The following is a 230,686-nucleotide window of genomic DNA, read 5'->3' on the forward strand; positions in this document are numbered from 1 at the left end:
GCAAAGCTCAGGCGGCCCATCTTGCGGTCATGCCCCGCCCCGTCGGTCGAATGGTCGTGCCCGCAGGGAGAACAAGGTTTCGCGGCCTGCGCCGCATTCGCTATTTCAGCCATGATTACTGACCCTCACTCATCGGATTGTTCTGTTTCTTCGCCGTATTCGGATTGAGTTTCAGGCGCAGCTCCTTCTGGCCGCCTTCCGAACCGAGCACGAATTGATCATCCACCTGGCCGAGCACCGTCGACAACGTATTGTTGTACAGCGTCGACAACACCGTTTCCGGGCTTTTGACATATTCGGCATAAATACTGTCGAAAGCGACGCTTTCGGCCTTGACCTCCGCGACAATCTGTTTGCGGTAGGTTTCGGCGTCGGCCAGAATTTTGGCCTGCTGCGCCATGACGTTATTTTCCATCGTCACCCGGTATTGTTCCGCCTCATTGATCAGTTGCGACTTGGTGTTGTTGGCGTTCGTCGCCTGCCGGAAGGCATCCAGCGTCTGCGCCGGCGGCCCCACCCGGTCGAGGGTCAGGCTGTTGATCGTCACGCCGATGTTCATCTCGTTGACCAGCGCGGAATAAACCCGCTGCACCTCTTCGCGGTAAGCGGTCTGGTTGGCGTACAGCAAATCGTCGATCGGCAGCGACGCCGTCACCCGCAATACCGCGGAGGACAGCAGCGCTTTCAGCAGAGTCTGCGGACCGCGGCCGCCGTTGACGCCATTCAAGGTGTAAATGGTATCATTTTCCAGCGGGTTGTCCGGCGCCAGACAAGTGATGTAGTACTGATACGGCTCGGAAATGCTGTAAGTGACATTCCAGGCGGTATGCACAATATTGGCGTCGGAAGTCAGCAGATAGTTGTCCCGGCCCGGCAGCATCGGCTGCGGGATGATCTTGCCGTCCGGCGTGAAACGCGGGGTTCCGCCGGTGACATATTCGACCCGCAGCGACTGCGGCGCGGTTTTGACCGGGATGAACTGATGCACCGGATACGGCATGAACCAATGCCAGCCGGAATCGAACGTTTTCAGATATTTGCCGAACCGCAGCACGATGATCGATTCCTGCGCCTGTACCGCGAAATAACCGCGGACCGAGAAGAACCAGACCAGCATGCCGACGATCAGCACCACCAGCACGACAAACGCCAACTGCAGGCTTTTAACCAGGGAGCGCAAACCGGCTTCGTACAAACCGCCGCCGGACGCCGCCTCGAAATTGGCGGGTTGATTGGTTAAATCGTTCATTGTTTCTTTCCTTCTGGCTTGCGTCATTTCTGCGGAGCGGCCGGAGCGGCCTGCTGGGCGCCGGTCCGCATCACATCGAATGGCGCCTGCTCGGTGGTCATGATCAATGTCGTCTTCGTCCGCATGATCTTCTGCAGCGCATCAAGCTTCCGCAGGAACATCGCCAATTCCGGATTCTTGGTGAAAACACCGTAATAAGTCGCCGCTTCGGCATCGCCCTGCGACTGGATCTCCTTGGCCCGGGCATTGGCTTCCGCAATCAGCCGCTGCGCGTCGCTGTCGGCCTTGACCCGGATGCTTTCGGCAATCTTCTTGCCTTCGGCCAGGAATTTCTCCGCGACGATCTTGCGCTCCGAAATCATCCGCGCGAAGACATTCTCGGTAATCGTCGGCGGCAGGTTCAGCAGATTGATGCCGACCGTCTTGACCGTGATCCCGTAAGAAGCGGTCTGCTTGCGCAACGCCTCGCAAATCTCATCCTGGATTTCCGACAATTTCATCTGGTCCTTGTCGGCATTGATGAGTTCATCGAACTTGTAACGGCCGAACGCCGCGTTCTTCGCGCCGCGCATCCAGACGTTCAGCTCTTTTTCGGCATTCTCAATCGTCACCAGCCCCTTGTAGAAGGAGGCGGCATCGGTGATTTCATAAACGGCGAAAACGCCGACCAGCACGTTCTGCCCGTCGGCAGTCAACGTCTCCTCGACCTGCCCCTCGTTGCCGTTAAAGCAGCGGGCGCGCTTGTCGAAGCGGTAGATATCCTGGATCGGATACGGCCAGCGCCAGTGCAACCCCGGCTCCGGCACCACATCCTCAATCCGGCCGAACGTCGTAATCACCGCGCTCTCCGTTTCATTGACCTGGTACGTGAAAATCACCGCGAACATGATGACGGCCACCACGACCGCCAGAAGAATCGTCGGCCAGTGTTTCAAACGATTGCCTTGCGACATAATATATACTCCTGTCTTATTTCAATGATTACTGATTTGCCGGTTGATCGGCGGCCGGGCCGCCCAGCGCGCCGAGATTGGCGTCGATCAGATCGATCTGCGCCTTGGTTTCAAAATTCATCTCGTAAACTTCACGCGCCAGCGAGGAGCTCAGGATGAACTTCCGAACTTCGTCGGAATTGTTTTCAAGCAAACTCAGGTAGGTCCGCAACTTGTACAATTCCGGCAACTGCTCGAAAGCGGTCAACTGCTTTTTGAAACGCTCGCTTTCCGCTTCGGCCACCCGGACCGTCTGATATTTCTCCGCCTCGGCATTGGCAATAATCCGCTCGTACATCGCTTCAGTGGCCGGCACGACCTGCACTTCATAGGCGCGGGCATTGAGAATTTCAGTCTCCTTCTGCTCCATCGCCCCGATGACCGCCTGAAAGGCCGGCGCCACCTGTTCCACCGGCGGATGAACGCCGGTCAGCGAGATGCTGACCACCTCGATGCCAAGTTCCAGCCGGTCGGCTTCCGCCTGGATCGCCGCCTGGATCGCCGCCTGCGCCTTGCTGCGTTCGACGGACATCAGATCCATCATCGGCGCACTGGCCAGGTAATCGGTCGCCACCATTTCCCCGATGTTCAACAGAATTTTATCGGAATTGCGGTTGTCATACAGATATTTGAAAACGCCATCCTCGCGGATATGATACTGCACCAGCATCTCCATACTCAGAAACGAAACGCTCGAACTGGTGTTGTCGCGATGCTGCCGGGAAGCGACCAGGAATTTATTCTCATTGTGGGCATGTTCCTGGGTCCACAGCACGACGCTGTGCACCGCTTCGGCATGCTTGTCTTTTTTCTTCGGCGGCTCATGGCCGTGACCGTCATCCACCCACTCGTCCTCTTCTTCCTCGAATTCGGAAGCGCCGACGACCACCTGGTGTATTTCCGAACAACTGACTTTGCGGAGGCCGCCGAACGGCCACGGCAGCGTGAAATACAATCCCGGCTGCAGCAATTCGCGCTCGGTAATCCGCCCGAAACGCTCCCGCACCCCGACTTCGCTCGGACCGACCTCAACCACGGCGGTGAAAATCCACAAAACCACCACCCACAATACCAGCAGCGGAAAAAGCGAACGCTCGATAAAACTGTAGATCCAGGTGCCGGAAACCTTGAAGCCAAACTGATAATCCAGCGTATTGGCGATATTGCGCATCACGCCGCCCGGTTCGGTAAAAAGCGACAGCAAACTGCTTTCGAAAATCGGCTTGCTCTCCTCCAGCGTCCGCGGCCGGTAAAATTCCATGATAAAATTGACGACGAACTCAAAGCCGAGCACGATCAACGCGACCAGGATGATCCGGCGGAAATAGAGATCGCTGTCGGCCAGAAACGGCGCTTCCATCTTGTTCAGCAGCAGACTGACGGTCGCCAGCAGCATGATGACGAAACCGACGATCAGCCAGGCGCCCAGCGGCCGCAGCCAGCGGAAACTCTTCGTCCGCGCCTGGCCGATGAAAAAGGCGCCGCACAACGCACTGAAAATCATCACGATTGCCGACAGGAAAACCGCCTGATTCGAAGAGGCGCCGGTCGGGGCGATTTCACGGGTACTCCAGAAGCGCCAGAAGAAAAACAGCTCCACCGTCAGCAGCAGCACCGCCAGCACCGTCAACACATACGGCGCATATTTCTTGTAATTGCCGAACGAGCGGCCGGAGGTAAAGCGGACATCCTCCTCAACATTGAAGGCGTGATGCCCCTCCTTGCGTTTCTCCAGCAGCCGTTTTTCCTCGGCTTCATTCAACGCCGCCGATGACAGGACGCCGTAAATGGTGCCGCCGACGGCAAACAGCACGGCCAGCGAAAACGGCACCACGCCCAGTGAAAATGTATCGGAGTTGGCAAAATTGAAATTGACCACTCCGAGAATCAGCACCAGCAGCAGCAGCACCAGACCGAACAAACCGCCGATGACCGATAATTTGGTCATCAACCCGGCATTGTCGATTGACTCTCTTACTTTTCTTTCGTTCTCCATTCCTACCTCGGATTATTTGGTGATATATCCTTAGATTAGCCTTGAAAATAATTATACCACGATTTCAATAGATTGGCAAATGAAAATCCGGCCGCGCCGGCAAGTTCCGATCCGGATCAGCGGCGGAGCCCGCGCCGGCAAACGGACCGGCAGAAGCACGCCGGCCTCCTCCGGCGGCGGCAACGGCTCGGGCAGCGGCGGGGCAGGCGATTCGACCGACGCCTGCGCTTCCGATGGAAAACAACCGAACAGGCCGGCACAGACCGGGCAGAAGGCGTGGTTGTCCGGCAACGGGGTAAAATCCTGGTGGGAAGCGGTGACGATCAATTTGTCCGCCGGACCATACAGCAAACAAACCGCACCATGGGCCTCAGGCGGATGGCACAATTCACCGCGATGAATCATCGGATGGATGAAACTGCTCAAGGCAAAACAGACCGCTCCCAACAGCAGTACAAGCGAGGCATCCCAACGGCGTCTTGCCAGAATCTGTTCCCGTTCCATCATCATCAGCAAATAACTCCTGAAATTCCAAATGATGCAATATATCCGGCCGGAACGGATATTTCAATGCTGCATCGCTAAAAAAGGCCGTCAAGCAGAAACTCTTGACGGCCTTGGAGCCATTCCGGTTCGAAAACAATATGCCTTTTCAGAGCAACCCTTCGGTTTCAGCCAGGCCGAACCGGATGTTCATGCACTGCAGCGCCTGCCCGGAAGCGCCTTTCGTCAAATTGTCGATCACCGAAGTGACGATCAATTTGTTAGTGTGTTTGTCCAGCGAATAACCGATTTCGCAACAATTGGTCATCGTCACATACTTGGTGTCGGAGCAGCGCCCCGCCCCCAGAACCCGGACGAACCGTTCATTGCCGTAAGCGGCCTGGTAAACCTCCGCCACCCGTTCAGCCGTACAGCCCGGCAGCATGTTCAGCAACAACGTCGAATTGATGCCCCGGTTGGTCGGCACCAGGTGCGGGACGAAATTGATCGCCAATTCATCGACTCCGGCGGCAACGGCCATCTCCTGCTCGATTTCCGGCAGATGCCGGTGGCCGCAGGGTTTATAGGCTTTGACACTCTCGTTGCACTCCGGGAAAATATAGGCCAGATCGACTTTGCGGCCGGCTCCGGTCACACCGGACATGCTGGCGACGACAATGCCTTCCGGGCTGACCAGCCCGGCCGCCAACAACGGAGCGCTCGGCAAAATGGAACTGGTCGGATAACAGCCGGGACAGGCGATCAAATCCGCCTGGCGAATCCGGTCGCGATAGCGCTCCGGCAATCCGTAAACCGCCTTGCCGAGCAGTTCCGGGGCCGGATGGTCAACGCCGTAATATTCCTTGTATTTGGCCGGACTCTTCAGCCGGAAATCGGCGCTGATGTCGATCACCTTGACGCCAGCGTTCAACAGCGGGATGGCGAATTCAGTCGCCAACCCGTGCGGCAGCGCCAGAAAGGCGACATCACAATTGGCCGCCAGCTCCCGGGCATCGGGGGCGGAAAATTCCAGACCGCTGCCCAGAAAACGCGGAAACACCTCGCTGACCGGCTGACCGGCATATTTGCGCGACGTAACCGCCGTAACTTTGCACTGCCGGTGCCGCAGCAACAGGCGCAGGAGCTCCTCGCCGGCATAACCGGACGCCCCCACCACCGCTACGCGAATTGCAGACATAAACACTTCCTCGGAATAAAGGCAATTAGCGCTTGGAGAACTGGAACCGTTTACGAGCGCCGGGCTGACCGGATTTCTTGCGTTCCTTGACGCGGGAATCACGGGTCATCATGCCGCAGCTCTTCAGGGTCGGCCGCAACGATTCGTCATATTTGACCAGCGCACGGCTCAAACCGTGCCGCATCGCACCGGCCTGACCGACCATACCGCCACCGTTCAGCGTCACGGCGATGTCATATTTGCCTTCGGCGCCGACGGCGACCAACGGCTGCAAAATATAACCGCGCAGCGATTCGGTGGTAAAATATTCCTTCCAGCATTTGCCGCCGACGGTCACCACTCCGGTACCCGGCTTGATCCGAACCCGGGCAACCGCACATTTCCGGCGACCGGTGGCCCATACATATTCCTGATTGATCATAGCTTATTTCTCCACTGTAATTTTCCGGGGGTTCTGAGCGGCATGCGGATGTTCGGCGCCGTTATAAACCCGCAATTTGCGGAACTGGGCGCGGCCGAGACGGCCGTGCGGCATCATGCCCCAGACGGCATCTTCGATCAAACGGGCGGCATTCTTCCGGCGGATTTCGGCCGCGGTGCGTTCCTTGCGGCCGCCGCGGAAACCACTGAAGTCGACATAGATTTTTTCTTCGCTCTTGCGGCCGGTGAACACGGCATTGTCCGCATTGACGACCACGACGAAAGCGCCGGTATCGATGTGCGGGGTATAAGTCGGCTTGTCTTTGCCGCGCAACGCGTTGGCGATCATGACCGCAAGACGCCCGACCGGAGCTTCCGAAGCATCGAACAGGACATATTCGCGGTTGATCTCGCCTGTTTTTGCCAAATAAGTTTTCATCGTCTTTTCTCAGTAAAAATAAATTTGCACTCTGTTCGTTTTTTCGCATCTCCGCCGCTTATCGCACCAAGCAGACAAAGACCGACTACCGAAAACCGTCAGCCGTGATCGGGGTTCAGCGTATGACGGAATTGAATACTTTATCGTCAATCGCTTATTTTTCAATGATTTTCCGGCAAAAAAACCGATTTTTCTATTGCTTCCGGCCATTTCCATAAAATTTTTTGCCTACGGTCCGCTTTCGCGCTGCCGGCAAACAAAGTTCCGGCGAACCCGACCGCGGGGTTTCCCATGCCGTAAAATCTGCCTGTCGCGGCTCCGGGCAAGCCCCAAAACGGCCGCAGCCACCGAAACGACTTCGTCATAAAAGCGACGGGCAGGAATCGCCATAAAACAATTTGATTATCAAAGCACTTAAAGAAATGACGATCTTTTGACGGAAAGCTGCCGGCTTACTCTTTTTCCCGTCAGCCGACACTGAACCGGCAATGACGGCGGGGAAAAGACGGGCCATACCCGCCGGAATGCCGCCGCCGGGAACAGGTCAAGCGCCGGAGCAGTGGCGTCAATGCCCGGCCGGCACTTCTTTCGGTCTCTTCCGCCGTCGGAAGGTGCCGAGCAGTTCCGGCAATTCTTCGCTCTTGAACAGATAGTTGAGCAGCAGATAGACCAGGGCGAAAACCGAACCGCAGAAAACCAGCGGCAGCAAGTCCTTCGGCAGCCAGCCGACTGCCAGCCGCATCTGAAGCCAATGGTAAGCGAAATAGACGGACACCGCCAGCAGACTGGCGACCGACGTCTTCAGGAACGCCTTTACAACCGGCAGCCAATGCAGTTCCAGCCCGGAACGCCGCAATGCCAACAGCAGCAGCGAGTTGTTGATCAGCGACGACATCACCGTCGCCAGCGCTATCCCTCCCTGGCGCATCGGAAACATCAGCAGCAGGTTCAAAACGACATTGCAACTGATGGCGATCAGCGACATTTTCAACGGGGTCGCCATATCCTTGCGGGCATAAAAGGCCGGCAGGATGATTTTCGTCGCACAAAAAGTCGGAATGCCGAGCGAATAGAACATCATCGCCCAGCCGGTTTCCTTCAAATTGGTTTCGGTGAAGCTGCCGCGCAGAAAAAGCAGGCGCAGAATTTCCTCCCGGAAGACGATGAAAAATACCGCCAGCGGCAGGCAGAGAAAGAAAACATAGCGCAAACCGAGATTCATATCGTCGAGCAGTTCGGCGAATTGTTCATGGGCCGCCGCCCTGGACATGTCCGCCAGCAATACCGCGCTCAACGCGGTGGCGAACACCCCCAGCGGCACATAGACGATCCGTTCGGTATAGTTCAAGGCCGGCACCGCATAGGGACCGAGAAAAGCCGCCAGCGTCCGGTCGACGAGAAAACTCACCTGGATCGCCGAAGCGCCGATCAGCCCGGGCAACACCAGACGCCACAAATCGCGCAATACTCCCACTTCACCACGCAGGCCGCGGTCGAACAACGGCATGCACCGGCTCCGCCACAATAGAAAAACCATCAACGCCAACTGCACCGCGCCGGAAAGCAGCACCGCAAATCCCAAAGCCTCCAGCAGCCGTGCGCCATCCGCGCAACGAAAATAATATGCACCGTACAGGACCGCGATCAAAAAGACGTTGAAGGCCAGCGCGCCGAGCGCCGGCAGAAAGAAAATTCTTCTGGTATTCAAAAAAGCGCCGATGATGCCGATCAGGCAGATAAAGAACGCATAGGGCATCACCACCGGAATCAGCGTCATCGCCATCCGGCCGTAATCGGTCGTGATCCAGGGACGCAGCAATATGGCTCCGCCGGAAACGACGACGACGATCAACGCCAACAGAACCCCCAGCACGCAAAAAACCACCCCGAGCTGGCGGCGCATCGTCGCGGTGTCCCGTTTCGCCTCCGTATGGGTCAGCAGCGGAATCAGCGCCTGGGCCAAAGCGCCTTCCCCCAGAATCCGGCGGCAGAGGTTCGGCGCCATCAGCGCCAGTTCCCAGGCCGTCGCCAGCGCGCCGCCGCCGAGCACCCAGGCTTCCAGCATGGCGCGCACCAAGCCGAGGATGCGGCTGCAGAACGTCGCCAATGCCACGCCGGAAGAACTTTTCAGAATGTCAAACCGATTTTTCCGCATCGCCGGCCATAATCATCATACCGAGAACCGGACATGGATGACATCGCCGTCTTCCATGACGTACTCTTTGCCTTCGATCCGCAATTTACCGGCCGCCTGGGCTTTGTTCCAGCCGCCGCATTCGACCATATCGCGGTAGGAAACCACTTCCATACGGATAAAACCGCGGCACATATCGGTGTGAATTTTGCCGGCCGCCTGCGGCGCGGCCGTGCCAGCCGTCACCGTCCAGGCACGGCTTTCCATCGGGCCGGCGGTGAAAAAGGTCAAGTAATTCAACAGCCGGTAACCGGTTTTGATCACCCGGTTCAACCCCGGTTCGGCAATGCCCAGTTCTTCCATGAACAACGCCGCTTCTTCCGGCGGCAACTGACCGAGTTCCTCTTCCCATTTGGCGCAGACCGGCACCACCTCCATCTGATGCGAAGCGGCGGCTTCCTGCAGCGCCAGCGCCCGGGCATCGGAGGCGAAATTGTGGAACATCTTTTCATCGGTGTTGGCGCAGACGAACGCCGGCATTGCGGTCAGCAAACCGAGGTTCTTGACGATCTCCACCGTTTTGGCGTCGTTTTTATCGTATTCCGGCAACTTTCCATCGCTCAAACGGGCGATAAAATCCTTGACCAACTCCACTTCCAGCTTGATGTCCGGATCGCTGGAACGCGCCAGCTTGCGGGCCTTCTCCTGGCGCTTTTCCAGCATGTCCAGATCGGCCAGCATCAGCTCGGTCAGAATGACCTCGAGATCCTCGACCGGATCGATCCGGCCGCTGACGTGAACGACATCCGGATCGTCGAACACCCGGACGACGTGGGCGACGGCGTCGACGTTGCGGATATGGCCGAGGAACTGGTTGCCCAGTCCCTGCCCCTGGCTGGCGCCGCGCACCAAACCGGCAATGTCGATGAATTTCAAAGTCGACGGCACGATCCGGCCGGATTTTTCCAGCTCGGCCAACACTGCCAGCCGTTCATCCGGCACCGCCACCACGCCGGTATTGGGTTCGATCGTACAGAACGGGAAGTTGGCGGCTTCGGCGCCGCCTTTGCTCAACGCATTGAACAACGTGGACTTGCCGACATTCGGCAGTCCGACGAATCCGCAGGAAAAACTCATACTGGTCTCCGGTCTCCTGATTATCACCTGTGTCGCTTCGGCCGGCAACCGGCCGGATTACTTTCCAAGCAAAAAGAGCCCGCCGCAATGGCGGGCTCCACTCTAACGCTTCGTTACCGTACCGGACGCTCAATTGCCGGTGGCAATGGAAGTGTCCTGGAAGAAGAAATTGAACGCATTGTGTTCGCGGTCAACTACCCACGCCGGACGGATGATCGGGCCGTATCCCCAGCCGACATCCAACTGATCCTCGGTGCAGCCCGGCAGCGGGAACGGGAAGGTAATGATATCGACGACGCCGACCACTTCGCGGGCAACGACGAACACCGCACCCTTGAGCACACCGTAAGTCAAAGCCGGCACCGCGCCCTTTTCCTGCTGAACGTCATATGGCCGAATCAATATTTCCAGCGGCCCGAACGCCACATTGGCGACGCCGCGACCGAGTTTGATCAGCATATCGTCGACTAAGTCATTTTCAGCCTTGGCCTGAAATGAGCAGAAGACCGTCGTCAACAACATGACAGCCAGCAATAGTTTTGGTAAGAATTTCATCAAAATCGCCCTTCTTTACTTGGTTATTGTGCTTCTGATGCGTTCCCTATATGATGCTTGGTTGAAGAAATATAGTGTGCGTGTTTGAAAAATCAAGAAAAAAATATGCTTAAATTTTTCGGAATGGCAGAAATGTTGAAAAAATGATGTTATCTTATCGCGCCAACGCAAAAAATGAGGTTTTGTTCCATGGAAAAAAGTAAAGAACGTTTCTCCGATCTCTCCTTGTTGAAGGCTTCGGAAAACCGCTACCCGACGTCGCCGGCCGAGGCGCGCCTGGAAGCGTTTCAAAATATTTATTCGGACCGCGATTACGTCATCACCTTCGACTGCCCGGAATACACGTCGCTCTGCCCGGTAACCAACCAGCCGGATTTCGGCCATATCATCGTCCGCTATGTGCCGGACAAACTGTGCGTCGAGAGCAAGTCGCTGAAACTTTATCTGTACTCGTTCCGCAATACCAACACCTTCCACGAGGAATCGGTCAACACCATCCTCGATGCGGTCGTCAAACTCTGCAAGCCGCGTCGGGCCGAAGTCGTCGGCCATTTCCGGCCCCGCGGCGGCATCGCCATCCATGTCAAAGCCACTTACGGAGGAAAAATCGATGAATAAATTCGCGGATCGGATCAAGGTCATTCCCAACGGTTCGGTAACCAGCCCGGCCGGCTTCCGGGCCTGCGGCGTCACCGCCGGCTTCAAGCGCAGCGGCGCGCCGGATATGGCTTTGCTCGTTTCGGATCATCCGGCCCATTTCGCCGCGGCGTTCACCAGTTGCACTTTTGCCGCCGCTCCGGTGCTGATCGACCGGGAGCGGGCCCGGACGGAATCCCGGCTCCGGGCGGTCATCATCAACAGCGGCAACGCCAACGCCTGTACCGGCGAACCCGGCTTGCGCAACGCTGAAACCACCTGCTCGATGGTCGCCGAAAAACTCGGCGTCCCGCCGCGGCAGGTGATGGCCTCTTCGACCGGCCGGATCGGCACGCAGATGCCGATGGAAACCGTCGCACGCGGCATTGAACTGGCGGTTCCGGCCCTGAATGCCGACGGCGGTCTGGCGGCGGCGGAAGCGATCATGACCACCGACACGACCCGGAAATCGGTAGCGCGGGCGTTGTCCATCGCCGGCCGGACGGTCACCATCGGAGCGATGACCAAAGGATCCGGCATGATCGATCCGAAAATGCGCACGGTGCCGCATGCGACGATGCTCTGCTACATCACCACCGATGCGGCAGCGGACAACGCCCTGCTCAACGACCTGCTGGCGCGCGGCATCGAACAATCGTTCAACCGGATCACCGTCGACGGCGACATGAGCACCAACGATACAACGCTGCTGCTGGCGAACGGCGCCTCCGGCGTCACCATCGCGGCGGGTACGCCGGAAGCGGAACTATTCTATGCCGCGCTGGAAGAGATCATGCAGGATCTGGCCCGGCAGATGGTCATGGACGGCGAAGGCGCCACCAAATTCGTCACCGTGCTGGTTCAAAACGCCCCGGATGAAGCGGCGGCCAAGCTCTGTGCCGAAGCGATCGCCAATTCGCTGCTGTGCAAGACGGCCTGGTTCGGCTGCGATCCGAACTGGGGGCGAATCGTCGCGGCGCTCGGTTATTCGACCGTCCCGTTCGATCCGGACAAAGTCGATGTTTTTTATGACAGTTTCCCGGTCGTCAAGCAGGGCGGCGACGCCGGCACGGCGGAGAAAGTGCTGGCCGAAGTGCTGAAGAAACGGGAATTCACCGTCACCGTCGACCTGAATGCCGGGACGGAAGCCTATTGGGTCTGGACCTGCGATATTTCTTATGAATATGTCAAAATCAACGCCGAATATCACACTTAATTTTCCCTGAAATGCCGGTCAGCCCGGCATTGCTTTTTTGATCCGGGCCGATTTACCGGGTTTGCCGCGGAAAAGGACAATCGTTTGGAAAGGAATTGCTGATGCATTGGGAAGCGAAATGGATCTGGCGGCCGCAGGACAACGGCCGGGCATATAACCAGGCGGCGTTATTCAAACGTGAATTCACCGTCGAGGCGGTCGACGAAGCCAGGTTGTGCATCACCGCCGACACGTTTTACCGGCTGAAAATCAACGGCTGCTGGGTCAACGACGGTCCGGCGCGCAGCTATCCGGAGCATTACCAGTACGACCGCCTCGATGTCACGAACCTGCTGCATATCGGCGTCAATTCCATGGAAATAGTGGTACGCTATTTCGGCAGCGGCACCTTCCACCAGATTCCCCAGCGGGCCGGTTTGCTGGCACAATTGACGATCAAAGCCGCCGGGCGGCCGCTGCAGACCATCAGCACCGACGAAAGCTGGGCGGTCCGCTCCTATCCGGAACTGACCAGCCGGACCGCACAAATTTCCGTCCAGCAAGGCCCGGTCGAACGTTACGACGCCTCCGTTGTCCCGCCGCCGTGGGAACCGGCGGAAATCATCGCCGCCGCCGGCGAAGGGTGGTGGCGCAACCTGGAGGAGCGGGACTGCAAGCTATTGAGCCGCCGGGAATTCGGCTTGCGGCGTTTCGTCGGCGCCAGCCGGGTGCCGGATCATTGCCGGGTGTTCTGCTGGTCGCCGCGGGAGGTCTACCGGCCCGGCAGCACCAGCAACAACAATGCCGACGGTTATCCGCTCGCCCTGGCGCTGGAACTGAATATGGCCGCCGGGCGCACCGTTGAATTTCTGGTGGAAAATCTGCAGGTATTCATCGACGGCCGGCCGGCAGCATCGCCGTTGTCTTTGTCCGCCGGCCGCCATTTCCTGTTGGCGGCGACCACTTGCGGCCTGTCCCATAACAAAGATTGCGCGCTGATTTTTCCGGATGACAGCGGACTGCAATTCGGCAATCCGCTCGGCCGGGCAGGCGGTTATCCGCTGGTCGTCGCGCCGCAACTGGTTCAGGAAGCGCCGGATCTGCCGTTCATGTGGGCCAACGGAGAACTCCAGGCCCGCCTGGAACGCTGCCAGGCATGGCTGGCCGATCTGGCCGGCCGGGTTTCCGATGCCGCCAGTTTGCAGGCGGTCGGCGGCGCCAACCTGTGGCAGTTGAACGAAGCGGATTTCTTTCTCGACGACGGTTACTGGGCTGGCCGCAGCCGTCGGCCGGAACCGGTGCAACCGGCCGATGTCATTGCGCCGGACAACCTGCTCTACCGCGACGGCGCGGCGACTGAAATTGCCGCGACACCGGACGGCACCGCCATCGAACTGCTGTACGATTTCGGCGAACAGAACTGCGGCTATTGGGAGTTCGAAGCGGATGCCGCCGCCGGGACGATCATCGATCTCTATGCGGTCGAATTCATCGCGCCGGACGGCACCATCCAGCACACCGGCAGCCATCGCAATGTGCTGCGCTATATCTGCCGGGAAGGCCGCAATGCGTTCCGCAGTTTCAAACGCCGTTCGGGCCGTTATCTGTTCGTCACCATCCGCCGGGCGGCCAGGCCGGTGAAATTCCGCTACCTCGGCCTGATCGAATCGACTTATCCGGTTCAATCCGTCGGCAGTTTTCACTGTTCCGACCAGGCGTTGAACCGGATCTGGGAAATGTCGGCCCGGACGCTGAAGCTGTGCATGGAGGATACCTTCACCGATTGCCCGCTGTACGAGCAAACCCTCTGGGTCGGCGATGCCCGCAGCGAAGCGCTGTTCGCCTTCCCGGCCTTCGGCGCTTACGACCTGGCCCGGCGCTGTATCCGGCTGGCCGGCCGGTCGCTGGAGCGTTATCCGATCGTCGGCTGCCAGGTGCCGAGCTGCTGGGATTGTCTGTTGCCGGCCTGGAGCCTGATGTGGGGCATGTCGGTTTACGACTATTACTTTGAAACCGGCGACGCCGCGTTCTGCGCGGAAATCTGGCCGCTGGTGAAACGCAACCTCGACGGCGCCTTCCGGCAGCTTGATCCGGCCACCGGGTTGTTCGCTTCGCCGGACTGGAATATGTTCGACTGGAGTCCGACTGACAGCAACCATGCGATCGTCCTTTATTTGAGCATGTTCCTGGCCGGCGCCGTCGACGCGGCACTCGAATTGGCGGCAATCCTGCCGGATGAACCATTCACGCAGGCCTACCGGCCGAAACGGGCGGCGCTGGCGGCGGCGATCGACCGTCAGTGGGACGCCGAAAAACGCCAATGGCCGGACTATCTGGAACAAGGCCAACCCTCGCCGGACGGAGCGGTCCACACCAGCATGCTGGCCATCCTGTACAATCTGACTACGGAGCGCAATTACCAGGCGGCCGTCGACAATGTCATTCAACCGCGGCCGGAACTGTATCCGGTCTGTTCGCCGTTCGCCTCGCTCTATTATTATATGGCGCTGGAAAAACTGTCCCGGCCCGAGATGATTCTGGAGGCGATTTCACGGGATTACGCGCTGATGTTGAAGCTGGCGGAGAGCACCGTCTGGGAAACTTACGTCAGTCCCGGCCACGATCCGTTTCCGACCCGCAGCCATTGTCACGGCTGGTCGGCGGCGCCGTTGTATTTTCTGCCCCGTACCGTACTGGGCTTGCGGATGACGCAGCCGGGCGCCCGCGCCTTTGCCGTCAGCCCGGTCGTCACGTCCGGCATGAGCTGCGCTTCCGGTCGGCAAGCCACCATCCGCGGGCCGGTGGAGGTTCGCTGGGAACGCGCCGGAGACCGGTTGACGATCCACGCCTCCGCGCCGGCCGGCGTCACGCTTCACTATGAACCGAACGAAACGCTCGCCGGCTTGCAGGTCGAATATAACTTCGGCTAATAATGAATTTGGTTTGACCATTAAATTATTTTTCTAAAAAATTAGAAAAATAAATCATGATAGTTTTTCAATAATGATTGCTCTTTCTATTTTTTATAAAATAATTTAAAGCGTTGGTCAACTCAAAAAAGCGGAGGAAATTATGGGATTAGGCATAACTGAAATTATTCTGATCTTCTTAGTCGTTTTACTTTTCTTCGGAGCCAAACGCTTACCAGAAGTCGCTCGTTCAATGGGTAAGGCCATGAGTGAATTTAAAAAAGCCAAGGATGAAGTGTTCTCTTTTCCGACGCAAACCGACAATGAAGTTTCCAAGACAACCGGCCAACAAGTAATTGTCAAGGAAGACAGACTGACAACAGCCTCCCGGACAGATGTCGCGAAATCCCAAGCAATCGACAATTCCTTCAGGAGACTCTCCCAAACTCCCTTTTTACATCAAGGGCAAAAACGTCGGTGGATATTTTCCAATCTCCATAGCTTGCCGGTAAATCACGCCAAGGAGTTCCCGTTCGCAATATCCAGAAACGGCACTTAAAAATTGCCGGTGTCGCAAGCATTCCCTTCCCAAGTTCCCTTACGGGCCCAGCAGTAAAAACTCGATTTTGCCCAGGATTCATCCGATATATCATGCCGTTCGTATGCGTTCGCCATTTTTTGCAGCTTCCTTTGTTTGACGTCTGCATAATATGGCACACATCTATTGACGACACAACCTAAAATTGATTACCGATGCTCATAATAAAGGATATATTACCGCTTTTATCTTTTAAAATTAAAAATCGTTATCAATTTACACATAAAAATTTCAGCAAAAAAAATCAACAATCCATCTTTAGCCTGAATATTGCGTAAATTTTCAAAAACAAAGAGGCAGATTCTCGACTAACGTATTATATTGTAATATCTTACATCACAATATAACGCCGAGGTCTGCCAATGACAAAATGTAATGTTTCGATTCCGGTCTTTCAAGGTCCGAAAAGCAGAAAAATTGAATTCAATTTCGCCGGTGGAGATATCAGCAGTGACGGCGGGTTGCTTTTTGTGAAAGAATTCGACCGCAAACTCGGTTTGACCCGGCGCGCCGGTAACCTGCTGGATTCTTTTGATCTTCGACAGCCCGGAAAAGTTGAGCATTCCTATCTGAGCATGCTTCGTCAACGAGTTTTTGGTTTGGTTGCCGGCCATGAAGATCTCAATGACCATCATGAATTGCGAACTGATCCGCTGATTCAAACTGTTGTCGGTCGTGATCGTCAACTCGCCACTCCAAGCACTTTATGTCGATTCGAAAATGGAATCGATCGTCGTGCTTGCGTAGATTTGAGCCGATTGTTTGTCGAATTCTTTATCGAAAGTTTTTCCACGCCGCCTCGAGAATTGATTCTTGATTTCGATGCTACCGATGACCTCACTTACGGGATGCAGGAAAATCGCTTTTTTCATGGCTATTATGACCACTATTGCTTTTTGCCGTTGTATGTTTTCTGCGGGGATCAATTGCTTGTGGCTTATTTGCGTCCATCAAAAATTGATGCGGCCAAGCATGCTTGGGCGATTCTCTCGCTACTGGTAAAGCGCTTTCGGCAGAAATGGCCGAAGGTTAAGATTATTTTCCGGGGAGACAGTGGCTTTTGTCGGCAGAAAATGCTGAACTGGTGTGATAAAAATGAGGTCAAATATATTGTCGGATTGGCGAAAAATCCACGTTTGCTGGAATTATCAAAAGATCTTCAAGTGAAAGCGGAAGCACTTTACAACGAAACACATGAAAAAGCAAAACTGTTTACTCAGTTCGAATATGCGGCAGGAACTTGGAAATACCCGCGCCGGGTGATTGCCAAAGCGGAATTCAACTCCCCCGGACCGAATAATCGTTTTATCGTCACCAATCTTGATGATGATGGACAATATCTTTATGAAAAAGTCTATTGCGCCCGAGGTGAGATGGAAAACAGGATCAAGGAACAGCAGCTGGATCTTTTCGCTGATCGGACGAGCTGCCATGACTTTGCGGCAAATCAATTCCGGCTTCTGCTTTCAAGTTTGGCTTATATTCTCATGGAACGGTTTCGGGCATTGTTGTTGACAGGAACTCAATTTGCCGAGGCTACCTGCGGCAGCATTCGCTTATACCTGGTGAAAATCGGTGCCATTATTCGGCGGAATACCAGAAAAATTTATGTTGCTCTTTCAAGTGCTTGTCCAAATCAGGAACTCCTCCGCTTGATCGCTGCGAAAATCATCGCTTGGGAATAAAACCTTGGAGAGCTGTCCCCGGCTCGCCGAACAACAACGGGGGAAAGGGGGAATATGCTCAATTTGCAAAAAAACGACAATATCCGACTCTGAAAATAAAAACTTCCGAATCTTCTGAACATTTCTCGACGATTCGAAAGTTTCATGCAACATTCAGGCTAGTCGGGATCGGCATAGGCGGCTCAATTGCGGCAACTGCCGCTTGGCAGAACAATCACCCTAGATTGAAGAAAATCATCACCATCAATACGCCATATGAACTGGAACAACCAGAGCAATATTTGGATGCCACTCGAGGAGATAGCCAAATTCCCCTGACTATGTATGTGACAGATCCAGCTTTGGCTCCACCATCTGAACGACCTTACCTCATAGTCAAGCCATTTTTGGAGTGGTTGCCAATGATTACTGAGGCTGTGTCACAATTGTCAAATTAATTTATTGCCCCGAACTTTAATCAACTTGTATAACAGAATAGCCTTGGCATTATAACGCTAACCTCAATACTGCTTACTTAATTCTTGAATATTATTGATTTCATGCTATATTATCTTCATAGACAACAGGAGATTCGATATGGCACGAACCAAAGCGCAGTTGGCAGATAATTTTCGCGAGAGTGACTTTTTAACCTTGGCCTCATTGCTTGGGGTTGTTCCTTTTGAAGCCCTTTGCAATGCACTGACCAAGTGCGGACTTGCGACGCAACGTTACCGCAAACTGCCACTGGAATTGATGGCTTATTATGTTATTTGTCTTTCGCTGTATTCAAGCATTTCGTTGCAAGAGGTTTTGCGCTGCATTCTTGAGGGCTTTGACTGGCTGAAGATAAAAATGCCTTGCGGCGAGATCAAAGGGCGAGGAGGAATTTCACGTGCCAGGAACCGTTTGGGGTACAAGGCAATGCAATGTTTATTCGAGGATGTTTGTAAACCCCTGGCCCAGCCGGATACCATTGGCGCCTTTTATCGGGGATGGCGTTTGATGGCAATCGACGGCACAACCTTTGATTTACCGGATGAGCAGAGGAATCATGATTTTTTTGGCCGTCCGCCATGCTCCCGCGGGAAAACCGCATTTCCGCAATTGCGCATGACAACTTTACTTGAAATCGGTACGCGTGCGATTATTGGTGCGGCCCATGGGCCTTATTCTGAAGGGGAAAATACTCAAGGCAAACGACTTTTGCCGCTCCTGCAAAAGGATATGCTGCTACTTGCTGATCGTGGCTTTGGTTGCTATCCGTTCTTTTCCGAATGCATCAAAACTGGCGCATCGTTAGTGTTTCGAATCCGCAGCAATATGAAATTTGCAAAAGAAAAAATTCTGCCGGACGGTTCTTTTTTAAGTACGTTCTATCCTGGCGCGGAACAACGCAAGAAAACCAATGGCATTCCTGTTCGAGTAATTGAATATGCCATCAAAGGCTCCAGCGAAAAATATCGCTTGATAACCAGTATTTTAAAAGAGGAAGACGCTCCGGCTTCGGAACTTGCGGCTCTCTACCACGAGCGCTGGGAGATCGAATTGGCTTATGATGAATTGAAGAATCATCTGAAGCAACCAGGAGCCGCCTTGCGAAGCAAAACCCCGGAATTGATTATACAGGAATTGTTTGGATATCTACTTGCGCACTATACGATTCGCAGCTTAATACATCAAGCCGCACGGAAAAATAAGGTCGATCCAGACCGGCTTTCCTTTATCAATGCGGTACGAATTCTGTGCAGAAAAATCACTGCTGCTCATTTTCCCCCTCAAACCACAGGAAATTGAGTATATTCGCGAAGCAATCATTCAGGAGATTGCGGCAACAACTGCCTGGTCTTCTCGCGGGATTACACGAGAACGGGCAGTAAAACGCAAAATCAAAGGATGGAACATCAAGCAGGAGTTTTCATCCAAGACTGCTCCGCATGAATGCTTTATTGATTAAAGTAAGCAGTATTGACGCTAACCTGAATGTTGCATGAAACTTTCGAATCGTCGAGAAATGTTCAGAAGATTCGGAAGTTTTTATTTTCAGAGTTGAATGTTGTCGTTTTTCAGTAAATTGAGCATATCCCCCCTTACCCCCGTTATTGTTCTGCAAGCCGGGGACAGCTCTTCAAACGGTCATTCCCAAGCGATGATTTTCGCAGCGATCAAGCGCAAGATTTCCTGATTTGGACAGGCACTTGAAAGAGCAACATAAATTTTTCTGGTATTCCGTCGAATAATGGCGCCGATTTTCACTAGGTACAATCGAATGCTTCCGCAGGTTGCCAGAGCAAATTTTGTTCCATTCAAAAGCAACGTTCGAAACCGTTCTATAAGAATGTATGCCAGACTCGAAAGCAGAAGTCGAAATTGATTTGCCACAAAGTCATGGCAGCTCGTCCGATTCGCAAAAAGATCAAGCTGCTGTTCCTTGATTCGATTCTCCATATCGCCTCTGGCGCTGTAAATCTTCTCGTAAAGTTCTTGTCCGTTACCGTCAAGATTGGTGACGATAAAACGATTATTCGGGCCGAGGGAGTTGAATTCCGCTTTGGCAATCACCCGGCGCGGATACTTCCAAGTTCCCGCCGCATATTCGAACTCGGCGAAAAGTTTTACTTTGTCATGTGTCTTTTCATAAGAGGCTTCCGCTTGATCTTGAAGCTCCTTTGAGAATTTCAGGAGACGAGAATTCTTTGCCAGTCCGATAATATATTTGACATTGTTTTTATCACACCAGTTCAACATTTTCTGACGGCAAAAACCGCTGTCACCCCGGAAAATGAGATTGACCTTCGGTCATTTCCTGCGGAGTCGTTTCACCAACAGGGAAAGAATTGTCCGGGAATGTTTGGCTGCATCCATCTTTGAGGGCCGGAGATATGCGCAAAGTAATTGATCGCCACAGAACACATAGAGCGGAAGAAAGCAGTAATGGTCATAATATCCGTGAAAGAAACGTTTTTCCTGCATCCCATAGGTGAGACCATCGGTTGCGTCGAAATCAAGGATGAGTTCATGAGGCAGGATGAAACTTTCTACAAAGAACTCGATAACCTTCATGCAAATCCACTACCTGGTAATCTCTCTATCGCAAATAGAAAGGAATCGGTATTAAGATTGTACTTGTCCGCCTTGGATGAATGATCCCCTGCATTTGATCTGTTACCGCTTGGACGATTAACACGGTTTCTTTTACATCCTTGCGCCGCCCGTCTGCCGAGCCGCATCCGGTACGGCCCGGCAGTTGCTTTTTGGAAAAATCAATCAGGCCGTTTGGCGCCGAATTTGACTCGATACCTGGTCGGCGTTTCGCCGATTGCCGTCTTGAAACGACGGCTGAAATGAAAGACGTCGCTGTAATCGAGTTGCCGGTGTCCGGTCGAGCCAGTCTGGAAAATCATACAGTCTGAACGTATCTACCGAAACCCACGGTCAGGCGGAAATGCGGCCGCAGACTGACGTCGGGCAGCCCGGAAATATTTTCGAAACGATGCAACCGGCCGGCACCAGACGGAGCTCGCCGTGGCGAAACAATTGCGGACTGCGGCCGGGAGCTGTCCGCCGGAATACCGCTCCGGGACCCAACGGAAGATTCCGCATATTGAATGACATATTCCGGCAGCCGGTCGAAAAATCGCTTTGAATTGAAGTAGGGGCGCCGCCGATGAATTCGAAATAGGGATTCAGCAAAAGTTTTCTTTATGATGAAAATTTCCGATAGGCCCGGGGCGTAATGCCGCGCCGGGCGCGGAACAGCCGGTTGAAGTTCGAGAGGTTGCGGAAACCGGCCTCCAGCGCAATGGCGGAAATACTGCCGGCGGTGTCCTGCAGGAGTTTTTCCGCATAACCCAGCCGCAATTCGAGCAGATAATCCGTAACGTTGACCCGCACGGTCCGACGGAAAAAGCGGCGGAAACTTTCCGGTTCCATGCCGGTTGCCATGGCGACGTCCGCCAGTGTGATCTTTTCCCGGAAATGGCGCTGGAGAAAACGGATGGCTCGCTCGATTTGTTCGCCGCCGTCATCCGGCCGCAGCCCGACCGGGTTGCCGGACGATGGCAGCACCTCACGGGGGAATACTGCCAGCCGGAGCAGCAGATCGAAAAAGCAGAGCAGGCGCTTGCCGCCGGAAAGTCCGGCGAGTTGGTCGAAATCAGCCTGGAAAGCGGGATTGTTCCGGAATAAAACGCCGGTTGCCGCCTCCTGCCGCAATCTGGACAGGACCGCGAATTCCGGCAGTGCCGACAGTCCGCCGTCGCAGAGATTGTTGCCGAATTTCAAAACACGTGTTTCAGAACACTGTTCCGATGCCGCCGGGCCCGGTGTCGAGGCATACAGATGCGGCACATTGCCGCCGATCAACGCCAGATCGCCCGGCCGAAAGGCGGTGAGCGTCGAACCGATCAATACCCGCCCGGAACCGGAGACGATGAAGGTCAATTCCAGTTCGGGGTGATAGTGATAATTGCATGCCAGCACTTTGCCTTTCGAGGTTTCCAGCACGAAGCTGGAAGTGTCGGTATGCGGAACCTTTTCCAACCGCAACGGATGGTTACTTTTGCCGGATCGTATCATTTTATTGCCTTTTTGCAGCAGTTTTGCCGGAAAAATCATTTTATATTATACTATAACATGCAAAAAGGTTTTTTGATAAAAATCATGACGGAGGGATTCACAGCGGCGGAATTTTTTGCTATGACGAACGCGGTGAATCTTCCCGTTTTCCGGGCGGCATTTCTGGAGGGCCTGTCGCTGCCGTCGCCGGGTACGTTCTCCCATGATCTCGACTGGGGGCATTGCTGCGGAATGTACTGCCGGAAACCGATTTTTTCTGCCCGAGCCTGGAGGAGATCCGCTTTATGCTGAAAGCGCCGGATTGGCCGGCAGCATTGCCGCCCGGGATGCGCTGTCGGGCATCCCAAAACTGGCTGAACTGATTGAACCATCAAGGAGATGACAGATGAAACGTTCGGAGATCAACCGGGAGATTCGTGCCGCGGAGGCATTTTTCTCTTCACTGGGATTCCAATTGCCGAAATTTGCCTTCTGGACGCCGGAAGAGTGGGCGGGACATGGTCCGGAAATCCGTGAAATTTACGACTGCAACCTGGGGTGGGATGTCACCGATTTCGGCCGGGGTGATTTTCGCCGGGCCGGTTTGCTGCTGTTTACGATTCGGAACGGCGTGGCCGGTTCGACGCGATATCCCAAAGCTTACGCCGAAAAGATCATGATTTCGCGCTCTGAACAGAAAACCCTGATGCACTGCCACGAGAAGAAGTGCGAGGATATCATCAATCGCGGCGGCGGCAAGTTGGTCTTCGAACTCTACAACCGGAAGTCCCCCGGAGAGCGGGAACTGGCCGATACCCCGGTGGAGCTGGTCCGGGACGGCGAGCGGATCATCGTCCAACCGGGGGCAAAACTGGTGCTGTCGCCGGGGGAAAGCATCACGCTGACGCCGAATCTCTTTCATGCCTTTTATGCCGAGAAGGGGGCGGATGTCATGATCGGTGAAGTCTCTTCGGTCAATGACGACCGTGCCGACAACGTGTTTTACCAGCCGCAGCGCCGTTTCCCGCTCATCGAAGAGGATGAACCGCCGTATCGGAAAATGGTCGGTGATTATTGACGGAAGCGATTTCAACTCCGGCTGAAGAACGCAGAACGGTAATTCCGTTCATAAAATCAATAAAGTCATCCATTTCGTTTTCAGATGATCGCTTCCGGCAGCGGTGGCCGCCTTCTGGCACGGCCGCCGGGAGATGTGCTGCTGGTTCAGCGTCGCCTATCGAAAACCGGAAGAGGCGATGCGCCGGACGATGGCGGATAAGATCCGGTTGTTCGGTTCCGTCCGGAAGGGGTGAACATGAATGCCGCATTCCGGAATGCGTTGCCGTTTCTGGCGACGTCGGAGCAACTCTGTTATGCCAGACTTTCGACTTTGCAGGAGGGCAACGGCCGCGGCCTGCGGATTGTCGAAATCTGTAACGGGAGCGGCCTGCAGTTCACCGTGACGTCCGACCGGGCGATGAATATCGTGGAATGTTCTTTCCTCGGCATTCCGTTTGCGTTCCGGAAGCCGGGCGGCCGGCCTGGCCGATTGGCACCGATTTCCCGCCCCGCTGGCCGGTTTTCAGGAACACTGTTTCCTGCACGATCTCCCGGGTGGCCGGGAGGGCATGGCGGCAATGCGGGCGGACAATCGCTATGTTCTCGGCTGACGCCGGTTTTTCCGCCGGCGGCGCAGCCGGCGGTATCCGGCGACCAGATGATAAGTCGCGTAGTATCCAGCGACGGCGAAAATGACGGCGAGGAACAGACCGCCGGCGAAAAACGGCAGCAGGATTTCCAGACCGAGCTGCCAGAAATTTTCCAATGTCGGCGTGGCGAGGAAGGCGGTGATATGCTGTTTGAACAGGGCATACGACAACGGCCGGAACAACAGATAACTGCCGAGCCAGCACTGCAGTGGATAGAGGACAAGCATCGTCGCATAATTGGTCGCCATCGTTCCGACGAAGGCCAGTACTTTGGAGGCGCGGAACACGAAGGCCAGCGGCAGCGCGACGATCGTCTGCAGGCCGACCGGCATCAAAAAGGCGACGAAGAGGCCGACGGCCATGCCGCGGGCCAGATAGGACGGCGTCCCGTTCAGGCGGACCATCCGGTAGTAATAATACCGAAGGGTCCGTCGATAATTTAGTTTGCAGCGCCGCATGGATGATTGCTCCGGACGGTCAGATCAGATAGCGCAGATACAAATAAACGGACGACACTGCCGTGCTGACCAGCATCAGCGGAAAACCGTACCGGCTGAATTCCGCAAACGAAATTTTGTAGCCGTTTTTCCGGGCCACCTGGCTGACGACGACATTGGCCGACGCGCCGATCAGCGTACCGTTGCCGCCGAGGCAGGCGCCGAGCGCCAGCGACCAGAACAGCGGCTGGCCGACTGCCCGGGAAATCTCTTCACTGCCCTCCAGACCCATCTGGCCGGCGAAGGTCGGGATGATCGAGTTGATCAGCGGGATCATCGCGATGACCAGCGGAATGTTGTCGACGACCGATGACAGCAGCGCACTGCCCCAGAGGATGATCATCATCGTCAGCGCGAAATTGCCCTGGGTCAATTTGACCATTTCGGCGCCGAGCAGCGAAAAGGCGTGATTGAGCTCCAGGGCGCCGACCATCATGAACAGCCCGCAGAAAAAGATGATGGTGCTCCATTCGACTTTTTCCAGCATATGGGAAAAATCCACCCGGCAGACCAGCAGCATGATGCAGGCGCCGCACATCGCGGTCAGGCCCGGTTCGATGCCGATCCAGCGGCCGCAGAAAAAGGCCAGCAGCACGCCGGCAAAGACGATCAGCGAACGTTTCAGCCGTTTGACGTCGAGGATGGCCCGCCGCGGTTCGGTCAGCGACACCAAGTGGATTGCCGCCGGGTTGCTCTTCAGCTTCCGGCGCATGCCGAATACGACGAGGCCGACGGTCACCAGGGCGATGACCAGCACCACCGGCGTCAGATTGAGCAGGAAGTCGTTGAAGCTTAAATTGCAACTGGCGCCGATCAGGATGTTCGGCGGGTCGCCGATCAGCGTGGCGGTGCCGCCGATGTTGGAAAAAATCGCTTCCATGATCAGGATCGGCACCGTCGGCAAGCCGAGCAGTTGGGTGATCAGGATAGTCACCGGCGCCATCAGGATGACGGTGGTCACATTGTCCATGAAGGCGGAAATAAAGGCGGTGGCCAGCATGAATTCCACCGCGATCAGGACGCCGTTGCCTTTGGTTTGCCGGGCGATCTGCACGGCGACCCATTCGAAAACGCCGGTGGTGGCCATCAGATTGACGATGATCATCATGCCGACCAGCAGTCCCAGCACATTCAAATCGATTTTGGCCAGCATGTCCGGAAAGCCGGCGACACCGCAGATGACCATTGCCCCGGCGCCGAGGATGGCGGCGATGGCTTTGTCCACTTTTTCCGAAGCGATCAGGATATAGGTCGCCGCGAAAATGATTGCTCCAAGCGTCAATGTCAACATATGAAGTTTCCTCTTCTCATAAACTGATGATGCGTTCCAGCAGCAATGCCTGATCGATGATGCCCAGCAGTTCATCCTGACGGTCGACGACATAAATCTGGTGGTATTTCAAAACGGATATCGCGAAAACCACTTCGATCAACGTGGCGTCCGGCGGATAAAGACAGATTCTGCTGCTCATGACGTCGCCGGTTTTGGCGTCGGCTTCGACGCTGAAATATTTTTCAAACGGATCGAAAAAACGGATGAAGCCGACGCTTTTCAACTGGCTGAAAAAATCCGGAATGCCGAGCTTGAACAATTCCGTACAGGCCAGTTCGCCGACGACATGTTTGTTGTCCAGCACCGGCAGTACCTCAAGGTGCCAGTGCGCCATCAGACCGGTCACCTGCCGCAGCGGCAGATCCGGCGTCGCCCAGTGGCGGCAGGGCGCCATGATGTCGCCGGCGATTACCGCCTGCTGATAATCGATGTTCAGCCGGGACAGCCGTTCGACGATTTCCTCCGGCTGTCTGGCCCGCAGCAGCGGCTCCAGCAGGTGCGGCATTCTGGCGTAGGCGGCGAAATGAGCGATGAATTTCAAGCCGCGCATCGGCTGGTCGTCCGGAATCAGCAGCAGACAGGCGATCCGGATCGGTTTCCGATCCGGCGTTTCACATTCCAGCGGCGTCCGCAAGGTGGCGATGACGACCGCCAGCTCCTGCAGGCCGGCGATGCGGGCATGCGGCAGAATGACGCCGTTGCCGAGCGTGGTGGGAGCCTGGTGCTCCCGCTGCCGTACCGCGTCCAGCAATATGGCGGCTTTCTGGCCTTTCAATTGCGGCAATTCAATTGCTTTGTCGACCAGTTGTTTGAACAGAGCCGTCTTGTCGGCGGCCTCGATCCGCGTCAGGATATTGGCGCCGGATAATTGATTGGCATTGCTCATCGAAGAACTTCCTTATTCCTGATTTCATAAATTCAAATCTGAATTCATCAGGCACACCGGCGAAAAAACTTGCTCGCCGGTATGTCATGCGGCCCGGTTCAACTTGAACAATGGCGGCGCTCGGCCGCCCCCGGCATCCTCGACGAAATCAGGCCGCCGGACGATTGCCGGGAAATGATCGAATGCCCCGGCGCCCGGCTGAAAAATGGGTTCCGGCTGCGGAGGAAGGGCGGTGGCCGGGAACAGCCCGTGGCCGGCGGAATCGGAAAACGGCCGTCGATCGCAGACCAGGCCGTGCGGAATTTCCAGCCGGCAGTCAAACCTGACCGGCAGCCGGGAATGAGCCGGGAAGCGGCCGGACAGGTTTTCCGGAGTAGGTACGATGATCGGCAGTTGACGGTCGGTCGGAAACAGCACTGCCGCGCCGACTGCCGTCAGCAGCACAGTCAAAAAAGACGCAATGATGTACCCGACTTTTTTCATAAGACGTTTTCCCTTCCTCCAGTCGTTTAACATACCCCGGCAAATTGCTTTTTCAAGCCGGCCTTCGGTTGGGTTGGGATAAAACGGTTATGTTTTATCATATTTTATCAATATATGCAATTAATCACTTTAATAACATATAAAAATAGTTTATAAATCATTTGTTTTTGTTGTTACATGAGCTATAGTATCCTCCGGAGCGTAATTGTGGAAGGAGAAAGTCGGAAGCCTCTGCCGGGCCGGTGTCGCCGGCAGAGGCTTCGATCTTTGGGGAGGATGCTTCCAGCGCCGGGCGGTGCATGTGAAATTTCAATCTGCCGCGGCATCGGAACGCAGCAGGGACGGCTGGACCCAATAGGCCCAATCGGCGCTGTTGTTGCCATATTTTTCGACGAGGAAGTCGATTTTCACCTTTTTCCCGGCGTAGGCGGTCATATCCAGCAAATGACTGGTCGGCGGACCCGGTTGCTGGACCGCGTCGAAGATTACTTCGCCGTCGACGGCAATCCGGAAACGGACGCCATCGCTGTCGGCATGGCCGAGCATCGTTTCAAAGCCGAGCTGTAAATTGCGTCCCGCCGCCTCCGGCAGCGTCACGGCAAAACCGACCCGGCCCCAACCGTCGGCCGGCGGGTGCTGAAAAAGCACTCTGGTCAGCCAGCCGGCGGCCCGGACGATATCGCGCTCTTCCAGCGCCAGGTTGTTCTCCTCCTCCGCCTCCGGCAAATGGGCCAGAAAATCGAAACAGAGATCTTCCGCCGGCACATCGAAAATCGACTGGCAGCGTTCCGCCGCTTCCGGCGTTTCCTCGAAGGACGCGATACCGATCACCGGCAGGGCGAAAGCGAAAGCCGCTTCTTCCCGCGGCGTGCCGGCGGCGGCGAAGACATCGTACATCAACCGTTTTTTACTCAGGTCGGAATTCCAGACGCCCAGCTTCAAGCCGCCTTCATCGGGATGATCGGCATGCCGGTGCAGGATGAAGGCGCTGATCCGGGGCGAGAGCGCTTTTACTTTGCGGTAAGCATAGGCGTAGGCGGCCGCCTGCAGTTGTTCGGCCTCCGGCGTTTCGGCTTCGAGGTTGAACCCCTGTTCAGTCAAGGCGATATCGCGGCATTGGCCGCGATAAAGAAAAGGCTCCCGGCTCATGATTTCCACCAGTTGGCCGAGGTTGCGGAAGGTGATGCGTGGCGTATCGGCGGTGTTCCGGGCGCTGCGGTCGAGCCAGAAGCGCGGATTGAACAGGTTCTCCGGATAGGGATGAAAGGCCAGATTCCAGAGAAAATCACCTTCCGTCCGGACGACCTGGTTGAACGCTTCGAGCAATGCCCGGCCGGGGACCGCCTGCAGCGAACTCTTCAGCCCCAGCGACCAGTGATGTTCGAGCGAGATGTAAATCCGCAAATCCGGATTGTAGGCACGGCTCGCCAAATAAGCCAGGCGCACCGCGTGAGCGTAATCGCGCGCCACCTCCTGGTACGGCGTTTTTCCCATGTTGTACCAGACGGCGTGCTGCTGGACTTCGTTGCCGACGATCAGCGCGCAGATCTGGCCGTATTCGGCGTCCGAACGGGTATAGCGTTCGGCCAGAAAAGCCGTTGCCGCGGTGAAATATTTGATCCCTTCCGGAGTGGCGGTGTTGAAAGCGGCCAGCATCATCGGCGGTTCGGCGGTCGTTTTCGGGTGGCGCAGCGGCAGATTGGCGGGCGAATCGCTGTATTCATTGAAAAAGACGACGAAAACCGCAATGCCGTTTTCATAAAACTGCCGGAACCGCGCATCGAAATATTCGACCAAAGAAGCCCGGAAAGGAATTTTTTCGCCGTTGTATTCGAATTCGATGATCCGCTCTTCCGGTCCGGCGTCCAGTGCCAGCAGGCGGTTCAGTGGAATGTTTTCGTGGACGTACCGGGCTCCCAGCTTCACCGCGTCGTCGATGTCGACGACGCAACTGATTCCCTTGATTTCGGCCGGCCGCAGCAGGGGACCCCGATACCGGGCGGCGGCCGGCTCGACGGCGGCGACGCAGGCGCCGTCGGCCAGCGCGACATCGTTCCCGGTCAGCGTGAAATTGTCGTAGAGCAAATCCGTACCCGACTGAAAGCGGTCGATCCGGATGGCTTTGCCGGGACGGCCTTCGAACAACGCCGGCAGCGGATAGGATTGTCCTTGCCGGAAGGAATCGCAGAGCGGCGCCGCGACCAGTTTCAGTTCCCGGTCCTGCCATTCCGCCGGAACCGGGATGGTGATGGAAGCGGCATCGGCAGTGATATTGTCCAGTGCTGCCGCCGAGCCGGCCAGCGGCAGCAGACAACTCAACCAAAGCAGCAGTGCCGGCCAATTTTTCTTTCGCATCTTTGCGCCCTTTCGGTTTTCGATGAATTTCAATTGATCCGTTTCCGGATTTTTTGTCGGTTCGGCCGGCGACGGCAAAACCGGTTTCTACGCGCCGTTTCCGAAATGCTCCCTGACATTTAGCGTGACTGGGCGCTGGTATAGTCGATTATGTGAGGCTTGGGGCAACTTTCCAAGCTCCCAAAGTGTTCTCTCTTTTTGACTGAATGAGCTATGTCTGAAAGCGAAATAGTATACTTCGGCTGAAAACGAATTTGTTCCGTCCGTCAGTCGTCCAGCATTTTAAAGATGTCGGCGAACGCCTGAGTCAATTGATCGTTGTTCAACGTTTTGATAAAGTCGTCCGCCGTGCCGCATTCGACGATCGCCTCCGGCAGTCGGGCCAGAAAGCGCGACGGCAATTGACGCGTTTCGCGGCCGCGCTGCATCCGGCGGCCGGCCCAACTGATGATCAGTTTGACCCGGGCCCGGGTGATCGCCACGTAGAACAGCCGCAACTCCTCATCGACCGTATTTTCCCAGAGCGCCCGCTCGTGCGGAAAGATGTTCTCCTCCGCGCCGATGATGAACACATAGCGGAATTCCAGTCCCTTGGCCGCGTGGACCGTCGACAGACAGATGCCGTCGCCATCCTTGCTCTCGTCCGCCGTCCGGTCGTTCTCCTCCAGCAAAGCAAAACTCTCCAGAAACTCGCCGAGCGACAGCGGCCCCTCCGCCTTCTGTTCGAACTGGGCGACGGCGCTGATGAATTCGTCGACATTTTCCCGCCGCTTCAAAGCATCGTCGATATCCTTGTAAACCTTTTGCAGCCCATCCAGATAGCCGACTTCCTTCAGAAAATTGTACGCCTTGTCAGCCAGTCCGCCCGGTTCGGCAAAAATTTCCCGGTTACGGCGGAATTGACCGGCCAAATCCCGCGCCGCCGCGGCGCCTTTGGCGGAAACCGCTTCGAACAGCTCCGGCGCTTCCAGCAATTCCAGCATCGGCTGATGGGTCCGCTGCTTCAGTTCCTTCAATTTTTCCACCGCTTTGTCCGCCAGTCCGCGCGGCGGCACCCCGAGGATACGCAGCAGGCTCTGGTCCTCCTGCGGATTGACCAGCAATTTCAGGTAGGCGGCGGCATCCTTGATCTCCCGCCGCTTGAAAAATTCCTGCCCGCCGACCAGGCGGTAAGGCAAACCGCTGCCGCGCAGGCTCTGTTCCAACTGCCGCGACAGATGATTGGAACGGTAGAGCACCGCGAAATCGCCGTACCGCAATCCCGGTGTCGCCGCCATCTCCTGCGCAATATAGCCGGCGATGAAATCGGCTTCCGCTTCGCCGTCTTCCAGGCTGACCAGCGTGATATTTTCGCCGTCGCCGGAGGCCGACCAGAGGTTTTTCGCATAACGGTTGCTGTTGCCGGCAATCACCGCGTTGGCCGCCTGCAGAATTTTGTCGGTAGACCGATAGTTCTGCTCCAGCTTGATCTGCGTCGTCCCTTTGAACAGCTTCGGAAAATCGAGGATGTTTTCAATATTGGCGCCGCGCCAACCGTAAATACTCTGGTCATCGTCGCCGACTACGCACAGATTGCAGCGGTCCGCCGCCAACATTTTGACAATTGTGAACTGGGCGTCGTTGGTGTCCTGGTATTCGTCGATCAACAGATAGCGGTAACGGTCCTGATATTTTTTCAAAATTTCCGGGAAACGCCGGAAAATCTCGAAAACCAGCAGCAGCAGGTCATCGAAATCGACCATGTTCTGCAATTCCAGCAAATTCTGATATTCGCCGTAGAGCTGGGATTGCAGCACTTCGTAATCATTTTCGGCATTGCGCTTGGCCTCCTTCGGGAAGAACAGGGCGTTTTTCTGCCGGCTGATGTAGGCGGCGGTATCCGGCAGCGAAATGTCGCCTTTGGCCACCCCGAGCGAGGCTGCCGCCTGTTTCAAAATCCCCTGCTGGTCGGCTTCATCGGCAATTGTAAAGCTGGACATATAATGCAGATGGGTGATCTCCCGCCGCAAAACCCGGACGCAAAAGGAGTGAAAGGTCCCCAACGTCACCTTCTTCGCCGCTTCCGGCGAAACCAGCGCCGCCAGCCGCTCCCGCATTTCCCGTGCCGCCTTGTTGGTAAAGGTCAGCCCCAGAATCTGCTCCGGCGGAATCCCCTCCGCCAGCATGTAAGCGATCCGGTAGGTGATGACCCGGGTTTTGCCGGTACCGGCGCCGGCCAGCACCAGCACCGGACCGTCGATCGTCCGGACCGCCTGCCGCTGCGGTTCATTCAGTTGCGACAGGATCTCCTGGAGAGTGCCCATTAGGCAACCGTCGAGGCCAGGGCGAATCCGTCCGCCGTCGCCATTGCCGCCGCCGCCGTCACCGCGTTGGTAAAGCCGGCAAAGACGCCGCCGGAAATGACATATCGGCAAGCGGCTTCCGCCGTCGCGGCGTCATAGGCAGCATCGACATTGTCGTCGGCCGGTTGGTTCTTTTCGTAGGTGGACAGATAAAAAGCCTGTCCCGGCTGCAGAGCGAACTCCCTGACCAGCAGCGCATCCTTGCGGACGATGCCGAGAAAGGCGTCGTTGCCGTCGCGGTTGACCACCGCGACGATCCGCGGCGTGTCCAGCGAATCCTTTTCATAGTCCATCGCCAGCAAGCCGAGGGCGACGGCATCGCGCACCGGCATGCCCATCGCGATCTTCTCGGCGATCGGATCGGTGTGGGAACCGTTGCTGGCCACCGCATAATGCCGCGGCAGCCGGGCGCAATTGTAAGCGATATAGCAGTTGCGGCGCAAATCCGACTCGAACCCCGCTTTCGGAATGACTGAAACCACTTCACCGTTGATCACCGTTTCCCGGTTCGGAAACGATCTGGAGGAAACCCGATACATCGCGGCGACTTTGCCCGCCCGATTCATGCCGACAGCGACAATTCTTCCCAAATACATCAATTCACGTCCTTCAAAAGACTGTTATTCGTTTTCCACAAACTCGCGATGCAGCGCCACCTGCGCCGATTTGAAATCATCGCGGCCGATGATGAACTGCATATTGACCTGCCGCATGCACTGGTCGAGCGCCAGAATGTTGATATTGGCGCGGGCCAGGGCATTGGCGGCCCGGGACAGAAAGCCCGGAATCTTCATATTGCTGCCGATCACCGCGACGATCGCCACTTTGTAGGTATTGATCACCGACCCCTTGAACTGCTGTTCGAGCTGCTCGAGGCATTTGTCGAGATTCTTGGATTTCTCGGCCACATAATGGGTGATGGTGTTGGCATTGGTGTTCTTGGCGATATAGCTGATCCGGTACTTGTTGAAACTGTCCATCAGCCGGAAATCGAAACCGCTCTGGCCGACCATCTCCGGATCGAACACTTCGACGGCGATGATATCCGCCCGGCCGCAGATCATCTCCACCCGCGGATTCGGCGAAATATAATCCTTGCTGATCAACGTCCCCGGGTGGTTCGGATCGAAAGCGTTCTTCACCCTTATCGGAATATTCTTGAACTCCATCTCCTTGGATGCCTTGGAATGGATCGCCTCCATATCCATGTCCGACAACTGGTCGGCGATATCGAAATTGGTGTTGCCGATCGTCTTCACCTTGTCGGCGCCGATCAGCCGCGGATCGCCGGTGCTCAAATGAAACTCCTTGTGAATGATCCCTTCGCGGGCGTCGGTCAACACGGCGATTTTGCTGAAGGTAATTTCACTGTAACCGCGGTCGAAGCGGTTCATGATGCCTTCGGCGCATTTGACATAACCGGTGACGATCGGCAGGCAACGGCTGAAATCCAGCTCGGCCAGGTGATTTTCGATCATCTGTTCGATGGAGGTCGAATTGCTCTCCTTCCAGCCGGTCAGGTCGACGAATACGGCGTTGACGCCGTGCTTGCGCAGGATGGCGGCGGAATTGAAGGCGCTGTGCGCTTCGCCGATGGCGCTCAGAAATTCCCGGCTGGGCGGCAGATAGTCGTGCGGCCGGAAATGGCCGAAGCTCCGCAGGCGCACCAGATCGCGCAGGCAGACCTTGATGCCGTCGATCCGCTCGTTGACAAAGGCGTCGGCCTCTTCCCGGTCGAGGCCGATTTCTTCGAACGAGCGGTTGTATTCGAGCATCCGGTGACGGGTTTCTTCCAGCTTGGTCTCCCAGCTCGGATTGTTCTGGGCAAAATAGCCGTAAACGCCCGGTTCGCCGGTCTTCTTGTCCTCCAGCAGCAGATTGGTGATCCCGCCGTAAGCGGACACGACAAAAATGCGGTTGTAAAGTTTCTCGCCGGTTCTGGACCCGATGATGACGTTATTCATCAATTCGCCGAATCGGCTCATTGAAGTGCCGCCGATTTTTTCTACGGTGTGCCTTCCTGCCATTTTTCAGATATCCTCAATTCTTAAAAGTTTGACCTTGTCACAAACCACATCCAACGCTTCGAGTTCGGCAATCGCCGCTTTGATCAGTTTCTCCTGGGCCAGGTGGGTCAGAATCATCACCGGCACGCCGCAGCCGGAACCGGACTCATGTTGAACGAAGCTGGAAATACTGATGGACTTGCCGGCCAGAATCTCGGCGATCCTGGCGACCACGCCGGGTTCGTCCCTGACTTCGAACCGCAGATAGTACCGCAAGGTGACATCGTCGATCGGCGTCACCTTGGCATATTGCGATCCCGCCCGGAACGCCGGCACCCGGTGCACGGACTGGTGGGCGATATTGAGCGCCACGTCGGCCAGGTCGGCGACAACGGCGCTCGCCGTCGCTTCCCGCCCGGCGCCGCGGCCGTAGAAGAGCGTCCGCCCCACCATGTCGCCGTCGATGGCGACGCCGTTGAAGACGCCGGAAATGTTGGCCAGCAAGGCGCTTTTCGGAATCAACGTCGGATGGATGCGGATTTGAACGTCGCCCTCGAGCTGCTTGATGATCGCCAGCAATTTGATCCGATAGCCGAGTTCATCGGCGAATTTCAGATCCAGTTGCGAAATATTGCGGATGCCTTCGACGTAAACATCGTCGGCGCCGAACCACTCGCCGTAAGCGAGCGAAGCGAGAATCGTCGCCTTGTGCGCCGTATCGAAGCCGTCGATATCCAGCGACGGCTCCGCCTCGGCATAACCGAGCTTCTGGGCATCCTTCAAAACCGGCTCGAAATCGGCGCCTTCCTGCTCCATGCGGGTCAGGATGTAATTGCAGGTGCCGTTCAAAATGCCGTAAATTCCCTGAATATGATTGGCCACCAACCCTTCCCGCAACGCTTTGATGACCGGAATACCGCCGCCGACGCTGGCTTCATAGTAAATATCGACGCCATTTTCCATCGCCACAGCGAAGAGCTCCTTGCCGTATTTGGCCAGCAGCGCCTTGTTGGCGGTAACCACCATTTTATGCGCGCGCAGCGCCTTGAGGATCAATTCCCTGGCAAAAGTAGTACCGCCGACCAGTTCAACAACGATATCCGCCGCCGCGATCGTTTCATCCACACTGGTCGTCAAAATGCCGTCCGGAACCGCCACGCCGCGGTCCGTCGTGATATCGAGGTCCGCAATTTTCGTCAAAACCAAATCCACGCCGGTCCGTTTGGCGATCACTTCTCCGTTGCGAAGCAGGATTGCCGCCACACCGGCGCCGACCGTCCCGAATCCGACTATGCCTACCTTTACTTCTTTCACCGTAAAAACCTTCCGTTATCGTCCGAAAACACGCTTCGTTTTTCTCGCTCCAAGCCAGCCAGTCTCCCGGCGCTCCGCGAACCGTTCGGCATCGCATTCATGCCCCCAAAAAACGGTCAACCCCGTTCGCCGACTTGCAATATTCCGGTTAATATATATCGACTTATACGCTTTTTAAAGCAAAAAAAACAGAAAAAGCGTTCCGAATCATCCGCTTCGGCGATTTCCATAAAAAACGGACGCCATCAGCGGAACAGACGGCTTGACGGAAATTCATTGGTTTTTCCAAGCGGGAAGTCGGCGATCCGGCGAAATCATACCGATTATTTTGCGGAAGTTCCGCTCCGGCGCCGCAACCACCAGACCAACCCGAACAAAACGACGCCGAACAGCGTCAAAAGCCAGGAAATAATTTGTCGGCCGCCCCCCAGGGGCTTGGCGAGCGACTGAAACCAATTTCCAACCCGGAAGGATCCTTTGCTCCTGGAGGCCGCCAGATTCCGCAGAAAAGCATGGGGCGAATCGAATTCCTCCCAATCGGCCGCCTCCGGAACAGCAAAATCCGCCTCCGACAAATTCGCGTCAAAATCAACTCCGGTCAATTCAAAGGCAAAGACTTTTTTCCCCCGCGCATTGCGATGCTCCCGGGCACGGATGAAGTTATTTTTCCGCTCCAGCCGGAACGTCCGGACCACCGGCCAATTTTTCATCATCGGTTGCCCGTACTGCCGATAGAGCTCGCTATCCATGCCGGTCAATTCCCGGAACAACTTCGGACTGTCCGGAACCCGGACGGTCAATTCCCGGCAATCGATTTGGTTGTACCGGCAATCCTGCACCGATATCGTCGCGGCTTCCAGCTCTTTTGCCGGAATTTCGGCAGCGAGGCACTCCGGCAAATCCAGGTTGATGACCTCCCGCAGCCTGGCCCGATAGTTCCTGCCGAGGCCGAATTTCCCCTCCCGGTTCTCGATATAGGTAATGTCATCCGCCGGTAAATCCAGCCGTTTGAAAACAAAGCCGTCATCGGCCACGAAGCGGTAATATTTCGCCGTTTGCCGCTGCGTCGCGCCGAGAATCGTCACCGGCCCCGCCACCGCCAGGATAAACTCGGCAACAAAACTGCTCCGACGATTGACGGCCAGAGCTTTTTCCAATAACTCCCGCCCTTCGTCACCCCGTACCGCACCGCCCGGCAGCAGCATTGTCAACGCCAACAGAAAAATCCAGTTTTTTCGCATCATCGCCGCCATCCCTGACATTTAATCTTCCAACGATTTCAGCCGGGAAATCACCACACTCCAACCGACACCGCGGGCAACTTCCAATTGTGCTTCACCGGCATATTGCAAGTGATTCACCTCGGTAACTTCCCCATGGAAGACGATCCGGAACGAATAGACGCCGCACTGCTGCACTTTGATCAGCGTATCCCGCACTTTGGCAATGACCAGTTCGGTTTCCGGATTGTCAATTTTACTCTCCTGCTTTACGGTAACCGTAAAGTTCTCACTGACCATTCCGGAATGATCCATCAACGGCACCTCCGTTGTCGAACCGTTTTCAGACATCACGATTTTCGGGGCTTCCAGAGCGACCGGGCCGGGATCGGACTGCTTTTCGTTCTGAGAATCAGAACAAGCGGCTAACAGGGAAACCACCACCAGCCAACCGGCAAATAAACAAATCAAATCATACCGCTTTTTCATCACCGCTCCCTCAACAATTTTACCTTTACCGTATCATGACGGGAACTTGAACCTGTTATCCGCTGCAGTTACCCTCGGGAGAAGGCCCCAAATACTTCGAACGGGAAGATTGAGGAACCGCCCCAACAGTCCCGGCCGCAGCACGGGGAGCAACGTTTAATCGGATTACAATAATGGATTTCATATAATGAATAGTATAGGAAAATTTTCTTAAAAAGTCAATAGAAACGAATTAGATTTCAAAAAAATCATAAAATTTCTATTAATCTCGAACAAACCTATTGACTTTTTAAGAAAATTTTCCTATACTATTATTCAAGGGAGAACATGAGAGTGACCGTTTTGCCGAATTTTTTCATGATTCAAATCCGGCAAAACAGTGGATTCCCATCTCTCCCGTGGTTTCCGGGCAACCGGAAACCTTTCTCCGGCGGCATCTTCCAGACAAAGCCCTAATTTTCAAAGGAGATGCCGCCATTTCTTTCGCGCCCCAGCAGAAGCTCGCGCAGCAGCAGCAAAGCCTGCGCCTGGGTCTGCAACCGGATTTGCCGGCGGCCGCCGCGGAAACGGCACTCCCGGACTGCGACTGCTTCACCGACTTTGGCCGCCACATAAACCAGTCCCACCGGCTTTTCGGCGCTACCGCCGCCGGGACCGGCGATGCCGGTAACCGCCACCGCACAGTCGGCCGACATCACCCGGCAGACACCGCGCACCATCGCCCCGGCGCATTCGGCGCTGACGGCGCCGTGACGGCGCAGAATTTCCGGATCGACCCGCAGCAACCGTTCCTTGACGGCGTTGCTGTAGGCGACAATGCCGCCTTTGAACAGATCGGAAACGCCGGCATAATCGGTGACCGCCCCGGCGATACGGCCGCCGGTGCACGACTCCGCCGTAACCAGAGTCAAACCGCGCTGCCGCAACAATGCCACCACCTCCGGAATCAATTCCAGTCCGCCCCCCTGCAACACCTGATCGCCGAACAAATTCCGCGCCGCCTCGAACCCCTGTTCCAGCTCATCCGCATCGCGGCCGGATAGAAACACCCTGGTCCCTTCCACCGAGGCGCACAGCGCCAGGCCGACGTGACGGCCCGCCAGCAGCGGCTGCATTTTCTGTTGAACCAAAATCTCGGCACCGCCGGCGACGGTGAATTGTTTGACCGGCGGCACCCGGCCGGCATCCGGCAGTTGCGGCAGCACATGTTCGACGAAAACCGCCTCCAGTTCCGCCGGCGGACCGGGCAGCAGAATCAGCACCTTTTCCCGGCCGGCCAGCCGGAACGCCAGCCGGATGCCCGGCGCGCTGCCGTCGGGATTCGGCAAGACCACACCGCCGGACGGCACATCGGCCTGGCGCAGAAAATAATCCGGCATCTCTTCATCCGGATGGCGTTGACGCCAGTAACGCCGCAACTGCTCCGCCAGCGCCGGTTGCCGCTGCAGTTCGCAGTGGCAGAACGCGGCGGCGGCATCGCGGCTCAAATCGTCGCAGGTCGAGCCCAGGCCGCCGCTGGAGATCACCCAGTCGGCGTGCCGGAAAGCGATCGCCAAGGCGTCGAGCAACTGTTCCAGATTGTCGCCGACCGTCAAAGCCAGAACCGGCGGCAGCCCGATTGCGGTCAGGCGGCTGCCCAGAAAAGTCAGATTGGTATTGACGGTCGTACCGCGCAGCAGCTCATTGCCGGTACAGACGACGGCGATGTTCATCTTTCTGCGCCCTTTCAATGGTGCAGACGGAGCGCGGCGCCGGTCTTCGACGGCTCCTGACCACCCGGGAAATACAACCGGGTTTCGCCGGTGCGATTGTCGGCATCGACAATCACCGCACTGACCAGCAGCCGGACCGTCTCAGGCGTCTGGCCGTTTTTCACCAGAAGATCGCGCCAGGGAACGGCGATGAGCAATTGATAGCCCTCGTCGCGATCCGACCAGTCGTTGATCGTCCCGCGGCAGCTTACCACCCGGCTCGGCCAGTCGGTATCGAAATAAGCGAAGGAAATCCCTTCCGCCGGCAGCAAACGGCTGTGGCCGCGGCCGGCGACATTGAACTCGCCTTTCCATAAATAGGTGTCATCCGCCGTCGCCAGCGTCACTTCCACCCGGTCGCCGGCCACCCCGTCGTCATCCGCCGGCGAAACCGGTGCGTTGGCGAACAGATTTTCATCCTTGACTTCGGCAGCAATGTACAGATTGCTGTCATCCCAGAAAAATTGCAACGAACTTTTTTCAATCGCGCCTTGGGAAAATACTTCAGCCGCTTCCGGGACATGCAGCAAATCCAGCGAAGTATATTCCGCCGTCACTTCCGCCGGCGTTCCCGCCTCCTCCCCGCCGCTCCAGGAACAACAGCCGGCCAGTCCGGCCAGTACCGCCAGCGAACCGGTCAACGACAATAATTTCATCGCCATGCCATGCTCCTTTCTCATTTGACCAGTTTCAATTTCGCATACTCTTCGAGCAGATGATAATTGATGGCGCTCAATTTCGGCGCGGTGGAATATTCTATTCCGTCGGGTTGATAACGCGAATAATTATACCGGGCCACCAGCACCCGCCAGTCCTCGCCCGGAGCGAATTCAGCGCCGAACCGCTCCAGGTCGGCAATCGGAATGGCCATTTCTCCGCTCCAGCCGGTGTCGACATCCTGCCATTCGTTCAGGGTGCCTTCGTACCGGGCGCCGACAACCATGCCCGGCATCTGCGGCGTCGATTTGAATTCACCGAACAGAATTCCCTTGCCCGGCAGCAGCAGGCTGGATTTTTTGCCGGCCGGCGTCATATAAAGTTCCCAGTAATAGGTTTCGTTGACCGGTTTGATGAAAATTTCGGCCAAATCGCCGAACAGAAAATGCATCACCTGATCGCTTTCCGCCGTCGCGTACAGGTCGCGGTCGCGGACGCTGACCGCCACATAAAGATAATCGTCATCCCAGGCCAGACGCACTTCCCCCGAATCGGCGATGCCGTAATCGGGATTGACGACGCTCGGCACATCCATGCGGTAAACCGCGGCGCTCTGCCAGACCGGATCATCGAGCACGCCATCGATCACCACCGGTTTTTCGGTATATGCGGCTTCCATCTCCGGCACGTCTCCGACGGCGGCCAATCCGAACGTCAACCCCAGGACTGCAACTGCCCCGGTCAGCAAGCTCATTTTCATCATCGTGGTCTTCTCCCTGTTTGATAGTGTCTCCAAAGAAAATGGTTTTGCCGTTCATTCCCGCGGCAAAACCATCATTTTTCACTCAATTGGACTTCAGCACGCCGCCGGTGTCGGCGCTGGTCGCCGCCATCGCGTAACGGGCCAGATAACCGGTTTTGAACCGCGGCTCCGGCTTGCGCCACTTTTTCCGGCGTTCTTCCAGCACCTCCGGCGCCACTTCCAGTTCGACTCTGCGGTTCGGAATATCGATCGACACCAGATCGCCCGGCTCCACCAGCGCGATCACGCCGCCGGCCGCCGCTTCCGGGCTGACATGGCCGATACAGGCGCCGCGCGTACCGCCGCTGAACCGGCCGTCAGTGATCAACGCCACGCTTTCACCGAGTCCGCGCCCCATGATGTAGCTGGTCGGCGCCAGCATCTCCTGCATTCCCGGGCCGCCCTTCGGCCCCTCGTAGCGGATGATGACGACGTCGCCGGCTTTGACCTTGCCGCCGAGAATTCCTTCGCAAGCCTCCTCCTGGCTCTCGAAAATCACCGCCGGGCCACGGTGCGTCAACATCTTCGGCGCCACGCCGGCCGCCTTGACGACACAGCCGCTGGCAGCCAGATTGCCGAACAGGATTGCCAGGCCGCCGGATTGGCTGTAGGCATTTTCCAAGGTCCGGATCACCTCGCCGTCCGGCGCCGGAGCAACAGCGTATTCCTCGCCCAGCGTCAAACCGGACACCGTCGGCGCCGTCGGATCGATCAAGCCGGGCAAACGGCTGATTTCCTTGATGATCGCCATGATGCCGCCGGCCCGGCCGACATCTTCCATGTGGTAATGGCTCGACGGGGAAACTTTGCAGATATTCGGCGTCTTGCGGCTGATTTCATCCAGCTTGGCCAGATCCAATTTGACGCCGGCTTCGGTCGCCACCGCCAACGTATGCAGCACCGTGTTGCTGCTGCCGCCCATCGCCATATCCAGCGCCAGGGCGTTGTGAAAGGATTTCTCGGTCGCAAAATCACGGGCAGTCAACGCTTCCGGATCACCGGCCAGCTCGACGATGCGCCGGGCCGCCCGTTTCCACAATTCGATCCGCTCCGGCGATTCGGCCAGAATCGTGCCGTTGCCCGGCAAGGCCAGGCCGAGCGCCTCACAGAGACAATTCATGCTGTTGGCGGTGAACATGCCGGAACAGGAACCGGCACCCGGGCAGGCGGTGCATTCCAGATATTCCAGGTCAGCGTCGGAAATCGCCCCGATCTGATGACCGGCCACCCCTTCAAAAATCGTAATCAGGTCGGTCGCCTCTCCCCGCTTCCCTTTGCCGGCGGCCATCGGACCGCCGGACGCGAAAATGGTCGGAATGTTCAGCCGCATCGCGCCCATCAGCATGCCGGGGACGATTTTATCGCAATTCGGAATGCAGATCAAACCATCGAACGGATGGGCGGTACCCATCGCTTCGACGCAATCGGCGATCAGCTCGCGGCTCGGCAGCGAATATTTCATGCCGGCATGCCCCATCGCGATGCCGTCGCAAATGGCGATGGTGTTGAATTCATACGGAACCCCGCCGGCGGCGCGGATCGCGTCGCAGACGGTCCGGCCGACTTCCTGCAGATGGCAGTGGCCGGGAACGATATTGGTATAAGAGTTGCAAACGCCGATGAACGGTTTGCGGATGTCTTCCGATTTGATCCCGGTGGCCCGCATCAGGGCCCGGTGCGGCGCCCGTTCGGCACCTTTTTTCATGATATCGCTGCGCATGATAATTTCCCATTACTACTGATAACTATAGCTCAACAAGCACTCCGGCCGGTACCGGAGAGGTTTCCCGTCTCCGGCCGCGGCCGGAACCATCCCGAATCAGCCGATGATCTGGTTGTCGCCGGCGGAAAGGAAAATGCCTTCGAAGTTCATCTTCAGCGCTTCCGGATTGTCGGAAACGACCAGCGCATCGTCTTCGGTGACGATACCGTTGTTCACCAGATCGAGCAGACACTGGTTGAAAGTCATCATCCCGTCGCCGCGGCCGGCGGCAATGGCGGCCGAAAGCCGTTCCAGCCGGTCTTCCTCCAGCAATTTGTTGACGATCGGCGTGTTGATCATGATTTCGGTAGCCGGCGCCCGGCCGGAACCGCTCGCCCGCGGCACCAGCCGCTGGGAAATGACCGCTTTGAGGTTGTTGGCCAGAGCTTCGCGGATCGGCTCCTGTTCATTTTTTTCATAAAAATCGAGGATACGGTTGATGGTCTGCGCCGCATTGGAAGCGTGCAGCGTCGTCATCACCAGGTGGCCGGTGTCCGCCGCCTGCAACGCGGCTTCGAAACTGGCCTTGTCGCGCATTTCACCGACCATGATGACGTCCGGGTCCTGGCGCAGTGCGTGTTTCAAGGCGCTGGCAAACGAAATGGTATCGATGCCGACTTCGCGCTGCTCGAAAAAGCAGAGTTTATCGGCAAATTCATATTCGATCGGGTCTTCGATGGTGATGACGTGGGCATGAACCTGGGTGTTGATGTAATCGAGCATCGCCGCCAGCGTCGTCGATTTGCCGGAGCCGGTCGTTCCGGTCAGAATGACGATACCGCGCTGCGACATGGAAATATCGGCCAACACCGGCGGCAGCCCGAGGTCATCGAACGTCATGATCTGGTTTTTAACCCAGCGGAAGTTGATCGAATTGAAATTGCGCTGCCGGTGAATGTTGACACGGAAACGGCCGACATCCGGTTCCCGGTGGGAAAGGTCGAGGTCGCCGTTGATGTAATATTTCTTGATTTGCTCTTCGGTGGCGACCTGACGCATGAATTCGTCGATGACTTCCGATTTGGCAACATAGTCGCTGCTGGTCATCTCACCATCGATCCGGAAGGCGACCGGGCAATTTTCCTTGATGTGAACGTCGGAGGCGTTGGCGGTGACTGCGGTTTTCAAAACCTTGTGCAGCGCGGTGATGCTTTCACTCATAATCTCAATTCTCCAAAAGGTTAACCTTGGTAATTTCTCATCAACGCAAGCATTTCGCGAACGGCCTGCTCGATCCCGACCAGGATGGCGCGGCCGATGATGCTGTGGCCGATATTCAGCTCGCAGAGGTGGGGTATTTCCAGAATGCCCCGGATATTTTCATAATCGATGCCGTGCCCGGCATTCACCCGCAAATGCAAATCGGCGGCGGCGGCGGCGGCGGCCTTCAAACGGTCGAGCTCAGCGGCCCGGGAGGAGGCGGCGGCGTTGGCATAGCTGCCGGTATGCATTTCGATATAGTCGGCACCGCTGTCCGCGGCGGCCTGAATCTGCTGCAAATCCGGATCGATGAATAAACTGACCAGAATTCCGCTCCGTTTGAGCGCCCGCACCGCCGCGGTCACCCGGTCAAATCCGCCGGCGACATCCAGGCCGCCTTCGGTGGTCAATTCCGCCCGCTTCTCCGGCACCAGACAACAACTGTGCGGCCGCAATTCGCCGGCGATCGACACCATTTCGTCGGTAACGGCCATCTCCATGTTCAGACGGCGCACCCGGGCGTTCAAATCGCGCAGATCCCGATCCTGAATATGCCGGCGATCTTCCCGCAAATGCGCGGTAATTCCCCAGGCGCCGGCCTTTTCGCAAAGCAGCGCGGCAGCCAGGGGACTGGGCCGGTCGGCCAGCCGCGCCTGGCGCACGGTGGCAACATGATCGACATTCACCCCCAGATTCAACATGCCTTCGATCCTTTCTGAAACGATTGCAAAATCACCCGCCTCCCATCGCGGCAGCCGGAGTTCCGGCCGGCCAATCGGAACGGGCGTTTTCGATTTGATAATATTTTCTGCCTGTAAATGTAACCGTTATCGGCCGATTCTGCAAGCCCTTCACCGCGGTTTGCAGCAAAATGGCCTCCCGGAGCAGATTTTGCATGGAACCGAAACGCGGCGTCAGCAGCACCGTCGTCGCCTGACCGTATTGGCCCAGCGCATCCAGCAGCGGCGCCGTTTCTTCAATGCAAACCGGATTACCCAGTACCGGATCGTAAACCAACCGGACGGCTTCCGCGACAAATTCGCAACTGCGCAACTGCGCCGGCCAATCCACACGCCCCGATCCCGCGCGAAAAAAGAGTTCCGGGACGATCTGAAGCCGGGGAAACAGCAACCGCCGAACCGTGTCGACAGCCCGGTCCATGTCCATTTCACCCTCCGGCACCGGCAGCCGGAACGGCAGCAACAGATTGATCCGGCGTTCCCAGAGTTCCCGGTAAAACATCCCGAGCAACCGGCGCAGCCGCGCGAAAAAAACCTCCTCACGGACCGCCCGGGGCAGGTCGAAATCCAACGTCACCGCCGAAACGCCGATGTCGGCGGCCAAACCCAACTTTTTATGCAGATGCCGAATGAAATCGCCGGAAAAATCCGCCGCCTCTTCCGGCGCCGTCCGGCAGACCGCCGCCGGCAACAAATCGCGCAGCAACAGCCGCTGCGGCTGCTGCCGGTCCAGAAATTTTCCCAGCGCCGGCAAATCGTCGAGCACCCCGCCCGGCAACTCCAGCACCGGCCAATTTCCCAGCGAATGATCCGGCATCGCAACCGGCTCGGGCTGCGCCGGCAAAGCCAGGCTCAAACCGAAAACGAAATTGCTGTCCACCGTCGCCATCATTTCACTCCATGAAACCGAATTCCCGGAGCAGTTCAAGCGAAACTCCCCCGTTGACCGAACCGGCGGCCGCGGAATGCAGCAGCGGCAGTTGACGCCAGACGTATTTGCCCAGCAAATCGCTCTCCAGATTGACCGGCTCTCCGGAACGGCGGCCGCCCAAGGCGGTTTCCTCCAGCGTCACCGGTATCAAGTGGACGGTGAAGTATTCCGGCGCAATCTCGACCAACGTCAACGAAACGCCGTCAACGGCAATGCTGCCCTTGGGCGCGAGAAACGGTTGGAGATCCGGCGGCGCGGCAATTTTCAGTTCATAATCGCCGCCGGTGCGGCGCAGGGAAATCAGTTTGCCGGTGCCGTCGACATGGCCGGTGACCAGATGGCCGCCGAGCCGGTCGCCCAGCCGCAAAGCCCGCTCCAGGTTGACGCAACCGCCCAACGGCAAACTGCCGAGATTGGTGCGAAGCAAAGTCTCCTCCAGGGTATGAAACTGCAACAGGTTCGCCGACAGCTCCTTTTCCAGCGTCAGGCAGGCGCCGTTGACGGCGATGCTCTCGCCATGCCGAAGCCCGACGAAAGGTTTTGCCGTCTCGACGACCAATTTTCCGGCACCGCCATTCTTCTCACGGCGGCGGAGATAACCGATCGATTCAATCAAACCAGTGAACACGACGCCTCCTTGTCACCGCCGCCCGGCGGCCGGAGCCGGCCGTTGAACACGAAATCACCGCCGTACCGGCTGACGGTCGGTTCAAGCAACTCCAGCGCTTCGGACAAATGCAGCGGATTATCGCCGCCGGTTACCGGCCGGCTGCCCCGGCCGCACAACAATTTCGGCGCGATGTGAAATTCCACCTCATCGACCACCTGGTGCTGCAGGGCCGCCGCCGCCAGCTCGCCGCCGCCTTCCAGCAGCAGAGCGGTGACATTCCGCTCCCCGAGCCGGCTGAGAAACTCCAGCCAACTGTCCCCGTCGCCGAGACAAACCACCCACGGCAGCGGGCCGGCCGGAAAATACTGCCGCAATTCATCTTCCGGGAAATGCCTGCTGGCGATCACCCGCAGCGGCTGGCAGGGCCAGTCGGCCGGTTCCCGGACCGTCAGTTGCGGGTGGTCCAGCCGGACCGTCGCGCCGGAAACCATGATCGCATCCGCCCAGCGGCGCAATTCCTGCACCCGCTGCCGGGCGGCCGGGCCGGTAATCCATTGGGACTCACCGCCGGCAGTGGCGATTTTGCCATCCAGCGTCATCGCCATTTTCAGCATGACATAAGGCCGGCCGGTAACGATCCACCGGTAAAATGCCCGGTTCAATTCGTCACAGGCGGCTTGCTCCACTCCGGCAACCACTTCGATTCCGGCCTCCCGCAGAATTTCCAGACCGCGGCCGGCGTGTTTCGGATTCGGGTCCATGGCGCCAATCACCACTTTGCGGAGTCCGGCGGCTTTGATTGCCTCCGTGCAGGCCGGCGTCCGGCCGCAGGTGGAACAGGGCTCCAGCGTCACATAGAGCGTCGCCCCGGCCGCTTCATTCCCGGCATCGCGCAACGCGTTGATTTCGGCATGCGCCTCTCCGGCGCGCCGGTGATATCCCCGGCCGACAATCCGATCCGCCTTGACCAACAGGGCGCCGACCAGCGGATTGGGCGAGGTCTGCCCGAAGCCTTTGCGGGCTTCGGCTGCCGCCAGAAGCATATAATCGGAATCGGTCATCGCCATTCCCGTCATTCCTGCGGCTGCAAAGATTCGCTGCCGAACACGGCGGCGGCGTAATAAGCCGGGCTGAACGGCTGGAGATCCTCCGGCTGTTCCCCCATCCCGACGAAAAAGGTCGGCAGCTTGAACTCCTGGTGCAGCGCGACCGCCATGCCGCCTTTGCCGCTGCCGTCCAGTTTGGTCAACACCAGGCCGCTGACGTTGGCCGCCTTGGAAAATTCCCGCGCCTGATTGAGCGCGTTGCTGCCCATGCTGCTGTCGACGGTCAACCATACTTCGTGCGGCGCGCCCGGGTAGATTTTATCGATCGAACGGCAGATTTTGCTCAATTCATCCATCAGCCCTTTTTTGGTATGCTGCCGGCCGGCGGTGTCGATCAGCAGGAAATCGACCTGCCGCGCCAACGCCGCGCTGGTCGCGTCGAAAGCCACGCTGGCCGGGTCGGCGCCGTGGCTGGCGGCAATCACCACCGAATTGGTGCGCTTGCCCCAGAGCTGCAGCTGCTCGACCGCCGCCGCCCGGAAAGTATCGCCGGCGGCCAGCATCACTTTTTTGCCTTCCTGCGTCAACCGGGCGGCCAACTTGCCGATCGTCGTGGTTTTGCCGCTGCCGTTGACCCCGACGAAAAGGACGACCGTCGGCTTGCCGGCTTCGGCGACGCGGATTTCCCGCTGGTTTTGCGCCAGAATATCCCGGACGAACGTCTCGGCAACCCGGAAGATATCGGCCGTCGTCTCAATTTCTCCATGTTCATACCGGTCACGAATTTCGGCGACGATCCGCAAACTGGCCGGCACGCCGAAATCCGCGCCGATCAACGCCGCTTCCAGGTCTTCGAAAGTCGAAGCGTCCCACTGTTTGACATCGGAAAACATCGCCGCCAGCGAACGTTTCACCGTCGTCGTCGTCTTCTGCAGACCGCGTTTGAATACGGAAAAAATCGACTTCATAACTCCTTGACCGCCTTTCGGGCCGGACGCGACAACGTATCCTTGATGCCGTTCAGCACGCCGTTGATAAAGTTGCCGGCTTTTTCGCCGCTGTAATCCCGGGCGATTTCCACCGCTTCGTTGATACTCACCACCGGCGGCACCTCCGGCATGCAGAGCATTTCAAACACCGCCACCCGCATGACGTTGCGATCGACGACCGCCAGCCGGTCCCATTCCCAGTTTTCGGCGTGGGCCAGAATGGCCGCGTCGATTTCCGCCTGCCGCTCCCGGATGCCGTTCAACAGCTTCTCGGCATATTCACGCCCCTTCCGGGCATAGCGGTTGTCGCGCAACGCATGGGTTTGCGCCGCCTGCAGCATGAAACTCTCCCAGCGCGACTGCCGGAATTCCTCCCGGGCGACATCGCATTGGAACAGAAACTGCATCACCAGTTCCCGCCCCAGCCGTTTCGCGTGCAGTTTCCCGTCGGATATTTCGAATTCTTCTTCCATTTAACGGCCTTGCATCAGAAATTTTTGGTCAGATTGGCCATTTCGATCGCCGCCAGCGCCGCGTCGACCCCTTTGTTGCCGGCTTTGGTGCCGCTGCGTTCGATCGCCTGTTCGAGATTGTCGGCAGTGATCATCCCATATGTGACCGGCACGCCGGATTCCAGTCCGAGCTGCGCCAGCGCCTTGGCCACTTCGTTGTTGATGTAACCGGCGTGCGGCGTCGCTCCCTGGATGACGACCCCCAGCGCCAGAATGGCGTCGTATTTGCCGCTCTGCAGCATCTTGTTGACCGCAAACGGAATTTCGTAGGCGCCCGGCACCCAGGCCGCTTCAATCGCTTCGGCGCTGCCGCCGTGGCGGAGAATCGCATCGACAGCGCCGTCGAGGAGTTTGCTGACGAAAAATTCATTGAACCGGCTGCAGACGATCCCGAACTTCAAATTGCGCGCTTCCAGTGTACCTTCGTATACTTTAATTTCTGCCTTCATGACATCTCTCCATGTAAATAGCTTAAAATACATACTTTAACGCCGGGTTTGCCGATTGTCCAATCTCGAATCGAAAAAAATGAATCTCTTCCGAAAAAAAAGCAACCTTTTCAAGGACATTTCCCCGCCGGCCCACTCCCGCTTTCCCGACCATGCCGACTTGCACAACGCCGACAATCGCCGTATGTTATAAAAACAGACCAGTGATACGAAACCAACACCGGAGTCTCCCGTATGACCAAAGCTTGTTTTCTCGACCGTGACGGGGTCATCAATGAAGAAGTCAATTACCTGCATGATCCGGCCAAGGCGGTGCTGATTCCCGGCGCCGCCGCGGCCATCAACCGACTGCACGCGGCCGGCTATCTGGCCATCGTCGTCACCAACCAGGCCGGCGTCGCCAAAGGATTGTACGAAGAAAAAGACATCCGGGCGGTTCATGACCGGATTGCCGAGCTGCTGGCCGCCGACGGCGCTGAAGTAGACGCTTTTTTCTACTGTCCACATCATCCGGATTACACCGGAGCGTGCGGCTGCCGGAAACCGTCGCCGGGCATGTTGCTGGCCGCCGCCGCCCAATATGACATCGAACTCGATAAATCGTTCCTGGTCGGGGATCGGCTCAGCGATATCGAAGCAGGCCGGGCGGCCGGCTGCCAAGCGGTTTACCTGGTCGCCACCGGTTACGGCGCCGAACTGCTGGCCGCCGGCATGCAGCCGGATTGTCCGGTTGCCGACGACCTGAAAGCGGCGGTAGACGATTTTCTTTCCCGGCAGGAAAAATAATCACTATTATATTGAAAATAAATAAATTATCAAAATTGACGAAAATTTGACGAATCAATGACGGAGCAGAATTTCTGATGACTGGAACAGTACTTTTTGTCAGCGGCATCGACACCGATGTCGGAAAAACATTCGCCGCCGGGGTGCTGGCGCGGGAATTGCTGAATGCCGGCAGGAATGTCATCACCCAGAAGCTGATTCAAACCGGTTGTCCCGGCAATCTGGCGCTGGACATCGCCGAACACCGCCGGCTGATGGGATGCGGCCTGCTGGAAGTCGACCGGCTCGGCCTGACCGCGCCTTACGTGCTCAAATATCCGGCTTCGCCGCATTTGACCGCCGAGCTGGAAGGGGTGCAGTACGATTTCGGCAGAATCGATGACGCGACCCGGCGGCTGCAGAGAGAGTTCGAGCTCGTTCTGCTGGAAGGAGCCGGCGGCCTGATGGTGCCGCTGACCAGAAATTACCTGGCGATCGACTTCATCGAAGAACGCAACTATCCGCTGATCCTGGTCACCTCCGGCAAGCTCGGCAGCATCAATCACACGCTGCTGTCGCTGGAAGCGGCGGCGCGCCGCGGCATTGAAATCGCCGGCGTCATCTACAACCGCTTCCCGGTCATCGACGATCTGATCGAGGAGGATTCCAGGCGGGTCATCGCCGACTATCTGGAACAATACGCTCACGGCGCGGCGATGGTCGAACTGCCGCCCGACGGCGGCGATGTCGATTTCCGGCCGCTGCTGACCAGCCTCGGCTGAGCATTCGGCGCCCTTCCCGATTCGACGGACCCGAACGGTCGAAAAAGCGGTGCAAATCGGCAGAAATCCGTTTGAAAAATACAAATTTACGGGATATATTGTAAATTTGCAGAATGGTCCGATGCAAATTTCGGAATGCAGTATACTCTCGAGGATTTCAGGAAGGAGCCGTCATCATGGGAAAAACCCTGGCGCAAAAGATTTTTGACGCACACCGTGTCGATACCCCGGCGGAAGGGGTCAGCGTGTTGTCGCTGGATCGTGTTTTCTGCCACGAAATTACCACGCCGATCGCCATCAACGATCTGGTGGCCAAAGGCAAGGACCGGGTATTCGATCCGACAAAAATCAAAGCGGTAATCGACCATGTGACGCCGGCCAAAGACTCCAAGACTGCCGAGCAGGGCAAAACGATGCGTGATTGGGCGCGCCGTCACCGGATCCGGGATTTCTTCGATATCGGCGCCAACGGCGTCTGTCATGCGCTCTTTCCGGAAAAGGGATTTGTCCGGCCCGGCTTCACGGTGATCATGGGCGACTCGCACACCTGCACCCACGGCGCATTCGGCGCGTTCGCCGCCGGCGTCGGCACCACCGATCTGGAAGTGGGCATCCTCAAAGGGGTTTGCACGATGCGCGATCCGGAGACGATCAAAATCAACATTACCGGCAAGCTCCGCAGCGGCGTCTATGCCAAGGACGTCATCCTGGCGATCATCAAACGGCTCACCGTCAACGGCGCGACCGACAAAGTCATCGAATTCGCCGGTCCGGTCGTCGATGAAATGGGCATGGATTCGCGGATGACGCTGTGCAATATGGCCATTGAGGCGGGCGGTACCTGCGGCATCTGTTATCCGGATATGGTGACGGTCGATTTTCTCTGGCCGTTCATCCGGCACGATTACGCCGACCAGGCTGCCGCATTGCAGGAATTCAGCCGCTGGCGGCCGGATGCGGATGCCGCATACGCCGAAGTGATCGATTTCGACGTCAGCAGCCTGGAACCGATGGTTACCTTCGGCTACAAACCGGACCAGGTCAAAACTGTCCGGGAAATGGCCGGAACCAGCGTCAACCAGATCTATATCGGCTCCTGCACCAACGGCCGGCTGGAAGATTTGCGCATCGCCGCCGGCATCCTCAAAGGCAAGCGGATCAGTCCGGAAGTCCGGGCGATCGTCTCGCCGGCGACGCCGTTGATTTACCAGCAGGCCCTCGACGAAGGTTTGATCAAGATCTTCATGGACGCCGGTTTCTGCGTGACCAACCCGACCTGCGGCGCCTGTCTCGGCATGAGCAACGGCGTGCTGGCCAACGGTGAAAGCTGCGCCTCGACGACCAACCGCAACTTCAACGGGCGGATGGGCAAAGGCGGCATGGTTCACCTGATGAGTCCGGCGACGGCGGCGGCGACGGCACTGGCCGGCACGATCGAAAACTCTCCGCTGTTTCAGGCGTAAACGGAAGGCAAGCGTCAAAATGAAAAATTTCAACGGAAAAATTCTTTTTCTGGATCGTTCGGACATCAACACCGATGAAATCATTCCGGCCAAATACCTGACCGAATTGACCAAGGAAGCATTGAAGCCCTATTGCCTGGAAGATCTGGCGTTGCCGGGTTTCGACCCGAAACGTGACATCGCCGGCAAAAGCGTCATCGTCACCCGCGCCAATTTCGGCTGCGGTTCCTCGCGGGAACACGCGCCGTGGGTGCTGGAATGCAATCACATCAATCTGGTCATCGCGGTCAATTTCGCCCGTATTTTCCGCCAGAACATGTTCAATTGCGGCTTGATGGCCGTTCAACTGGCGCCGGAAGTGATCGATGAAATCTTCGCGACATTCGCCGGAACCGACGCCGAATGCCGGACCGATATGGACAAGCTGACCTTCACGATCGACAACGGTCAAACCGGCAAAGTTTATCCGTTCACGGTCGGCAAATTCGATCTGGAACTGGTCAAAGCCGGCGGCTGGGTCGATTACGCCGACCGCAAATATTGAAAAAAGCCCGGCGGCGGCCGCGCGTCGTCCAGGCTGGGCAGAAGCGGCCGGCCGGGCAGGGGCCGATGCAGTAAGTCGGCTTGGCTGTGTAACTTAAGTTTAACGGAAAAGAGAAATTCCATTATTGTAAAATAACCGGGCGAAGAGTATATTTATCTTTTGATCAAAAGGCTATCAGCCGGTTGTTGGCGGTCGCTGGTTCTCCAGTCAGGCCGGGGTGGAGCGGATTTCAATCATCGAATTTTGAATGGAAACAACAGATGGATGTAAAAGATTTTATTACGGATAAATATGCCGTTTTGACCATTGGCGATCAACAGGTCAAGCTGCCGATCGTCATCGGTTCCGAGGGCGAAAAAGGCATCGATATCTCTAATCTGCGACGCGACACCGGCTGTGTGACAATCGACCCGAGTTTTGTCAATACCGCCGCCTGCTACAGCCGGATTACCTTTATCGACGGCGAACAGGGCATTCTGCGCTACCGCGGCATCCCGATCGAGGAGCTGGTCAATGTCGGATCCTTCGTCCGGACCGCTTATCTGCTGGTGCACGGCGTCCTGCCGGACGACGAGCAGAACCGGAAATTTTCAAAACTGTTGAACCGTCATTCGATGCTGCATGAGGATATGCGTCATTTCTTCGACCGGTTTCCGTCCGGAGCGCACCCGATGCACATTTTGTCGACGATGATCAATGCGATGGCGGCCTTTTATCCGAATGTCGATTTGCTGTCGCTGAGCGAGGATATCGATATCTCCAGCGCCCGGCTGATCTCGACGGTGCGGACGATGGCGGCCTTTGCCTACAAGAAATCCATCGGCGAGCCGAAAGTCTACCCGCGCCAGGACCTTTCTTTCTGCGCCAACTTTCTGAACATGATGTTCGATTCGCCGGTCGCGCCGTATGACATCAAGCCGGAAGCGGTCAAAATTTTGAACATTCTTTTCATCCTGCACGCCGACCACGAACAGAATTGCTCGACGACGACGGTCCGCACCGTCGGCAGTGCGCAGGTGAATTTGTACGCGACCATTTCGGCCGGCGTCAGCGCCCTCTCCGGTCCGCTGCACGGCGGCGCCAACCAGGCGGTCATCGAAATGCTGACCGAAATCGCCAACGACGGCAACCCGAAGAAATTCGTTGAGCGCGCCAAGGACAAGAACAATCCGTCCCGGCTGATGGGCTTCGGCCACCGGGTTTACAAAACCTACGATCCGCGGGCTTCCATCATCCGCGAGGAGTGCCGGAAGTTCCTGGACGCCATGCGCTACAACGATCCGCTGCTGGATACCGCCCGCGAACTGGAAGAGCTGGCGCTCAATGACGATTATTTCATCAGCCGCCACCTCTATCCGAACGTCGACTTCTACAGCGGAATCATCTACCGGGCGCTCGGCATTCCGGAGAACATGTTCACGGTGATGTTCGCGCTGGCCCGGTTGCCGGGCTGGATCGCCCACTGGAAGGAAATGATCGGCTCCAATACCAAAATTACCCGGCCGCGCCAGATTTATATCGGCAAAACTCCGGATAACAAGCAATAACCTCTTCAGCCGGTTTTCTGCCTTGGCAAAGCCGGCTTTTTCAGTGAAAAGCGAAACCGGAACTTACAGATCATGAACAATGAAGCTTTTTTGATCGTCTTTCTGGCTTTTATGATTTTCATGGCCTTGGGACCGGCGCTGCTGCGGCCGCTCAAAATTCCCAGTGTCATCGCCCTGCTGATCATCGGCATGTTCATCGGCCCGAACGGCATCCACCTGCTCGATTATTTGTCGGTCTGGCTGACGTTTCTCGGCGGCCATCCGGAAACCGTCCACGATTACGCCGAAAATCTGATCAACTCGCTCGGTTCGCTCGGGTTGATTTTTCTGATGGCGCTGGCCGGCATGGAGGCCGATTTCAAAATGATGTCGATGACCAAAAAACCGGTCGCCGCGCTCAGTTTTCTGACCTTTTTCGTGCCGGCCGTCACCGGGTTTTTCGTTTACGCTTATTTCCGGCCGGACGATTTTGCCGGCAAGCTGCTCTATGCGTCGCTGTTCGCTTCCCATTCGGTCGGCATCGTTTTTCCGATCATCCGCGAATTGAAGCTGACCCGGACCAAATTCGGCGCCGCGGTATTGATTTCAACGGTAATTACCGACATCGCCAGCATCGTGCTCCTGGCGATCGCCGTCCAGACCAAACGGCTGTCGATGATCGCCACTCCGGAATTGAGCAAACGGACGCTGTCGATCTTCGATTATCTCGACCCGGCGATTTTCGGCGATTATTTCACGCCGATCTTCCTGCTGATCGTCATCAGCTACATCGGCATCGCCCTCTGGGTGGTCGCCTATACCGGCAACAAGCTGCTCAACTGGCTGAAACCCTCGGAAGACGGCATCATCATCACCATCCTGCTGGTCGTCATCCTGACGCTGCTGATCGGCGAATTCATCGGCGTCAACCTGGTGGTCGGCTCCTTCGTCGCCGGACTCGGGTTGTCCAAAATCATCAAGAGCAGCGAATCAAACAAGCAGGTGATGAAAAAACTCGAAGCGATCGGTTACGGCCTGCTGATTCCATTTCTGTTCGTTTCCATCGGCATGGCGACCGACTTCCGGACGCTGCTGCATTCGCCGAGCAATCTGACCATCATTCTGCTGACCGTCATCGGCCTGGTCGGCAGCAAGGTCTTCTCCGGCTGGCTGGCGCTGCGGCTGACCGGTTTTTCCAACAGCAAAGGGTTTTGCGCCGGCTTGATGACCGTGCCGCAATTGTCGGCCACGCTGGCCGCGGCGGCAATCGGCAAGGAACTGGGAGTGCTGGACAGCAATTTTTTCAATGCCATCGTCGTGCTGTCAATCGTCACCACCTTGCCGATTCCCACATTGGTGCGGCTGGTCATTGAAAAAACCAATATGCAATTCGAAAATATCGACGCCGACCAGGACGGCGACTACACCGTCCCGGAAGAAAAGGAAGAATTCCTGTAAAACATCCGTCAATTCCCGCTCAAATGACGGATATTTCCGTCATTTGACGGTCTGGCAAAAGGAAATGCGTTCCGTTATCGCCGCTCTTACCGACACAATTTGAACGTGGCTATTTCAAACGGCGACAAATTCAATTCGATAGCGCCGTCGAGTTTCCGGACGGACAAATTTTCCCATTCCAACAGATCGGTAGCGATCAACCGACGGTATTCGGGCAACGCCGTCAACCGGCAATGCGAATGCCGGCCATGGGTTTCCACCAGCCGCAGAATCCACTGGTCGCTCTTTTCGGCTTTTTTGAGCACCGCCAATTTTACGCCGTCGCCCTCCAGCCGACATGGTAAAACCGCATTCTCCGGCGCGGCATATCCCGCCCATTGCAGTGGCTGCCGGTTCAATTGCGCCGCTTCGGCCATCACTTCCGACTCAACGAAACCTCCGTTATGCGGCAGCAAGCTGTAAGTAAATTCATGGCTTCCGCAGTCGGCATGAAAATCCGGATGGCGCGGCGAACGCAGCAAATTCAAATCCAGCGTGTGTCCCGACACTTTGTAACCATATTTGCTGTCGTTGAGTAATGCCACGCCGCCGCAATCGTCGGAGAGGTCGGCATAACGCTGGCCGGCGGTTTCAAATCGGGCCAAATCCCAACTGGTATTGCGGTGTGTCGGGCGTCGGACAAAACCGTACTGGATATCGAACGCAGCAGTATCGCTGCAGACTTCAACCGGGAAAGCAACTCGTAGCATTCGGTGGGTTTCCCGCCAGTCGACCGCAGTCTGAAAATCCAGCCGCCGGCTTCCGGCCGTCAATGAAATCGTCTGCCGGATGATCGATGTACCGACCTGCAACTCGAACTGCAATCGGCCGCCGATTGGCCCGTGCCAGGTGCGAACCTGTCCGGCCGACCGGGCGGTATCGACCAACTGCTCTTCATAAAAAATATCGATATCCCAGGCGTCGGAGGCATTCGGTTCATCGATATACAGCGACAAACGGTTCCCGGGGCTATCCGCCCGGAGCCATTCGCGGCAGCTTCGTTTATCAAAGGCGCGCAGCAACCGGGCGTTCTCGTCGAATTCATAACGAATCTCTTCATTTTCCAGCACCAATTCCAGTTGATCGGTTCCGGCGGCCGGAATATCGTCCTTTCTGCCGCGCTGCAACGTCAAAAACATTCCGGGTGGGATTTCGAGACGGACTTGCTGGTCATTTTCCCCCAGTTGGCATGGCAATTGACCGCCGGAAGCATCAACTACCGTGAATCCGCGCCAGGCCGACGGCAAAACCAGGTTGCCGCGCCATGGCACCGACAACGAATTGAACAGCGTCAGGGCATTCTCATCCGGCCGCAACAATCGGCGGCCGAGCCGTACCTGAAGCAGGTGACACAATTCAAACATTTCGCGGTATTCCCTGGCGGCATTCGCATAGACCAGTTCGATGGAAGATCCCGGCAGGATATCATGAAATTGATTGATCAGCAAAGTCTTCCATAACCGGTCGAATTCGGCCTGCGGCCAGGCGTCCGGCGGCAGCGCGGCAAAGGCGAACTCCAAACTTTGCAGCAATTGCTCCAGCTTCCGGTTAGCGCGCTTGACCCGCGCCTGCGTGGTCAGCGTGCCGCGGTGCAGCTCAAAATAGAGTTCTCCTTCCCAGACGGCCAAATCACTGCGGCTGCCTTCCAGGCGCTGAAAAAATTCGTCGGAACGACCGAAACGAACTCGCGGACAGCCCTCCAAATCCTGCATCCGGCGGCCATTTTCGATGAACTCCTCTTTCGGCCCTCCACCGCCATCACCAATACCGAACAAAGTCAAAAATTCATCGATAAAATGATTTTCCCGGAAGATATTCTGGGTTTTTCCCAATATTTCCGGTTGCATCGCCGAGTTGTAGTTGCCTTCCGGCGGAAAATGGGTCAACACTTCACTGCCATCAATACCGCGCCAGATAAAAGTGTGATGTGGAAAGGCGTTGGTTTGATTCCAGGAAAGTTTCTGGGTCAAAAAATAATCGCAGCGGCTTTTGCGGATGATTTGCGGCATGGCCGCTGAATAACCGAAAACATCCGGCAGCCAAAGAGTTTTGACTTCGATCCCAAACTCGTCCCGGAAAAAGTTCTTGCCGTGCAGAAATTGCCTGATCAACGATTCTCCGTCCGGCAAATTGCAGTCGGCTTCCACCCACATGCCGCCCTGCAGCTCCCAGCGTCCGGCCGCGACGTACTCCTTGATCCGGGCATACAGCGTCGGGTAGTGCTCTTTGACGAATTGATAATGCTGCGGTTGCGACGCGCCGAACACATAATCCGGATAACGCGCCAGCAAATCAAGCTGATTGGCAAAAGTACGGCCGCATTTGCGAACGGTTTCCGCTACCGGCCAAAGCCAGCCGGTGTCGATATGGGCGTGGCCGACGGCCGTGGTACGCAACGCCGAAGCGTCGGCTTTGCGCTCGAGAATCCGCTGCAGAATTCGTCGTCCGGCAACGGCATCAGCGGTGCAGCCAAAGGCTTGAATCGCCTCCCCGACAATTTTCACCATCTGCGCATAACGATAATCGGTCGGATCGTAAAGGTTTATCCAATTGTCGACGAATGCCATCTCCGCCAGAAACTGCCGCATTTCCACCCGGTCGACCGCCAGCCGCATGATATCGGCGGTCGGCGCGAAACGTCCTTCCGGGTTCCGGCAATGTTTTCCCGGCCGCTCTTCCCGCAGAATCCCGAATAAGTTGGACGCAGCCGCTTCCAGGTGCAATTCGATCTTTTCTCCGGCCACAGCACAGTCGGTTACCGGATAAATCTCCCGCGCATAGGCGGGAACGAAAGCGCAATTGCCGGACAATCCGCGCTTCGGCTCGCCGGCGGCATCAAAAACCAGACATTCGCCGAACAAATTGATTCTGGCCACCACCGGCTTTCCGGCCCAACGCTCTGGAATCCGACCGGACAGCCGGAACCAGGCGCTCTGCCACTTCTCCGCCCAGACCTCCCCCTCGGCGATTGGACGATAATATAGTCGGTGACGGTCCTGAAAGCGGACCGGTTGATCGGTGATTGCCGCCTCGGCCTGCAGAAGCAGGTCATCCGACCACAAATCGCGTTTCAAATCGTCGATGAAGCGGCGAATCCGCTCCCGGTAGATGTTCAATTGTTCTTTTCGCATCATTTTAACGTTAATACTCTTTCGTTTTCATCAACGCATTGAATCAGTATGGTTCGTTCCGGCGCAATTTCCAGCGGAATCGTCCATACTCCATGTTCCGCCGCCACCGGTAAGGTGGCGCCGGAAAGCAATTCCACCGCTCCGGCGATTTCGACTTTTTTTTCAGCCCGGTTAGCCGGCTGAAAACGCAACTGAATGACCGCAGTTTTCTTCCCCCGGTTACGTAAAGTGAAATAAAGCCCGTTGGCCGGATCGGTTCCCCAACGCTCAACAAGGATGCCGGAAGCGCCGTCACCGGTTACTTCGCTCCGGGTATTTGCCTGCCAACCGGCTTGATTGATTGCTTCAATCGCCTTGGCATAAGGTTCCATCACCGGAACCAGAAGCTCGTATTTTTCCGGGGAATCGCCGGCATTGCCGGAACCGGGGAAAATGCCATATTGCAAATACATATTCAACCGCGGCTCCATGTACTGCTCCACTCCTTCCGCTGAAACCGGAACATTTCCTTCAAAGTTAAGCACGTAGTCCATGGTCGTCACCACTTTCTGTCCGGCGAGAAACCGAAATTCACGAAAATCGGCCAACGACGGCAAGGCATCCTTGTTGAAAAATTCCCCGCAGCCCAAAAAGTCAACATAAGGAATCAGAAATGCCGCAAAAGGCCAGGTATTGGAACCAATACAGCGGCCTGACTGGTCGGCCCGCCTTCGGATATCACGCAAAAAATCGTTGTGAGCCAATGCCATATGTTGAAATACATGAATTTTGCCGTCTTCCGGAAAACGAGCATAAGTCAACGGCAAATCCGCAACCGTCCAATGATCCCGCCGAAAGTTACACTCCGACCACCCCGCGGCATAGGACTCGGAATCGATATAATAACCATCCATTTTTTCTCCTGAACCGTTCAAACATCGTTCAATGAATCCGTAACGCGCCTTCTCAAAAGTGATGGTTTGCCGGTTGGGCAAAGTTAGTTCCGGGTCTGAGTTGACGATAATCATGCCGTAATCATCGCCAAATCTTTGTTGTCCCCATTCAAAACGGCCGGGCCAGTAACAATTGAGACGCCAATCTCCAGCCGGATTGATTTCAATTGCAGTATTCTGCAAAATGCGATAGAGATCGTCATTGGTCAAATCTCCGGGAAAACGTTCGGTAGGCGACAAGTCGTGCCTGAAGCTTTCAACATAAGTTTTCAATGCTGCGGCATCTACCGGCGCCTGGTCATAATACATCACCACACTTGAGTCTTTATGTTCCTGCAACCAATTCTTCGGGAACGGCAAGAACACTCCCCACGGTTCGGCATACATCATTGCTTTCAAGTCATGACGGTGCGTTTCCCTCAAAATATGCAAAGCATCAATCGGATCGTTGGAAAAATCAAGATCCCATTCCCGCTGGTTGAACCCGATTCCACATTTTCCGGCCAGAGCCATCGTCTCCGGCTGGATCCAGAGCCCCCAAGCGCCGGGATAACCGATATGCGTCCGGAAATGGTCCGGCGCATGCCGGTAATATTGTTGGAGTGCGCCGCGAAAATGGGTTGCGGCATCGAATTCACCCAGAAAAAACGTCACTCCGGCGCGACCGGGAAATTTTGCGGTATCGGTACTGATGCCGAGTGGAACCCTCATCTTCAATATTCCACTGCCGGCGGTGCCGGTTTGAAATACGTAACGAAAAAAGCGTGGTTGTGCCAATGGATGCCCGAGCATAATACCTGTTTCGCCGTTGTCGACGGCCAGAAACGGCAGCCGGGACATCGGCATTTCGAAACGGGGATTGACTAAAATACGCAATTCTTCATAAGCCGTGTCCGGAAGGGCTGAAATTGCTCCATTTTGCACATCGATTTCATCTGAATTGAAATTCCACTGATCCTTTCTCAACGGCAAAGCAAATTGCAATTCAATTGCCCGTTCCCGATCCGCGGAACGATTTTCCACTTCGGCGTCAATGATGAAAAACGGCGTATCTGCCGACCTTTTGATGTGCACTTTGAGGCCCAATTGCAATACCGGAGCTTCGGCGGTCAGCAGAATACCGGCGGCGGTTTGCGATACCGCCCCCGTAAAATGAGCGGTTTTTCCGGTTTTCGCATCCAGCGCGGCAAACGGGTACACCGCTTTCGCCAACAGGGATTCCTTGCCGACATGATACGCTTTCAGACAGCCATCCGGCGACCAAACCAATTGTTGAGTTCCCTGGCGTTGAATGACGTCGCTTCTCATGCCAATTATTGCCATCCCCCAGACGACGCTTCCGATTATAAATTTCCGCATACTCAATTGTTCCATCCCTCCAAACCTTCCCAACTGTCGCGCGGCAGCATGATGAAAGCCCAACCGGGAAGATACGCACAACCATTCTGTGGCGTCCAAGCCGCACTCCCGTCAAACCGAGCCGTATTGACACCATCAAGATTATGGGACCACTGATCCTCATACCAGCCGCCTTCCCCCTTGCGCAACCCTTGAACATCGCTGAAAACCACCGTGCGCGGATTCCCGATGCCAAACCGGTAAGCCATGGTACTGGCGCCATTTTTGATGGCCAGAAACATTTTCGCCATTTCCAGGTTAGCGCTCTCCCGGCTGGTGCCGCCGCCAAAATAAAAATAACCGAATGAATATCCCGGTTGATAGTCCCTAAGGTAGACTTCCCTGTCTTTCGCCGGAAATCCATTGATTGCAGGGCAGAAGAACATGGCGCGATTGTTGCCGATGTACGGCATTAACTGCCATCCCATCCGGCCCTGGGTACCCGCCGGATCGTCTTCCGCATCACATTTATCGTTCCTCGGGTTGTTGTGATTGACGGAATTCATCAAATAATCATCATTGTCATTGCCATACATCGCGGCTCCAAGCATCAATTGCCTGATCTGGCCGGTACAGACAATAATTTTTGCTTTCTGCTTGGCTTTACTTAAGGCAGGCAGCAACATACTGGCCAGAATGGCGATGATAGCAATCACGACCAACAATTCAATTAATGTGAAATTATGGAACCTGTTTCGCACTTTCATAAGATTCTCCCATTTTCGTTCGTTTGATTTCTCAATTGATATAACCGCAACTCTCGCGCGCAATCAGAGTCGTCGGCAATTCCCGATGCTGAAACACTTCTTCCGGATGCGACAGCCGATCAATGACGATGCCGGCGGCCGTCTCGCCGATTTCCCGAATCGGCTGGGCCATCGTCGTCAACGGTACTTTCAAATAATCGCAAATTGCGTCGTTATCGATGCCGATTAAGGAAATATCCTGCGGCACCCGTAAACCGGCTTCGGCGATTGCCCGATACGCTCCGCAGGCAATTGCGTCGAAGAGTAACAGTACTGCGGTCGGTCTTTTCTCCAACTCCAGCAGTACCCGCATCGCCGAATAGCCGAGAAAATGCAGGTTCAAGCGGGCCATTTCGGTATGTACGCTAATCTCTTTCAACTCCTGAACATATTCCGGCACCAAGTCGAGGCCGCAGTCGCTCAGCGCCTGGCAATAACCGTCGAACCGTTCTTTGATCGAAGTGAGCTGCCGATGACTGGTGTGCGAAGTGATATGGGCAATTCTTTTATGCCCGAGCGATGCCAGATACTTGACCGCCCGCAAGGCGGTTTGAAAATTATTGACGCCGACATAGTCGGACTCGACGGCACTGCAGAATTTATCGATCAAAACCAGCGGGACGCCATAGGTCTGGTAAAGCCTGATCAAGTCTTTCTGCAGCAGCGGGGCACCGGATTCCAAAATGACGCCGGCCACCCCGGATTCCAGCAAATGCTGCAGGTGGGCGCTTTCCAGTGTCGAGTCCAGCCGGGAATTGCAGACCACCATCGAAAAGCGATCCTGCGCCGCCCGTCTTTCGATGCCGTCCAAATAGGTTGCGGCGAACTGGGTATGTAGATCATTGCTGATTACGCCGATGACCTGTCCGTTGAAATTACGTCGACGGCGCTCCGGCGGATGGGCGACGAAAGTTCCTTTCCGGGGTATCCTGTAAAGCACCCCATCCCGGACCAAGTCATCAACCGCCCGACGAACGGACAGATAACTGATGCGGTAATTTTCGGCCAGTTTCCGTTCCGACAGCACCAGATTGCCCGGGATCAGTTTCCCGGAACGAATCTGGTTGAGCAAATCCGCTTTCATCTGGTCGCCGACAAAGCGACTCTTTAACGTTTCCAACATTGCCGCGTTTCCTGAATATTAGATTCCCTGCTGCTTTAAGTATAGAAAATTTTTCATCGGATGTCAATGAAACGGCTGTTTTTTGTCGAAATATTATAGCAAAACAATAGCAGAAAACGGTCTATCCTTGCCATCTCCTTCAGATTATGGCGAAAAATCGGTATCTTCAGCTATCGTTCTGCCGACTTTTACCGACTTTCAATTTTTGATGATCCATGGATCTTTCCTGACCGTCCGTCGAAGCCGGGCTTTCGGCGGCTTCATCAAAATCGAGAATGACAATGGAGAGCAAAAATCCGCAAATATCAAGGAAGAAATTTTCCTTTCCGACGGTTATACTTTAAAATAGCTAAGAAGAATCATCAACCGAGGAGTTTATCATGGAATACCACAGCAACAATTTCGTCCAGGCCATCCTGAACTCGCCGCGCCGGTTCGTCATGCCGATTATGACGACCCCGGGCATCGAACTGATCCACGCCAAGCCGGTCGAAGTATTCCAGGACGGCGAACTGCAGTTCCGCTGTATTGAAGCATTGGCCCAAACGGTGCACGCCGATGCGCTGGTGACCTTCATGGATCTTTCGGTCGAAGCGGAAGCGTTCGGCGCGCCGATTCGCTATTCGGAACACGAAAACCCCACCGTCTCGGACCGCATCGTGGCCGAAGAGACCGATATTCAGCGCCTGGCGATTCCGGCAGTCGGCAGCGCCCGGACTGCCGAAGTGCTCAAATGCGCCGGACTCTGTGCCGAAAAATTGCCGGACCGGCCGACCTTCGGCGGCATGATCGGACCATTTTCCCTGGCCGGCCGGCTGGCCGATATGACCGAAATGATGATCCTGGCCGCGGCCGAGCCGGAAACCGCCAGACTGCTGCTGGACAAAGCGACCACCTTTCTGACCGCGTATGCCGGAGCAATCAAAGCCACCGGCGTCGCCGGATTGCTGATCGCCGAACCGGCCGCCGGATTGTTGTCGCCGGAGATGTGCCAGACGTTCGCGGCCGACTATCTGCAGAAGATCATCCAGGCGGTCCAGGACGAGAAATTCACCGTCATTCTCCACAATTGCGGCAAAACCGAAAAACAAATTCCGGCATTGTTGTCGACCGGGGCGGCGGCGCTGCATCTCGGCAATGCGGTGGACCTGGCCGCCATACTGCCGCAGGTTCCCGGATCGATACCGGTCATGGGCAACATCGACCCGGTCGGCATTCTCAAAAATGCCGAACCGCAAGAGGTTTATGCCGTGACAAAGGCATTGCTGGAGGCCACCAGATCCGATCGGAATTTCGTCCTCTCCACCGGCTGCGATGTCCCGCCCGGCGTCAATCTCGCCAACATCAAAGCATTTTTCCAGGCGGCCGAAGATTTCAACCGGCAGCGCTGAAACCGGGGAACGGCCGGCCTGGAAAGTGCGGCAATATTTCAATTGAAAATTTTTCGTTCTTTTCCGGACAAAAAAGCCAAAGCGGCGGCGGGATGCTTTGACAAAAGCAAAAAAACGATTAAATTGTTTAAAAGTTTTTTTGCGTGATATAAACTGGAAAGGCGACAAGATAAATGAAATTTACAGTAAGCAGAGAAAAATTGCTGAAAGCGTTGCAGAAGGTCATCAGCACAGTCGGCAGCAAGTCGACCTTGCCGGTATTGGGCAATGTTCTTTTGGAAGCGGAGAATGGTACGCTGCAACTGACCACCACCGATCTGGAGATCCGGATCACCACCCAGGTCGAAGCGGCGATCGAAAGCGAAGGCAAGACGACGGTGCCGGCCAAGAAATTCGTCGCGCTGGTCAGCAAATTCACCGACGCCGAGGTGGCGTTCACCTGCGATGAGCGGCACCACAGCGAAGTGGTCTGCGGCACCAGCAAATTCAAATTGCTCGGTCTGTCGGCCGAGGATTTCCCGCTGCCGTCGGAGTTTACGCCGATCCGCACGGTGATCTTCAAGGAAAGCGATTTGCGCAAGATGTTCAACCAGATTACCTATGCGGTCAGTCTGGATGACAGTCGCAAGGTGCTGCACGGCGTGCTCACCTCCTGCAAAGACAACACGGTCACCATGGTGGCGACCGACGGCAAACGGCTGGCGCTGGTTGAACGGGTGCCGGAAGAGACCTCCGGCACCGACGGCGATGCGATCATTCCGCTGCGGGCGGCCAACGAAGTGAAACGCCTGCTCGACGGCGCCGATACGGTAAAATTGCTGTTCGGCGAAAAACAGGCGGCATTCGAGAGCGGTGAAATGCGGCTGACCACCAAATTGATCGAGGGCAATTATCCGAATTACCGCCAGGTAATTCCGACTTCGTTCAGCAAATTCGTCGATGTCGAAACCGGCATGCTGCTGCAGAAGATCGAACTGGTTTCCCAGGTGCTTTCCGACAACAGCAGCTATATCATCCTGTCGTTCGACGACAATAAAATCGCGCTGCGGGCTTCCAGCACCGACATCGGGGAAGGGCAGGCTTTCGTCGACATCGAGTACGCCGACGCCAAAGTCGACGTTTCGTTCAATCCGGGTTTCCTGGCCGATCCGTTGCGCAATTGCGACGCCGACAAGATCAAAGTGAAGATCAACGACGGTTTCAGCCCGGTGGCGTTGGAAGGCGGAGAAGGTTTTCTTTACGTCATCATGCCGATGCGCAACAAATAATTTCCCGGCCCGGGAAATTTGTCATGACTTCAGGCAGTTCGCTCCTTCAACCGTGGCGGGCTGCCTGTCGTATTTTCAGCCAAACGATTCGGCGACAATATGATTGAAGAATTCCGGCTGTACGACTATCGCAATTATTCGCAAGCCGCGCTCGATTTCTCCGGCGCCAGGCTGAATGTCTTCATCGGCAGCAACGGCGCCGGCAAAAGCAATCTGCTGGAGGGCATCTTTTTTATCGGTCTGCTGCGTTCGTTCCGAACCGCCCAGCTGAAGGAACTCATCCGGTTCGGCCGCTCCAACTGCCGGGTGGAAGCGGCAATCCATCGCGCCGCTTACCGGGAAACCTTCGCCGTCGAATATTTTTCCGGCGGCAAACGTTCGCTGCAAATCGACGGCGTACCGATCGGCCGCAGCAGTGAATTCATCCGCAATTTTCAGCCGGTGGTTTTCGAACCGGAGGATATTCAGCTCCTGACCGGCAGTTCCGGCCGGCGCCGCCGTTTTTTCGATATGTTCATTTCCATGAACGATCCCGTTTATCTGTCGACGCTCCATCAATACAATCTGGCGTTGCGGCAGCGCAATGCCGCCTTGAAAGCGCCGAAGCACGGCGAAGCGCTGGCCGCCGCTTTCGAGCCGATTCTGGCCGACGCCGCTGTCCTCATCGCCGGCCGGCGCCGGGCGCATACCGAGCTGCTGAACCGCCAGATTCAGGCCTTGCTGGCGGAAAATGCCCGCGGCGAAGAGCGTTTCGCCATCGAATTTCATCCCTCCTATCCGCTGGAGGTCGAGGATTATCTGACCCGTTTTACGATGGAGCGCCAGCGGGAACAGAAAAAAGGCAGTACCTTGTTCGGTCCCCATCTTGATGATTTCGACTTCTTCTATCAGCAGAAACTGATGCGGACGTTCGCTTCCACCGGCCAATGCCGGTTGCTGGCCCTCTATTTGAAAATGGCGGCCGTCAATATTTTAAATGCCAATAAAGCGAAAAACCGCCGGGAAGTCATCGTCCTGGTCGACGATGTCACCGGCGAATTGGACGATTTCAATAAAACCCGCTTTTTCGCCACCGTCAACCAGGCCGATCAGGCCTTCTTCACCTTCACCGAACCGCCGGCCGACCGCTTTTTCGCCGCCAGCCGGAAGTTCCGGGTCGACCAGGGCACGGTCGAAAGAATTGACGGCAATTGATCGTCACATTCAAAAAAATGACGGAAAAATCCGTCATTTAAAAAAAACAAGCTCAAATTTGCCCTGATTTTAACGGTTTATTTTGTCGTCCGTATGCTGGCCAGGATGGCGATGATCGCGATCACAACCAGCAATTCGATCAAGATGAAATTCGTTTTTTTCGATGAAATCGAAAGAGTTGGCAGCCCGGCGGCAACCGCAATTTCGTGAATTTCGTTCCGACTGGAAAATGGTTTCCCGGGCAAGCTGAAGCGGATTGCACACAAGCGGCAGCTGCCGGGTTCGAATACATTCTTCCTGGCCTCGGAAAAGCCCCGAAAGCAATTCACGGACGATCTGCGCCCCTTCCATTATTCCGCAAGAAGCGCCGGTCTTTCCGGCTCTTTCCTCCGAGGGCCCGGCCGTTCAGCCGCTGCGATCAGCGGTCCGACCGGATTTTTCCGCCGACTGGCCGAAATCGCGGCGGCATAAGTCGGTAATCCTGCTGCTTAATGTTAAAAACTCGTACTCGGCGTGTGTCAGACTTCACAAAGCGGCTTGACGAGTTCACACCAGGCGTCGGCCAGCACCGTGTGGCCGGCGATGGTCGGATGCACACCATCGGCCAGCCAATATTCCGGACCGGACGACGGCGCCTCTTTCACCGCCGCGTTCAACAATTCCTGAGCCGGTAGAAAGAGCGTTTTGAATTCGGCGGCCAATTTCCGGACCACCTGCTGTTTGCCGGCCAGTTCCGGCCGCCAAGCGGCGGAAACAGCGCCGCACTCCAGCGCGAACGGCTCGATCAGCAGCAACCGGACTGACGGCAGCACCTCCAGCGTCCAGGAGAGCAATTCCCGGTAGACTCGTTCAAAACGTTCGGTTTCGACGCCGTTGTGATTGGCAAATTCATGCCAGATATCATTGACGCCGATCAAAATACTGATAAAGTCCGGTTTGAGGTTCAAGGTGTCGATTTTCCAGCGGGCATAAAGATCGACGACCCGGTTGCCGCTGATCCCGCGGTTGTAGCAACGCAAATTTTTTGCCGGCAATTCCCTGAGCAGCCGGCCGGCGGCCAACAGCGGATAACCGCCGCCCAGTCCCTGGTTGGCCTCTTTCGCCTCGTAACTCCTGCCGCAATCAGTGACGGAATCACCCTGAAACACGATGATTTCGATCACTTCGTTTTCTCCTGATTTTTGACCTCTTCCGCCTTGACGTATCCCAACGCGAGGTCGATGGCATTGGCCTTGTCGGTCAGGAAGCGCAAAGTACCCTGGTCATATTTTTTCAACTTGTTCAAGGCCGCAATAACCTCGGCGCAATTTTTGAAAGAATCTTTCGCATTGATCGTCTCGACATGGCCGTCGCCGAACAGTACGTTGACATGATTGTTGCTCGGTTTGTCGAAGACGAAAGGTATCTCCGCCGGCTTCTGCAGAAAACAGGACATGCCGCCGATATAGATGTAATCGCTGTCCGTTTCCTTCAATTGATTGGCCGCCGGCTGCGGTTCTTCATGGACTCTGCCGGGACAACGCAGCGGAATACTGCCAAACGCCATCAATTCCTTCAGCCCGGCCAGGTTGTCCAGCGGCGGATAAACGCCGCGGTGAGCATCCGCATACATGCCGAACAACGGCGCCATATTTTTCAGCGACATCGCGCAACTTTCACATTTTCCTTTGTTCATCACGCCGCCGAGCAGCGTTTTCGCCGGCGCCGCCGCCGCGCCGAACGCGGTCAGCAATCCGATCGCCACCGCCAGCCACAGTCGTATTTTCATTTTCATACCTCCCTGCTATCAGTGTCCGAAACTTGAATTTTTCATATTGGATTCAATTTAAAAGCAGCCGGCTCAAAAATCAAGCCGAAATCCAAGATTATTCCCACCGTCCGTTTCAACGCGTCCGGTACACCTCCAGCCCTTTGAGGTAAAAACCCTCCGGCTGGTTCAAGGCGGTCGGGTGATCCGGCGCCTGGCCGAGACGACGGACGATGACGCCTTCGATCCCGGCATCCAAAGCGGCGTCGGCGGTGATCTTCTGGAACAACTCCGGCGTCATCAGACCGGAACAGGAAAAGGTGAACAGCCTCCCGCCCGGCTTCAGCAGATGAAAACTCTGCAAGGCGACATCCTTGTAAGCCCGGCAGCCGCGAGCCAGCGCTTTCTGCGAATCGACAAATTTCGGCGGATCGAGGACGATGAGATCGAATTGCCGCTTCTGCCGGCGGCAGCGGCGCAGCAGTTCGAACACGTCGTCGACGATATTTTCATAGCGGTCCGCCGGAATACCGTTCAAGGCAAAATTCCGCTCCGCCAGCGCCAAAGCCGGCGCCGAGCTGTCGACATTGGTGACGAACGCCGCCCCGGCGGCCGCGGCGGCGACCCCGAAACCGCCGGTGTAGGCGAACAAATTGAGCATTTCAGCTCCCTTCGCCGCTTCCGCCACCGCCTGCCGGTTGCAACGCTGGTCGAAATAAAAACCACTCTTGTGTCCATGCCGGATATCGACGGCAAAACGCAGGTTGTTTTCGGTGATGACCACCTGTTCCGGCACCGTCGCACCGGCCAGCACGCCGGTCGTTTCCGGCAGCGCCTCCTTTGCCCGGACGCCGACATCGGAACGATCGTAAATGCCGCGAATTTCCGGCAGCAATTCCAGCAACAAATCGACCAGCCGCCGCCGGAACGGTTCCATGCCGGCACTGAGAAACTGCACCACCAGCCAATCCGCATAGCGGTCGACAATCAGCCCCGGCAGGGCATCGGCTTCGGAAGCCACCAATCGATAGCCGTCGGTCGGACGGTTGAAGGAAAGCGCCCGGCGATAAGCGATCGCCCGGAGCAGCCGGCGCCGGAAAAAATCGTCATCGACCGCCTCGCTGCGATCGAACGTCCAAATCCGGGCCTGCAATTGGGAAGCCGGCGAAAAACCGGCCCGGGCCAACCATTCGCCGCCGGAAGAATATACTTCCACAACATCACCGACGGCCGGCTCGCCGGTCACCTCCCGGACTGCACCGGAGAAAATCCACCAATGCCGACGGCGCAGCGATTTTTCCCGGCCGGGACGTAAGACGAGACGTTTTTCAAGCTGATTCAAAATAATCGATCCTGTTGGGTTGAACTCTTTTTCGGCTGATACGATAACCGCCGAAAGCTCAAAAACCAAATGAAACGACCGCTTTTTCCGCGAAAAAGAGAGCCTCCCGCCGTTACCGGCGGAAGGCTCAAGGGGAAAAGAGAGAGGGAAACTTATTGAAAAGGCGCTGGTCAGCCTTTCGTATTTTGGTCTTGTTCCGGGATTTCCTTCCGTTCCGCCTCGCCGGATTCTTTCTCCATTCCCGGCGGCAGCGGCGGCAACATCTCCTCTTCCGGCGGCGGGAACCCCATTTCCCGCTCCGGCGGCGGCGGAGGCGGCAGCTCCAAGCCGTGCTTCAACATGAACTCCAAACGGGCATCAATGATCTTGTCGGCATTCTTTTCCCGATACTGATACTTCTCTTCCAAATCTTTCAGGCGCTTCCGCATCTCTTCGAGCATGTTGCGATGCTCCTTCAACTGCCGTTGAAACTCCGCGGCAATTTTTTCATGCACCTTCCGCCGGAGCGTCTCCTGTTCCGCTTTGTCGGCGGAATTCTGATACTGCCTGATTAGGGCGCGCATCTCGCCGAACTCCCGCTGCATTTCCTTTTCCAGCTCCACCAGCTTTTCCAACATGATTTTCCGGAACTCTTCCGGATCCTCCTTCATCAGCAGGACCATTTTCTGCCGTTCCGCTTCCGGAAGCTGATCGAACACTTTGCGAACCTGTCCCCAGGAACGCATCCAGGGGCGGCGGCCGTCCCGTTCTTTCTTATCGGGCGGCGGCCCGGGCGGCGGTCCGAATCGATCCGGCTTTCCATCCGGCAAATCCGGCGGCGGCCCGAACCGGTCCGGTTGCTCATCCGGCTGCCCCGCCGCGGAGGCGATGCCGCCGAAAAGCAACAACGCCGCCAACCAAACACTTCGATAAATTCTCTTCATTGCCATGTTCTCCACCTTTTCCGGTGTTTTATTCGCCATACTCCGGCAAGCTGACTTCCCCCAGCGACAAAGCCGTCGTCAAAGCCAGACTTTCCTGCTCAAAACCGCTCCAGTCCCACTCCTCCAGATAAACACCCGTCTGCTGCCGGCGTTCGGCGGCCAACTGGCGGCCCCGGATCGTCGCCGCTCCGATCAACAGCACCAGGACTGCGGCGGCGACGGCAAAAATCCGCATTCTGAGAAGCGGCCGCCGCCGGCAATGCTGCCGGGCCGCCGCTTTGATGCGCGACTCCACCGCCGCCGGAATGATTCGTTCGGACGGCTTGACGGATCGAAATCGATTCCATAATCTGGCAAATTCCCGGCAATCGGCGCAGCGTTCACAGTGCTGAACCACTTCCGGCGGCAATTCATCATCGGCCGCCATGATGGCTTCCCGATTGATTGCGCAAAATTTACTTTTCATACTTCACCTCCCGGCATAGCCCAACTCTGCAATTTTCTCTGTAAATTCTTCAACGCATATTGCATACGCGCCAGAGCCGTATTGATCGAACACTTCTGCAGCGCGGCAATTTCCCGGAAACTCATTTCCTGCTGCCGCAGCAGGAACACTTCCCGCTGCTCTGTCTGCAACTCCGCCAACGCCGCTTCCAACGCCCGCTGCAACTCCTCATTGGCCAGACCGCGCCACGGTTCGCCGCGCACCTCCGCCAACTCCGGAACCTCCGGTTCATCCAGCGCCACTTCACTGCCGCGCCGTTTTTCCCGCCGGAACTGGTCGATCACCAGATTATGGGCGATGCGGAACAACCATGCCGGAAAACGATCCCGGTGCCGGTAATTCGGCAACTTGTCGATGACTTTGAGCCACAACTGCTGAAATAAATCATCGGCGGCCGCCGGCGGCAGCAAATTATTCAAATAAGCGTATACCGGACGACGATACCGCTCGTACAGCAAATCAAAATCTTCCGCCCTGCCGTCGAGATAACCCCGGATCAAATCATAGTCGCCGCGCGCCGCCGATTCCGTCATCTTCATACCTTTAAAACGCATTCCACTCGTTTTTTATTGTACTAAAATGTACGTCTTCATTTTTTTTTTGCAAAACCGGCCGGGCAAAAATCCGATAACTTGGGCCGCGCCGGCGGCCGTTTCCGCGCCGAAATCGCCGGCAAAGATTGTAAAACGGTTGAAAAATGCTATCTTTAAAGCAGGAAAAAACACTCGAAACAACAGCAGGAAAGACCCTTTGCCATCATGAATTTCATCGACAAACTCAACGCCGTCTGGCGGCGCAATCGTTCGATGGTCTGCGTCGGGCTCGACCCGGACCTCACAAAGCTGCCGGAACTCCTCCGGCATCAAACGATGCCGATTTTCGAATTCAACCGGGCGATCATCGACGCCACGGCGCCTTACGTCTGCGCCTACAAGCCACAGGCGGCTTATTACGCCGGACAGGACGCCGACGACCAGTTGAAGATGACCATCGATTATCTGCATGAACGCTATCCGGACATTCCGGTGATTCTCGACGTCAAACGCGGCGACATCGGTTCTACCGCGGCGCAATACGCGCTGGAAGCGTTCGAACGTTACCGCGCCGACGCCGTGACGGTCAATCCCTATATGGGAACCGACGCATTGAAGCCGTTTCTCGACTACGCCGACCGGGGCGTGATCATCCTGTGCCGGACCTCCAATCCGAGTTCCTGCGAACTGCAGGAGTTGATCTACGAGGGGCAAACCATTTATGAACACGTCGCCGTACTGGCCCGCGACAAATGGAATTACAACGGCAACGCGCTGCTGGTGGTCGGGGCAACTTATCCGGAAGAGCTGGGACGCATCCGCCGACTCTGTCCGGAAATGCCGTTTCTGGTGCCGGGCGTCGGCGCGCAGGGCGGCGATGTCGAAAAAGTGGTCGCCAACGGAACGACGCCGGACGGATTCGGTTTGATCATCAACTCGTCACGCGGCATCATCTATGCGGATAAAGGGGAAAATTTTGCGCCGGCGGCCGGCGAAGCCGCCAGAATTCTGCGCGATCTGATCAACGATTTCAAAAAATAAAAAAATCAACGCTCCGGGTCGCATTTCTCACACCCGGAGCGTTTACTTCTCAGTTTTCTTTTAATTCGTTGTAGCGTTTTCCGCCATGTTTACGGAGCAATGCGATCATCTTCGGCAAATTCTGCTGGAAAGCGTAATCCAACGCCGTCAGATGGTCGGTTCCGACGGCATTGACTTCAGCGCCGCGCCCCAGCAGCAGTTCAGCCGCCTCCGGATGATTGAAATTGCTGGCATACATGATCGGCGTGTCGCCTTTGTAAGTTTCGGCATTGACATCGGCTCCGGCATCAATCAGCATGGTGAGTTTTTCGATCGAAACCTCTTTCCGCGAAAGAGCGTCCATCAAAACGCTTACCGCATCTTCATTGGGATTTTCAAGATCCGCGCCGGCGTCGATCAGCGCCTTCAGAATATGGATGCCATTCTGCGGCATCATCGCCCATTTGATCGCCGTATTGCCGTACGAATCCCGAATATCGGGATTGATCCCGAACCTCAGCAATTCCAAAATCAATTTGTCATGGCGACTGTGGTCATTTTCCAGCGTCAGGCGGCAGAACAGCGGCCGCCGGCGGCAGGTTGCCATATCCATTTGCGCCCGGGTCAGTCCATAAAAATCCAACAGGAAATCCCTTTCCGCTCCGGCGTATTCTCCACTCATGCACATGCGCCGCATTTCCCGGACCGCGCCATTCCAATCGCCGGCCAGGCAGGCGGCGTTCACCCGATCCCAGTCCTCCCGGTGCGGTCCGGTAAAAAAATAGCGATATCTTGGAATGTGCAGCCAATGAAAGGAGCCGATCACCGGACCGTCACGGTTGAAATCGTCCTCATAACGCTGCAGGCCGTAACTCTCCACCAACTGCTGCGCCTCCTCATAATTGCCGCTGCTGAATTCCACGCCGGCCCGCAGGAGCGGCAACCGCCGCCCGCCCGGAATAAGCAAATTTTCGGCTTCGAGCCGGTCGAGTGCGGCCAGCGATTTTTCCCGCAGACCGGGAAGATGAAACAATTGCTGATACTGCCAGAACTCCTGCTCTTCAATGATGATTTCCAAAGCCTTCAAGCCGAAAAGCGGTACCAGCGTGCCGGGCAGATCCGCCTCCAGACACGCTTCGGCGAACTCCTCCAAATCCGAAAGCCGCCCGCCCCAACGCGGCCGGCTGAACCACAGATACTGATTGAAAGCCAACGCATAATCGGCCTGGGCGGCGATTGATTTCCGCAGCCATTGAAGCTTGTCGCCTTTGCTGCCGTCACCGCCGCATACCGTAATCATCCGGGCCGCCGCTTCCGGCAGTTCCGGACGCAAAGCATCGGCGGCGGTGAAAAATTCCGCCGCCCGATTCAAATGTTCGCCGAAACCGCGCCAGCCATCCTCCGTCACCTTATCGGCCCAATCGCCACCGCGCGCCTCCCAGGCCGCCTTGATTTCCAGCTCTCCCTTGAGCATTTTGACCAGCCAGGAGTCGCACTCCTGGTCGTTCAATTCGGAAACACGCGGCAAACCGGGCATTTCCCGGGATACCCGATACAGCATCTGATTGTAATCCGGGTCGTTTTTATGCGCCCTGGCCAACGCGACAAACGGAAAAGTAAAAAGCGAGTTGCGCACCGTCGCACCGGTTTGCTGCTGATAACGCAACCGGCCGACCAATTCGAAAAGCGGCGAAGTTTTCTGATATTGCGTCAGTAATTTCAACCATTCGCCATCGGCCGGCCGAGTTTCCACCAACTCATTCCAGGCATTCAGCAACTCCCGCCATTTTTTGTTCGCCTCCGGCGGAATTTCCAGCCGGATCGCCGAACCGGGGTCCGAATTCAACAACGCTGCCGCCAGAAACGATACCTGCTGGTCAGGAAAAGATTGCTGCAAATCGGCGCACAGCATCGCAAAAAAACGCTGCAGATACTCCTGCTCCGTCCGATATCGTTCCAACTGAAAAAGAAATCGGAAACGGTTGCCTTGCGCCAGGGCTTCATGCAACTGTCGTTCCACCTGCTCCGCCACGGTAAGCCACGGCCCATCGGCAACGGCAACGGCCATGACCAACGCTCCCAATCCCATTGCGACAAGTCCGATTTTCATCTGAAACCTCCCGATTCCGGTTTGTCAGCCTCGCTCAACCCGATAAAAAAGGATAGCATGACGAAAAATTTTTACAAATAAAAAATCGTTCTTTTTCAGAAATCGTTTAAGACAGGGGGAAAGTTTTCACGACAGTGATTCGTCACGGTTTTCCAGCAGGGTGCCGGCTTTGACGCTGAGCTGCCTGCTGGTTTTGGCTCCGAGCGAACGAATGCGTTCCATCTGGCGCAAAATGTTGTTGTTGCCGCTGTTGATCCGTTTGAGCACCTGGTCGTAACAACCTCTGGCCGCGCCGAGCGCCCGGTCCAATTCCGCCAGGTTGTCCAGCATCGCCATGAAAGTATCGAACATTTTCCCGGATTCCACCGCCATCTGGGCGGCATTGCGGTTCTCCTTTTCCCGCCGCCAAATCTGGTTGATCAACTTCAAGGTAATCAACAGTGTCGACGGGCCGGTCAGCACAACATTCAAATGCGACTGTTCATAAAGCATCGTGTGGTCGGGGTACAACGCCAACTGATAAGCCGGTTCGATCGGAATGCACATGATGACGAAATCCAGCGTATTATTTTTCAGCAAATCCTGGTAATTTTTGCTGCGCAGGCCCTGAATGTGATTTTTGACCGCCTGGTGATGGGCGGCCAGCGCCGCCTGCCGCTCCTCTTCGGTCGCCGCATTGCAAAACTGCTCGTAAGCCAGCAATGAAACTTTGGAGTCGACGATCACCGCCCGGTCGTTCGGCAGGTAAACGACGAAATCCGGCTGCAACCGGCCGCCGTTCTCCGTTTCCAGCGACACCTGCGCTTCGTATTCCCTGCCGCGTTCCAGGCCGGAACTTTCAAACAGGCGTTCGATGATCAGCTCTCCCCAGTTGCCCTGTTTTTTCTTGTCCCCTTTGATCGCCGCCGCCAGATTGTTGGCTTCCGCACTGACCTTGTTGCTGGTCTCCTGCATCTGTCTGATCTGGGTCAGCAGCGTCGCGCCCTGCTTGAGTTCTTCTTCATGCACCCGGTCAATGCGCTCGCGAAATTCCTTGAGCTGCTCCTTGAACGGCGTCACCAGCTGCGATAATTTTTCACGGTGCTGCTCGCTGAGCTGTCTGCCTTTTTCTTCCAACAAACGGTTGGCCAGATTGGCAAACTCTGTCTGCTGGCGTTTTTCGCTATTTTCCAGAAAAGCGATCCTGTCCCGGGCCAACTCCTGCTGATGCTGCAATTCCATCTTCAACTGCACCACCTCCAACTGCAGCGCATTGTTCCGGCCGGCCAGTTCCGTCAATTCGGCGCCGGCTTTTTCCGCCTGCATTTCCACGCCGCGCAGCCGTGCCACTTCGCTTTCCAAACCGGCGACGGCGGCCAAGCGGCGCAGCAGGAGGAAAACCGTTCCGACCGACACCAGCAGAATTACGGCCAAAATGACGATTGCAATTTCCATGTCACCTCACCCGTTTCAAAAGAATTTCTTGCAGTAACCGACGATGAAAATCATCAGGATGATCGCCGGCAGCACCCAGAAAAAGTAGTATTTCAAACGGTGCGGAAATTTCAGCCCGGAACCAGCATCGGCTTCGGCCAGAAAATTTTTCCAGCCCCAGCCGTAACGCATGACGCAGAACAGCAACACATACAACGACCCCAGCGGCAGCAGATTCTGACTGACGATGAAATCCTCCAGATCGAGAATCGTCGATCCCGGGCCGAACGGCTGAACGCCGCTCCAGGCATTGAATCCCAACACGCAAGGCAGCGAAAGAAAAAAAACGCCGATGCCGACCGTCAGAGTAGCGGCAATCCGCCGCATTTTGCCTTCATCCATCAAAAAAGCGATCAAATTTTCAAAAACCGCCACCACTGTCGTCAATGCCGCCAGGGTCATGAAGATGAAAAACAGGCTCCCCCACCAACGGCCGCCGGCCATATCGTTGAAAATATTCGGCAACGATACGAACACCAATCTGGGCCCGGCGCCGACATCAATTCCGTAGGAAAAACAGATCGGAAAGATGATTAATCCGGCCAGGATCGCCACGAAAGTATCCAGCAGAATGATGAACAAACTCTCCTTGGTCAGCGAATGCTCCCGCTCGATATAACTGCCGAAGATCGCCATGCTGCCGACGCCGAGGCTCAAAGTGAAAAAGGCCTGCCCCATCGCCGCATAAACCACTTCGCCGATTCCGACGGAACTGAACTTAGCGAAATCGGGTGCCAGATAAAAACGCACGGCACGGCCGGCTTCCGGCATCATCAACGCCTTGGCCGCCAAAACGATCAGCATCAGCAGCAACACCGACATCATGATTTTGGCGCTGTTTTCAACGCCGTTGCGCAGGCCGATCGAACAGATGAAAACCGCCAAACCGACGACGATTGCCATATATAGAATGCTGTCGGTGCTGCTGCCGGCCAGGCCATCGAAAAATTGCTGGATTCCTTCGCCGCGATAGCCGGCCAGATCGCCGGTCAGATAATGCCAGGCATATGCCAGCAGCCAACCGGAAACCGTCGTGTAGAACATCATCAGCAACAGGTTGCCGAGAAAAAACAAACTGCCCAGCCTCTGCCACGGAAACTTGCCATGTCCGGCGCTCAGCTTCCGGTAACCGCCGACCAGATTCTGGCGGGAAGCCCGGCCGATGGAAAGTTCCATGACCAGAATCGGAAAACCGAGGATCAGCAGGAACAGCAAATACAGCAGCACGAACATGCCGCCGCCATTCTGCCCGGTGATAAACGGAAAACGCCAGATATTCCCCAGACCGATGGCGCAACCGGCGGCCAGAAACAAAAATCCCAGCCGTGAACTCAAACTTTCCCGCTGTTTCGCCATTGATTTCCTTCGCTTTTGCCGACAGAACAATCCGTCAAATACCCGTTATTTTCCCGGCATGTCATATAACTAATTTATCATCAACAATTCTACTGTTGTAATTCCGCCGCCCGCTGATAGCCCCAATCAAGCAGTTGCCGCATGAACTTGTCGCGATTGGCCGAAGTATCGAACCCGGTAACCACCCCAACCAGACGCCGGCCGCCCCGCAGGCAGGTTGCAGTCAGGCAGAAGCCGGATTTGCCGATGTAACCGGTCTTCATCCCGTCAACGCCCGGGCAATCACGCACCAGTTTGTTGGTATTGGTCATATCCTGCCAGTTCGGCGAACCCGGTTCACGAAACGGCGCGCGCACCGTACTGGTCCACTCCAGCAATTTGGGATACTCCAGCAGATGTTCGGCCAGGATGGCCATGCCTTCGGCCGAACTGATTGAATTTTCGCCGGCATTGTTCGGCAGGCCGTACGGATTGACGAAACGGGTCCCCGGCATATTCAGTTCCGCCGCCCGCCGGTTCATTCTGGCCACAAAACCGGGAATGTCCTGATCATTGAGATACTCCGCAATCAGATAAGCGGAGTCGTTGGCGCTTTTGATCGCCACGCTCTTCATCAATTCCCCCAGCGAAAATGTTTCCCGCGGATCGAGATAAACCTGGCTGCCGCCGATCTTATAGGCGGCGACGCTCACCTTGATCGGCGTATCGAGCGTCAACCCCTCCCGTTCCTCCAACTGTTCGAAGGTCAGCAACAGAGTCATCATCTTGGTCATCGAGGCAATCGGCACGCCGCTGGCCGCATTTTTCTGCCAAAGCACTTCCCGGGTATTCAGGTCAACCAGAATACCGCTGCCCGCCTTTTGGCTCAACGGTAAATTGGGAATGTTGCCGGCCACCGCATTGCGATAGATGAATTGCTCGCCGAATCTGGGATTTTCCGACGGCTTCCGGTACTTGTAAACTTTCGGCGGCGGCGGCGGTTCCGCTTTTTTTTCTTCCTGCGGTATCTCCGGTACCTGCGGCGACGAATCGGAACAGCCCCGCAACAGCCAGATGCTGACAGCAATGATAATCGCAACCAGCAACAGAATGACAATGAATCTACCGCCTGAAGAGGATGATTTTTTTACCGGCTTTTTCTGCATCGCGACTTCCTTTCATGACCGCCAGAATACCAAGGTTCAAACATTGAATTTATAATAGGCGCGATTCAACGCGCTGATCAGAGCGGCGATCGCCGCCCGGTCGATATTCGAGTGAATGCCGCAACCGTAGATCAGACCGTTGCGCTTCTCATCCCCGTACCGGATGCCGACGAAAGCCATCGCTTTGGCATTGGCATCCTGCCCCATCGTCCGTTCGGAAAAATCCTCCAGTTCGAACGGCGGCACGATATGGGACGTTTTCAAAGCGGAAGCCACCGCGGCGATCGGTCCGTTGCCTTCCCCGGTCAGCCAGTACTCCTGGTCGTGGTAACCGAGCCGGAATTTAACCCCGATCCAATCGCCGTTTTCATGCGCGAGAATTTCCCGCGAAAAGTCCGTCAACCGGTACGGACCGCTGATATTGACGAAATTGGCAAAGAAACCATCATACAACTGTTTGGAATCCAACTCTCCGCCACTGGCTTCCGCCAACGCTTGAATCACCGTGCCGATCGCCGGATGCATCGCTTTCGGCGGAAAGATGCCGAATTCCTTTTCCAGCACATAGGCGACCCCGCCTTTGCCGGATTGGCTGTTGATGCGGATCAGTTTCTCATAGCTGCGGCCCACATCGGCCGGATCGAGGTGCAGGTAAGGAATTTTCCAACCCTGCTCGAAAAATTCCTCAATCTCTTCCCGGTGTTCCATCCCTTTCCGGATCGCATCCTGATGAGAACCGGAGAAGGCGGTGAAAGCCAACTGCCCGGCATAGGGATGGCGCGGGTGCACCTCGATGCCGCTGGCTTCCTCGACGATCCGGACGATCTCCGGCAGATTGGAAAAATCCAGATTGGTTTCCACGCCACGGGAATGCAGATTCAAAGCCAGCACGGAAATATCCAGGTTGCCGGTTCGCTCGCCATGCCCGAAAATGGTCCCTTCCACCCGGGTCGCTCCGGCCAGCAATGCCATTTCACTGGCGGCAACCGCGCATCCCTGATCGTTGTGGGCATGCAGACTGACCGTCGTCTCCGCCAGATAAGGATATTTCCGGCAAAAATATTCAATCATATCGGCGTATTGATTTGGCGGACGGCGTTCCACCGTCGCCGGCAAATTCAAAATGAAATTTGCCGGGACCGCTTCCCCCCAGGTCTCTTTGACCGCCGTACACAGCTCCACCGCAAAGTCCAGGTCGGTATCGGTAAATTCCTCCGGAGAAAATTCATAGCCGACCCGATCCAGCAAACCGGCCGCTTCCAGCGCATCCTTGATCATCCGGGTTCCATCCACCGCCATCTCCTTCACCTGATCGCGGTTGCGGCCGAAGACAAACCGGCCGTGCAAATCGCTGCTCGCCACATAACAGTGCAGGATCGCCTGCTTAACGCCGCGCAATGACTCCACCGTGCGCTCGATCAGATGCTGCCGCGCCTGGGTCAGCACTGAAATGCGCACGTCAGCCGGAATCAAATTTTCTTCGATCAAACGACGGACAAAATCAAAATCATCCTGGGACGCCGAAGGAAAGCTCACTTCAATTTCCTTGAAGCCGATTTTGACCAGCATATTGAAATATTCCAGCTTTTTATCCGGATTCATCGGAATCGGCAAAGCCTGATTGCCGTCGCGCAGGTCGACCGAAGCCCAGACTGGCGCCCGGGTGATGATCCGATCCGGCCATTGGCGGTCCGGAATCGAAATCGGAGCCGGATAGCGATATTTCGGATACTCTTTCATATGAAAACTCCTATCTTGTTCCATTGACCGCCGTTGATTGAAAATGGGGAATGGATCTCATCGATTTTTGTTAAAAGAGTAATATACCGACCAATGGCTTAAATCGCCAATTTCTTTGCCGATTTTTTTGCTAAAAAGAAGATATGATATTTTTCCGCCGGTCGAGGATTTTCGAAAACACCGGGTGTTTTTCCCGGAACAATGGAGAACATTTCATCAGACGGAATGCGGCAATACCCGAATCATTGCGCAAGCCCCAATTGTTCCAAACAGCCAAATTTTGTCCCAAAGACGGTTCTCCCTAGAGAAAATACCACCCTTGCGCCGAATCCGGAACAATTCCGGCAAATCAGGTAGCGTCAAACAAACGACACCCGATTTTTCGGAAGCAATCAATCCGATTGAGAATTTTCCGGTACGGAAACCGGGATTCGTTTCAACGCGCTAAAATCCTTCAAGATAAACAATTTATTACGAATCAGCTCTTTGACTTCTTTTCCCGCATTCAGCACCAGATTTCTTTTCATCCTTACTTCCGGCGAAAAAGGCCGCCAATTCGATTCAGGAATTTCATATGTTTCAAGAACAACGCTTTCCTTCTCTTCAGACAATTTCTGGGATGGTTGATCGGCAAAACAAACCATTTTTAAAATCAAATCGTCATTTTGAATTTCCATTTGAAATAAATAAAAAGCCGGGATCAGGAAAAACGCGGAATCTTCATCGTACTCTTCCTGTAAAACTTTTTTTATATCGGCAAAAACAATCAGATAAGTATTTTTTTCAAATTCAGTGACGGCACCGATCAGCGGAAGAAGCGGTTTTTGGCTTTCATCTTTCGAAAGAATGTGAATCTGCAATAAGTTCTTCTCCATTGATTCTACGATAAGCTCTTCGCCGCCATTGGATTTCCAACGGCCAACCAAGCGAGAATCCGGCTCCTGCCATTCCGACTCATCGAATGGAATATCCAGCAACGGAGTTGTACCGCAACCAAACAGAAAGACAACGGCAAATAAAAGACAAAACTGATAAAGACACCGGTTCATCGATTGCTTCCTTTCTTGTTTTTACGGAATAAAAACCAATTTTACTATAAAAGAGGAAAGCTAAAATGCAATAAAAAAGTAAAACAATTTTTCGCTCTTTGCATGATGCGGGATGACTTGCTTCCCATTTACCTGAATGTTGCATGAAGGTTTTGTCACTTGAGGAAATGGGAATCGGAATCGAAAGCTTGCATTTTTGGATTACATTTTCACTTCTTTTCCATGATTTGAGCATAGCCCCCTTACCCCCGTTGTTATTCAGCAAGCCGGGGACAGTTCTCAAATGGCTCACTCAAGAGCACTGATTTTTGCGGCAATCAAGCGCAAGATTTCCTGATTTGGACAGGCACTTGAAAGAGCAACGTTGCTTTTTCTTGTGTTTCGCCGAATAATAACGCCTATTTTCACCAGGTATAAGTGAATATTGTCACAGATTGCTTCTGCAAATTTCATTCCGTTCAGAAGCAATGCCCGAAACCGTTCCATAAGGATATATGCCAAACTTGAGAGTAAAAGCCGAAGTCCGATCTGCGAAAAGATCCAGTTGCTGCGCCTTGATCCGGTTTTCCATCTCTCCGCGGGCGCAATAGACTTTTTCATAAAGATATTGTCCGTCATTATCAAGATTGGTGACGATGAATCGATTATTGGGGCCAAGCCTGTTGAATTCCGCTTTGGCAATCACCCGGCGGGGATATTTCCAGGTTCCTGCTGCATATTCGAATTGAGCTTGAAAATCTTTTGATAACTCCAGCAAACCTGAATTTTTCGCCTGTCCGACGATGAATTTGACTTCATTTTTGTCACACCAATTCAGTATTTTCTGCCGACAAAAACCACTGTCTCCTCGGAAAAGAATCCTGACCTTCGGCTATTGCTGCCGAAAACGCTTCACCAGCAGTGAGAGAATTGTCCAGGTATGTTTTGGCTCCATCTATTTTTGACGGGCGCAGGTAAGCCGTAAGCAATTGATCCCCGCAGAAAATATACAACGGAAGAAAACAATAGTGATCATAATAACCGTGAAAAAAACGATTTTCCTGCATTCCGTAGGTGAGATCGTCAGTGGCATCGAAATCAAGAATCAACTCTCGAGGTGGTGTGGAAAAGCTCTCCACGAAGAATTCGACAAACAATCGGCTCAATTCAACGCAAATCCGGCAATCGATTCCATTTTCGAATCGACACAAAGTGCTTGGAGTAGCGAGTTGACGATCGCGGCCGACAACGGTTTGAATCAGCGGATCGTTTCGCAAGTCATGATAGTCATTGAGGTCTTCATGGCCGGCTATCAGCGCAAAGACTCTTTGAGGAAGCATGTTCTGATGGGAATATTTGACTTTTTCGGGCTGTCGAATATCAAAAGAATCCAGCAGTTTACCGGCGCGCCGGGGCAAACTGAGTTTGCGGTTGAATTCTTTGACAAAAAGCAACCCGCTGTCACTGCTGATATCGCCGCCGCTGAAATTGAATTCGATTTTTCTGCTGTTCGGACCTTGAAAGAACGGAATTGAGTCGTTATATTTTGTCATAGACAGACCTCGGCATGATATTGTGACGTAAAATATTACAGTATAATATGTTAATCTAGAATCTGCCCCTTCGTTTTGCGAAATCCCTGCAATATTCAGGTTAGGGTTAAGTAAGCAGAATCGAAAATGTATTCTTTATCTTGAAGGGATTCCACTTGGTACTATTTGGGGAGGGGACAGTATTGCTGTTGATGTGTGGAGTTATCCTACAGTGGCGGGTGAGGCGACTATTTCTTATGGTTCAGATAGGGTCAATTTTACCGTGATTCAGACTATGCGGCTAGAAATGATTTTGCTGGATTAATGCAGACATATATTGATGATTATGTTGCTACATATAGATTCGGCAATTAACATACGTGCAATATTTGCTTGATGGTGTATATTATCATCATGGAAACTCAAGATGCCCGAAAACTCGATAAGGTCGCTCTTGAAGAGCGGCGCAAGCAGGCCGTGAGATTGTATCAAAGCGGCAAATGTAATAATTGTACAGAAATCGGAAAAATCGTCGGAGCGCACCGCAACACGGTGGGCAAGTGGATAAGCAAGTGGAAAAAAAGCGGCTTGTCTGCTTTGAAAGTAAAGAAATGCGGTCGTCCAGTCGGCTTTGGACGCCGTCTGCTTCCGCATGAAGAGAGTAAGATACGGAAAGATTTGGTCGACCATTGTCCGGATCAGTTAAAATTGCCATTTGCGCTCTGGACTCGTCAGGCGGTACGGTTGCACATCAAGATTTCGTTTGGAATCGAAATACCAGTCCGAACCATGGGGGAGTACTTGAAACGCTGGGGATTTACGCCGCAAAAACCAGTTAAGAAAGCTTATCAGCGCAATGAGGCGCACGTTCAAAAATGGCTGATTGAGGAGTATCCCCGAATCAAAAAGCTGGCAAAATCAGAAGATGCGGATATCTTTTGGGGGGATGAAACAGGAATTCGCAATGACGAGGCTAAGGGCCGCAGTTATGCGCCGAAAGGCAACCCCCCGGTGCAAGCAGTCAATCCGGTACGCGAAAAAGTTAATATGATCAGCGCGATTACCAACCAGGGGAAAACTCATTTCATGTTTTACAGCGAAACGATGACGGCTCAACTCCTGATCCAATTCATGGAACGTCTGATTCGTCAAAATGAGCGGAAAGTGTATTTGATTCTGGATAACCTGCGGGTTCACCACAGCAAAACGTTGACTGGCTTTCTGCAGGAAAACGCGGCTTTCATCAAGTTATTTTTCTTGCCGAGCTACAGTCCCGACCTGAACCCGGATGAATATCTCAACCGCGACTTGAAATCAAATCTGAACAACAAGCCCTTGGGACGCGCCAAAGGAAAAATAACCGAACATGCCAAGCAACATATGGAAATGATAGCTGAACAACCGGAACGAATCAAGAAATTATTCCATTCCAAGACTGTTTTATATGCAAGTTAGTTAGTTGCCGGTACAATATTGGGGCAGTGTAAGAAGTTTTAATAATACTATAATATCATGATGGGGATGTTTTATTGGGACAAGGAATTGTAGATCCCGATTCTTTGAAAACACAATTGGAGGCTTTGCTGGAAAGCCATGAGATACCATTGCCTATTGATTGGGATAGATATTTTGAAGGTAATGGATCCAAAGTTTTAAGATTTTACGATCCAGGACTGGTTCCGGCATCTTTTGAACCGAATAAAAATGAATTCCGGGGATATTAATAAAATAAAGGTAATAAAATGAAGATAAAGTTTTTGATGATATTTTTCTTGTTTTGTGTGAAAGTTTTTGGAACATATAATGATCAACTACAAGATGTTAAAGATTTATTGAGGTTGTATGAACATTTCCACGCAAATATAGAAAGCTTGGATGCTAAGATAAATAACTATACAGTACGTGTATTGGAATTCTCTGTTGCTCCAGGGGAAGCAGAATTAAGTTGGTTTCAATATGGAGAAAAGCATGTTACATTTGGAGGATATGATTTAAAGTGTTATTTTATTGAATTATTAGAACCGTCTTTACGAGAATATATTGAAAAAAATGGTAAAAATCCAGATTTGCATCGGCTAAGGATGGGTGTTGATAGAGAACTGCAAAAGGATATGATTGATTACATGATTCATTTGTATCCAATTGATGCTTTGGAGGATATAAATTTTTCATTTCTTTGTTATATTGCTTGGAGATATTACTATGAATCGGAAGAATATTCTTTTTATACTTATCTTTTGCTAAATAATCTTTGTTCGACAATTCGTGCATTTGAAGTACCAATGGAATTTATGGGAGAACGTGCTTTATTAACAGGAGATTCGGCTCTCTGGTGGGAAAATTGGCCAGCTATCAAACCACAGTTATGGGAAAGAGATAAAGGCTATATTAGTCAAACTGAACGCTATCTGTTCTTGTATAATTATCCGAGTGAATTGAGATATCATTTATTAAGAAATGGGGATGATGGAGAAAAGATTTGTTCTTTTGATCCAAAATTTGAGTCATTTTGTACTCCTAATCCGATTAATTTATCGGCTATCAATTTAAAAGTTTTGTTGGCTAAATCTTGGGAAAAATCACCTACTATTCGAGAGTTGTTTTTATACTTGATGAGTGACTATAGTTTCAATAGTACGATTTCTTCGCTAGAAATATCTGAGATGTTTGGTGCTTTTGATCATTCTTTCATAAATAAAATTAATGGGATACGGTTGTTCCGATCATTTTTGCCTTTTGAAGAGCGTTTTGCTTTTGTTCGTGAGACAATTGATAATCGTTTGTCTTCCGGAGAATATTCTGCTGATTCCGAAGCCTATGCTGCGGGAATGATGGCTGCTTTTGTGGTGTGGGGATATGATTTTGATAGAGAAACTGGGATTTACACACTAACTGAGCGAGGGAGACAATTGTTGGATTGGCTGATGAAGTACCCGAGCTCTTATAATGCTCGGAAAGTAAAAATCCTGTACGATCACGGCAATCTCGAATTCTTAACCGATCTGATGAAAAAATATGACAATCAGGCCGACTGGGAAAAACTCTTCGCTGGAGTGGCCGCGGAAGAATCGACGACGGAATAGTAAGATATTCTTCATTTTGCCGACCAGAATTCTTCCCAGTCAGCAAGACTAATCTAAGAAAGCAGGAATGGGAAAAAGACAATCGGCTTTGTAGAAATGCCTATTGGCAGCCTTCTGTTGTTTGGGAACCAGCCGCCTGTTTGCCGATGCTGGGCTGCCCCTCAGCCTGACTGAAATTTGCTTGGTGGCGATGGTGACGGCGGCAGTGGTTCTGGTCCGCCAGCATCAATGTACTTTTAAAAAGAAATCGGAATACTTCTATCTAAAGAAGATTTAGAATTTATCCCTAAATAACATTTAAAAACATGAAAAATATCGCTATATTATCATCAAACACTAGAAGGTGAACATGGCAATGAATTCGTGGGAAGTCTCTGATGCTTTTTGGTCGAAGGTCGAACCTTTGATTCCTCGTGCAAGGCGTGATAGTAATCAAGAGTATCAGCGTCGTCGCGGAGCGGGACGAAAACCGTTGGAAGCGAGGAGAGGAGAGGAGAGGAGAGGAGAGGAGAGGAGAGGAATTGCAGTCAGGCAAGGTTATAAAGCTCGACGTTGGATTGTGGAAGTGGCCCATTCATGGTTCAATCGCTTCAGAAAACTTCTGGTGCGTTTTGAAAAAACACATGCCGCATATGAAGCATTGCTTCAACTGGCGGCATGCGTGATTATTTATAGAAAACTTGCATTTATTTAGGGATAAGTTATTAATGTCCCGAAGACCTCATCCGAGGAAAGTTTTCAGTTGTTTCGTCGCTTTTCCGGTTCGCTTGAACTGATTTGCTTTCGCGTAACTGCTGTGACTGCGTAAAACTTTTTACCGATCCGTTCGTAAGTCTGCCGCAACTCAATACCGTTTTTCTGCGCGGATTTTACCAGACGTTCACGCAATCGGTCATAAAGCCGCGCATCGGTCGGATAGCGTACGACTTTTTCCTGAACGGTACTGTCTACATTAACCCGGGTCAGTTCAGATTTTTTGATAAAGCCTTCACACAGTCCGGTTTTCAGACTTTCTTCGAGCAGTTTTTCGGCACCGCTTTTGGCAAGTCTCTTGCGCCTGCGCGACATCGTCGACTGACCGCTGGCGTATTTGAGATAATGCAACGCGACCATCAGGCGGACCGGACAGGAGGGACGACCGTTTTCAACACAAAAGCTTGCCTCCAACCCGTCTTCAAAACTTTGCCAATCAATTGCATCGGCAAGTTTTTCCATCGCATGACGCGGGGAAACGATATCTCGCAACAATGCCTTGAACAAATCCCCCTGTTACTCCCCATGGGGGGACTCTTTGTCATCATTTGGTTCATCGCGAAATTTTCCCGGTGATAACCTCAACCATGTCAAATATCGTCGATGAGGCATTAAGGTTCCGTTTTTTTTTCACTTTTTTCATTTTACCTATTGCCTTTTGTCAAAAATTTTGCTATACTATTACTATGATTACGCGATAAATCAAAGAAAATTACAACAGCCCAAAAATCCGATAAGGAGATCATGAACATGTCGAAACAAGAATCTTTCACGTTCATCTTGCCTTTTGTCAAAAATTTTGCTATACTATTACTATGATTACGCGATAAATCAAAGAAAATTACAACAGTCCAAAAACCAGATAAGGAGATCATGAACATGTCGAAACAAAAGTCTTTCACACTCATCGAACTATTGGTTGTCATAGCGATTATTGCCATTCTCGCCAGCATGTTGCTGCCGGCGCTCGGCAAAGCCAAGGGCAAAGCACAGGAAATCAGTTGCCGCAGCAACATGAGACAATTGGGACTGATGACTAATATGTATTTGCTGGATAACGATGATTGGGCGATGGCAGCAGCTATTCGGAGTGCAAAACGCAACGCCACTGTTTCCTGGCAGGTCATGTTGAATGAAGATTACGGCCTCGATAAAAACGTTTTTCTGTGTCCGGCCGGTACCGGCGAATGGATTGATGACGCGTTATACCAGAACAAGACAACAATCGGACATAATAATCGTACATTTGGTTTTGCCCACAACGATTCCCGCGCTCCAATGGTAAAAATGGCTACGCTTCTCTCTAAACTTGAAGGTTCGACGCCGGTAATGTTTGCCGACTCGTTGTCAAAAACAGAAGTAGATAATGGCCAGGTGGAAGGCTACCTCTTCGATGCCGCTGCGCAGTGCGCGTCCAATGATAATGGACTGTACAATCCGAGCCTTGGACTTAAATGCTGGTACCCGATTTATCCGCGGCACTCCAACCATTCAACCAATGCGTTGCTCTATGACGGCAGTGCTACCGGCCTGAACCGGACTGCCTGCCGCGCCGATGCGGTCAAATACTTCCGGCCATTCCAGGATAAGCGTTACTCTCCATTCTGGTTCTACAACGCGAACTGAGATTGACACCGCCCTTTTCTCCGAGTTATCTTAACTGAGGCCGCAACGGCATCAACCGCTGCGGTCTCGTTCTAATGAAATATCAGCTAAAAAAAAGTGCGTACCCTGTTATGAAAATGAAAATCTATCATTGGTTTCCGCTCTTCTTCTGCGTCTTACAATGCATCGCCGCCGATCCGGTGCAATTTGAGCTCAACACCTTTGCCACCCCCGCCGAACTGCAGAAATGCACCGCCAAAGAAGGCGCCGCCATCAGCGCCGACACCTTCCTGATCAACGGCAGTCATTCGGCCAAGCTCCATTTCCCGGTCAGCGATCAATGGCCCGGACTGATCATCACCGCCGAGCAAATGCCAACGACCGACTGGCAGGATTACGATTATCTAGTGCTTGATGTGTACAACCCGACCGACTATCCGATTGAGCTGCGAATGCAGGTGAGATTCAAGGACCCGTATGGGCAACTGCGCAAGAGCGATCTCTTCAACTTGAATTCCGGCATCAATCAATGCCGATTCTACCTGACCGACGACATCCGGATGTTTCCGATCGAGGAAGCGCATCTTTATTTGCATAAACCGCAGTCACCGCTGGATCTGTACCTCGCCAACTGGCGACTGGTCACCCGGGATTTCGCTGACAAACAGCGGGAATTGCAACTCGCGGCCAGCGAGCTCAGATATCCGGCAAACAGCATGCGGGCGCCCCAGGAAGTTATTGATGTCCGCAATGAGTACGCCAAGATGATCACCGCGATCCGGCAGACCGCCCAGGAGGCGCAAACCACCGAGGAACTGCTCCCGGCATTGCGCCAGGCACGGCAACTGGCGGCTGATCCCGACCTCGGCAAACTTGGTATCATCGCCAATCAATACAGTGCCGAAGAAAATCGCGATCTCGGCAGCGGCAGCGAAGTATCCACCCGCTGGAGCAATTCGATTGACCGCATCTATCGGACCGAACGGTTGCTGCCCGATTACGACCGCGAAGACAACATCATCAAGTTGGCGCAAAACGAGGCGGAAGCCAATCAGTTGCTGCTGTTCAGCCTCAAAGATCTGACCGATGTCAGCGTCGAGCTGGCCGGCGATCTGAAAGATGGCAATGGCAACCTTTTCCCGGCAACCGCAATCAAAGTCATGCCGGTCGGTTATGTCAATACCCGTCAGCCCGATTATTACACGCCCTATGCCGGCTGGACTCCCGACCCGTTGCTGAACTACCTCGATCACTTCGACCTGCCGCAACTGACCTGGCAGCCGATCTGGGTCGAAGCGGCGGCCGCGGCCGAACAGACGCCCGGTCTGTATGTCGGGGAGTTGCGCATCCGCGCCAATGAACTGCAATCGCCGATCAAAGTACCGCTTCAGGTGCTGGTCTGGAATTTCCGTCTGCCGTCGACCAATTCATTGCCGTTGGCCATCGCGTCCATCTTCGAACGATCCTGGTTCAAGACGTTCTATGGCGGCAAGGATCCGGCGGTTTCCGGAGCGGAATTCGACCGGTATCTGCGGGGCGAACTGACGGAACAACAGCTCTCCGCGGATGCGCGGCAACTCGTTGAAATGATGAAGCGTTATGAAACGGAAATCCGTTCCTGCCGCATCCCGATCGATTTGATCTACCGTCCCTATCCGATCAGCGAACGCGAACTGGAGCAACGGATCGCCGAAGGCAATACTAATATCTGTCTCTTTTTTATCAGCCAGTTTTCCGAGCTCAACCGTTCACTCGAATGGCTCAAGCAATTAAAGCCGATTATCGACCAGCACGACTGCTGGGATCGCGTGTACGTCTACGGGTTCGACGAGGTCCCGACCGGACAGATCGCCGAAGTGCGTGAAGCGATGGGCAAACTGAAGGCAGCTTATCCCAAGTTGCGGTTGATGACCACCGCGATTGATTACAGCTTCGGTCTGGACACGCAGATGGACGATGCCATCGATATCTGGGTGCCGCTGACGACGCGCTACATTCAGTTTTACGACGCCGTGGAAGCGGCCCGCAAACGCGGCAAAGAGGTATGGTATTACGTCTGCCTGGTGCCGCAGCCGCCTTCGGCCAACTGGCTGCTGGAATCGCCGGCGACTGGAACTCGGCTGTTGACCGGCTTCATGGCCGAAAAACTGCATACCCAGGGATTCTTGCACTATTCGATCGTACGTTGGAACACCTTTCGCGACCAGACCGATGCCGCTGGCAAGGTCGTCCGACAACCGACTGACTGGAGCGACTATATCCAAGGTGGCCCGCTGACCAATCAGGATGGCAAGGGCTATGGCGATGTCAACGGCGATGGATTCCTGCTTTATCCCGGCGTCGACGGACCGGTGCCGTCACAGCGGCTCAAGCTGGTTCGTGACGGCCTCGAAGACTATGAATACCTCCAACTGCTCAAATATGTGCTCCGCGAAGCGGAAACCCGGCGTATCCAGTTGACCAAAGCACAAATCACGCAGATTCAAGATTTGCTCGACATCAAAAATCATCTGGTTGCCAATGATTGGGATTATACCCGCAATGGCGCCGAGCTCATGCAACTGCGCAACAAAATCGGTGAAATACTCAACGAGATCGGCGACAATACAAAAATAAAATGGTGAAAAATGTTTAAAGTAATGACTTGCAACATCCGGGTCAGCAGCGCTCCGGATACCGTATATAGTTGGGCCAACCGCCGCGCCGTCTGCGCGGAGATCATCCGGCGCCACGCGCCGGACCTGATCGGTTTTCAGGAGATGCGTCAGGATCAGCACGACGACCTGTTTTCCGCACTCGGCAACTACGATTCATTCGGCGTTATCGACGAGCCCGGCGGACATCCGGTGGATCAGATCTTTTACCGCCGCGACCGGTACGAACTGCTCACCGGTCACTCCTACTGGCTTTCGGCGACTCCCGACCGTTGCGGCAGCAAGTCCTGGGACAGCAACTGCATTCGCATGGCCAACGCCGCCCTGCTCCGCGACCGGCAGACCGGTCGCAAGCTGCGTTTCACGAATACCCATCTGGACCACATCAGCCAGCCAGCCCGCGAAGAACAAGCCGGCGTCATCAATGCCGATTGCCAGGCGCAGCCGGCGGACCTGCCGCAAATTCTGACCGGCGACATGAATTGCGATTTTGTCAACCCGGCCATTCAGCGCTTTCTGCAAAATGGCTGGATTGATACTTATGCCGCGATTCACCAGGTAAATGAACCGGGATTCACCTATCACGACTTCATCGGACCGCGCTACAACATTCCGCATTACGGCAAGATGGATTTCGTCTTCTGTCGTGGCCAGTTGCTGCCGCGGACCGCTACCATCGTCAAAGATTCGATCGATGGCCGTTTCCCGAGCGATCATTACTTCGTCGCCGCCGAATTCGACTTCGTCCCGGTGGCCGCCAAAGTCCGGAATTGTTCGCCGGAGGCACTGGCCGTCGCCTACTAATTCATTCGTACAAACAACAATCGCTCCTGGCAATCATCAACCCGGCCGGAAGCGATTGTTTGTTTGTCCTGATTTCACCATTGCCCTCCGCTGTCCGGCAACCGCGATTCCGCCGCCTTGCCGCCACGAAAATTCAACGTCTGAGAAATGGCAAATGCTTCTTTGCGGAGAATATATTGCCCCCATTGAAACATGTGCTAAATTAAAAGAGTATCTGAAAGGGGTTTCAAATGAGCGCAAAGAAACAATGGAGTTGAGCAGAGAATCCGTTTGGCAAAAACTGGTACACCCGAAGGGAATCGAACCCCTAACCTTCTGGTCCGTAGCCAGACGCTCTATCCAATTGAGCTACGGGTGCACACGCCCGGAGAATTCGGAAAACTGGTACACCCGAAGGGAATCGAACCCCTAACCTTCTGGTCCGTAGCCAGACGCTCTATCCAATTGAGCTACGGGTGCATACCACAATGTCTTTTCAAGACGTGACGATTAATATACCGAAGATTATCGAAATTGCAAGCGGAACGATCAGAGAAAAGTGGAAAACTCCCGGCTGCCGATCATTTTCAATTTCTTATTTTACCCACATCAAATTGCGATGGACCACAGCGGACAACAGATTGCGGATTGAAGTTTTTTTATCCCGGCTGCTTTTCCGAATCAATGAAAATTCCCTTTCCGGTTCCAGTTGCCGCCAGCGGGCAATCGTCGAACGAAGTTCAGCAAGGTAATTGCCGTAAAAGAAAGTCAATAAGGAAGCGTTCATCACTTTGCCGTAAGAACCGAGATTATGGTACAGCAAATGATTCGAAAGCAATTTAAATCCCTGAAAATGATAAAAAATCAATCTCTCGTCATCGACCGTCAAAATGCCGTCATTTCCCAGTTTCAACCGATAATTGCTCCAGTTCCACGGTGCCAGACCGGCTCCCGGCAACCGGGAAACCACGACACCGGCAAACCGTTCCGGCCATTCGTCTAAATATTTCTGATCGGCAAACCGGGCTGGCTCCACCCGGTCAAAACACCATTCCAGACACCGTTCCCGCCACCAATGCAGAATGGCGAATGTCCGCGGATCGCGTCGATAGATCTGAAATTGGACATTGTAAACACCAAACTGTTCCCGCCAGCGGATTTCAGCCGGAAAACGATGCGGAATGATCAGCACCGCCCCGTCACCAAGTTCGGCGAACAGCGGTTCCGGACGACTGTAAAAATACAAATCGGCATCCAGATAGGTGATGCTGTCCAATTCCGGAAAACGATGCAGCAGATACAGCGGCAGAACCGGACTGAGTGTAAAATAATATTCCACCCGGCTGCGGGTGGCACGGGTGGCGGCAAATTCCGGATCAAAAGCTTCAATATCCGCCAAACGCAACGGCACCAGCTCCGGTTCGCCATGACAGCACAGCAGTTCGAAAAGTTCGTCATCCAGGCAGACGACGAAAAGCCGGAACTCTCCGCCATTTTTTTTCAAAGACCGAAACAACGTATCTCCCGGCACCAGATAGCCGGAATCGAAATAGGTGGCAAAATATTTCATCTGAAAAATTCCCGGACCGCCGCGATAACCGTTTCAACCGCATTTTCAGTCAATTCCGGATACATCGGCAGACTGAGGATTTCCCGGACCGCCGCTTCCGCTTCCGGAAATACCCGACCGACGGACGGACGAAAAGCAGCCTGCTGATGCAATGCTTTCGGATAGTGAATTGCGGTGGCAATTCCCCGCTGCCGAAGAAATTCCCGCAACGCATCACGGTCGCCGGCCCGAATCACATATTGATGATAGACAGGAAACGCTCCTGGACGGATTTTCGGAATTTGAAGCGGCAAATCGCGAAAACCGGCATCGTACCGGGCGGCGATTTCCCGGCGCCGCCGATTGTCTTTTTCCAATTCCGCCAGTTTCACCAGCAAAATCGCCGCCTGCAGTTCATCCAAACGGCTGTTGACGCCGCGAATCGCACTGTCGAACCGCTGCCGCCAACCGTACTGGCGCAAAACAGCCAAATTTTCCAGCAATTCCGGATCATCACAGACAATCATGCCGCCATCGCCGATGGCGCCGAGATTTTTAGTCGGATAAAAACTGAAAGCGCCACAATATCCGAACACTCCAACCCGGCGGCCGTCGAGCAGCGCACCGTGCGCCTGAGCACAGTCCTCAATAACCGGCCGGCCGTCGGCCACCGATAAAATCGCCGGCAAATCAGCCGGCTGCCCGTAAAGATGAACCGCCACAATCGCCCGAATATCAAAATCCGCCAAGGCTTGGTGCAAGACCTGCGGCGATATCGTAAAAGTGTCCGGTTCCAAATCGATCGGCAACACTTCGCAACCGGCGCGCTGGATGGCGGCGGCAGTTGCCGAAGCCGTCAAATCAGGACAGGCCACCAGACTGCCGGCCGGCAAATTCAAGCTGCGCAAGGCCAGCTCCACCGCATCGGTTCCATTGGCAACCCCAATTGCTCCCCGGCAACCGCAGAAAGCGGCAAATTCCCGTTCCAATTTTTCCACCGCCGGACCGAGGATATAACGACCGCTTTCCAGCACTTCTCCGATTGCTTTCAAAATTTCCGGCTGTTTTTTCCGGAAATTATCCAGGGGGCTGCATTGCGGTATTTTCATTTCCTGATATTCCGTCATTTTATTGATCGATCAACTGAATCGATTGATATTCAACCACAAAACGTTCCATCTTCATCCGTCATCCGACTGCCGGACGAATTCTAAAAAAGCTTCATAATTCCGGATGTAATCCGCTTCCTCGTAATAATCGCTGGCCGCCACCAACAATACGCAACCGCTGGAAAAGCTGTGCATCGTATGCCAGAGGCCGGGACCGATATAAATACCGATATGATCACGCCACATCAAAATGTCCTGTTTCGCCACTCCGTCATCCAGTGACAGAATAAAGCTGCCATTGATGCAGAAAATCGCCTGCTGCAATTGACGGTGCGCATGTTTGCCCCGGATGCTGGAACCATTTTCCAACTGATTGATATAATAAACCCGCCGGATGTCGAACGGCAGATCACGCCGCCCTTCGATGATCGACAAAGCGCCATCGCGTTCATCGACTATCCGTTTCAATTCGATCCGTCCACTGTGACGGACTTTGAGGCCAATTTGATCCATTTTACCGGTTATTTTTCCGTTATTTTTCCGTCATTTCCATATTTTTCAACTTCCAATAAGCCTCATTCATAATCCGATGGACACGTTCCGCCAGCGCTTTGCGGTCTTCATTCGGCTGCGGCTGAATCAATGGCAGAATATGAACATCGATATCGATCCGACGATATCCCAGGACCCGCCAGACATGCGGCATCAATTCATCATTGCCGTACCAGCACAACGATTTGCCGTCCGAAGTCGGCCGATAAAGTGTCAATATCGGCAGAATCGGAAATTTGCTGCGGCTGACGGCCTCGAATGGCGTCGACTTGAACGGCAACAGCCCATGTTCGCCATCGGTGCTGGTTCCTTCCGGATAAACCAGCAATGGAATTCCATGTTCCATCGTCGCCCGGAAGCTCTCCACTGCTTCCCGTGATTTCTGACGGGAGCTGCGATCAATCCAGATCGGTCGGCTGATCCCGAGATACCAGCCCAGGAAGGGCCACGATCTGATCTCCTTCTTCGGCGCAAAACGAATCGGAAACAACGAAGCATGCGTCAAAATATCCAGATAACCGCAATGGTTGGAAACGATCAATCCGCCCTGAAAATGACTGAAATCTCCGAAAACACGAATGTTCAAATGAAAACACCAGGCTAAACCGCGCCCCCAGGTCCGAGTGACGAAAGAAACTCTTTTGATCGCTTTCCAACCACCCAGATGGACAAAAAAAGCATAGACGCCGACGATCGGCAGCCAACTGAAAGCCAAAGATATTCGCCAAAGTTTTCGAAAAAAGAGCACCCGTTCCCTCCTCAGATTGGATGACCGTTATTGTTTCACACCCGATAGTGACGGGTATATTTCTCCGGCAAAGTGCGAAATTCCATGACGACGAAAAAATCAATCGAGCCGAATTCATGATCCAGAACCGGCTCCCCGCAAATTTTTGCGCCGAGGCGAATGTAACCTTTGAACAAAGGCGGAATAAATTTGATCAATTCGGAATCCGACAGCTCTCCGTCGGACATCGGCAGAACAAAACGCTGATGCGGCAGCGCCGAAAGCAATTCCGAAACGCCATAACGCTGTTTCAGATAATGATACAAGCCCCAGCCGACTTTGCTGTCGGTCGTTTCCAAACTGACGCAACCGATCAGATATTGAGCATCGGTGCGCCGCTTGATTTCGGCGATGCCGGCCCACAAAAGGCTGACGACGGCGCCGGTGCGGTATTCGGCCGCCACACAGGAACGTCCCATTTCGATGACGTCATCGGCTATCTTTTCCAGACCCCGGATCGTATATTCCCGTTCCGAATAAAAACCAATGCCTTTTCGCGCCACCATGCCCGGATGCATCCGGTAGGTGCCGACGATGGCCTGGCTTTCCTTATCGATGACGATCAAATGCAAACAATATTCATCATATTCGTCGACATCGATGCTTCCGACGCCGTTGCAACTTTCCAAGCGTCCCTGTTCCCGCCGAAAAACTTCATAGCGAAGCTGTTGTGCCTGCTCAATCTCCTGCCGGTTATCTGCCAGCTTGATGATAAAATTGTCACTTTCAGCCAATAGGGACGGTCTGATGATCGCTGACAGTTTGTCCCGGAAGTTACTGATACCCATCCTTCAAAAAAATCCCCTTAATTGATCATAATCACACACAGCGCCGATATAATAACCGATGTTTGCTCAATATTCCAATCGTGATATCTTTTTTGCCTGTTTTTTTCCGTTTTAACTAACGACTGGACGTTTTTCCAGAAAATCGGCAATGCGGGACAGCGCTGTATTGATATCGGTCATCGAAGCGGCATAAGAACAGCGCACGAATCCTTCGCCGCAGGCGCCGAAAGCGTTGCCCGGCACCACCGCAACCCGTTCGCTCTTCAACAATTCACTGGCAAAGTCATGCGATTTCAAACCGCTTGATGCAATGCTCGGAAACACATAAAAAGCCCCTTTCGGCAACAAGCACCGCAAGCCGATCTCATTGAACTTCGCAGTGATCAGATTCCGCCGTTCCATATAGCTTTCCCGCATCCGCTCCATCTCGCCGCGGCCATTGCGCAACGCCTCCAACGCCGCTTCCTGGGAAGTGATCGACGCACACATCATCGAATATTGATGAATTTTCATCATCGCGTCAATAATATCCTTCGGCCCGCAGGCATAACCAATCCGGAAACCGGTCATCGCAAACGCTTTGGAAAAACCGTGCAGAAAGATGGTCCGATCCGCCATACCGGGCATCGAAGCAATACTCGGCAAACGCTTCTCATAGGTCAATTCCGAATAAATTTCATCGGTAATCAAAATCAAATCATTGGCGATGACCAACGCGCAGATTTCCTTCATCTGTTCGTAATTCAACGTCGCCCCGGTCGGATTGCAGGGAAAATTGATCAGCAACGCCTTGGTTTTCGGCGTAATTTTATCTTTCAAATCGGCCGGATTCAGTGCGAAACCATTCTTTTCGTAAGTTTCCAGCACCACCGGCACTCCATGCGCCATCCGGATTTCCGCCGGATAGGAAACGAAACACGGTTCGGTATAGATAATTTCATCACCGGGATTGATGATCGCCCGCATCGCCAGATCCAGCGCCTCACTGACGCCAACCGTCACCAGGCATTGCGTCGCCGGATCGTATTCAATGCCGTAATCATTGGCCACATAATTGCAAATTTCCCGGCGCAATGACAACAATCCATAATTGGACGTATAACTGGTATGTCCTTTCTCCAGCGAAAAAATCGCATTTTCCCGCACCGTCCACGGAGTGACGAAATCCGGCTCCCCAACCCCCAGCGACACGACATCCTCGATGGTGGTCACCAAATCGAAAAACTCCCGAATTCCACTTTTCGGCAACACGCCGATATGTTCAGCGATCCGCGATTTACGGACAGACTTGCAATCTTGTATATTCTTCATCATCATCCATGATCCTTCCGGATTCCTTGTATTTCTTCAAAGTAAACGCCGTCGAGGTGGAAAGCACCCCTTCAATGGTAGAAAGTTTCCCGGAGACGAACATCGCAACCTCCTGCAGACTGCGTCCCTTTACCTCCAGCAGCAAGTCATAACCGCCGGAAACCAGGTAAAGATCGATCACCTCCGGGAATTTCGCGATCCGGCGGGCGACTGTATCAAAACCGCCGTCACGCTGCGGCGTCACCCTCACCTCAATCAATGCGCGCACAATGTCGCTATGGTAAATGTTTTCATTGATGATCGCTTTGTACCCTTTGATCACGTCATTTTTTTCCAATTCGGCGATGCAACTACACACTGCTTCATCGGTCATGTTCAAACGCGCAGCGATCTCTTTGGTATCGATTCTGGCGTTCTGCGCCAGCAACTGTATAATTTTTTCCTTCATAGCTTCCTCTCTCATACGACAAACAACGCCTTGATAAAAAAGAATATAATTCCATTGTAAATGAAACTGTCCAGCACATCGAAAATACCGCCCATTCCCGGAATGATCGCTCCGGAATCCTTGACACCGCAAGTCCGCTTCAAAGCCGATTCCGTCAGATCGCCGGCAAAACCGCCGAAAAACAGTACAATTCCCAAAAATAAACTGCCCCACAGCGTCGCCACCAGATTGAAGTTGCCGTAAAAGAACGCCAAACTCACGGCAACCGAACAGAGCAAGCCGCCAATCGTCCCTTCCCATGACTTCTTCGGACTGATCTTCGGAACGATTTTATGATTGCCGTGCGGCAATAATTTACCGCTCAGCATCCCAACGATGTACGCACCGGTATCGCCGGCCTTGGTCACCAGCACCAGATAGATCAATCCGGCGCCGCAGATTCCGCGGCTCCAGTCATCATCGTACAACGCCACCAGCGGCAATACCGGCAAAATGACCAACAGCAGCATCCCCAGCGAATTGATCAACTGCCGGATCGCCGACTTCCGGTTGTCGCGATACAGCAATCCGGCCCAACCGGCCAGAAAAATAAAAAACAATAAAACAAAAGCCGTCACTGAAATCCAGCGATCGAGGTAGTTCATCGCCGTAACCAAAACCAGCAATACCGCCGCCAGGGCAGTCGACTTCTTGAATGAGACAATACCGATCAGCTCCAACAGGCCGCCGACTTCATAAACCAGACCGAAGGCGCCGCCGACCGCCAGAACGGTAAAGATATATTTGCCGCCCTCCCGCCACAAAAAAGCGGCGGCCAGAATTCCCAACAAGCCGACAAAACTGATGATCCGATACTTGAACATCGCTCGCTTATTCCCCCGTCATTTTTTCCGGCCGCCGAACCGGCGTTCCCGCCGCCCAAATGCCGCCACCGCCTCTTTCAATGCCGTCCCGTCAAAATCCGGCCACAAAATATCAGTGGCATACAATTCGGCGTACGACAACTGCCATAATAAAAAATTACTCAACCGCAACTCGCCGCTGGTTCGAATCATCAAATCCGGATCCGGCAATTCCGGATCATACAAAAAACGGCGAAAACACGGTTCATCGATCGATTCCGGCTTCAATTCGCCTCTCGCCACCGCCCGGGCAATCCGCCCGGCCGCATCGACAATTTCCGCCCGGCCGCCATAATTCAGCGCCAGCACCAACGTTCCGCCGGTATTGTCGGCCGTCACCTTCACCGCCTTCAACAAAGCCGCGCGGACTCCCGGCCACAAATCCTCCGTCCGTCCAATCGTTTTCAAACGGACATTTTTTTCCATCATCAGCGGCAGTTTGGCATTCAAACTCTCTTCCAGCAACTCCATCAGCGCCTGGACTTCCAGCGGAGAACGCTTCCAATTCTCAGTGCTGAACGCATACAACGTCAGATACTCAATTCCCAGCTCCGCCACCGTTTCCATCAATTCGAACACCCGCCCGGCGCCGCGCCGATGACCATCCACCCGTTTCAAGCCGTGTCGCTCCGCCCAGCGGCCGTTGCCATCCATGATGATGGCGACATGGCGCGGCATTTTTTCATCTCGTCCCATAAAAATGCTCCTCGACCGCCTGACACAGCATATGATAAATCGGCAGGTGACACTCCTGAATCCGGTAGGTTTCCCGCTCCGGAACCCGAATGACCAGATCGGCCAGAGAAGCGCATCGGCCGCCGTCCGCTCCGGTCAACAACAGCGTCTTAATCGACTTTACTTGGGCCGTCATCATCGCTCTGGCGACATTTTCGGCATTGCCGCTGGTGGAAATGCCGAGCAACAAATCGCCGGCATTGCCGAATACATATAGCTGCTGGGCATAAATATTGTACGGATCCACATCGTTGGCGAACGCCGTCAGTAATCCCGGATGGCCATGCAGCGTCATCGTCGGCAAACCGCATTGCAATCTGGCGGCGACCGCTTCCCCCCGCTCCCCGAACCGCTGCTTGAATTGCCGCCGGTCACTCTCCGGCAAACTGCGCGGTAACAAAAAGCTTTTGAGCAATTCCCCGGCGATGTGCTCAGCATCGGCACAACTGCCGCCGTTGCCGCACAAAAACAACCGGTGCCCGGAAGAAAACGTCTCAACCAATAGAGCAATCGCCGAAATCAATTCTTCCCGGCAACCGGCCAGTTCCGGCCGGCGTTTCATCAATTGTTCAATATGTTCCGAAGCTGTCATCCCCCAGGGCCCTCTTGTATTTTACACGTAACATACCTTACAATAAATTTTGTTTTTTACAAAACCATTTTTGCCATTTCAATGGTTTTCCGTCCTGTCGTTCGTTGGAAGCGCCCGGGTTTTTAACAGGGCGTATTGAAAGAGTAATTTATCTATAGGAAAATTTTCAATATCAATATAGCTTGTTAATAATGTTAATATCCGTAAAAATTGAGCTTGTTTCGAAAATGACAGTCTGTCGATAAAGTCATAAAGAAACCTGCGTATGACAGGTTGAGTAAAAATAATGACATTTTATTAACAGGAAATTAAAAATATCTTTCACAAGCTGCCTGTCAATAAAAAAAGAATTGTTTTTTTTGCAAGCCGGCTTTTATCTGAGAGTGCGGCTATAAAACGTCGTTATGCAAAAGCCGGCGACGAGCAGGGAAAACCTTTCGTTAGTTTTTTTTACGCTCGCACTTTTCCTTGAGGAATTGCCTTTTCCTGCAGCAAGATACCCTTTGGTATCTGAATCAGAGAGTTTTTGCGGGAAATTCGGTATGACGGGAATAAGACGATGATTTGACGGAACTGGCGAAGCGGCGGCAATTACTTTTGGTAACGGCCGCCGGTTGGAATAAAACGCAATTCCCGGCAAATATCCCGCTGGCATTGGGTGTTGATTTTGGTGATCAATACTTTTTTCAATGCGTTGAATTCCCGCAGCCAGACCGGATGAGTTACTTCAATGGTGACGACGGTTTTTTTCAAGCCGACGAAATTGGAGACGGCGGCCAGTTGTTTGCCGACCAGCTGCGGCCAGAGGACAGCCAGGTTCATCGCGTCACGGCTTTCCTGCGGCAGCAGTTGGGCGACCAGCTGTTCGGCGACTTCTCCGAGTTCCCGGGGCGGCGGGCAATGGACGCTCATTTCCCGGCTGGCTCGTTCGTCGCCATACCATTCCCGCAACAAACCGCTGACGATCCGTAATTTTCCTCGTTTGTTGAAAAAAACCATCGGCGTTTCCTGTCCTGACGAAGCGGCTATATGCCGACCCCGAAGAAACGGATCGGCAGCAGAAGGGAGTTCCAGGCCAGTTTGAACGGTGCGATGCCGCCTTGAATGACATTGCTCATACCGTGGCCGAACATGCCGAACGGGACGCCGACGGTACATTGCAGCGCTCCCCACGGCAGCAACAAAATTTCCAGAATATTGCCGCCCATCAGCAACATGCCTTTACCGCCGCTGATCAGGCCGCGAATGACGTACGGCGCGGCGATTTTGGCTGCTTTAATGGCGATCGGCGTCAGAATTGCGATCGTCACCGGGTCGATTGCTTCTGCTTTCGGCTGCGACGGAAAAATACCAAAAATAATCGTAAGCATTAGAGCCGCAATTACTAATCTTTTCATAACCAAATCTTGCTGTTCAGTCAGCCAACCCTTCTGTTATCGTGTGTAAAACAATTAAATATATATGTCGGATTTTGGAAAAACAATATTCGTTCCATAAAAAGCCGTTTTTTATTGTTTTTCCGCCCATTCCAACAATTTTTTGACGAACTTGTCGCGGTCTTTGTAATCGGGAACGCCCATTACCGCCCCGACGAAACGACGTCCATTGCGGGTGCAACTGAAAACGACGTTGTAGCCGGTAAGATTGCTTTTGCCGGTGGCCAGCCCGTCGACGCCCGGTAAACCGCCCGCTACCAGATTGTTGAAATTGGTCATTGTCTGGCGGGCCGGATTGTTTTCCGCCCGGAAATAGTCCCGTTTGGTTCCGGTCCACTCCAGCAATTGCGGATATTTCAGCAGTTGGGCCGCCAGGACAGCCAGGTCCGCGGCGGTGCTGACACTCTCTTTGCCGGATACCGGCAGGCCGTGAGAGTTGAGGAATTTCGTATTGACCATCTTCAAATCTTCCGCCCGGAAATTCATTTTTTCGACGAATTTTTCTTCGTCGCCGTCCGTCTGGCTGCAGGCGATCAGATAAGTGGAATCGTTGGCGCCGCGGATTGCCGCGCTTTTGATCAGGTCACGGAGCGGAAAGCTTTCGCCGACTTTGAGGTAAACTTTAGTGCCGCCGATTTGAGTGGCGGCACTGGTGACGCCGATGGTATCGTCCAGCGTCAGCGAACCGCCGTCGATCGCTTCAAAGGTCAGCAACAGGGTCATCAATCTGGCGATCGGCCCGATCGGGACCGGTTGATCGGCCGCTTTTTCCCACAGAACCCGGCGGTTGCCGATTTCCAGCAGGATGCCGGACTGCACCTGCTTGCTTTCATACCAGTTGTTTAAGTCGCCCTTGACCGCTTTGGTGTAATCCAGCGGCAACGGTAAGATACCGGGCGGACCCGGAGTATGCGGCGTCTTCGTTTCGGTTTCCCGGCCAGCCTGGCCGGCATCGGCAGGCAGTTGCTCCACCGGTATCCGGCTGTTGCAACTGACAAAAATCACCAGGACGATCAAATGAATGCCCAGAACTGCCGCCAGGACGATTCCGAATGTACGCCAGGCGGGGGTGGCGGCCAGGCGTTCCAACAGTTTGTTCATCGAATTACTACTCCTCAGGAAAAAAGACTAAATACTGTTTCGATTGCGTCTCAATTTGCGCAATTCTTTTTGTTTCCGATACTGGATGACCAGAAATTTGACAACGTAATAGACTATCGGCGTCAATATCAGCGCCAGCAGAATACCGCCGGTGAAAAAGGACGCGATCACTTCGCCGCTCAATTTCAGCAGCGCCGGATAATTTTTATGGCGAATCAGATCATCCAGCGCCGCTTCCACCGCTTGATAAGTCAGGTTTCCGCCGATCAACTTATTGCCGATCCAGCATTGTGCCGGATAAATGAACCAGATCGTCAGCGGATTGGTGTGAAACGTACCGAGCGTCGCGCCGATTTTGGAGCCCTTCAGCAAAAAAGACAGTGGAATCGACACCAGCAATTGTCCGCCGAGCGGAATGATTGATCCAACCGCCGCGCCCAGTGCCCAGCCGCGGGCAATATATTCCGGAGTGCCGCGATCCATGACGACTTTATAATAATAATGCCTGAAGTATTTTTTTAAAGCGGGTTTGCGCATAAAAACATTGATTTTTCAAGTTTGCGGAACTGGGGTTTCCGCCTGACGCCTGCGATGGCCGAGCAGCAGCACATCGTTCAATTGCTGCGGCGTTCGGGCTTTGTTCCACCGTTTGTCGAAGCTGCGGCTCTGAATCAATTGGGCGATGGCGGCCAGCGTGCGCAGATGGCGGTTGCGCTGATCCGGTGAGCCGAGCAATACGAAAACGGCTTTGATTTCCGGATATTCGCTGCCGAAAGAGACTCCTTCGGTGCACTTGATCAGGTAAAGCTTGAAAATATTTTTACCCTGTACGGTCAGATGGGGAACGGCGACATCCGGAGTGATGGCGGTGGAGGATTCCTCTTCCCGCTGCTTAAAGCGTTCGGCCAGCTCCGCTTCGTTCAACTGCAGTTTTGGGGCGATCCAACTGCTGAGGCGGTCGAATAGTTCGTTCATCTCAAGTTTTTCCTCGATGATGGCGGCCGGAGCCTGTTCCAGCAGGCAATCGAAATCATCCCGAATCAGACCGTCGCGTTCGCGGATGATATCGCGCAGTTCGCTTTCCAGACCGTGGGAATCAATTCGATTCCGGCTCAATCGTCCGAGCAGGTGCAGCAGGGCAAATTCCAGATTGACTTTCCGCCCGAAAACAAAGTAACATAACAAACCGATGCCGATGATCAGCAAAGACAATTGAATTGCCGTCACCCCCATCGCCAGGATCAGAGCGGCGAAAATCGCCAGATTGAACAGCGGCAGAATCGGATACCACGGCATTCGGAAGGAAGGACGGTAGTTCAGTATTTCACTTTCCCGGAGAATGATGACTGCCAGGTTGGTCAAAACATAGGAGAGCATCACCACGGTCGAAGCGGCGTTGACCAGTTCGTTGACATCCATGAATTGCACGACCGCGACCAGCGCGCCGGTCAACAGGATCGCCGGGATCGGCAGTTGGCGTTTTCCGTACACTTTTCGAAACATTCTCGGGATCAGCTTGTCGCGGCTGAGGGCGAAAGGATAACGGGCCGCCGCCATGATGCCGGCGTTGGCAGTGGTGATGTAGGCCATCAGGGCGCCGATGGTCAATACCCAGAAACCGGTTTTACCGTAATAAATTTTAGCGGCGTCCGCCAGCGGCGTAAAAGATTTGGCAAGCACTTCCGGCTCCATGATGCCGATCAACGTAATCAGAATCAGTCCGTAAAACAGTGTGACGACGATCAGAGCCAGCATCATGCCCCACGGCAAATTCCGCCGCGGATTGCGCACTTCTTCGGAGATGCTGACCACATCGAGCAGGCCGCCGAACGCGACAAAGACGAAAGCCGCCATGATGAAAACATCGCTCCAGCCTTTGTCCTCCAGGAAGAGCGGTGTCAGACGCCCCGGCCGCAGTTCCGGCACGCCGCCGACGATGAAGGCCGCCATGATTCCCAACAGGAAGATGACCATGATCAACTGCATCCAGGCAGCCGCCTGGGTGCCGATCAGGTTGACGCCGACGAAGACCAGAGTCAAACCGACCGCCCACCATTCCGGAATGCCGCCGAACAGTTGATACATCACTTCGCTCATGCCGAAAATGGCGAATGCCGTTTTGAAGGCGATGGCGCACCAGTTCAGCAATCCGGACACCGTGCCGACCATCGGCCCCAGACTGCGTTCGATATAATAGTAGATGCCGCCGGCCAGCGGCATGGCGGTTGCCAGTTCGATGGTGGCCAGCGTCCCCAGAAAAGCGAAAATGCCCGCCAGGATGTAGGCAATGTAGATGGCCGGGCCGATGTGGGAAAACGCCAGGCCTGGAAGTAAGAAAATTCCGGAACTGATCATCGCGCCGGCGGAAATACAAAAGACGTCGATGCCGCCGAGCGGTTTTTGCAATTTGGTTTCTGGCATACTGGAATCTTTCCTGAAGCTATTTCGATAATTGCTTCATTATAAAGCTGAATGATGATTTTGACGGAAAAATGACGGCTTCAGCAAATGGCGGGACCAGCTCTCACCCAACTGCCGCAACAGCGGAAAATGACGGGAAAAAGAGGGAAGAAGGTTGTCCTTTCTTCGTTCGAAACCGGAAGGGCAACGAAGGAATCGACGCCTGGCGGCAGCGAAAGATCATGATTGGTTTGCTTGTCGCCGCATTGGCGCGGCGAAGTCGGTGCGATCAGTTGATTTTGCCGTTGGGAACGGTGCCGCGGATAGAAATGACCGTCGACACAATCGGAAAGGGTTGGGGAAAAAACTTTGTTTCGGCTGCCGTCATCTGCCGCCGGGACGGACATCCAAAAGAATAATGTAATAAAAAGTGGCAGAAAAAAACGCATTCGTCACATCCTGATTTTAAACGCTGATAAGGTATTGCCGGAATCAAAAATTTACAATGTTGAAAAGGCAAAGTATTGAAAAAAAATCAAGATGGTTTACATTTTAGAGGAAGATCGAAATAAAACGTGAATGCTGGTTTGTCTGGAGGAAACGAAATGAAGATTTTGACCGGAAAATGGCCTTTTTACATTTCCGGATTGCTGTTGCCGCTTCTGGCGGTGCTGGGATTGTATCTGTTCGACGACGTACTCGGCATGAGTGATGCGGCCGTGGCTTTTTCCGGGTATTGTTCCGAAGCGATCGAAGAAAAGGCGATCGGCTCTCTGCCGGGATTGGATTGGCAGAACGGCATTTTGATCGGTTTGCTGATCGGAGCGCTGGCCGGCTCGCTCTGTTCGGGAAACTGGAAATTCCAGTTTTTTTTCGATGATCAGAAGGGGTTCGGCGCCAAGTTCGTCAAAACGATTCTTTACAGTTTCATCGGCGGTTTTTTGGTGATGCTCGGCTCCCAGTTGGCCGGAGAAACCCTTTTCGGCCAGTATGCCGCCGCGATCCAGTTGTCGGCCGGGGCCTGGATTTATCTGGTCGTTTTTTTCGTCGTCGCTTTGATTTTGTCACTGCTTTTTGAACAACATTCCGGTTCGGCGGAAAAGTAGGGGGAGAAAAAAATGTTTGCCAACGCACCGTTAGCATTGTCCGGGGATGCCAGACTGGGAGCCGCCATCCTGTTCGGCATCGTTCTCGGATTTGTTTTGATCAAGTCGGATCTCATCTGGCGCAAAAGCTGCCTTGATTTGATCAAATTGCGCAGTCCGCGGCTGTTGAAGACCATTTTGCTGGCGATTGCCGCCGGAGTGATTCTGTTTTACTTTGCCCATCAGTTCGGCTGGGTCGGCGAGCATGTCCGTCCCGGTTATTTCTGGGGCGCCTTGATCGGCGGTGCGGTCAGCGGCATTGGTTTCGCGCTGTGCGCGATGACGCCGGTTACTTCTCTGGCCAATCTGGCGGCCGGCCGGCTTTACGCGGTCTGGGCCTTGATTGGCATGTTGCTGGCCATTCCGGTCGTCAGCATTCTGGAACACTTTTTTTCTGCCGCTTTCGACCGGTCGCAGCCGCTGGCTTCGACCGCCGTTCCGGATACTTTTTTGTCCATTGGCAATCCGGTGCTCTGGGTGGCCGGTATTGCGGTCATTTTGCTGGTATTGGTGCATTTCTGCTTGCGAACCGACAGCGAAGAATGACTTTGGCGTTGCCAAAAGGCCGGGCCCGTCACCTGCAGCTCGGCCGGCGCGGAGAACGATTGGCGGCAAAGCTGCTGACCGTCAAAGGGCTGGAATTGTTGACCCGCAACTGGCGCTGCCGCAGCGGAGAACTGGACTTGGTGATGCGGGATGGCATGACGCTGGTATTCGTCGAAGTAAAAACCCGGCGGCACCGCGGCAATCGGCGGCCGGCCGCCAATCTCTCCAGCCGTCAACGGCAGCGCAATTTCCGTGCCGGTGAACTTTATTTTCGCCGGATCGGTCAGCCGAATCTAGTTTATCGTTTTGATTTGGTGGAGGTTGTCCTTGATCGCCGTCGTTTGGTCGACATCCGTCACTGGCCGAATTACTGGTCAAGTCAATTTGCCGTCATTAAATGAAAATGACGGATAAATCCGTCAAAATTGCTCAAAAATGATGTTCTGTCCGTTTGATTACCTCCAGTTGCAGTTGGGGTGAAAGACGGTTGAAATATTCGGAAAAACCGCCGATGCGGACGATCAGATTCGGAAAATTCTCCGGTTCCTGGCGGGCTTTTTCCAGCAATTCCGGATTGGAAATGGTCGGTTGCACCTGCAGGCCGCCCATTTGGAAATAGCTGTTCAACAATGCCTGCAACCGCGTTCTGGTTTCCGCCGATTGAAAAAGCGCCTGATTGAGGCGGAGGTTCAACACCGGTGTGCCGATCGCCCGCCGCTGATTCATCCGGGCTGCCGATTTCAACAGGGCGGTCGGTCCGTTCAGATCGGTTCCCTGGGTGGCGCCGAAGGAATCGGCCAGCGCTTCGCCGGCCAGGCGGCCGTCCGGCGTCGCTCCGATGTCGTCGCCGCAGGCTCCATAGATGGTGAACAGGATGACGGCCGGCAGAAAAAGATGCTTCGGCGTGGAAAATGCGGCGACCGCGGAAAAAATTTCCTCCATCATTTGTCCGGCAATCGAATCGACTGCCGGATTGTCATTGCCGTATTTCGGCAAATTGCGCAGCTCATGCAGCAAAGATTCATAACCCTGAAAGTCGGCGGCCAATGCTGCCGCCAGCGTCGAAACAGAGACCGAAAGTTTTCCGGCGAAGGCCTCTTTTACCGCGTAAACCGCATTGATCAGATTGGTCAGGCCGACGACGTTGATGACGCTGCAATAATAACGGGCGCCTCCGGCGTTGAACTCCCGGCCGCGCTCGATGCAATCGTCGAAAAACAGCGTCCGGACCGGATTCGGCAGCAAAAGAGCGGCCGCATCACGATTCCGCTTCACACACCGAATCATCAGGGCAATTTGCCGGCGGATATTGGCCAGCAACGCGGCATGGAAGGCGTCGAAATCGGCGAATTGCAATCCGGTCGTTTCCAGAATGCGCAATACGTGAATGCCGGCATCGATCGATTTGGTGTTCGACTTTCCCTGGATCATCAGCTCGGTACAGCCGCCGAAACAGAACTGTCCGGTGTCTTCCCGGGAAAATAGCTTCGTTTCGGCCAGATATTGCTCATAATTGTCTTTGGCATAAAGGCAGGGGCTTGGATTGCCGGCGCCCCAGTTTTCGAAGATGGCGTCCCAAACCGGTTGCGGCGTATGTTTATCGATCAAAATTCCGGAGTTCGGCCGGCGGAAATCGCGTTGCGCCCGAATGGCCGGAACACACAGCGAACTGCGCGGGTCAAGCAACACGTGCCAGCCGTCGTTGAGATCATAATTGCGCCACATTTCCCGGCATAAAGCGGTGATTTCTTCTTCGCTTTCCGTCTGCCGGTAGCAATCGAGAACGGCGTCGAGACGCCCTCCCGAATCGCAGCCGTCGAAATACCAGAAAAAGTTGTAGGCGAAGACCGCTTCATAAAAAGTACGGGCTCCGAATTCCGGCACCCGTTCCAGCGTTTTGATCAATGGCTCCGGTGCCAGCGGCCGCAGGAAAGCAAGGCAGCGTTTCAGATAAGCGATCATCGCTTGCAGCAGTTCGCGTAGCGCTCCGTAGAATTCCGGATTCCGGGGTAAATTCTCTTCAACCCGCTGCAGAATGCCGGTGAGCCCTTCCCGGATGAGACGCTCGTAATGGACGACGCCATGCGTCCAGCCGCGGCCGCCGAGCGCGAATTGCGGCGGAATGTCGCTTTCCCGCAGGAAGGCAAGTTCTTCGGTCGCTTTCAAAAGCTGATTGCCGCGGAAACGTTGATCGGCGTTTTGGCCGTGCAACAATTCCGCGGCTTTTTGCCGCAGACGGTCGGCGTCGAGCCGCATTCCGAAGGAGTAATCGAAACAAACCAGCAACCGGTTTTCGGGATTCCAAAGGTTGCCGGCGCCGGACGGATAGAGTTTGCCGCCTTCATAAGGAAGCAGCGGCACATTTTCCAGCGTGCGGACCAGGCCGCGGACGTTGCGTTCCAGATAGGCGGCGTTTTCATTCTCGAAAAAACCGGCAGCGAAAAATTCTCCCATCGCCCGGAAAACATCGGCTCGATTCATGATGAAAGACTCCTCATATTGTTGACCGTTCGTTTTTTTCTTCCGGTAAAAATTATTTATATATAGAATTTTGTTTTATATATAATCATATATGGGAAAAGCCGGAAAAGCAAATCCACGAACGTAAAAACCGTTGAAATATCCGTTGAAATGATAAAATCAGGTTCCGCCGGCCCAATTGATCTATTTTTCGCTGAAAATTTGAACCGCCGGCAATCGGTGCTACTTTATCGGAATTATCTTGATCGGAAAGAACAGTGTTATGACGATGGCGGAAACGATGGAGCTGACTTCGCTGAACAACCGGCGGATCTGGCGATTGACCTGGCCGGTGCTGGTCAGCTTGTTGATGCAGCATCTGGTCGGCATGACCGATACGGCATTTCTCGGCCGGGTCGGCGAAGTGGAACTCGGAGCGGCGGCGCTGGGCAGCATTTATTTCCTGGCTGTTTATATGGTCGGGTTCGGTTTCAGCGTCGGCGCCCAGATCATCATGGCGAGACGGAACGGCGAGGGGAATTTTGCCGGAATCGGCCGGATTTTCTTCTGCTGTTGTCAATTCATGGTCGTTCTGGCGGCGCTGTTGTTTCTGTTGTCCCGCTTTTTGACGCCGTTGATTTTGCGGTCAGTCATCACTTCCGAGGCGGTTTATACTGAAACGATCCGTTATCTTGATTGGCGGACCCTGGGATTTTTCGTCGTTTTTCAGGCGGTGATGTTCCGGGCTTTTTTCGTGGCGGTGACCGATACGAAGGTATTGACGCTGAGTTCCGTCGTGATGTTGTTGACCAACACAGCGCTGAATTACGTGTTGATCTTCGGCAAGTGCGGCCTGCCGGCGCTGGGTGTCGCCGGCGCGGCGGTCGCTTCGGTGATCGCGGAAGGCGCCGGGGTGATCTTTTTTATCGTTTATATCAAGTGGCGGGTGGACGCGGTCAAATATGCGTTGAACTCCGTGGGCCGGTTCAGTTGGAAACTGCTGGGCGAAATCATGAATACTTCGATCTGGACGATGCTGCAGCTTTTCATCGCGGTCGGCATCTGGTTCTGGTTTTTCCTGGCGGTCGAGCATCTCGGCGAGCAGTCGCTGGCGGTCGGAAACATCATCCGCAGCGTTTCGAGCATTTCCTTCATGATATTGAGCGCTTTTGCGACGGTGACCAGTTCGCTGGTCAGCAATCTGATCGGCGCCGGGCACTCCGATCAGGTGATCAAGCTGGTGCGCCGAATGGTGATGCTGGCATTTGTCGGCACCGGCATTTCGCTGCTGCTTTTCTGCCTCTTTCCGGTACCGGTTTTGCGAATTTTTACCGACAGCGAGGTTCTGATCGAAGCGACCCGGGCGACCACGTACGCGATCGTGATCAATACCTTGATTCAAACTGCGGCCTATATCCTGTTCAATGCGGTCACCGGCACCGGCAATACCCGGGTGGCGCTGCTGATTGAACTGGTGGCGACGGCGGTCTACGCTGCTGCGATTTATCAGGTGGTCACGGTCTGGCGCTCGAACATGGCTTGGTGCTGGCTTTGCGATTCCAGTTATGCGTTGACCGTCGGCGTCATATCATTCCTCTACCTGTGGAGCGGCAGGTGGAAAAATCGCCGGGTCTGAAGACGGCAGCACCGCCAGCATTTTCGTCTGCAAATCACGGTAGCGCTCCGGCAGCCAGGCGGGATCCGAGGCTTTCTCCGCCGGCAGCGGATGGATCCGGAAATCGTACGGTGCGATCAACAGTTGGATGGCGGACAGATCGACGTGAGCCGCCAGCATGAAAATTTCTTCGATATCCGGATTGTCGACGGCGATGCAGCCGATCGAACCGCCGCGTCCGTGCAGCATGATTGCCGATCCCAGCCGGCTGGGATCGCGCCTGTCCCGCTCGGCGACGGAATAGCGGAAAAACGGCCGACCGAAAAACGATAGACGTGACGCAGCCAGGATTCCGGCAGAAGAACGACCAGAAGAACTGCGGCGATTGCCAGAGTGAGGAGATACCGGCTCCAACGATTGTCAACGAAGCGTTTCAACTGCGGCGATGTGATTGAAAAATAAAAAAATGGCAGCCCCGTAAGGATTCGAACCTCAACAAAATGAACCAGAATCACTTGTGCTACCGTTACACCACGGGGCTGCATGAAAATTGGAGGCGTGGACCGGAATTGAACCGGTTTATAAGGTTTTGCAGACCTCCGCCTAACCTTTCGGCCACCACGCCCTGTTAACGTCTTTTACATTAGCCCGTTTTTTTATTTTGTCTAATCGGCAACGGAAAAAAAACGGAAAATGTTCAGAAATTCCAGCTATATTCTTCTTCCGGTTCTCCCTTGACTTCCAGCGGCAAATCATGGGAGACGAACGGAATCAGCAGGATTACCCAATTGGTGTAATGTGCCCGGGAGTTGACGCCGCGGATCACTTCCAATGGATGGCGGTCCGGAGTCAGAATATTGAAGGAAAAACGACCGAACGCATAACGGGTCTGCCGCAGGAAAAGCGGAATCTCCGGAATGGCGAAAGTCAAGTCGGTATAGGGAACCGGAATCGGCAGGCTTGGCGTACCCAGCAGAATTTTTTTCTGGTCGGTTGCCAGCACTCCGCTGGTCGGCTGAATGATCAATTCGGCATCCTCGGTTTGCCGGGTGACGATCAGACCGTCCTCCGCCAGCCGCAACTCCAGGTAGCCCTGCAGATAAGCCTTGTCGGTCTGCGGCTCGAGGTAGCCGTAATCCAGAAAGACTTTTTTTCCGGCATATTGACGAAATTTACTCTTTTCCATGCCGCGTTCGACCACGGCCGAGATCAATTGCTGCTCCACCGCGGAGCGACTGGTATTGGTTACCCACGGCGATGAACAACCCGCCGCCGTCAACAAAATAAGAACCAATGGAATTTTCCAGAATTTCGGCATCGTTATTTCTCCTGATTTTCTCCAAACTATTATAAAAATAACACGATTTCAGCGATTACGCAAATTTTTTTTATCGACCGCAACCGGCTGACGACGGAATTTCCGGGGCGGCCGGCGGTTCATTCGGAAAGAAGATAGGGGGTTTTCCAAAGAAAAATAAAAATTTTGACAAAAAAAGATTGGTCCAGTATTGACTTTTGTCATTTTTTTTGGTATAATTCCAATATAGGCCATGAAGGATGTCGTCAACGCGAATCCATCGGGAGCCGGAACCGCATAAGCGGTCCATTTTAAAATAATTTTATATATTCCGGTAAAATATCGTCTTCGGCGATGGGATGGAAATGGAATGGTTTGATAAAAATTGATCCAATTAGAGCCATTCTTGGTGGAAAAGAAAAATTTTCAGAAAGGAGCGCAAAACAGGCAAGAAATTTTCAGGACGAATTTTAAAAAACATCCAATCCAACCAAGGAGAAAAAAAGATGAAACGAAAGAATTTTACATTGATTGAATTGCTCGTAGTTATCGCGATCATTGCCATTTTGGCCAGTATGCTGCTGCCGGCGTTGACCAAAGCCAAAGAATCCGCCATGGCCATCAAATGCCTCAGCAATCTGAAGCAGATGGGGGTTGGCAGCATTATGTACGGCCTGGATAACAACGACTTCGCCATGCCGGTCGTGCCGCCGTATGTCTCCAAATTGAATGAGAATACCAATCTTTATAACGGCATGTTCTGCGACGCTTTCGTTGCCGATTACGGGATGAGCGAGGATTTGTTTTTCTGTCCGTCGGATTCCAATGCCAATTACGCCTGGGAAGGGGACTGGATTTTTCACGCCGATATTTCCTACGGAATCAGCTTTTATACCTTCGGTTACCATGAAACTTACGGCGATTCGGCATTCGTCAAATTCACGACGGTAGCCAATGAAGCCAAAGGCAACAATCCGCCGATGATCTCGGACATCTGGGGAGTCAATTCCGGCCGCAGCGGCACCAATGGATACGGCATGATGAATACCTTCGCCGCCAAAAACGGCGCCGCCAGCGATTTTGCCGACGGTTTTTATCCGCCGGCCACCCGTCACCGGAACAACACCTTCAACGCGGTGATGATGGACGGCAGCGCCACCGGCATTACCGGCAAGACGGCGATCACCGATCGTGAGCGGCTGATGCGTCCGGGACAGTACGGGCGCAATGTATGGCATTTCGACGACGCAATATGAAAGCAACCGGACCGGATACGGTTCCGGAATCGATGATCCGGAGCCGCTTCCGGATCATTTGCCGGCGGCGATTGCGTTGTGGTGATTTCCATGATACTGTTCGGGACAACGCGGCTTGCCGCCGCGTTTCCCCGTCGCCGCGGCGATTGGAATAAATCCGGCCGGCAAAGGACGTTTTTTTTTCCTGAAAACAACGTAGAGGCCAGTTGAAATAGAGGTTGTTCGATGAAAAGGTTGATGAAAAGATGGTTCCAGGCGGTGGTGCTGTGCAGTTGCCTGTCCGGCGCGTCGGAAACGCCGGCACCGGACACCGTCACGGTGATGTCTTACAACATCTGGTATACTTTTGATGAACAGAGGCAGTTTGAAGCCGCCGGCCGCTGGCTGAAGGAAATGAATGCCGATGTCCTCGGCTTGGAAGAGGTTTGTTATGCCGATGAAGCAACCTTCCGGCAATGGGCGAAAAATTGGGGATACGATTATGCCGAAATCCTCAAGCCCGGCACGATGTCGGTCGCGTTGTGCGCGAAGCGGCCGATCGAGGTGATCGAGAAGCGGACGGAGGATATGCACCACGGGCTGATTTTGTGCAAGGTGGATGGTATTTATTACCTGGTGACCCACCTGTCGCCGTTCCGATACGAGATGCGCCGGCGGGAAACCGGCATCATCGCCGGTTTGCTCAAACCGCTGCTGGCAAAAGGCGGGAAAGTCATCGTCATGGGGGATATGAATACCCCTTCGCCGGTCGACGCCGGTCACGTCAACGGCAATCCGGCGCTGTTGAAAACCTACCGGGACATCGACGAACAGCATCCCGATTATGTCAAAAACCTGGAAAACGGCCAATATGAATTCGCCGCGTTTCAGACATTGCTGGATCTGCCGTTGATCGATGCCGGCACCGTTTTTCCGTCGTCGCCGGCCGTCGATACCTATCCGACCCTGGCCGGAGTGCCGGACCCGGCAGAAAAGAGCCGGCAAAGCCATCGGATTGATTTCATTTTGCTCAGCCCGGGATTGTCGGCGCAGTTGGAATCCTTCGAAACGGTCATCACGCCGGAAACCGAGACCTTTTCCGATCATTATCCGGTCAAAGCGGTCTTGAAACGACAATAAAAGGAAAAAATTCATGTTGATGCGTTTGTTTTTGTGGGTTGTCCTGCTGGCCGTTTCGCTGTCGGGCCGGGCTGAATTTCCGGTCAAGGCGGCGTTTCTGGTCGGGCCGGAGCGTTACCATTCCGAGTTGGGAGCGTTGACGGAACAATGGGAGATCGAACTGTTCCAGAACCGACAACTGGCGGAATTGTCCGCCCGGCTGTCGGAATTTCAATTGATCGGCTTCGGCACTTTGGCCAATTATTATGACCCGGTCTCGCTGGCGCCCTATGCCACCGCCTGGCAAGCCTATCTGGAAGCCGGTGGGGTTCTGGTCATCTGGGACGGCAATTACGACAATTCGACCAATGATCTGCTGACTGGTTTCGGCGAAACGTTCCGGTTGGGCCGGGGATTGTGCCGATTGAAAGAGTACATCAATCAGGCGCCGCCGGTTTCTTTTGCCGCTGCCGGGACCCTGTTCGATCTGCCTTATTCGCTGCGGGAGATGCTTGGCCGGCGGCTCGGCACCTGGGGACATTTCGAAACGTTCGATGGCTACGAACCCTGGATGCGCTGTGATGAGGATTGTGCGATCATCGTCCACCGCCGGATCGGCAAGGGACATTTGTTCGTCACGACATTGGCGGATTTTTCCGCCAGCGACAGCCGCAAGGATTTGCAGCACCTGTTGCAGAATATTCTATTGTATTGCCAGCAACAGAGTACCGGCTTGGAAGTGGCGGCCGTTTCGGCGACCCGAAACACCGAAGTCCTGCAATTGTCCGGCCGACTGGTCAACCGGACGGACGAACCGGCGGAGCTGACCGGGCGGATTGCTTTGCTGCTGGGCAAAAGGGTTTTGGCGTCCGAATCGTTTCAGCAACATTGTTCCGCCGGCGAGTCGGCGGATTTTCAAGCGTCCTTCCCGCTGCCGGCGCCGGGCGGGTACCGATTGGCACTGCAACTGGCCGTACCCGGCGAACTGTCGGCCGCCGTGCCGGTGACTGTTCCGGAGCCGCTGACGCTTTCAACCCATTGCCGGTTGATCCAGCCGGCGATTCAAGCGCAGGTCCCTTTCGGCTGCACGGTGGAAAATCCGGCTGCCGAACTCAATTTGACGGTTGACGGCCAAACAACGGTTGATTTCCGTCGGCGTTCTCCGTCACTGATCGAGGTTGATTTGAGCGGAGTGCCGGCCGGCGAACATCGTTTGACCGCGATTGCCGGCGATGACCGGGCGGAATGCCGTTTTGAGGTTCTGGCCCGGAATCCGCGGTGTCATGTTGACGGCCGATCCAATTTCGTCCGGGACGGTCAGCCGCGCTTCCTGCTCGGGATGTATCATGTCTCCTGGGAGCAGAGTGCCGAAAACCGGTTGGAATGCTTGCATTTTGCCGCCCGGAATCACTTTAATTTCCTGCATGTCAGTTGTAAAAAAGGAGAGGATTTGCGGCCGTTCCTGACCGCGGCGGCGGAGCAGGGGATCATGGTGACAACCGAAGGAGTCGGCCGGGAACAGATCGCCGCCTGGCGGGAAGCGCCGGCGGTGATGGCCTGGAATGTCATGGATGAGCCGGAAATCTACGATTTGAAACCGGCCGATTTGCGGAACGATTACCTGCATTGGCGGCAAGTCGATCCGGAACATGCCGTCTATACGGTGCTGATGCGGCGGGAGTCAATCCGTTATTTCATCGACTGTGCCGATTTGATCGGTCACGATCCATATCCGGTTCCGCAGGCGCCGATTGCCGAAGTTTACTACAACCTGGCGGAACTGGCGGACGAAGCCGGCCGGTATCGCCGTTGCCCGGTCGGCGTGCTGCAGGCGTTCGGCGGCGATCAGAATGACGCCCGGTTCCGGGCGCCGACGCCGGACGAATTCCGCAATATGACTTATCAGGCGTTGGCGGCCGGCGTCAAAGGCATTATTTTTTACACCTACATCGACGGTGATTTCAAATTGACGGAACATCCGGAGTTGCTGGAAGCCGTACGGCAGGCGCCGTCGGAAATAAAGGAATTGGAGCCCTTTTTACTGAACGGCGAATATCGCCGGTTGAAGACCGGAGACCCCGACATTTTTGCCTCCGAATGGCGCCTTGGCGGCCGGCGGTTGACCATCACCGTCAATTCCGGCCGTCAACCGGCCGGAGGGCTGGAACCGCTGGCGGTCGACGTGAAGATCACATCGATGGAATCCGGCGGATAACCGATATTTTTTTAAGCTTGAGATCGGGGAAATGACGGGAAAATGACGGATTAAAAAACCGTCATTTCTGAACTTTAAAACTGATTTTCCGGCAGTACCGGCAAAGAAATGACGGTATTTTCCAAGATGGCGTTGGCCGGTTGATCGATTTCTTCCGAATCCGCCGAAACACCGAAACGGACGCTCGGATCATCGGTCAAGCCGCCGAGCGGGACACGCAGTACCGTTCCGACCGACGGTATCGGCGAGAGGGTTGCAATGAGAATATTGCCGTCGAGAGTGGCGTGCCGCAAAATGTATTGCCGGCCGCTTTCGTCGGTCAAAAGACGCTGCCGCATTTTTTCCGGACTTGAGGAGCCGAGCCGCTGATCGAAAATCAACTGGAGCGATTCTCCCTGACGGCGCAGTTCTTTTAAAACCGGCGGGGCGGTGAAAACTTCGCTGCGAAGAGCGAATTCATAATAAGTCGTGGTCGCAACGCCGGCGGCTTCGCAAGCCTGCAAGAATGTTTCTCGCCATTCCGGCTTCCGGCGGGTGGCCGCCTGCGAGCCGAAGTCGGCCTGCAGGCCGATGGCCACGTCCGGATCCGTCAGATTTTGCCGCTGTATTTTGCCCACCAGTCCGGGAATGATGCCGCGGTCGCTGATCACGCAATAGTAAACGCCGTCGAATCCGTTGACCCGCAATTCGCTGGCGATGCTTTCGTTGGAGCGGTTCCGGTAATAGGCGAAGCCGGTATCGATCTGGACGGAATGGGCGTGCCTGAGCCGTTCGACCCGTTCCTGTTTTTTCTCCGGCGTGTCGGCAAACGGTTCCTCATAAACGATGCTGTTGTTGTCGCCAAGATCCATCAAAGGCGCATTCGGTCATTGTAATCTCCGGCATACATGGCGGTCGCCAGTGAAATCTGTTTCAGATTGTTGACGCATTTGATCGATTGCGCGGCTGCTTTGGCCTTGCCCAGCGCCGGCAACAGCATGCTGGCGAGAATCGCAATGATCGCGACAACAACGAGAAGTTCAATCAATGTAAATTTTTTCATTCCTTTACCTCTTTTTTTACTGGTTGTTGTAAATCTGCTTCATGCGGCTTTTATAATAATTCAAATAATCGTCATAGAGCTTGACGGTGGATGCGCCGCCCGGCTGCAGACGGGCATCCGGCGCATTCATCAGGCCCGGATATTGGTAACAGAGAATTTTTTCAAATCCGGTGAAACTGGCCAGCTCTCCGATGATCTGCTCCAGCGGCCGCGGATACAGAGCCTGATCGTCGGTGAACAGGAAAATTTCCATATCCAGCCACAGATGAGCGCCGTTGGCGTCGGCAATTTCCTGGAAAAGAGCGATTGCCTTTTCCGGTCCGATGTCCTCCGGCGGCATCCGGTGAAAACCGAACGGGCAGATGATGTCCAGTTCCGCCGCCAGTTTTTCCCAATGCGCGCGTGCGGCCGGCACTCCGAAACAGTTCGGCGCCAGCATGACCGGCAGCGTCGGGTCGAAACGGTTTTTCCACTCCCGGAACTCCCGGAAAAAAGTGACGATCTCTTCGGCGGTGTTTTTGCCGTAATGCAGATTGCCGAACACTTCTTCGGAAATATACCAGCCGTAGAATGAACGGTGATGGCCGTAGCGCTGCCAGAGTTCGGCGGCGATTTGCCGGTGCCAGTCCAGCGAACCGGCGGTGAAATCGAACCAGGCGTACATCCCGACACCGGGCAGCACGGCCATGCCGCATTCGTCCGCCGCCGCCATGATCGCTTCGACCGGATCGGCGCAGGCGACCGGCATACGGCCGGGAAAGAGCGCCGACGGGTAAAAGGCTTTGCCGGCATAACCTTGCCGCCCGATATGGTGCTTGCCGTAATAATCCTGATTGCGGAACAGTTCCTGCAGAATGATGACATTCAATCCGGCCCGATGCATGTCGTGCACCAGCCCGGTCCAGTCTTCGGCGGTGAATCGCCGCAGCTCCGGATTCCACAACCGTCCCTCCTGTTCGCTCCAGTGATAAAGGCCGCACCAGGCGCCGTCGATCAGACCGCTGGAACGGGTCGGCGTATCCAGCACATCCAGAACCGTTTCCGCTGAACCGAACGATTTTCCTGCCGGGGATACCGCTTCGGCAAGAATCCGGTAACGTCCGGGATGGTCGCTAAAGTCCAGTTTTATCGTTCCGGACTGCCAGGTGCCGCTGGAAACCGGCCGGCCGGCCGTATGCCGGCCGGCAAAAACCTCGCCATCCCGGCAAACCGTAATACGAAAATCAAGCGCCGCTTCGCTTTCCGCCGCCAGCCGGACATCAAGCGGCACGGTGGCCGTCACCGGGGAAGGAGGCAATAATTTCATCGATAATTTCATAATTTTTGTGAACCCCGCCTGGTTGGTTTCATCATTCAAGCCCCGAACGAATCCTTCTTGCAAGGCGCGGTCGTCGCGCGCACCACCAACGGCGCATCCAGCAACCGCGAAGCCGTCGCTTTGCCCTGCAGCAAGTCGAGCAGCATATTGCCGGCCAGATGGCCGATCTCTTCTTTCGGCTGGGCGATGGTGGTCAACGGATAGAGCAATTGTTCGGCTGCAATTTCAAGATCGTCGAAACCGATTACCGACAAATCTTCCGGAATCCGATATTCCATTTTCAGCGCCGCCCGGATTGCCCCCAGCGCCGCGTAATCCGAAACGGCGAAAAGGGCGGTCAATTCCGGCGCCCGGGCAAGCAGGCGGTGCGCCGCCGTTTCGCCGCCCAGGATCGACATCTGCCCGTCTTCGATATATTCACGGCTCAATTCGTATCCGGCCTTTTTCAATTCGTCGCAGAAACCGGCCTGCCGCTGCCGGATGGGAAGCGGTTCGTCCTTGTGGCAGATCAGGCCGATCCGGCGATGGCCGAGCTCCAGCAGATGACGCGCCGCCGTCCGGGCGCCGCGATCGTTGTCCACCATGACGAAATGACTGCCCACCTCGGGAAGATGGTCCATGATTTGCACGACCGGCATCGCCGCGGCCAGTTCACAATAATCCTCGATCAAATCCTTGCCGGGAGTAATGACGACGCCGTCGATTTTGCGTTTCAGCAAATGCCGGAAAGCCTGCCGTTCGTTTTCGATACCGGGATAAAAATTGGCCAGAATCAGGGAAAAATCCCGCTCGAAAACCACATCTTCGATACCGGCGATGATGTTGGCGAAAAAACTTTTATTGATATAGGGAACTACCGCGCCGATCAGATAGCTTTTCCGCATAACCAGCGATCGGGCGACGACGTTCGGCACATAGTCCAGCTCCCGGGCGGTTGCCAGAATTTTTTCCCGGGTCGCCGCCGACAGCCGGCCGGTGCCGTTGATGCCCATCGAGACCGCCCGGCAGGAGATGCCGAGACGGCTGGCAATGTCTTTCAGCGTTGCCGGTTTTGCGGCGGGAAACATTTGTACCGGACTCCTTCCTTAAGCAATGGCTTTCACCGTTTTAGTTGCTCCATCGTTGAATCACATTTAAATTATAGCAAAAAACGGAAGTAAAGTCAATAGCGGAAATCATTTTTTTTGAAATTTTGCTCCATCGTTGAACCGCATGGATCGTTTCCGATTGTTTTTCTCCGTTCTCCGAAGTTTTTTTCGGTTATGACGGTTATATTATTGCAGTCGGGGTCCGGCCGGCCGGCAAGAGAGGGGGAAAGCGTGTCTGGATTGTTGCGACGGAATTTTGTCAGAATTTAATTGATTAATTGTAAAATTGTTATATTGTAATGAGCAAAAATGACGGATAAATGACGTTCCATTTTGTTTGCGAAAAAATCACCGGGGCGGAGGAGAAACACCATAATGATCGGTTGGAGGAATACAATCATCGGCAAAATCGGCATCGCCGAAAAGAACGGCGCCGTCAACCGGCTTTTTTTCGAGCGGATGGTTCCGGCGGACGAATCCGCCGGTGAAAGCGCATTATTGCAGGAGGCGTTCGACCAACTGAATGCTTATTTGCGCGGAGCACTGCGGCAATTCTCATTGCCGCTGGCGCCGGAAGGGACGCCGTTTCAGCAACTGGTCTGGCGGCAACTGGGACGGATCCCATATGGGCAGACGGTCACTTACCGGGAATTGGCCGTTCAGATCGGCCGTCCTGAAGCGGTCCGGGCGGTCGGTGCCGCCAATGGGCGCAATCCGATTTCGATTTTCATCCCGTGCCACCGGGTGATCGGCAGCGACGGCAAACTGACCGGTTATCTCGGCGGCCTGCCGCTCAAACGGCAGTTGCTGCAATTGGAGGCGGGACGGATTCCGGATTTCAATTCGTCCCGGTAGTCCGGATGCTGAACTCCGGCCGTTCCGGTTTACGACAGCAATTTCTGAAGTTCAGCGACCGGAACATCGCGAACCCGGCAACCATGACGCGCCGCCCAGGCCGCCGCCGCTCCGGCTCCGACACCGATGGCCATCGCAATGCGCATCACCCGGCAGCTTGCCAACGCTTCGTGCGAGGCGCTGATGCAGCGGCCGGCCAGCAACAGACCGTCGACCCGGCGCGGCAACAGCACGCCGAACGGAATGTCGTACGGTTGGACGCGGTCGGCGGTGCCGGTATCGCCGTCCGCCTGGCCGCCGCCGGACGGATTGTGGATATCGATCGCGAATTGCGCCCGGTGAACGATCGCATCGGCGAATTTCCGGCCGGCCAGACAGTCGGCCTTTTCCAGGCGGGCGATCCCCTCGAACCGGCGGGTTTCGCGGACGCCGATTGCTGCCGGCATGGCGGCGACATGAACATTTTCATAACCCGGCAGCGTCCGGCGCAGGAAGTCGGTGATGCGGAAGGCCTGTCGCCGCCCTTCGATCTCCGCCCGGGTCAGATCGGCGGAACGGCAGCCGTCCAGGTAGTTGACCTGCGCCGCGTTGACGATGCTTTCTGTTGGGCGGATGGCGTTGTAAAGGCGGATTACCGTAACCATTTCCGGCAGCTCGCCGCGTCCGGCCGCCTCTTCGACGATCGCCTCCCAACTGCGGCCGCCGACGGTAAGATGGCGCGCTTCCAGTTCCGAACAACAGGCAAACCGCCTGCCCGGATCGATGCCGCCGATCGTGTACATGATGCTCATCGGCTGGGTCAGCCGGTCGCTGTCGCGACCGGATTCGAACGGTACGCCGGCCAGAAAGGCGATGTCGCCGTCACCGGTGGCATCGATGACGCACCGGGCGTACACGTCCCGGAAGCCTTCCCGGCATTTCAGTTGAAGGCCGCCGCCCCGGTTGTTGTCGCCGAGCGGCTTTATGACCGTGGTGTGCAGCAGGATTCCGACCCGCCGGGCGGCGAGGAGTTCATAGAGATCAAGGTCCATCCGGCTGAAATCGGGACAGGTACCGCCGATGGCGGAGAGAATTTCGTCGACCATCCGGCTTTGGACCAATCCCATCAGCGGTCCGACCAGCGATTGAATTGCGGTGCCGCCGAGCCGCCCGGTCTGTTCGACCAGCAGCACTTTTGCTCCCATGCCGGCCGCGGCATAAGCCGCGCCGATACCGGCCGGCCCGCCGCCGGCGACGATGACATCGAAATTTTTGCCTTCGTTCATGAAAACCTTATCTTTTCATTTTGTTTTTTATTGAGTTACACACTGGTAATGTAGTGTGAAATCAATGACTTTCAAATGGTGTTCACAGAATCTAAATTGTGTCATATATCAATGTAATACAAGTTCCTTTGGTCTTTTTTTAAATTTCGGTTTTTTATAAAAATTCGCATAATGACCCTTGGGTTTATGTCATTTTACTATCGAGCAAGATACGCTGCGAAAAACAAAGGCGGTCACCAATGCGCGAAGGCGTTATTGCCGGGTGAGCAAATCGCCGAGAGCCAGACCACCGCGGCCGGATTCGAAAATTGTTTTAAGTTCCTCTTTGGATAGCGCCCGATTCCACATTGCGAAATCATCGAGTTTGCCGCCGTAATTAAAAGGATATTGACCAGTACCATCCTGGCCAAGGTGCCACGGCATGCCGCTGATTAATTCGGCGCGGTCGGCCGGCGCGTTAATAAAATAAAGCGTGCCGTTGGTGCTGCCTTGAGAAAGCTGTAGTGTCTGATTGGCATTTAAGGTGACCGCAAGAAACATCCATTGTTCTGGTTCGATGTCAAATTGCGCCATATCGACCCGCTGCTGGTTAGCCAGTCCGAGGTTGAGGCCGATCCCTGGTTGGCTAGCGTATTGCGCCTGTTTGGCGGCAATCAATGCGAAGCCAGGCTGCGAACCGTCGCGCCAGTCCTTGTTGGAAATCAGCAGCGCGTCGCCGAGCTGTTCCGGTGGCATTTTCACCCACATCGATATGGTGAATTCCTGCCGATCAGCAAAATAAGTCTCCGAACCGACCAGTTCCACATATTCGTGAATGCCATCGCTGCGGGGGAGCTCCAGCGCACCGTCGAATTTGCCCGGTTTGACGTTACTTTTGACGTAAGAGCCGACCTTTTTCAGTTCGGTTGGAGCAATGGCGTTGGTGAGCTCATCGGCATCGAAATCACAGTAGACGAGCAAGCCGTCAGATAGTTTATGAGGCGTTTGCGGCTGAATTTCACAGCCACGTGCCACGCCGTCGAAGGGATAGTCGGTCGGATTCAAACCGAAGTGGGCGAGCACGGTTGGTGCTACGTCATAATTATGCGGCGTACCGGCAAGGAATCCCTGCTCGACTGTTTTGCTACAGACCAGAAACGGAATGGTATGTGCATTGCCGTCGGTTACACCATGGCCTCTGCTGTAACCGCCATGGTCGGAGGTGATGATGATGATCCAATCTTCGGTAGCAAATTCGGAACGGGAAGAGATTGCGTCGAGCAGATTGCCGATATAACGGTCACACTGGGCAATGTTATATAAATAGGATGCAGAGTGCGGATAGAAGCCTTCGCTGTGACCGGCGTCATCAGGCAAACTTATAAAAAGCAACGTCATGTCGCCGCCATTTTTCAAAAATTCAACCGTTTGGCGGTTATTTTCCGCATCGTCGTTATAGTGATATGCGATGGCGTCCGAACCACCCCTGATTGTTCCTGATTCGTTCCAAGAGTAAAAGAAAGCGGTAGACAATTCCGGGCGGGCTTGCCGGAGATATTCCAGAAAAATCGGATAATGTTCGTAGTCACCGTCCTTCGTCTGGTCATTCTGGAATACTCTGTTTTTGGCAGCGGTGACGCCGGTAGCGATGGCGGCATGGTTGGGGCCGCTGACGGGAATGCTTTCGGCTTGGGCCCTGGCGTGATCCGCATAAGCGCCATGGTAACCGGGCTGCCATTCGCCTGCTATCAGTTTGTCGATATTTGGCGTTACCGCAGCGTCAAAGACATCGGCCCGGGTGCCATCCAGCATGATGACGAGAGCCTTAGGGGTTCCGGCCTTCAGTGGCAAAACGCCACCAAAGGTGAGGCTGCCGGCAAGCGCAGCCAGACAGTAAAAATTGAATATTTTCATATTATATTCTCATATTGACTATTTTTTCGTTTGAATACAATCAAAGATGACTTTGTGCAAAATTTTCTGAAATACACTTGTAATTCCCGACACTGCCAACAGCGTTGCCGGGAAAAATTCATATCTCATTTGCAAGTCTTTACAATACTTATTGATTGCCTTCCAACAGGTTTTGGTCCAACTTCCCTGTGAAAAAATTTTCTCCGTCCGGCCGGGGGCGCAGAATGATCCGGTCGACGAAAAGGGAAGCGCCCTGATCGGTCTTCAATGGCGCCAGGTAAACGATCATCCGCGGCCCGACTTCGACGTCTTCAATGGTCAACCAGTGGTAACCGCCTTTCAATTCCCCGAATGAATAGGTCGTGGAACGTTCGACCCGGCGCGTCCAGTCATGCAATGCGACCCGGGCGACCGGCGTGTCGTCGGACAATTCCCCTTCGGCGCGGACGCTGACGAACACATCATAATGCGGTATGGCTTCTGCCGGATCGGCCGCCGACCAGTCGGGCAGCCACAGATCGAAAGCCCGGTCGGCATGGTTGTCCGCCGTCCGCAGCGCTTTTCCGTAAGGCGAAGCCGGATCGTCGACGGTAAACGACCGGCTGCCGGGTTTTTCCTGTTCGAAATCATTGACCGAGAATTCGAACCAGGCGTCATCCGGCACTCCGGCGCAGAATTCCGGCACATCGCCGGACCGCCGAAGAAAACGCGGTCCGGCCAGCCGGCGCGGCATTTTCCAGTCCATCAGGCTGATAAGGTTCGCCTCGTTGTAGTTGGTGACCCGGTTGGCTTCGTAAATCGCCCTGATCTCCTTCCAGAGCTGGAGATTGTCCCGGTACTGCTCCTCGGACAGCGCCGGGTTCCAGCCGCAGGATTCCGCCGAGGTCAGAAAAGCGACTTCAAACGGCAGCCTGGCCCGGCGCAGCCGTTCGAGATACACCTGCCGCTCCGCTTCCGGTTCGGCGGCCAGCAACTGTTCCATTTCGGAGAAGGCCCGGAGAATTTCCTGAATCCGTTCATAGGAGAGCCAGTCGTTGGCGTCAAAGCGGTAACAGCCCAGCGACAGTCCGGTCGCTTCGAAATCGTCGCAGAGTTGATCGGTGATTTCCAGCAGCCTGGCGCCGACGGCCGGCGAATAGTAGCCGTCCAGGAATTCCCGCATCAATGCGCGCTGGTCGAGCTGCGGATTCCACAGCAGATGGCCGACAACCCAGCCTTTCAGCAGGAAATCGCCGCAGTTGCCGGTGCCGACGTCGCCCTGGGAAAAGACGGCCGCGACATGGTTGTCGGCATAAAGCCGGATGTTGTCGCCGAGGAACCGGATATTCGGATGGGGGATCATGAAATTGGTATAGTTGCCCAGATAGTCCCAGATCGCCAGTTTGTCGGCAATTTGCGGCCAGGCTTTCAGGTCATCCCGGAAGTCCGCGTTGACATCGGAGTCGTACGACCGGGAAAAATCGTTCAGGAAGGCGCACAGCCGGATCAGTACGTTGTCGCGCACTTTCAACTTCATCGGGGGATCCTGGGCGAAAAGGTAGGCCAGTGTTTCAATCAACACATCGGGATACTCTCCGGCGATCGCTCCGGCGACTTCATTGACTGCCGACACCACCGGCGCGGCCGGGGAACCGCCTTCGGCTTCCAGCGCCCGGCAGTCGTCGCATTGACAGCGCAGCCAGCCGTCCATATGGTCGATGGCGATAATCCGGGCGTCCGGATGCTTCCGCAGAATATTGCGGACGACCTCCGTCAGTTCCCGGCGCATTTCCGGATTGGTCCAGCACAGTTGTTCCGGGTTGCGTTTGCCGGATTCATCCAGCGCATACCAGTCCGGATGTTCCGCGAAGTAGCGGTTCGGCGGCAACAGGATCGTCGCCGTGTGGCAGAAGCCGTTCTGGTATTTGACCTTGCCGCCCCATTCCGGCGGAATCGCCTGATAATCGCCATTGCTCTTCAGCTTGGCGGCGAAGGCCGGATTGGTATTGGGATCGGTGAAATAGGTTTCCCGGCTGAAAAAAGGCGGCGCATAACGGTAGGCCAGGTTGTCCGGCAGTTCGAGCCGGGGAGTCGATGGCACCGACTCCTCACGGGCGCTCCAGAAACGGACGCCCCAGAAATCCTCCAGCAGCGTGTAGACGGCATAAAGCGTGCCGCGCGGCCGGTTGCCGCTGATGAAAAGATTGCCGCCGTGCACCGTCAGCAGAACCGAATCGGCCTTGTCGAGCCATTCGGCGTCAAGTGCCGGGTCTTCGGCCAGCGCCAGAAATTCCGGCGTACAGCCGAGCAGGATATTATGGCCGCTTTTCCGGGGTGTGTTGACGATCGGCAGCTTGACGCCGGCCAGTTGCTGAATGTATTTCTGCAGCTCGCCGGCGGCGGTCTTTTCCGCCGGGATGGCGTCAGCCGCCACGACGATGACATAATCGCTTCTGCCGTCTTTGACGATTTCCAGCGCCGCCGCGTTGCCGGCCAGCGACAAGCTGCCCAGCAGCAGCGCCATGGAGAACCCTTTTCTGAAACCTTTTCTCATGGGAACCTTTCAAATATTTTGTTGCGTACCTTTGATGTTCGTAATAAATTTATCCACGCCGATGACGACCGTGGAAACTGATTTTGCGTTTGCCTTCCCGGTCGTTGGACAAGGAGGGCAAACGCGATGTACTTTCTAATCTGCACAAACCTCAGGATATTATCCTTGATCGTCCGGAAGATATTCCGGATCATTTGTCGGTGCGGAGATTCCACCACGGATAATCGTTCCATTCCACGAATTGCTGTACGCTGTTTGTACTGACATGACCGTCATACCAAACAATATTGAGTCCGTTGCCCCGGCGATGACGCATCGCGTCGTCGACGAATGCTTTTTCATAGGCGTTGCCGTACATCAGTAAAGTGTATTCGTGTGCCCGGGTACCTTCCCAACCTTGCGAACCGTCAGCCAGCATGTTGAGTGTCGACGGGCCGCCTTTGGAAACCAGCGAGCTGGTGATCGCCTTGTAATAATATCCGCCATCGTAATAGCCGGCGGTAAAGCCATACAACAAACAGAAGCCGTAGCCGGTGTAATTATAAGCAGTGCTGGTTGTGAAGGCTCCGTCGTTCGGTCCCGCTCCCCAGCTTGGACATTGCAGCACTTTGCTATTGTCTGAAATAAAGCCTTCATCGGCCAGCAAGTCGGTCCAGAAGCCAAATTCATCTCCGGGAGCCAGACACGGCGTGTAGTAGTCGCTATTGCTGTCGGCATACATGATTTCGGCCAATCCCAGTTGCTTGAGGTTGTTGACGCAACTGATGTTTTGGGCGGCGTCTTTGGCTCGGCCAAGGGCCGGCAACAACATGCTGGCAAGAATTGCAATAATAGCAATCACTACTAAGAGTTCGATAAGTGTGAATTTTTTCATTTCGTACATCCTTTCTGTTCTTGTTCTGTTTTCTGTTTCGTTAATTGGTGCTTTTCGATATTTTTGAGATGCTTTAACGTCAAAGCAATTTGGAAAAATTTTTTATGGCGGACCGGTCGTCGCCCGGACCATCAGCGACGTATCCAGCAATTGCGAGGAAACATCCCGGTCCTGGAGCAGATCGAGCAGCATATTGCCGGCCAGCCGGCCGATCTCCTCTTTGGGCTGGGCGATCGTCGTCAGCGGGTAGAGCACCTGCCGGGCGGCAAGTTCGAGATCGTCGAACCCGATGATCGACAGATCCCTGGCAATGCGGCGGTTCAGCTTCAACGCCGCCTGAATCGCGCCGAGGGCGGCGAAGTCCGAGGCGGCGAACAAGGCGGTAATTTCCGGCGCCCGCCGAAGCAGCCGGACGGCCGCCGCTTCGCCGTCTTCGATCGACATTTCGCAGTCTTCGAAGTATTTTTTCGGGATTTCGAGACCGTTGGCCTTCAATTCGGCCAGAAATCCCAGATGGCGCTGGCGCATCGCCACACAGCCGGTATCATGGGTGATCATGCCGATGGCGGTATGGCCGAGCTCCAGCAGATGGCGTACGGCGGTCCGGGCGCCCCGGTAGCTGTCAACCATGACGAAATAATCGCTGACAGCCGGCAGGTATTCCATGATTTGAACGACCGGCATCGTCGCGGAAATGGCGCAGTAATCATCCTCCAGCTCCCGGCTCGGGTAGATGATAAGCCCGTCGATTTTGCGCTTCAGCACCCGCTGCAGCGCCCGCCGCTCATTGTCCGTTCCAACGTAGAAGTTGCTCAGCAGCAACGAAAAATCCCGGTCGTAAGTGACGTCTTCGATACCGGCGATGATGTTGCCGAAAAAGCTGGTGTTGATGTAGGGAACCACCGCGCCGATCAGATAACTCCGCTGGGTGACCAGCGACAGCGCCGCCGTGTTCGGCACGTAGTTCAATTCCCGGGCGGTAGCCAGAATTTTTTCCCGGGTCACCCGCGACAGGCGGCCGGTGCCGTTGATTCCCATCGACACCGCCTGGCAGGAGATACCCAACCGGCTGGCGATATCTTTGATGGTCACGGATTTTTTGGTTGCGGTGAGCACGGTTTTCTGGTCCTTTCGGAAATCTACGAGTTTTGATGATTTGCTATAACGTTAAACCACAATGAAGATTATAGCAAAACTTTTTCGGAAAGTCAATAGCCGGAAAGAATTTTTTTGAAAAAAATTGATTTTTTACCATGAAAAACCATCCATACCGCCTGAATTTTTCCGCCAATGGCGCGATATTGCCAGAATGGTGTCCGCCTGCCGGCGGAACTGGTTTATGCAGAAAATTCGCCTGCGGCATGTATCAGGTTTCCGGCGGAGTCGATTTCCGCCGGGCTTCCCGGCGGTAGAAATCGGCCATGTTCCCGTCGCCGTCCCCGGCATCGGCCGCCGGCTTGTCCGGGATTTCCGGCTCGGCGGCCGTTTGCCGCCGCCCGGCCAGCAGCAGACCGAGTTCGAAGAGCAGCCAGGTCGGAATGGCCAGCAGCAGTTGGCTGATGACGTCCGGCGGCGTCAGGACGGCTGCCAGAATCAGGATCAGCACGATGATATAGGGCCGCTGGCGGCGCAGCGTCGAAGCCTGGACGACGCCGAATTTGACCAGCAGCAGCACGAACAGTGGAAATTGGAACATCAGGCCGAACGCCAGCATCAGCCAGCCGGCCAGGTTGAGAAAATTGCTCAATCCCAGCACCGGTTTCAACTCGGGCGTCGCGAAACCGGCGGCGAAGCGCATGACCATCGGCAGAATCACGCCGGCACAGAAGGCGACTCCCGCCAGAAACAGCACGGAAGAGAAAACGATGCCCCACTTCAGCGCCCGCCGTTCTTTTTCGTAAAGTGCCGGCAGCAGAAAACGCCAGATTTGCCAGGCGCAGTAGGGATAACCGAGCGCCAGCGCCAGGATCAGCGCCAGCTTCAACCGGGCGATGAAAACCTCCATCGGCGAAAAAAAGCTCAGCGCTCCCAGTTCCGGCGGGCAGCTCCAGCGAATCAGCGCATCGATGCAGTAAGAGGTCAGCCAGTAGCCGACCGGATAGAGCAACGCCGCGGCGGCGACGCAATGCAGCAATGCGTTCCGCAGCGCTTCCAAATGGGAAATAAACGATTGTTCCGGCGCGTCAGGCATCTTTCTTCGGTGAATCGGTTCGGGATTGGTCGTCGTTTTCCGCCCGCTTTTCGGCGGCGTCCATCAGCTCCCTGGACTCCTTTTCCAGCGAATTTTTCGCTTTTTTGAATTCATAAGAGGCCCTGCCCAGCGCCCGGGCCAGTTCCGGAATCCGTTTGGCGCCGAACAGCAACAGGACGACGACCAGGATTAAAATGATTTCTGTGGCTCCGATGTGCATGATTCATACTCCTTGGGTGAATGATTCAAATGATAGTCTGCCCGGTTTTCAGGTAAAGGTCCATGCTGCCGGAACGGAATCCTTCCAGATCCAGCGCCAGGTAGCGAAACCCCAGTCTTTTGAGTTCGCCGGCAATTTCCCGGCGCTGCCGCCAGAATTCCGGCAGTTCCGGTTCGTCGATCTCGATTCTGGCGACCTCGCCGTGCAGGCGGATTCGGACGATCCGGAACCCGCGTCGTCGGATCGCTTCCTCGCCGGCTTCCACCAGTTGAAAACCGGCCGGCGTCAGTTCGGCGCCATAGGGGAAACGGGTGGCCAGACAGGGCGCGGCCGGCCGCTGCGCCACCGGAATCTCCAACCGTTCCGCCAGGCTCCGGATTTCGTTTTTGGCGATGCCGAGTTCGGCCAGCGGGCTGAGCACCGCCAACTCCTGCAGCGCCCGCCGGCCCGGCCGGTACTGCTGCAGATCGTCGAAGTTCGTACCGTCGAGCAGGTGTTGCAGTTCCGCCTCATCCGCCAATTTCCGCAGCGCTTCGAACAACTGCTTTTTACAACGGTAACAGCGGTCCGGCGGGTTGCGCCGCAATTCCGGATCGGCGAAACCGTCGACCGTCAGAATCCGGTGGCGGACCCGGCAGCCGGCGGCCAGCCGGCCGGCCAGCGCCACATCGGTTCCGGGTTGGAAATTCGATGCAAAGGTGACGGCCAGCACCCGATCCGGCTGCTGCCGGGCGAACGGCGCCAGCAGCGCCAGCAGCAGCGCGCTGTCGACACCGCCGGAAAGAGCCAGACAAATTCCCGCCGGAATGCGTTCCGCCAGATAGCGCCTTAATTCTTCCAATCGATCGGCGCCGACATTTTCCTGCCTCATAATGTTCCTTTCCGGCGAAATCAGCGATCCTGCCGGGCCGCTTCGGTTTGCGCCTCGCTGTACAGCGCCGGAAAGGCGATACCGGTCGCTTCGGCCAGCCGCTTGACACTCTCGTATTCCGGATAATAGAACGATTCGTTGCCGAATGTGCATTTCTTGACCGCCACCTCGCCGCCGGGGAGCTGGACGGTTCGCGATTCCCGCCTCAGACAACTGCGTTCGACCCGGTAGCGCCGGATGCCGATCGTCGTCGTCGTCCGGAAAATCACCGCCTCCAGCGCAGTCAGGTCGGCGGCGTCGGCGATGACCCGCAGCAGCCAGCCGGGCCGATTTTTCTTCATGAATACCGGCAGATAGTGGACATCCAGTGCGCCGGTCGTGAACAATTGCTCCATGGCCAGCCCCAGCGCCTCGCCGCTGCAATCGTCCAGGTTGGTTTCCAGAATCCATTTGCCGTCGTCATCGCCGGCCGCCGGTGGGGCGGTCGCTTCCAGCAGCATCGCCCGCAGCAGATTCGGCCGGCCGAAATCGCGTTTTCCGGCTCCCAAGCCGATTTTGCGGATCGTGAAATTCTCCGGCCGCGCCGGCCGGTTGCGCAGCGCGGCGGCGATGGCGGCGCCGGTCGGCGTCACCATCTCGCCGTTGACTTCGGTGATGGCCAGCGGCAACTGGTAGGCGGCGGCGATTTCCGCCACCGCCGGCACCGGCACCGGCAATTCGCCGTGCTGACAGCACACGAAACCGCTGCCTTCAGTCAAGGTCGAAACGACCGTTTCTTCAATGCCCAGATCGTCGATGCAGACCGCTGCCGCGACGATGTCGACGATCGAGTCGATGGCGCCGACTTCATGAAAGTGAACTTCGTCGACCGTCACTCCGTGCGCTTTGGCTTCCGCGACTGCGACGATATGGAAGATTTTTTTGGCTAGGGCGTTGGCCCGGGGCGACAGCGCGCCGCGGTCGATGATGGCCTGAATGTCACGCCAGTTCCGGTGGACATGGCGGCGGCTTTCCGGGTCGTGGTGATGATGGTGGTGATGGTCGTGGTCGTCAGCCAGCGAGACCGTGAAATCGCAGGCGCGCATGCCGTGGCGGCGGACGGTGGAGACGGTGTAGGAATAGCCCGGCAATTGCAGACTCGCCAACGCGCGGTCCAATTTTTCGCGGTCGGCTCCGAGGTCGAGCAGCGCCGCGACGGTCATATCGCCGCTGATGCCGGAATGGCACTCCAGATACAGAATCATATTTCCTTCTTTCGGTTGATCAAACGATTGATTTGACCGGCCAGATAGCCGGCGCCGAAGCCATTGTCGATATTGACCACCGCCATCCCTTCGGCACAGGAATTCAACATGGTCAGCAGCGGCGCGATACCGCCGAACGACGCTCCATAACCGACCGAAGTCGGCACCGCGATGACCGGGACTTCCACCAACCCGGCCAAAACACCGCCCAGCGCCCCTTCCATGCCGGCGACGGCGACGATGGCGCTGGCATGGCGAATCGTTTCCAGCCTGGCGAACAGCCGGTGAATGCCGGCGACGCCGATATCGTAGACGCGTTCGACCCGGCTGCCGAAGAATTCGGCCACCTGCGCCGCCTCTTCCGCCACCGGCAGGTCTCCGGTTCCGCCGGTGCAAACGGCGACCAGGCCGACTGCGGCGGCCGGCTGCTCCGGCGCGACGGTCAGTACGCGCGACACCGGATCGAAGGCGGCGAGGGGGCACGCCGCTTTCACCGCTTCAAATTGCGTTTCGGTCGCCCGGGTGCCGAGCACACCGGTACCGGCGGCCTGAAAATGACGGACGATTTCGACCAATTGGCCGGCCGTCTTGCCGGGACAATAGATCACTTCGCCGTAGCCGGTGCGCAACTGGCGGTGATGGTCCAGTTTGGCGAAGCCCAGCTCTTCAAACGGCAGTTGCCGCAGTCGTTGCGTTGCTTCGTCGATGGACAACCGGCCCTCTTTCACCTGTTGCAGAAACTGTGGAACGTCCATATGCGATACTTTCGATTTGGTCAGATCAGCCATTCGCCGCCGGCCTGGTCGGCCGGAGTTTCGACTTTCGGCGCATTTTCCCGGAAGAATTGAACCGGGTCGGCCGCCTCGACCTGAATCGGCACCGGAAATACCCGGATCGCTTTGACCGGCCGGACCGGACAGGGGTATTCGCAACTGCCGCAGCCGATGCAGAGCTCTGCGGTCAACTGCGGGATTCTGACCCCGGCAGCGCCCGCTTTCATCCGCAACGCCCCGGTCGGACAATGCTCGGCGCAAGCGCCGCAATCGGTACCGTCCTGGACGGCGACGCAGCAGGATGGATCGAATTGAGCCAGCCCGATCCGGCAACGCTGCTTGGCGGCCAGCGTCAGCGGCAGCAGTGCCCCGGTCGGACAGACTTCTCCGCAGCGGTTGCAGTTGAATTCGCACATGCCGCGGTCGAATTCCAGGTGGATGGCTCCGTGCTGAATGCCGGCCGGCCGCAGGACGTTGCCGCGGCAATTGGTGACGCAAAGCTGGCAGGAGGTGCATTTCGAGGCGAACCGCGCCGCCGAACCGGCTCCCGGCGGATAGATGGAAGTTGCCGTTTCCGGCTGCAGCCTGCTTCCGGGCCTGGCTGCCCAGCCGGCACCGGCGCCGAGCAGCGCAAGGGCGCCGACCGTGCCGCCGACCAGAAAGTCACGGCGGGAAGGATCGATAGTTGACGCCGCTCCGGCCGGTCTGCCGTAGCGGATGGCGCGCGGCCGGCAGGCGGCCAGACAATTCAGGCAGCGCAGACAGCGTTCGTTGTCGAGCGCGCCGTTGGCCGGATCGATGCAGCCGGCCGGGCAGACCTCGACGCATTGGCCGCACTTGACGCAACGCTCGGTCAGGCGCAATTGCAGCAGGCCGCGGGCGGAACAAAGCCCGAGCAGCGTGCCGACCGGGCAGATGGCCGTGCAGTAGAACCGCTTGCGCCAGAGCACCAGGGCGAACAGCGCCGCCAGCGGGATCAGCCCGGTCAGCAGCGACAGCAGCGTCACCGGCCGGATGATCAACATCCGGTCCGGGAACAGCCAGTTATACAACTGCGTGTAGAGCGGGGAAAACACCGCGGCGGTGATGGCGCCGAAGTTGGAAAATGGTTCGAGCAGCCGGAAGGCAATCGCCCAGCCGCCGATCAGCAATCCGAAGGCCAACGCGGCAATGCCGTAACGCAGTTTGCGGTAATTCGGCACCGGATGTGCCCGCCGCCGGGAAAGCCAGCCGAGGAAATCCTGCAGAATGCCCAGCGGGCAGATCACGGCGCAGTAAAAACGGCCGAACAGAAAAGTGCCGGCCAGCAGCAGCAGTGCCGCCGCCAGAATGCCGATCGAAAATGCCGCGAACAGCCGGGCGATGTCGGCGCCGAGCTGCAGCGCCAGCAGACCGGCCAGCGCCTCCATTCCGGTTCCGAAAGCCAGTGCGGCCAGCAGGATCGAGATGGTTGCGACGACGATGCGCCCGTAACGCGGCAGCCGTTCTTTGCGCATACGGTCAGACCTCCAAGCGGATGACGTTCAGCTTGGCCGGATCGGAGAAGCCCAACCCCATTTTTTCCGCCAGTTCGATATACGGCACATTCGCCAGTGGGTAGCCGATCAGTTTGGTCGCCATCGCGTCGATGGCGACGATATCGCGCGACAGCAATTGATATTGCAGCAGCCGGACATCCTCGGTGGAGACGCCGCGCGGGCCGTTGGAAACCATAATCCGGTAGGCGTCGACGATATTCAGATCCGGCTGCCGGTAAAGAACGGCGTCGGCGATCGACTGCGGCAGGTTGTTGCCGTGCATGAACTGCCGGTTCCAGACCAGCCCCATGAAATTTTTCATCGCGGCGGTCATCTGGGCGCCGCCGTGGTGCTTGAGAATCGGCACGTTGATAAAGACGTCGGCGTCGAGGATCGCCTGGTGGATTTTGGCTTTTTTCATGCTCAGCGCCGCCGGGCGGTCCACTTCGCGGTAATGCGATTCCAGATGAGCCGGCAGCATCTTGCCGCCGGCATCGGTGACGGCTTTCTCAATGCCGCTGTTTTTATAACAACTGCTCCATTCGTTACAGGTGTGGTCGAACACTTCCACCCCGGAAGCACCGGCGGCCAGCGCCTGCCGGACGATTTCAGCGACCAGTTCCGGATTGGTGTTGGCCGCCTCCTCCGGGGTGCGGTCCCAGCCGATATTCGGCTTGACGACGACGCTCTGGCCCGGCTTGACGAAGGAAGCCATGCCGCCCAGCGCTTCAATGCCGCGCCGGAACATTGCGACCGGCTCGCCGTTGCGGACGGCCACCAGATCGGTTTTTCCGGCCGTTTCCGTTTCGGAGGCAATCAGTTTGCCGCCCGGCAGTTTGGTGGCGATGGCGGCGAAGGCGGCAGTGGCGGCGGCGGTTTTCAGAAATTCACGTCTGTCCATGGTTTTACTCCTCGCAGGTTGTTTTGCTGACAATCGGGCAAACACCCTTGTTCCGGTCGCATGACACCGGAACAAAAGAAAAATATCCGTTTGGAAGATATTTGTCAATACTTTCAACCACATTTTGGTGAAAATAACTTTGCAAAAACATTGGACGAATTGTATAATCAAACGGATGGTTCCGGTCCGGAGCATTTTCGGCGCCGGGCCGGATCTTCGGCATGAAAAAATTGAAGTCCGTTTTTGGGAGAACAGACCATGACATTAGATGACACGAACCGGGTGAGCACCCGGGTGGAACCGGTTTGCGGCCGCGAAGTTCCGCTGCTGGGATTTGGCGGCATGCGGTTGCCGACTGTGGCGGAAGGCAAAGAGGAAATTGACGAAGCCAAGGCGTTGGAGATGGTCGATTATGCCTATCGGCATGGCGTCAATTATTTCGATACCGCCCGGCCGTATCACGGCGGGTTGTCGGAGCCGTTTTTCGGACGGGCGTTGTCGCGTTATCGGCGGGAAAGTTTTTTCCTGGCGACCAAGATGTCGAGTTGGATGATGAAGCAGCCGGCCGAAGCGGAGGCATTTTTCGACGCGCAGCTCGAAAGCTGCCGGACGGAATATTTCGATTTTTATCTGCTGCACTCGTTGTCCAGCCAGGCCGACTATGAAGCTTTTTATGAAGCCGGCGGCGCGCTGACTTATCTGCAGCGCCAGAAAGCCGCCGGCCGTATCCGCCGCCTGGGTTTTTCCTTTCACGGTTCGATTGCCTTCCTGGAGTATCTGCTGGCCAAACGGCAGTGGGATTTTGTCCAGATTCAGCTCAATTATCTCGACTGGGATTTGCACGAGGCGAAACGCCTGTACGAGTTGCTTGAAGAGCATCATGTGCCGTGCATCGTCATGGAGCCGGTGCGCGGCGGCGCGCTGGCCGGGTTGAACGCCGAGGCGGCGGCGGTGCTGCGGCAGGCGGCGCCGGACAGCAGCACTGCTTCCTGGGCGATCCGGTTTGTCGCCTCGCTGCCGAATGTGCTGACCGTACTGAGCGGCATGAGCACTCTGGCGCAGGTCGAGGACAATGTCCGGACGCTGGCTGATTTCCGACCGTTGAGCGCCGTAGAACATGAGGCGCTGCGAAAAGCGCTGCAGCTTTATTTGCTGGGACGGCCGATCCCCTGCACCGCCTGCCGCTATTGCCTGCCCTGCCCGTTCGGCGTGGACATTCCCAAAGTCTTCGCCGCTTACAACGAGGCGGCCGGCGCGGAAGGAATACCGGATTTGGCGGCGCCGCGCGATGAATTGTTCCAGCGCCGCAAGGAGGGATTCCTCTGGCGCTGCAACAGCATCCCGGAGCCGAACCGTTCCTCGCACTGTACCGCCTGCGGCCATTGCGTCAAAGCCTGTCCGCAGCAGATTCCGATTCCGGATAAGATGGCGCAGATTGCCGGGTTGATTCAGGCGCTGCAATGATCGTCAGCGCCAGCCGGCGGACCGATATCCCGGCCTTTTTCGGCGACTGGCTGTTCCGCCGGCTGGGGGATGGTTACTATCTGGTCCGCCACCCGCGCAATCCGCAATTGGTGCGCAAAGTGACGTTGACGCCGGAAGCGGTCGACTGTCTGGTGTTCTGGACCAAGAATCCGCAGCCGCTGCTGGAGCGCTTGCCGGAACTCGACCGGTGGGGGAGACCCTATTATTTTTTGTTCACCCTGACGCCGTATGACCGGCATATCGAACCGCATTTGCCGGCAAAACGTGAACTGCTGCGCTGCTTTGCCGCGCTGGCGGACCGGATCGGGCCGGATCGGGTCGTCTGGCGTTATGACCCGATCCTGTTTGCCGGGCCGATCGACAGCGCCTGGCATATCGGACAATTTTCCCGCCTGGCGCGTCAATTGGCGCCGCATACCCGGAAGTGCATCATCAGTTTTCTGGATCTGGTGCCGAAATGCCGGAGCCGGATTGCCGGTATCGGAGGTTATGATCCGGCGGATTCGGTAAAAATCGAACTGGCCGGACATCTGGCGTCAATTGCCGGAGCATATGGGCTGCCGGTGGAAAGCTGCGCCGAGCCATTGCCCCTGGCTGCCGGCGGGGTTCAGCCCTGCAGTTGCATCGACCGCCGGCTGATTGCCCGGCTCTGCGGCGCCGAAGTGGCGGCGGATAAAGACAAAAATCAGCGCCGGGAATGCGGCTGTCTGGAAAGTCTGGACATCGGCGCGTATGATACTTGCCGGCACGGGTGTTTGTACTGTTATGCCGCTTCCCGTCAACTGCCATTGGATGATTGCGATCCGGCTTCGCCGTTTTTAAGCGGCAACGCCCGGCCGGATGACCGGATTGTCGCGGCCCCGACCGGGAGTTGCTTGTGTTTTCAGCCGGATTTAGGAATTTAACGGCATAATGACGACTATTTGACGGGTAGGGTTTTTCCTGGTGTAATGCCGATCAGCCGGACGTCCCGGGCCGGAATGTCGATGGTGATTTTGCCGTCATTCACCGGCAGGTCCCGCCGCCATTCCATTTCGGCGGCGGAGAAGGTGTTGCCCGGAAATTGCAGCAGCGCCGGATCGATTTCCACCGAAACACTTTGCGGTTCGTCCGTCAAATTGCCGACGACGGCCAACGCCGATTCTCCCGCATTCAAATACAGACTGCAGACGATCCGCGGATCCTGCGGCGAAAGCCGGACCTGCCGCCGGTTGTGCCAATACGGCAGCCATTCGGCGTTTTCACAATTCATCCGGTCGAAAATCCGCCAGACCGGCACCAGTCCCTCCAGGGCGGGAAGCGTATAGGCACTGTAATTGATGTCGTGCAGCAGCGTGTATGCCAGTCCTTCCCGGAATTGGAACGGGTTGTTCAAATAGACCAGGAATTCCACCGGCGCACCGAATTGCCGTCCGTAGAATTTGGCGCGGAAATCCGGCAGGTCGACCTGGAAGCCCGGTTGGTGAATCATGTACTCCTCGCCGAGCAGCAGCCGATGGCTCCAGGCGCCGGCCAGCGGCATCAGGTTGCCGGAATAGTGGTTGAAGATCAAGCCGTCCGCTTGACGCGACATCAGAATCTGATAGAGACGTTTGCCGTGCCGATGGAGTTTGCGCAGCGGGAAGCTGTCGCGTAAATTGCCGTCTCGGTCGATCCAGCCGCAGCCGTGGGCGGTGTTGCGGCAATCGCCGGAGAACATCGCGCCTTCATAATAATCGCCGTCGGTGCCAAATTCCCGGATCATTTTGTGGGCATGAAAGGCGATGAAATCCGTCCAGCAATCCGCGCCGACGCAACTGGCGGAAAAGGCGGGATCGAGGTAATTGATCCAACCGCTGTTCCAGTTGGAATCCGGCCCCCAGCGGCTGTCCGGTTCCGACACCCACAGTTCGTGGAAGTAACGGCTCATCGGCGCGTTGTCGCCGACTCCACCGCCGTAATAGAGCCCGAGCTGGCCGCCGCGGCGGTGGAAGTGGTCGACCAGTTCATGCAACGCTTTGATGCGCCGTTCATCGGCCGGGTAGGGATCGCCGTAGTTTTTACCCCAGTCCTGATGCATATTAGCGTAGCGCGCGCCGCTGCCGAGCCGGTAATCGGTGAAGGTGTTGAACAGTTGCCAGCACTTGACGCCGTCGATTTCGACTTCGGAGAGCACGCCGAACCGTTCGCCGCCGCCGGGCGTCCGGTATTGCTGAAATGCCGCGCCGGCATTTTCGCAGAGGACGACGCCGGCGGTGTCCGGCGAGAGCTCCTGCCATGCCGCCGGTTCAGTCGTCCGGTTGAACAGCGCCAGGTCGCGCAATTGAAAGCTGCTGTCGGCCTGTACTTTGGTCGTGCCGAAGCAGAGCCGGATTTCGGTATTTTCCGCCGGGCGGCCGAACAGGCCGCTGGCCGCGGCCTGGCCGATTTCCCGGCCGTTCTCGTAAAGCCGGACCGTCCCGGCATCCCAGCAGAGCGCCAGCTGCGTCCACTGTCGGTTGATTCGATCGGCCGGCAGGCCGAGGTCCGCCGTATCGAACAGCAATTTGTCCCCGTCTGGCGTGGTCTGTTCGCCGACCCAACTGCCGGTGCCGCCCTGCCGGAACAGCCGGAACAGGCTGCCGTGGGAGTCGGAAACGGAGAAGATTTCCGTATTGCCGCCGGGGAATTCCGGCCGCAGCGTCATGACCAGCGTTCCGGCTTCCGGATTGAACTTTTCGGCGGGGGTGTAGACCAGGGCGCCGGTGCCGAGGTGGTCGCGAAGGTTTTCGTCGTAACCGGCCCAATGGGTCAGCCGGCGGCGGCGTTCCCGCGCGTCATATGGCTTCGGCGGGGTGATCTGCAGGCCGAAACCGATCTTCAGCGGCCGGTCGATGACGGTCGGCTGATCGATCAGGGCGACGCTGAATACGCTGCCCTCTGCAGTCGGGCGCAATTGCAGCGGTTCGGCGGCGGCGCAATTCCAATTTTCCATCGATTCGGCATACCAGGCCAGGCCGCGGTCGTCGTTGTAAACCGTGACGACCGGTCTGAAGGCGGAATGCCAGTCGCCGTCCAGCGTCCGGGCGTAATTGTTCCAGGTGAAATCGATCGGATAGATGTATTCGGCAATTTCCGGGCGGAACGGAATCTGCAGCGCCAGGCGGTCCAGGGTCTGCGGCCGGTCCGGCAGGAGGGTCAATTCATACCAGAGAAAACCGTCCTCCTCCATCGACAGTTCCGCCCGGTAGGCCAGGCCGTCTATCGCGTTGGAGCCGGCCAGTTCGATCCGGTCCTCGGCGGCCTCGCCGGGCTGAAGTCTGCCGGCGGACAGGTCGATTGTGGCGCCGTTCCGGTCGGCCAGCAGTTGAATCGGAGCGGCCAGCAGCGGGACGCCTTCGCTGCTGATCTGGGTCGGCAGATTGGTGTTCCCAAACTGGTAACTGCCGGCCAGGCAGTGCAGCGCCTCGCCGGTGAACGTCACCGGCGTATAGGGCGGCATGACCTGATGGGCCAGTCCGCACTGGTTGCCGAGCCATTCCGGGTTTTTCAGCACCGGCAGCTCCTGGGAGAACGTCGCCGGGGAACCGTCCGGCAGCACCGCTTCCGCCTGCAGCCGGTAGTCGCCCCCTTCGGTCACGGTGACGGCGAATTCGGTTTCCCCATTGTGGTTGCGGACGGTGAAATCGCCTTCGGCCGCCGTTTGGCCGGAAGGGGTCAGCAACCGGTAGGCGACGACGGTCTCGTCGGGCAGCCGGCTGGAGGCGATCAGCCGGCAGCGGCCGGCCGGCAGATAGTTTTTCGCAACCAGCGAAATCGGGTAGTCCGGCAGATATTCCAGCGGCGCTTGGTAATAGAAAACTTCCCGGTTGCCGGTCAGGTCGGTCAGCGAGAGTCTGGCTTCGACCGGTTCGCTGAGCTTCAATTGCGGGGACAGTTCCAGTTGGGCGGTGCCGTGCGGTTCGACCGTCACCTCCCGGGTGATCGGCGGATAATCGTCGCGGATGATGCCGCTGCGGACGAAATCCAATGTGGCCCGCGCGGCGTGAGGACGGTCGTCCGTATTGCGGAGCTGCCAGGTCAACTGCGGCATTTCATCGGCAAAAGTGACCGGCTCCAGGCTGCCGGTCAGGCCTCCGGCATTAAAGGCAACGGACGGATAAGCGGTGATATTGTGGAAATTGGTCAAAGGCTGACTCCAGGTGTAGCTGCTGATTCCGCTGTCGGTCGTCGCATTGTGGACCACCAGCATCCTGGCGGTATCCGCCGGCGGCGATTCCAGGCCGAGCGAAGACCACGGAATGCTCAATTCCAGATTCCAGCCTTGCTCGTTGAGGGAGGTGCGAACTTGCCAGTCGCCGTTCCAGGCGACATCGTTGCCGCGCTTGTCGAAAATGATTCCGGCCGGATTGACGACCAGTTGGATTTTGTGTTCCGCCGTTCCATCGAAGGCGAGGTGCAGTTCCATTGATTCTTCGGAATAAATTGCGGCGTCGCGTTCGGTCAGCGAAGTCGATATTTTGGTCGGATTCTGGCCGGAGGTTTGAAACGCGAGATAGAACCGTTCGGCATCGGCGGTCAGCCAGGCCCGCTGGCGTACCGCGCCGGCCGGCCGGGTGGAACGGTCGGCCGGCCGGAACGCGTTCAGTTGGCCGGATACCTCCCATTCGCCGGGAGAAAGTGTCCCGTCGATTGTCGGTGGTTGCGGTAAAGTCGGAATGCTCAAGAAGTTGTCGGCAGCTTTGGCGGTGATGCCGCCCAGCATCAGCAGGGCGGCGATTCGGCAGGCAATGTTTGTCATGATTGATAAACCTGATCGTTGTTTGAAAGGTCGGAAGATTGGGGAAAAACGTTGGTCCTGAAATTCAAATGCCGTCACAGTCGGCATCCCACGGGATCAGCAGTCCCCCGTTGGAAGCGTCCGAAGCGCCCTGATTGAATGATTGGACGCTGCCGTCAACGTGTGAACCGGTTGCCCGCTGACCGTGGGCGTCATAGGCGGCGGAGCCGGTGGTGGCGACATGCTTCAGGCTGGTGCTGTAGTCCGGATCGGTGTCGGCAATGTCGTTGTTATGGGTTTCGATGAAGTAAAGTTGGCCGGAAGGATTCCTGACCGCTGAAAATTTGCCCGGATAAGCATTATCGAACCAGAGGCTACTGAAATAACTGTCCAGTGCCCAGTTGACGCCGTAGCCCGGACCGGAACACATCTTTTTGCCGTCGACCGGCACGCCCCAGTTGTATTTCCTTGCGGTGCTATCCATCCAGTCGTAAGTGACCGGACACCAGAATACTTCCGCGGTAGTAGCCTGCATTCCCTGCAGAAACAGGTCATCGCTGTTGCCGCCGACGTAACTGCTCAGATAATACGGGTAATATAACGCGCCGCCGGTCGTGTTGTCCCAGTAACTGTTGGCCGGGAAACGGTCGTCGTTGTCACCGCCGTACATATGCGCCCCCAGCGTCACCTGCTTGAGGTTGCCGACGCATTTGATGGCGATCGCCTTGGCTTTGGCTTTGCCCAGCGCCGGCAGCAGCATGCTGGCAAGAATGGCGATGATGGCGATCACGACCAGCAGTTCGATCAATGTGAAATTCTTTTTTGTCATTTTTTGTCCTCCGGGTTGATAAAATTTCTTTTACTTGCAACAATTTCCAAACTGCCGTGAACACGGCGATGGTTTCACTTGCGGATGCCATGCGGTTTGTTTTTCGTGCTCCTGTCCTGGTTTCGTCAAGCCGTATTTGATCCCGATAATTATAGTATAATCGATTTTTGCGCTTTTGACTACGCATAAAAAATCATAAAATGAGCAGAAACAACCATCAGGGAAGAATTTTTGGGTTGAAGAATGGATTACAACCCTGTTTCAGAAATTTTGAAGTAAAATTTATGCTGATTTGACCAAAAGGCCGGTCAAGCTCGACGAAGATCGGAATCTTTTCAATCGGACGGTTCGGCATGAAGCAGAACCGGATTCCGCCGGAGCAGCCGGTCGCCGATTTCCAGCAGTCCGCCGCCATCGATCAGCAGCGTTTCCGCCGTTCCGAGTTTTCCTGAATTCAAAGCCCTGCCATTGATCAACGGCTGCCGCAATCGTTCGAAATCATAGGTGAACGGTTTGACGCCGAATGAAGGCAACGGGCGAATGACGCCCTCTTTCTGATAACGGGCATCGGGACGCGGCACGAATTCGACGTAAGGCACCCGGCAATGTTCTTCGATGACATGGATTGCCGTACAGGTGTTGAGCGAAACGCCGATCAGCAGGATTTTGCCGTTGCGGCGCAGGAATTTTCCGAGCGGCGACTCCCAGCCGCAAGGCGTCATTTCCAGCGGGTGTGCCGTCAATTCCCGGCTGAGTGGCCCCCGGGCCGAAAAAGAATGGGTGAAATGAATGCTGCGATATTCGCCATATTGCTGCCGGAAGAGTTCGCTGAGAATGCCGACGCAGGACGGTGTCTCTTCGTAAATCCATAACGGGTCGTTGATTGCCGCCAAACTGAAAGTAAATGACGGCAAAATGACGGTTCCGGTCGGACCGACGGTCTGCAACAACGCTTTCAGTACTGTACCCGGTCCGCCGTCGACCGGCCCGATCCTTTTGAACGAACTGTGCGCCGTCACCAAATCGCCGGCCCGGATGCCCAGGCGGCGGAACATTTCCTGCAATTCGCCTTCGTTCAATCCCATCGCTTCCTCCCGATTATTTTCGCCGCCGGCTTGATTTTTATCAATTTCAGCGGTAATTTCATAATTTATATGAATTGCGTTTTTTTGCAATCCTGCATTCAGGAACAGTCTTTCATTTCGGAGTATGCGATGAATCTGCCAGAGCTGGAAAAATTCGACCGTGAACACGTATGGCATCCCTATACCTCGATGCGGCATCCTCCAGTCACCTTTCCGGTGGCCTCCGCCTTCGGGACGCGTCTGACCTTGGCGGACGGCCGGACTTTGATCGACGGAGTCAGCTCCTGGTGGTCGGCCTGCCACGGTTACAACCATCCGGCCATCAACCAGGCGCTTCACCGGCAACTCGACCAATTGCCGCATGTGATGTTCGGCGGGCTGACCCATCAGCCGGCGGTGGAGCTGGCGGCCCGGCTGCTGGAGCTGGCGCCGGAAGGGCTGACGAAACTGTTTTTTGCCGATTCCGGCTCGATCAGCGTCGAAGTGGCGATCAAGATGGCGATGCAGTATCAGCTCGGCAGCGGCCGGGCCGAGCGGCGGCGATTGTTGACGGTGCGGGGCGGATATCACGGCGATACGCTCGGCACGATGGCGTTGTGCGATCCGACCGAAGGGATGCACGCTTTTTTCGGCGGCGTGCTAGCTGAACATTTTTTCGCTCCGGCGCCGGCCTGCCCTTTCGAGGCGCCATGCCGGGAAAAGGACATTGCCGAACTTGCGGCCCTGCTGGAGCGGCACCAGCACGAAATTGCCGCCGTCATTCTGGAGCCGGTGCTGCAGGGGGCCGGCGGCATGCGGATTTATTCGCCGCAATATCTGGTCAGACTCCGTGAACTGTGCGACCGTTACGACATCCTGTTGATTCTGGATGAGATTGCGACCGGTTTCGGCCGGACCGGCCGGCTGTTCGCTGCCCAGTATGCCGGGATTGCGCCGGACATCATGTGCGTCGGCAAAGGCTTGACCGGCGGGTTTCTGACTTTGGCGGCGACGCTGTGCAGCGACCGGGTGGCCGCCGGCATCGCGGCCGGGCCGGTCGGGGCGCTGATGCACGGACCGACATTCATGGCCAATGCGCTGGCTTCCGCCGCGGCGTTGGCCTCTTTGAAACTTTTCGGCGAATATGACTGGCAGAGCCGGGTGAAAGCAATCGAACGGCAGTTGAAAACGGAATTGGCGGCCGCGGTGCAATCGCCGGCGGTAAAGGAAGTCCGGGTGCTTGGCGCGGTCGGCGTCATCGAAATGCGTTCTCCGGTGGATGCGCCGGCGCTCCAGCAGTTCAGCGTCGACCACGGGGTTTGGCTGCGGCCGTTCGGTTCGGTGATTTATACGATGCCGCAATTCGTCATCGAACCGGAAGAGCTCAGCCGGATCACGGCAGTCATGTGTCTGGCTGCCGCGGCGGAAGCGGCAAAGAAGCCGGAGCGTTCTTTCTGTTGAAAAGAACTGAAATTTTTGATCCGTCCATTGTCCGTCAGAAATCCGTCAGTCCAGTGGTAACCCGGTTGATTTTCAACCTGTTTTTTTTAATTTCCAATTCAGGAGAGTGAAGAATGATTCATGTCATTGCCCGCATCGAAGTGAAGGAAGGGAAACTTGACGAATTCCTGGCGATCTTCAAGGCCAATATTCCAAATGTCATCGCCGAAAAGGGGTGTCATGGTTACACGCCGTGCCTTGACGTCGCCACCGGTTTGCCGCCGCAAGTCAATTACAATGCCGGCTGCGTCACCATCCTGGAATGCTGGGAGTCCCGGGAGCATCTTGCCGCTCATCTCGCTACGCCGCATATGATCCGCTATGGCGAAGCGGTGAAGGAGCTGGTCAAAAACATGGAGCTGACCGTAGTCACGCCGGCCTGACGCGGGAATTACCGGCCTTTGCCGACGGCTGACGCCCCGGAATTGCGGAGAGCACGCCGGGGCGTCGTTTTTTGAAATGCTTCAGATGCCGATGGGATCGTCGGTGAAAACGACGCCGCCGTCGTAGGTCAGATTGGCGTTCGGTTTCCGATTGTTGGTGCGCAAGGCTTCTTCGATGGCGCTCTGCAGCATGTTCAAATAGTAGTTGGCGTTGCCCGGCGGCATCAGCACATTGTAGAGCCGGCTGTCCTTGTAAAACAGTTTGAGTTGAATGGCATCGGTCTGGGAGATCCGGATGGCGACGATTCGGAAATCACCGAAATTCATCAGCGCTTCACTGATCACTTCCAGCACCGGCTGCAGTTGCGGCAGCCGGGTGCCGGGGGTAACTCCTTCGGTGGGATGGCCGAAAATCACCGGCATGCGGGGATTGATTTCGACACACTCGTCTTTGGACATCACCATGCCGCTGAAATCCAGCACCAAATTGGACTGGGAATTGCCGAGAAAGGCGCGGGGGATTCGCTCGGAAATCGTCAGCTTCAGCGTGTCCGGCAGGATGCGCTCCACCTGGGCACTTTCGATGCTCGGGATGGAACAGAGCAACTGGCGCAATTTAGGCAGTTGATAAGAGAAGAGATTGTCTTCTTTGACGTTGAGTTGCAGTTTGCTGAGCAGCCGGTTGCGGCTGTCCTCTGTCTTGCCCCACCAGCCCGGGCTGTCGATGACGACCCGCCGCAGCAGGAAATGATCGTTATGCTCGAACAGCAGTTTTTTGAACTGCCAGCAACCGAGCGCCAGCAATCCGAAGCAGCAGAAAACCACGGCGATCAGAATGATGCCGCGCAGATAGCGTTTATTTTCCCGTTTGACGGCGGGAGCCGTCGTTTTGGCAGCAGTTCTGGCCATAAATATTCAATCGTTGTTTTCGTTCATAATCGGAAATGTAATATAGCAAGTTTCCGGCTGTTGTACAGTCGGCAATGATTGGAAAATGAGAAAAAATAATATTTTCTTGATGAATCGAAGCGGTTCTCTCGCTCGGCGGGATCTCTGATTCCGGAAATGTCCGGATGAAAAAGAATAATCCAAAAAGATGGATTAAACCATAATTTTCATTTTGGTTGATATTTGAGATATTTGTTGTTTTATTTGTTTAAAATTAATGAATTATATATAATCAAAATGGCGTTGTTGAAGATGATTTTTTAAAGAAACAAGAAAAAATACAAAAAAATGCGTGGATATGGTTGACTTGTTAAAAAAAATTTGCTATACTTATAATATGGTTTACAATGATTGAAGCGTCTGGAAATGTTTGCCATGGTGAAGCGAATATGCAATATCTCCGAATTTGATGAGATGAACAACAGGAAAGGAAGAGGCGATGAAACGAAATTTTACACTGATTGAACTTTTGGTTGTGATCGCTATTATTGCGATTCTTGCCAGTATGCTGTTGCCGGCCCTGGGCAAAGCGAAGGCCAGGGCGGTCGCCATCAAATGCACCGGCAATCTCAAACAGATCGGACTGGCCGTATTCATGTATTCGGATGATTCGGACGACTGGTTTCCGGCTGCGAATGAAAAAGACAACTGGCGTTCTCCGTGGCCGGTGACGTTCATGGACAATCAGTATTTGACGGCGGTGGAGGCGATGCAGTGTCCGGCGGCGGCGAAACATGTTCAAAAAGACGATGACAACTGGAATGATTTCATTTCCGGCGGTCAGACACCCAGCTACGGGCTCAACTGGCGCTCATTCGGCTACAACCACGGTTTTCCGAACAATCTGGAGTGGCTGGGATGCAAGCGCAGTCAGATCGGTTCGTTTGGCAGCGAGAGCAGTTTGATTCTGATCGGTGACGGCATCAATCAATCCGAAGCGCCCGGAATGACGGACAACAGCCACGTCATCGCCTGGGGCAGTGTCTGGCCGTATGGCGATCATGGGGAGTGGTATATGCCGCATACCCGCCACGGCGTGCATGCCAATTTCGTCTTTGCCGACGGGCACGCCGACAAGTTGGTCACCGATGAAATCATGCAGGCGGACCAATATTGGAATCCCTGCCGCAACCGTCAGGGCGTGTTCTGCAATTTCTATTGATCGGAGAATCTACGGAATGATAAAGTCTGCGACAATCAGCCTGCTGCTGGGAATGCTGTTGACGGGGGCGGCCGGCGAATCGGGCTGGCGCGAAGGATTTGAAAATGGCGTTGGCGACTGGCTGCTGCCGCCGTCGTCGGCCATTTCCCGGGAACAGGCCTTTGCCGGAAAAAACAGTCTGTGCCTGAGCGGCGAAGCGCCGCTGGAGGCATTCGTTCCCCTTGCGTTGGAAGCTGGAAAGCGTTATTGGGTTTCCATGCGGGTGAAAACGGCGGACTGGCGGCCGAGCGGCCGGAATTTTTCCTTCCAGGTCCATTGGGATGACTCGGTACAGGGGTTTGGCGACGATGGCGATTGGCGTCTGTTGCGTTATTTGACCGGAGCGATGCCGGCGGATACTTCCGGTATGGGATTGCGGCTGTTTTTCGATGCGGAATCGGCCGGAACTGTCTGGGTCGATGACATTGTGGTGACGCCGATGGAAAAAGAGCCGCTGCAATTGGCGGTCGAGCCGCGCGACGCGGTGGGATCCGACAACTCCCCGCCGTGGCGGGTGACATTGCCGGAAGCTCCGGCACCGGACGAACTGAAACAGTGGACGGTCAGCGTCAAACTGACTTCGCCGCCGTGGCAGCATGTGCTTCAGGAGGCGGAACTGTCGGCGGACCGGGTGACGGCCGAGTTCGACACGACGGCGCTGCCGCCCGGCAAGTACAACATTCTTTACACCGTTCTGACCGGCGATGGCCGGCCGCTGGGACAGGATTGGTCGGTAAGCGTCTGGAAGAAGGCGCCGATCGAGTGCCGGCCGGTTCCGCACAGCGGTATCGTGGCGGTTCGAGATCTGCCGCTGTCGATTCAGCTCCGGGCGAATGCCGCCGGAAAGGCGGTTGTTTCTCTGACGGATGAATCCGGCCGGGTGGCGGCGGAGACTGTCGAACCGCTGATGGCCGGGGAACGGAAAAATCTGGTTCTGGCCGATCAGGTGCCGCCCGGCCAGTATCGGCTGACGGCGACGCTCGACGGGCAATATCCGGTGGAGCAGGTGATCAATGTCCGATCGGAAGAAGCGGTGCGGCAGGCGATGTATCTGGCGCCGGACGGTTTCTTCTACCGGCTCGGGGAACGTTATTTCCCGTTGATCGTCTACGTCCACACCTGCGGCGAACCGGTGGCCTGGGAAGGGGAGTTCGATCATCGCAACTGGCCGTTGGCGGAAAAGATTCTCGATGATTTGACCGGCACCCCGTTCGGTTTGCTTGATTACGGCACTCCGACCGGCGGTTTGGAGGACACCCGCCGCTTCCTGGCCGAATGCGCCAACCGGAATATTCCGGTGGTCCTGGCGTTGAAGGATCTTTACGAACGGCATCCGTCCAACTTTTTCCGCTTGAAACAACATGCCTACGGAGAGCTGTCCTCTTTGCAGATCGCTGAACAGGTGCTCGAAATGGTCAAGACGGACCCGAATGTGCTGGCCTACTATATCAATGATGAATTGAGTTCGGATTTTTTCTGCGACATGTACCGGATGCGCGAACTGTGCCACCGGATCGATCCCGGCAAACCGGTATTGCAGGTACATTATCTGTTCGACTGCGCCGATGAACTGGCGCAAAGCTATGATATCTGGGGAACGGAACAATATCCGTGGGGTGCGTTCGACAGCATTACGACGATGGCGGAATGGGCCAGGGACAGCATTGCTTTACTGCCCGCCGGCGCTCAGTATTGGGGCTGTTTGAAAATTTTGCTCGGCGAGCGGGCGAATGAACGCCAGCGGGCGCTGGCTTACAGTTCAATTGCCGAAGGGGCCAAAGGGTTGTTGTTCTACAGTTGGTTCGATATTCTGGGATATGATCCGGAACCGGAAGCCCGCTGGCGGGAGTTTGTCGCCATCGGACGGGAGTTGGAACGGGATCTGCCGATCTTTTTATTGGATGATGCCCGGGAACCGGCCGTTTCGGCGACCGGAGAATTGTCGATTCGGACCTTTGAGGGTGATGAAGGCCGTTTTTTACTGCTGGTAAACACTTCGGACCGCGAAAATGAAGCCGCTTTAACGATTCCCGCAACGGGCAAAGCAATTGACCGGGACGGCAATGTATTCGCGACGGACGAAAACGGCAGATTGCAGTTGAAACTCAATCCTTTGGAGGTAAAACTATTGAGCCTGGACGGCGCGCCGTTTCCAGTCGGTGAATAGAAAAAAGGGTTCCGGAGCGCCAGGCAGATTTGACAAAAGCCGGAAGCCGGTTACATTTCAGGATGTATGAATTTACCGGCCCGGAAGCTCGGAGGAAAGTTGGAGTGAGTTATGACCGACAAAGAGAATTTTGACGCGGAGCGTTTTTTTCATCCGGCCATTTCACTGGATTCCGGGAGCCGCGAGCCCAGGCCGGAGCAATTGTTCCGGCAATTGTCTACCCAATTGAAGCGGCTGGGGCCGGCCGGGGCCGGGCGGCCGCTTCTGCCGGAACGGCGGCTGGCGGAAGAATTGAAAGTGGACCGTACGCTGGTCCACAAAATCTATCAGAAACTGCAGGCGGAAGGTTTGCTGGAGCGGCCGCCCGGCGGCCGGCGTTACCTGATCGTGCCCTCCCCGTGTACCGAAGCGGTGCCGAAAGCATTGGGAATTTTGTTGCCGCGGCCGTTTTCGGAATATTTCAACGGGGCGATCAACTGGTATATGCGGCGCTGTTTCTACAGCGGGATTGTCGACCGGGCGACGGAATTGGCTTATTCGTTGCGCATTCTGTCACTGCCGCGCGGCGAAGTGTTGCAGCCGGAAGCGATGCGGACGGTGCGGGCGATCCGAAACGAAGTGCGCGGCGTCGTCCATTTCGGTGAATTGAGCTACGAGCGGGAAGTCGGATTCGAAACGTTGCTGGCGGAACGGGAGTTGCCGCAGGTGTTTCTGGCGGCGGAGTGCCGTCAGGAACATGTCGGCGTGGTCGGTTATGACGAGGAGCAGTTTCTGAATGAGCTGGTGCAGTATTTGAAGGAAACCGCCCACCGGCGGCTGGCGCTGGTGCAGCCACTGTACGAGCGCCACCATATTTACTGCCATTATGATTTGGGAAACCTGCTGGAATACGTGGAACCGCTGCGTGCCCGCGGGGTGGAAATCCGGGACGAATGGCTGCTGCATTTCAATGATTTCTGCGCCGGTAAGAAATTGGCCGATATGATTCGCCGGGCGATCGACCAGCCGAAGGGGCCGACCATTTTTCTGTGTCACGACGATGAAACCGCTTTTGAAGTGATCAAAATTCTGGGAGAGGAGCGGGTGCCGCGGGATTTTTCGGTCATCGGTATTTTCGATCAGCCGGAGTGCCGGACTTCGGAACCGTCGCTGACCTCTTTTCAATTGCCGTTTTACGAATGCGGCCGCCGGGCGGTGGAAATGCTGCACGACGGCTGGCAAAACGGGATTCCGCCGGAAAAACGCCGGCTCAAACTGCCGGTTCGGCTGATGACCCGGGCGTCGGTGGCGTCGCTGCGGCCGATTCTGGCGCTGGTGCAGTAGGTTTTGGCTGCCATAAAATATTTATTGTAAAAAATAAACAATGTGATTGGTTGACTTTCTCGTTGAGGGATGAAGCCGGTTCATACGGAATCGGCGATCAACAATTTACTCCAGAGGAAGTCATCAATCATGACCGACAACATTTCCCTGCGTTCGTCGAGTTCCGCGCCGGCTAACGGCGCCGAATTCGTCCCCGCCTACAACAGTTTGCTGGAAGGCTTTCAAGCCCGTGGTTTTCTGACCGACCGTACGGCAAAACAGGACGGCGATACCGTTTCCCAAACGGACTTGAAAAATCTTCGGACCGCGTTGAACAATATGTGTTCAAGTTTCGTCAATTGGGACGAAATTGAACCGCTGCTGAATGGTCCGTATCCCAATTTGTTCAATGAGCATCCGATGAAAATCAATGACGGCAAAGGCTTTCTGGCTGTCCCCGCCGAATACAACAGTGGCAAGGTGGATCTTTATACCAGCGATGGAGTCAATATCGACAATTTGCCGATCCTGGAGGAACATCTGCAGGATATCTGTAAGAATTTGAATAAAATGCAATACCAAAAGGTAGCCAGCCAGCAGAAGCGCGAAATTTCCAACCATCGTACTTACCACAATTACAGTGGTGAGTTATATGTTTCCACGGTAATTCCGCCGACTCCTAAAGAAGAAAACCTGAGTGATACAGCCGATATTATCTATCAATTTGGTAATTATTCTATCCCAATGCAGGCTTACCAAGGAGGCATTTGGGATAGCAAAGTTATCAATGAATCGACTGAAAAATTACAGTCATATCTTTTTCATGCTCATACTGTTCAAGAGATGCTGCAGCCAGATTCAAAATGGTTGAGTATCGGGCAAGGGGCAACGATGTCATTCAATGGCTCACCAATTACCAACTATCCGCAATTGCAACCGCCGACTACTACGATTACTTATACTGTTTGTCAGATGGTTTCTTTGAAATACCATTCCAAGTCGGTTTCTATTCCTTCGGTCGACAAAATGCTGGACAGTTCCGACAACGACCTGACCAAGCCCGGCTGCCTGCCGTGTACCTTGCGCAGCATTAAAGAACAATTCGACCTCGACGGCCAGGCGGCGCAGTGGCCGCTGGGCATTTCCAATGGCAGCGAGGGATTGAAGGCTTACGCTTATTATACCGATTGGACATTTGCCGGCTTTTCCGGAACACATTTGAGCTTGGATACCGTCTTTACGCCGAATGTGCAAAACGGCCAGGCGACCAAGGACGGCCAGACTGTTTACTGGAAGTTTTCCCGGCTGCAGCGGCCGCAGGGCGCCCGGCCGCTGATGTACTGGGATGACTGGACCGGTTCGACGCCGGCTTGTGCCAAGACGGTCAATGGCGGCAGTTACACATTGAGTCTGGTGACCAACGACAGCAATCAAGCGCAGAAATACGACGTGAAATTTGCCGATGAGGTGCATCATGTTTTTAACGCGGCCGGCACTTTTGTGGAAGCCTGGCAGAAAGTCAAGGATGAAATCCTGCGGGTTTCGAGCAGTTTTCCCGGTTTGAGCACTTCGGCGACCAACAACGATGGTTTCGTCAACGACGTTTCCTGTCCACTGGGCCGGACCGTCGTCAATTATACGCCGGCGGAATATTCGACGATGGGCAAGCTCATTCAGCCGTTGAAAATCACTTCGCTGGACAGTTACGATCCGAACGGTAATCCGCTGGGGCTGGTGAACCGTTCCGATCGGACGGAAACGGATCCGGTCACCGGAATCACACGGAATCGACGCATCCATGAAGTTCGGGACGGTTCCAACCTTTTGATCGAGAAGTACGGTACGATGAAGGACCCGGAATCCGGCGCCGTGGTGCATACGGTTTATCAGCCGTCCGCACCGGAAACCGTTTATCAGACGACGACGATTTTGCCGCGGGTGTTTGAAGAATCCGGCAACTATTATGAAGATGAAACCCGGATGGTCGGCAGCGACAGTCAGACGACCCGCCGGGTTTACCGCCGTTATCCGTGGGGCGATGAGTTGTTTCAGGAAATCCGCGATGCCGGCGGTGAGACGGAACGATCCGTCAAACAGGAATATTATACCGACAGTACGGTGCCGGCAGCTTATCACCAGTTGCGTTACCGGCAGGAAGCCGACGGTTCCTGGCAGTATTTCCAATATGACGGCCAGGGACGGCAGGCGAAGGTCATTTCGCCGTTCGGCAATTACGCATTGCCGGTCGACGAGTCCGGCGCCGTGTTGGTTCCGGATCCGGCGCACTGCCAGGTGGTCGAATACGATTATGCGCTGCTGGACAGCGACGAAGAAACCTATGCCGGGGACAACCGTCCACGGCGGATCGTACGAAAAATCTGCGGTGTTGAAGTCGGCCGGAGCTATGCGCTCTATTTTACCAACGAGGCGCATGACATCGTCTGCCGCGCCGCCGGGGCGGCTTGGAATGCGGCCGGCAACCTGGTGACCAAACGCTTTTCGTCTGTTTCCGGCGATTTTGCCGGGCGGCACTGGAAAACCGAATTTCCGGACGGCCAGTTGGAGCTGACGACTTATGAAGCGGTGGCCGGCGGCGGCCGCCGGGAAACCGTCGTGCAGGGTATCGCCAACGCGGCGAAAACGGCGGTGACCGATGGCATTCGCACGGTGACGACTTTCGACGGCAACGACGATGTCATCCGCCGGCAGCGCTTCGATATCGTTTCCGGTCTGGCTCTGTCGGATGAAACTTATACGCTCGACCATCTCGGCCGGGTTTCCAGAGTCGATTATTTGGACGGCAGCTTCGAGGTGACCGAATACGGCTGTTGCGGCCCGGTGTCGCTAACCGACCGCGACGGGGTGGTGACGAACTACGGTTATACGCCGGATAAGCGGCGCGACTGGGAGAGCCGGGACGGCCTGATTACTTTCTATACCTACAACGCCGACGGCCGGGTGCTGACGACGACGGTGCGGAAAGCGGTCGGCGTTGAACTGGTGACGGCCAACAGTTACAACGCGGCCGGAGAGCTGGTGTCGGTAACCCAGCCGGACGGCGCAGTGACCGGCTATGCCGAAAGCCGGGTGAACGGCAATCGGACGGTGACGACGACCGACGCAACCGGCGGCACCCGGATCGAAACCTACAACCGGGACGGCAGTCCGGCCTCGGTAAGCGGTACGGCGGTCCATCCGGTCCGTTATGAATACGGAGTGGAAAACGACGAACTCTTCACCAAGGAGATCCGCCTGGGAGAGAACGATGCGGCGGGCGAATGGATGAAGCAGTATCGGAATTTCAACGGTCAGGTTTACAAAACGCTCCATGCCGACGGTCGGGAGGAATTGGTCGAATTCGACGCCTGGAACCGTCCGGTCAAACAGACCGGCGCCGACGGTGTAGTGACCTTAACGGTCTACAATGCCAAAGGCGAGGTTTTCCGGCAGGGGATCGATCTGGACGGCGACGGGGGACTGTCATTGTCCGGTAGCGACCGGATTACCGAAATCGTCAACGAGGTGGCGACCAAAAACGGGGACACAGTACGGCGGCAGACGGTGAAAGTCTATCCGACGGCGAACAGCAATGCTGTGCAAACGGTGAGCATTCGCGAGCAGTCGGTCGACGGCCTGCGGCAGTGGAACACCGTTTACGGCCGGACGACGCAGACGGCAATGACCCGCAACGGCAGCGGCCGGGTGACAACGGTGACGACAAATCCGGACGGTTCGACGTCGACCGAAGTGAAATTGAACGGCCGGATCCTGAGCGTCAATCATAGCGTACTCGGCCTGACCACCTACGGATACGATAATTTCAACCGGATCGCTTCGGCCACTCATACGGAAAACGGCGTCAGCCGGGTGCTGAGTTACACTTATGATGCCGCCGGCCGGGTGTTGACCGAAACGGAGACGGCCGGAACCTCCAGCCGGATGACGACGAAAAGTTACGATGCGCAGGGCCGGGTCAGCTCGGAAACCAGGCCGGGCGGCCGGACGGTCGAATACGACTATTTTGCCACCGGCGAGCTGAAAGCGGTCAGCGGTGCGGAAACCTATCCGCAGAGCTATAGCTATGACCGGCAGGGCCGGATCAAGACGTTGACGACCTACCGCAACCACCCGGCACAGCCGGAGGTGACCACCTGGCATTACCATGCGGCCAGCGGCCAACTGATTTCGAAGACTTATGCCGACGGCAGCGCGGTCTCTTACCAGTACAATAGCCAGGGCCGGTTGAGCAAACGGACCTGGGCGCGCGGTGTCGAAACGAGTTATACTTATAACGAAGCCGGCGAACTCGGCTCGGTGAGCTATTCGGACGGCACCGCCGGCGTCAGCTACAGTTATGACCGGCAGGGTCGCCGGAGTACGATCACCGATGCGGCCGGGACGAGGAATTTCCAATATAATTTGGATCACACGCTTGCAAGTGAAGAAATCCCTTATATCAGTAACAATACGCTGCTGACTCGCAACTATGACGCGCAGGGAAGGAATTCCGAAATGAAACTGTCGGCCGGAACTACCGGATATATCCAGGCGACTTATGCCTATGACGACATGAGCCGATTGTCGCAGGTGTCGGCGTTCGGACAGACGGCGGTTTACAGCCGGGTGAGCGGCGCGAACCGCCTGGCGTCGACGGTGTTCCAGGCCGGCTCGGCAACGGTGTTCACAGCGTTGCGCAGTTATGACAACTTCAACCGTCTGACCTCGGTTGGCGGTTACGGTTATGTCTATGACGACCGGGACCAACGTGCCAGGTTGACCTTGCCGGACAGCCAGAACTGGAATTACACTTACGACCAACTCGGTCAGGTGACCGGCGGAGTGAAGAAAACGGCGGCCGGCACGGCGGTCAGCGGTCAGAATTACGCTTACGCTTTCGACACGATCGGCAACCGTCAAACGATGACGGCAAACGGAACGGCGACCGCTTACACGGCGAATGATGTCAACCAGTACACGGCGATCGGCAGCGTAACGCCGAGTTACGACCAGGACGGCAATCTGTTGACCGGCTACAACGACTGGATGCTGGAATGGAATGGCGAAAACTGCCTGAAAGCCATCTACAATGCTTCGACGAAGCTGGAATTCGACTACGACTACAACGGTCGGCGCTTCAGCAAAAAGGTTTACGCGAAGAGCGGCGGCAACTGGGTCTTGAGCAAGGAGTCGCTGTTCGTTTACGACAACTTCAAGCAGATCGCCGAATTCACGGTAAGCGGCGGAGCAAAAACATTGGCGAAAAGCTATGTCTGGCAGCCGGAAACGAGTGGCGATTTCGATGTGCCGCTGTGGCAGAAGGTCGACGGTAATGTCTATACCTGTGTGGTTGACGGCAACAAGAACGTCCGTCGGTTGTTGAACACCGCCGGCACGGAAGTGGCCAATTACGATTACGATCCGTTCGGCAGCGTGACCGCTTCCGGCACGGCATCCGCCGGCAACGCGTTTCGTTTCAGCAGCGAATTCCTTGATGAGGAAACCGGCCTGGTATACTACAACTATCGCTACTACAGCCCAACCCTCGGCAGATGGATCAGCAGGGACTTTATAAACGAATTAGTCTTTATAAGGCAGGAATATGTATATAACGAAAGTATTAATTTACTTTTGAAGAGAAAGAGTTTTTTTCCTGATTATCTATTTTTGTGTAACAATACAATTAATGATATTGATTTTCTAGGATTGGATAGATGGATTAATGAAGCATTTCATGTATCAGTTAGTGTCGATGTCTGGTCTGATGATTGTACTCAAAAAATTGGTGTAGAAAGTATTGAATTTGGACCAGATCACGGCAATATAGGTATTCCAATTCCATTGCTAGGTACTGTTTCAGAATTGGAAATTATCGCGAAAGGCTTTTGGGTTAGGGGTCTTGTAACAATTACGGAAGGAGAAGCTATTGGAGTTGATATACTATATCTTGAGACTTGCTGTATAGACGATAAAGCTCTTGCTACGTGGGCTAGAGAGCAGCTAGTCGATGCCAGAATGGGAGATTTAAAATATAATATGTATGCCTATAATTGTTATCATTTTGCATTCGATGCCGTTATGATAATGGGATTTGGAATTTAGTACCAGATTATCAAAAGCAAAATCAGTTAAGCTGTTGTCTGAATTGAAACTAGCGGTAAAACTCAAAAAGGATCATAGCTACTGATTTTGTTTTTAGCAGAAAGAAAAAAATACTATGAAATTTATATCATCATCAATTGAAATTATACTGTCAATATTTGAGGTTTTAACGAAAATAGTTATTGCCACGATGTTGATGATATTTTATATGCTGCTTTATGATAGTTTTGGTTTTCAAAAATATGTTTCTATCTTTAATAGTTTAGAAATGAATTTTTTTTACTATATGGAGTATGCTGTTTATATGGCATTTTTGCTGCTTCCAATCTGTGGTATCTATATTTACTGGTTATTTTACAAGAAATTGCTTTTTGCTTATTTGATTTGTGCCATTATGATACTGGGGATTATTTCAAACTACGTTGTTATCGGTATTGCAAAGACGGAAATTATCTCAGTCAATCTTGTTCCCGATACTACTTTTGCTCAAATTGATAAATTACGGGAAGAAATTAATTTTCCAATCTTCCTGATGATTGAATCTTTTCGAGGAACAACGGTTATGTATCGAAAAACTGGTGATCCGCAACTGGATCATACAAGAAAAGAAAAAATATACGAATTAATCAATGAAAAGTAATGTTACTGCCGGTGGAATTTCCAATATAATTTGGACCACACGCTTGCAAGTGAAGAATTCCCTTATATCAGTAACAATACACTGCTGACTCGTAGCTATGATGCGCAAGGGAGAAATTCCGAAATGAAGCTTTCGGCCGGAACAACCGAATATGTCCAGGCAGCTTACGGCTATGACGGCATGAGCCGTCTGTCGCAGGTGTCGGCGTTCGGACAGACGGCGGTTTACAGCCGGGTGAGCGGCGCGAACCGCCTGGCGTCGACGGTGTTCACAGCGTCGCGCAGTTATGACAACTTCAATCGTCTGACCTCGGTTGGCGGTTACGGTTATGTCTATGACGACCGGGATCAACGTACCAGGTTGACCTTGCCGGACAGCCAGAACTGGAATCATATTTACGGCCAACCAGCCATCGGCAAATGGATCAGCAGGGATCCCATTGAAGACCAGGGTGGTGTGAATCTGTATGGATTTTTAGGTAATGACGATTTAAGTCATTATGATATATTGGGGGTCTGAATGGACTGTAAACCAATCTTGTTCTAACCTATTGGAGCATGAGATTATCTGATGCTTTGGAACGAAGAGGATTCTTTGTCATTATGATGAGAGAAGATGTAGGATTTTCAAGAGAAGATATTGTGAGAGAATTTCATGCAGATTATACTTGGGGCTATGCTGTGTTTGGTCATGGATATCGTGATGCTTGGTGGCGTGGAGTAAAAACAAATCTCAATGGAGGATTTACTTGGAATAATGAAGATGCAATAATTATTCCGGGAGAAATTCGTGCTGGTAAACGCTTTAAATTTGGATTAGGAATAAATTATCATTGTTACGCTAATGATGCGGATTGGAAGAGTTTATCTATTACGTATTACGGTGCAGACGGTATGCTTTCAGCTCTTTCTGGTCCACGAGGTATTGGCTATTGGGGAAGTTGGGCAGGGTTAGTAGATTCTGCATTAAAAAATAATAAATAATGAATATGCGATCATTCAAGCCATAATTGAATGATCGCATATAGTCGTCTTTTCTTTAAAAATCAAGGGTAATTTTGTTTTAGGAGAAGTCATGTTTATGAAAAAAATCTACCATATAATTATTGTTTTTATGGTTATTTTTATTATAATTTTAGTAGCACTTTATATTAAGCACCAAAATAAAAAAACGCAAATGATTTACGCTTATAACTATTTTTATTTGCTTAATTTCAATGTTCAACTTTATTATGATGAGTACATGGCTCTTCCTTCTTCAGAATTTATTACTAGTTATCTTGATCATCCTGAAAATGAATATATAAAAAATAATTTTGATCTCTATTATTTCCCTGCTGGGTGGGATATCAAACCGAAAATAAAATGGCATTTGGTTGGGTTTGATCATATCACAAAGACTTTTTGGTGTGGCAGAGTTGGAAAACTATCAAAAAAAATCGAAATGATTGATGTAATGAATCAAGAATATTTTCATCAAAGACTTTCATCAACCAATCAAAATCCTATCAATTTAGCATTCAGTAAAGATGGTCAATAAATTTTACTTCTCTGAATTTGATAGTATTCCTGAATATATTCAAGAAATTCATGTCTATGACGACATGAGCCGATTGTCGCAGGTATTGGCATTCGGACAGACGGCGGCTTACAGCCGGGTGAGCGGCGCGAACCGCATGATTGGCAACCGTCAAACGATGACGGCGACCGCTTACACGGCGAATGATGTCAACCAGTACACGGCGATCGGCAGCGTAACGCCGAGTTACGACCAGGACGGCTACAACGGTCGGCGCTTCAGCAAAAAGGTTTACGCGAAGAGCGGCGGCAACTGGGTCTTGAGCAAGGAGTCGCTGTTCGTTTACGACAACTTCAAGCAGATCGCCGAATTCACGGTGAGCGGCGGAGCAAAGACATTGGCGAAAAGTTATGTCTGGCAGCCGGAAACGAGCGGCGATTTCGATGTGCCGCTGTGGCAGAAGGCCGGCGGTAATGTCTATACCTGTGTGGTTGACGGCAACAAAAACGTCCGTCGGTTGTTGAACACCGCCGGCACGGAAGTGGCCAATTACGATTACGATCCGTTCGGCGGCGTGACCGCTTCCGGCACGGCGTCCGCCGGCAATCCGTTTCGCTTCAGCAGCGAATTCCTCGATGAAGAAACCGGCCTGGTGTATTACAATTATCGCTACTACAGTCCAGCCCTCGGCAGGTGGATCAGCAGAGATCCGAGTGGGGAACAGAATAGTAAGCTTCTCTATTGTTTTCTAAATAACAGAGTAATGCTGGAATATGATCAATTAGGCTATTGGGGAGAGTCGATACATAAACAAAAAACGATTGAATGGGCAATTGAATTGGAATATGAACGACAAGCTGCTCTTGCCATTGGTAAAGCAGATAATGACGTAGATAGCCTTTTAAATCCTGATACCAACTTTTTGCCTGGAATTGGTCAGAAATATCATTTCATATCTCAGGGAACTGACTATCGTCAAGAACTTTATAGGTCACATTTTAATCAAGCGGTAGAATTCTGTAAAAAAAATTCCCCTAAAGAAGCGGCAAAAGAACTCGGAATTGGCTTGCATCCATTACAGGATATCGTTGCGCATGGCGCATATGGCTCTCTGAATCAAGGGCATATTTATATTCATCACAATGCGTATAGCCCTCAACAGGACTTTGGATCTCCTGGGTTTTACCCGGATGATGAAACTCTCGATGCTGTTGGTTCTGGAGGAAATGGCATTCCTGATAGCAAAGCATTAAAATATATATCAGATGTCGACTATGCGGCGGAAGTACATTTTGGAAAAGCAGATTATGCCATTTATATTCATGGAAATCAGCGTTACCAAAAAGTACATTATGATACAGTATGGGCTTTGGCTAGTTTTAAACAAATACTAAAAGCCAATCAATCATACAGTGATTGTCGCTGTTACTTTTTAGGAATTAGTTGATATGAGAAGAATGATCATCAGAAGATTAATGAAGTATTTTGGCTGGGGAACCGCTATCACATTAATTAATATTTTAGGTATATTTCTATGGGGACATACGTCCCCATATTACTTGGAATCATCAATAGAAAAACCTTTTATGGTTCACTTATTGATAGATATTCCTGGCAATTGGTTATTGGGAATTAGTGGTGCTATTATTGGCAAAGATATGACTGCCTTTGAACTTGGAATTCATGGAATTTACTATCAGCCAATTGCAGTAATTCTTTTATTTTTATTTTATAGTTCCTGTGGAATTTTCGTGATTACTTGGTGGTATAAGAATATTTTTAAATGTAAAAATTGGCATCAGGTAATCAAAAGTCAATTCCATACTTTAATGGCTGTTCATGCTTTTGGTTATGGAGTTGCTTTTCTAGCGATAACAGCACTTTTTGCCATTTGCAGTAGCCGTTTGCTGCTTTGGCTTTATTCGGAATTTGAGCCAATTGGTTTTTTTATGAGCTTATTATTCAGTTTCCCTGCGGCATTGCTTGCTTGGCTTGTGGAATGTGGACTTCCTTTCTTACTGCCGCCAGTACAGACTTATTTTGAAATTAATTTTTTACCAGCGATTGCCTGTTTGAGTGCTTGCGAAGGCGGTTTGATTGCTTATTTGTTTATGAGGAAATTCCGAAATAAAATTCCGATATGGATTATTATTACAATTTCAATGATTTTCATTATTTCTATTGGACAACTCAATAGTCCGGAAATTTGTCGTAAAACAGAAAATTTTATTCAAAATCGTCTTTCTGAGCAATCCAAAAATTCTGATAATTCTACGCTTTACCCTATTAGATCAAGAATGCAAATTAATTATGCATATACCTATTTCCTTATGCTCAGTTGGAATGTTCAATTTTATTTCAATGAACACGCAATTCTTCCTCCGTCAGAATTTATTGTTAACTATCTCAATCAACCAGAAAATGAATATATAAGAAGTAATTTTGATCTCTATTATTTCCCGACTGGCTTGGTTGTTGAATCGAAAATACAGTGGCATCTGGTTGGTTTTGATCATGTCACGAAAACATTTTGGTGTGGCAGAATTGGAGAAGCATTGGAGGCAATTGATATGATAGATACAACGAGACTGGAATATTTTTACCAAATACTTTCAGCAACTAACCAGAATCCTATTCACTCCGCTTCCGGTAAAGATAGGTAATAAACTTCATTCTTCTGAATTTGAAAGTATGTCTGAATATATCCAAGTAACTTACGCTTATGACGGCATGAGCCGTCTGTCGCAGGTGTCGGCGTCCGGGCAGACGGCGGCGTACAGCCGGGTGAGCGGCGCGAACCGCTTGGCCTCGACGGTATTCCAGGCCGGCACGGCATTGGTGTTCACGGCATCGCGGAATTACGACCACTTCAACCGTCTGACCACGATTGGCGGTTACAGTTACGTCTACAACGACCAGGATCAACGCACCAGGCTGACCTTGCCGGACAGCCGGAACTGGAATTACACTTACGACGAGCTTGGCCAGGTGACCGGCGGCGAGAAGAGAACGGCGGCCGGCGTGGCGGTGACGGGGCAGAATTACGCTTACGCCTTCGACACGATCGGCAACCGCCAGACGATGACGGCAAACGGAACGGCGACCGCTTACACGGCGAATGACGTCAACCAGTATACCGCGATCGGCAGCGTAACGCCGAGTTACGACCAGGACGGCAATCTGTTGACCGGCTACAACGACTGGACGCTGGAATGGAATGGCGAAAACCGCCTGAAAGCCATCTACAATGCTTCGACGAAGCTGGAATTCGACTACGACTACAACGGTCGGCGCTTCAGCAAAAAGGTTTACGCGAAGAGCGGCGGCAACTGGGTCTTGAGCAAGGAGTCGCTGTTCGTTTACGACAACTTCAAGCAGATCGCCGAATTCACGGTAAGCGGCGGAGCAAAAACATTGGCGAAAAGCTATGTCTGGCAGCCGGAAACGAGTGGCGATTTCGATGTGCCGCTGTGGCAGAAGGTCGACGGTAATGTCTATACCTGTGTGGTTGACGGCAACAAGAACGTCCGTCGGTTGTTGAACACCGCCGGCACGGAAGTGGCCAATTACGACTACGATCCGTTCGGCGGCGTGACCGCTTCCGGCACGGCATCCGCCGGCAACCCGTTTCGTTTCAGCAGCGAATTCCTCGATGAGGAAACCGGCCTGGTATACTACAACTATCGCTACTACAGCCCAACCCTCGGCAGATGGATCAGCAGGGATCCGATCGGAGAAAAAGGGGGGCTGAACTTATATGGTTTTATAAGAAATTCTATACCCTTACTAACTGATAAGCAAGGCTTGAAAGTAGCAGAAGGATGTTGTGGCGTTGATGTGACTGCAAAATTGGTTAGATTGATGCAAAATGTTGAGAAAGTTATAGCAATACCTGGAGTCTTTGACAAGGTTTGTAAGAAAAATAACATATATGATCCCAATTATGGTTGGGATATTGTTGAGTTTTTTGAAGCAGGGCAGGCAATAAATCCTAATACATTTAGCTGTAATAAGAAAAAAGAAGGACACGAATGCGAGAAAACTGTTACATATCTGGGTGGTTGCCATAAGGTTTTTGCTATAAATTACTTACTTTGGGGCGTTGCCAATCGGGCATGTAAATTGGATTCTCAAGATGCATTAGATGCCGTACCCTCTTATCGTGTTGTATCTATCGGACGCACAGATGCTTCAGAGAATGAGTCTTGGATTCAAGGAACCAATTCCCGTTACAATTGGGCTGTTGTTGGAATAAAAGGAGAATATCATAAGCCCCCCGAGGCTACAAGCAAAAATTGTACTCCTTGTACCCAAAAGTATGTAGGTACTTTGACGGCTCGTCTAAGGTTTTCTGCAACTCAGCATATATTTATTACAAGTGATACATTATATAATCGTCCCGAAATGCATCTGATTGATACTAGTACAGATTATCCTCCTCGTGAAAGGTTTGGGGAAAAATGAGATAAATAATATATTAAAATTTTGTATTATTCGACAGAGCCTGTATTTGAGATTGCAAGGGGATTTCAAATACACTCTGTCGTTTAATAAAATCAAGATTATATTTTACTAAAAATATCATTGTTTGATATCAGAAAAGTATCATCAAAAATGAAAAAATATATATATCTTTTTAGTTCTATAATAATAATTGTTATCGGATGTTTTTTTATTAGGCAAGCTTTAGGATTGGTTTTCTGGTCAACTTCCCATGGACGTGGTCTGGAGGTGATTATGGAAATTATGAGTTTACCTGAAAATACAGGACTAAAGCAATCGTTGATTAGTAGGTTTAAAGATGAAGATAAGATTGTTTATTATGGACCGGTTCCGCGAGAGTCATTGGTTAAGGTTAATTCGATTATATATAAAACAAATAGTTCTCTGACAGAAGAAGAGAAAATCTCTTTTCCTGATAAAGTTACTCTTGCGGAAGATCTTTATATGCGATCAAATGTTAAGGTTAATATGGCATCCATAAATTCTGTGTATATCGACACTATTGTAAATTCCATTTTTTTACCTACAACAATTGCATATCTACTCTGTAGTTTTATAGTTTTTTTCCAAAAGAGAAAAGTTTTATATTATATCGCTATTTCAATTTTTGTCAATATATACTTATGCTGCTATCAAAAGGTTTTTTTGATTCATTCAGCTGGGTATATCGTGCTGAAAAAATATAGCGAGATAAGAGATATTTTCTATGAAGCGCTATTTTGGACGGTCTTTTTACAAGGATTAATAATATTTACAACATTTTTGGTATTGAAATATGCGAAGAAGAAAAAATCTAGATTATTCTAGATCAATAATGTTGGCCCAATCTATAATATCAACGATAACCCGTTGCCCGGTGAAAACCAATTGAAAGCCATCTACAACGCTTCGACGAAGCTGGAATTTGCCTACGACTACAACGGCCGGCGATTCAACAAAAAGGTTTATGCGAAGAGCGGCGGCAACTGGGTCTTGAGCAAGGAGTCGCTGTTCGTTTACGACAACTTCAAGCAGATCGCCGAATTCACGGTAAGCGGCGGAGCAAAAACATTGGCGAAAAGCTATGTCTGGCAGCCGGAAGCGAGCGGCGATTTCGATGTGCCGTTGTGGCAGAAGGTCGGCGGTAATGTCTATACCTGCGTGGTCGACGGCAACAAGAACGTCCGTCGGTTGTTGAACACCGCCTGCACGGAGGTGGCCAATTACGACTACGATCCGTTCGGCGGCGTGACCGCTTCCGGCACGGCGTCCGCCGGCAACCCGTTTCGTTTCAGCAGCGAATTCCTCGATGAGGAAACCGGCCTGGTATACTACAACTATCGCTACTACAGCCCAACCCTCGGCAGATGGATCAGCAGGGATTCCATTGAAGAACAGGGGGGAGTGAATTTGTATGTGATCGTTGGAAACTCTATAGTAAGTAATTGTGATCGATTGGGACAAAGTTGGTTGTCAGAACTTTGGGAATATCTTTGGACTGGTATTTCTACAGCGTTTTCCCCAACAGGCTTTGGTGAGGCTGTGGGAGCTACGGAAGCTGTTACTTCATTAATGACAGATTTTGGCCATTATGTTGCCAGAGCAAAATCGTTAGCCGGGTTGTTGAGAAATGCAGGAGAAGATGAACTAGCACTTGAATATTTGTTGCGAATCAATGACTGTAATACAAATCGTGATATGCAATGTCTGATCTGTGTTATGAATGAATTAAGAAGAGAGCTTGATAAGAGAGGAATTAATTATGATCGTTTCTTTTTGGATATTTAGTTAATAAAAATTTCCACCCTTTCAAATTATAATTTGAAAGGGTGGAGTAAAATGGAAGTAGTATCATGAAATTTCGAAAATTTTATAAAGCTATAATAATACTTTTGTTTTTATTATTATTGCCAGCAAATTTTGTATTATTATCACAAATTATCACAGGCTTCCAATTGAGTCGAATTACGGAAAAATATTGTAGCGCAATGGGAGTTAAATTTCTTTTTTCCAAGCCACCTTTTGTTTTATTTACAAATGAAGGGCCAAAAAAGCATGATATTGTTTTAGGTATTGTGCATCAAGAAAAGGAGAATATTACAACAGAATATTTAAGTAGAATAAGTCTGGAAGATTATGTAAATATCACATATAATAGATTTAATAATGGGCAAGAGAGGTATTCTTTTTCTTGGCAGGAGTCTACAAATGGAGGACGGATATTTGATCATGGAAATATAATATTATATGATTATAATAATGATGATATTTGGGATGTAAGGATCGTTTTGGGAGATAAGGTGGCAACTAAACAAATATTTATGGATGGTGCTTGGCTCGAATGTCATGATTTAAATTTAAAAGAGAAAGAGGGGCATTTAAAAGATCATGTTGCTGTTCACTGGAATTTAGAAAAAGGAAACTGGGAAAACAATAAATAATGAAATTGTAGCATTGTTTATTAAATTATACGATTGCATTTTTACGTTTTAAATAGTTTTTTGAAGGGAATATTCCGATTTACCATAAATTTAATGAAAAAATATTCTAAAGTGACGCTTCCTGCCGGAATAATTATAGTAAAGCGACTTACGCCTTCGACACGATTGGCAACCATTAACGATGACGACAATCGAAACGGTGAAAACTGCCTGAAGGCCATCTACGGTACTTCGACGAAGCTGGAATTTGCCTACGATTACAACGGCCGGCGATTCAACAAAAAGGTTTACGCGAAGAGCGGCGGCAACTGGGTCTTGAGCAGGGAGTCGCTGTTCGTTTACGACAACTTCAAGCAGATCGCCGAATTCACGGTAAGCGGCAGTGCAAAAACATTGGCGAAAAGCTATGCCTGGCAGCCGGAAGCGAGCGGCGATTTCGATGTGCCGTTGTGGCAGAAGGTCGGCGGTAATGTCTATACCTGCGTGGTTGACGGCAACAAAAACGTCCGTCGGTTGTTGAACACCGCCGGCACGGAAGTGGCCAATTACGATTACGATCCGTTCGGCGGCGTGACCGCTTCCGGCACGGCGTCCGCCGGCAATCCGTTTCGCTTCAGCAGCGAATTCCTCGATGAAGAAACCGGCTTGGTGTATTACAATTATCGTTACTATAGCCCAGCCCTCGGCCGATGGATCAGCAGAGATCCGAGTGGGGAACAAGGCGGAGTGAATTTATATGCAGTAATTGGAAATATAATTACTAAATTTTTTGATCGATTAGGTCTTGTCGGATGTTGCGGAAAAGACGTTACAGATCAACTTCTTCGATTGTTTAAGAATATTAGAAAAGCTTTACATATTAGTGTTACTCTCAAAGACGCAGTATGTTCAGTAAGTAATCTTTATGACCCAGAATGGGGATGGGATATTATTGAATTCTATAAAGCAGGAGGAAATGATCTTGCTGCCACATATTCAGGAGATCCCTTTCGCTGTACATCGACTCGTCATCCAGTTTGTAATAGAACGGTAGGGTATAAAGGAGGATGCTATAAGGTTTGGGCTATTAATTATGCTTTATGGGGGAACATGAATCGTTATTGTGGCATTAGTCGCATTCAAGCGCTAAAAGCAGTTTCTACTTATAGAGGAATTGCATATGATCCTTCTGAGGGGGAAACCAAGGAAGAAGGATCCCTATCTCGAGCGGCTTGGGCTGCCGCAGGATATGATTCTTTCGCTATTACACCACCACCGACAATGGCGAAATATAGTAGATGCCAAAAATGCCCTGACTCATATAAGGGAGAGTTGCATGTTAGACTACGATATGATGTTGGACGTCACTTTCTTATATCATCAAAAGATGGTGACAGCGGAAGTGTTGTTGCGACTCCGATGCTACCTCCACGAAGGGGATTTGGTAGGTAAATATGATTTTATAAAATAATTAATATTTTCTCTGCATTCTTTTTATTAAGAATGCAGAGAAATTGTTTTTTTTACAATATATATATTTTTAATACTGGAGGATTTTATGTTAAAATCGTTCTCTATAAACTTAATTGTATTTCTTATTTTTCTTGCTTATATTATATTTCTATGGGGAATAAATTTAGGTCCACAAATCAATCTTAGCCTGAATATTGCGTAAATTTTCAAAAACAAAGAGGCAGATTCTCGACTAACGTATTATATTGTAATATCTTACATCACAATATAACGCCGAGGTCTGCCAATGACAAAATGTAATGTTTCGATTCCGGTCTTTCAAGGTCCGAAAAGCAGAAAAATTGAATTCAATTTCGCCGGTGGAGATATCAGCAGTGACGGCGGGTTGCTTTTTGTGAAAGAATTCGACCGCAAACTCGGTTTGACCCGGCGCGCCGGTAACCTGCTGGATTCTTTTGATCTTCGACAGCCCGGAAAAGTTGAGCATTCCTATCTGAGCATGCTTCGTCAACGAGTTTTTGGTTTGGTTGCCGGCCATGAAGATCTCAATGACCATCATGAATTGCGAACTGATCCGCTGATTCAAACTGTTGTCGGTCGTGATCGTCAACTCGCCACTCCAAGCACTTTATGTCGATTCGAAAATGGAATCGATCGTCGTGCTTGCGTAGATTTGAGCCGATTGTTTGTCGAATTCTTTATCGAAAGTTTTTCCACGCCGCCTCGAGAATTGATTCTTGATTTCGATGCTACCGATGACCTCACTTACGGGATGCAGGAAAATCGCTTTTTTCATGGCTATTATGACCACTATTGCTTTTTGCCGTTGTATGTTTTCTGCGGGGATCAATTGCTTGTGGCTTATTTGCGTCCATCAAAAATTGATGCGGCCAAGCATGCTTGGGCGATTCTCTCGCTACTGGTAAAGCGCTTTCGGCAGAAATGGCCGAAGGTTAAGATTATTTTCCGGGGAGACAGTGGCTTTTGTCGGCAGAAAATGCTGAACTGGTGTGATAAAAATGAGGTCAAATATATTGTCGGATTGGCGAAAAATCCACGTTTGCTGGAATTATCAAAAGATCTTCAAGTGAAAGCGGAAGCACTTTACAACGAAACACATGAAAAAGCAAAACTGTTTACTCAGTTCGAATATGCGGCAGGAACTTGGAAATACCCGCGCCGGGTGATTGCCAAAGCGGAATTCAACTCCCCCGGACCGAATAATCGTTTTATCGTCACCAATCTTGATGATGATGGACAATATCTTTATGAAAAAGTCTATTGCGCCCGAGGTGAGATGGAAAACAGGATCAAGGAACAGCAGCTGGATCTTTTCGCTGATCGGACGAGCTGCCATGACTTTGCGGCAAATCAATTCCGGCTTCTGCTTTCAAGTTTGGCTTATATTCTCATGGAACGGTTTCGGGCATTGTTGTTGACAGGAACTCAATTTGCCGAGGCTACCTGCGGCAGCATTCGCTTATACCTGGTGAAAATCGGTGCCATTATTCGGCGGAATACCAGAAAAATTTATGTTGCTCTTTCAAGTGCTTGTCCAAATCAGGAACTCCTCCGCTTGATCGCTGCGAAAATCATCGCTTGGGAATAAAACCTTGGAGAGCTGTCCCCGGCTCGCCGAACAACAACGGGGGAAAGGGGGAATATGCTCAATTTGCAAAAAAACGACAATATCCGACTCTGAAAATAAAAACTTCCGAATCTTCTGAACATTTCTCGACGATTCGAAAGTTTCATGCAACATTCAGGTTAGTTCCGTTGCAGAGTTGGGGATTGATCAAGCAATTGACGGTTATAAAAAATTGAATTATGGCAATTTAGATCATCAACAATTTTTAGTAAGTAATTGGCAATACGATCAAGATGGTGGTACAATTTCGACATCTATTACACCGGAAAGAACTAGCTATGGTTTTATTGAAGTATCAAAAAACTCTGTACAGTTAGAAAAAAAAGAAAATTCAGGAGATAGTTTTTTATGGCAAAATGGAAATGTTGTTTTTTTTGTTAATTATTCATATTATTCAGCTTATATTTTAGAACGCTTAATAAAGTGGCCGGTATTCTATATTTATATTCCATGTTTGCTATTTTCCATTATTTTTACCATTATTTTTAAATGTCATTTTCCTAAAATTAAACAGCATTATATAAAATTAATTTATTCAATATTTTTTATGTTTCTTTGTTTAAGCGTTTGTTTTTTCTGGGGAAAATTCTTTGGTGAATATGCATGGGGATCTATTTCTCTATTTTCTCAAATGAATCGATATAATGATGAATGGAAACAAGAAAATAACAACAGTTCAAAAATTAAAATTGCACCAAAAGAATTATTTAAATATTCTTATGGGGTTATTCAGATTACTTCTTTTAAATATTTGATTTTTTCTGATGATATCAATAATATTACGCAAATTAACCCGATCGTATCATCGAAACAGATCAACTCTAATAGTTGGTTAATCACTTATTCCAAATGGAATGCAATTCAGTTCTGGGGATGCCTGTTAGGCGGAGCTGTTTGTTTGGCCATTTGCACCATTTGGTTTTATTGTTTTGGAAGTGAATTAAAACATAAAAAATTATTACCTTTTAAGCCGATATGTTTGAAATTGATTTCTTTATTTTTATTAATTACGAATTGCGTTCTGATAGGATGATCTTTCGTTGATCAGGTTATTCGAGAATGCAGAACTCAGTTCGGTGAGCTATTCGGATGGTACTCCCGGCGTCAGCTACAGCTATGACCGGCAGGGACACCGGAATACGATCACCGATGCGGCCGGGACGAGGAATTTCCAATATAATTTGGATCACACGATTGCTAGATTGGGCAGACGCAATGCAGGAGGATTCTTCTCCATATACATTTTGGGGATTTAATTGTCATTGGTTTATATTATATGGATGGGAAATAGGATGCGAAGAATAGTTGTCTTTTTTTCAAATATTATAGAAGTTCTAGTATTTAAGCATATTATTTCATTATTTTTAATTATGCTTTTATGGAGTATCTCTGGAATGTTTTTTCATGAGACGGTTAGTGAGTCTATTAATAAAATGAACCGGATTGATAAAACAATATTATATTTATCATTTTGTACTCTATGTATATGCGTTTTGGGATATATCTACAGTGTCGCAAAAAGAAAATTAAAGCAAGTTAAAATCTGGAGTGTGTGTTTTATTGTATTATATATTTTATTTGGAATATTGTTAAAATTTTTGAATATAATACAATAATATTATAGTAATTATAATCTGCTGGATAATTGTATTCGGCAGATTATTGTTGGGAGGCCATGAAAAAATATTTAACCATTTTATAGCTAGTCGATGATGAAAAAACTTTTAATTACTTGATGTTCAATGGAAATATTTGTGATTTCGTGGTATATTCTTGCCAGAAAGAGTATTCGTAACGAAAGAACTCTAGATTTATCCTTCTCGTATCGGGATTTTGCATAGCTGACTATTTATTCAGGAGGATAACTTATTTATGATTTGCATGAGCAATACCGTTCTATTCGCGAATGAGTTAAAAGTTGGCTCGAGGCTTAAAGTGACATAGAAGGTGATAGAATAAATCAGAAAGATTTAGAAATGTCTCCTTTTATTGTTCCTATACAGGATTGGATTGCACAGGCTGATTATGGTATCACTAAGCCTGAAGGCAACCTCTTGTCTGTACATAATTCCGCCAGTAATCAGACAGACTACGGTATAATTTGACTCGGAATAAGACATTAGATACCTTAAATGATTTTAAAAATTTTTTAGAAACTAATCAACCTTGGTTTTATTGTCGATATATGTTTTTAAATAAGATATAATTTGAGAAAATAGTTATGAATTATAAGAAGATATTGTTTAATAGTTTGTGGGGGATTCCATTTGTATTTCTTATATTTTTTATTTTAATTTTTTTAAATTTAAAATATATTGCGATCATTTTTTGTTATCCTGTTTTATCTGTAATAAATTTTTTACTTGTAATGAAAGATGATATTCCAACTGCAATAAATTTATTTATCTTGTTAGGTGCACTATACGGATATTGTTTGGCGTTAATAGTTTTTCTGATTTTAAATATATTGAAACGGAAGAAGTAAAATTTATATTCATTTATATATAAATTGGAATACTTTAGACAATTAAAGATAAAAGTAATTACAGTTTTTATATGGTACGGTTTCAATATCTATTACGATGGCGGCTAAACAAATATTTATGGATGGCACTTGGGGCAAATGCGCCGATTTGAATTTGGTTCATAAGAAGGGTTGGGCAAATGTCTTGCTTTTTGTAATTAAACCGAACTTCACATTCTTTCAAGTGCAAATAGAAGGTTTTTTTCGAAATACCTTTAAATTTGCTAAGCCTGGTTTTTGCCAACCCCAGCTTCATCTCCTTGCTCACATGCTTTTTGATAATCAGGTAAAGCTCTTGGGCCGAACAGTTTTCGATAACCTGCGTATAGACCTTTCCGCCTCGTTTAATCAAACCGGATACAATGAATATAAAGGAAAGAATGGGACGTTTGGGCAAGGTGATAGGCTTTCTCTTTGTCAGGATTCGCTTTGCGGCAGCAGAACTGCTCGCGAACGGGATGTTGTGCTTCTGGTCGCCGGTTGTCATGTTTGAGGAAACTGCTTCAAAAAAACTGCCCGACGCAATTTTTATTAAAAAAACTGCAAAATTGGTAAAAACACGGTTGACTTTTGTAAATCGGTTTACTATACTAATGGATGTGGATGAAGAAAAACGATGAACCGATGTAAAAACTGGAGTGCAAATGAAATTTTGGTCGGCTCTGATGATGATGGCGGTAACCTGGAGCGCCATGGCGTTCGATGATTTTGAGAATTATCCGGACAGCGGGGCGATGCGGCAGGTTTACCGGGAATTCGATGCCAACAATCCCTATCCCGACCGGCTGGAGCTGGGGGAACGCGACGGCAACCATTTCATGCTGATGGAAAATCGCGACCGGAATTATTCGGTTGTTTTTCGTGAAGTGGTATTGCCGGAAGGGGAACGCCATTCGGCGATTCGTTTCCGGGTGCGCGGCGGCAATGATCAGGGAACGCCCCAGACTTTCAACGTCGTTCTGCGTCCCCGCAATGGCATGCCGGACAGTGTCGGCCAGACGATCGAATTGACCGATGCGTGGCAGACTGTGACGGTCGGCGACCTTGAGCTGGCCGAGCTGGACCGTTTTATTCTGGTTTTCGGCCTGCATAAACAGCCGGGAGAGGCCATGTTCGTCGAAGTGGACGATCTGGAATTTGCCGAGGATCCCGCCTGGCAATGGGTGCAGGAAGACCGGAAGCGTTTGCTGGACGACTACGGCGCTTATTCGGATGCCGCTGCGCTGCGGCAGAAGTATTTGACCCGGGAGACGGAAGCGGCGGCGCCGGTGCTCGATTTGACGACGTATGACAACCGGGCGGCGCTGCAGCTTGATTCCGGCCCGGAAGCGATGGAGACGATCTGTTTGCGGGAATATGCCAATCCGTTCGGCGCCGCGGCGGCCGGGGTTGAAATCGACGTTGCCGATGTTTCCCGGCAGCCGGAAAGCGGCCTGGTCTATGTGGCGGTCCGAGCGACGCCGGACGGTCCGGATTTGGGCCGGGTGAAAATCGATGAGTTGCCGCGCGGATTTGAAACTTACCGGGTTCTGGCGCCCGGGCTCGGCAAATTGGATAAATTCTTCCTGGTGTTGCAGACGGCCCGGCGTGACCGGGAGGAATATGCCGAAATGAAATATTTGAATGATTTCTGCGGGGTGCCTTCCGTGCCGGTCAGCACGAAAATCGGTTATCCGGTTTCGGCGGCCTTCGCCTCGCCGCGGTTGATGCTGAAGGAGCAGATGGTCAATATCATCCCGGCGGTAAAGGAGTTGGAAATCGGCGACGGACTTTTTCAATTGCTGCCGAAGAGCGCCATCGTGTTGAGCGACGGCAGCGAAGCCGCCCGGCCGGTTGCCGAACAGTTGCGGGCGCTGCTGGCTCCGTCGACCGGTTTTACGCTGCCGATCGTCGATCCGGTGCGCGGTGCCAGTTATCCCAGGCGGATCGTCTTGACGCTGGCGCCGGAACAGGCCGGGACGACCGGCAAAGAGGGATACGAGCTGGAAGTTGCTGCCGATACGATCCGGTTGACGGCGGCGGAAAATGCCGGTCTGTTCTATGCGATGCAGAGTTTGCGCCAACTGTTCCGGCCGGAAATCGAAAGCCGGCAGTTCCGTTATCTGGACTGGGTCATTCCGCAGGTGAAAATTGTCGACCGGCCGGAATATACCTGGCGGAGCGTGCACTTCGATACTGCGCGCCATTTTTTCCCGAAAGAATATCTTTTCCGCCTGATCGATTTACTGGCGCTGCAGAAACTCAACACCTTCCACTGGCATTACAATGACGGTACCGCCTGGCGGGTGGAGAGCGATGCTTTCCCGAAATTGACGGAAGTCGGCGCCTGGTGGGGTGATTCCGCCGGCGGCTTCTATACGAAAGAAGATGTCAAAGCGATTGTCGATTACGCCCGCGAACGCTTTATCACGGTCGTCCCGGAGGTGGAAATGCCGGCTCATGCCAACGCGGCGTTGTACGCCTATCCGGACAATGCCTGCCAGAAAGAACAACTGCTGGAAGGCAAACACGGCGATGCCAATACCGCGTCCTGGTTCCTCCGGCCCTATTGGGTGGCGACTTACTGCGCCAGCCGGGAAGAAACGTATGATTTCATCGACCGGCTGATCGCCGAAACCGTCGAACTGTTTCCGGACAGCAAAATCATCCACATCGGCGGCGACGAGCTGCCGAGCGGCGCCTGGGAAGCCTGTCCGCGCTGCAAAGCGTTCATGCAGGAGAAGGGGTTTGCCGGCGAAGTGGAACTGCAGAACTATTTCACCCGCCGGGTTGAGGAAATCGTCGCGCGACATGGCCGGCGGGCGCTGGGCTGGGAGCAGGTCATGGCCGACAATTTGCGGCCGGATACGATGATTCATGCCTACTTGAGCCAGGAGATGGTGGCCCGGGCGGCGGCGGCCGGTTACGAAGTGTTCAGCAACAATGCCGGCTGCAACTATTTCGATTATTATCAGGGCAGCCAGGCGGATGAACCGCTGGCGATCACCAGCGGCATGACGACGGTCAAACAGACCTATACCTTTGATCCGATGGCGCGGGTGCCGGAGGAGCTGCGCTCGAAGGTGCTGGGCGGCCAGGGGGCGCTGTGGACGGAGTTCATCTCCACCCCGGCCCAGGCGGATTACATGTTCTTCCCGCGGATGACGGCGATGAGCGAAAAAGTCTGGTCGGCGCCGGAACGGTGCGGCTGGCAGGAATTCGAACGGCGTTTGAATTTCTTTTATCCGCGCCTGAGTCAGTTTGACGTTCATTATAAGGATTATCGCAAATAAGTTGCCGCCGCTGCGGCAAAATAAAAAGGTCAGCGCTCCGGTTCCGCCGGAGCGGAGCCAACGCCGGAAAATGCCGTATTGCCAGCGTTTTCCATCCGGTTGTTCCGCGGCGCTTTGCCGTGTAATGAGGCCGTTTTCCCAATCGGGGAAAACGGCCTCGGATTGTTTGAAGGGAACTTTTTGGCCACTTTTTCTGAAAAATCGTTACAAGGGGGGATTGACTTTGGCAAGTTTTTTTGCTATACTATCTCTAGCGATTATACTCAGTTTTAAAAATCATTAATCCTCAACCGTAACCGTTTTTATTGTTTTTTGTTTATGGTTATCGATAAAAAAAATCCGCGTCCGCTTTATCTGCAGTTGAAGTCTCTGCTGGAAGAAAAGATCGTTTCCGGCCAGTTCAAAGCCCATCAGGCGCTGCCTTCCGAACGGGAATTGTGCCGGAATTACCACGTCAGTCAAATTACCGTCCGGCAGGCGCTGAAAGAGCTGGAAAATCTGGGCCTGGTCCTGCGGGTGCCGGGCAAAGGCACTTTTGCGGCCGAGCACCTGCGGCTTGAACACGATAAAGCCCGGCAGATGATCGGCTTGATTACCGGAACAAGCGACAGCGATTTGGAAAATTCCTATTGGATGCAACTGGTCGGCGGGATAAAAATCGTCCTTCATCATCAGCAAACCGGATTCATGTTGTTTCTGGAGAGTGAAACTTCTTTCCGTGAATTGGCCGCCCAGGGCGCCCTGCAAGGGTTGATCGTTTCCAATCCGAGTTTGAATTTCGCCATTTTCCAGGAGCTGGAGGAACATCACGTGCCGGTCGTGGTGATCGGCCGGCCCGAATCCCGCAACCGCTATTCGGTGGACAGCGACAATGTGGCGGTCGGCTACCTGTTGACGCGGCATTTGCTGGATTCCGGCTACCGCAAAATCGGCTTTCTCGGTTTTGATCCCGGCTTTCCGGTGGTTGCCGACCGGGTTGCCGGCTACAAGAGTGCTCTGCATGAAGCGGGCATTCCCGCCAAGCGGGCCTGGCAGGTTTTTGCCGATTATTCACCGGCGCTCGGCCGGGAACAGGCGGAGGAATTGTATTCGGCCGGAGTGGATGCGGTCGTCTGTGTGGATGACCTGATCGCCATGAATGTCTTGAAGCGACTGGGGGAACTGGGGGTGGCGGTGCCGCAGGAGATTGGAGTGGCCGGCTGCAACAATTCGATTCTGGCCCGTTTCGCCCATCCGGCGCTGACTTCGATGGAACTTTTTCCGGAACAGCTCGGCGTCTTGGCGGCGCAAAAGCTGCTCGCGTTGATGCAGCAGCAGCCGACCGAGAGACGGACCGTCGTCGATGTTCAACTGCAGATCCGCGCCTCCTCGGTGCGGGCGCCGGCGTAAGCGGCGTCATGATGGTACCATGATCCGGCAATGTGAACGAGAAGTTTTGAGTCACCGGTGAGTTAATATTCGGAAACCAATCAAAGGAGAAAAAACGAAAATGAAACAGGGAAAAAAATTCACATTGATTGAATTGCTGGTCGTTATTGCGATTATTGCCATTCTTGCTAGCATGTTGTTGCCGGCATTGGGTAAAGCGAAAGCGAAGGCGATCCAGATCAAGTGCGTAGCCAACTTCAAACAATTGGGTCTGGCCAATGCGATGTATGGTTCGGATTACGATGATTGTCTGGTGCCGGCAGTGATGGATTTGGACCGTGCCGCGCTTGGTAATTACCTATCGCGCAACATGTGGGTCGGCCAGATGTCGCCGTACACAGGCGGCGATGCCGAATATGACGATACTGATGCTCGGGCTTACAAGGATCAGATTGGTATTTTCCATTGTCCGGCGACCAGCCGCGACGGAGTGGGATGGTGCAATGGGAACAGTTCCTATTTTGGCAACATGAATGTTATGGGTTGGGATTCCAGCAGGCCGGGCCATAAGGCAAGCGCGATTTATTATCCGACCCAGTGCTGGATGATACGCGATAATTGCAGTGGCGGCTACGGTCCGGCCGGTGCGTGCGACGAGGGATTTTCCGGGACAGAAGGCGATCGGGGGGACTGGCATCCGGGCGTCAGCACCAATCTGCTGTGGGTAGACGGCCATGCCGGCAACGTCAAGTGGCATGAGTTGTATGATCAGCGTTACGTCTGGGGATTAAATCAGAAATGAAACATCTCTTGCTGTTGCTTTTACTGGTACTGACTGCCTGGACAGCCAGAGCCGGAGTTTATGTCGACTCATTCGAGGACGCTTCCGGCCTGGATTCCGCCTGGTGGCAGGCGGAGGCCGGCGCCGTGCAGTTTGAGGACGGCCGGTTGCTGCTCAGCGGCCGCGCCGACGGTCCGCGGGGAATCCTGGAATTTCAGCCGGTGCTGCCGGATGACTATGAACTGCAGTTGGAATTTCAACCGTCCGCTTCCCACTTCGACGGCTATGGTTTTACCGTCAGTGCCCGATCCGAAGATTGCCAACATCCCGGTTGGTATGTCGAATTTCTCGGCGGTCAGGTGGCGTTTTGGGGACAGCGTGATGGCAACTGGGAACATTTCAGCGGCGCCAGAATCGACGATTGGCCGGAGCGTCTCCTCCGGCTGAGCGTCCGTAACCTCGGCGACCGGGTGGAAATCTGGGTGGAAAAGCTGCCGTCGGCAGGCGAAGACGCCGACGACAGCGATATTTTCGAATACCGGCCGGAAGGACAGGAGGATACCGCCCGGATCGTCTGCCGGACAACGTTCCGCCACGATACCGGAGCCGGAACCCGCCTGACGCTGGAATGCAGGAATGCGGTCGATATGACCGCCTATCTGGACAATTTCAAATTCGGAGGAAAATTGGTGAACGATTCCGCACATTTGCCGCAACCGGCAGCTGCGTCGGCCGGTCAGATCGCCTCGTCGCAAATCGAAGCGCAATTGCAGCCGGACGGCCGGATTTTCTTAAGTAGGCCGGGTGCGGAAAAACCGTTCGGCAGCCTGTTGCCGGAAATGCAGTCTCTTCCGGATTTCGCGGCGTTGCCGATGGTATTGACCGAAAACCGGGTGGCCGATGGCCGGATCGAACAGCGCTGGCAATCCGGTGCGTTCGAATTGCGTTTGACTGCCGTCGCCGAGGAACAGCCCTGGGTGAAAATCTCCACTGCGGTGGCCAATCTGACCGATCAGGCCGGCCGGGTCCGGGTCATTTACCGGTTTACGCCGACACCGGAAAGCGGTCTGATGACCGATTTGATCGCCTTCCGCAAAAAGTGGATTCATTATACGCTGCCGATCGCCGATAAAATCGGCATCTTGCGCCGGATTCATGAGTGGACCTGGGGAACGGTGGCGTTCAGTTATCCGGAAGAGATGATTCACGACCAGGATATTTATGAAACCGATCCGATTACCGGCGCACTGGTGCAGGCGGCCCGGACGCCGGTCGATGCCTATGTGCCGCTGGCGGCGGTGCACAATGACCACAGCGGACTGGTCATGACGGTCGACCCGCGTTCGGCATTCCTGTTCGACGCCGGAGCAGAGGGGATTTCGGTCGGGCACATCTATTATCTGCCGGCGGAGCAGGGTTTCGTCGATGACGGATTTTTCGACGGCAGCGGAGAAGCGACTTATACCGTCTATGCCGGTTATCCGGTTGCCAATGACTGGGGGCGCCTGTGGCGTGACTACTATTGCGCCCAGAACGAGTGGCTGCGTTCCGGGCCGGAACCGGTGACGCTGATTACCGGCGAAGAATTTCCGGATGCCGACCAGTCGGCCTATGCCGGCATGCTGCGTCGCGCCGGCGTCAACAGCATCGGGACCGGAGTGGTCAACATGTTCAGGCATGAAGAAAAGGTGGCGGATTTCATCGCCGCCGGAACGATCGCTGAGGCACAGCAGCAGGGCTACCTGGTACCGCTGTGGACCAATATTTTCATGGCACCGGATTTGGACGGCCATGGTAAACATTGGGACCCGCAGCTGGATTACCGCAATTTCAAGGACGCCTGGGTACTGGGCGCCGACGGCAAGCCGCTGCCGAACTGGGACGGCTTCCTGTGTACGCCGTCGCCGAAGTATTCGTTCGGGCAATTTGAATTCAAGCGGCTGACCGACTGGATGACAAAATACCATTTCGACGGCATATTCCTGGATCTTTACGCCTTCAATCCGGATGTCGACTGGGGCCGGCGTTACGAACACTTCCCGTTCTATCCGCTGCAGGTAGCGACGATCGAATATTGCAGGCAGCTCTCCGACTGGTGCATCGCCAACGGCAGGATTTTCATCCTGAACTGTCCGCATCCGTCGATGATGGTCTGGCATCTGGCCCATAATTTCCAGGGCGACACGCTGGGGATTCGCGGTCATATGTCGATCGTTGAAAAACTCGCCTGTGCCGCTGCCGGACGGTCGCATACCCTGCTCGGCGTCATTGAGAGCGGCAACGGTTCCGGCCAGTGGCTGAAGGAGTCGATCGGCGCGGTGTTCTACGGGGAAACGCCGTCGCCGTGGCGGCTGCTCAAGGACCAGTCCGACGCCGAACTGGCCGTCATCGGTGAATTGTTCGGGCGCAACCGGCGGTTGATCGACTGGGTCGGGCATGCCGATATCCGTGGCGGCGACCTGGACCGGGCGCTGTGGTTTGCCGGTCCGGAAGGGCGAAGCGGTTATGTGACTTTGGCAAACCGTTCGACCGATCTTGCCGTCCGGCAGGTATCGCTCGGCGAGCGGGTCGAATTGGCGCCGGGCCGTTACCAGGCGGTACTGTGGGATTTGGTTTCGCCGCCGGTAGTGCTGGCCGAAGGGGACGAGTCGCTGGCGTCACGGAAGTTCGAAGTGATCCTGGCCCCTGAGGCGGTGCAGGTCCTCTGCTTTGTCACGCCGGAAATGGCCGGACAGTTGATCGCCGCCGGTCGGTGACGGGCGAGAAAATCAATCACGGTCCGGCGGCAGCCGGGCCGATCGAGAGAAAAAGTATGAAGATTATTTATGTTTGGTTTGTCTGCATCCTCCTATGGGGTAGTACGAGTGGCGGCACCGATTTTCCGGCTCCGGATGGGAAAGCGGCCGGCGTCGTTTCTTCAACGCGGATCGAAGCGCATTTGCAGCCGGACGGCCGGATCTTTCTGGCCAGACCGGGCGAGACGCCGTTCGGCAGTCTGTCGCCGGTTATGCAGTTGTCGCCGGATGCCGAAGCGGAAAAATTGCAGTTGGTCGCCAATGCGGCGACCCGACAGGGAATCGAACAGCGCTGGCGCGATGCCGGCGGCCGGTATGAATTGCAGCTCTCGCTGGCGGTACCGGATCAGCCGTGGGTGAAAATAACCACGGCGGTAAAAAATCTGACGGCGGAAGCCGGCCGGGTGCGGGTGGTCTGGCAACTGGTACCGACTCCGGAACTGGGAACCCTTACCGACTACATCGCCTTTCGCAAGAAATGGCTGAAGGAGGTGCCGACTATCGCCGGAACGTTCGCCGGGGCCGTCCGGGAATCGTTCAACTGGACCTGGGGAACCGATCTGTTCTGTTGTTTCGCCGAAGAGTTCGGCCGGGAAAATGTTTATGAAACCGACCCGATTACCGGGGCGATGGTCTTGACGCCGCGTTCCGGCGAAGAGGGCATTCTGCCGCTGGCCGCGGTCGGCAACGAACGGGGCGGGCTGGTGCTCTCCGGCAATCCGCGCGCCGGTTTTCTCTTCGGCGCGTCTACCGGCGGCCTGTCGGCCGGCCACATTTATTACCTGCCGGCGGAAAAGGAGTTTGTCGACGGCGGTTTTTTCGATGGCGACGCCGAGGTGACTTACGACCTCTATGCCGGGTACCCGGAACGATTCGACTGGGCTTATCTGTGGAAACAGTATTATTGCCGGCAGAACGAATGGCTGCGTTCCGGTCCGGAACCGGTGACATTGGTGACTGCCGAGGAGCTGCCGACTCCGGCACAGCCGGCGTATGCGGCGGCGATCGAATTTGCCGGTGTCAACAACCTGGGAACCGGCGTGTTGAATATGTTCAATCGGGAAGAACAGTTGGCTTCCGTCGCCCAATCCGGTGCGATCCGGGCGGTGCAGCAGGCCGGTTACCGGGTGCCGCTGTGGACCAATATCTTCATGGCGCCGGATCTGGACGGCCATGGCCGCCATTCCGACCCGGCGCTGGATTACCGCAATTTCAGGGATTCCTGGATAGTCGACAGTGCCGGCAAGCCGCTGCCGAACTGGGACGGTTTCATGTGTACGCCGTCGCCGCGCTACTCCTTCGCCCGGTTTGAGTTCAAACGGCTGACCGACTGGGTGCTGAAATACGACCTGGACGGCATTTTCGTCGATTTTTATGCGACCAGCACCGGTGTCGACGAAAGCCGGAAATATGCGCATTTCCCATTTTATCCGCTGCAGGTGGCGATGATCGAATATACCAGACTGCTGTCCGACTGGTGTGTTGCCAACGGCAAGATGCTGATTCTGAATTGTCCGCATCCATCGCTGATGGTCTGGCATCTCGGCAATAATTTTCAGGGCGATACCGCCGGCGTCACAAGCCGGATGGCGTTGGTGGAGAAGTTCGCTGCCGCCTCGGCCGGCCGGACTCATACGCTGCTCGGACCGCTTCGCAACGAGAACGCCGGCTCCGGCGAATGGCTTTACGGTTCGATCAACGAGATTTTCAACGGCAACATTCCCAGCCCGTGGCGGCGTCTGGCCGGTCAGCCGCCGGAAGAGCTGGCCGTCATCGGCTGGCTGTTCGGCCGCAACCGCAATCTGGCCGAAGCGGTGGGGACCGCTGAGCTGGCCGGCGGCGATCTGGATCGCAAACTCTGGTACGCCGGCCGGGATGGTCGGAGCGGCTTCATCACCCTGCGCAATTTGACGCCGAATGTTGTTCAGGAGACGGTGAAGCTGGCCGAACGGGTGACGCTGCCGCCCGGCAATTACCGGGTGATCCTGTGGGATCCGGTTTCGCCGCCGGTGGTGCTCGACAGCGGCGATGAAACGGTGGCGCAGCGGGAATACCGGCTGCTGATTCCGCCGGACCGGTTGAAAGTGCTCTGTTTTGTCGAAACGGATACGGCCGCCGGATGGCTGGAATCCGGCCGGCAGCCGGTTCCGGCATTCGGCAAACTGGCCGAACCGGCCAAAATGCCGAATTGACGGGATTTATGGAGTTCTTGCAATCAATGGAAAATAAAAGGCTGGCGAAAAGGAGCGATAACGAGGAAAAAAGATGGCGCAATGAATCAAAATGGACCCGGTGCAGTTCGCCGCCGATGGCCGTGCCGCGGTGCGGATCAGCGCGACACCGCAAACCGTAACCGGAAAAAAGACCGGTCTGCTGCCGGTGTCGGTCAATAAATCCGCTCCGGGCTTAGAAATTATCCTTAAATAACCGCAAGTTTCTATAAATAATCACGCATGCCGCCAGTTGAAGCAAGGCTTCATATGCGGCATGTGTTTTTTCAAAACGCCCCAGAAGTTTTCTGAAGCGATTGAACCATGAATGGGCCACTTCCACAATCCAACGTCGAGTTTTATAACCTTAGCTTGATTGCAATTCTCTCTTCTCCCCGCGGTCTGATGTGCGGAATATATCGGTACGCCTTCATAACTTCTCCAGAGCCGGTATAACCGGCATCCGCACAAAGATTCTGCTTGGTTCTTCTTCGCGGCTTTCTCATTCTTGCGCTCAAAATGGCATTCACTTGCGTAACATCATTCCGATTTGCTCCGGTTACGACTATTGACAACGGGATGCCACGCTCGTCTACGAGAACGTGACGTTTGGTCCCATTTTTTCCCCTTGTCAGTGGGATTGGGACCTACTGCTTCCCGGGCCAATGGGGCTTTGTTCATTGCTCCGTCGATACTTTGCCAACGCCAGGAAATCCCTTCCAACTCATCGTATTCCGCCAAACCTTTCTTCCACAATTTTTGAAACAATCCGGCTTTCGACCAGCGCTGAAAATAACGATGTATGCTGCTTGAACTCCCGTATTCGCGTGGAAGCGCCTTCCATTGTATTCCCGTTCGCAAAACATACACGATACCCTCAAACACTCGACGCGCTTCCAACGGTTTGCGTCCCGCTCCGCGACGACGCTGATACTCTTGATTGCTATCACGCCTTGCACGGGGAATCAAAGGTTCGACCTTCGACCAAAAAGCATCAGAGACTTCCCACGAATTCATTGCCATATTCACCTTCCTAGTGTTTGATGATAACATAGCAATATTTTTCATGTTTCAAATGTTATTTAGGGATAAGTTATTAGCACAACTCGCTCGGCCTCGGTGAGATTGGCGCCGTTCCTTGACTCAATCAGTAACTGACAGTATTCGTGTTCCGCCGAAGATGTAATATAGTATTGCTTCCTCAATACGCACTTGAATTCATCCGAACAGCCGTTGCAGACATAAGGCGGCTGGGATAATTTCGGACAAATCTCCTCATGAAACCCGGGACAAACATGATTGCAGATCTTGCCGGCACTGCATCTTCGCCGGCACCTTCTGCCGCTGCACAAATGCCAAACATCACAATTCAGGCGGTGAATGCAGCGATTCGATATACGCCCTGACGCTCCTTTTTCACTCGCTTGACGGTGCTTCAACACTTCGCGGGAAATTGTTGTTCGCGACTTGCCCAACTGCCGGGCAATCTGCTGAAGAGATCGTCCCTGGTGAAGCCAGGCTTCAATCTTCAGACGATCCGATTCTGTTAGATGCGACACTTTCTTTTTCCTCCTGATTCTGCTTGTTACGCCATCGCATTTGTCAAACTAAACGCTCCCCCTCCCCGGGGAAGGGGGGAATGCGTGGCCTTTTTGACAATATCAAAAGGATCATTATCTGTAAAACTCTTTTCCGGCAGACTAAACGCAATTTATTCTATTTGTCAAACTGAATGCAGCCTCCTTCTTTGCGACAAACTAAATGCAACCTGTCTATTTTCTGCGGTGCGTTTACTTTTTCAATTGACCCATTAAAAAAAATTTTGTTTTTTTCAGTTTGCCTATTGCTTTTTTTTCTTTTTTTTGCTATACTTGTATTTAGTAAAACGTTTCACTGAAAATCCGGCGTCCTTTTCAGAGAAAACGGTTGGATGGAGTTGGTAAAACGTTTCACTGATTGTCGGCGGTTGTGCGGTCCATAAACATGGTGGTAGTTGTCAAACAAAGTAAAAGGAGTGCCAAAATGAAAAAGAGATTCACACTTATAGAATTGCTGGTAGTGATTGCTATTATCGCAATTCTTGCTTCGATGCTGTTGCCGGCATTGGGAAAGGCGAAGGGCAAAGCGATGGCAATAAAATGCCTGTCTAACTTGAAACAGATCGGTTTGTCGTCTATACTTTACAGTGACGACAATAACGACAATCTGATCCAGACCCAGGCGGTCGGCGAATATCTCGATATGTGGGCCGCCTATCTCTGCCGGGAATACGGTGCGAGCGAGGAGCTGATGCAATGCCCGACGGCGGCCGGCGACAATATGTGGGGCTGGAAGGAGAATCCGAGCAAGGCTTATATCAAGGATTGGAAATTGAACACGGTCGGCGGCGGTTACGGCGCGCCGGAATATGCGGGTTACGCGCTCAGCGCCCGGGCGGGCGGGCGCAAGATGTCGAGTCCGCCGGACAATGGTTACGGCCCGTCGGAAATCTGTTATCTGATGGAGGGCAAGCTGTGGTATTTTCAGGTCTATAGCGCCGAGCAGGCCCAGGGTTGGTTCGAGGATGTCGACGTCCGGCACGACCGGCAGCAGGGGATGCTGTTCCTTGATGGCCATGCCGACCGCGACAAATACTCGGGCGATTGGGGATATGTCGGGCGTTATTGCCTGGAGACTCTGTGACCGGAAGCGAATGAACAGTTGACCGCCGGGGGCGGAGATGGAATGTCGATTTCGTGCCCGGCCTTCAAAATACGGGAATGGCAGTGTCCGGTTGCGGGGGATGAAACCGCCCCAGGAGAAATTGTTATGGAGCTTCCTCGGCCGCCGGGCGGGATGGGAGCAGGAACGCGAGATGTGAGAGGAGTTTTTTCGGTTGTGAACGTCACAGTGGAAAATCCGCAGAAGAAAGTCAGCATCGTTGATATCGCCCGGCTGAGCGGCGTATCGATCGCCGCGGTGTCGGCGGTATTGAATGACCGGCCGAATGTCTGCCAGGCGACCCGGGATCGGGTCAAGGAAATCATCCGGCGTTATCAATACGTGCCGCGCTCGGCGGCCAGGGCGTTGTCCAGCAAGCGAACCTACCAGATCGGTTTCCTGTTGTCGTGCAAAGTGACGCTCGGCTTGTCCAACAATTATTTTTCGACGATGCTTTCCGGCGTTTACGATGTTTGCCGCAAGCGCAAGTACAATGTCACCGTCGCGACCTATGATATGACCAATATCCGGGATTTTATCATCCCGACGACGATCCGGCAGCATGACTTGGACGGCGTCATCATCGCCGGCATTGCCGACTTGCAGATTCTGCGTGAAATCCAGCGGACCAACCTGCCGTTCCTGACCATTGAAGGGGATTATCCGGAGGATATCCTGTGCGTCAAGAATGACGATGCGGTCGTTTTCAGCAATGTCCTGTCGTTTTTTTATGATTTGGGCCACCGAAAGCTGGCGGTGCCGTTTTTCTATCCGGAGACCAAGCGGGTTTATCTGGATGCCCAGGCGCGGGGATTGGCGGAGGGCAGGCTTGCGGATTTGGAGCTCGAATACTATCGTTACCGGGGAGATGACTTTGCCTGCGGCAGCGAACTGGCCGACGCCTGGCTGGAGACCGACCGGCGGACCCGTTTTTCCGCCATCGTCGGCAGCGATCAGTATTGCGCCGGCTTTCTCGGCCGAATCATCCGCCGGGGAGCGCGTTGCCCGGAGGATATCAGCATTTTGGCGACGGAGACGTCATTGAGCCGTTATTGCACGATTCCGATGACGACTTGCGATGCCAATGTATTCGGCCTCGGCCAGGAGGCGGCGACCCATCTGCTGAACTTGATCGAGAAGAAGAATTCCGTCAACAAGATAAAATCGCTGTTGCGGAGCAACCGCTTTTCCGGCAGGATTATCATCCGCGATTCGACGGCGCCTTATCTGCCGTTGGCGGAAGCCGCCCGATAATTTTCATGACGCTTGCCGAGGTGCCGTCCGGAAAGACGGCGGTATGATTTTTTACTAAAAATAAATGGAGTAATATTTTGAAAAAGTATTTTTTCCCGGCATGGTTCGCCGGTTTTCTATTGTGTCTGTTCTGTGCCGCCGGCGGCGACTATGCGGTGACGCTCGATGCCCGCGGTGCCGGTATCGCCTATTGGACGGATTTGTCGTTATTTTCCCGGTTGATCGTAACCGAACCGCCGTGGGGAAAAGAGCACTATTTTTATTCATGGACGACGCCGACGACGGTGACGCGCAACGAACTGCCCGGCGGCGCCTGTCGCCTGACGATGAAGCCGCTCCGGGAAAATGAAGTTTTCCGCCTGGAAGAATATTCGGCCGAAGTGCAACCCGACCGGGTGATCATTCGCGTCGAGGGAGAACTGTTGCGGGAAGAGCCGGTACTGGTTGAATATTCGATGCTGATGATCCCGGTCCTGCTGATGCGCGGTGCAACTTTTGACGGCATCCGGGCGGACGGTCGGCCAATCGAGGGGAAAATTCCGCCGGAAATTCAGCCGTATCCGGTCAAGCTGGCCGAAAATTTGCGCACGCTGAATCTGCATAGTGAACTCGGCGAACTGCAGATCAATGTGAAGCACGGGGTGCCGTTCGACCTGAGTGACCGGCGCGGATACGGGTTCGACGTCAATTCCGAGACGGCGACGCAGGGATTGTTGGTCATCAAGCAGTCGGAAGTGGAAGCGGGTGAACGCTACTCCCATGAGCTTGAAGTGAGTTTCCGGCCGTCACCGGGGTTGCGGCTGGCGTCGCCGTTGGAGCCGCAGAGTGCCGAAGCGTTGCCGGCGCAGCCGGAAAAAGCATTGGTCACAGTGCCGGAGCGCCGGCCGCCGCTGCTGCCCGGCCCGAAACAGTGGACGAAGACGGCCGGCGTCTATCGGCCGGCGTCCGGTGACGGACTGCGGCTCTTCGGCGACGGCCAGACAACGGAAGAGAGACGGAAGCTGGCGCGGGCGGCGGAACGAATCCTGGTGCGGGACCTGGGACTGCCGTTGTCGGCCGGCGGCCGGGGCGGGGTGGAAATTCATCTGACCGACCGGCCGGTGGCCGGTTTGACGGCGCCGGAGCAACCGGAAGGTTATGCGCTGCGCGTCGGCGAGGATGGCGTGATCGTCGTCTCGCGCAGTGACCGGGGGGCGTTCTACGGACTCCAGACGTTGCGCAAACTATACCGTGACGGCGGTTTTCCGGGCGCCGAAATCATCGATTGGCCGGATCTGGCTTGGCGGGGCGTGCTGATCATGGTCGACGAACATTCACCGCGCGTTCATGGCGAATTGATTGAGAAGGTCCTGGCGCCGATGCATTTCAACCAGTTGTACATCGAGTGCGAATACGCCGCCTGGGATGCCACCGCCGCGGTCCGGCAGCCATGGGCCATCGGCAAGGAAGATCTGCGGAAGCTGGTCGAACTGGCCGAGGAGAATTATTTGGAAGTGATTCCGCTTTTTCAGACCCTGGGGCACTGTGAATGGCTGTTCAAAGGCGGCCGGAATCTGGAAATGGCCGAAGATCCGGCCCGGCCGAATGTCTACGATCCGTCGCATCCCGGCGTTTATCCGCTGATGGAGGCCGCATTGGAGGAAGTGCTGAACGTTTTCGGTCAACCGAAATTTCTGCACATCGGTCATGACGAGGTTGGTCAGGAGTATGCTTATCCGACCCGGCCGCACAATATCGCCAAAGGCGGTGCGCAGGTCATTCTGGACGATGTGAAATTCTATTATGACTTCTGCCGGAAACACGACCTCCGGATGATGATGTGGCAGGATATGTTTGTTGCAAGTTACTACACTGAAGACGGGAAACGGGATGACGGCTTCTTTGGGTTGGGCAAACGTCTTGAAGAGCTGCCGAAGGACATCGTTTTCGCCTTTTGGAATTACGAGACGACGATCAAGGAAGAGAATATGTCGAAATTGCGCCGGCTCGGCTTCGACGTTGTCGGCAGCACCTGGTTCGGGCGGGAGAACAACAGGGTGATGGCGGAAGCCTGCCGGCGGACCGGCGCGCTGGGAATCATGGTCACCACCTGGGCCGGTTATCATGGCTTCGACCGCTTGTATGAAGAAGCGTTCGAGCAGGTGGCCGGTTATCTCTACGGCGGTGCCCGGAGTTGGAATCTGGCGCCGGAGGCCAACGATTTTGCCGGCGGAGAGGTGTTGTACGATCTGCTACAATTGCCGCCGGATCCGGCAGCGCCCGGCGTGACTTTCGACCTGTCCGGGGTCGCCAATCTGGCTTTGAATGCCGACAATCGGCCGTTTCTGCTCGATCCGATACTCGGTTTCGACCGGCTGCTGAAGGTCGATCCGTCCGGCTGCAACGTCAAATTCCATCTGTCGGAGCGGGACGGACAGCCGGCGGCGGTGGCGCTGCGTTCCCGCTGTAATCCGCCGTTTCCGGAAACTTCCGGCGCCATTCCGGTCGGTCGCCGGATCGGAAAATTCTTCTGGCTGCATACGTTCCGCGATCTCGGCAGGAACATCGCCGCCGGCACGCCGGTCGCCGAATACGTGATCTGTTATGAAGACGGCGAAACGGTGACGTTGCCGGTGCGCTACCGCCGGGAAATCGGATTGCCCACCGAGGATTGCAATCTTTTCCTGCCGCCGGCGCATGCCCTGCAATGGCCGGCGGACGGTGAAACGGTGCGCTGCTGGTATATGAGCTGGGAGAATCCGCATCCCGAAAAGGCGGTTCAATCATTCGAATTGCGGGCGGTTCCGGATCATTATCCGTTTTATCTGTTAGCGGTCAGTGCGGCGGACGCGCCGGGCCGGTAAACTGCGGCGCTGCCGGAATGGTTTCCGGCAGCGTTTTTTTTTGTCCGAAGAAGCGCGGAAGAACGGTTCTCCCCGGCGAGGCTTCAGCGGTTCAACCGGGCCACCAGCCCCGGGATCGCCGGTTCGAATTCGACGCCATACCAGGCGTGGCCGGGGGAATTCATGGTGCCTTCGATGCAGTCAACCGTATAATCGGCCGCCAGCGCCAGCGCCCGTTCGAGTGAAAAGCCGCGCATCAGCGCGCCCACCGCGGTGCTGGAAAAGATGTCGCCGGTCCCGTGGAAGGAAACCTCGATTTTCCGGTGGAAGTAGCTGAAGAATTCGTCTTTTTCGGCATGATAGCCCATCACGCCGAGCTCGTCCGGTCGGAAGCTCACACCGGTCAATACCACGCTCCTGGCGCCCAGTCCGGCCAGACGTTTGAGCCGCTCCCGGATATAGTTTTCGTCGTAGCCGCCGGCCTGGTAAGGGAGGTCGAGCAGGAAGGCCGCTTCGGTCAGGTTCGGGACGATCACGTCGGCCCGGCCGCAGAGTCCGGCCATCGCCCGGGCAAACTCCGGTGTGAAGCCGGTATAAAGTTTGCCGTTGTCGGCCATGACCGGATCGATGAAAACCAGAGTGCCCGGCGTTTTGAAATTGTCGATGAATTCCGAGATCAGCTTCAGTTGTTCGAACGAGCCGAGATAGCCGGTGTAAATGGCGTCAAAGCCGATTTTTTCCGCCTGCCAGTGGGCGGCGATCGGCCGGATGTCGTCGGTAAGGTCGCGGAAGGTGAAGTCGGGAAACATCGTGTGAGTCGAGAGCACTGCCGTCGGCAGCACGGCACATTCGACGCCCATCGCCGAAATAATCGGCAGCGCCACCGTCAGCGAACATTTGCCGACGCAGGAAATATCCTGGATGGTAACAATTCTTTTCATTTTAGCTTCCTCTCCTGAGCTTTTAGTATATCATTCCAATTCGACCGATGCAAATGCTGAGAAAGCAAAGCCGGCAAGCAGGCGCGGCGGTTTTACCGGTCTGAAGGTTTTAGCTGGAATTCCAGTTGGCAGTCGCATGGCTCCGCCGCCGCCAGCCGGGAGTTATATTCCTCCGCCTCCTTGCAGCCCATTGCCCGGTAAAACGCCTGGGTTTCCCGGGCGGAATGGGCGGAAATATAAAGTTTGTCTGCGCCGCGCCGTTCCGCTTCGCCGCCAATCCGGCGGAACAGTTCCCTGCCGATTCCGCCGCCGCGTTTGGGATAGGTGACATGGAGGCTTGACAATTGCAAATAGCGGCGGTTCCTGCCGAATAACTCGTTTTCCAGCGCGGCAAAACCGACAAGCTGATTTTCCTCAAAGGCGCCAATCACGGCGCCGCCGGTCCGGACGGTATTCGACAGGCATTTGACCAGAACGTCGATATGCTTCGGCTCCCAGTCGTCGATAAAGGCGATGTCTTTCAGTATCCAGGTGTTATTTTCCTGGCGCCAGCATTGTTTGACTTCCTGGTAACGGTCGAAATGTGCGAACAGCGACGGTATCAGTTGCGCCGCGGTCAGATGACGATAGCTGATCATACGATGTCCTGAAATTGGTAAAGCTCTCTGAAGTGACGACGGGAGATAATATAGCGCCGAAACCGGAAAAGTCGATGGAACGATTGGAAATCCGGACCAGACCGGACTGCCTGAAGATTCTGGTCGAATGATTTGATTCACGCTTGAGAACCAGATATGACGATATTGAAAGACATTGCCGGTTCCCGTCCGGATTTTCTGCCGATTTCGCTGTCGTTCCGGCCGCCAGCTTTGGGCGTGAAAATGATATCGCCGGTTGAAATCCACTGGTCTGGCAGAGCATCTTCCGCAAAGCCAAACCAACCACTTTCAAGCTCAAAAGCCAGTGTGTTCATCATACTTGTGTTTCGAAAAGAATAGCAATCAACCGGATGATCCTTGCCATCGGCGACAGTTGTTAAAGAAGACTTAACGACTGAATCGCTCTCCAATTCATTGTCTTTCAGTATCTTTGACGCATGGCTGCTAATATTGGCGACGGAGGTGGCAAAAAGTTCTGCAATCTGTCTTTGGTTCAGCCGAACCTTGCCGTCACGGGAATAGAGACGAATATCGCTCGCCCCATCCGCCCTATGATAAAGAATGATTCCGTTTGCCGGAATGTCTTTCATGATACCTTGTTTTCGCGTTTGAGTTTTCCTGTTAATATCGTTAACTTCAATTGATATCGGCATTCGATTACTTCAAGCCCTCTTTGTCCAGCATTCCGATGAATTTACGGCGTGGTTTGTATTGCAGGCGAATAGCGAGGATTTCCTGTTGAAAACGTTCTCTTTCTCCGGCTGCCGTCAGATATTTCTGATAGAGTTTCAGCAAACGCACCGATTCGGCATAAAAACGGTCGCCGACCTGAGGCAAATATTGGTCAAGCGGCCTTTTGATCAACCGCGCCGAGGCTTCCGGCCGGGTTTCCGCTATAGCGTCCGCCAAACAGTAAAGGGTCTGATGCGCACACAGGCCACCTTCCGCAACTTCCAGCGCCTGCGGATAGTCTTTTTCACCAATCAGGATGTTCACCATCTCCGTACGGGCGCTGATCGCCTGATCGCCTGAAGCGAGACGGTTGCGCAGAAAATCCAACGCTTTGGCCAAATAAACTTTACTCTTATGGCAGTAACGGGCGGTCGAACGCAAAAACTCGTAACCGTATCGGCAATCGGGGTAACGTTCAAAACAGTTCCATGCCAAGGCAAGCGCTTCTTCTTTCCGGTCGCATCGGATGAGTTCGTTCACCAGAGCATTCAAGATATCATGATCTCCTTTGAAGTGATCATGTGCTTTTTGCAGCAACGGCAGTATCTCGTCGTAACGATCCAGACGGAACAACTGCCTGCTCAAGGCTAAAACCTGTTCCGGAGAACTTTGATTTTTCTGCAAAATTTTCAATTCCAGTTCTTTATCGCAATTAATCCTGGTACGTTGCAGCAACCGCTTTTCAATCAATTCCCGCTTATGGGAGGTTCGCGCTCCCATCGGCAGTTCCGGCATTTCTTTCCACTGGCGTTGCGCGATTTTTTCCCAGGCATTGACAATCCGTTGGGGCGCGTCCATGAAATAACGTCCGATTTTTCCAAGCGCTCCCCATGGATTTGCCGCTTCCCATTCAATCATATTTTCCACAATTTCCAGAGGTTTGCCAGCACCTTTCGTTACCGCGTCGAAATAGAACGGCAACAGCTCGCCGATCAATTCATCGAGTCCATTTTCGTCATCACCGCCTTCCCGCTTAAGCGCCTCTTTGATCGCATATTCCGCTAACTCCAGCATCAATGACGAAGGCACACGCTTCATCGTTTGGGTCAGTTGTCCGAGTTCCTGCCGAAGCTGTTCGAAATTTTCATCGATTTCATCTCCTTCGTCACCATAGCAGTCGACATAACTGCATTCTTCCGCCAGCTCCAGCAGATGGTCGATCTTCTGCAACAACTCCCGGCGCAGGGAGTCTGGATCGTCCGGCAGATAACTCATCCGGAAAAACTCCAGTAAATCGGGATGAAGCTTTGCCGCTTCGCTAAGCAACGTCATCAACTCCTCTTTGCTCTGTGCTTTCAGAAACGCGGCAAGATCGAATTTACTGCGTTTCCCGCTGGTCGGCTGCGGCGTTTCAAATCCTTCGATAAAAGCCAGTCCGAGTGCGACCAGATGCTTGCAGAATTCACCGTCGTCACCGAGCGGACAACTGCATTCTCCGGAAAACCAGCCGTTCCCATCCGACTCAATCGAACAATGATAGAACCGGCTCCCGGCCACCTTGCCCTCAATACGTCCATCATTCAAATGCAGCGTTTGCACTTGCCCGGCTTTAAAATAGTCCAGCCCACGCTTGAAATAGACGTCTCCAGCTTCCTTCCGCAGATTCTGCCGGGTAATCAATTCTTTCAAATTATCATGTTCACGGCTCATAAATTATCTTCTTTATCTTGATGCATTTGCTCTTGAATCCGAATCTTTTCCAGTTGTTCTTCGAAATACTTGTCGGTCAATACGGCACCGTCATGTTTCGCGCGCTCCGCATCCGTGCCCGGCTTTTGATCGTGTACTGCTCCCCGCTCTCCGGCGGCCCGCCGCTGGAAGCGACATAGGTCAAATACGCTGCAGCGGAAGTGCGAATTGTCACCGCTTTTTTCATTTTTTATTCACTTGAAAACCCTGTTGTAATCATTTTTTTTTTGCCTTCCACTCAGGCAAGGAATGGCCTTCTTACAGAAATCGGCCGCTGGGTATATTTGTCATAGCACCACTCCACTGCGTCACTTTCCTTCTGGACGGTCAACCTCCCTTGGGATATGGTGTATGGCAAAATCGAATTCCATCTCCCGAAATTCCCCGAGATGTTTCTTTGGGCGCAATCTTTTATTCATAACATACAAAACTCTTTTGGTCGCCAGTAGCGGCATATCTCCATTTGGGGACAATTGCCGGAAACCAGTTTATGTTTGGCAGCTTATCTCGGATACAATACCATGTGATTGGCATTTTTTAAGCGACTTTCGGCAATTTGGCAATAAATTGTCCGGTAATTTGGCACGCTTCCTAAAAACGGATCGTGTCGCTTTGGGTGAAAAAAGATAGTTGCCGTGTTCGGTAGCGTCCGTTATTTTGCGCACATTAATTTGCGTTTCAAACGGTAACGTCCGCAAGCGGGGAACACGAAGTTCCACTTCTCCGGCTTTCGTCAGGAGTTTACGCTTGTAACTTCCCGCCCGCGTATCCTGACGATCCGGACTGCGCTGATACTTCGATGCCTGACAGATCGCATCAGCTTCTGCGTTTAACAATGCATTCAGCGTGCTTCAACGGATTGACGCACCAACCTGTCCAAATGATCCCGGATCCCTTTTCCATCAATTTTGATTGTTTCACAGATTGCCTTTTCGTTTTCAGGCGCTATTGTTTTCCTTTCTTTTGATTAAAGTTTGGTCATTATAATCAATCAGAGAACAGGCCGCTTTTCAAATTTTCCAACTTTCAAATGTGCGCAATTTTCCGGACGTTATCCACAAATTTTAAACAATCAAGTCTTTATTTTTTTTGATTTGATGTTAAAAATTGTTATTTTTGCTCATTACGGAAAATATAAAAAACGTACAATAATGTCAATACTAAATTAATAGTATATGGATAAATAGATAAAAACAACGAATTGATAACAAACGTAAATCTGTAAAAAAAGAATACAAAATTGACGAAAAAGAGAATAGCATCAGACAAATTAAAAAAGAATACAAATATGAATATAAGAATATTATTACGAATGATTTTAATATGTTTATCTTTTTGCTTTTTTGAATCATTGTATAAGTTAATAAAGCAATGATCAGTAAAATATTTTGCATCATCCCATAATGTTTTGGAATATAATTATTGACCGAAAAAACCGGTTGTGTTTTTATTAAAATTAAAAAACAAGCAAAGATAAATAATAATTTCACTTTAGACTGATATATTTCTCCAATCAGTTTAAAATCAATGATAAAGTATTTCATTATATATTACCTCAAAAATTCAAGGAAAAATAATTCTGTCAAGGACCAGTATGTTACTCCCATTCAAGGGTTTTCTGGATGATTTATGGGGGAACACATTCTTCAATTATTTGCTGAAAATAATATAGGTACAGCATTAAAACCAATAGTGACTGGCAAATCAAACGTTTCTACTACTTCTACTCGCTGACCAATAAAAGTACTCATTGCCCCCATAGATGCATCGCTGAAAGGACAAACAGCCTGTGCCTATAACAGCTTGAATATTGCATAAATTATTCCAGAACAAAGAGATAAAACCTCGATAAAGTATTATATTGTAATAGCTTAAGTTACATTATACCCCCGAGGTCTGCCTGCAACAAAATGTAGTGCATCAAGTCCGTTCTTTCAAGGTCCGGCAAGGAGAAAAATAGAATTCAACTTCGATGGCGGCAATATCAGCAGCGATGGTGGGTTGCTTTTTATGAAGGAATTTGATCGCAAGTTCGACTTGATGCGCCGCGCGGGGAACTTATTGACCTCTTTCGATATTCGACAGTCCGGCAAAGTGAAACACTCTTTTCCGGACCTGCTTCGGTAAAGAGTGTTTGCGCTGGTTGCGGGCAATGAAGATTTCAATGTCCATCATGAATTACGAAACAATCCGTTGATTCAGACCATTGTCGGTCGTGACCGGCCACTCGCCGCCCCGAGCACTTTGTGTCGATTTGAAAACGGAATGGGAAGCCTTGTTCCCGGCGCAGTTTCACGAATGCGTTTCCCGACAGCTTCACTGTCCGGCAGTTCTGTCTTTGCCATGACAGTCTCCTGTATTATCGTTGTCGTTCGGGATTAATATGCCATCGTTTGATCGATGGTCAAATGTTTTCTTCCCGCTCGGGATTTGTTTTATGGCGTGTTCGGTTGGTTATAACGTTTTCATTCGGCTGTTTGTTAATCGCAAGGATGCCGCAGAAAGTGTTTTCACAGGATCGACACCTGACAAAATTGACAGAAGGCGATAAGACGCAAGTTTGAATCTCGTCTGCGGCTCCGTTCATATTGTTTTTATAATGACCGGAATGGCAGAGAATAACATTGCTGATTATTAGTAATTTACGACCTGTGCCTAAAATCGGAGGTGACACAGGTCGTTTCCAAAAAATCTGAGCAGTTGAGCAGATTTGGCGGTAGAAGGGTGTCGGCAGTACCTACATCCTTGCGATTTTGAGTAGGTTTGAGCTCAAAGTGTAGGGCGGAAAACAAAAAAGCCAGTCACCTGGACTGGCGTATATACAAAAAATGGTGGCAAGACCCAGAATCGAACTGGGGACACAAGGATTTTCAGTCCTCTGCTCTACCGACTGAGCTATCTCGCCACCGGAATCGAAATCAACAGTTCGCTGTTGACGTTTTTTAATAAACATCGAAAATGGCGAAAAGCAAATTTTGATGATGAAAAAAACAGTTTTTTTTGAGGCTATTCACGCTTTCCAGGCCGTTTTCTTGCTTTCGCGGTTGCTTTCAGCGGCCGGGAGGGTAATTTATAAATCTATATGTAAACAGTGATGCAACCGGAAATGTCGGGAATGGTCGAGAGGGACAGGCTGCACATGTCGAGCCGTGAATTTTTTGAGAATCTGGAACAATATTTTTTGAAGCTGATCATGGGGCGGCAACGCCGCAGCTATACGGATTATGCAATGATTGGGGTGATGTTTTTCGCCTCGCGTTTCTACCGGATGGCGACTCAGTTCCGCATCTGGCTGTATGACAAGCGCATCGTCCGCAACCGGGCGATCGGCTGCCTGGTCGTCAGCATCGGCAACCTGAGCTGCGGCGGCACCGGCAAAACGCCGGTCGTCGAAGTATTCGCCCGGACTTTGAGCCAGAAGGGACGCCGGGTGGCGATCCTGAGCCGCGGCTACCGCAGCAAAAAACGGACCTGGCGGGAGAAAATCCGGCAGAAATTCAGTTCCGAAAAGATGGAAGTGCCGCCGAAGGTGGTTTCCGACGGGGAGAAGCTGTTGCTTGATTCGGCTTACGCCGGGGACGAACCGTATATGCTGGCCCGCAATTTGAAAGGCGTCGTCGTCCTGGTGGACAAGGACCGGGTGAAGTCGGGGCTTTACGCGATTGACGAATTCGAGACGGACACGCTGATTCTGGATGACGGTTTCCAGTATTTGCGCCTGAAGCCGCACATCAACATCGTTCTGGTCGACACCACCAGTCCGTTCGGCAACCATCATGTGCTGCCGAGGGGAACGTTGCGGGAACCGGTGAAAAATATCCGGCGCGCCGATTATATTTTTCTGACCAAGTCGAACGGCGGCAATCAACTGCGTCATTTGAAATCGTTTCTGCGCCGGCACAATCATCGGGCGGAAATCATCGAATGCTGCCACATGCCGCAATATCTGGAACACGCTTTCCAGCCCGACGACAAACTGGAACTGGAGCATCTGAAGAATCTGAAAGTAGCGGCGATTTCGGCGATCGCCAATCCGTTGAGTTTCGAAAATTTTCTCGAGGGGTTCGGCGCCAAATTGACATTGCGGGAGCATTATGCCGACCATCACCGTTATTCCGAGACGGAAATTGAGATTTTTGCGCATCAGGCGAAGCTTTCCGGCGCCAGAATGATCGTCACGACGGAAAAGGACGCCGTCCGGATTCCGGCATCGGTAAAAACGGAGTTGCCGATCTATTTTCTGCGGATCAAAATCGATATCCTGAGTGGGCAGGAAAATTTCGATCAGTGCATTTCCCGCATTTGTTTTCTGTCGGACTGATCAATCCTGCAGTGCTTTCGGCTTGTCGAGGATGAGCTGCAGTTTCATTGCCGTGCGCCGGTGATGTCGCAGAAAGTCGGCCGTACTGCCGCCGTACGACTCTTCCGTCATTTTGTCGTCAACCGGTGAGAAGGCTGACGATGGAGGCGAGGTCCTGAACGGCGAAGCCTGCAACTGCTCCAATTGATCCTGCAGTGCAACCGTTTGATTTTCAATGTCGTCGATGGCTTCCTGGGCGACCTCCGGCTCGATGGCGTCCCAATCCGGCTCCTCCGTCATTTCCAGCGGCCAGGCCGTCCCGGCCTCCTGTTCGTATTCGTAAGACGGTTCGTCGGTTGCCGCATCGGTCCAATTGCCGTCGGTTTGATCGTCATTGGCGGACTGGGCTTGCCGTTCGTGCTGGCGCTCTTCCAGTCCCTTCTGGTATTCCCGGCGTTCTTTGTATTTGCGGTGCCATTCGTAAAGTTTGTAGGCGCCGATTGCCACCACCACCAGAAAGCTGACTAGTTCTTCCATTGTATGCTGATCGGGACTCTTTGCCCCGCCTTCCATTGGTTAGGATGAATTATTTGGCTTTGACGCCCTTGTCGGATTCCAGGGCGATGGACTGGCGCATATCGGTGTCGGCCATGATATTTTTCATCCGGTAGTAATCCATGATGCCCATCCGGCCTTCCAGCAGTGCTTCGGCGATCGATTGCGGAATGGCGGATTGGGCTTTGACCAGCTCCGCTTCCATTTCGCGGATTTTCGCCTTCATTTCCTGGTCGCGGGCGACGGCCATCGCCCGGCGCTCTTCCGCTTTGGCCTGGGCGATATCCTTGTCGGCGTTGGCCTGCGCCATCTGCAGTTCGGCGCCGATGTTCTTGCCGACGTCGACATCGGCGATGTCGATCGACAGAATTTCAAAGGCGGTCCCGGAATCCAATCCCTTGGCCAGCACCGTCTTGGAAATGATGTCCGGATTTTCCAGGACATCTTTGTGCTTGGTTGCCGACCCGATCGTCGAAACGATGCCTTCGCCGACCCGCGCCAGGACGGTCTCTTCGCCGGCACCGCCGACCAGCCGGTTGATGTTGGCCCGCACCGTGACCCGGGCGATCGCTTTCAACTGGATGCCGTCTTTGGCCATCGCCGCAACCATCGGCGTTTCAATCACTTTCGGATTGACGCTCATCTTGACCGCCTCAAGCACATCGCGGCCGGCCAGGTCGATGGCGGTCGCCCGCTGCAGCGACAGTTCGATGTTGGCCTTGTCGGCGGCGATCAACGCCAGGACGACGCGAAAGACGTTGCCGCCGGCCAGGTAATGCGCTTCCAGCGCGTTGGAATCGACGGTGATGCCGGCTTTCTTCGATTGAATCAGGGCCGACAGGATCACTTGCGGCGGCACCCGCCGCATCCGCATGCCGACCAGCGAGCCGACGCTGACCCGCACTCCGGACAGCAGGGCCGCCACCCACAGCGGAATCGGGATGATGACCACCAGAAGAAGCACGATAAAAATGCCGACGATGACCAGGCCGATCAACAGTGCCAGAGAGAAATCCATGGTTTGTTTCCTTATCGATAAAAATTCATTATTTGCTTTCCAGAATGAACTGGCCGTCCCGGAAGGCCTTGGCGATCGCCAGTGGCACCTGCGCCTCCGTTTCGATCAATTTGGCCCGCATTTCGCTGATCTGGGCGGTCATCTCCTGCTCGTGGGCGACGGCCATCGCCCGGCGCTCTTCCGCTTTGGCCTGGGCGATGTTCTTGTCGGCGTTGGCCTGGTCGGTCTGCAGTTGGGCGCCGATGTTCTTGCCGATGTTGACGTCGGCGATATCGATCGACAGAATTTCGAAGGCGGTGCCGGCGTCCAGGCCTTTGGCCAGCACCGTCTTGGAGATGGTGTCCGGATTTTCCAGCACTTTCTTGTGGCTGTCGGAGGAGCCGATCGTCGTGACGATGCCCTCGCCGACCCGGGCCAGAATAGTCTGTTCGCCGGCGCCGCCGATCAACCGGTCGATGTTGGCCCGCACCGTGACCCGGGCGATCGCCTTGACCTGAATGCCATCCTTGGCCATCGCCGCCACTTCCGGCGTTTCGATCACTTTCGGGTTGACGCTCATCTTGACCGCTTCGAGCACGTCGCGGCCGGCCAGGTCGATGGCGGTCGCCCGCTGGACGGACAATTCGATGCTCGCCTTGTCCGCCGCGACCAGGGCCTGCACCACCCGGTCGACGTTGCCGCCGGCCAGATAATGCGCTTCGAGCACGTCGGACGGCACCAGGATGCCGGCTTTGTGGGCCTGGATCATTGCGTCGACGATGATCTGCGGCGGCCCCTGCCGCAGCCGCATGCCGATCAGGGCGCCGATGCTGACCGGCACCTGGGCGAAAACGGCCGCCAGCCAGTGCCGGAACGGGATGAAAAAGAAGATGACGTACAACCCGAACAACATCAGGATGATGGCCAGAATGATCGGAACCCACTGCATTTTTTTTCTTCTCCTATTTGATGCGTTTGACCACTAATTGAAAGCCGTTGCATTTAATGACCACGACGTTGGAACCGGCTTCGATCAGCTCTCCGTCGCTGACCGCGTCGTAACGTTTGTCGCCGATGACGATGACGCCGGCCGGCCGCAACTGGGCCGCCACCTGGCCGACTTTGCCGATCAGGGTGTTGTCCGCCTCGACTGAGACATAGCCGTCGGAACTGTTCTCGTTGGTTTTCAAGGTCAATGGATTGAGCAGGCGGCTCTTGGGCAGGACGTAGACGATCAGGGCGATGATGATGCCCAGCGCCACCAGCAATGAAACCGCCACCACCTGGCTGCCGAACAGCAGCTGTTCCCAGCCGAAGGCCAGGCAGAAGGAGATGATCATACAGCCGCCGCCGAGAATGCCGACGATGCCGAATCCCGGAATGACGAAAATTTCCAGCAGCAGCAACAGCAAACCGACGAAGAAGATGACGATCGGCCCCCAGTCGGAGGCCCCGCTGGCCACGTGTCCCAGGAAGAACAGCGTCAGCGCCGTCAGGCCGAGGATACCGGGGACGCCGAATCCCGGCGTCTTGATCTCAATGAAAATGCCGACGATGCCGAGCACCAGCAACGCGCCGGCCAGCACCGGATGGGACAGGAACTGGACGACTTGCTCCCAGGCGGTCCGGCGGATTTCCTGCACCTGCGCATCGCCGAGATTCAGCTGGGTCAGCAAATCGCTGCGGTTTTTGGCCAGATAATCGACCACTCCGAGTTTGGCCGCTTCCCGGCCTCCCAGCGTCAGCGGCGAAACTTCCGTATGGGCGATGCCGTCGGCCTCTTCGGTCAACTGCACATAGGGATCGGCCATCGCCCGGACGATTTTAACCGGCCGGCCGTTTTTTTCCGCCAGCACCTGCAGCGCCTTGAAGAAGACGGTCAGAAATTTCTGATCCGTCAAAGACCGGTCGGTATGACGGTTCGGTGCCGCTTCCGGCCGGTCGATTTGTTCGCTTAACTCCTTGGCTTCTTCGACGATGGATTCAGCCGTCGTTTTCTCGTCATTTGCCGTTTCCGACGTTTTTTCCGCCGGCGGCGCGGTAATCGGCCGCACGCCTTCGATGGTGATCTCCAATGGCATGGCATCGCCGATCAAGCCATCCGGATTGATCGCGATCCGGTCGGCCGCCAAGGCGACGACCATCCCGGCGGAAATCCCCTGCGGGTTGACATAAGCGATGACCGGCACTTTGGATTTCAACAAAATGGAGACATATTTCAAAGCGACGTCGATCCGGCCGCCCGGCGTGTTGAGTTCGAAAATCACCGCCTTGACCTGTTCTTCGGCCGCCCGGTCCAGGGTTTTTTTCAGAAAGCGCATTTCACTTTCGCTGATCTCTTCGAATTCGAGAAATTGCGGCAGGTAATAAACGACGTTCTGCGCGTCGGCAACGTATTCCGGCGGCGGTTTGGCGGCAGTGTTGAACAACCAGGCCGCCAGGGCCAGGCACAGCAGCGGAATTACCGGCGCCAGACGTTTCAATCGCAAAATCATCGGTTCGATCCTTTCCCCGCTTCGCCCCCGTAAACTTTTTTTTGCGGGTGGCGCTTTCCTTTTTCTAAAAGATAAGACATTAATTGGAAAAATGCAACAATTCAATTCGCCGAAAGGGGTTTTATCCATTATATTTTCATCTCCGGATGATGCCGGAAGGCGGACCGGTGCGACGGCAGTGGATTGCCGGGCGGAAGATTTGGACGGCAAAGCGTAAGGATTGAATTGACGATATGAGCAGGATTGCCCGGGTGATCGTGGATTTGTCGCTGGACAAGGCGTTCGATTATCTGATTCCGCCGCCATTGGCGGCCCGGATCGTCATCGGGGTCCGGGTCCGGGTGCCGTTCGGCAACTCGTTCCGGCTCGGCTATGTTCTCGCTTTGTCCGATCACTCCGACTTCGAAGAGCAATTGAAGACGATCGAATCGCTGGGTGACGGCCGGACCCAGTTGCCGGAAGCGCTGATCAAACTCGGCAGCTGGATGGCCGAATATTACTGCTGCACTCAGGAGCAGGCGATTCGGTCGCTGCTGCCCGGCGCCGTCCGCCTTGGACGGATCAAACCGAAAACCTTGACGGTTTACCGGGTGGCCGAGCCGGAAAAAGCCCGTCAATACATCGAAGCCAATGCCGGCCGGGAGAAGGCGCAGGGACGGGTCAATCTGTTGAAGGTACTGCTCGAGCAGCCTGGGCTGGCGGCCGATGTCCTGCTCAATCTGGCGGAAACGACCGTTTCTCCGCTGCAGGGGCTGGTGAAAAATGGATTGGTTGCCAAATCGGAACAACTGCTGCGGCGCAATCCGTTCAGCGATTCGACGGTGCTGCCGAGCGCGCCGTTGCCGGCCAATGCCGAACAGCAGGCGGCGCTGGAACGGGTGCGGGCCATGCTGGAGGGACGCGAAAAACGGCATGTCATGCTGCTGCACGGCGTCACCAACAGCGGCAAAACCGAAGTCTATCTGCAGAGCATTGCGATGGCGTTGGAATTGAACAGGTCCGCCATCGTGCTGGTACCGGAAATTTCCCTGACGCCGCAGACGGTCCGCCGCTTCCGGGCCCGTTTCGGTGATAAAATCAGCGTGCTGCACAGCCGGTTGTCGGACGGGGAACGGTTCGACGAATGGAACCGGATCAATGACGGGATCGTGCAGATTGTCGTCGGGGCGCGTTCGGCGCTGTTTGCGCCGTTCCGTAATCTCGGTTTGATCATCGTCGACGAAGAACACGAGGCCAGCTACAAACAGTCTGAGGCGCCGCGCTATCATGCCCGTGATGTCGCGGTGATGCGCGGATTGCTGGAGCAGGCGGCGGTGATTCTCGGTTCGGCGACGCCGTCGTTCGAATCGTACCGCAACGCGCTGGAAAAACGGTATGTGCTGGTCGAAATGCTTCACCGGGTCGATGACAAACTGCTGCCGTCGGTCAAGGTGGTCGACCTGCGGCTCGGTGCGCCGGAACCGGGCGAGAAAAAATCCGGATTGTTCACCAAAATATTGATCCAGGCCATTCAGGAACGCCTGCAACTGGGCGAACAGACGATTCTCTTTCTGAACCGCCGCGGCTTCGCCCGGCAGATGCTCTGCGAAAGCTGCGGCTATGTCGCCGGCTGTCCATCCTGTTCGGTGCCCTATACCTACCACCGCAAAGAAGAGATGCTCTCCTGTCACCTCTGCGGTTCGATGATCGAAGCGCCGGAATGCTGTCCATCCTGCGGGGCGGCCGAAATCCGCTATTCGGGCAGCGGCACCGAGAAGATCGAAAGCCTGGCCGCGGCGATTTTCCGGGGCGCCAAGGTGGTCAGGATGGATTCCGATTCGATTCGGGCCGGCAATTCGCACGAGGCGATCCTCGATCGTTTCCGCAAGGGCGAGATCGATATTTTGATCGGTACTCAGATGATCGCCAAAGGGCTGCATTTCCCGAACGTCACGCTGGTCGGCATCATCAACGCCGATCAGGGGCTTTATCTGCCGGATTTCCGTGCTTGCGAGCGGACCTTTCAACTGTTGACCCAGGTGGCCGGCCGGGCCGGTCGCGGTGATGTGCGCGGCGAAGTGATCATCCAGACGTTCAGTCCGGCCAACGATACGATCCGTTTTGCGGTCAGTCAGGATTTCAAGGCGTTTTATCAGTACGACATGACGGTGCGGGAAGCGCTGCATTATCCGCCGGACGGTCATTTGATGGTGTTGAATTTCCGCAGCCTGGATGCAGAGGCCGGAATGCAGTATGCGGCGAGGTGCATGGAGTTGCTCCGGCCGTTCTGTCATGATGAAATCATCGTCTCGGAGCCGGCGCCGGCGCCGATCGAAAAGATCAAAACCAAATACCGCTTTCAAATCATTTTCCGCGGCCGGAAATTGAAGCAATTGCGGCAGGCGCTGCGCGAATTGACTTTGCGCCGGCGGCATCCGGACGGGATCGAACTTTACCTCGACATCGATGCGCAGAGTCTGTTGTAAAACATCCGGCGGTCAACCGGCGGTTTCCGTCGGCGGCAGTGTGTTTTTGACGAATTGGCGATCGGCCGCTTCGGTATCGAACAAAATCTGCAGTTGCAGATTCTGTTCGGAAAAAGCATTCACTTCCCGCAGCCGTTCCAGGATGCGTTCGATGGTGCGGTATTCAGCCATCGGCGGAATCGGTTCCGGTCCGCTGCTCAGGTTGTCCAGGCGGTCCAGCACCTCGGCAATCGTCAATTTTTCCAGCGGCATTGCCGGCAGGAAGCCGAATTTGCCGATCCCCTGTTCGTCGACCGCCCGGCAGAGAATTTTTGCCAGGGTCAATTGATACAGCAGATCCTCCGTCAACCGGAACGGAATTTCACAGCGCCGCGCCAGTTCTTCGCTGGTCGGCGGCGTGGCGCCTTCCTTGAAATCTTTGACGACCAGCGTGGCGAGCAGCAGGCTGACCGCCCGCCGCAGCCGGATGCTCGGCCTGGAGGCGCCGGGCTCGAATTCAATGTTGTCGACATTTTGCAGCACGAAGGCCAATTCGGTGCCGAAAAGGACGATCACCCAACTGTACTGCATCCACAGCAGGAACAGCGGCAGCGCCGACAAACTGCCGTAGATGGCGTTGTAACTGGACAATTTGACCTGAATGCCGATATACAGCATCTGCCAGAGCTGGTAAACCGTCCCGCTGATGATGCCGGAGAGCAGAGCCGCCTTGAATTGCACCCGGGTGTTCGGCATGAACCGGTAGATCAGCGTGAAAATGAGCCAGCTCATCACAAACGGCAGCAGCCGGATCGAAAAGGCGCTCATCGGCTGGGCCAGCGCCTCCAGCCAGGCGCCTTCGGCGGTGAAGCGCCGGAAAAGTGTGTTGACGCCGGCGGTGCTGATCAGGAAGATCGGACAGACCAGCAGCAAAGAGGTGTAGTCGGTGAATTTCCGAAACCAGCTCCGGTTGATTTTGACGCTCCAGATGTGGTTGAAGGAGCTCTCGATATTGCCGATCATTTTCAGAATTGTGAACAGCAGTACGACGACGCCGATGCCGGCGATCAATCCGCCGCGGGTGTGTTCCAGCGTCCGTTCGGCGAAATTGTAGATGTGCTGAATCACCACTTGCTGGTCGGAAAATTTCTCCATCAGCGTGGTGTAGAGTTTCGTCTCCAGCCCGAACCCCTTGGCGATGCCGAACAGCAGCGCGGCCAGCGGCACCACCGCGAAGATGGAATAAAAGGTCAGCGCCGACGCCCGCAGATAGCAACTGTCCGCTTTCAAATTGGAGAACAGCAGCATCGCCACTTTCAATGCCCGGAACAACAGGCGCTTGGTTCGGGGCAGCGGCTGAAAATTCATGAACCAGATGTCGCTGAACAGAAAATTGCGGGCCCGGGTCGCCCGTTCTTTCCACGGTTTGAGATCCATATTTCAATTGCTCCTTAAAAAATGCTTCTGGAAATCGACTTTCGGGATGCTTGCAGTAATGTAACTCCTCGAAGCGGCTTTGCCCAATCGTGATTGCCGAAAAAAATGATGCCGGCGCCGGACAGTGGGCCGGCTGGAAGTGCAAAGACCGTTTCGGCGGCGGTTCAACGGGAATTTGACGGATGAAATTTCGGCCGGCGGCGACAGACGGCAAAGTGACGGACTGCTGAAACAGAGGCTTTTGCCGGAGGAAAATGAGAAATCCCTGTTGCGCTGGGAATGGATGACGTTTATATTATCGGGAAATAAGGAAAATACCCTTTCCGGGGAGGTGGATGTGATGAAAATTACCGATGATATTCTGAAGGCGCTGCAGAAATCGATCAATTCTTTCGGGTCGATGAGTGAATTTTCGCGCCGTACCAATGTCCGTATTGAGACGTTGAGCCGTTTTTTATCCCGCAAAACCCTGTCGATCCGTCAGGAGACCTGGGATAAACTTTATCCGTTGTTGCAACCCCATCTGAACACGCCACGGGAGATTACGAACGAAATGAAAGCCGAACCTCCGCAGTACATGCCGCCTGACCGCCCGCGCATGAGTCACGACCTGGCGTCGCTGAACAGCGATGAAAAGATTCTGCTTGATGCTTTTGCCGCCTTGCCGAAAGAACTGCAGAACCGCAAATTGTTGGAAATCGTCGAATTGGCCAAACAGCAGCTGCAGTCGGAAAAGAATTGACCGGAGGATGTTTGTCATGAAAAAATTGCTGTTTCTGCTGGGGCTGGTGTTGGCTGTCGGTTTGTCGGCGGCGGAGCAGAAGATTGCCGTCATCGACATGGAGAAGGTGTTCCGCGGTTTTTACAAAACCAAAATCGCCGAAACTTACCTGCAGCAGCAGCAGGATGTCTATATCGGTTATTTGAACCGGCTGAAAGAGTCTTACACGAAGATCGAAAATGAATATGTGCTGTTGCGCGACGCCTCCCAGAATCTCGCCCTCAGTCCGACCGAACGGGAAAGCAAGCGGCTGGAGGCGCAGAAGAAATATCAGGACATGCAGGCCAAACGCGCCGAGATCGAACAGTATGCGATGTCCAGCCAGAAGCAGTTCAGCGAGCTTGAACGCAAAAAAAATGACGAAATCGTTACGGAGATCAAAACCGAGGTGACCAAACGGGCGGCGGTATCCGGTTACACCTTTGTTCTGGATTGCTCCGGCAAGAACAGCAACGCTGTGACGGCGGTGGTTTACTTCGATCCGGCCACCGATATTACCGACGCGGTTCTGGAAGCGCTCAATCGCGGCAACCAGCCCCGGGAAGCGAAAGACGACAATACAGCAACGGAACAAAAATAAAACCCGATGGAGCAGTCATGAAACAAATTTCCGCGCAAAAGATCGCCGAACTGGTCAATGGAAAAATCGTAGGCAACCCGAGCCGCATCGTCATCGGGGTCTCTTCGCTGAAAGACGCCACCGTCGACCAGGTGTCGTTTGTCGGCAACAAAAAGTATCAACATCAACTGGATACCTCCAGGGCCGGCATCGTTCTGGTCTGCCCCGATCTGGCCGATGAACCGTTGAATGACCGTACCTTCATCGTTTGCGACAACGTCGATTACGCCTTCTCCAAAGTGATCATGGTGTTTGCGCCGGAGCCGGTCAAATATGCCCCCGGCGTTCATCCGAGTGCCGTCGTCGATCCGACGGTGAAAATCGGCGCCGGCGTTCATATCGGCGCCAATGCGGTCGTCGAGGCCGAAGCGGTGATCGGAGACAATACGGTGATCGGCGCCGGTTGTTATATCGGTCCGAATGTGACCATCGGCTGCAATTGCCTGATCTATCCGAATGTGACGATCATGGCCCGCTGCCATATCGGCAACAAGAATATTTTTCATCCCGGCGTCGTCATCGGAGCCGACGGCTTCGGTTTCGTGCCCGGTCCGAACGGGTTGGTCAAAGTGCCGCAGACCGGTATCGTGCAGATTGATGACGATGTCGAAATCGGTGCCAATACCACGGTCGACCGGGCCCGGTTCGGCAAGACCTGGATCAAGAGCAATGTCAAAATTGACAATCAGGTCATGGTGGCCCACAACGTGATCATCGGCGAGAGTTCCATTCTGGTCGCCCAGTGCGGCATTGCCGGCAGCGCCGAGCTGGGCCGCGGCGTTATTCTGGCGGCCAAATCCGGCGTCAACGGCCATATCACCCTTGGTGACGGCGTTCAGGTCGCCGGCACCTCCGGCGTCGTCAAAAGTTTGCCGGCCGGGGCGATTGCGGTGGGAACGCCGGCGGAAACGCAACGTGAATTCATGGCCCGGATGGCGCTGCCGCGCAAAGTCGAGAAATTGACTGCCAGGCTCGAAGAGTTGAAGGCGCAGCTGGCCGAACTCCAAGCGGAAAAATGAGATGTCCCGGCTGGAATGCCCTGGGCCGTCCAGCTCTGGTTTGCGGTTTGACGCTATCGCTCTGGCTGGGAATGGCGGTGGTCGACGGGGCGGAGGAAGCGCCGGCCGACCCGTTGCGCCAGGCGGCGTTGGACGGTGAAATTCCGGCCATGCTCAAACTGGCCGATGAGTATTTCAACGGCGTCAATCGGCCGCGCAACCGGACGGTGGCGGCCCACTGGTTCCGGAAAGCGGCGGAGCAGAATTCCGACGCCGGCATTTACAACCTGGCGATCTGCTATCAGCAGGGGTTTGGGGTTGATCGGAACGACTATCGGGCATTCGAATGGTTTCAGAAAGCGGCTGACCGCTTAAATCCGGCCAAGTTTCAGTTGGCCGGGTATTTTCTGAGCGGCATTGAACCGGAGTTGACCGGTTCGGCGCCGACGCCCGGTTTGCCGGCCGACCCGGAGCGGGGAACGGCACTGCTGCGGGAGTTGGCGGCCGCCGATTATATTCCGGCAGTGCGCGAATTGGGGCGTCTCGGCCTGCAGGAGCCGGAAACGTCGGTTGAGGCGGTGAAGTTACTGCGCCGTGCGGCGGCGGCCGACGATTCGGCGGCGTTGCGGTTGCTGGCGGACTGTTGTTTCAGCGGGCAGGGCATGGAGACGGACGAAAAAGCCGGATTCGACTATCTGTCCAGGGCGGAATCGCTTGGCGATCTGGAGGCCAAGGGAAAATTGGCCTATTGCTATGAATTGGGAATCGGCGTGGCGCCGGATGCCGGAAAAGCGTTTCAACTGGTGCGGGAAGCGGCGGCGGCCGGTCTGGCGATGGCGCAGGTCAAGCTGGGCGAACATTATTTGAACGGTATTTTAATCGATCAGGACCCGGTCAAGGCGGTGGAGTATTTCAGGGCCGGAGCCGAACAGGGCAGCGCCGGCGGATTTTACCAGTTGGGCGTGTGTTACAGCGGAGGATTCGGCGTTGAAGCCGACCCGGCGCGGGGATTTGAATATTTCCTCGAGGCGGCCCGCCGGAATCATCCGGCCGCGCAATTGAAGGTGGGGCAGCTTTACCGGGAAGGCAAAGCGACGCCGGAAGATCCGGCCGCCGCTTTTTACTGGTTCAAGCGGGCGGCGGAATTGAACTATCCGGCCGGCCAGCGGGAGTTGGCGTTGTGCTATTTAGGTGCCTATGGCACCGGCAGGGACCAGCAAACCGGGATGGAATATCTGTTGCTGGCGGCGGAACAGGGCGACCCGGAAGCCCGGGCGCTTTTGCGGCCGCCGGACAACTAATTTTGTGGAGAAAGAGGAGACGAGCGACTATGAAACCGTATTTCGAAAAATTATTCCGGCTGAAGGAAAATAATACCACCATCGGGACGGAGGTCATCGCCGGACTGGTCACTTTTGCGACGATGTCCTACATCACCTGTGTGCAGCCGGCGATTCTTTCCGGCCGTTTTTTCGGCATCAGCACCAACATGCCGTTCGACGCGCTGTTGACGACGACTTGCCTGACGGCGGCTCTCGGCTGTTTTCTGATGGGACTCTATGCCAACTATCCGATTGCGCTGGCGGCCGGCATGGGAGAGAATATCCTGATGGTGATCACGTTGATTCCGGCCTGCTCGGTGCTGGTCGGCTCGGAAGCCGGGCCGGATGCCGCCTGGCAATTGGCGTTGGGGGTGGTTTTCATCGCCGGTCTCGTCTTCCTGATCCTTTCTTTTCTGAATATCCGCAAATTGCTGATCGGCGCAGTCAGCAACAGCATGAAAAATGCCATCGCCGTCGGGATCGGATTGTTCATTGCCTTGCTGGGATTGGAAAATGGTAAAATGATCATCGGCGCTTCCGGTCATTATATCCTGAATCCGCTTCATTCGACGGAAACCTTCATCTTTCTGGTCGGTTTGACGGTTATCGCCGTGTTGCAGGTCCGCCGGATCCGCGGCGCCATCCTGCTCGGCATGCTGTTTTCCACGTTGGTGGCGTTGCTGCTGGGGGTCATCCGGCCGACGGCGCTGCTCGGCTGGCCGGCCAATCCGCTGCCGGTCATCGGCCAGGCGGATATCGCCGGCGTGTTCAGCCATTTTGCCGATCTGCTGCCGTTATTGATCATTTTCATCTACATGGATGTATTCGACACCTTGGGAACGGTGATCGGGGTCGGCGCCCGGGCCGGACTGCTGAAAAATGGCCATCTGCCGCGGGTGGAGCGGGTTTTTTCCGTCGATGCGCTCAGTACCGTGGTCGGAGCGGCGGCCGGCATGAGTACGGTAACTTGTTTTGTCGAAAGTTCCGCCGGCGTGGAATCCGGAGGGCGTACCGGACTGACCGCGGTGGTTTGCGGGCTGGCATTTCTTCTGGTGTTGTTTTTTACCCCGTTGTTGCAGACGATCATCGGGTATACGCCGATTACCGCGCCGGCGTTGGTGATCGTCGGCGCGATGATGGTGCAGAATGTCACGTTGATCGATTGGCAGGATTACAGCGAGGCGATTCCATCGTTTCTGATCATCATCGGCATCCCGTTCAGCTACAGCATTGCCGACGGAATGCTGCTGGGATTCATCAGTTATCCGGTTATCAAATTGCTGGCCGGCCGCGGCCGGAACGTCGGTTGGCTGAGTTATCTGCTGGCAGCGCTGCTGGCGGCTTATCTGTTTTTCCTGAAACGCTGATTTGGTTTGAAGGTAAGGAGTGTTAGGGATGGAAAATGATTCGAAAGGACCGGCCGTCCGGCCGGTGGAGCAGTTGAATTTGTACGCGGATACCGTTGCCGGCGACTTCCAGCCTTATCTGGAGACTTATTTGCTGGACGACGGCCGGGAGCATGGCCTGGTTGCGGTGTTGCCGGGCGGCGCTTACATGTGCCGGGCGGATCATGAAGGCAGACCGGTGGCCGAACGGTACAACGCTTTGGGATTTCATGCCGTCGTCATCCAGTACCGAACCGCGCCGAACCGTTTTCCGTCGCCGCAGTTGGATGCGATGCGGGCGATTCAGTTGGTGCGGGAACGGGCGGCGCGCTGGCGGGTCAAGAGCGATAAAATTGCGTTGTTGGGCTTTTCGGCCGGCGGCCATCTGGCGGCCAGCGTCGGGACGATCGGTCAGGAGCTTCAGCTGCCGGACAGCGAACGGTTTTCACCGCTGCCGAATGCGTTGATTCTCTGCTATCCGGTCATTTCCGGCGGCGAGTACGGCCATCGGGGATCTTTCCTGAACTTGTTCGGAGATGAGGTCTCCGCTGAAATCGTCGATTATTACAGCCTGGAAAAGCGGGTGACGCCGGCGACGCCTCCGGCGTTTCTCTGGCATACCGCCAGCGATGAAAGTGTGCCGGTGGCCAACAGCCTTTTGTTTGCCAAAGCGCTGGGCGATGCCGATGTGCCGTTTGAACTGCATGTCTTTCCCCGCGGGCCGCACGGGATCGGATTGGCGGACGCATTTCCGGAAGCGGCCGTCTGGCCGGATTTGTCCGCCGTCTGGTTGGCCGGCCGGGGGTTTTGAAAGTTTCCCATGACGCAGCCGGAGCTGAGTGTCGTCGTCCCCTGTTTTAACGAAGAAGCAACCATTGCAATGGTTGCTTCCGCCGTTCTGGCGGAATGCCGGGAACGCCGTTGGCAGTTGATTGTCGTGGATGACGGCTCGACCGATCGTTCCGTCGACCGTCTCCAGCCGTTGCTGGCGCCGGACTGGCAATTGATCCGCCACGGGCGGAACCGCGGTTACGGCGCGGCGGTCAAAAGCGGCATCCGGGCGGCGGACGGCGCCTGGGTCGTCACGTTCGATGCCGACGGCCAGCACCATATCGCCGATCTGGCCAGGTTGTGGCGGCGGGCCAGGGCGGAAAAGGCCGACCTGGTGGTCGGTTCACGGCAGGGAATGCCGGAAGCTTCGGCTTGCCGGAAATTCGCCAAAGCCGTCATCCGGAAATTTGCCGGCCTGGTCGTGCCCGGCAATCCGGTTTACGACATCAATTCCGGCATGCGCCTCTGCCGGCGGGAGGCGGCGCTGGCCAAACTGGACGATTGCCCGAACGGGATGAGCTTTTGCGATATCATGGTGCTGCTGTTTGTCCGGGATGGCGGCAAGGTGCTGGAGGAGCCGATTCAAATCCGGCCGCGGCAGGGCGGCACCAGTTCGGCGTCGTTGTTGACTGCGCTGGAAACGCTTTACGAGATTGCCAATATCATCAAGCTGTTGAAGAGATGAGCCGTCGGCGTCAGCGGTACAGCCGGTATTTCTGGCTTTTTTGTTTGAACGCGGCGTTGGGTTTTTCCCATTCGGCACAAATTTCCTGATAGCTTTTGCGTTGCAGGATCAGTTCGCGGACCCGTGACGTCCCCATCGCCAGATCGAAACTATGCAAGCCCGCTTCGGTCGTCGGCCAGCGGAATTCCGAATAGTTATCCTGCAGGTAGCAGAGCATCGCCACGCCGATTGTCGATGGTTTCAACACGGTCGGATCCAGTACGTGGATCTGAACGCCGTGAACATCCTCCCCCTGATAATTGCCGGCCAGCGGGCGAAAGTGAATCGGCCGGAAGCGGACGCCGGCAAATTTCTGATCGTTCAGATAAGCCGCCATCTTATCGGCGTCGATCCACGGCGTCGCCAGCACCTGGAAGGGCAGCGTGTAACCGATGCCGATGTTGACGGAATCCATCGTGCCGATCACCCCGGTGATCGGATAACAGTAGGCCGATTGTGCCGACGGAATTTGCGGTGAGGTGGGCACCCAGGTCAACCCGGTGTCTTCCCAGCTGGTTTCCCGCGAGTAATTGCCCATCGGAATGATTTGCAGCCGGCAGTTGATTTTTTCCTCCCCTTTCAGATAACGGGCCAGCTCGCCGGCGGTCAGCGCATAGGTGTAGGGAATCGGATAGAGGCCGATGAAGGATTTGAATGATTCCTCCCGGATCGGCCCGTCGATTTGTCCCGGACCGAACGGGTTGGGCACATCCAGGATGATCATCGTCTTGTCCGCCTCGGCGGCGGCGCTCATGCATTCGGCCATGTGCCAGATATAAGTGTAAGTCCGGCTGCCGATGTCCTGGATGTAGTAAATGAGCACGTCGATATTTTTCAACGCTTCCGGCGAAGGGCGGTGGCCCTGCGGTCCGTACAGCGAATAAACCGGCAAGCCGGTCTGCGGGTCCGGCAGCAGATTGAATTCGACACCGGCCTGAAAATTGCCGCGGATACCGTGTTCCGGCGCGAACAACGCCACCAGGTTGATCCGTTTGTCGGCGTTCATGATATCGATGACCGACTGAAGATTGCGGTCGACGCCGGTCGGATTGGTGACTAACCCGACCCGTTTTCCGGCGACCAGGTGGGTATAGCTGGCCAGAAAATTTTCCAGGCTCGATTTGAATGCCGGTTGGGCGGCGGCGAAAACGCCTGCCGGAACAACCAGCGGTAAAATGACGAAAAATAGGGCCAGCAATCTACTTCGCATGCAACAATCCTTTCCGGTATGACGGGTTTTTATGAATTAAAAATACCATTGCAGTTTGCAAATCGCCAGTCTGGAACTATTTTAATTATTGTTTTTTTGAAAACAACCGGCGATACAGGCCCCATTTATCAGAAATGCTTGACACCTGTATTCTGGCAAAAAATCAAAATTGTCAACGAAAGGGATATTTCATGACAACAGCAAGTCGAGCAAAGCACAAATTCTGCCGTCGGATCGGGCAGTGCTTGTGGAATGATCCGAAGTGTCCGAGCGCCAAGCGTCCCTATCCGGCCGGCCCGCACGGCAAAGGCCGCCGCTCCAAACTGTCCACCTATGGTGAACTGTTGCTGGAAAAGCAGAAATTGCGGCTGCATTACGCGATCAGCGAGAAACAACTGCAGATTGCTTACGCCAAAGCCAAGCAGGGGGAAGGCCAGGCCCATGAGAAATTGTTCCGCAGCCTGGAGCAGCGTTTGGATGCGCTGGTGTTCCGCGCCGGTTTTGCGCCGACGATTTTCGCGGCGAAGCAGTATGTTTCCCACGGCCACATCTATGTGGACGGCAAACGGGTTGACCGTGCTTCGTACAAGGTGAAAGAAGGCTCGGTCATTTCGATCAAAGCCGACAAATCGCCGGCTGTCGCCGAAACCGCCAAGAAGAGCAATTGTGTCGTGCCGCCCTATATGGAGGTCGATCGTGAAGCTTTGACCGCCACCCTTACCCGGGTGCCGCAGGTCGAAGAAATTCCGGTCAGCGTCCAGATCATGAGCGTCATCGAGTACTATGCCCGTTAAAATTTAACGGTGCATTGTGTTTCTGAAGAATCCCCGGTTGAGTCAATCGGGGATTTTTTGTGGTTTTGCGGATCGAATTTGTCGAAAATAGCGATTTTCAGCCGATTAGAGGAACAAAAGTTGTGAAAAATCGGACAGATATATTTGCAAGAACAGAAAAATGGTATAGATTAAAACTCATGCGCTCGGAGTTCCGGTATGCTGAAGCCGATTTCCGGTGAAGGCGAGAGGTGGAGCCGAGCGGTTGGTTGAGAAAAAACTTTCCGGAAAACTTGCGAAAATGATTTGCAAGCGCCGGGAAATGGGTTAAATTAAAAACCTGTCGCCTTAATGGAGGCGGCAAACGCCAGAAACGGTGAGTTGTTTGAAAATTGAATAGTGCGATGTAACCGATCAAGAAATTTGATTGAAAAATGTAGTTCAAAATGAATACAGCAATCAAACGTTCGTAAAAGAGAAAAACATTGGGGGCTTCGGTTTCTGATGTGAAAATTTATTTACGGAGAGTTTGATCCTGGCTCAGAACGAACGCTGGCGGCATGGATTAGGCATGCAAGTCGAACGCATACCTTCGGGTATGAGTGGCGAAAGGGTGAGGAACACGTGAGTAACCTGCCCTCAAGTTGGGAATAACATCTGGAAACGGGTGCTAATACCGAATGTGGTTGTGATTTCGCATGGGATTGCAACGAAAGATTTATCGCTTGAGGATGGGCTCGCGTCCCATTAGCTAGTTGGTGAGGTAACGGCCCACCAAGGCAACGATGGGTAGCTGGTCTGAGAGGATGGTCAGCCACACTGGGACTGAGACACTGCCCAGACTCCTACGGGAGGCTGCAGTCGAGAATCTTCCGCAATGCGCGAAAGCGTGACGGAGCAATGCCGCGTGCCGGATGAAGGTCTTCGGATTGTAAACGGCTGTCACTCGGGACGAAAAACTGACGGTACCGAGGGAGGAAGCCACGGCTAACTACGTGCCAGCAGCCGCGGTAATACGTAGGTGGCGAGCGTTGTTCGGATTTATTGGGCGTAAAGGGTCCGTAGGAGGTTTGTTAAATTCGGAGTGAAATCCGGGAGCTCAACTCCCGACCTGCCCTGAAGCCTGATGGACGGGGGTGCTGGGGGGGTAAGCGGAATTCCAGGTGTAGCGGTGGAATGCGTAGATATCTGGAAGAACACCGAAAGCGAAGGCAGCTTACTGGGCAGCAACCGCCTCTGAAGGACGAAAGCGTGGGGAGCAAACAGGATTAGATGCCCTGGTAGTCCACGCCGTAAACGTTGTCAACTTGATGTGGGAGGATTTAGTCCCTTCCGTATCGAAGCAAACGCGTTAAGTTGACCGCCTGGGGACTACGGCCGCAAGGCTAAAACTCAAAGGAATTGACGGGGGCCCGCACAAGCGGTGGAGCATGTGGCTTAATTCGAGGCAACGCGAAGAACCTTACCTGGGCTTGAAATATACCTGACGGATTGTGAAAGCATTCTTCCCTTCGGGGCGGGTATACAGGTGCTGCATGGCTGTCGTCAGCTCGTGCCGTGAGGTGTTCGGTTAAGTCCGGCAACGAGCGCAACCCGTGTCATCATTTACCAACAGGTTAAGCTGGGGACTCTGATGAGACTGCCTGTGTTAAGCAGGAGGAAGGCGCGGATGATGTCAAGTCAGTATGGCCCTTATGTCCAGGGCTGCACACGTGCTACAATGGCCGGTACAATGAGAAGCAAACTCGCGAGGGGGAGCGAATCTACAAAACCGGTCTTAGTTCAGATTGCAGTCTGCAACTCGACTGCATGAAGTTGGAATCGCTAGTAAAGGCGTATCAGCTACGACGCCTTGAATACGTTCCCGGGCCTTGTACACACCGCCCGTCACATCATGGGAGTTGATTGCACCCGAAATCGTTGACTCAACCTGCAAAGGAGAGAGGCGCCTAAGGTGTGGTTAATGACTGGGATGAAGTCGTAACAAGGTAGCCGTAGGGGAACCTGCGGCTGGATCACCTCCTTTCTAAGGAGCAATCATTGGCGAGTCCGGTAAATCACCGGGCGTTTGAGCCGAATGATAAGGCTAAACGTATGACGCAAGTCATATGGATCCGGTAAAACGGATCGAGAAAAGAAGTTACATCGCACTATTCAGTTTTCAGACGTTGCGCGGCAGCGCAGGGTTGGTTAAAAAAAAGATGGTAGTTCTGGAAGAAATTCCAGGGATGAAGATTGGAATTGAAAGTTTTTCATTCTGTTCGCCGGAAACGATTTCCATTCAAAACGGAGCTCGAATTGCGTAGCAAGTCGAGCGTATAGAAGTTTTTGAAAAGGAAGAAGGGGTTCGGGGAAGAGGGGAAAAGCTTTTTTCAAAAAGTTTTCCTCTCTTCCCCGTTTCCCCATGCAGAATTGGGGCTGTAGCTCAGTTGGCTAGAGCACCTGCCTTGCACGCAGGGGGTCAAGGGTTCAAGTCCCTTTAGCTCCACCATAAAAAGATTTACCAGAGAAGCCGGGAAGCTCGGCGACGGGCGTATAGCTCAGTTGGTTAGAGCGCGTCCCTGATAAGGACGAGGTCCTTGGTTCAAATCCAAGTACGCCCACCATAACTCCTCTGGTTCAGGCAGCGAAAGCTGCCGGTTGTTTGACAATTGAAGAAGAGTCTTGAAGAAAAGCCGCAAAAAATATGTATTAACAACTTAGTCGAGAACAAGAAATTGTTTTTCTTGGTGGTTAAGCTACTAAGGGCACATGAAGGATGCCTTGGCACTGGCAGGCGATGAAGGACGTGGTAAGCTGCGAAAAGCTTCGGTGAGCCGCACTCAGGCTGTGACCCGAAGATGTCCGAATGGGGCAACCCGGCTGGAGTAATGTCCAGTCATCGGCAACTGAATAAATAGGTTGTCGAAGCGATACTCAGGGAAGTGAAACATCTCAGTACCTGAAGGAAAAGAAATCAACCGAGATTGCGCAAGTAGTGGCGAGCGAACGCGCAATAGCCTAAACCGAGAAGTTTACTTTTCGGGGTTGCGGGACTCCGTCTGGAGAGAACGATGGTTAGCAGAAGGAACTGGAAAGTTCCGCCATAGAGGGTGAAAGCCCCGTAAGCGAAAATGATCGAGTATCCAGGAGTATCCCAAGTAGGTCGAAACACGTGAAACTTTGACTGAATCCGGGGGGACCACCCTCCAAGGCTAAATACTAGCCAGTGACCGATAGCGAATAGTACCGTGAGGGAAAGGTGAAAAAGCACCCCTGTTAGGGGAGTGAAAAGTTCCTGAAATCATGTGTCTACAAAGTGTGGGAGCGCAAGCGACCGCATGCCTTTTGCATAATGAGCCTGCGACTTACTCTAACGAGCGAGGTTAAGTTAAGAACGGAGCCGAAGCGAAAGCGAGTGTGAATAGCGCGACTAGTTCGTTGGAGTAGACCCGAAGCTGGGTGATCTATCCATGGCCAGGTTGAACCTCCGGTAACACGGAGTGGAGGACCGAACCAGTTCATGTTGAAAAATGTTTGGATGAGCTGTGGATAGGGGTGAAAGGCCAATCAAACCCAGTGATAGCTGGTTCTCTTCGAAATATCTTTAGGGATAGCCTTGCGCAATAATTTACGGGGGTAGATCACTGACTGTTCGCGGGCCCTTACCGGGGTACCAACAACTATCAAAATCCGAATACCGTAAATCGTACCGCAGGAGTCAGACAGTGGGGGATAAGCTTCATTGTCGAAAGGGAGACAGCCCAGACCGCCGGTTAAGGTCCCAAATTTAAGCTTAGTGGTTGAAGGATGTGGAGTTGCATAAACAGCCAGGATGTTGGCTTAGAGGCAGCCATCATTTAAAGAGTGCGTAATAGCTCACTGGTCGAGTGATTCTGCGCCGAAGATGATCGGGACTGAAGCTTAAAACCGAAGCCGCGGATTGTAACAATTGTTACAGTGGTAGAAGAGCGTTGTATATGGGTAGAAGCCGATGAGAGATCGGAGGTGGACTTTATACAAGTGACCATGCAGGCATGAGTAGCGAAAAACCGGATGAGAATTCCGGTCACCGAAAACCTAAGGATTCCTGGGGAAGGTTCGTCCGCCCAGGGTTAGTCGGACCCTAAGGCGAGGCCGAAAGGCGTAGTCGATGGACAACAGGTTAATATTCCTGTACTATCTGATCGTAGTGATGGAGCGACGCAGTATGCTAGATGAGCCAACGATTGAAAGTGTTGGTCGAAGCCATTAAGGCGTGATACAGTCAAATGCGTATCACATATGCCCCAGAGGTGTAAGGTAGTTGGAACGCAAGTTTCGACGAATTTATCGATGCTACGCTGACGAGAAAAACTTCTAAGCGTTTGATGATCAGGTATCCGTACCGTAAACCGACACAGGTAGGTGAGGCGAGAAGCCTAAGGTGCGCGAGAGAAACCACGTTAAGGAACTCGGCAAATTGACCCCGTAACTTCGGAATAAGGGGTGCCGTCATGGTGTAGGGACTTGCTCCCCAAGCCTGCGACGGTTGCAACAAAGAGGCTGGTGCGACTGTTTAACAAAAACACAGCTCTCTGCTAACTCGTAAGAGGATGTATAGGGAGTGACACGTGACCAATGCCAAAAGGTCAAGGGGAGAGGTTAGCGCAAGCGAAGCTTCAAACTGAAGCCCTGGTGAATGTCGGCCGTAACTATAACGGTCCTAAGGTAGCGAAATTCCTTGTCGGGTAAGTTCCGACCTGCACGAATCGTGTAACGATGCCAGCACTGTCTCAACGTGGATCTCGGCGAAGTTGTAATTCCGGTGAAAATGCCGGATACCTGCGGAAGGACGGAAAGACCCCATGAACCTTTACTGTAATCTGATATTGGTATTTGGTTATGATTGTGTAGCATAGGTGGGAGGCTGTGAAGCCGCTACGCCAGTACCGGTGGAGCCACAGGTGAAATACCACCCTGTTGTAATTGAATATCTAACCCCGAACCGTGAAGCCGGTCAGGGAACAGTGTCAGAGGGTCAGTTTGACTGGGGCGGTTTCCTCCTAAATCATAACGGAGGAGCCCGAAGGTACACTCAACACGGTTGGCAATCGTGTGCAGAGCGTAAGGGTAGAAGTGTGCTTTACTGTAAGACCGACAGGTCGAACAGTTGCGAAAGCAGGGCCTAGTGATCCAGCGATGGAATGTGGAATCGTCGTTGCTTAACGGATAAAAGGTACTCTGGGGATAACAGGCTGATAGCGGCCAAGCGTCCATAGCGACGCCGCTGTTTGGCACCTCGATGTCGACTCATCACATCCTGGGGCTGTAGAAGGTCCCAAGGGTTCGGCTGTTCGCCGATTAAAGTGGTACGCGAGTTGGGTTCAGAACGTCGTAAGACAGTTCGGTCCTTATCCTCCGCAGGCGCAGGATATTTGACGGGAGCATTCCTTAGTACGAGAGGACCGGGAATGACTAACCTCTGGTGTTCCGATTGTCGCGTCAGCGGCACTGTCGGGTAGCTATGTTGGGAACGGATAAGCGCTGAAAGCATCTAAGCGCCAAGCCCGCCCGAAGACAAGATATCCCTTCTTTTAGACTGAAGGCAGGTTGAAGACTACAACCTCGATAGGCTGCAGGTGTAAGCTCAGCAATGAGTTCAGCTTAGCAGTACTAATCAGCCGTGAGGCTTAACCACCTTTTTCTTCATCGTTTCCCTTTCAAAAAAAAGGGGAGCTATGCCGAAAAAGTTGCAAGACTCAGTTGTTTATATGAGTTGCTCGCTTCATTCAGACTCTTCTTAAATTGATTTTTTATTCCGGCGCCCATAGCGAAGTTGAAACACACGTTCCCTTCCCGAACACGGTAGTTAAGGGCTTCTGCGGCGATGGTACTGCACATACGAGTGTGGGAGAGTAGCACGACGCCGGATCTTTATCTTACCCCCTTTGGCATTACGGTCGCACCCGGCATGCATAAGGGGGTCTTTTCGTTTCGACATTCCAAAAAAAACTGGACGCCACACGACGCTCGGCTAGTAAAACCGAATGGAGACTTTCTTTTTCCCCCAAGTGGCGATATCTTATAGGAAAAATTGAAACGTTTGGATAGTGAATGAATACGGTCGATACGATTTCCGCAATTGCTACCGGGATTGGCGGGGCCATCGCCGTCGTGCGCATTGCCGGACCGGAGGCGCTGGCGGTCGGTTGCCGGGTCTGGAGCGGCCGGGTGACGCCCGGGCCGGGACATGCCCGGAAAATGCTGTTGGGCGCCCTGGTGACTGCCGGGAGCGCCGGAGAGCCGGTCTTGCTGGTTTACATGCCGGGCCCGAACAGCTATACCGGCGATGATGTGGTCGAATTGCATTGCCACGGCGGGGCGCGCGCGGCGAAACGCGCCTGGGATTGTACGCTGGCGGCCGGCTGCCGCGCCGCGGAGCCGGGGGAATTCACCTTCCGGGCTTTTCTCAACGGCAAACTGGATTTGACCCAGGCGGAGGCGGTCTGTGATTTGATCAATGCCCATAGCGATACGGCGCTGCATCTGGCGGAACGCCAGTTGGCCGGCGCTTTGAGCCGGCAGATCGGGGCGGTCCGGCGGGAGTTGGTCGATTTATTGGCGGAATGCGAATCCCGGTTGGATTTCCCGGAGGAGGAACTGGACTGGCGTTCGCCGGAGGAGTGCAGCATTCGGTTGCAGGAGATGCGTGCGAACCTGCAACGCCTTTGTGACGGTGGCCGATCCGGCCGTATTCTGCGCGATGGCGTCCGGGTGGTGCTGGCCGGCAAGCCCAATGCCGGCAAATCCAGCCTGCTGAATTTGTTGCTCGGACAGGACCGGGCGATTGTAACCGATATTCCGGGGACCACCCGCGATACGCTGGAAGAACAGGTGGTGCTGCGCAATATTCCGGTGCGTCTGACCGATACCGCCGGCATTCGCGAGACGGTCGATCCGATCGAAAAATTCGGCGTCGACCGTTCCCGCCAGTCCTTGGAGCAGGCGCAGATCGTTTTCTGGCTGCTTGATGCCGCCGACGCCGACCCGCAGCAGGAGCTGGCGGAATTGACGCGGCAGGTCGGCCGGATGAGCCGGGTAATCGCCGTCTGGAACAAGATCGATTTGGTGCCGGAGCGGGAGCTGCCCGGGGCCGGGGTGCCGACGGTGCGGATTTCCGTTACCGCCGGCCGTAACATCGCTGCGCTGCTCGACGCTTTTGAAGAGCTGGTCTGGCAGGGAAGGCACGACGAAGAACCGGAGGTGGCGGTCAATGCCCGCCAACAGCATCTGCTGGAGAATGCCGTCGCCCTGCTGCCGGAAGCGGTCCGGGAGTTGGAGCGGGGCTGCTGGGAATTGGCCGGTGTCCAATTGCGTGCGGTCATCGATGAATTGGGCGCGGTGACCGGGGAGCAGGCCGACCCGGATATTCTGGAAAATATCTTCAGCCGTTTTTGTATCGGCAAGTGAGTAAAAATTTCACAGGAATGGGCATATGCGTCGAAAAATCGGTTTGATTTTGTGTGTGCTGCTGATTTTGCTCGGGGCGCTGGCACTTTTTTTCAAAACCAGCGAAGCGATGAATTTGAGCGGCAACAATCTCGGTGTCGCCATTCCGCAATACCAGCACCAGTTGGTGCGCGAACAGGAGCTGCTGCAGGATTTGCAGAGCAACGTTCAGTCCCAGGCGGAGCTGCTCAGAAGTTATTGCCGGGAGGTGGAGAACAAGATCGACTATCTGCAATTCAAAATCGATACTTATTCCAACGCCGACGTGTTGGATATCACGCTGATCGGCCAGCAGGTCTACGATTTGAAAGAGGAATTCGACGCGACCCGTTCGCTGCTGGCGATTTTGAACAGCGAACTGCTGTCGATGGCGAGCCGGGCCGCCAATTTGACGACGGTATTGGAAACTTTCGGCAACCGGCAACTGTCGCCGGAACGGGAAAGCATCCGGCTGGATTGTCTGGCGCAGTTGAACCGCTTCAAACTTGAGATTGCCGACAGCCGGAAACTGTTGACGGAATTCGAAGCGCTTACCAAACCGATTTCCCTGCGTCTGGACGCCTTGTTCGAGACGAGCGAAAAAAATCGGCTCCGGGCGATCAATGAAGTGTTTTCCACGCCGCAGGAAGGGTTTTTCAGCACATTGCCCTACACGATCATGACGATGAAATTCTGGCTGCTGTCGCTGCCGGAATTGGTGCCGACGCTGGTGCCGACCAGCTATGAGTTCTGGAGTTATTTCGTGCTGCTGGCGCTGCTGGTCAATTTGCCGATGCTGCTGCTGGGCCGGCGGTACGTCTATCCGTGGCTGCTGCAGCAGACTCCGTTTCCGGACAAATACCGGAAGTTGCGCGCTTTTGCCGTTGGCTGGTTTTTGCTCGGCGCTTCGCTGTCGTTTGCATTGGCCAGGAATTTGCTCGGCAATGCGACCGGCGCGCCGTTTCAGCAGGTCAGCGTGTTGCTCGGCTCGCTGGCGCTGCTGATTTTCGCGATGGCCTTCCGCATCGACCGCGAAGCGATGCGCCGCTGTTACCGGCTTTATTTTCCGGTATTCCTGGGCAACACGTTCGCCATCTTATTGTATATTCTGCTGATTCCCTACCGGCCGCTGGTGTTGGTCTTGCCGCCTTTGTGCCTGGCGGTCATGCTCTGGACGGCGATCAAATTGTGCCGCAACTCGTTTCCGCTGCTGGATACGGTGATCGGCTGGCTGACCATCGTCGTCAACGGCATCGCCGGTTATCTGGCCGTCATCGGACTGCCTTACATCGGTTTTACGATGATTTTGCTGTGGTTCACGATCATCGCCCAGTTCCTGACCGGTATTGCCGCCACGGAAATGGTCATCCGGGTCCGGCATGCCCATCTGGAGCGGAAATTTCTGAACAATGCCCTGTCCCACCTGGGGTTGCCGCTCCTGTGGCTCTCTTTGTTTTACAATATCATTTCGATGGTAACCACCACCTATCATTTGCAGGACTGGGTGCAGAACTATCTGGAACGCGATTTGCCGCTGCCGCCGGATGTCTGCCGTTTCAGTTTCCAGGAACTGGTGATCGCCGTCATCGCGGTTTTCGTCGTACGCTTTCTGATTTCCTTCTGCAAGCAGCTGGTGCGCAATATCTATAAGGAAGCGGCCGATTTCGGCGTCGTGCCTTCTTTCGTCACCTTGGGAACTTATCTGGCTTGGGCGTTTTATGTGTTGTTCGTCATGCTGTTGATCCGGATCAACTATTCCAGCATCCTGGTGGTGCTCGGCGGCTTGAGCATGGGAATCGGTTTCGCGATGAAAGAGGTGCTGGAAAATTTCATCAGCGGCATCATCCTGCTGGTCGGGCAGCAGGTGCGGCCCGGCGATGTCATCGAATTCGACGGTATTTTCGGCAAGATCAAAACGGTGAGCTTCCGGGCCACCGTGGTGGAAACCTGGGACGGCTCGGTCATCACGCTGCCGAATACCCGGGTGTTGTCCAAGGATTTCCGCAACTGGACCCGCAACAATACTTTGATGCGCCGCGATATCGTCATCGGCGTCAGCTACGATTCCGACCTCAAGCAGGTGCGGGATATCCTACTGGAAGCGGCAGGCGAAATCAAAATGATTCAGCCGTATCCGGCGCCGGAAGTGCTGTGCAGCGAGTTCGCCGCCAGCAGCGTCAATTTCACCGTCCGCGTCTGGCTGCCGGCGCTGCTGTGCACCGAGGTCTGTTCCCAATACCGGGAAAAGGTCTTTGCGTTGTTTCGGGAACGGGGCGTTTCCATCCCGTTTGATCAACTGGACGTCAATCTCAATTTGCCTGGCGGCCAAAGTCAGAGTATATTGACCGGAAACTAAAGGAGAATCATATTTATGCAGCATCTCAACATTCCGCCGGCCGATCATGTCAAGGTTCTGAACGGCCAGGGGTGGGTCGGCCTGATCGATCACCTCGGCAACGAAGCGACGATCGTCAATGCCGCGCGCGTTTCTTTCGGCAAATTGAAGCAGGAGATGGAAGAGCGTGACGTCACGCTGCTCCACTACCTGATCGCCAACAAACACACCAGTCCGCTGGAACATGTCGTCTTCACCTTCAGCATCCACTGCCCGCTGTTCGTTCGCGGCCAGTGGCATCGCCACCGGACCTGGAGCTACAACGAAATTTCCCGGCGCTATACTGAAATCGACCTGGAATTCTATACCCCTCCGACCCTTCGCCGTCAGGCCGAAGTCAACCGTCAGGCATCCGTCAATGATCCGTCATTTGACGACGGCGCTCTGATTGAGCAGATTCGCCGCCACAACCAGACCAGTTTGGCGCTTTATGAAAAACTGCTGACTGCCGGCGTCTGCCGCGAACAGGCCCGCGGCGTGCTGCCGCAAAATATGATGGTCACTTTCTGGGGAACGGTCGATTTGAGCAATTTGCTGCATTTCCTGGAATTGCGCGACAGCGAACATGCCCAATGGGAAATCCGGGAATATGCCGTCGCCATCAAACGGTTGATCAAACCGATCGTCCCGAATGTCGCCGCTTATTTTGGCTGGTAAGCCGGCGTTCAACTGAGCGGCACCGCATCGGAAACCGGCTGCTGGCCGGGATACTCGCGGCTCAGGCGCTGTTCGTCGCCGGCTTCCAGCGACCAGCCCAGCGCCGCCAGGTTGGCCTGCTGGTGCTCCCGGCTGCGCATGGTCGAAATGGTGACGACATTGGGCTGCCGCACCAGCCAGTTCAAGGCGATCTGGGCCGGCGTTTTGCCGTATCGGGCCGCCAGTTCGGTCAACAGCGGCGCGGCCGCGCCGCTCAACATTCCTTTCTGCAGCGGCCGCCAGGCAATCAGCATGACATCCTGCTGGCGGCAGTAGTCGGTCAGCCCGGATACTTCGGCTTCCCGGACCGTCAGATTGTAATGAACCTGATTGGCCACCAACGGGTGGGAAGAGAGTTGCTGGGCCCGCTTGAGGCGGGTAACCGCAAAATTGCTGACGCCGATGTGTTTCACCAGTCCGTCGTCGATCAGCCTGTTCAGTGCCCGGATGGTGTCGGACAGCGGCATTTCCGGCGCGACCTGGTGGATCAGGTAAAGATCCAGATAGTCGGTTTCAAGCCGCCGCAGCGATGCTTCCGCTGCTTTTAAAACGGCATCGTAAGCCAGATGGGTTTTCCACACTTTCGAGGTGAGGAAAAGTTCTTCGCGCCGAAATCCCTGAATGGCCCGTCCGACGAGTTTTTCGGCGAAACCGGCCGCATACATTTCCGCCGTGTCGATGTGCCGGTAGCCCGATTCCAGCCCGGCGCGCAACGACGCCTCCGCCGCTTCCCCGCCGTCATGGCAATCGCGGCTTTCCCCGCCGCCCAGCATCCAGGTGCCCAGGCCGAGCACCGGCATCGAAAAACCGTTCTTCAGCGTTTTCCAGGGAATTGTCATCTTCAATTCCTTTCCGTTGTTTCGTCGATCATTCCGGCCGGTGGCCCGGAAGCCTGATTCAGGATGATTTCATGCGTATGGCTGCTGCGGCTGGTTTTCAACAACTCCTCCCGGGCGGCCAGGCGGTGCAGTCGCTTCAATTCATGCCGCATAATGAAGAAAGCGATGACGAAAGCCAGCGTGTCGCTGACCGGGCCGGACAGAATGACGCCGTTGTAGGCGAAGAATTGCGGCAGCAGGAATGTCAGCGGCAACTGCAGCAGGAGCTGCCGGAGCATGGCGATCAACAGGGCGACCGGCGCCCGGCCGATGCTCTGGAAATATTGTGACACCAGGATCGTTCCGCAGCCGAGCGGCATCAGCAGCAGAAACCGGCGCATCGAGTAAACGCCGATTTTCAGCAGTTCCGGGTCCTGATTCTGGTCGGTGAACAGCCGGATCACCAGTTCGGCGAATATCTGGACGAAAATATAGGGGCCGATGGCGAAGATTGCCGAAAGCCCGATGGATTTATAGAAGGTTTCCAACACCCGCTTGTATTTTCCCGCTCCGGTGTTGTAGCCGATGATCGGCTGCATACCCATGCAGATGCCGAACAGCGGGGTGAAGAGGAACTGATTGACGGTCAGGATGATGCCGAATGCCGCCATCGCCAGTTCTCCGCCGTAGGTGACCAGCATCCGGTTCTGGACCGCCCAGATGACGCTGCCGGCGACATTGATGGCGAACGGCGAACAGCCGTTGTACAAAACCAGGTAAAGCCGTTTCCAGCCGAAAAATTGAATGTATTTCCATTTTAGGCTGACGACGCTGCGGCCGCTCCAGAAGAAATACATGACCCAGAGTGCAGAAACGCCCTGCGAGATGACCGTCGCCGTCGCCGCGCCGGACATTCCCCAGTTGAAATGCCAGACGAAGAAATAGTCCAGCACCACGTTCAGGCCGGCGCCGATCAACTGCGTCATCATCGCCAGTCCGGAAAAGCCTTCCGCCCGGATCAGGTTGTTTTGAAACCCCAGCATGATGAACAGCGTGCCCAGCAGTGAAATCGACAGGTAGCTTCTGCCGTAGCTGAGGACCGCGTCGGTGGCGCCGAAAAAGTAGAGCAGATCGTCCAGAAAAAGCAGGCCGCCGACGGTGATCAGCAGTGAGGCGCTCAAAAAAAGCGCCATGCTCAAGCCGAATAATTTCTGCGCTTCTCCGTATTTGCGCGCTCCGAGGGCGATCGAGTAGAGCACGGAGCTGCCGCGCCCGATCAAAATGGCGATGGCGAAAATGATCATCGAAATCGGCATCGTCGCATTCATCGCCGCCAGACCCAGCGAGCCGACTGCCTGGCCGACGAAAATGCGGTTGAAAATCAAATATAAATTGCTGATCAGCAGGCCGGCCAGCGACGGCAGCGCCAGATTCAGCAGCAGCGGGGTGATCGGCTCCCGCCCCAGCCGTTCGGTTTTATTGGGCATGGTCTTTCATCGTTTGAAATTTATTAATGAATTTCGAATTATAATATAGCATTGATAATTCGGATTACTTTAATGTTGGTTCACATTTCGATAAAAATTTATCGAAACAGGCGGCCGGGAATCGATGAATTTGTCGGAAGTGTGTTTGTATGTCCCTGGTAACATGGCTATATTTAAGCTCAAACTTTTCATTTGTCCAAATTCGGAGGGAAGAATGACCGATTGCATGTTGTTACCGCGCCCGACGGAGTTTCAGGCATTGGCGGAGAACTGGGAACCCGCCGGCGGGTCGAAAATTATCGCGCCGGCGGAACTGGAGCCGGAAGCCGCGCTGCTGGCGGAATATTTGTCCGCCGCCACCGGCCGGGAATGGCGGATCGATTCCGGAAAGGCGGCGGCCGGCGATGTGATTCTGGAAGCCGCCGACCTCGTAGCCGCGGCAAATTGGCCGTCGGAACATTATCGGCTGCGGGTGGCTGCCGACGGCATCCGTTTGACCGGCGATACGCCGCAGGCGGTCGCCCGCGGCGTGCAGGTTTTGCGTCAGATGTTGATGGACAGTTCCGAAGGCCGACTGCCGGGCTGCGCCATCGATGACAAACCGCTCTGTCGCTGGCGGGGCATGCATTTCGATGTTTCCCGTCATTTTTTCACGGTCTCGGAAGTATGCCGGCTGCTTGATTTGATGGCGCTGCATCGCCTGAACGTGCTGCACTGGCATTTGACCGACGACCAGGGCTGGCGGCTGGAGATCAAACGGTATCCCCGCCTGACTGAAGTCGGCTCCAGGCGGGCTTATACGCTGCGCGGCAGTTTTTATGCCCGTCCGCGCCGGTACGACGATACGCCGCATGGCGGTTTCTACACGCAGGAGGAGATTCGCACTGTCCTTGAATACGCTGCCCGCCGCCGCATCCTCGTCGTCCCGGCGATCGATATGCCGGGCCATATGCAGGCGGCGGTCGCCGCTTATCCGGAATTGGGCAACTACCCGGAGCGGCGGCATGAAGTGCGCTGCATCTGGGGCATCAGCAGCCATATTCTGTTCCCGGGCGAGGAGACCATTGCTTTCATCGAAAATGTGCTGCAGGAAGTGATGGAGCTTTTCCCGTCGCCTTATATCCACCTGGGCGCCGACGAAGCGGCCAAAGCGGAATGGGAGGAGTGCCGCCGGGTTCAGGAGCGGATGGCCGAATTGGGTCTGCGCAGCGAGAGTGAGCTGCAGAGCTATTTCATTCGGCGGATCAAGAATTTCGTCTGCCGGCACGGCCGGCGGATCATCGGCTGGGACGAGGTGCTCGAAGGCGGCATTTCACCGGAAGAGGTGATCGTCAGTTGGCGTAATCCGGAGTGCGGCGAAGAGGCGATGGCGCGGGGATTTGAAACGATCGTCTGCAATGCTTACTACGCTTATCTGGATTATTGCCAGGGCAACCCGGAAACCGAGCCGCTGAACATCGGCGGTGATCTGCCGCTGGAGAAAGCGTATCAGTTGGAAGTGTTTCCGGCCGGTGCGACGCCGGAGATGACGGAAAAAATCCTCGGCGGCCAGGGGCAGCTCTGGACCGAATATATCGCCGACCAGGATCAGTTGGATTATATGGCTTTTCCGCGCGGCTGCGCGTTGGCGGAGCGGCTGTGGACGCCGGCGGTTCATTGTCGCTGGGAAGAGTTTCAGACGCGTTTGCGGCATCATCTGGGCCGGCTGGATCGTCTCGGCGTGAAATACCGGCCGCTGGATTGATGGCCGGGTGCGTCTGTTGCCGCGAAAAATCCCGGAAAATGACGGATTTTTCCGTCATTTTCCGGGATTCAAGTTCAAAGCAGGCCGTCAAAACGGTCCCTGGTAGAGATGCAACGGGATTTCCACCGCTCCGGATTTGCCGTGCAAGCCGAGCTGCAGGCGGTAGCGGCCGCCGGGCAGATGCCGCAGCTCGAACTGCAGTTTGCTTTTGCCGGGCGGCAACGGCAGCGTTTCGGCGGCGACCGGCTGGCCGGCGGCATCCAGCAGCGTTGCCGTCAGCGGCGACCGGGCCAATTCCAGCTCTCCGACGCAGGGTTGGATGGTCAATTCGGCACTTTCGGCGGAGACCATCGTCAGAGCATCCGGAGTTACCGCCAGGGCGGTCGGCGCCGGATTGATGATCACCGGAACGGCGGCAATCTGTCGATCGCCGGCCAGGAGTGCCACTCGCCAGTTTTGAACGGCGGTGATCGTCTCCGGCACCTGGAACGGCAGCGCGATGTCCGGTTGCGCCGGATCGAACGGCTGGGAAGCGACCTGATTGTTGGCCGGATCGAACAGAGCCAGAGTCAAATTCTCCTCCGTTTCGGGTGTTTTCAGTTCGATTGTGCCGGCCAGCCGGTTGCGGCCCGGATAGAAGCCGGAGTTGAGCCGGAATTCCGCCGCGCCGTCCGCGGCCGGACCGGCGAAAGCCAGTTGACCGTCGGCCAGTCCGAAACTGTCTTCGAATTGCGCCCAGGAACTCAGTTCGTTGCGCGTGTGGAACGCACGGCAGACGTTGAATTGCCACAGCGTTCCCTTTGATGGCGGTTCCGACAGACCGAAATCCGTCCATGGAATGAAGATTTCCATACCGACGCCGCCGCTCGGGTTCAACGGGGCGGCGGTAACGACCCGCGTGCCCGATTTCTGTACCTGACCGTCGCGCAACATCACCCGTTTGCCGCTGACCGAGACGATCAGATGATAAATGGGTTTGCTTTTATCCGAACGGAAAAAAAATTCAAAGTTATTTTCCGACCACAGATTCGGATCGTCGTCGTCCAGGGAACAATTCTTCTGGTCGACATGGTTGCCGCCGGCCCAGAGGTAGAGTCCCCGGTCGTCATAGGCGACTGCGCAGTTGGCGCCGCTCGGCGGTTCCATTCGCTGAAACTCTTCTTCCGACGAGGCCAACGCCCGCATCTGGGCTTCCTTTGCCTTGCTCCAGCGGAAACGGTCGGTTTGATTTTCCCGGCGCTGCCAGATGTTTTCCTGCCGCCTGCCGTCCAGGTTGATCGCCTGATCCATTTCAACGGCTTGAAGCAGGCGGCCGCCGGGATCGACATTCTGATGCAACGGCGTCAGGCGGCAGGTTAACTGCGGCTTGGCCGCCGGAGGATTGGTCGTCCAGATTGCCGGCTCCCCCAGCGCAAGCCGGGCTTGATTGATCGCTTCAACACATTGCCAGCGATAGCGGTCCAGCACCTGATCGGTCAAGCCGGTTGCCGTGGTGGCGTATTCGATGGAATTTACCGGCCGGGTGGTGAACAGTTCATCATACAGTTTCTGCAGTTCGGCGGCAACCGGCAAGCCGGCCGCCCGGCAGCGGGCCAGGTAGCGTTCCAGCTCCCGGAAGTAAAAGAGATCGCTCAGCCCTTCCGCCGTACGCTCAATGCCAATGGAGGGCGACAGGCCGTCGGCGCCGATCACCGTCTCAATCCACGGTCCGCCGGTTTGCCAGGCGTCCGCCCATTGGTGGTAGGCGGTCGCGCCGATCCGAATCAGATAAATGGCGAAATTTCGATTCCAGCCGCCGTTGTAGTACCAGATATGCGCCTGATCGCGGCGGGCATTTTCCAACCCTTCTTCGGTCCAGTTGTTGTAGGAACGGATTCGCAGATGGTCGCGGGCGCCGCGGTCGATCGAATCGAACGCATAACCGATCGCGTTGTCGATCAGGAAAGTGTCCTCATCGCCGACCACGGCGCGCAGCGTCGGATTGAAGGCCTCATAACCGATGGTTTTGATGGTTGGATAACCGATTTCCTCTTCCGCGCAGTAGATGAAACGCGGCCAGTCGTGTTCGCGGTGCTGCCGGACCAGTTCGTGCAGGAAGGCGGCGAAAATCTTTTTGCTCGATTCCGGATAATCCTTTTCGCCGGTATGACCGATATTGAGCCCGTCCGGGCCGTAAATGCCGAGATCGCCATCCACTTGCTCGACGCCGAGCGCATTCAGTTTGCGGGCTGCCGCGTAGGCGTACCAGCTGATATTGCGCACATCGACGCCGAGCGGTCCGGTCATCCGGTATTTGGTCATCAAATCGGCGATCCGTT

The 230,686-nt window shown here is 54.3% G+C and carries 190 protein-coding genes, 7 tRNA genes, 3 rRNA genes and 8 pseudogenes (2 of these 208 only partly in view); 88 read left to right on the plus strand and 120 right to left on the minus strand.

Annotated elements, in window-relative coordinates; translation table 11 throughout:
• The 11 genes from HWX74_RS06265 to HWX74_RS06315 all read right to left on the minus strand — a co-directional run.
• Nucleotides 1–113, minus strand: partial view of a cation-translocating P-type ATPase gene (locus HWX74_RS06265; protein WP_176012735.1) — the 5' end (the start) only. The gene continues 1,834 nt to the left of window position 1, outside the view; 113 of the gene's 1,947 nt are visible here — the first part of the coding sequence; the start codon lies at nucleotides 111–113; its stop codon lies beyond the left edge, outside the window.
• Nucleotides 114–115: 2 nt separating this feature from the next.
• Nucleotides 116–1,249: a protease modulator HflK gene (hflK, locus tag HWX74_RS06270; RefSeq protein ID WP_176012736.1), complete on the minus strand. Its 1,134-nt coding sequence runs from the start codon at nucleotides 1,247–1,249 to the stop codon at nucleotides 116–118.
• A 23-nt stretch (nucleotides 1,250–1,272) separates the two neighbouring features.
• On the minus strand, nucleotides 1,273–2,202 hold the full coding sequence (hflC, locus tag HWX74_RS06275; protein ID WP_176012737.1) for a protease modulator HflC: 930 nt from the start codon (nucleotides 2,200–2,202) through the stop codon (nucleotides 1,273–1,275).
• 28 nt (nucleotides 2,203–2,230) lie between these two features.
• Entirely contained in the window at nucleotides 2,231–4,237 is a 2,007-nt protein-coding gene (locus tag HWX74_RS06280) for an SPFH domain-containing protein (RefSeq protein ID WP_176012738.1), read from the minus strand.
• 51 nt (nucleotides 4,238–4,288) lie between these two features.
• Nucleotides 4,289–4,747 carry a hypothetical protein gene (locus HWX74_RS06285; RefSeq protein ID WP_176012739.1) on the minus strand — a complete coding sequence of 153 codons (459 nt, stop codon included), beginning with the start codon at nucleotides 4,745–4,747 and terminating at the stop codon, nucleotides 4,289–4,291.
• A gap of 142 nt (nucleotides 4,748–4,889) precedes the next feature.
• On the minus strand, nucleotides 4,890–5,918 hold the full coding sequence (argC, locus tag HWX74_RS06290; RefSeq protein WP_176012740.1) for an N-acetyl-gamma-glutamyl-phosphate reductase: 1,029 nt from the start codon (nucleotides 5,916–5,918) through the stop codon (nucleotides 4,890–4,892).
• 25 nt (nucleotides 5,919–5,943) lie between these two features.
• Nucleotides 5,944–6,339 (minus strand): 30S ribosomal protein S9, encoded by a 396-nt coding sequence (gene rpsI, locus HWX74_RS06295; RefSeq protein ID WP_176012741.1) that lies wholly within the window; start codon nucleotides 6,337–6,339, stop codon nucleotides 5,944–5,946.
• Nucleotides 6,340–6,342: 3 nt separating this feature from the next.
• The gene (rplM, locus tag HWX74_RS06300) at nucleotides 6,343–6,777 is read right to left on the minus strand and encodes a 50S ribosomal protein L13 (RefSeq protein WP_176012742.1); all 435 of its coding nucleotides are present in this window, start codon (nucleotides 6,775–6,777) and stop codon (nucleotides 6,343–6,345) included.
• A 565-nt stretch (nucleotides 6,778–7,342) separates the two neighbouring features.
• Nucleotides 7,343–8,932: a murein biosynthesis integral membrane protein MurJ gene (gene murJ, locus HWX74_RS06305; RefSeq protein WP_176012743.1), complete on the minus strand. Its 1,590-nt coding sequence runs from the start codon at nucleotides 8,930–8,932 to the stop codon at nucleotides 7,343–7,345.
• A gap of 15 nt (nucleotides 8,933–8,947) precedes the next feature.
• Nucleotides 8,948–10,048: a redox-regulated ATPase YchF gene (gene ychF, locus HWX74_RS06310; RefSeq protein WP_176012744.1), complete on the minus strand. Its 1,101-nt coding sequence runs from the start codon at nucleotides 10,046–10,048 to the stop codon at nucleotides 8,948–8,950.
• A gap of 129 nt (nucleotides 10,049–10,177) precedes the next feature.
• Nucleotides 10,178–10,603, minus strand: a complete 426-nt coding sequence (locus tag HWX74_RS06315; protein WP_176012745.1) for an exosortase system-associated protein, TIGR04073 family — start codon at nucleotides 10,601–10,603, stop codon at nucleotides 10,178–10,180.
• A gap of 189 nt (nucleotides 10,604–10,792) precedes the next feature.
• On the opposite strand from HWX74_RS06315, the gene queF reads away from it, so the two are divergent.
• The 4 genes and pseudogenes from queF to tatA all read left to right on the plus strand — a co-directional run.
• On the plus strand, nucleotides 10,793–11,221 hold the full coding sequence (gene queF, locus HWX74_RS06320; RefSeq protein WP_176012746.1) for a preQ(1) synthase: 429 nt from the start codon (nucleotides 10,793–10,795) through the stop codon (nucleotides 11,219–11,221).
• Nucleotides 11,214–12,455 carry a bifunctional glutamate N-acetyltransferase/amino-acid acetyltransferase ArgJ gene (gene argJ / locus HWX74_RS06325; protein ID WP_176012747.1) on the plus strand — a complete coding sequence of 414 codons (1,242 nt, stop codon included), beginning with the start codon at nucleotides 11,214–11,216 and terminating at the stop codon, nucleotides 12,453–12,455. Before queF ends, argJ begins: the two co-directional genes overlap by 8 nt.
• Nucleotides 12,456–12,556: 101 nt before the next feature.
• Complete coding sequence (locus HWX74_RS06330) at nucleotides 12,557–15,364, plus strand: family 78 glycoside hydrolase catalytic domain (protein ID WP_176012748.1); 2,808 nt, start codon at nucleotides 12,557–12,559, stop codon at nucleotides 15,362–15,364.
• Nucleotides 15,365–15,506: 142 nt separating this feature from the next.
• Nucleotides 15,507–15,626: pseudogene (tatA, locus tag HWX74_RS20435) on the plus strand (twin-arginine translocase TatA/TatE family subunit); the annotation flags it as partial.
• A 179-nt stretch (nucleotides 15,627–15,805) separates the two neighbouring features.
• On the opposite strand, the pseudogene HWX74_RS06340 reads toward tatA, so the two are convergent.
• A pseudogene (locus HWX74_RS06340) lies at nucleotides 15,806–15,891 on the minus strand (transposase); the annotation flags it as partial.
• Between the two features lie 412 nt (nucleotides 15,892–16,303).
• On the opposite strand from HWX74_RS06340, the gene HWX74_RS06345 reads away from it, so the two are divergent.
• From HWX74_RS06345 to HWX74_RS06355, 3 genes are all read left to right on the plus strand, one after another.
• Nucleotides 16,304–17,626, plus strand: coding sequence for an IS1380 family transposase (locus HWX74_RS06345; RefSeq protein ID WP_176011736.1), 1,323 nt, complete (start codon nucleotides 16,304–16,306; stop codon nucleotides 17,624–17,626).
• Nucleotides 17,617–18,063 carry a hypothetical protein gene (locus HWX74_RS06350; RefSeq protein WP_176012749.1) on the plus strand — a complete coding sequence of 149 codons (447 nt, stop codon included), beginning with the start codon at nucleotides 17,617–17,619 and terminating at the stop codon, nucleotides 18,061–18,063. The genes HWX74_RS06345 and HWX74_RS06350 overlap by 10 nt, the downstream gene beginning before the upstream one ends.
• Before the next feature lie 139 nt (nucleotides 18,064–18,202).
• Entirely contained in the window at nucleotides 18,203–19,402 is a 1,200-nt protein-coding gene (locus HWX74_RS06355; protein WP_176012750.1) for an IS4 family transposase, read from the plus strand.
• 339 nt (nucleotides 19,403–19,741) lie between these two features.
• On the opposite strand, the pseudogene HWX74_RS06360 reads toward HWX74_RS06355, so the two are convergent.
• The 4 genes and pseudogenes from HWX74_RS06360 to HWX74_RS06375 form a co-directional block, all read right to left on the minus strand.
• Nucleotides 19,742–20,392 (minus strand): annotated as a pseudogene (locus HWX74_RS06360) (IS1380 family transposase); the annotation flags it as partial.
• A 12-nt stretch (nucleotides 20,393–20,404) separates the two neighbouring features.
• Nucleotides 20,405–20,668, minus strand: coding sequence for a transposase (locus HWX74_RS06365; protein WP_176012751.1), 264 nt, complete (start codon nucleotides 20,666–20,668; stop codon nucleotides 20,405–20,407).
• 200 nt (nucleotides 20,669–20,868) lie between these two features.
• Complete coding sequence (locus tag HWX74_RS06370) at nucleotides 20,869–21,009, minus strand: helix-turn-helix transcriptional regulator (protein WP_176012752.1); 141 nt, start codon at nucleotides 21,007–21,009, stop codon at nucleotides 20,869–20,871.
• Nucleotides 21,010–21,307: 298 nt separating this feature from the next.
• The gene (locus tag HWX74_RS06375; protein ID WP_176012753.1) at nucleotides 21,308–22,183 is read right to left on the minus strand and encodes an AraC family transcriptional regulator; all 876 of its coding nucleotides are present in this window, start codon (nucleotides 22,181–22,183) and stop codon (nucleotides 21,308–21,310) included.
• Between the two features lie 202 nt (nucleotides 22,184–22,385).
• Here HWX74_RS06375 and HWX74_RS19975 point away from each other — a divergent pair, with 202 nt between their 5' ends.
• From HWX74_RS19975 to HWX74_RS06385, 4 genes are all read left to right on the plus strand, one after another.
• Nucleotides 22,386–22,565, plus strand: coding sequence for a hypothetical protein (locus tag HWX74_RS19975; protein WP_217704871.1), 180 nt, complete (start codon nucleotides 22,386–22,388; stop codon nucleotides 22,563–22,565).
• Nucleotides 22,566–22,568: 3 nt separating this feature from the next.
• Nucleotides 22,569–23,240: a D-lyxose/D-mannose family sugar isomerase gene (locus HWX74_RS06380; RefSeq protein WP_176012754.1), complete on the plus strand. Its 672-nt coding sequence runs from the start codon at nucleotides 22,569–22,571 to the stop codon at nucleotides 23,238–23,240.
• A 103-nt stretch (nucleotides 23,241–23,343) separates the two neighbouring features.
• On the plus strand, nucleotides 23,344–23,475 hold the full coding sequence (locus HWX74_RS20440; protein WP_303048090.1) for a hypothetical protein: 132 nt from the start codon (nucleotides 23,344–23,346) through the stop codon (nucleotides 23,473–23,475).
• A gap of 201 nt (nucleotides 23,476–23,676) precedes the next feature.
• On the plus strand, nucleotides 23,677–23,832 hold the full coding sequence (locus tag HWX74_RS06385; protein WP_176012755.1) for a hypothetical protein: 156 nt from the start codon (nucleotides 23,677–23,679) through the stop codon (nucleotides 23,830–23,832).
• Here the strand turns inward: HWX74_RS06385 and HWX74_RS06390 are convergent.
• The 23 genes from HWX74_RS06390 to ribH form a co-directional block, all read right to left on the minus strand.
• Nucleotides 23,817–24,329 (minus strand): DUF2062 domain-containing protein, encoded by a 513-nt coding sequence (locus HWX74_RS06390; RefSeq protein WP_176012756.1) that lies wholly within the window; start codon nucleotides 24,327–24,329, stop codon nucleotides 23,817–23,819. The two genes, HWX74_RS06385 and HWX74_RS06390, sit on opposite strands and share 16 nt — an antisense overlap.
• 19 nt (nucleotides 24,330–24,348) lie before the next feature.
• Complete coding sequence (locus HWX74_RS06395) at nucleotides 24,349–25,659, minus strand: SLC13 family permease (protein WP_176012757.1); 1,311 nt, start codon at nucleotides 25,657–25,659, stop codon at nucleotides 24,349–24,351.
• 16 nt (nucleotides 25,660–25,675) lie between these two features.
• Nucleotides 25,676–26,587 carry a PTS sugar transporter subunit IIA gene (locus HWX74_RS06400; protein WP_176012758.1) on the minus strand — a complete coding sequence of 304 codons (912 nt, stop codon included), beginning with the start codon at nucleotides 26,585–26,587 and terminating at the stop codon, nucleotides 25,676–25,678.
• An 84-nt stretch (nucleotides 26,588–26,671) separates the two neighbouring features.
• Nucleotides 26,672–27,070 (minus strand): hypothetical protein, encoded by a 399-nt coding sequence (locus HWX74_RS06405; RefSeq protein ID WP_176012759.1) that lies wholly within the window; start codon nucleotides 27,068–27,070, stop codon nucleotides 26,672–26,674.
• A 309-nt stretch (nucleotides 27,071–27,379) separates the two neighbouring features.
• Nucleotides 27,380–29,425 (minus strand): DUF5722 domain-containing protein, encoded by a 2,046-nt coding sequence (locus HWX74_RS06410; RefSeq protein ID WP_176012760.1) that lies wholly within the window; start codon nucleotides 29,423–29,425, stop codon nucleotides 27,380–27,382.
• Nucleotides 29,426–29,691: 266 nt separating this feature from the next.
• Nucleotides 29,692–31,839, minus strand: coding sequence for an ATP-dependent helicase (locus HWX74_RS06415; RefSeq protein WP_176012761.1), 2,148 nt, complete (start codon nucleotides 31,837–31,839; stop codon nucleotides 29,692–29,694).
• Nucleotides 31,728–32,363 carry an IMP cyclohydrolase gene (locus HWX74_RS06420; protein WP_176012762.1) on the minus strand — a complete coding sequence of 212 codons (636 nt, stop codon included), beginning with the start codon at nucleotides 32,361–32,363 and terminating at the stop codon, nucleotides 31,728–31,730. Before HWX74_RS06420 ends, HWX74_RS06415 begins: the two co-directional genes overlap by 112 nt.
• Before the next feature lie 24 nt (nucleotides 32,364–32,387).
• Nucleotides 32,388–33,794, minus strand: a complete 1,407-nt coding sequence (locus HWX74_RS06425; protein WP_176012763.1) for an aspartate kinase — start codon at nucleotides 33,792–33,794, stop codon at nucleotides 32,388–32,390.
• 3 nt (nucleotides 33,795–33,797) lie between these two features.
• Nucleotides 33,798–35,087, minus strand: coding sequence for a homoserine dehydrogenase (locus tag HWX74_RS06430; protein ID WP_176012764.1), 1,290 nt, complete (start codon nucleotides 35,085–35,087; stop codon nucleotides 33,798–33,800).
• Nucleotides 35,088–35,410: 323 nt separating this feature from the next.
• Entirely contained in the window at nucleotides 35,411–36,331 is a 921-nt protein-coding gene (locus HWX74_RS06435; protein ID WP_176012765.1) for a hypothetical protein, read from the minus strand.
• An 18-nt stretch (nucleotides 36,332–36,349) separates the two neighbouring features.
• Complete coding sequence (locus tag HWX74_RS06440; protein WP_176012766.1) at nucleotides 36,350–36,796, minus strand: hypothetical protein; 447 nt, start codon at nucleotides 36,794–36,796, stop codon at nucleotides 36,350–36,352.
• A gap of 452 nt (nucleotides 36,797–37,248) precedes the next feature.
• Nucleotides 37,249–38,508 (minus strand): nicotinamide-nucleotide amidohydrolase family protein, encoded by a 1,260-nt coding sequence (locus tag HWX74_RS06445; protein WP_176012767.1) that lies wholly within the window; start codon nucleotides 38,506–38,508, stop codon nucleotides 37,249–37,251.
• Nucleotides 38,509–38,522: 14 nt separating this feature from the next.
• Nucleotides 38,523–39,209, minus strand: coding sequence for a sugar-binding protein (locus tag HWX74_RS06450; RefSeq protein ID WP_176012768.1), 687 nt, complete (start codon nucleotides 39,207–39,209; stop codon nucleotides 38,523–38,525).
• A 14-nt stretch (nucleotides 39,210–39,223) separates the two neighbouring features.
• Nucleotides 39,224–39,967, minus strand: coding sequence for a carbohydrate-binding family 9-like protein (locus HWX74_RS06455; RefSeq protein WP_176012769.1), 744 nt, complete (start codon nucleotides 39,965–39,967; stop codon nucleotides 39,224–39,226).
• An 82-nt stretch (nucleotides 39,968–40,049) separates the two neighbouring features.
• The gene (ilvD, locus tag HWX74_RS06460) at nucleotides 40,050–41,726 is read right to left on the minus strand and encodes a dihydroxy-acid dehydratase (protein WP_176012770.1); all 1,677 of its coding nucleotides are present in this window, start codon (nucleotides 41,724–41,726) and stop codon (nucleotides 40,050–40,052) included.
• A gap of 99 nt (nucleotides 41,727–41,825) precedes the next feature.
• Nucleotides 41,826–42,929: a type IV pilus twitching motility protein PilT gene (locus HWX74_RS06465; protein ID WP_217704872.1), complete on the minus strand. Its 1,104-nt coding sequence runs from the start codon at nucleotides 42,927–42,929 to the stop codon at nucleotides 41,826–41,828.
• 20 nt (nucleotides 42,930–42,949) lie between these two features.
• Complete coding sequence (locus HWX74_RS06470; protein ID WP_176012771.1) at nucleotides 42,950–43,669, minus strand: pyridoxine 5'-phosphate synthase; 720 nt, start codon at nucleotides 43,667–43,669, stop codon at nucleotides 42,950–42,952.
• A gap of 31 nt (nucleotides 43,670–43,700) precedes the next feature.
• A complete protein-coding gene (locus HWX74_RS06475; RefSeq protein ID WP_176012772.1) occupies nucleotides 43,701–44,600 on the minus strand; it encodes a hypothetical protein in 900 nt (299 codons plus the stop codon).
• Nucleotide 44,601: 1 nt separating this feature from the next.
• Nucleotides 44,602–45,267 carry a riboflavin synthase gene (locus HWX74_RS06480; protein ID WP_176012773.1) on the minus strand — a complete coding sequence of 222 codons (666 nt, stop codon included), beginning with the start codon at nucleotides 45,265–45,267 and terminating at the stop codon, nucleotides 44,602–44,604.
• Complete coding sequence (ribD, locus tag HWX74_RS06485) at nucleotides 45,252–46,316, minus strand: bifunctional diaminohydroxyphosphoribosylaminopyrimidine deaminase/5-amino-6-(5-phosphoribosylamino)uracil reductase RibD (RefSeq protein WP_217704873.1); 1,065 nt, start codon at nucleotides 46,314–46,316, stop codon at nucleotides 45,252–45,254. Before ribD ends, HWX74_RS06480 begins: the two co-directional genes overlap by 16 nt.
• Nucleotides 46,317–46,321: 5 nt before the next feature.
• Complete coding sequence (gene ftsY, locus HWX74_RS06490) at nucleotides 46,322–47,263, minus strand: signal recognition particle-docking protein FtsY (RefSeq protein WP_176012774.1); 942 nt, start codon at nucleotides 47,261–47,263, stop codon at nucleotides 46,322–46,324.
• Nucleotides 47,260–47,757 carry a transcription antitermination factor NusB gene (gene nusB / locus HWX74_RS06495; protein ID WP_176012775.1) on the minus strand — a complete coding sequence of 166 codons (498 nt, stop codon included), beginning with the start codon at nucleotides 47,755–47,757 and terminating at the stop codon, nucleotides 47,260–47,262. The genes ftsY and nusB overlap by 4 nt, the downstream gene beginning before the upstream one ends.
• A 14-nt stretch (nucleotides 47,758–47,771) precedes the next feature.
• Nucleotides 47,772–48,233, minus strand: a complete 462-nt coding sequence (gene ribH / locus HWX74_RS06500; RefSeq protein ID WP_368506817.1) for a 6,7-dimethyl-8-ribityllumazine synthase — start codon at nucleotides 48,231–48,233, stop codon at nucleotides 47,772–47,774.
• Between the two features lie 246 nt (nucleotides 48,234–48,479).
• On the opposite strand from ribH, the gene gmhB reads away from it, so the two are divergent.
• From gmhB to HWX74_RS06530, 6 genes are all read left to right on the plus strand, one after another.
• Nucleotides 48,480–49,031, plus strand: a complete 552-nt coding sequence (gmhB, locus tag HWX74_RS06505; RefSeq protein ID WP_176012777.1) for a D-glycero-beta-D-manno-heptose 1,7-bisphosphate 7-phosphatase — start codon at nucleotides 48,480–48,482, stop codon at nucleotides 49,029–49,031.
• Nucleotides 49,032–49,108: 77 nt separating this feature from the next.
• Nucleotides 49,109–49,792 carry a dethiobiotin synthase gene (bioD, locus tag HWX74_RS06510; RefSeq protein ID WP_176012778.1) on the plus strand — a complete coding sequence of 228 codons (684 nt, stop codon included), beginning with the start codon at nucleotides 49,109–49,111 and terminating at the stop codon, nucleotides 49,790–49,792.
• 176 nt (nucleotides 49,793–49,968) lie between these two features.
• On the plus strand, nucleotides 49,969–51,255 hold the full coding sequence (locus tag HWX74_RS06515) for a 3-isopropylmalate dehydratase large subunit (RefSeq protein ID WP_176012779.1): 1,287 nt from the start codon (nucleotides 49,969–49,971) through the stop codon (nucleotides 51,253–51,255).
• A gap of 19 nt (nucleotides 51,256–51,274) precedes the next feature.
• A complete protein-coding gene (locus HWX74_RS06520; RefSeq protein ID WP_176012780.1) occupies nucleotides 51,275–51,799 on the plus strand; it encodes a 3-isopropylmalate dehydratase small subunit 2 in 525 nt (174 codons plus the stop codon).
• A gap of 260 nt (nucleotides 51,800–52,059) precedes the next feature.
• Entirely contained in the window at nucleotides 52,060–53,346 is a 1,287-nt protein-coding gene (locus HWX74_RS06525; RefSeq protein WP_176012781.1) for a citrate synthase, read from the plus strand.
• Between the two features lie 72 nt (nucleotides 53,347–53,418).
• Complete coding sequence (locus tag HWX74_RS06530) at nucleotides 53,419–54,783, plus strand: cation:proton antiporter (protein ID WP_176012782.1); 1,365 nt, start codon at nucleotides 53,419–53,421, stop codon at nucleotides 54,781–54,783.
• An 86-nt stretch (nucleotides 54,784–54,869) separates the two neighbouring features.
• On the opposite strand, the gene HWX74_RS06535 is transcribed toward HWX74_RS06530, so the two are convergent.
• Both HWX74_RS06535 and HWX74_RS06540 read right to left on the minus strand, forming a co-directional pair.
• Nucleotides 54,870–57,956 (minus strand): glycoside hydrolase family 38 C-terminal domain-containing protein, encoded by a 3,087-nt coding sequence (locus HWX74_RS06535; protein ID WP_176012783.1) that lies wholly within the window; start codon nucleotides 57,954–57,956, stop codon nucleotides 54,870–54,872.
• Entirely contained in the window at nucleotides 57,953–59,398 is a 1,446-nt protein-coding gene (locus HWX74_RS06540; protein ID WP_176012784.1) for a hypothetical protein, read from the minus strand. The genes HWX74_RS06535 and HWX74_RS06540 overlap by 4 nt, the downstream gene beginning before the upstream one ends.
• Before the next feature lie 69 nt (nucleotides 59,399–59,467).
• On the opposite strand from HWX74_RS06540, the gene HWX74_RS06545 reads away from it, so the two are divergent.
• Nucleotides 59,468–59,752, plus strand: coding sequence for a hypothetical protein (locus HWX74_RS06545; RefSeq protein ID WP_176012785.1), 285 nt, complete (start codon nucleotides 59,468–59,470; stop codon nucleotides 59,750–59,752).
• 494 nt (nucleotides 59,753–60,246) lie between these two features.
• On the opposite strand, the gene HWX74_RS19980 is transcribed toward HWX74_RS06545, so the two are convergent.
• Entirely contained in the window at nucleotides 60,247–60,990 is a 744-nt protein-coding gene (locus HWX74_RS19980) for a type II secretion system protein (protein ID WP_217704874.1), read from the minus strand.
• Between the two features lie 31 nt (nucleotides 60,991–61,021).
• Nucleotides 61,022–62,152: a substrate-binding domain-containing protein gene (locus HWX74_RS06555; RefSeq protein WP_176012786.1), complete on the minus strand. Its 1,131-nt coding sequence runs from the start codon at nucleotides 62,150–62,152 to the stop codon at nucleotides 61,022–61,024.
• Nucleotides 62,153–62,234: 82 nt separating this feature from the next.
• Here HWX74_RS06555 and HWX74_RS06560 point away from each other — a divergent pair, with 82 nt between their 5' ends.
• The 4 genes from HWX74_RS06560 to HWX74_RS06575 all read left to right on the plus strand — a co-directional run bounded on the left by HWX74_RS06560 (nucleotide 62,235) and on the right by HWX74_RS06575 (nucleotide 66,005).
• A complete protein-coding gene (locus HWX74_RS06560; protein ID WP_176012787.1) occupies nucleotides 62,235–62,501 on the plus strand; it encodes a hypothetical protein in 267 nt (88 codons plus the stop codon).
• A gap of 31 nt (nucleotides 62,502–62,532) precedes the next feature.
• Complete coding sequence (locus HWX74_RS06565; protein ID WP_176012788.1) at nucleotides 62,533–63,543, plus strand: uroporphyrinogen decarboxylase family protein; 1,011 nt, start codon at nucleotides 62,533–62,535, stop codon at nucleotides 63,541–63,543.
• Between the two features lie 173 nt (nucleotides 63,544–63,716).
• Nucleotides 63,717–64,811 carry a DNA polymerase III subunit beta gene (dnaN, locus tag HWX74_RS06570; protein WP_176012789.1) on the plus strand — a complete coding sequence of 365 codons (1,095 nt, stop codon included), beginning with the start codon at nucleotides 63,717–63,719 and terminating at the stop codon, nucleotides 64,809–64,811.
• A 99-nt stretch (nucleotides 64,812–64,910) separates the two neighbouring features.
• Nucleotides 64,911–66,005 carry a DNA replication/repair protein RecF gene (locus HWX74_RS06575; RefSeq protein WP_176012790.1) on the plus strand — a complete coding sequence of 365 codons (1,095 nt, stop codon included), beginning with the start codon at nucleotides 64,911–64,913 and terminating at the stop codon, nucleotides 66,003–66,005.
• A 69-nt stretch (nucleotides 66,006–66,074) separates the two neighbouring features.
• Here the strand turns inward: HWX74_RS06575 and HWX74_RS06580 are convergent, their stop codons facing one another.
• From HWX74_RS06580 to HWX74_RS06610, 7 genes are all read right to left on the minus strand, one after another.
• Entirely contained in the window at nucleotides 66,075–66,356 is a 282-nt protein-coding gene (locus HWX74_RS06580) for a hypothetical protein (RefSeq protein ID WP_176012791.1), read from the minus strand.
• Between the two features lie 167 nt (nucleotides 66,357–66,523).
• On the minus strand, nucleotides 66,524–67,168 hold the full coding sequence (locus HWX74_RS06585) for an SGNH/GDSL hydrolase family protein (protein ID WP_176012792.1): 645 nt from the start codon (nucleotides 67,166–67,168) through the stop codon (nucleotides 66,524–66,526).
• Nucleotides 67,165–67,773, minus strand: coding sequence for a hypothetical protein (locus HWX74_RS06590; protein WP_176012793.1), 609 nt, complete (start codon nucleotides 67,771–67,773; stop codon nucleotides 67,165–67,167). Before HWX74_RS06590 ends, HWX74_RS06585 begins: the two co-directional genes overlap by 4 nt.
• A 115-nt stretch (nucleotides 67,774–67,888) precedes the next feature.
• The gene (locus HWX74_RS06595; protein ID WP_176014550.1) at nucleotides 67,889–69,097 is read right to left on the minus strand and encodes a class I SAM-dependent methyltransferase; all 1,209 of its coding nucleotides are present in this window, start codon (nucleotides 69,095–69,097) and stop codon (nucleotides 67,889–67,891) included.
• Nucleotides 69,098–69,264: 167 nt separating this feature from the next.
• On the minus strand, nucleotides 69,265–70,017 hold the full coding sequence (locus HWX74_RS06600; protein WP_176012794.1) for a hypothetical protein: 753 nt from the start codon (nucleotides 70,015–70,017) through the stop codon (nucleotides 69,265–69,267).
• A gap of 28 nt (nucleotides 70,018–70,045) precedes the next feature.
• Nucleotides 70,046–70,483 carry a hypothetical protein gene (locus HWX74_RS06605; protein WP_176012795.1) on the minus strand — a complete coding sequence of 146 codons (438 nt, stop codon included), beginning with the start codon at nucleotides 70,481–70,483 and terminating at the stop codon, nucleotides 70,046–70,048.
• Nucleotides 70,480–71,061 carry a sigma-70 family RNA polymerase sigma factor gene (locus HWX74_RS06610; RefSeq protein WP_176012796.1) on the minus strand — a complete coding sequence of 194 codons (582 nt, stop codon included), beginning with the start codon at nucleotides 71,059–71,061 and terminating at the stop codon, nucleotides 70,480–70,482. The genes HWX74_RS06605 and HWX74_RS06610 overlap by 4 nt, the downstream gene beginning before the upstream one ends.
• A 219-nt stretch (nucleotides 71,062–71,280) precedes the next feature.
• Between HWX74_RS06610 and pyrF the strand changes: the two genes are divergently transcribed.
• Nucleotides 71,281–72,096, plus strand: coding sequence for an orotidine-5'-phosphate decarboxylase (gene pyrF, locus HWX74_RS06615; RefSeq protein WP_176012797.1), 816 nt, complete (start codon nucleotides 71,281–71,283; stop codon nucleotides 72,094–72,096).
• Between the two features lie 49 nt (nucleotides 72,097–72,145).
• Here the strand turns inward: pyrF and HWX74_RS06620 are convergent, their stop codons facing one another.
• The 7 genes and pseudogenes from HWX74_RS06620 to HWX74_RS06650 all read right to left on the minus strand — a co-directional run bounded on the left by HWX74_RS06620 (nucleotide 72,146) and on the right by HWX74_RS06650 (nucleotide 82,480).
• Nucleotides 72,146–74,185: an ankyrin repeat domain-containing protein gene (locus HWX74_RS06620; protein WP_176012798.1), complete on the minus strand. Its 2,040-nt coding sequence runs from the start codon at nucleotides 74,183–74,185 to the stop codon at nucleotides 72,146–72,148.
• A gap of 126 nt (nucleotides 74,186–74,311) precedes the next feature.
• Nucleotides 74,312–75,619 carry a DNA recombination protein RmuC gene (rmuC, locus tag HWX74_RS06625; RefSeq protein ID WP_176012799.1) on the minus strand — a complete coding sequence of 436 codons (1,308 nt, stop codon included), beginning with the start codon at nucleotides 75,617–75,619 and terminating at the stop codon, nucleotides 74,312–74,314.
• Between the two features lie 15 nt (nucleotides 75,620–75,634).
• A complete protein-coding gene (locus tag HWX74_RS06630; RefSeq protein ID WP_176012800.1) occupies nucleotides 75,635–77,014 on the minus strand; it encodes a sodium-dependent transporter in 1,380 nt (459 codons plus the stop codon).
• Nucleotides 77,015–77,103: 89 nt separating this feature from the next.
• Nucleotides 77,104–78,159, minus strand: coding sequence for a D-alanyl-D-alanine carboxypeptidase family protein (locus tag HWX74_RS06635; protein WP_176012801.1), 1,056 nt, complete (start codon nucleotides 78,157–78,159; stop codon nucleotides 77,104–77,106).
• Between the two features lie 36 nt (nucleotides 78,160–78,195).
• The gene (locus HWX74_RS06640) at nucleotides 78,196–79,899 is read right to left on the minus strand and encodes a 2-isopropylmalate synthase (protein ID WP_176012802.1); all 1,704 of its coding nucleotides are present in this window, start codon (nucleotides 79,897–79,899) and stop codon (nucleotides 78,196–78,198) included.
• Between the two features lie 392 nt (nucleotides 79,900–80,291).
• Nucleotides 80,292–80,948, minus strand: coding sequence for a hypothetical protein (locus HWX74_RS06645; RefSeq protein WP_176012803.1), 657 nt, complete (start codon nucleotides 80,946–80,948; stop codon nucleotides 80,292–80,294).
• A gap of 288 nt (nucleotides 80,949–81,236) precedes the next feature.
• Nucleotides 81,237–82,480, minus strand: a pseudogene (locus HWX74_RS06650) (IS1380 family transposase).
• 393 nt (nucleotides 82,481–82,873) lie between these two features.
• Between HWX74_RS06650 and HWX74_RS06655 the strand changes: the two are divergent.
• The 3 genes from HWX74_RS06655 to HWX74_RS20445 all read left to right on the plus strand — a co-directional run bounded on the left by HWX74_RS06655 (nucleotide 82,874) and on the right by HWX74_RS20445 (nucleotide 86,236).
• Complete coding sequence (locus HWX74_RS06655) at nucleotides 82,874–83,914, plus strand: IS630 family transposase (RefSeq protein ID WP_176012804.1); 1,041 nt, start codon at nucleotides 82,874–82,876, stop codon at nucleotides 83,912–83,914.
• Nucleotides 83,915–84,201: 287 nt separating this feature from the next.
• Nucleotides 84,202–85,542, plus strand: a complete 1,341-nt coding sequence (locus tag HWX74_RS06660; protein ID WP_176012805.1) for a hypothetical protein — start codon at nucleotides 84,202–84,204, stop codon at nucleotides 85,540–85,542.
• A 355-nt stretch (nucleotides 85,543–85,897) separates the two neighbouring features.
• Nucleotides 85,898–86,236: a transposase gene (locus tag HWX74_RS20445; protein ID WP_217704876.1), complete on the plus strand. Its 339-nt coding sequence runs from the start codon at nucleotides 85,898–85,900 to the stop codon at nucleotides 86,234–86,236.
• 44 nt (nucleotides 86,237–86,280) lie between these two features.
• On the opposite strand, the gene HWX74_RS06670 is transcribed toward HWX74_RS20445, so the two are convergent.
• Nucleotides 86,281–86,802, minus strand: coding sequence for a hypothetical protein (locus HWX74_RS06670; RefSeq protein WP_176012807.1), 522 nt, complete (start codon nucleotides 86,800–86,802; stop codon nucleotides 86,281–86,283).
• A gap of 372 nt (nucleotides 86,803–87,174) precedes the next feature.
• On the opposite strand from HWX74_RS06670, the gene HWX74_RS20450 reads away from it, so the two are divergent.
• The 3 genes from HWX74_RS20450 to HWX74_RS06685 all read left to right on the plus strand — a co-directional run bounded on the left by HWX74_RS20450 (nucleotide 87,175) and on the right by HWX74_RS06685 (nucleotide 91,358).
• A complete protein-coding gene (locus tag HWX74_RS20450; RefSeq protein WP_217704877.1) occupies nucleotides 87,175–87,921 on the plus strand; it encodes a type II secretion system protein in 747 nt (248 codons plus the stop codon).
• 110 nt (nucleotides 87,922–88,031) lie between these two features.
• Nucleotides 88,032–90,524: a DUF4091 domain-containing protein gene (locus HWX74_RS06680; RefSeq protein WP_176012809.1), complete on the plus strand. Its 2,493-nt coding sequence runs from the start codon at nucleotides 88,032–88,034 to the stop codon at nucleotides 90,522–90,524.
• 3 nt (nucleotides 90,525–90,527) lie between these two features.
• Nucleotides 90,528–91,358 (plus strand): endonuclease/exonuclease/phosphatase family protein, encoded by an 831-nt coding sequence (locus HWX74_RS06685; protein WP_176012810.1) that lies wholly within the window; start codon nucleotides 90,528–90,530, stop codon nucleotides 91,356–91,358.
• A 281-nt stretch (nucleotides 91,359–91,639) separates the two neighbouring features.
• Here the strand turns inward: HWX74_RS06685 and HWX74_RS06690 are convergent.
• The 18 genes from HWX74_RS06690 to HWX74_RS06775 form a co-directional block, all read right to left on the minus strand.
• Nucleotides 91,640–91,716: transfer RNA gene (locus HWX74_RS06690), tRNA-Arg, on the minus strand.
• Between the two features lie 24 nt (nucleotides 91,717–91,740).
• Nucleotides 91,741–91,817: transfer RNA gene (locus HWX74_RS06695), tRNA-Arg, on the minus strand.
• Nucleotides 91,818–91,932: 115 nt separating this feature from the next.
• The gene (locus tag HWX74_RS06700) at nucleotides 91,933–92,907 is read right to left on the minus strand and encodes a glycosyl transferase (protein WP_176012811.1); all 975 of its coding nucleotides are present in this window, start codon (nucleotides 92,905–92,907) and stop codon (nucleotides 91,933–91,935) included.
• On the minus strand, nucleotides 92,904–93,995 hold the full coding sequence (locus HWX74_RS06705; protein ID WP_217704878.1) for a DegT/DnrJ/EryC1/StrS aminotransferase family protein: 1,092 nt from the start codon (nucleotides 93,993–93,995) through the stop codon (nucleotides 92,904–92,906). The genes HWX74_RS06700 and HWX74_RS06705 overlap by 4 nt, the downstream gene beginning before the upstream one ends.
• 72 nt (nucleotides 93,996–94,067) lie before the next feature.
• Nucleotides 94,068–94,508: an FdtA/QdtA family cupin domain-containing protein gene (locus HWX74_RS06710; RefSeq protein ID WP_176012813.1), complete on the minus strand. Its 441-nt coding sequence runs from the start codon at nucleotides 94,506–94,508 to the stop codon at nucleotides 94,068–94,070.
• Nucleotides 94,509–94,527: 19 nt separating this feature from the next.
• Nucleotides 94,528–95,262 (minus strand): 1-acyl-sn-glycerol-3-phosphate acyltransferase, encoded by a 735-nt coding sequence (locus HWX74_RS06715; RefSeq protein ID WP_176012814.1) that lies wholly within the window; start codon nucleotides 95,260–95,262, stop codon nucleotides 94,528–94,530.
• A gap of 68 nt (nucleotides 95,263–95,330) precedes the next feature.
• Entirely contained in the window at nucleotides 95,331–96,122 is a 792-nt protein-coding gene (locus HWX74_RS06720) for a GNAT family N-acetyltransferase (protein ID WP_176012815.1), read from the minus strand.
• Between the two features lie 111 nt (nucleotides 96,123–96,233).
• Nucleotides 96,234–97,439, minus strand: a complete 1,206-nt coding sequence (locus tag HWX74_RS06725; protein ID WP_254872304.1) for an aminotransferase class I/II-fold pyridoxal phosphate-dependent enzyme — start codon at nucleotides 97,437–97,439, stop codon at nucleotides 96,234–96,236.
• Nucleotides 97,399–97,881 (minus strand): Lrp/AsnC family transcriptional regulator, encoded by a 483-nt coding sequence (locus tag HWX74_RS06730; protein WP_176012816.1) that lies wholly within the window; start codon nucleotides 97,879–97,881, stop codon nucleotides 97,399–97,401. The genes HWX74_RS06725 and HWX74_RS06730 overlap by 41 nt, the downstream gene beginning before the upstream one ends.
• Before the next feature lie 11 nt (nucleotides 97,882–97,892).
• Nucleotides 97,893–98,744 carry a phosphatidate cytidylyltransferase gene (locus tag HWX74_RS06735; protein WP_176012817.1) on the minus strand — a complete coding sequence of 284 codons (852 nt, stop codon included), beginning with the start codon at nucleotides 98,742–98,744 and terminating at the stop codon, nucleotides 97,893–97,895.
• A gap of 18 nt (nucleotides 98,745–98,762) precedes the next feature.
• On the minus strand, nucleotides 98,763–99,479 hold the full coding sequence (uppS, locus tag HWX74_RS06740; RefSeq protein WP_176012818.1) for a polyprenyl diphosphate synthase: 717 nt from the start codon (nucleotides 99,477–99,479) through the stop codon (nucleotides 98,763–98,765).
• Entirely contained in the window at nucleotides 99,466–100,110 is a 645-nt protein-coding gene (locus HWX74_RS06745; protein WP_176012819.1) for an SIS domain-containing protein, read from the minus strand. Before HWX74_RS06745 ends, uppS begins: the two co-directional genes overlap by 14 nt.
• A 591-nt stretch (nucleotides 100,111–100,701) precedes the next feature.
• Nucleotides 100,702–101,109: a DciA family protein gene (locus tag HWX74_RS06750; RefSeq protein WP_176012820.1), complete on the minus strand. Its 408-nt coding sequence runs from the start codon at nucleotides 101,107–101,109 to the stop codon at nucleotides 100,702–100,704.
• Nucleotides 101,110–101,135: 26 nt separating this feature from the next.
• Nucleotides 101,136–101,507, minus strand: a complete 372-nt coding sequence (locus tag HWX74_RS06755) for a hypothetical protein (protein WP_176012821.1) — start codon at nucleotides 101,505–101,507, stop codon at nucleotides 101,136–101,138.
• Nucleotides 101,508–101,618: 111 nt separating this feature from the next.
• Entirely contained in the window at nucleotides 101,619–102,647 is a 1,029-nt protein-coding gene (locus tag HWX74_RS06760) for a D-alanyl-D-alanine carboxypeptidase family protein (RefSeq protein WP_176012822.1), read from the minus strand.
• Between the two features lie 27 nt (nucleotides 102,648–102,674).
• Nucleotides 102,675–103,184, minus strand: a complete 510-nt coding sequence (locus HWX74_RS06765; protein ID WP_303048091.1) for a DUF2062 domain-containing protein — start codon at nucleotides 103,182–103,184, stop codon at nucleotides 102,675–102,677.
• 15 nt (nucleotides 103,185–103,199) lie between these two features.
• On the minus strand, nucleotides 103,200–105,068 hold the full coding sequence (locus tag HWX74_RS06770; RefSeq protein WP_176012824.1) for an amino acid permease: 1,869 nt from the start codon (nucleotides 105,066–105,068) through the stop codon (nucleotides 103,200–103,202).
• Between the two features lie 80 nt (nucleotides 105,069–105,148).
• The gene (locus tag HWX74_RS06775) at nucleotides 105,149–105,496 is read right to left on the minus strand and encodes a hypothetical protein (RefSeq protein ID WP_176012825.1); all 348 of its coding nucleotides are present in this window, start codon (nucleotides 105,494–105,496) and stop codon (nucleotides 105,149–105,151) included.
• Between the two features lie 156 nt (nucleotides 105,497–105,652).
• Here HWX74_RS06775 and HWX74_RS06780 point away from each other — a divergent pair, with 156 nt between their 5' ends.
• The 3 genes from HWX74_RS06780 to HWX74_RS06790 are packed head-to-tail and all read left to right on the plus strand — an operon-like array spanning nucleotide 105,653 to nucleotide 107,139.
• Nucleotides 105,653–106,153, plus strand: coding sequence for a YeeE/YedE thiosulfate transporter family protein (locus tag HWX74_RS06780; RefSeq protein ID WP_176012826.1), 501 nt, complete (start codon nucleotides 105,653–105,655; stop codon nucleotides 106,151–106,153).
• 12 nt (nucleotides 106,154–106,165) lie between these two features.
• Nucleotides 106,166–106,738 carry a YeeE/YedE thiosulfate transporter family protein gene (locus HWX74_RS06785; RefSeq protein WP_176012827.1) on the plus strand — a complete coding sequence of 191 codons (573 nt, stop codon included), beginning with the start codon at nucleotides 106,166–106,168 and terminating at the stop codon, nucleotides 106,736–106,738.
• Nucleotides 106,739–106,740: 2 nt separating this feature from the next.
• A complete protein-coding gene (locus tag HWX74_RS06790; protein ID WP_217704879.1) occupies nucleotides 106,741–107,139 on the plus strand; it encodes a YraN family protein in 399 nt (132 codons plus the stop codon).
• Between the two features lie 28 nt (nucleotides 107,140–107,167).
• Here the strand turns inward: HWX74_RS06790 and HWX74_RS06795 are convergent, their stop codons facing one another.
• Entirely contained in the window at nucleotides 107,168–109,219 is a 2,052-nt protein-coding gene (locus tag HWX74_RS06795) for a pyruvate formate lyase family protein (protein WP_176012829.1), read from the minus strand.
• A gap of 262 nt (nucleotides 109,220–109,481) precedes the next feature.
• Between HWX74_RS06795 and HWX74_RS06800 the strand changes: the two genes are divergently transcribed.
• Entirely contained in the window at nucleotides 109,482–110,834 is a 1,353-nt protein-coding gene (locus HWX74_RS06800) for an MATE family efflux transporter (RefSeq protein WP_217704880.1), read from the plus strand.
• On the opposite strand, the gene HWX74_RS06805 is transcribed toward HWX74_RS06800, so the two are convergent.
• The 4 genes from HWX74_RS06805 to HWX74_RS06820 all read right to left on the minus strand — a co-directional run bounded on the left by HWX74_RS06805 (nucleotide 110,787) and on the right by HWX74_RS06820 (nucleotide 112,131).
• Nucleotides 110,787–111,062, minus strand: coding sequence for a hypothetical protein (locus HWX74_RS06805; RefSeq protein WP_176012830.1), 276 nt, complete (start codon nucleotides 111,060–111,062; stop codon nucleotides 110,787–110,789). The two genes, HWX74_RS06800 and HWX74_RS06805, sit on opposite strands and share 48 nt — an antisense overlap.
• Nucleotides 111,063–111,280: 218 nt before the next feature.
• Nucleotides 111,281–111,354 (minus strand) — tRNA-Gln (locus HWX74_RS06810).
• A 10-nt stretch (nucleotides 111,355–111,364) separates the two neighbouring features.
• A tRNA-Cys gene (locus HWX74_RS06815) sits at nucleotides 111,365–111,438 on the minus strand.
• Between the two features lie 72 nt (nucleotides 111,439–111,510).
• Nucleotides 111,511–112,131, minus strand: coding sequence for a DUF6655 family protein (locus HWX74_RS06820; protein WP_176012831.1), 621 nt, complete (start codon nucleotides 112,129–112,131; stop codon nucleotides 111,511–111,513).
• 485 nt (nucleotides 112,132–112,616) lie between these two features.
• Between HWX74_RS06820 and HWX74_RS06825 the strand changes: the two genes are divergently transcribed.
• The 3 genes from HWX74_RS06825 to HWX74_RS06835 all read left to right on the plus strand — a co-directional run bounded on the left by HWX74_RS06825 (nucleotide 112,617) and on the right by HWX74_RS06835 (nucleotide 116,679).
• Nucleotides 112,617–113,366: a type II secretion system protein gene (locus HWX74_RS06825; RefSeq protein ID WP_176012832.1), complete on the plus strand. Its 750-nt coding sequence runs from the start codon at nucleotides 112,617–112,619 to the stop codon at nucleotides 113,364–113,366.
• A gap of 237 nt (nucleotides 113,367–113,603) precedes the next feature.
• Nucleotides 113,604–114,485, plus strand: coding sequence for an endonuclease/exonuclease/phosphatase family protein (locus HWX74_RS06830; protein ID WP_176012833.1), 882 nt, complete (start codon nucleotides 113,604–113,606; stop codon nucleotides 114,483–114,485).
• 13 nt (nucleotides 114,486–114,498) lie between these two features.
• Nucleotides 114,499–116,679 carry a hypothetical protein gene (locus tag HWX74_RS06835; protein WP_176012834.1) on the plus strand — a complete coding sequence of 727 codons (2,181 nt, stop codon included), beginning with the start codon at nucleotides 114,499–114,501 and terminating at the stop codon, nucleotides 116,677–116,679.
• 74 nt (nucleotides 116,680–116,753) lie between these two features.
• Here the strand turns inward: HWX74_RS06835 and HWX74_RS06840 are convergent, their stop codons facing one another.
• The 4 genes and pseudogenes from HWX74_RS06840 to HWX74_RS06855 all read right to left on the minus strand — a co-directional run bounded on the left by HWX74_RS06840 (nucleotide 116,754) and on the right by HWX74_RS06855 (nucleotide 120,106).
• Nucleotides 116,754–117,530, minus strand: a complete 777-nt coding sequence (locus HWX74_RS06840) for a hypothetical protein (protein ID WP_176012835.1) — start codon at nucleotides 117,528–117,530, stop codon at nucleotides 116,754–116,756.
• Nucleotides 117,531–117,544: 14 nt separating this feature from the next.
• Nucleotides 117,545–117,721: pseudogene (locus HWX74_RS06845) on the minus strand (type II secretion system protein); the annotation flags it as partial.
• Between the two features lie 16 nt (nucleotides 117,722–117,737).
• Nucleotides 117,738–119,027: a DUF4434 domain-containing protein gene (locus HWX74_RS06850; protein ID WP_176012837.1), complete on the minus strand. Its 1,290-nt coding sequence runs from the start codon at nucleotides 119,025–119,027 to the stop codon at nucleotides 117,738–117,740.
• A gap of 47 nt (nucleotides 119,028–119,074) precedes the next feature.
• Nucleotides 119,075–120,106, minus strand: coding sequence for a LacI family DNA-binding transcriptional regulator (locus HWX74_RS06855; protein WP_176012838.1), 1,032 nt, complete (start codon nucleotides 120,104–120,106; stop codon nucleotides 119,075–119,077).
• A 396-nt stretch (nucleotides 120,107–120,502) separates the two neighbouring features.
• Between HWX74_RS06855 and HWX74_RS06860 the strand changes: the two genes are divergently transcribed.
• On the plus strand, nucleotides 120,503–120,982 hold the full coding sequence (locus HWX74_RS06860; RefSeq protein ID WP_176012839.1) for a methylated-DNA--[protein]-cysteine S-methyltransferase: 480 nt from the start codon (nucleotides 120,503–120,505) through the stop codon (nucleotides 120,980–120,982).
• A gap of 29 nt (nucleotides 120,983–121,011) precedes the next feature.
• Here HWX74_RS06860 and HWX74_RS06865 read toward each other — a convergent pair whose 3' ends face one another.
• From HWX74_RS06865 to HWX74_RS06920, 12 genes are all read right to left on the minus strand, one after another.
• Nucleotides 121,012–122,247, minus strand: coding sequence for an FAD-dependent oxidoreductase (locus HWX74_RS06865; RefSeq protein WP_176012840.1), 1,236 nt, complete (start codon nucleotides 122,245–122,247; stop codon nucleotides 121,012–121,014).
• Nucleotides 122,248–122,499: 252 nt separating this feature from the next.
• Entirely contained in the window at nucleotides 122,500–124,140 is a 1,641-nt protein-coding gene (locus tag HWX74_RS06870) for an alkaline phosphatase family protein (RefSeq protein WP_176012841.1), read from the minus strand.
• A gap of 148 nt (nucleotides 124,141–124,288) precedes the next feature.
• Complete coding sequence (locus tag HWX74_RS06875) at nucleotides 124,289–126,673, minus strand: DUF4838 domain-containing protein (protein WP_176012842.1); 2,385 nt, start codon at nucleotides 126,671–126,673, stop codon at nucleotides 124,289–124,291.
• Nucleotides 126,674–126,863: 190 nt separating this feature from the next.
• Nucleotides 126,864–127,556, minus strand: a complete 693-nt coding sequence (locus tag HWX74_RS06880) for a type II secretion system protein (RefSeq protein WP_176012843.1) — start codon at nucleotides 127,554–127,556, stop codon at nucleotides 126,864–126,866.
• A gap of 93 nt (nucleotides 127,557–127,649) precedes the next feature.
• Nucleotides 127,650–128,639, minus strand: coding sequence for a LacI family DNA-binding transcriptional regulator (locus HWX74_RS06885; protein WP_176012844.1), 990 nt, complete (start codon nucleotides 128,637–128,639; stop codon nucleotides 127,650–127,652).
• Nucleotides 128,640–128,913: 274 nt separating this feature from the next.
• Complete coding sequence (gene tatC, locus HWX74_RS06890) at nucleotides 128,914–129,738, minus strand: twin-arginine translocase subunit TatC (RefSeq protein WP_176012845.1); 825 nt, start codon at nucleotides 129,736–129,738, stop codon at nucleotides 128,914–128,916.
• Nucleotides 129,731–129,958, minus strand: a complete 228-nt coding sequence (locus HWX74_RS20455; RefSeq protein WP_217704881.1) for a twin-arginine translocase TatA/TatE family subunit — start codon at nucleotides 129,956–129,958, stop codon at nucleotides 129,731–129,733. Before HWX74_RS20455 ends, tatC begins: the two co-directional genes overlap by 8 nt.
• A gap of 25 nt (nucleotides 129,959–129,983) precedes the next feature.
• Complete coding sequence (larE, locus tag HWX74_RS06900; RefSeq protein ID WP_176012846.1) at nucleotides 129,984–130,829, minus strand: ATP-dependent sacrificial sulfur transferase LarE; 846 nt, start codon at nucleotides 130,827–130,829, stop codon at nucleotides 129,984–129,986.
• A 20-nt stretch (nucleotides 130,830–130,849) separates the two neighbouring features.
• Nucleotides 130,850–132,073, minus strand: coding sequence for a nickel pincer cofactor biosynthesis protein LarC (gene larC / locus HWX74_RS06905; RefSeq protein WP_176012847.1), 1,224 nt, complete (start codon nucleotides 132,071–132,073; stop codon nucleotides 130,850–130,852).
• Nucleotides 132,070–132,828, minus strand: coding sequence for a nickel pincer cofactor biosynthesis protein LarB (gene larB / locus HWX74_RS06910; protein WP_176014554.1), 759 nt, complete (start codon nucleotides 132,826–132,828; stop codon nucleotides 132,070–132,072). The genes larC and larB overlap by 4 nt, the downstream gene beginning before the upstream one ends.
• Before the next feature lie 20 nt (nucleotides 132,829–132,848).
• The gene (locus HWX74_RS06915; RefSeq protein ID WP_176012848.1) at nucleotides 132,849–134,342 is read right to left on the minus strand and encodes a 4Fe-4S binding protein; all 1,494 of its coding nucleotides are present in this window, start codon (nucleotides 134,340–134,342) and stop codon (nucleotides 132,849–132,851) included.
• 4 nt (nucleotides 134,343–134,346) lie between these two features.
• Nucleotides 134,347–135,264, minus strand: a complete 918-nt coding sequence (locus tag HWX74_RS06920; RefSeq protein ID WP_176012849.1) for a DUF362 domain-containing protein — start codon at nucleotides 135,262–135,264, stop codon at nucleotides 134,347–134,349.
• A gap of 258 nt (nucleotides 135,265–135,522) precedes the next feature.
• On the opposite strand from HWX74_RS06920, the gene HWX74_RS06925 reads away from it, so the two are divergent.
• Together HWX74_RS06925 and HWX74_RS06930 are read left to right on the plus strand one after the other, a co-directional pair.
• Nucleotides 135,523–136,728, plus strand: coding sequence for an aldo/keto reductase (locus HWX74_RS06925; RefSeq protein ID WP_217704883.1), 1,206 nt, complete (start codon nucleotides 135,523–135,525; stop codon nucleotides 136,726–136,728).
• Nucleotides 136,725–137,654: a DUF1848 domain-containing protein gene (locus HWX74_RS06930; RefSeq protein WP_176012850.1), complete on the plus strand. Its 930-nt coding sequence runs from the start codon at nucleotides 136,725–136,727 to the stop codon at nucleotides 137,652–137,654. The genes HWX74_RS06925 and HWX74_RS06930 overlap by 4 nt, the downstream gene beginning before the upstream one ends.
• 14 nt (nucleotides 137,655–137,668) lie before the next feature.
• On the opposite strand, the gene HWX74_RS06935 is transcribed toward HWX74_RS06930, so the two are convergent.
• The 3 genes from HWX74_RS06935 to HWX74_RS06945 form a co-directional block, all read right to left on the minus strand.
• The gene (locus HWX74_RS06935; protein ID WP_176012851.1) at nucleotides 137,669–141,508 is read right to left on the minus strand and encodes a glycoside hydrolase domain-containing protein; all 3,840 of its coding nucleotides are present in this window, start codon (nucleotides 141,506–141,508) and stop codon (nucleotides 137,669–137,671) included.
• A 64-nt stretch (nucleotides 141,509–141,572) separates the two neighbouring features.
• Entirely contained in the window at nucleotides 141,573–142,316 is a 744-nt protein-coding gene (locus HWX74_RS06940) for a type II secretion system protein (protein ID WP_176012852.1), read from the minus strand.
• A 335-nt stretch (nucleotides 142,317–142,651) separates the two neighbouring features.
• Complete coding sequence (locus HWX74_RS06945) at nucleotides 142,652–143,401, minus strand: AAC(3) family N-acetyltransferase (RefSeq protein ID WP_176012853.1); 750 nt, start codon at nucleotides 143,399–143,401, stop codon at nucleotides 142,652–142,654.
• A gap of 129 nt (nucleotides 143,402–143,530) precedes the next feature.
• Between HWX74_RS06945 and HWX74_RS06950 the strand changes: the two genes are divergently transcribed.
• Both HWX74_RS06950 and HWX74_RS06955 read left to right on the plus strand, forming a co-directional pair.
• A complete protein-coding gene (locus HWX74_RS06950) occupies nucleotides 143,531–144,841 on the plus strand; it encodes an adenosylmethionine--8-amino-7-oxononanoate transaminase (protein WP_176012854.1) in 1,311 nt (436 codons plus the stop codon).
• Nucleotides 144,842–144,954: 113 nt separating this feature from the next.
• Nucleotides 144,955–145,263: a putative quinol monooxygenase gene (locus tag HWX74_RS06955; protein ID WP_176012855.1), complete on the plus strand. Its 309-nt coding sequence runs from the start codon at nucleotides 144,955–144,957 to the stop codon at nucleotides 145,261–145,263.
• An 81-nt stretch (nucleotides 145,264–145,344) separates the two neighbouring features.
• Here the strand turns inward: HWX74_RS06955 and HWX74_RS06960 are convergent, their stop codons facing one another.
• Nucleotides 145,345–146,172, minus strand: a complete 828-nt coding sequence (locus tag HWX74_RS06960; protein ID WP_176012856.1) for a cell division protein FtsQ/DivIB — start codon at nucleotides 146,170–146,172, stop codon at nucleotides 145,345–145,347.
• Nucleotides 146,173–146,650: 478 nt separating this feature from the next.
• Between HWX74_RS06960 and HWX74_RS06965 the strand changes: the two genes are divergently transcribed.
• The 18 genes from HWX74_RS06965 to HWX74_RS20630 all read left to right on the plus strand — a co-directional run bounded on the left by HWX74_RS06965 (nucleotide 146,651) and on the right by HWX74_RS20630 (nucleotide 170,417).
• Nucleotides 146,651–147,373, plus strand: coding sequence for a prepilin-type N-terminal cleavage/methylation domain-containing protein (locus HWX74_RS06965; protein WP_176012857.1), 723 nt, complete (start codon nucleotides 146,651–146,653; stop codon nucleotides 147,371–147,373).
• A 16-nt stretch (nucleotides 147,374–147,389) separates the two neighbouring features.
• On the plus strand, nucleotides 147,390–149,579 hold the full coding sequence (locus tag HWX74_RS06970) for a hypothetical protein (RefSeq protein WP_176012858.1): 2,190 nt from the start codon (nucleotides 147,390–147,392) through the stop codon (nucleotides 149,577–149,579).
• 111 nt (nucleotides 149,580–149,690) lie between these two features.
• Nucleotides 149,691–150,902, plus strand: coding sequence for a substrate-binding domain-containing protein (locus HWX74_RS06975; RefSeq protein WP_176012859.1), 1,212 nt, complete (start codon nucleotides 149,691–149,693; stop codon nucleotides 150,900–150,902).
• A 129-nt stretch (nucleotides 150,903–151,031) separates the two neighbouring features.
• Nucleotides 151,032–156,980 carry an RHS repeat domain-containing protein gene (locus tag HWX74_RS06980; RefSeq protein WP_176012860.1) on the plus strand — a complete coding sequence of 1,983 codons (5,949 nt, stop codon included), beginning with the start codon at nucleotides 151,032–151,034 and terminating at the stop codon, nucleotides 156,978–156,980.
• A 115-nt stretch (nucleotides 156,981–157,095) separates the two neighbouring features.
• Nucleotides 157,096–157,620 carry a hypothetical protein gene (locus HWX74_RS06985; RefSeq protein WP_176012861.1) on the plus strand — a complete coding sequence of 175 codons (525 nt, stop codon included), beginning with the start codon at nucleotides 157,096–157,098 and terminating at the stop codon, nucleotides 157,618–157,620.
• Nucleotides 157,621–157,743: 123 nt separating this feature from the next.
• Nucleotides 157,744–158,139, plus strand: coding sequence for a hypothetical protein (locus HWX74_RS06990; RefSeq protein WP_176012862.1), 396 nt, complete (start codon nucleotides 157,744–157,746; stop codon nucleotides 158,137–158,139).
• Between the two features lie 83 nt (nucleotides 158,140–158,222).
• Nucleotides 158,223–158,603 carry a hypothetical protein gene (locus HWX74_RS06995; RefSeq protein WP_176012863.1) on the plus strand — a complete coding sequence of 127 codons (381 nt, stop codon included), beginning with the start codon at nucleotides 158,223–158,225 and terminating at the stop codon, nucleotides 158,601–158,603.
• Between the two features lie 97 nt (nucleotides 158,604–158,700).
• Nucleotides 158,701–159,159: a hypothetical protein gene (locus HWX74_RS07000; protein WP_176012864.1), complete on the plus strand. Its 459-nt coding sequence runs from the start codon at nucleotides 158,701–158,703 to the stop codon at nucleotides 159,157–159,159.
• A complete protein-coding gene (locus HWX74_RS07005) occupies nucleotides 159,149–160,585 on the plus strand; it encodes an RHS repeat-associated core domain-containing protein (protein WP_176012865.1) in 1,437 nt (478 codons plus the stop codon). Before HWX74_RS07000 ends, HWX74_RS07005 begins: the two co-directional genes overlap by 11 nt.
• Nucleotide 160,586: 1 nt before the next feature.
• A complete protein-coding gene (locus tag HWX74_RS07010; protein ID WP_176012866.1) occupies nucleotides 160,587–161,801 on the plus strand; it encodes a hypothetical protein in 1,215 nt (404 codons plus the stop codon).
• Between the two features lie 28 nt (nucleotides 161,802–161,829).
• On the plus strand, nucleotides 161,830–163,602 hold the full coding sequence (locus tag HWX74_RS20460) for an RHS repeat domain-containing protein (protein WP_176012867.1): 1,773 nt from the start codon (nucleotides 161,830–161,832) through the stop codon (nucleotides 163,600–163,602).
• Between the two features lie 273 nt (nucleotides 163,603–163,875).
• Complete coding sequence (locus tag HWX74_RS07020; RefSeq protein WP_176012868.1) at nucleotides 163,876–164,448, plus strand: hypothetical protein; 573 nt, start codon at nucleotides 163,876–163,878, stop codon at nucleotides 164,446–164,448.
• A gap of 60 nt (nucleotides 164,449–164,508) precedes the next feature.
• Complete coding sequence (locus tag HWX74_RS07025) at nucleotides 164,509–165,408, plus strand: RHS repeat-associated core domain-containing protein (protein WP_176012869.1); 900 nt, start codon at nucleotides 164,509–164,511, stop codon at nucleotides 165,406–165,408.
• Nucleotides 165,409–165,473: 65 nt separating this feature from the next.
• Nucleotides 165,474–166,061 (plus strand): hypothetical protein, encoded by a 588-nt coding sequence (locus HWX74_RS07030; protein WP_176012870.1) that lies wholly within the window; start codon nucleotides 165,474–165,476, stop codon nucleotides 166,059–166,061.
• Between the two features lie 93 nt (nucleotides 166,062–166,154).
• Nucleotides 166,155–167,492 carry an RHS repeat-associated core domain-containing protein gene (locus HWX74_RS07035; RefSeq protein WP_176012871.1) on the plus strand — a complete coding sequence of 446 codons (1,338 nt, stop codon included), beginning with the start codon at nucleotides 166,155–166,157 and terminating at the stop codon, nucleotides 167,490–167,492.
• 307 nt (nucleotides 167,493–167,799) lie between these two features.
• Complete coding sequence (locus tag HWX74_RS07040) at nucleotides 167,800–169,122, plus strand: IS1380 family transposase (protein ID WP_176011736.1); 1,323 nt, start codon at nucleotides 167,800–167,802, stop codon at nucleotides 169,120–169,122.
• A gap of 175 nt (nucleotides 169,123–169,297) precedes the next feature.
• Nucleotides 169,298–170,194, plus strand: a complete 897-nt coding sequence (locus tag HWX74_RS07045; protein ID WP_176012872.1) for a hypothetical protein — start codon at nucleotides 169,298–169,300, stop codon at nucleotides 170,192–170,194.
• A 43-nt stretch (nucleotides 170,195–170,237) separates the two neighbouring features.
• Nucleotides 170,238–170,417: a hypothetical protein gene (locus tag HWX74_RS20630; protein ID WP_368506818.1), complete on the plus strand. Its 180-nt coding sequence runs from the start codon at nucleotides 170,238–170,240 to the stop codon at nucleotides 170,415–170,417.
• Nucleotides 170,418–171,836: 1,419 nt separating this feature from the next.
• Here the strand turns inward: HWX74_RS20630 and HWX74_RS20200 are convergent.
• Nucleotides 171,837–172,040 (minus strand): annotated as a pseudogene (locus HWX74_RS20200) (IS1595 family transposase); the annotation flags it as partial.
• 289 nt (nucleotides 172,041–172,329) lie between these two features.
• Here HWX74_RS20200 and HWX74_RS07060 point away from each other — a divergent pair.
• The 6 genes from HWX74_RS07060 to HWX74_RS07085 all read left to right on the plus strand — a co-directional run bounded on the left by HWX74_RS07060 (nucleotide 172,330) and on the right by HWX74_RS07085 (nucleotide 182,328).
• Nucleotides 172,330–174,957: a beta-N-acetylhexosaminidase gene (locus tag HWX74_RS07060; RefSeq protein WP_176012875.1), complete on the plus strand. Its 2,628-nt coding sequence runs from the start codon at nucleotides 172,330–172,332 to the stop codon at nucleotides 174,955–174,957.
• A 318-nt stretch (nucleotides 174,958–175,275) separates the two neighbouring features.
• Entirely contained in the window at nucleotides 175,276–176,346 is a 1,071-nt protein-coding gene (locus HWX74_RS07065; RefSeq protein WP_176012876.1) for a substrate-binding domain-containing protein, read from the plus strand.
• A 100-nt stretch (nucleotides 176,347–176,446) separates the two neighbouring features.
• Nucleotides 176,447–177,127 carry a type II secretion system protein gene (locus HWX74_RS07070; RefSeq protein WP_176012877.1) on the plus strand — a complete coding sequence of 227 codons (681 nt, stop codon included), beginning with the start codon at nucleotides 176,447–176,449 and terminating at the stop codon, nucleotides 177,125–177,127.
• Nucleotides 177,124–179,862: a hypothetical protein gene (locus HWX74_RS07075; protein ID WP_176012878.1), complete on the plus strand. Its 2,739-nt coding sequence runs from the start codon at nucleotides 177,124–177,126 to the stop codon at nucleotides 179,860–179,862. The genes HWX74_RS07070 and HWX74_RS07075 overlap by 4 nt, the downstream gene beginning before the upstream one ends.
• A gap of 56 nt (nucleotides 179,863–179,918) precedes the next feature.
• Nucleotides 179,919–182,093 carry a hypothetical protein gene (locus HWX74_RS07080; RefSeq protein WP_176012879.1) on the plus strand — a complete coding sequence of 725 codons (2,175 nt, stop codon included), beginning with the start codon at nucleotides 179,919–179,921 and terminating at the stop codon, nucleotides 182,091–182,093.
• Between the two features lie 91 nt (nucleotides 182,094–182,184).
• Nucleotides 182,185–182,328 (plus strand): hypothetical protein, encoded by a 144-nt coding sequence (locus HWX74_RS07085; RefSeq protein WP_176012880.1) that lies wholly within the window; start codon nucleotides 182,185–182,187, stop codon nucleotides 182,326–182,328.
• On the opposite strand, the pseudogene HWX74_RS07090 reads toward HWX74_RS07085, so the two are convergent.
• A pseudogene (locus tag HWX74_RS07090) lies at nucleotides 182,308–183,134 on the minus strand (IS5 family transposase). The gene HWX74_RS07085 and the pseudogene HWX74_RS07090 overlap by 21 nt on opposite strands.
• 59 nt (nucleotides 183,135–183,193) lie before the next feature.
• Complete coding sequence (locus tag HWX74_RS20635; RefSeq protein ID WP_176012881.1) at nucleotides 183,194–183,670, minus strand: helix-turn-helix domain-containing protein; 477 nt, start codon at nucleotides 183,668–183,670, stop codon at nucleotides 183,194–183,196.
• A 463-nt stretch (nucleotides 183,671–184,133) separates the two neighbouring features.
• On the opposite strand from HWX74_RS20635, the gene HWX74_RS07100 reads away from it, so the two are divergent.
• From HWX74_RS07100 to HWX74_RS07110, 3 genes are all read left to right on the plus strand, one after another.
• Entirely contained in the window at nucleotides 184,134–184,793 is a 660-nt protein-coding gene (locus tag HWX74_RS07100) for a type II secretion system protein (RefSeq protein ID WP_217704884.1), read from the plus strand.
• A 195-nt stretch (nucleotides 184,794–184,988) separates the two neighbouring features.
• Nucleotides 184,989–186,065, plus strand: a complete 1,077-nt coding sequence (locus HWX74_RS07105; protein WP_176012883.1) for a LacI family DNA-binding transcriptional regulator — start codon at nucleotides 184,989–184,991, stop codon at nucleotides 186,063–186,065.
• Nucleotides 186,066–186,142: 77 nt separating this feature from the next.
• Nucleotides 186,143–188,908, plus strand: a complete 2,766-nt coding sequence (locus tag HWX74_RS07110; protein ID WP_176012884.1) for a glycoside hydrolase family 20 zincin-like fold domain-containing protein — start codon at nucleotides 186,143–186,145, stop codon at nucleotides 188,906–188,908.
• A gap of 83 nt (nucleotides 188,909–188,991) precedes the next feature.
• Here the strand turns inward: HWX74_RS07110 and HWX74_RS07115 are convergent, their stop codons facing one another.
• From HWX74_RS07115 to HWX74_RS20640, 6 genes are all read right to left on the minus strand, one after another.
• Complete coding sequence (locus HWX74_RS07115) at nucleotides 188,992–189,828, minus strand: pyridoxamine kinase (protein WP_176012885.1); 837 nt, start codon at nucleotides 189,826–189,828, stop codon at nucleotides 188,992–188,994.
• Between the two features lie 92 nt (nucleotides 189,829–189,920).
• Nucleotides 189,921–190,466: a GNAT family N-acetyltransferase gene (locus HWX74_RS07120; protein ID WP_176012886.1), complete on the minus strand. Its 546-nt coding sequence runs from the start codon at nucleotides 190,464–190,466 to the stop codon at nucleotides 189,921–189,923.
• Nucleotides 190,467–190,603: 137 nt separating this feature from the next.
• Nucleotides 190,604–191,077, minus strand: coding sequence for a hypothetical protein (locus tag HWX74_RS07125; RefSeq protein ID WP_176012887.1), 474 nt, complete (start codon nucleotides 191,075–191,077; stop codon nucleotides 190,604–190,606).
• 67 nt (nucleotides 191,078–191,144) lie between these two features.
• Nucleotides 191,145–192,869 carry an SWIM zinc finger domain-containing protein gene (locus HWX74_RS07130; protein ID WP_176012888.1) on the minus strand — a complete coding sequence of 575 codons (1,725 nt, stop codon included), beginning with the start codon at nucleotides 192,867–192,869 and terminating at the stop codon, nucleotides 191,145–191,147.
• Nucleotides 192,870–192,945: 76 nt separating this feature from the next.
• Nucleotides 192,946–193,095: a hypothetical protein gene (locus HWX74_RS07135; RefSeq protein WP_176012889.1), complete on the minus strand. Its 150-nt coding sequence runs from the start codon at nucleotides 193,093–193,095 to the stop codon at nucleotides 192,946–192,948.
• Nucleotides 193,096–193,396: 301 nt separating this feature from the next.
• Nucleotides 193,397–193,744, minus strand: a complete 348-nt coding sequence (locus tag HWX74_RS20640; RefSeq protein ID WP_176012890.1) for a transposase — start codon at nucleotides 193,742–193,744, stop codon at nucleotides 193,397–193,399.
• A gap of 1,120 nt (nucleotides 193,745–194,864) precedes the next feature.
• On the opposite strand from HWX74_RS20640, the pseudogene HWX74_RS20645 reads away from it, so the two are divergent.
• Nucleotides 194,865–195,290: pseudogene (locus tag HWX74_RS20645) on the plus strand (transposase).
• A 447-nt stretch (nucleotides 195,291–195,737) separates the two neighbouring features.
• Here the strand turns inward: HWX74_RS20645 and HWX74_RS07155 are convergent.
• Nucleotides 195,738–195,813 (minus strand) — tRNA-Phe (locus HWX74_RS07155).
• Nucleotides 195,814–196,023: 210 nt separating this feature from the next.
• On the opposite strand from HWX74_RS07155, the gene lpxK reads away from it, so the two are divergent.
• Nucleotides 196,024–197,229, plus strand: coding sequence for a tetraacyldisaccharide 4'-kinase (lpxK, locus tag HWX74_RS07160; protein ID WP_217704885.1), 1,206 nt, complete (start codon nucleotides 196,024–196,026; stop codon nucleotides 197,227–197,229).
• Here the strand turns inward: lpxK and HWX74_RS07165 are convergent, their stop codons facing one another.
• Genes HWX74_RS07165 through HWX74_RS07180 form a run of 4 tightly spaced genes read right to left on the minus strand, consistent with a single transcriptional unit; the run spans nucleotide 197,230 to nucleotide 201,255 of the window.
• A complete protein-coding gene (locus HWX74_RS07165) occupies nucleotides 197,230–197,745 on the minus strand; it encodes a hypothetical protein (protein WP_176012892.1) in 516 nt (171 codons plus the stop codon).
• A 49-nt stretch (nucleotides 197,746–197,794) separates the two neighbouring features.
• The gene (gene floA, locus HWX74_RS07170) at nucleotides 197,795–198,781 is read right to left on the minus strand and encodes a flotillin-like protein FloA (RefSeq protein ID WP_176012893.1); all 987 of its coding nucleotides are present in this window, start codon (nucleotides 198,779–198,781) and stop codon (nucleotides 197,795–197,797) included.
• Between the two features lie 28 nt (nucleotides 198,782–198,809).
• Nucleotides 198,810–199,709, minus strand: coding sequence for a flotillin-like protein FloA (floA, locus tag HWX74_RS07175; RefSeq protein ID WP_176012894.1), 900 nt, complete (start codon nucleotides 199,707–199,709; stop codon nucleotides 198,810–198,812).
• A 13-nt stretch (nucleotides 199,710–199,722) separates the two neighbouring features.
• Nucleotides 199,723–201,255, minus strand: a complete 1,533-nt coding sequence (locus tag HWX74_RS07180; protein WP_176012895.1) for a nodulation protein NfeD — start codon at nucleotides 201,253–201,255, stop codon at nucleotides 199,723–199,725.
• Between the two features lie 233 nt (nucleotides 201,256–201,488).
• On the opposite strand from HWX74_RS07180, the gene priA reads away from it, so the two are divergent.
• Nucleotides 201,489–203,720, plus strand: coding sequence for a primosomal protein N' (gene priA, locus HWX74_RS07185; RefSeq protein WP_176012896.1), 2,232 nt, complete (start codon nucleotides 201,489–201,491; stop codon nucleotides 203,718–203,720).
• Between the two features lie 12 nt (nucleotides 203,721–203,732).
• On the opposite strand, the gene HWX74_RS07190 is transcribed toward priA, so the two are convergent.
• Nucleotides 203,733–205,136, minus strand: a complete 1,404-nt coding sequence (locus tag HWX74_RS07190) for a YihY/virulence factor BrkB family protein (protein WP_176012897.1) — start codon at nucleotides 205,134–205,136, stop codon at nucleotides 203,733–203,735.
• 340 nt (nucleotides 205,137–205,476) lie between these two features.
• On the opposite strand from HWX74_RS07190, the gene HWX74_RS07195 reads away from it, so the two are divergent.
• The 7 genes from HWX74_RS07195 to HWX74_RS07225 are packed head-to-tail and all read left to right on the plus strand — an operon-like array spanning nucleotide 205,477 to nucleotide 211,757.
• Nucleotides 205,477–205,878: a hypothetical protein gene (locus HWX74_RS07195; protein ID WP_176012898.1), complete on the plus strand. Its 402-nt coding sequence runs from the start codon at nucleotides 205,477–205,479 to the stop codon at nucleotides 205,876–205,878.
• 16 nt (nucleotides 205,879–205,894) lie between these two features.
• Nucleotides 205,895–206,497: an OmpH family outer membrane protein gene (locus tag HWX74_RS07200; RefSeq protein WP_176012899.1), complete on the plus strand. Its 603-nt coding sequence runs from the start codon at nucleotides 205,895–205,897 to the stop codon at nucleotides 206,495–206,497.
• 17 nt (nucleotides 206,498–206,514) lie between these two features.
• On the plus strand, nucleotides 206,515–207,555 hold the full coding sequence (lpxD, locus tag HWX74_RS07205) for a UDP-3-O-(3-hydroxymyristoyl)glucosamine N-acyltransferase (protein WP_176012900.1): 1,041 nt from the start codon (nucleotides 206,515–206,517) through the stop codon (nucleotides 207,553–207,555).
• Entirely contained in the window at nucleotides 207,552–208,835 is a 1,284-nt protein-coding gene (locus HWX74_RS07210) for a tetratricopeptide repeat protein (RefSeq protein ID WP_176012901.1), read from the plus strand. Before lpxD ends, HWX74_RS07210 begins: the two co-directional genes overlap by 4 nt.
• Before the next feature lie 29 nt (nucleotides 208,836–208,864).
• Nucleotides 208,865–210,223 (plus strand): NCS2 family permease, encoded by a 1,359-nt coding sequence (locus HWX74_RS07215; protein WP_176012902.1) that lies wholly within the window; start codon nucleotides 208,865–208,867, stop codon nucleotides 210,221–210,223.
• A gap of 28 nt (nucleotides 210,224–210,251) precedes the next feature.
• Nucleotides 210,252–211,052, plus strand: a complete 801-nt coding sequence (locus tag HWX74_RS07220) for an alpha/beta hydrolase (RefSeq protein ID WP_176012903.1) — start codon at nucleotides 210,252–210,254, stop codon at nucleotides 211,050–211,052.
• Nucleotides 211,053–211,061: 9 nt separating this feature from the next.
• Nucleotides 211,062–211,757 carry a glycosyltransferase family 2 protein gene (locus HWX74_RS07225; RefSeq protein WP_176012904.1) on the plus strand — a complete coding sequence of 232 codons (696 nt, stop codon included), beginning with the start codon at nucleotides 211,062–211,064 and terminating at the stop codon, nucleotides 211,755–211,757.
• 10 nt (nucleotides 211,758–211,767) lie between these two features.
• Here the strand turns inward: HWX74_RS07225 and HWX74_RS07230 are convergent, their stop codons facing one another.
• On the minus strand, nucleotides 211,768–213,006 hold the full coding sequence (locus tag HWX74_RS07230; protein ID WP_176012905.1) for an exo-beta-N-acetylmuramidase NamZ domain-containing protein: 1,239 nt from the start codon (nucleotides 213,004–213,006) through the stop codon (nucleotides 211,768–211,770).
• 191 nt (nucleotides 213,007–213,197) lie between these two features.
• Here HWX74_RS07230 and rpsD point away from each other — a divergent pair, with 191 nt between their 5' ends.
• From rpsD to thyX, 9 genes are all read left to right on the plus strand, one after another.
• Nucleotides 213,198–213,800 (plus strand): 30S ribosomal protein S4, encoded by a 603-nt coding sequence (gene rpsD, locus HWX74_RS07235; protein ID WP_176012906.1) that lies wholly within the window; start codon nucleotides 213,198–213,200, stop codon nucleotides 213,798–213,800.
• 496 nt (nucleotides 213,801–214,296) lie between these two features.
• Nucleotides 214,297–215,805 (plus strand): 16S ribosomal RNA (locus HWX74_RS07240).
• Between the two features lie 388 nt (nucleotides 215,806–216,193).
• A tRNA-Ala gene (locus HWX74_RS07245) sits at nucleotides 216,194–216,270 on the plus strand.
• 38 nt (nucleotides 216,271–216,308) lie between these two features.
• Nucleotides 216,309–216,385: transfer RNA gene (locus tag HWX74_RS07250), tRNA-Ile, on the plus strand.
• A gap of 125 nt (nucleotides 216,386–216,510) precedes the next feature.
• Nucleotides 216,511–219,438 (plus strand): 23S ribosomal RNA (locus HWX74_RS07255).
• Nucleotides 219,439–219,557: 119 nt separating this feature from the next.
• Nucleotides 219,558–219,672, plus strand: a 5S ribosomal RNA gene (gene rrf / locus HWX74_RS07260).
• The 16S, 23S and 5S rRNA genes sit together here with 2 tRNA genes alongside, the layout of an rRNA operon.
• 182 nt (nucleotides 219,673–219,854) lie before the next feature.
• On the plus strand, nucleotides 219,855–221,210 hold the full coding sequence (gene mnmE, locus HWX74_RS07265) for a tRNA uridine-5-carboxymethylaminomethyl(34) synthesis GTPase MnmE (RefSeq protein WP_176012907.1): 1,356 nt from the start codon (nucleotides 219,855–219,857) through the stop codon (nucleotides 221,208–221,210).
• Between the two features lie 25 nt (nucleotides 221,211–221,235).
• Nucleotides 221,236–223,584, plus strand: coding sequence for a mechanosensitive ion channel family protein (locus HWX74_RS07270; RefSeq protein ID WP_176012908.1), 2,349 nt, complete (start codon nucleotides 221,236–221,238; stop codon nucleotides 223,582–223,584).
• A 15-nt stretch (nucleotides 223,585–223,599) separates the two neighbouring features.
• Entirely contained in the window at nucleotides 223,600–224,280 is a 681-nt protein-coding gene (thyX, locus tag HWX74_RS07275) for an FAD-dependent thymidylate synthase (protein WP_176012909.1), read from the plus strand.
• Between the two features lie 8 nt (nucleotides 224,281–224,288).
• Here the strand turns inward: thyX and HWX74_RS07280 are convergent, their stop codons facing one another.
• Both HWX74_RS07280 and HWX74_RS07285 read right to left on the minus strand, forming a co-directional pair.
• A complete protein-coding gene (locus HWX74_RS07280) occupies nucleotides 224,289–225,158 on the minus strand; it encodes an aldo/keto reductase (protein ID WP_176012910.1) in 870 nt (289 codons plus the stop codon).
• 2 nt (nucleotides 225,159–225,160) lie between these two features.
• A complete protein-coding gene (locus HWX74_RS07285; protein WP_176012911.1) occupies nucleotides 225,161–226,624 on the minus strand; it encodes an MATE family efflux transporter in 1,464 nt (487 codons plus the stop codon).
• A gap of 214 nt (nucleotides 226,625–226,838) precedes the next feature.
• Here HWX74_RS07285 and HWX74_RS07290 point away from each other — a divergent pair, with 214 nt between their 5' ends.
• The gene (locus HWX74_RS07290; RefSeq protein ID WP_176012912.1) at nucleotides 226,839–228,368 is read left to right on the plus strand and encodes a beta-N-acetylhexosaminidase; all 1,530 of its coding nucleotides are present in this window, start codon (nucleotides 226,839–226,841) and stop codon (nucleotides 228,366–228,368) included.
• An 87-nt stretch (nucleotides 228,369–228,455) separates the two neighbouring features.
• On the opposite strand, the gene HWX74_RS07295 is transcribed toward HWX74_RS07290, so the two are convergent.
• Nucleotides 228,456–230,686 carry the 3' portion of a hypothetical protein gene (locus tag HWX74_RS07295; RefSeq protein ID WP_176012913.1) on the minus strand. Its footprint extends 850 nt past the window's final position, so 2,231 of the gene's 3,081 nt are visible here — the last part of the coding sequence; its start codon lies beyond the right edge, outside the window — the gene reads right to left on this strand; its stop codon occupies nucleotides 228,456–228,458.

Source organism: Victivallis sp. Marseille-Q1083, from assembly GCF_903645315.1.
Taxonomy (GTDB): Bacteria; Verrucomicrobiota; Lentisphaeria; order Victivallales; family Victivallaceae; genus UMGS1518.

Excerpts from the sequence above, each read along its gene's own strand:
- hflK (WP_176012736.1), bottom strand. The coding sequence starts at position 1,249 with ATGAACGATTTAACCAATCAACCCGCCAATTTCGAGGCGGCGTCCGGC.
- hflC (WP_176012737.1), bottom strand. The coding sequence starts at position 2,202 with ATGTCGCAAGGCAATCGTTTGAAACACTGGCCGACGATTCTTCTGGCG.
- HWX74_RS06280 (WP_176012738.1), bottom strand. The coding sequence starts at position 4,237 with ATGGAGAACGAAAGAAAAGTAAGAGAGTCAATCGACAATGCCGGGTTG.
- HWX74_RS06285 (WP_176012739.1), bottom strand. The coding sequence starts at position 4,747 with ATGATGATGGAACGGGAACAGATTCTGGCAAGACGCCGTTGGGATGCC.
- argC (WP_176012740.1), bottom strand. The coding sequence starts at position 5,918 with ATGTCTGCAATTCGCGTAGCGGTGGTGGGGGCGTCCGGTTATGCCGGC.
- rpsI (WP_176012741.1), bottom strand. The coding sequence starts at position 6,339 with ATGATCAATCAGGAATATGTATGGGCCACCGGTCGCCGGAAATGTGCG.
- rplM (WP_176012742.1), bottom strand. The coding sequence starts at position 6,777 with ATGAAAACTTATTTGGCAAAAACAGGCGAGATCAACCGCGAATATGTC.
- murJ (WP_176012743.1), bottom strand. The coding sequence starts at position 8,932 with ATGCGGAAAAATCGGTTTGACATTCTGAAAAGTTCTTCCGGCGTGGCA.
- ychF (WP_176012744.1), bottom strand. The coding sequence starts at position 10,048 with ATGAGTTTTTCCTGCGGATTCGTCGGACTGCCGAATGTCGGCAAGTCC.
- HWX74_RS06315 (WP_176012745.1), bottom strand. The coding sequence starts at position 10,603 with ATGAAATTCTTACCAAAACTATTGCTGGCTGTCATGTTGTTGACGACG.
- queF (WP_176012746.1), top strand. The coding sequence starts at position 10,793 with ATGGAAAAAAGTAAAGAACGTTTCTCCGATCTCTCCTTGTTGAAGGCT.
- argJ (WP_176012747.1), top strand. The coding sequence starts at position 11,214 with ATGAATAAATTCGCGGATCGGATCAAGGTCATTCCCAACGGTTCGGTA.
- HWX74_RS06330 (WP_176012748.1), top strand. The coding sequence starts at position 12,557 with ATGCATTGGGAAGCGAAATGGATCTGGCGGCCGCAGGACAACGGCCGG.
- HWX74_RS06345 (WP_176011736.1), top strand. The coding sequence starts at position 16,304 with ATGACAAAATGTAATGTTTCGATTCCGGTCTTTCAAGGTCCGAAAAGC.
- HWX74_RS06355 (WP_176012750.1), top strand. The coding sequence starts at position 18,203 with ATGGCACGAACCAAAGCGCAGTTGGCAGATAATTTTCGCGAGAGTGAC.
- HWX74_RS06365 (WP_176012751.1), bottom strand. The coding sequence starts at position 20,668 with ATGAAGGTTATCGAGTTCTTTGTAGAAAGTTTCATCCTGCCTCATGAA.
- HWX74_RS06370 (WP_176012752.1), bottom strand. The coding sequence starts at position 21,009 with ATGATTTTCCAGACTGGCTCGACCGGACACCGGCAACTCGATTACAGC.
- HWX74_RS06375 (WP_176012753.1), bottom strand. The coding sequence starts at position 22,183 with ATGATACGATCCGGCAAAAGTAACCATCCGTTGCGGTTGGAAAAGGTT.
- HWX74_RS19975 (WP_217704871.1), top strand. The coding sequence starts at position 22,386 with ATGATCTCGACTGGGGGCATTGCTGCGGAATGTACTGCCGGAAACCGA.
- HWX74_RS06380 (WP_176012754.1), top strand. The coding sequence starts at position 22,569 with ATGAAACGTTCGGAGATCAACCGGGAGATTCGTGCCGCGGAGGCATTT.
- HWX74_RS06390 (WP_176012756.1), bottom strand. The coding sequence starts at position 24,329 with ATGCGGCGCTGCAAACTAAATTATCGACGGACCCTTCGGTATTATTAC.
- HWX74_RS06395 (WP_176012757.1), bottom strand. The coding sequence starts at position 25,659 with ATGTTGACATTGACGCTTGGAGCAATCATTTTCGCGGCGACCTATATC.
- HWX74_RS06400 (WP_176012758.1), bottom strand. The coding sequence starts at position 26,587 with ATGAGCAATGCCAATCAATTATCCGGCGCCAATATCCTGACGCGGATC.
- HWX74_RS06405 (WP_176012759.1), bottom strand. The coding sequence starts at position 27,070 with ATGAAAAAAGTCGGGTACATCATTGCGTCTTTTTTGACTGTGCTGCTG.
- HWX74_RS06410 (WP_176012760.1), bottom strand. The coding sequence starts at position 29,425 with ATGCGAAAGAAAAATTGGCCGGCACTGCTGCTTTGGTTGAGTTGTCTG.
- HWX74_RS06420 (WP_176012762.1), bottom strand. The coding sequence starts at position 32,363 with ATGTATTTGGGAAGAATTGTCGCTGTCGGCATGAATCGGGCGGGCAAA.
- HWX74_RS06425 (WP_176012763.1), bottom strand. The coding sequence starts at position 33,794 with ATGGCAGGAAGGCACACCGTAGAAAAAATCGGCGGCACTTCAATGAGC.
- HWX74_RS06435 (WP_176012765.1), bottom strand. The coding sequence starts at position 36,331 with ATGATGCGAAAAAACTGGATTTTTCTGTTGGCGTTGACAATGCTGCTG.
- HWX74_RS06440 (WP_176012766.1), bottom strand. The coding sequence starts at position 36,796 with ATGAAAAAGCGGTATGATTTGATTTGTTTATTTGCCGGTTGGCTGGTG.
- HWX74_RS06445 (WP_176012767.1), bottom strand. The coding sequence starts at position 38,508 with ATGAACATCGCCGTCGTCTGTACCGGCAATGAGCTGCTGCGCGGTACG.
- HWX74_RS06450 (WP_176012768.1), bottom strand. The coding sequence starts at position 39,209 with ATGGCGATGAAATTATTGTCGTTGACCGGTTCGCTGGCGGTACTGGCC.
- HWX74_RS06455 (WP_176012769.1), bottom strand. The coding sequence starts at position 39,967 with ATGATGAAAATGAGCTTGCTGACCGGGGCAGTTGCAGTCCTGGGGTTG.
- ilvD (WP_176012770.1), bottom strand. The coding sequence starts at position 41,726 with ATGCGCAGCGATATCATGAAAAAAGGTGCCGAACGGGCGCCGCACCGG.
- HWX74_RS06465 (WP_217704872.1), bottom strand. The coding sequence starts at position 42,929 with ATGAGTGAAAGCATCACCGCGCTGCACAAGGTTTTGAAAACCGCAGTC.
- HWX74_RS06470 (WP_176012771.1), bottom strand. The coding sequence starts at position 43,669 with ATGTTGAATCTGGGGGTGAATGTCGATCATGTTGCCACCGTGCGCCAG.
- HWX74_RS06475 (WP_176012772.1), bottom strand. The coding sequence starts at position 44,600 with ATGATGGCGACGGTGGACAGCAATTTCGTTTTCGGTTTGAGCCTGGCT.
- ribD (WP_217704873.1), bottom strand. The coding sequence starts at position 46,316 with ATGGCGATGACCGATTCCGATTATATGCTTCTGGCGGCAGCCGAAGCC.
- ftsY (WP_176012774.1), bottom strand. The coding sequence starts at position 47,263 with ATGAAGTCGATTTTTTCCGTATTCAAACGCGGTCTGCAGAAGACGACG.
- nusB (WP_176012775.1), bottom strand. The coding sequence starts at position 47,757 with ATGGAAGAAGAATTCGAAATATCCGACGGGAAACTGCACGCGAAACGG.
- gmhB (WP_176012777.1), top strand. The coding sequence starts at position 48,480 with ATGACCAAAGCTTGTTTTCTCGACCGTGACGGGGTCATCAATGAAGAA.
- bioD (WP_176012778.1), top strand. The coding sequence starts at position 49,109 with ATGACTGGAACAGTACTTTTTGTCAGCGGCATCGACACCGATGTCGGA.
- HWX74_RS06515 (WP_176012779.1), top strand. The coding sequence starts at position 49,969 with ATGGGAAAAACCCTGGCGCAAAAGATTTTTGACGCACACCGTGTCGAT.
- HWX74_RS06520 (WP_176012780.1), top strand. The coding sequence starts at position 51,275 with ATGAAAAATTTCAACGGAAAAATTCTTTTTCTGGATCGTTCGGACATC.
- HWX74_RS06525 (WP_176012781.1), top strand. The coding sequence starts at position 52,060 with ATGGATGTAAAAGATTTTATTACGGATAAATATGCCGTTTTGACCATT.
- HWX74_RS06530 (WP_176012782.1), top strand. The coding sequence starts at position 53,419 with ATGAACAATGAAGCTTTTTTGATCGTCTTTCTGGCTTTTATGATTTTC.
- HWX74_RS06535 (WP_176012783.1), bottom strand. The coding sequence starts at position 57,956 with ATGATGCGAAAAGAACAATTGAACATCTACCGGGAGCGGATTCGCCGC.
- HWX74_RS06540 (WP_176012784.1), bottom strand. The coding sequence starts at position 59,398 with ATGGCTCTGGCCGGAAAATGTGGAATCGGGTTCAACCAGCGGGAATGG.
- HWX74_RS06545 (WP_176012785.1), top strand. The coding sequence starts at position 59,468 with ATGCCGGTAATATTGTTGGAGTGCGCCGCGAAAATGGGTTGCGGCATC.
- HWX74_RS19980 (WP_217704874.1), bottom strand. The coding sequence starts at position 60,990 with ATGAAAGTGCGAAACAGGTTCCATAATTTCACATTAATTGAATTGTTG.
- HWX74_RS06555 (WP_176012786.1), bottom strand. The coding sequence starts at position 62,152 with ATGTTGGAAACGTTAAAGAGTCGCTTTGTCGGCGACCAGATGAAAGCG.
- HWX74_RS06565 (WP_176012788.1), top strand. The coding sequence starts at position 62,533 with ATGGAATACCACAGCAACAATTTCGTCCAGGCCATCCTGAACTCGCCG.
- dnaN (WP_176012789.1), top strand. The coding sequence starts at position 63,717 with ATGAAATTTACAGTAAGCAGAGAAAAATTGCTGAAAGCGTTGCAGAAG.
- HWX74_RS06575 (WP_176012790.1), top strand. The coding sequence starts at position 64,911 with ATGATTGAAGAATTCCGGCTGTACGACTATCGCAATTATTCGCAAGCC.
- HWX74_RS06580 (WP_176012791.1), bottom strand. The coding sequence starts at position 66,356 with ATGGAAGGGGCGCAGATCGTCCGTGAATTGCTTTCGGGGCTTTTCCGA.
- HWX74_RS06590 (WP_176012793.1), bottom strand. The coding sequence starts at position 67,773 with ATGAAAATACGACTGTGGCTGGCGGTGGCGATCGGATTGCTGACCGCG.
- HWX74_RS06600 (WP_176012794.1), bottom strand. The coding sequence starts at position 70,017 with ATGAAGAGAATTTATCGAAGTGTTTGGTTGGCGGCGTTGTTGCTTTTC.
- HWX74_RS06605 (WP_176012795.1), bottom strand. The coding sequence starts at position 70,483 with ATGAAAAGTAAATTTTGCGCAATCAATCGGGAAGCCATCATGGCGGCC.
- HWX74_RS06610 (WP_176012796.1), bottom strand. The coding sequence starts at position 71,061 with ATGAAGATGACGGAATCGGCGGCGCGCGGCGACTATGATTTGATCCGG.
- pyrF (WP_176012797.1), top strand. The coding sequence starts at position 71,281 with ATGAATTTCATCGACAAACTCAACGCCGTCTGGCGGCGCAATCGTTCG.
- HWX74_RS06620 (WP_176012798.1), bottom strand. The coding sequence starts at position 74,185 with ATGAAAATCGGACTTGTCGCAATGGGATTGGGAGCGTTGGTCATGGCC.
- rmuC (WP_176012799.1), bottom strand. The coding sequence starts at position 75,619 with ATGGAAATTGCAATCGTCATTTTGGCCGTAATTCTGCTGGTGTCGGTC.
- HWX74_RS06630 (WP_176012800.1), bottom strand. The coding sequence starts at position 77,014 with ATGGCGAAACAGCGGGAAAGTTTGAGTTCACGGCTGGGATTTTTGTTT.
- HWX74_RS06635 (WP_176012801.1), bottom strand. The coding sequence starts at position 78,159 with ATGCAGAAAAAGCCGGTAAAAAAATCATCCTCTTCAGGCGGTAGATTC.
- HWX74_RS06640 (WP_176012802.1), bottom strand. The coding sequence starts at position 79,899 with ATGAAAGAGTATCCGAAATATCGCTATCCGGCTCCGATTTCGATTCCG.
- HWX74_RS06645 (WP_176012803.1), bottom strand. The coding sequence starts at position 80,948 with ATGAACCGGTGTCTTTATCAGTTTTGTCTTTTATTTGCCGTTGTCTTT.
- HWX74_RS06655 (WP_176012804.1), top strand. The coding sequence starts at position 82,874 with ATGGAAACTCAAGATGCCCGAAAACTCGATAAGGTCGCTCTTGAAGAG.
- HWX74_RS06660 (WP_176012805.1), top strand. The coding sequence starts at position 84,202 with ATGAAGATAAAGTTTTTGATGATATTTTTCTTGTTTTGTGTGAAAGTT.
- HWX74_RS20445 (WP_217704876.1), top strand. The coding sequence starts at position 85,898 with ATGAATTCGTGGGAAGTCTCTGATGCTTTTTGGTCGAAGGTCGAACCT.
- HWX74_RS20450 (WP_217704877.1), top strand. The coding sequence starts at position 87,175 with ATGTCGAAACAAAAGTCTTTCACACTCATCGAACTATTGGTTGTCATA.
- HWX74_RS06680 (WP_176012809.1), top strand. The coding sequence starts at position 88,032 with ATGAAAATGAAAATCTATCATTGGTTTCCGCTCTTCTTCTGCGTCTTA.
- HWX74_RS06685 (WP_176012810.1), top strand. The coding sequence starts at position 90,528 with ATGTTTAAAGTAATGACTTGCAACATCCGGGTCAGCAGCGCTCCGGAT.
- HWX74_RS06700 (WP_176012811.1), bottom strand. The coding sequence starts at position 92,907 with ATGAAATATTTTGCCACCTATTTCGATTCCGGCTATCTGGTGCCGGGA.
- HWX74_RS06705 (WP_217704878.1), bottom strand. The coding sequence starts at position 93,995 with ATGAAAATACCGCAATGCAGCCCCCTGGATAATTTCCGGAAAAAACAG.
- HWX74_RS06710 (WP_176012813.1), bottom strand. The coding sequence starts at position 94,508 with ATGGATCAAATTGGCCTCAAAGTCCGTCACAGTGGACGGATCGAATTG.
- HWX74_RS06720 (WP_176012815.1), bottom strand. The coding sequence starts at position 96,122 with ATGGGTATCAGTAACTTCCGGGACAAACTGTCAGCGATCATCAGACCG.
- HWX74_RS06725 (WP_254872304.1), bottom strand. The coding sequence starts at position 97,439 with ATGATGATGAAGAATATACAAGATTGCAAGTCTGTCCGTAAATCGCGG.
- HWX74_RS06730 (WP_176012816.1), bottom strand. The coding sequence starts at position 97,881 with ATGAAGGAAAAAATTATACAGTTGCTGGCGCAGAACGCCAGAATCGAT.
- HWX74_RS06735 (WP_176012817.1), bottom strand. The coding sequence starts at position 98,744 with ATGTTCAAGTATCGGATCATCAGTTTTGTCGGCTTGTTGGGAATTCTG.
- uppS (WP_176012818.1), bottom strand. The coding sequence starts at position 99,479 with ATGGGACGAGATGAAAAAATGCCGCGCCATGTCGCCATCATCATGGAT.
- HWX74_RS06745 (WP_176012819.1), bottom strand. The coding sequence starts at position 100,110 with ATGACAGCTTCGGAACATATTGAACAATTGATGAAACGCCGGCCGGAA.
- HWX74_RS06750 (WP_176012820.1), bottom strand. The coding sequence starts at position 101,109 with ATGGTTTTTTTCAACAAACGAGGAAAATTACGGATCGTCAGCGGTTTG.
- HWX74_RS06755 (WP_176012821.1), bottom strand. The coding sequence starts at position 101,507 with ATGAAAAGATTAGTAATTGCGGCTCTAATGCTTACGATTATTTTTGGT.
- HWX74_RS06760 (WP_176012822.1), bottom strand. The coding sequence starts at position 102,647 with ATGAACAAACTGTTGGAACGCCTGGCCGCCACCCCCGCCTGGCGTACA.
- HWX74_RS06765 (WP_303048091.1), bottom strand. The coding sequence starts at position 103,184 with ATGCGCAAACCCGCTTTAAAAAAATACTTCAGGCATTATTATTATAAA.
- HWX74_RS06770 (WP_176012824.1), bottom strand. The coding sequence starts at position 105,068 with ATGCCAGAAACCAAATTGCAAAAACCGCTCGGCGGCATCGACGTCTTT.
- HWX74_RS06775 (WP_176012825.1), bottom strand. The coding sequence starts at position 105,496 with ATGCGTTTTTTTCTGCCACTTTTTATTACATTATTCTTTTGGATGTCC.
- HWX74_RS06780 (WP_176012826.1), top strand. The coding sequence starts at position 105,653 with ATGAAGATTTTGACCGGAAAATGGCCTTTTTACATTTCCGGATTGCTG.
- HWX74_RS06785 (WP_176012827.1), top strand. The coding sequence starts at position 106,166 with ATGTTTGCCAACGCACCGTTAGCATTGTCCGGGGATGCCAGACTGGGA.
- HWX74_RS06795 (WP_176012829.1), bottom strand. The coding sequence starts at position 109,219 with ATGAATCGAGCCGATGTTTTCCGGGCGATGGGAGAATTTTTCGCTGCC.
- HWX74_RS06800 (WP_217704880.1), top strand. The coding sequence starts at position 109,482 with ATGACGATGGCGGAAACGATGGAGCTGACTTCGCTGAACAACCGGCGG.
- HWX74_RS06805 (WP_176012830.1), bottom strand. The coding sequence starts at position 111,062 with ATGCTGCACGGACGCGGCGGTTCGATCGGCTGCATCGCCGTCGACAAT.
- HWX74_RS06820 (WP_176012831.1), bottom strand. The coding sequence starts at position 112,131 with ATGCCGAAATTCTGGAAAATTCCATTGGTTCTTATTTTGTTGACGGCG.
- HWX74_RS06825 (WP_176012832.1), top strand. The coding sequence starts at position 112,617 with ATGAAACGAAAGAATTTTACATTGATTGAATTGCTCGTAGTTATCGCG.
- HWX74_RS06830 (WP_176012833.1), top strand. The coding sequence starts at position 113,604 with ATGAAAAGATGGTTCCAGGCGGTGGTGCTGTGCAGTTGCCTGTCCGGC.
- HWX74_RS06835 (WP_176012834.1), top strand. The coding sequence starts at position 114,499 with ATGTTGATGCGTTTGTTTTTGTGGGTTGTCCTGCTGGCCGTTTCGCTG.
- HWX74_RS06840 (WP_176012835.1), bottom strand. The coding sequence starts at position 117,530 with ATGGATCTTGGCGACAACAACAGCATCGTTTATGAGGAACCGTTTGCC.
- HWX74_RS06850 (WP_176012837.1), bottom strand. The coding sequence starts at position 119,027 with ATGAAATTATTGCCTCCTTCCCCGGTGACGGCCACCGTGCCGCTTGAT.
- HWX74_RS06855 (WP_176012838.1), bottom strand. The coding sequence starts at position 120,106 with ATGTTTCCCGCCGCAAAACCGGCAACGCTGAAAGACATTGCCAGCCGT.
- HWX74_RS06860 (WP_176012839.1), top strand. The coding sequence starts at position 120,503 with ATGATCGGTTGGAGGAATACAATCATCGGCAAAATCGGCATCGCCGAA.
- HWX74_RS06865 (WP_176012840.1), bottom strand. The coding sequence starts at position 122,247 with ATGAACGAAGGCAAAAATTTCGATGTCATCGTCGCCGGCGGCGGGCCG.
- HWX74_RS06870 (WP_176012841.1), bottom strand. The coding sequence starts at position 124,140 with ATGAAAATATTCAATTTTTACTGTCTGGCTGCGCTTGCCGGCAGCCTC.
- HWX74_RS06875 (WP_176012842.1), bottom strand. The coding sequence starts at position 126,673 with ATGAGAAAAGGTTTCAGAAAAGGGTTCTCCATGGCGCTGCTGCTGGGC.
- HWX74_RS06880 (WP_176012843.1), bottom strand. The coding sequence starts at position 127,556 with ATGTACGAAATGAAAAAATTCACACTTATCGAACTCTTAGTAGTGATT.
- tatC (WP_176012845.1), bottom strand. The coding sequence starts at position 129,738 with ATGCCTGACGCGCCGGAACAATCGTTTATTTCCCATTTGGAAGCGCTG.
- HWX74_RS20455 (WP_217704881.1), bottom strand. The coding sequence starts at position 129,958 with ATGCACATCGGAGCCACAGAAATCATTTTAATCCTGGTCGTCGTCCTG.
- larE (WP_176012846.1), bottom strand. The coding sequence starts at position 130,829 with ATGAGGCAGGAAAATGTCGGCGCCGATCGATTGGAAGAATTAAGGCGC.
- larC (WP_176012847.1), bottom strand. The coding sequence starts at position 132,073 with ATGATTCTGTATCTGGAGTGCCATTCCGGCATCAGCGGCGATATGACC.
- larB (WP_176014554.1), bottom strand. The coding sequence starts at position 132,828 with ATGGACGTTCCACAGTTTCTGCAACAGGTGAAAGAGGGCCGGTTGTCC.
- HWX74_RS06915 (WP_176012848.1), bottom strand. The coding sequence starts at position 134,342 with ATGCGCAAAGAACGGCTGCCGCGTTACGGGCGCATCGTCGTCGCAACC.
- HWX74_RS06920 (WP_176012849.1), bottom strand. The coding sequence starts at position 135,264 with ATGGACAGACGTGAATTTCTGAAAACCGCCGCCGCCACTGCCGCCTTC.
- HWX74_RS06925 (WP_217704883.1), top strand. The coding sequence starts at position 135,523 with ATGACATTAGATGACACGAACCGGGTGAGCACCCGGGTGGAACCGGTT.
- HWX74_RS06930 (WP_176012850.1), top strand. The coding sequence starts at position 136,725 with ATGATCGTCAGCGCCAGCCGGCGGACCGATATCCCGGCCTTTTTCGGC.
- HWX74_RS06935 (WP_176012851.1), bottom strand. The coding sequence starts at position 141,508 with ATGACAAACATTGCCTGCCGAATCGCCGCCCTGCTGATGCTGGGCGGC.
- HWX74_RS06940 (WP_176012852.1), bottom strand. The coding sequence starts at position 142,316 with ATGACAAAAAAGAATTTCACATTGATCGAACTGCTGGTCGTGATCGCC.
- HWX74_RS06945 (WP_176012853.1), bottom strand. The coding sequence starts at position 143,401 with ATGGGATTGAACGAAGGCGAATTGCAGGAAATGTTCCGCCGCCTGGGC.
- HWX74_RS06950 (WP_176012854.1), top strand. The coding sequence starts at position 143,531 with ATGAATCTGCCAGAGCTGGAAAAATTCGACCGTGAACACGTATGGCAT.
- HWX74_RS06955 (WP_176012855.1), top strand. The coding sequence starts at position 144,955 with ATGATTCATGTCATTGCCCGCATCGAAGTGAAGGAAGGGAAACTTGAC.
- HWX74_RS06960 (WP_176012856.1), bottom strand. The coding sequence starts at position 146,172 with ATGGCCAGAACTGCTGCCAAAACGACGGCTCCCGCCGTCAAACGGGAA.
- HWX74_RS06965 (WP_176012857.1), top strand. The coding sequence starts at position 146,651 with ATGAAACGAAATTTTACACTGATTGAACTTTTGGTTGTGATCGCTATT.
- HWX74_RS06970 (WP_176012858.1), top strand. The coding sequence starts at position 147,390 with ATGATAAAGTCTGCGACAATCAGCCTGCTGCTGGGAATGCTGTTGACG.
- HWX74_RS06975 (WP_176012859.1), top strand. The coding sequence starts at position 149,691 with ATGACCGACAAAGAGAATTTTGACGCGGAGCGTTTTTTTCATCCGGCC.
- HWX74_RS06980 (WP_176012860.1), top strand. The coding sequence starts at position 151,032 with ATGACCGACAACATTTCCCTGCGTTCGTCGAGTTCCGCGCCGGCTAAC.
- HWX74_RS06985 (WP_176012861.1), top strand. The coding sequence starts at position 157,096 with ATGAAATTTATATCATCATCAATTGAAATTATACTGTCAATATTTGAG.
- HWX74_RS06990 (WP_176012862.1), top strand. The coding sequence starts at position 157,744 with ATGAAGCTTTCGGCCGGAACAACCGAATATGTCCAGGCAGCTTACGGC.
- HWX74_RS06995 (WP_176012863.1), top strand. The coding sequence starts at position 158,223 with ATGATGAGAGAAGATGTAGGATTTTCAAGAGAAGATATTGTGAGAGAA.
- HWX74_RS07000 (WP_176012864.1), top strand. The coding sequence starts at position 158,701 with ATGAAAAAAATCTACCATATAATTATTGTTTTTATGGTTATTTTTATT.
- HWX74_RS07005 (WP_176012865.1), top strand. The coding sequence starts at position 159,149 with ATGGTCAATAAATTTTACTTCTCTGAATTTGATAGTATTCCTGAATAT.
- HWX74_RS07010 (WP_176012866.1), top strand. The coding sequence starts at position 160,587 with ATGAGAAGAATGATCATCAGAAGATTAATGAAGTATTTTGGCTGGGGA.
- HWX74_RS20460 (WP_176012867.1), top strand. The coding sequence starts at position 161,830 with ATGTCTGAATATATCCAAGTAACTTACGCTTATGACGGCATGAGCCGT.
- HWX74_RS07020 (WP_176012868.1), top strand. The coding sequence starts at position 163,876 with ATGGAAATTATGAGTTTACCTGAAAATACAGGACTAAAGCAATCGTTG.
- HWX74_RS07030 (WP_176012870.1), top strand. The coding sequence starts at position 165,474 with ATGAAATTTCGAAAATTTTATAAAGCTATAATAATACTTTTGTTTTTA.
- HWX74_RS07035 (WP_176012871.1), top strand. The coding sequence starts at position 166,155 with ATGAAAAAATATTCTAAAGTGACGCTTCCTGCCGGAATAATTATAGTA.
- HWX74_RS07040 (WP_176011736.1), top strand. The coding sequence starts at position 167,800 with ATGACAAAATGTAATGTTTCGATTCCGGTCTTTCAAGGTCCGAAAAGC.
- HWX74_RS07060 (WP_176012875.1), top strand. The coding sequence starts at position 172,330 with ATGAAATTTTGGTCGGCTCTGATGATGATGGCGGTAACCTGGAGCGCC.
- HWX74_RS07065 (WP_176012876.1), top strand. The coding sequence starts at position 175,276 with ATGGTTATCGATAAAAAAAATCCGCGTCCGCTTTATCTGCAGTTGAAG.
- HWX74_RS07070 (WP_176012877.1), top strand. The coding sequence starts at position 176,447 with ATGAAACAGGGAAAAAAATTCACATTGATTGAATTGCTGGTCGTTATT.
- HWX74_RS07075 (WP_176012878.1), top strand. The coding sequence starts at position 177,124 with ATGAAACATCTCTTGCTGTTGCTTTTACTGGTACTGACTGCCTGGACA.
- HWX74_RS07080 (WP_176012879.1), top strand. The coding sequence starts at position 179,919 with ATGAAGATTATTTATGTTTGGTTTGTCTGCATCCTCCTATGGGGTAGT.
- HWX74_RS07085 (WP_176012880.1), top strand. The coding sequence starts at position 182,185 with ATGGACCCGGTGCAGTTCGCCGCCGATGGCCGTGCCGCGGTGCGGATC.
- HWX74_RS07100 (WP_217704884.1), top strand. The coding sequence starts at position 184,134 with ATGAAAAAGAGATTCACACTTATAGAATTGCTGGTAGTGATTGCTATT.
- HWX74_RS07115 (WP_176012885.1), bottom strand. The coding sequence starts at position 189,828 with ATGAAAAGAATTGTTACCATCCAGGATATTTCCTGCGTCGGCAAATGT.
- HWX74_RS07120 (WP_176012886.1), bottom strand. The coding sequence starts at position 190,466 with ATGATCAGCTATCGTCATCTGACCGCGGCGCAACTGATACCGTCGCTG.
- HWX74_RS07125 (WP_176012887.1), bottom strand. The coding sequence starts at position 191,077 with ATGAAAGACATTCCGGCAAACGGAATCATTCTTTATCATAGGGCGGAT.
- HWX74_RS07130 (WP_176012888.1), bottom strand. The coding sequence starts at position 192,869 with ATGAGCCGTGAACATGATAATTTGAAAGAATTGATTACCCGGCAGAAT.
- HWX74_RS07135 (WP_176012889.1), bottom strand. The coding sequence starts at position 193,095 with ATGAAAAAAGCGGTGACAATTCGCACTTCCGCTGCAGCGTATTTGACC.
- lpxK (WP_217704885.1), top strand. The coding sequence starts at position 196,024 with ATGGTCGAGAGGGACAGGCTGCACATGTCGAGCCGTGAATTTTTTGAG.
- HWX74_RS07165 (WP_176012892.1), bottom strand. The coding sequence starts at position 197,745 with ATGGAAGAACTAGTCAGCTTTCTGGTGGTGGTGGCAATCGGCGCCTAC.
- floA (WP_176012893.1), bottom strand. The coding sequence starts at position 198,781 with ATGGATTTCTCTCTGGCACTGTTGATCGGCCTGGTCATCGTCGGCATT.
- floA (WP_176012894.1), bottom strand. The coding sequence starts at position 199,709 with ATGCAGTGGGTTCCGATCATTCTGGCCATCATCCTGATGTTGTTCGGG.
- HWX74_RS07180 (WP_176012895.1), bottom strand. The coding sequence starts at position 201,255 with ATGATTTTGCGATTGAAACGTCTGGCGCCGGTAATTCCGCTGCTGTGC.
- priA (WP_176012896.1), top strand. The coding sequence starts at position 201,489 with ATGAGCAGGATTGCCCGGGTGATCGTGGATTTGTCGCTGGACAAGGCG.
- HWX74_RS07190 (WP_176012897.1), bottom strand. The coding sequence starts at position 205,136 with ATGGATCTCAAACCGTGGAAAGAACGGGCGACCCGGGCCCGCAATTTT.
- HWX74_RS07195 (WP_176012898.1), top strand. The coding sequence starts at position 205,477 with ATGAAAATTACCGATGATATTCTGAAGGCGCTGCAGAAATCGATCAAT.
- HWX74_RS07200 (WP_176012899.1), top strand. The coding sequence starts at position 205,895 with ATGAAAAAATTGCTGTTTCTGCTGGGGCTGGTGTTGGCTGTCGGTTTG.
- lpxD (WP_176012900.1), top strand. The coding sequence starts at position 206,515 with ATGAAACAAATTTCCGCGCAAAAGATCGCCGAACTGGTCAATGGAAAA.
- HWX74_RS07210 (WP_176012901.1), top strand. The coding sequence starts at position 207,552 with ATGAGATGTCCCGGCTGGAATGCCCTGGGCCGTCCAGCTCTGGTTTGC.
- HWX74_RS07215 (WP_176012902.1), top strand. The coding sequence starts at position 208,865 with ATGAAACCGTATTTCGAAAAATTATTCCGGCTGAAGGAAAATAATACC.
- HWX74_RS07220 (WP_176012903.1), top strand. The coding sequence starts at position 210,252 with ATGGAAAATGATTCGAAAGGACCGGCCGTCCGGCCGGTGGAGCAGTTG.
- HWX74_RS07225 (WP_176012904.1), top strand. The coding sequence starts at position 211,062 with ATGACGCAGCCGGAGCTGAGTGTCGTCGTCCCCTGTTTTAACGAAGAA.
- HWX74_RS07230 (WP_176012905.1), bottom strand. The coding sequence starts at position 213,006 with ATGCGAAGTAGATTGCTGGCCCTATTTTTCGTCATTTTACCGCTGGTT.
- rpsD (WP_176012906.1), top strand. The coding sequence starts at position 213,198 with ATGACAACAGCAAGTCGAGCAAAGCACAAATTCTGCCGTCGGATCGGG.
- mnmE (WP_176012907.1), top strand. The coding sequence starts at position 219,855 with ATGAATACGGTCGATACGATTTCCGCAATTGCTACCGGGATTGGCGGG.
- HWX74_RS07270 (WP_176012908.1), top strand. The coding sequence starts at position 221,236 with ATGCGTCGAAAAATCGGTTTGATTTTGTGTGTGCTGCTGATTTTGCTC.
- thyX (WP_176012909.1), top strand. The coding sequence starts at position 223,600 with ATGCAGCATCTCAACATTCCGCCGGCCGATCATGTCAAGGTTCTGAAC.
- HWX74_RS07280 (WP_176012910.1), bottom strand. The coding sequence starts at position 225,158 with ATGACAATTCCCTGGAAAACGCTGAAGAACGGTTTTTCGATGCCGGTG.
- HWX74_RS07285 (WP_176012911.1), bottom strand. The coding sequence starts at position 226,624 with ATGCCCAATAAAACCGAACGGCTGGGGCGGGAGCCGATCACCCCGCTG.
- HWX74_RS07290 (WP_176012912.1), top strand. The coding sequence starts at position 226,839 with ATGACCGATTGCATGTTGTTACCGCGCCCGACGGAGTTTCAGGCATTG.